Here is a 226598-nt window from a genome sequence, read left to right as displayed (position 1 = left end):
TGTCGTCTGACATTTGCCCCCCGGAAGTCAGGAAGAACGCGACCGTATCAAGCATTTGGTTGGTCATGAAGCCAATCGCGTGATCATCGCTCTCGTCCACGTTTTCGAGCAACTCGATGATTAGACACTGCAACATGTGAAAGATCGCATCAGGCTGAACAATCGGGCGCGACAAGATATCAGCTGACCGCCCAAGTCGTTGCTCTAGTGCGTCCGCGGGGATTTTCACATTGAAGGTTGAGTAGTCCCGCTCAACGCGTAGCTTTGCTGCCAGACCATTGTTGAGAAGATAGGTTGTCTGCGGCCGGAGCTCTTTGCGAACATCGCCAATCTGGCACAAGGCTGCCCCGCTCTCGGGAAAACTCAGCGAAAAAAAAGGTTCTTCACTGGAGCCACGCTGGAGTGACTTCTCGAACTGCTGGTTGCCAAATTCGATACGATTGAAGGTCAGGGCTCCAATTTGCTTACTGCGCAAGCTGCCGGAGATCTGTCCGTCGGCGACGGGTTTAACGTTAATATCTCCCCAGATTTCACTGAAGATCGAGTGCCAGTGATCGCCGCTGGCTGTTTTCTCAACGTCATCAGACCGCCCAATCAGTGGAAGAGCGGAAAGCGCCTCAGATGGATGGAGTTTTGACATGGAACAGGCTCCCGTTTAGCAAGTGGACTCTATCACAAAAACCAGTGGCGCCCAGCACAAGAGTTAACCATTTGGAACAGTTAAGCTTCCTGCCCAATAGGGAGGACGCACTATGTCAACGACTCAGAACTACGAGAAACTGATTTTCTTTGGGGACAGCTGGACGGATTCAGGCAATCTGAATACCATTGTTCAGTCTTTGGGTTTTCCTACTGGCAACCCAGATATTTTCGCGGAAAATCGCGCCAGCGATGGGTTCAAGTACGCTGATTATTTGGCCGACCATCTTGGCATGACTGACGAGAATGTTGAAAATGTGGCTTTTTCCGGTGCTGCAGCAACTACTGATCGCACGGTTTCGGATTTTTTGACGTTTCGTGGGATTCCTATTCCACCTGATCACCCCGAGGCGGATACCGGATTTGATCTGTCGGGCCAAATTGACAGTTTTCTGAGCAACCTTGAGCCCCAGGAAGACTTGTCAAATACAGCAGTATCTCTGTTAATCGGCGGAAATGACATTCTGTTGACTGACTATGCAAGTTGGACGCAGGCTCCCGAGGTAGAGGCGCAAGCGCGCGGACAAGAAATTTTCGACGCCGTTCTGGCCCAGGCAGAGCGACTGGCCGATGCGGGGGTCGGCGAGGTTTTCCTGTATACCTTGCCAAATTTTGGGAGCTATCCCATTGCTGAGATTTTCTTTCCACCTGAAGTGCAAGCGTTTATGCCTCTGATCAGCGACGCTTTTAACGAGCTATTGACGTCCAATGTCGAGCAATTCGAAGCGCTTGGTGTTTCAGTGACCACCTTCGACTTTGGCGCCATGTTCACCGAGGTTTCGGAGGACTTTACCAGCTTCGGCTTCCGGACGTTTGACGATCCAATTACCCTTGACCGTCAAACGGTAAATCCTGCGATTGGCGACGCCCCATTTGATCAGGTTGCACTGGTTGACAACATCCACACCAGCGATGCATTCGATCAGATCCTTGCACGCCTGCAGATCGAAACTTTGACCTCAAACGTAAAATTCGGCACCACAGGTGACGAAGTTTTGGGCGGCAGTCATAGCGATGATCTGATTGTTGCTCGTGCCGGCGACGACTATGTCTGGCTCGGCCAGGGCAGTGACGTAGGTCTCGGTGGAGCCGGTGAAGATTTCATTTTTGCAGGGCGCGGGGCTGACATTGTAGGCGGCGGATCTGGTGATGATGTGATCATCGGAGGCCGCGGAGGCGATGTTCTGGCCGATAATCACGGTGACGATGTCAGCCATGGCGGCCGCGGGAGGGATATCCTGATTGATGGCGCTGGTTCAGACAGGGCTTTTGGTGGCCGCGGGGAAGATGTTTTCATCTTCACTGATCAGGCTCTCTTTGGTGGAGACAGCTCCGCTGACACCAATAGGTTTGTCGGCGGTCGCGGTGAGGATACTTTGATCCTGCGCCTCGCAGCTGACGATGCTCAAGCGTTCAACAATGGCACTTTGACGCTCGATGATCTGGGTATCGAAACTCGTAGCATCGAGACCGTCACCGCCGTTGAAGGCCTGGAAATCTCCCCCGAAATCATCTCCACCCCACTTCTGGAAGAAGCGGACCAATGGGGATTGATCTAAAGAAATGCCCTTTGCCCACGACAATGTGCCCGTGAGGATGAAATGAAAAACTCTATCTTCTTGGCACCGCTGTTCGATGCAAAGGTTGCGGTCCGTTAGAGATGAGAAGACTCGAAAAAAATAGGTTGAAGGCATTAGTGTCTTCAGCCCCCATCCGATTTACCGGTGGCGCAAAAGTACTGGATGCGATTGCGATCACACTTCTGCCTGCCTTTGCGTTTTGCCTGTTGGAGCCGATGCAATGAGACACGCAGTGTCGCCGGACTTTGACCCGGCCAATATTCAAAAATGGATCAATAGCGAGGTTAGTGCAGGGCGCTTGAATGGCGGCGTGTTGGAAATTCTTAGAAGCGGTGAAACTGTCTTTTCTGAAGCTTTCGGAATTCGTGGCGCCGACGGTCTTCCGGTGACGCGTGATACGCAATTCTGGATTGCGTCAATGACGAAGCCAATCGTGTCAGCCGCTGCTATGAAGCTCGTCGAGAATGGCTATCTAACGCTATGCGATCCAGTGCAACGCTTTGTGCCTGGACTGGGCGCGGAAGGCGTCCTGCTTCCGTCAGGGCAACTGGTGCCAGTTGACCGCCCTCCCACCATTCTTGACCTAATGATCCATACTTCAGGGGTTACCTATGGATTCTTAGGCGGAGATGACATTCATCGCCGCTACCGGGAAGCCGGAGTCTATGATTTTAGAATAGATAACAAAGAGATGGCTGAAAGGTTGGCCTCTCTCCCTCTTTTGCATCAACCTGGTCAGGTCTTTGAATACGGCATGTCCACAGATTTGTTGGGCCGCGTAATCGAAGTGGTGACTAAGCTGCAGCTCGATGACGCTTTAGAAGAGCTCGTGCTGGCTCCACTGAAAATGCATAATACGGAGTTTGTGCCAAAAACAGCAAATGTTGCGGAGCTTCCTCCGTCACCTGTACGCGATGCAATCGCACCATTGATGTCTTCGGACCAGTCCTGGTGGTCTGGCGGGGCTGGGTTGTGGACAACCGTCTCTGATTACATGCGGTTTGCCCGAATGCTTCAGAATGATGGCATATTTGAAGGGATCAGGTTGCTTCAACCAGGCACGCTGTCCCTCATGTGCCATAACCATTTGCCGACAGGTGTTCAGTTTGGCCAATACACAACAAAACTTGGCATTAGCGCACCGAAACCTGAAAACGGCCTGGGCTTTGGCCTGGGCCTAGCTGTCAGGACAGCAAAATCACACAGCGTACCGGGTGGCATAGGGGAAATTCTGTGGCCGGGTGTGTCAGGTGCGAATTTCTGGGTCGACCCAGAGAACGACCTCATAACTGTCTTTCTTACTCACTCACCCGAAAACCGTGCAGCACACCGCATTGGATTGCGGGAAGCCGTCTATGCGGGTCTCCAAGAGGAAAAAACACCATGAAGCGTCCGAAAATTGCTATTCTCGGTGCCGGAACCATTGGCATGAGTTGGGCTGCTCTCTTTGCTGCCACCGGACGAGAGGTTGCCGTGTTCGACCCATCACCCGACACGAAATTTCGCGTAACAAGCCTTGTTCGGAACTCTGCCGAAGCTCTCGCCGCTCTAGGGTGGGAATATGCCGATGATGTTTCGAAGATGCGCTTTACAACTGATCCCGTTGAGGCAGTTACTGATGCTGACTTCATTCAGGAAAGCGTACCAGAGCGGCTAGAAATCAAGCATGACCTCTATGCGAAAATTGAACCACACCTAAAAGAAGGTGTGATCATCGGCAGCTCAACCTCTGGTCTGAAACTGTCCGAGATGCAGGCAGGCTTTTCCAATCCTGGCCGTTTTGTTTTGGCTCACCCGTTCAACCCGCCCCATCTCATCCCCCTTGTCGAGCTAATGGATAACGAGATGACGGATGAGGGAGTGCTGGCAGAAGCCACTGAATTCTATGAGAGTATCGGCAAGATATGCGTGCGCCTGAACAAGGAGGTTCCAGGCCATATTGCAAATCGCCTGCAGGCGGCTATCTGGCGCGAAACCGTCCATCTTGCGATGGAAGGTGTGGCAAGCGTAGAGGACATAGATAAGGCTGTGGCCTATGGGCCAGGCTTGCGATGGGCGGCCTTGGGACCAAACACTCTGCTGCATCTGGGCGGTGGTGCTGGCGGCATCCGTGCCTTTTGTGACCATCTGGGCGGCCCATTCCAAAGTTGGTGGGATGATCTTGGGAACCCGCGTCTCACCCCCGAGGTTGTTGATACGCTTGAAAAAGGTGTCCGTGCCGCGGTCGGCGATGCTTCCATGACTGATCTGGCCAAACGGCGCGATGATCTCGTTTTGCAGTACCTGTTGGCGGCAGCAAAAGGGATTTAAGAGATTATGCTCGTTGAGACGAAGCGCTGATGAAACTTGCAATAAATGCGGCTGCGGCAACCGAACTGATCCAAGATGGCGCTACGATCATGGTCGGCGGTTTCATGGGGGTGGGAGCGCCTCACCGTCTGCTAGAGGCCCTTGCCGAACGGGGTGTTTCTGGGCTGACTCTGATATCAAACGATGCCGCGCGTCCCGGTGTCGGAGTAGGTAAACTACTAAGCGCGGGTTCCGTCCGGCGCCTTATCACTTCCCATATCGGATTGAACCCCGAGGCTCAGGAATTGGCGCAATCCGGTGAACTGGAGCTTGAGTTTGTCCCCCAGGGGACATTGGTAGAACGCATTCGAGCAGGCGGTGTCGGACTAGGTGGAGTTCTGACACCAACCGGGCTTGGGACAGATGTTGCAGAAGGTAAAACAGTCATTTCCTGCAACGGCGAGGACTTCTTGCTCGAGACCCCACTCAAAGCTGACTTTTCGCTGATTGCAGCTTACCAGTCCGATTATGCTGGAAACCTGTCCTACATGCTGACGGCCAGAAACTTCAATCCAGTGATGGCAATGGCTGCCCGCACAGTCATAGCTGAGCCAGATCGCATCGTTCCAACCGGGGTCATACCGCCGGATGGGGTAATCACACCAGGCGTACTAGTGGACCACGTGCTGGAGCGTTCAAAGGGGAACGAATGATATGGCCAAGCTTCATGAAACACTGCCCCCAAAGGATCGCATCGCGAAACGTGTAGCGGAGGAAATCCAGGCTGGAATGCTGGTCAACCTCGGAATTGGGATACCCAGCTTAGTTGCCAATTTTCTCCCACCTGACTCCGGGGTCTTTTTCCAAGCCGAAAACGGGGTGATCGGACTGGGGGCACGGCCCCCGGAAGGAATGGAAGACCGGAACCTCACCGATGCCGGTGGGGGGTTTGTTTCCGCAGTTCCTGGAGCGGCTGCCTTTGACAGTGCTATGAGTTTTGGCCTGATCCGAGGAGGGCATATTGACTTAACTGTCCTTGGCGGTTTGCAAGTGGATGCAACAGGACGGCTCGCCAACTGGTCAGTACCCGGGAAGACGATGCCAGGAATGGGCGGGGCAATGGACCTTACGACCGGCGCGAAGCGCGTCATCGTCGCCATGCTACATCAATCGAAAGGTATCTCTAAAATCGTCGAACGTTGCACAGCGCCAGTGACATCGCAAAGATCTGTCGATCTTATAGTTACAGATCTTTGTGTTCTCAAACCTACTGATCGTGGTCTCGAACTATTGGAAACCCAACCCAATGTAACAACAAAGCAGGTCATAGAAGCCACAGAGGCAGCCTTGGTCGTTAGCAAAGAGCATCCTTAAAAGTGACAGGACGAAAGTAAGATTTGCCTGACAGACTTAGCAAATTCGCTTTTGCCAACAGCCGTTCGGGAATTGCCAGCGCTACTGCATTGAGAAAGAGTTCAGCCAGAACTGTGGCGTCGGCGCGGCAATCGGCGCTCTTGCTTCCAAACAGGCTCCGCAGCTAGCGCAAAATAGTGTTTGGCCAGTTGGAGGACCGGCCCCCGCATTTTTCTCAGTTTACAAAGATCCTTCTTTCGGCCTTCGCGTTTTAGGCGGAAATCGGCTTTTTGGTTTTGAAGCTTCTACTCAAAATAGAGGGCATGAAGGGAACGTTTTGCCATTCAGGACGAGATCCGGAAGTGAAAAGCGCTAATCGCCCAAGTTAGCAGGATTGTGCATCCAATCAGTACCGCTGCAAATAGGACAGAATGCTCCAGTAGAAAATTCAGAACTTGCCGTGGCAGAGCAGCTTTAAGCGCCACCAGAGCGGTGCGGTCGCTTGCAATCACTTTACCGTCTTCGATCAAGAAGCTCTCTACCCTTAGCGTTCCTGGCGGCAGGCCAGGCAATTCGAAGCGAGCGGTGAAGAGGGTGCCATTTGAAACCCTGACGCCCTCAAGGTATTCGGCATAGGTTCCCCTGTTCTGCATAGCTTTGACCAATGCCGCAATCTGTCCGGCTTCAACCGGCCGGTGGTTGGCAAACGCTAGTTTGTCTTGCAACCGGATCCTCCCCATCTGATTGGGAGGCTCCAGCGTTTCCAAAGTTCTGGCATGACTTGTCGCTGCTGCATAGTAGGATGGCAAAATGTGGATGCGGCGCAGAGGCTTGGCGCTCCAAATGCCGAAGGATCGCTCCATCTTCGCCAGAAGCCGTGTATGCGGCCGACCGGTTACGACGATGGCAATTTCAGGTTCCTTGCTGCCGACCTGCCGCCCGTCATGTTTGATCGCCCCAATCACTGTCATTGTGGCACCGTCAAAGCCGAGACCCATTCGGATTATCCCGGGCTCGGCCCGGGTGACAATAGGGCCAGCGGCAGCGGTACTGATGTTGAACAGGCATAAGATCAGGGTAATACGCATCCACATGAGGTCACCCTTCCAGCAGGAAATAAGGGTTCGCCGGTGTAAGGAGCAGGCCCGCCGCCAGATTTGCGGCAACTGCCAGGATCAGCAGCGCAAGCAGAAGCCGCATCCGCTCGGGGTTTGTTCGACGGCCGAGTGCTAGCCCGGCAGGAGCCCCAATGGCGCTGGCAACGACTAGCAGCAGTGCAGCGGCGGGATCTACGGCCTGGTATCCTATGGCATAAGCTGCCGTGACAAAAACAGAGCTGAAAAACGTTAGGAAGGCGGTTGTTCCAACTACCACTTTGGCCGGCACCCCGATGAAATAGATCATAGCTGGAATAACGAAGAAGCCTCCGCCAACCCCCAGCATCGACGAAAGCAGGCCAACTGTGCCTCCGGTAGCTGCAATTCGTGGCAAGGAAAGGGGTTTGCCGGAAATTCGGAACATTCGATGCCCAGGGCCGGACAGCACACCGTCGTATGTTTCCAGGGCACCGGCAGTTTGCCCGCGTCCCGCCAGCAAGCTTTCAAACAGCATGGCTCCGCCAATCGCCAGCAGCAGCAGGAAATAGAATAGCTTGATAAAGAGCCCGCCGCTGCCGGACAGCAGGTATAGCAACCCAAAGCCCATAATGTTCCCTGCTACGCTGCAGGCGAGCAGAACGCTGCCCAAGGCAAAGTCAACGCTCCCTTGCCTGAGATTGCCCAGCAGTCCCGCGAAAGATGAGGCAATCACCAGATTGGCAGAAGTGCCCACCGCAATCAGTGGCGGAACACCCAGAAACATCAGTGCAGGCGCCGCGAGGAAGCCGCCGCCAACGCCAAATATACCGGACACCGCGCCAACCGTGAAACCGATCAGCAGAACGGCAGATAGGCTCAAAGAGATTTCGGCAAGCGGCGCATAGAAGGTCACGAGTCACCTGTTTGTTCTGTGAAACCGTTTTTTAATTGACTGATCAATCAACACAAGGCAAATTCTCTGCCACACCCGGCACCTTTGCTGGATGGAACCAATTTGAGGTTCTGGCTGAACTTAGTTTTGCCAGGGCCTACGCCGGAGCCAGCCCGGTAACTCGAACCGCTCCCCGGCCTCTCGGCCGTAAATCAAAATCTTCGCCCCTTGGGACAACCAACAATGACTCGACCCAACATCCTGATTTTCATGGTGGACCAGCTGAATGGAACGCTGTTCCCGGATGGCCCGGCTGACTGGCTGCATGCACCGAATCTGAAGAAACTGGCGGAACGCTCCACCCGGTTCCGCAACGCCTACACAGCATCGCCGCTTTGTGCCCCGGGCCGGGCCAGTTTCATGTCCGGCCAGTTGCCCTCGGCGACCCGGGTCTATGACAATGCCGCCGAATTTGCCTCTTCCATCCCGACCTATGCGCACCACCTGCGCCGGGCAGGCTACTACACATGCTTGTCAGGCAAGATGCATTTCGTCGGCCCCGACCAGCTGCACGGTTTCGAAGACCGGCTAACCACCGATATTTATCCGCCGGATTTCGGCTGGACCCCGGACTACCGCAAGCCGGGTGAGCGGATTGACTGGTGGTATCACAACATGGGCTCGGTCACCGGAGCCGGTATTGCAGAGATCTCCAACCAGATGGAGTTCGACGATGAAGTGGCCTTCCACGCTACCCAGAAGATCTATGACCTGGCCCGCGGCAAGGACGGCCGCCCCTGGGCCCTGACGGTTTCCTTCACCCATCCGCACGATCCCTATGTGACGCGCCGTAAGTACTGGGATCTTTACGAGGACTGCGAGCATCTGCTGCCGGAAGTTGCTGACCTTGGCTATGACAATCAGGACCCGCACGCAAAACGGATCTTTGATGCCAACGACTGGCGCAGCTTTGACATCACCGAGGAGGATATCCGCCGCTCCCGCCGCGCCTATTTTGCCAATATCTCTTACCTCGACGACAAGATCGGTGAGGTGATGGAAGCGCTGGAAAGTACTCAGCAGGAAGCGATCATACTGTTTGTTTCCGATCACGGCGACATGCTGGGTGAGCGCGGGCTTTGGTTCAAGATGAGCTTCTATGAAGGTTCCGCACGCGTGCCGCTGATGGTGGCCGCGCCGCAGATGACCCCGGGGCTGGTTGAGACGCCTGTGTCCAACATTGATGTCTGTCCGACGCTGTGCGACCTGGCCGGCGTCAGCATGGAAGAAGTGATGCCCTGGACCTCGGGTGAAACTTTGGTGCCACTGGGCCAGGGCGAGGTGCGGACCACGCCGGTGGCGATGGAATATGCGGCAGAGGCCTCTTATGCGCCGATGGTTTCGCTGCGACTGGGCCAGTGGAAGTTGAACCTGTGCAACCTGGACCCGGATCAGCTGTTCGACCTTGATGCCGATCCGCATGAGCTGACCAATCTGGCCGACGAACCGGCTCATGGGGAAACCCTTGACCGTCTCAAGGCGATGGCAGCGGAGCGCTGGGATTTAGACCGCTTTGACGCTGAGGTGCGCGAAAGCCAGGCCCGCCGCTGGGTGGTTTATGAGGCGCTGCGTGAGGGCGGCTATTTCCCCTGGGATTACCAGCCGCTGCAAAAGGCCAGCGAACGCTACATGCGCAACCACATGGATTTGAACGTAGTCGAGGAGAACGCCAGATTCCCGCGGGGGGAATAGGCGGAGCGCCAGGAGGGCGCGGGGGCACAGGCCCCCGCAGGAAGGCGCAAAACGTCAAAAAGGGAGACGTGCAATGTCAACGAAATCACCCCTGACAGATCTGCCGATCAAAACGGCAGATCAGGGGTTTTATGAGGGTTTCAGCGTTTACGTGACGGTGATCTCAAAACTGATCGTGGGAGGGCTAGTACTTTGGGCCGTGGCCTTTCCCGACCAGGCCAGCGCCGTGCTGGCGGGGCTCAACGGTCTGATCCTGGCCAATTTCGCGGCCTGGTATGTCTATGTGATGGCAGCCTTTGTTCTCGCTTGTTTTGGTTTGGTCCTTTGGCCTGCAGCGGCGCGCCTGAAACTTGGAAAAGCCAATGATACACCTGAGTTTTCCCGCTTCTCCTGGTTCTCAATGATGTTCGGCGCCGGGATCGGTGTTGGCATGCTAACTTGGGCCATTGCCGAGCCGATCTACCACTTTAAAAACAACCCGGAAGTGATCCAAGGCCTCGCTACGTCTGCAGACATGGACAACTATCTGAACGCCTACAAATGGTCGTTCCTGCATTGGGGCTTCACCGCTTGGGCCTCTTTTGCAATCACTGGTCTGGGTATGGCGTTTTTCGCCTACCGCCGCGGGCTGCCGCTGACCATCCGGTCCGCATTGGCGCCGCTGTTTGGCGAAAGGCTCTCCGGCCCGATTGGCCATGCAATCGATATCTTTGCGGTGATTGCTACCATTCTGGGTGTAGCGCAGATGCTCGGCTTTGGTGTCAACCAGTTTGTATCCAGTATGGCCCGTATCGGCATCGGCGACTGGCTGCTGAACGAAGAGGGTACGGCCTCCAGTCTCGGTATCATTGTCGCTATCGTAATCATCATGGGCGCTTCCACGCTTTCTGCGTTTTCCGGCGTTGGCAAAGGCATTAAGTGGCTGTCCAACATAAATATGGTGCTCAGCACCCTGCTTCTGTGCTTTTTCCTTGTCTTCGGCTCCACCTGGTTCGGGCTCAACGCCTTTTTCAATGGGCTTCTGACCTATATTATGGATCTTCCTGCGATGGTGCTCACCGTCTACCGCGGCGATGGCGTGGAGGGCTCGGTGGCCAGTAAGCTGGAAGGCTGGCAAGGTGCATGGTCTGTTTTCTACTGGGCCTGGTGGGTGGCATTTGCACCTTTCGTTGGTCTCTTCCTGGCGCGCATCTCCAAAGGCCGCACAATTCGAGAATTCGTTATTGGCGCATCAATCGCACCCGCACTGATGTGCTTTGTCTGGTTCTCTTTTGCAGGAGGGACAGCAATTGACTTGGAGCTGAACGGCGGCGCAAATGGTAGTATCTTTTCAGCCCCTGACGGCGACAAGATCTTTGCCATGATTGAGCTAATGCTGTCACCGGCACTAGCTTGGTTGATGGCGGTCCTCATCGTTGTGCTGCTGATGACCTATCTGGTCACCTCGGTCAACTCGGCAGTTCTGATCATCAACACCATCAACGCCGCAGGCGACGAGGGCCCCAAGGCACGTCCTCACATCTTGTTTTGGGGTATCGCTCTTGGCTTGGTCGTTGCCGCTCTGCTGCTGGTCGGCGGACTGAAAGCGATCCAGACTGCCATGGTGATCGGTGCGCTGCCGTTCTCGGTGGTGATGGTTCTGATGTGCATTGCCCTGTTCAAGGCGATTTACCGGGACGGCCAGCGTGAGCGCGCCGGCGAAAAGCCCGGGGCTGCTGGTAGTTTCTCCAGCTAGCCTCGCGGCTCCCCTGCGCGCTTACTCCCATTTCCGCGCGCAGGGGTCCTTTCAGTTAGTTTTGAAGGCCGCTGGCTTTTTATGCAGCACACCGCAGCACCACTTTGAGGTATTGGATTGATCCGTCGTTCCGCAGCAGGCTAGACATGCCTGTATTCAAGGGGACTTTTATGCCGAAAATTGGGATGGAGCCGAAACGGCGCGCAGCGTTAGTGGCGGCAGTGATCGAGGAAATCGGCGAGGCGGGCTCGCTGGACGTTACTGTATCTAAGATAGCTAAGCGCGCCGGTATGAGCAGTGGTTTGGCACATCATTACTTTGGCAGTAAGGATCAGATGCTGATTGCTGCCATGCGGCATATCCTCAGTGTTTTTTCTCAAAGAGTTGTTCAGGGGCTCGCCAAAGCCGACGGACCTCACGAGCGGCTCAAAGCAATTGTCCGCGCCAACTTTGAGGACCACGTTTTTGAGCAGCGTAAGACTTCTGCGTGGCTCAGTTTCTACGGGCTCTCTCAAAGTAACGTAGATGCCGCCCATTTGATGCGAACATATCAAAAACGCATGCGTAGCAACCTTCTGCATGACCTGCGAAAGACGAGCAGTCGCCCGGAGGATGTCGAACGGGCGTTATCCGCCTTGATCGATGGTGTCTATTTGCGGGCGGCGTTGGGTAAGCAAGGGCCAGATCCGCTGGCCGCGGAGACCGTAATCATGGCACTAGATGCGATGCTCTTTCAACAGTAGGCAAAAGACTTCGCAGAGACTTGATGTGCTTCACGGAGGAGGAGACCCATGATGTCGCCAGAAAGCTTCACGGATTGAGCCACGGTCGCCTCCTGCACTGATTAATCGGTAGCGGCTTGCCCGAACATTTGGCTTGGAAAAGATGGCTGCTAGCGGCAGCCGTAACGTCGGCTTTTCCCTAGGGCGCCTATGAGTTCCTTCCCGTACACGTGCACCTTCTACTGTTTGGCTGGGTGAGCAATGCGATTTACGGCCTGTTCTACGCAGCCTTTCCCACTGCGGCCAAAACCCGGATTGCAATGTTGCATTTTCTGGCCGCAACAGCCGGAGCAATTCTTCTGCCTCTTGGGTTTGTCCCATTCATCGGTGAAATGATCATCGGCCTTCTTTAGACTGGCGCGACCTTCGCAATGCTGTCCGCAGCCCTGTTTATTTGGTCCGTCATCCGATCTCTCAAGACCGGCTAGTCCCCCAACATCACCCAAAAACTGTCGGATACCGGGCGCCTGCGATTTTGCTCATGCAAATGGCGAACGGGCCGGCCGGACCACTTGCTAGATATTGCCGCAAAGGAAATGAAATGCCCAAGATCACCTATGTTGAGCACAACGGTATCAGCCACGTCGTCGAAGTCGCCAACGGGTTCACCGTCATGGAAGGCGCACGTGACAACAATGTACCTGGAATTGATGCGACATGCGGAGGTGCTTGCGCTTGCTCAACATGTCACGTGTACGTTGATCCGCAGTGGTCCTCAAAGCTGCCGGTCAAGGGAAGCAGCGAAGAAGAGGTGCTCGATTTTGCTTTTGAACCTGACCCTGCGCGTTCCCGCCTATCCTGCCAGCTGACAGTGGCGGCAGAACTTGACGGACTTCTTGTTCAGCTTCCCGAGAGCCAAGCCTGACTTAGACAGATACCCAAAAGGGATCGCAAGCGTGCGGTCCCCTTTAGGAAGCCAGCCTAGATTTAACAAAGACCGTGTCCTGCAGCAAAACGGAAGCGCGGGGCTGCCCAAGCCGCATGTGCGGCGAAAGTCCGCAAAGTCCCGGCCTCCGACCTTGTACGGGCAGCTGTTTGAAATAGATTTGCCATCCTTCGGCAGATGACTACCTCTGGTGAAAGGGGCTTGCCATGAACTCTGGAAACCGGACGCGCCGATATACAGTTTTTGGCTTCGCAGCATTTGTTGCAGGGCTGTTCTTTCCGCGAAAAGGTGAAACCGCCGGGCTGACCCCGCGCGCGACCGAAGGACCGTTTTATCCAAAGCCCTCCATGAGGATGGCAGATGCTGACAACGATCTGGTCAAAATCGCCGGTCTTGTCAGTGAGGCTGGCGGGGAAGTGATTTCATTGAAGGGCCAGGTGACAAACGAAACCGGCACTCCGCTCGCCGGGCTTCGCATTGAAATCTGGCAATGCGACATGAACGGGAGATACCTGCATCCAGGCGACAATCGTTCTGTCGCGCGCGATCAGGGATTCCAGGGTTTCGGTCATGACGTTACCGATCACAACGGTCACTATAGATTCCGAACCATCAAGCCAACGCGCTACCCGGGGCGCACGCCGCATATCCATGTGAAGATACTTGAAGATGACCAGGAACTGCTGACCACTCAGTTCTATCTCAAAGGTCACCCGGGGAATAACCGTGATGGCCTTTACCAGCGCATGACCGCCAAGCAGGCGGAAGCCGTTTCGATGGAACTCGTTGAAGGTCCAAACGGACGGGAAGCAACCGTGAATGTCGTGGTCTAGCCGGGCCAGCCGGAGGTGCTGATCAACTAAACAGGGATTGCGAGCAGAGGGGAGCCATTCGCGAATTGAACGTGAGACGGAGTTTTACCCGCTGCCTTCAGACCTCAGTTCAGCGCGAGGAGCGGTCGCGCTCAATATCGAGAACTGCGTTGTATTCGTTTTCGGGTTCCATCCAGGCTTTTAGGATCGCGCCCTCCGATATGTCATGCCCTGCAACCTGTTCAGGCGACAGCAGTACGAGCCGCTGGTTCGCCATCAGCGCGCCGCCCCGCGTGTCGCCAAAGACCACCTGCACGTAGGTTTTGTTGGGTGCAAACAGGCGGAGATAGGGGTCCGCCGGGGTGCCAACATTCAGCACTTCGGCCGTTTCCATGATCCAATCCGGCCCGATGTCCCGGTATTCAGGGCCGCTCATCGCAGCGAGCGCACTGCTGATCATCATGCCGGCAGATGTGGCCGTCACCAGAGCGCCAATGGTAAGCTGAAGCAGGCCCGCGCTAAGCCCGATCTGATCCGGCCAGCTGGCCAGCCGCATCAATGAACGGCCAGGCAGATAAATCACTTCAACCTGATCGCCTGGCTCGATTCCCTTCCAGAGGACAACGGGGGCCACTTCTTTTTCGGACAAGATCTTCCCGCCATCGCTGCGTTCATACCGTAGATAATGATACTTGGTGGGCTTTGTATGGTGCCGGTCATCCCTGTCGACATAACCCTTTCTCAGCCACTTTCGAGTGACGGTGGCATGCCCTTTCACACCGGATTTTTTGAGAAGCGCCGCTTTTACGTAGTTCCGGAAGCCGAGCAGGATCAAAAGCAGGCCAAATGCGCAGGCCAATGCTGCAGCGATCAGGGGTGACCAGTTGAAAAGGATATCGGCGACCGGGTCGCCAGGCTGAAACATTTCCTCGTTCACCGGTCCAACACTCCCATTCCGACTGTCCCGCAGAGACTGTACGGGCGGTTTCAGCCATCGCTCAAGCTAAACCGTGAACGAGGCGGTGAAGGGTAGGAAAGAACGCTCTCCGGACGCTACCCATCAAGTAGTTTCTCACCCTCTTCCGGTTCCTTGAAGCATGGCTGCCTCCCATATACCCAGATCTCGTGATGACCGTCTCGGTACGCATCCACCATTGCCAGGCGGATGATGTCGGAGGGTTGGGTATCCAGCCGGTGCGCGACGTCGTGGATCCTGTCGTAGAGCGCAAGGGGCAGTCTGAAGCTCTTCTTGAAGCTCTTCATGTGCTCCAGATGAAACGGATCACTGGCCGTGGCTGCGCCAGCCGATACATTTCGCTTGGCTATCTTGATGCTGTGGTCCTGAACCTGGAATTTGTACGGTCTGTAACGACCGTACTCCGTGAAATGCTTCATGGTCCATTGCGCCGCCGCGCTAGCGAGTTCCTTCGGGTCGTTCCGATCCAGCCAATCAGTGACCTTCCGGACCATTTCAGGTGCAGGCAAGTGGTAATGCGCTGGCAGGTTCACTGTCGTCATCCTGGTTGGAGCCTTCCGCGGTCGGCCAGGTTTGCGTCGCTTCGTATGGTTTTCTTCGACTGCGTCCTGGATAGTCTTTTGCGCCTTCATCTTCGTTACGCCCTTGTTGGTCAAAAAAGGCAGTCGTTGGGTCGGGATATTTTATGATATGTATATACCTATCATAAAATATCCAACCTGAAGGGAATTTTCACCCTCGCCTTTGCTACGTTTCTGTGTTCGCCCATCAAAGCGCCAAGCGTTTGCCTTCCTTTGGTGGACACAGAGCCTATCGACGGCTACTGACGGAACGTCCTCTTTCTGTCAGCCCTGGGTGAATAGCTGGTAGCCTGGGTGGGCGACGGCGCACAGGCTGGTGATCGGGGCATCTCCAATCCAGGTGGTCCGCTCCATGACGAACAGAGCATCGCCGGCTTTGCTCTGGAGGATGTCACTGTCGCTTGCTGTGCCGGGGCGGGCATAGAGGCGCAGGTCGCAGCGGCTGTAGGGACGATTTCGGACCAGCCATTCATTGGCGCTTTCGCGGGTCAGGTCGACAGAGGTGATCTCAGGCACGGTCTCCAGGCAGATCCAGCGGTCCTCGAAGATATAGGGGCGGCTGTCGGCCAGGTGCAGGGCCTCGACCCGCAGCATCGGGCGGGGTTCCGGCAGGCCGAAGTTGGCCATGATGGCCGGGCTGGAGGTTTGCACCATCTGCCGGATCAGCTGGTAGCCGTAGGTGCCGCCCTTCTGTTCGACCTCAAGCCGGGTAATCGGGATGTTGAGCGTTGCGCGGGTGACCGGATCGCGCTGCACCATGGTGCCGCCCTTGCGGCGCCGTTCTACCATCCCGCTTTGGGCCAGGTCGCGCATCGCCCGGTGCACGGTGGAGCGGGCGCAGCCGAAGCGGGCAGCAAACTCCTCGTCCCGCGGCAGCTTGTCCCCCGGCCCGTAAGTGGAGTTCAGGATCATCTCCCGGATGCTGTCCCGGATTGCCACCCAGGAATGCCGTCGTTTTTCCGTCATCGTCTTCCCCAGGCCAAACGGGAAAATGTGTTCCGCCGCTCCATATTGCATTCTGCGCGGAAAGGCGAATTCGTACCGCGCAACCGTGATTGACAATAATATGTAGCTACATATTAATGTAAAGCGCGTACAAAAATAAATCTGCGCTGCTGTCACCGGCCCACCGCAGATGCACCAACAGACGGAGGACTGGAGACATGGAAAGACGCGCATTTTTGAAAGCCGGCGCAATCGGCGCAGCAGCAGCCACGCTGGCCAGCCCGGCCGTTGCCCAGGGCAAGATGCAGTGGAAGATGGTCACGGCCTGGCCCAAGAACCTGCCTGGGCCGGGTGTGGCGGCGCAGATGCTGGCCGACCGGATCACCACCCTTTCAGGTGGCAGGATCGAGGTGAAGCTGTTTGCCGCGGGCGAACTCGTGCCAGGCCGCGGTGTTTTCGACGCGGTCTCCGAAGGAACTGCGGAACTGTACCACGCGGTGCCGGCTTATTGGGGCTCCAAGTCCAAGGGTATTCTGCTGTTCGGCTCACAGCCGTTCGGCCTGCGTGCGGATGAGCAGTTCGGCTGGCTGTATCATGGCGGCGGCCAGGCGCTTTATGACGAGATGTACGGGCGTTTCGGCATCAAACCGTTCCTGTGCGGCAACTCCGGCCCGCAGTGGGGCGGCTGGTTCAAGACAGAGATCAACTCTGCCGAAGACCTGAAGGGGCTGAAGTTCCGCACCACCGGCCTGGCTTCGGAAATGGCTTCGAAACTGGGCATGGCGGCTGAGGCCACCAGCGGTCCGGCGATGTTCCAAGGCCTGCAGACCGGGGCGCTGGATGCGGGGGAGTTCATCGGTCCCTGGACCGACAGCGCGCTGGGCTATTACCAAGTGGCCAAGAACTACTACTGGCCGGGCGTGGGTGAGCCGTCTTCGGCTGAGGAATGCGGCGTCAATGCCAGCGTTTTCGCGGAACTGCCCGATGACCTGAAACAGGTCGTGTCGCTGGCCTGCGAGAGCCTCTACAACCCGGTTTGGACCGAATACACCACCAAACACGCGCTGGCCCTCAAGAAGATGGTCGACGAGGACGGTGTGCAGGTGAAGATGTTCCCCGAGGATGTGATTGCCGCAATGGGCGCTGCCGCCAAGGAAGTGATTGCGGAGCTGCAGGACGACGAGGACGAGCTGGTGCGCCGCATCACGCAAAGCTTCCTGTCCTACCGTGACAGCGTTGGCGGCTACATGAGCTATGCCGACAACGGCCAGATGAACGCCCGTGCCTCGGTGATGGGCTACTAAGGCTGCAAGGACGGCCGGCGCCCGCTGCAGCGGGTGCCGGTTTTTTGATGGAGAGAGAGCGGGATGCAACGGGTTGCAGATGCGCTAGACGGTGTGAACCGGGGGCTGGCGCATGTGGTGCGGTGGCTGGCGCTGATCATGGTGCTGGCACAGTTTGCCATCGTTGTCGGGCGCTATGTGTTCGGGGTGAACTCCATCGCCGCGCAGGAAAGCGTTCTGTACATGCACGCGGCCCTGTTCATGCTGGCTGCGGGCTATACGCTGCTGGTCGACAAGCACGTTCGGGTGGATGTGTTTTACGCCGGCCTCAGCCGCCGGGCGCAGCGCCGCATCGACATCTTCGGGCATCTGTTCCTGCTGCTGCCCTCGATGGCGGCGCTGCTGTACTGGTCCTGGCCGTCAGTGCGAAATTCCTGGGCCATCCTTGAGGGCCCGTTGGCGGTTGGCGGCCTTGAGGCCGTGTTCCTGCTGAAATCGCTGATCCCGGCCTTCTGCGTGCTGGTGATGCTGCAGTCCCTGGCGCTGCTGTTCCGCCTGTTTTCCGAAAGTGATGCCTGATGGCTGCCTATCTCGACCTGATCATGTTCGCCGCATTGATGGCAGCGATTCTCATGGGATTTCCGGTCGCTTTTTCCATCGCCGGTGTGGCGGTGGCATTTGCCTATCTCGGCTGGGTGCTGGGGGTGATGGACATCTCGCTGCTGGGGGCGCTGGGCCAGCGGGCCTTTGGCCTTTTGAGCAATGAGGTGCTGATCGCCATTCCGCTGTTTGTGCTGATGGGTGCGATCCTGGAGAAGAGCCGTATCGCAGAAGAGCTCTTGGACACCATGGGGCGGCTGTTCGGCCAGCTAAAGGGCGGCCTGGGCATTTCGGTCGTGCTGGTGGGGGCGCTGCTGGCGGCCTCGACCGGCATTGTCGGCGCGACGGTTGTGGCGATGGGCATGATTGCACTGCCGGCCATGCTGCGCGCAGGCTATGACCCGCGGGTCGCTTCGGGCATTGTCTGCACCGCTGGCACGCTGGGCCAGATCATTCCGCCCTCGACGCTTTTGATCATTCTCGCTGACGTGATGTCGAACGCCTACCAGCAGGCCCAGTACGAGCAGGGCAAGTTCTCGGTCGAGGCGCTGTCAGTGGGCCAGTTCTTTGCCGCGGCGCTGGTGCCGGGGCTCGTGCTGGTGGTGCTTTATCTTCTGTATATCCTGATCCGCGGCCTGCTGCGGCCCCAGGATATGCCGTCGGCGCCACCCGGCGTGGCCCGCCCGAACGGCGGCGAAATTGTGCGCGCGGTGGTGCCGCCGATTCTGCTGATCTTTGCCGTGCTCGGCGCCATCCTGGGCGGCGTCGCCACCCCGACGGAAGCCGCGTCAGTGGGCGGCATCGGTGCCCTGCTGATGGCGGGCGCGCGGGCGGGCGGCCCGACCCGGCTGATCCTGTTCGGCGCGGCGGCGCTGATCCTTCTGGGAATCCTATCCGGTGTGCACCCGGTGCGACTGCAGCGCAGTGACCTGGGCGCCGGCGATTTGGCGGCGGGTGTCTTCTATGCGCTGCTTGCGGGGGCTGGTGGCATTGCTATCCTGGCTGCCCTGCGCAGCGGGCTGCAGAAACGCATCCTGCATGATGCCGTGACCTCAACCGCCACGATGACGGCGATGATCTTTGCCACTATTCTGGCGGCGGGTATGTTCTCCCTGGTGTTCATCGGCCTGGGCGGCGAGGAACGGGTGGCGCATTTCCTGGGCAACATGCACGGCGGCCCGACCGGGGCGCTGCTGTTTTGCATGCTGTTCATCTTTGTGCTGGGCTTCTTTCTCGATTTCGTCGAGATCTCGGTCATCGTGCTGCCGCTGGTGACGCCCGCCCTGATCCTGATGGGGCATGATCCGGTTTGGCTGGGGATCCTGATTGCGATCAACCTGCAGACCAGTTTCCTAACGCCGCCGTTCGGCTTTTCGCTGTTCTACCTGCGCGGTGCGGCCCCGAAAGAAATCACCACCAGCCAGATATATCAAGGAGTGGTGCCGTTCATCGGGCTGCAGGCGCTGGGTGTTCTGCTGGTCTGGCTGATACCCGGTCTTGCGACCTGGCTGCCCTCCGCAATTTTCTGACGCCGGGTTCCTTTGCCACTTCGTTGAAAGCTAGTCGGAAGGACGGTGAGGTGCGGAACTCAAAAAGTGGAGGCATTAGCCAAGGGGCTAACCTGCCTGGACGGTGGCTTGCGAGGCAGGGTTGCCGTCTGCGGTCTTGCCGCTGGCGTAGCGCAGCTCCGCACTGCCATCGAAGATTGCAAACTCAAGGCTGTAGCATTTGGGCTCCACTTTCAAGATCATCATCAGGCCCCTTTCAGAACAGAACCCCGGGTGGGCGAAAAAAAGGCGGTTCTTAGGTCGTGCTCTTGGTGATGTTTGGTAGGTGTGTTCCATGCAGCACCTCTTGACATCACAAAAATTGACAGTGTTTAATGTCATAATGTGCGGCAGGAGGCGTTATGGAACTCGCCGAATTCATCGATGACAAGATCTTCGCGCCTGAGAAGATGGCAAGCATTTTGCGCACAACGCAATCTGAAATTGCAGCCACTATTGGTCTGTCTCGCGATGCTTTTGCCAGAAAAGATCGCTTAAAGTCTGTTCGCACACAAACGCGGCTGCGCGAGATGCTGGAAATCCTAAACCGCGTCGAGAGGTTTACCGGCTCCCCTTTGGCTGCCTATGCTTGGATGCGATCAGAACCGATTATTGGTTTCGGTGGACAAACAGCAGAAGAGCTCATTCGGCAGGGTAAGGCCGACCGTGTTCGACGCTACCTGGATCACGTCGCGGCTGGTGGCTACGCCTGAGCATGCAGCATAAAGGCTCGCTGTTTAGAGCACATAATCCTTATTGGTCCTGGGATCCTGTGTCTGGAGAGGGTGCTCGCATCAATGGCGGGCGCTTCAATAAAATTGGCGTCCCAGCTCTGTATATGGCCGAGAACGTTTTGACGGCTATTCGGGAGGCTAGTCCGTTGGGGCGACCAATGGAGCCAATCACCATCTGTGAATATCAAGTTGATTGCGGACCTGTGTTTGATGCAACCGACCCCGCGCTACTTGCAAAACATGGGATCGAGTTCCGTCATCTTGAGTGTCCGAACTGGATGGATGAAATGCTGGGTGGCGGAAGTCCCGATTCTCACAAGGTTTCTGATCAATTGATCGCTGAAGGATTTGCCGGAATTCGCGTTCGAAGCTTCGCCAGGGCGTCGACAGATCTTGATGTTAACGTCGTGTTATGGCGATGGGGCGACACGCCTCCAGAAATGATCAAGGTTGTTGATAACAACAGGCGCCTGCCAGACCCACCTGCCAGTCTTTGAGTTTTATGAGCGATACCTGAACTGTGGTGGTGTAGATGACCAGCGTGGTTGAGGTGGGCCTGAGTGTCCAGTGGCCTTCAGGCGCTTTAGCGGATGGTCAGCTTAGAAACAAAAATGGTTTCTGAACTAGAAAGATCGAGGCTGGTGAGAGACTTTGGCCTGCTCGCCCCTCTTGCTTTTATTGCTCCCAACCGGGAGATCTTGGTCAGCTTCTCATTCCAGTGAGGGCCAGCAGGCGCTCTTTGATGTCACCATCAATCATGTTGGCAGCCTGAAGTAGCGCCTCTGAACACATCGGTCCCCTTTGAAAAGCCTCGTTCCAAACACGCTGAAGTTCATATGGCCGATCTTGGAGCAGCACTTCGACGAGCACTTGGGCTTGAGCCAAGTCTTTGCGCGTCTCGGCCTGGCTCTGGGCAGTAGCGATGCGCATTTGAGAAGCGATAAGCTTATACACCGCGTAACGCTCCGGCGCAGGCACGTTGACCGGAACACCAATACCGTGGAGGGCAACTGCGTTGATTTTCCCTTTGATGAGGAAGCCCAGACAACGGGCGATCTCGTCATCACCTTGGATCGCATTCCGCTCTGCTATATGGCCGCGGCGCTCAGAGCCCGCTAGGGCGCGCAGGAAACAGACAGAGAACTCTTCCTGAGTTTCAGACCCGAGCACATAATTCAGGGGCTTCGTGCTGTCGAACGCTTGAGGTGCAAGTCGAAATCTCTCGTCGACACGGTGCAGGTGGGACAGAAGATCGCCCTTGATATGATTATCCGCGTAGATAGAGATTGAGTGGAGTTCGGCGGGATCAGAAGTCTGAGCAGCCCTCTTGTTGAAACGAACGCCCAGCATCGGACCGTAGGTCTGGAACGCGAGGGTGCCAACGACAACAGCCTGTAGACGGAATACGCCCGCTTCAGAGAGGGCCGAAAGAACTTTGCCACTCATAGCGTCTGGCGCCGGTAATCCTGCCGCCCTCAGCGCTCGGATCATGGAGATGCGGTCCTTGCGGATGCGTTTGAGATCGCGCAATTCATCCACTCGCTGACGTACAGCGCTGGTGTCGGGACCAAGATAGAGGTCTTTACGTGAACCTGTTCCAGCAGAAGAGGTCTTGAAATACCAATAATCGCGACCCTTCACGGATCTCTTGTATGGCGTGCCGCCAGCTTCGAGCAGCTCTCCGTAAGAGCCACCCCAATTGCGGTCGACCACATCAGCATAAAGCGTCTGGAGTGACACAGGCAGCCATTCGACCAAGGTTCAACTCCCTGAAGCAACAAGTGATACCGAAATTTTTAGCAAAGTGTCTGTAACACACTTATGGAGAAGGTGTGAATGCAAGTACCAAAGGGAATCCAACTTGCTTGCGACATCGACAAATCCTCTTTACCCCAGTCGGAGCCACGTTCGCCGAATTTTTCTCCGCACTTGATGTTCCAGCCGCCAGCGCCCTGTCGCTGGTTTCTACTGTGATACCTACCCGTTTTTCGACTGCGGGAACTGCCTGACATGATCAAGTTTCTAATGCTGCTAGTGTTCTTTGATGTCAGGACAGCGGTGCGGTAAGCACACCAATGGTGCAGAAAATTGGATGCTGCCGGGTCGTTATGGTATTCCCGGGGCATGATCCAGCCCCACCATTGATCTTCAGAACCCGATTTCCAGGCAAAGGAACGACATCATGAAAACCGTAGACAAGGCCATGCTTCTGCTGCGTCAGTTTTCGCTCGAAAACCTTGAGATCGGATTGAATGACCTGGCACGCGCTACTGGCCAGGACAAGGCAGTGACCCGCAGGTTGCTGCTATCACTCAGCAAGCACGGATTCATTGAGCAGAACCCGGAGAACCGGAAGTACAGGCTCGGGCATGGTTTCTTGTCTCTCGCCCGGCTGAGGGAAGCCACGGTGCCCATGGTCCAGGCAACGCAAGTCGTGACACAGTGGCTCTCTGCAAATGCAAATGAAACCGTGCATGTCGGTATCCCCAGCGAAACCGGAATGTCGACGGCTTCTTACACGCTGCCTGCGCGGGGGAATGTGATCAACCTGCGGCCTGCGGATACGTATCCGTTTCATTCTTCTTCATCCGGGCTGGCCTTCCTTTCCTTCTGCTCAGAAGAAACCCGAGAGCGTATTCTGAAGCTGAAACGGGAAAAGCTGACGCGATTTACGGTCACTGAGGAAGATGAACTGCTGGGCCTCATCGCCGAAACCCGAGGCCGGGGCTATTCCTGCAGCCGCAACACGGTTGAGGTCGGAGTGGCCAGCGTGGCGATGCCATTTTTTGCAGACGGCAAGGATCCGGCGGGAACCGTCGCAATAGCCGTTCCCGACCTGAACTTGGACGACGCCCGACAGGTGGAACTGGCAGCGCTGCTGAGGACCGCTATCGACAAGCTGGAAACCGCGCTTACGGGCGCGCCGTCTTGCAAGGTTACTGGCATCGAACCGAGCATTTCATAGCGGTGCTATAAACGCACCAATGGTGCGAAAAATTTTGAAAAACCAATTCTGTCTGTCAGAAGATTTGCAGCAGAGCGGGTAAGGCCCACGCTGAAAGGCGCTTGTCCGCTCCCGGTCTGAAACCTGCGGATCGCCCGTAATACGGGCTGAAAGATAGTATTGATGGCTCACAAATTCCCGGACCACGCCCCTGCGGTGATCATCGGCGGCGGCATCATCGGCGTCTCGACCCTCTACCACCTGGCTAAAAGAGGCGTCCCTGCTGTCCTGATCGAGAGGCGCAAAATCGCCAGCGGCACCACTTGGCATGCCGCCGGGATCGTCGGCCAGCTACGCGACAGCACTGCTCAGACTGAGCTGGGAAAATATACCGCCCGTCTGTTCCGCGAGCTGGAAGAGGAAACCGGCCAGGCCACTGGTTACAAGCCCAATGGCACTATCAATCTGGCCATTGGCGATGTGCGGCACGAGCAGCTGCTGCGTAGCCACGACCACGCTGCCCGCATGGGAATTGAAACTTTCCTGCTGTCCCGGGCTGAGCTGCAAGAGCGGTGGCCCTGGATCGAAACGGGCGATGTGAAATCGGCCTTCTTCGTGCCCTCAAACGGCCAGGTGAACCCGCTGGATGTGACTGTGGCCATGACCAAGGGTGCTAAAGCCCAAGGCGCACAGGTGTTCGAGGACACCAAGGTCACTCGGCTGGTTCTTCGCGATGGCAAGGTTGCCGGGGTGGAAACCGACCAGGGGGTGATTGCCACGGACAAGGTGCTGCTGGCAGGTGGCATGTGGAGCCATCTTTTTGCCAAAGCACACGGCGTCACCGTGCCGCTGCACGCCACAGAGCATTTCTACATTGTGACCGAGCCAGTGGCCGACCTGCCCAAGGACCAGCCGATCCTGAACATCGCCGAGGAACGCACCTATTGGAAGGAGGACACCGGCAAGCTGCTGATCGGCTCTTTCGAGAAGCACGGCAAGCCATATGGCGCCGACGGCATCCCCGAGGATTTCGAGTTCGATGAGCTGCCCTTTGACATGGAGCATGTGGAACCCTGCCTCGAAAAGATGTTCGAGCGCATGCCGGCGCTGGGAGAGATGGGCATCCAGACCTTCTTCAATGGCCCTGAAAGCTTCACTCCGGACGGCCGCCCCTATCTTGGCCCAACGAGCGAGATCAAAGGCCTCTTTGTGGCCACCGGCATGAACTCCAACGGTATCCTGAATTCCGGCGGCGTCGGGCTGACGATGGCGGAATGGATGACCGACGGCGAACCCTCGCGCGGAATGGGGCCAATGCTGGCCCGCCGGGCGCATCCGTTCCAGCGCAACACGAAATACAACCACGACCGCAGCGCAGAGTTGGTGGGCTTCCACTACGGTGTCTCCTGGGCAGGACGCCAGATTCACAGTGCCCGCGGTGTGCGGCGGGTTCCGCTGCATGACCGCCTGAAGGAAGCCGGCGCCACATTTGCCGAACGGATCGGCTGGGAAATACCCATGTACTACGATCCGGACCAAAAAGGCTGGAACGAGGAGCCGAGCCTATGGTGGAAAGACTGGTCGCCGCAGGTCGAGGCAGAATGCCTGGCGGCGCGGGATGCGGCGGTGCTGATTGACCAGTCAATGTATGCAAAGATCCAGGTGCAGGGCCCCGATGCGGTGCGTGCGCTAAACCGGGTCTGTGGCGCGGAGATGGACGTGGACACCGGCACCTCGGTTTACACCCAGTTCCTGAACAGCCGCGGCGGGATCGAGGCGGATGTCACTATCACCCGCACCGCGCCAGAATGCTTCATAGTGATCACCGGCCATCCCAGCCAGATCCGCGATCAGGCCTGGATCTGTGACCATGCCGACCCGGACTGGCGGTTCGAAATCTTCGATGCCACCTCGGCGCATGGCCTGATCTCCATCCACGGTCCGAAATCGCGGGAGATCCTGTCTGCAATTTCCGGCGATGACCTGTCGAACGAAGCCTTCCCCTTTGGCGCGGCCCGCGAAATCGACATGGGCTACGCCCGCGGCTGGGCCATCCGCCGCTCTTTCCTGGGCGAGCTGGGATATGAGCTATTGATGCCCACGGAGTTCACCGCAAGCGTATATGAGGCGCTGATGGAGGCGGGCACGCCACTGGGCCTGCGCCACATGGGAATGTTTGCCATGAACGCGTGCCGGCTGGAAAAGGGCTTCCGCCACTTCGGCCATGACATCGCCGAAGACGACACGCCCTTCGAGACCGGGCTTGGCTTTGCAGTGGCGCTTGGCAAAGAGGGGGATTTCCTCGGCAAAGCCCCGCTCGCCGCGCAAAAGGCAGGCGGCCCGGCGACGCCGCACCGGACGGTCTCCTGCATCGTTGAAGGGGTGGGCGCGAAGGACGGCCCCTACCTGATCCACAACGAACCGGTCTGGAAGGAGGGCAGGATCGCGGGCCACGTGACGTCCGGCGATTGGGGCTTCCGGATGGAAGCAATGGTCGGGCTGGCCAGTCTTCACCGTGACGAGGGCGTCAACAAAGCCTGGATCGACGAGGGCGGTTTCGAGGTGCAGATCGCTGGAAAAATGTACCCGCTGAAGGTGCAGCTTACGCCGTTTTACGATCCCAAAGGCAGTCTCATGCGGGGCTGAGCCCGAGGGAAGGGAGGGCAATATGACGAATAAAACCATTTTGGTTATAGGTACATACGATACCAAGAATGATGAGCTGGACTTCCTGGCCAGCAAGATCCGCGGGTTGGGCGGCGGTGTGCTGACGCTGGACGTCAGTGTTCTGGGCGATCCGGAAAAGCCCACGGATTTCTCTAAACATGATGTGGCTAAGGCCGGCGGCAGCTCCATTCAGGCGGCCATAGACAGCGGCAGCGAGCATGTCGCGATGAACATCATGTCGGCGGGCGCCTGTGCCCTGGCCTGCGAGCTGCACCTCGAAGGCGGGATCGATGGCGTGATCATCCTGGGCGGCACCATGGGCACAGACCTGGCGCTGGATGTCTGCCAGGCGCTGCCGGTGGGGGTGCCGAAATACGTGGTCTCCACCGTCTCATTCTCCGCGTTGATCCCTGCCGAACGCCTGTCGCCTGATATTCAGATGATCCTCTGGGCGGGCGGCCTTTACGGGCTGAACGCGATTTGCAAGTCCTCCCTTGCGCAAGCAGCAGGCGCGGTGCTCGGGGCTGCGCAAGCGGCGGAGCCTGCCGTAAGCGGGCGGCCGGTGATCGGCATCACTTCGCTGGGCACCTCCTGCCTGAAATACATCAAGACCCTGAAACCGGCGCTGGAGGCGCGCGGCTACGAGGTGGCGGTGTTCCACGCCATGGGCATGGGCGGCATGGCCTTTGAACAGATCGCATCGCAGAACGGGTTTGTCTGTGTGATGGACTTTGCCGGCTGCGAACTGGGCAACCTGCTAGCAGGATCGGTGGTGAATGCAGGCCAAGACCGGCACCGGGCCGCGGGGCGGGCAGGCATCCCGCAGATCGTGGCGCCCGGCTGTATGGACCTGATCGACTTTGCAGGCTGGCAGGAGATCCCAGAGCGGTTCCGGGGCCGCCCGATCCACACCCACAACAAGCTGGTCAAGAACACCTTTTACAACGCGGAGGAACGCCGGGAGATCGCCCATGAGTTGAACCTGCGGCTGGGCGAAAGCGCGGCGCCCACGCATCTGATCATCCCCAGGGGCGGGATCGAGGAATGGGATCGCCCCGGCGGCGACTGTCACGACCCCGAGGGGCTGGCCGCCTTCATCGCCGAGCTGAGCGCCACCGTAGCGCCCTCCGTTCAGGCAACCGAACTGGACGCCCATATCAACGATCCCGCTTTCACAGACGCGGCGTTGGCGATCCTCGACCGTTGGGCCGCAGAGGGAACTGTCCCGCCGGGCAAGCCATAACCACCGGGACAATCAGACAAAAACAGGGAGGAAAACATGAAACTCAAACTTGCAGCCGCAGCGACGCTTCTCAGCGCCACCGCCGTCCTTGCGGAGTACCCGGAGAAGCCGGTCTCCTTTGTGGTGCCCTTCCCGCCGGGCGACCTGGAGGACGTGCTGACCCGCCTCATCGCAGACAAGTTCCAGGAAATGTACGGGGTGCCCGCGGCGGTTGTGAACAAACCCGGCGGCGGCGGCGGGCCGTTCCCCGGCGCGGTCGAGGTCGCAGGTGCCAAGGCGGACGGCTATACCATCGGCTCTTTCGTAATCGACGTGCCGGTGGTGGGCCCGGAAATCGGCATCCCCGAGCTGAGCCCCAACCCGTTCGACCCGGTTGGCATCTTCATGACTTACCCCTTCGTGATTGCCACGCTGGACAGCCAGCCTTATGACACCTGGGAGGAGCTGGCGGCTTTCGGCAAAGACAACGATGTCTCGCTGGGCCACTACGGCTCGTTCCTGGCGCCAACGCAAGTCACCTTTGCCGCCGCGCAAAAAACCGGGTGGGATTTCGCCTCCGAGGCCGCCTTCGACTTGCTGGACTGCAATGTCCTCGCCTCGGGCGACGTGGATGTGGTCAACGCCACGATTCAGACGCTGCTGCCCTGCATCGACGATCTGAAGATCCTCGGCACGATTGGAGAGGAGCGCACTCCGCTGACCCCCGATGTCCGCACCGTGGGTGAGATCGTTCCTGAACTTCCGCTGTCCCTGTGGAACGGACTGTTTGTGCCCAAGGGCACGCCGGATGATGTGAAGGCCAGAATCGAAGCGGCGGCCAAAGCCGCATTGGAGAGCGATGCTGCAAAGTCTCTGTCCCAAGAGACCGGTGTCTTGATCTACTGGAAAGACGCCGCCGCCTCAGCCGCTCAGATCGACGCGGATGTAAGGGTCAACGGTGAGATTGCCAAACTGCTCGATTGAGCCGCCAGGCTGAGAGGGGCGGAACCGCCCCTCTCTTTCCGGCCAGCCAACCCTTCAGCCCAATGCCGCGTTTGACAGCAGGGAGCGAACCATGACTTGCATAAAGTACTTTCAGGAGCTGTTTCAGCGTTACCGGCGGCCTGGCGATCTGGTCTTTGCGGTGGCCTTTCTGCTGTTTGCATTGTTCCTGCTGAGCCAGCTGGGCGAGCAGACCAAATGGGTGAAGCGCACGAAATGGTTCGGGCAGCCGTCGCTGTGGCCCGGTGTCGCTGTCTGGGGAATGGTTGTGTTCGGGGCCTTCCATCTGCTGGGCTCAATGGTGTCGCCGCGCATTCACGGGCGGCTGAAGGAAATTGCCTTCTGGCTGCGGTCGCTTGAGTACGTGCTTTACTTCATTGCCTATGTCGCGCTGGTGCCCGTCTGCGGCTACCTGCCGTCGACGCTGCTGTTTGCCATGTTCCTGACACTGCGCGCGGGCTTCCGCCGCCCGCAGCATCTGCTGATTGCGGCGGTTTTTGCAGTCTCTGTTGTGCTCATCTTCCGCGGTTTCCTGCAGGTGAAGATCCCTGCAGGCCAAATCTATCAGCATCTGCCTGATGCGCTGCGCGCCTTTGCGCTGACCAATCTTTGAGGCCGTCATGGACACTCTTCTTTCTGGTTTCCAGCTTCTTGCACAATGGGATGTCCTTGTGGCTCTGGCCATCGGCTCAATCGGCGGCGTCATCATCGGCGCGCTGCCCGGCGTCGGGCCTGCGGTTGCCATTGCGATCCTGTTGCCTGCCACCTTTGCCTTCGAGCCTATCGTCGGGCTGACCCTGCTTTTGGGGATCTACGGCAGCTCGATGTATGGCGGTGCGATCCCGGCCATCCTGATCAACACCCCCGGCACACCGGTTAACGCGCTAACAACCTATGACGGCTATCCGATGACCAAGCGCAAGCAGGGCCACCGGGCGTTGTCGCTGGCATATACGGCCTCTTTCTTTGGCGGCATCTTCTCGGTTCTTTGCTTGATCCTGCTGTCGCCGCTGCTGGCACTGATTGCCCCGCATTTCGGCAGCCGCGAGATCTTTCTGGCGGCCTTCATGGGGATCCTTCTGGTGGTGGTGGCGCACCGTGGACAGACCTTTGCCGCCGGAATGCTGGCCTGTTTTGGCATTTTCCTGAACACTGTCGGGCTAGAGCCAGTCAAGTACACCAAGCGGTTTACATTCGACCAATCCTGGCTCTCCTCCGGATTTGATCTGATTGTCGTGGTGCTGGGGCTGTTTGCCCTCAGTCAGGCGTTCCTGCTGCTTATCGAAAAAGACCATGCCCCCGGCGAAGCCCATGTGCAGGGCAATATGCTGTCGGGCATGAAAGAGCTGCTGGGGATCAAGCGCATTGCCACCGCCGCCTCCTCCCTCGGCGTGCTGATGGGCATGATCCCCGGTGTCGGCGAGTTCACCGCGCAATTCCTCTCCTACACATACGCGCAGAAAACCTCGAAAACTCCGGACGCCTTCGGCAACGGCTCTCCCGAAGGCCTTGTCGCATCTGAGGCAGCAAACAACGCTGTCCCAGGTGCGGCAATGATCCCGCTCTTGGCGCTTGGCATCCCGGGCGAGGCGCTGACCGCAATGATGCTGTCGGTGTTCTATGTGCACAACGTCATCCCTGGGCCGCAGCTGTTTGAGACGCAGCTGGATTTCGTGATGGCGCTCTATCTGGCGCTGATCCTGCTCAACGTAATCGTGCTGGTGTTTCTGCTGTTCTCGACCAACCTCTTGCTGAAAATCATCCAGATCCCGACGCGGTTCCTGGGCATGATTATCCTGACCCTGTCCTTCATCGGCGTCTACTCCCTGCGCAATTCGATCACCGATTGCGCCATTGCGGCCGGGTTCGGCGTGTTCGGGCTGATCCTAAAGCGGCTGAACCTGCCAATTGTGCCGATCATCCTGGGCATGGTTCTGGGCGGCATCATGGAGGTCAAGCTGCGCATTGCCATGGCTTCGGTGAAAACCCCCATCGACTTTATCAGCCGTCCCATCGCCGCAGTCATTTTCGTGATGATCATCGGGATCCTGGTGCTGCACATCCGCACCCTTATCCGCGAGCAGAAGGCTAAGCGCAAACCGGATCCGGTTGGGCCTGACTATGAACATTCCAGCCAGCAAGGGTGACAGCATGCTGAACCAGAACGATATTAACGCTCTCCGGCTGCTGGAGGTGCCGGCGCAAGGTCATTTCATCGACGGCAGGGCGCAAGCCTCCCTGACCGGCGGCACGCTGGAGGTGATGTCCCCCATCAACGGTCGGCCCCTAACTCGTTTGGCCGAAGGTGCGCCTGCCGACATGGAGCGCGCCATCGCCTCCGCCCGCGCGGCCTTTGAGGCTGGCCATTGGTCCCGGATGGCACCTGCGGCCCGCAAGAAGGTCCTGATGAAGCTGGGCGGCCTGATCGAGGAACGCGCACTGGAAATTGCTGTTTTGGGCGTGCGCGACAACGGCACCGAAATCAGCATGGCGGTCAAGGCCGAAGCGATGTCGGCCGCCGCCACCTTCCTCTACTACGGCGAGGCTATCGACAAACTCTATGGCCAGGTTGCTCCCACGGCAGAGAACGTTCTGGGATTGGTGCATCACGCACCGGTCGGGGTGGTGGGGGCTATCGTGCCTTGGAATTTCCCGTTGATGATTGGCGCCTGGAAAATCGCCCCGGCGCTGGCGGCGGGAAACTCGATTGTCCTGAAACCCGCCGAAAGCGCCTCGCTCAGCCTCTTGAAGATCGCCGAATTGGCGGTTGAGGCTGGACTGCCTCCCGGCGTGTTCAACGTGGTTACCGGCAAGGGCAGCGTCGTGGGCGAAACCCTGGCGCTGAGCATGGATGTGGATATCATGGTCTTTACCGGCTCCGGTGCCACCGGGCGGCGGCTGCTGGAGTACTCGGCACGCTCCAACTTGAAACGCTGCTACTTGGAGCTGGGCGGCAAGTCCCCCAACATCGTCTTCAACGATGCGCCGGATCTGGCGGAGGCGGCTAAGGTTTCCGCGGCCGGCATCTTCCGCAATTCGGGTCAGGTTTGCGTAGCCGGGTCGCGCCTGCTTGTGCAGGAGGGCATCGCCGAAGAATTCGTTGCCGAAATGTCCCGCCACGCGGAAGCCTTCCGTGTCGGCGATCCATTGGATCTGGCCAGCCAGATCGGCGCGGTACACTCCCAGGCGGAGTTGGAGGCGAACTTGGGATTCGTCACCCGCGCTGAGGCCGAGGGCGCCGAGCTGCGTACCGGCGGCCAGCGCATTCTGGCGGAGACTGGGGGGTTCTATATGCAGCCCACCATCATGACCGGGGTGAAGCTGCAGGACCATCTGTTCCAGAACGAGGTGTTCGGCCCGGTATTGGCGGTGACGACCTTCAAGGACGAAGAGGAAGCAATCTGTCTCGCCAATGCCACGACCTACGGTCTTTCCGCCGGGGTGTGGACCGCAAACCTCAGCCGGGCGCACCGGATGGTAGCCGGCATCCGGTCCGGCATTGTGCATGTGAACACCTATGGCGGCTCGGATCTGACGGTGCCTTTGGGCGGTGTCAAACAATCCGGCAACGGTCATGACAAATCCCTCCATGCCATGGAAAAATATTCCGACCTGAAATCCGCCTGGATCCAGCTTTGACAAGAGGAAGTGCAATGACCCTGCCAGCCAAATCCCAGGAGCTCATCGACCGGCGTGCCCGGCTGCTGGGGCCCAACGTCTCAACGTTCTATGACGAGCCGCTGCACATCGTGAAAGGCGAGGGCGTCTGGCTGTGGGACGCCGAAGGTCGCAAGTATCTGGACTGCTATAACAACGTCCCGCATGTGGGCCACTGCAACCCGCGGGTGGTGGAGGCGATCTGCCGCCAAGCGGCAACGCTCAACACCCATACGCGGTATCTGCACGACGGCATTCTCGACTATACCGAAAAGCTGACAGGCACCATGGATGCCACGCTCGACACAGCCATTCTGACCTGCACCGGGTCCGAGGCTAACGACATTGCCCTGCGCATGGCCGAAGCAATGTCCGGCAAGCGCGGCATTGTGGCAACCGATGCCACCTATCATGGCAACACTTCGCTGGTCAGCCAGCTCAGCTGCTCGAACACGCCAACCGTCGGATTTGGCCTGGAGCAGTATTTCCGCTTTGCCGAAGCGCCGGACAGCTACCGCAACCCGGACCCGGACGGCCGCAAATTCGCCGCTTCGGTTGCTGAACAGATTGCGGCGCATGAGGAGGCCGGTATCGGCTTTGCTGCCCTTGTCATCTGCCCCTTCTTCCTGAACGAGGGGTTTCCAAACAACCCGGACGGTTGGCTGAAACCCGTGGCAGAAGTGGTGCGCAAGGCCGGCGGCCTGCTGATCTGCGACGAGGTGCAGTCGGGCTTTGGCCGCACCGGCACCCACATGTGGGCGCATCAGAAGATGGGCGTGGTGCCCGATGTGATGACCCTGGGCAAGCCGATGGCCAACGGCCACCCGGTCGGCGGCGTCGTCACCCGCGGCGAGATCCTTAAAACGTTCCGCTCCGGCTACCGCTATTTCAACACTTTCGGCGGCAACCCGGTGTCCTGCGCGGCGGCAATGGCGGTGCTGGAGGAAATCGAGGATCAGAACCTGCTGGCCCATGCCGAGACTGTCGGCACCCATGCGCTCGCCCGGCTGCAGTCACTGCAAGAGAAGTATGAAGTAATTGGCGACGTGCGCGGCTCCGGCATGGTCTTTGGCGCGGAAATGGTGCTGGACCGGCAAAGTAAGGAGCCGGCCAGTGCCTTCACCGACCGGGTGATCAATGCCATGCGCCACCGCGGTATCATCCATTCCAAGCTGGGCCGCCACAAGAACACCCTGAAAATCCGCCCGCCAATGCCGTTTTCCAAGGAAAACGCGGATCTTCTGTTTGACACGCTGGACGAAGTGCTGGCGGAGATTCCGGTGCAGCCATGACGGCAGCAGTCGAAAAATCTTTGGCGCTCTGGGGGATGGAAGGCGCGGCGGCCAGCCTGGTCGCTACCCGTGAAAACCAAGTCTACCGGGTGGACCATGGGGGGCGTGCCTATGCGCTGCGCTTGCACCGCCCCGGCTACCGCACTGATGCGGAGCTATGGTCAGAGTTGCAGTGGATGAATGCTGCGGCCGAAGGCGGGTTAAATGTGCCCGCTCCAATCCCTTCCGCATCAGGCGAATTCCTGCACGTAGCCGAAGGGATCCAGGCGGATGTGCTGACCTGGCTCTCCGGCGCACCGGTCGGCAAGACGGGTGAGGATCTGGCTGCTGCAGACCGCAACGGGCTGTTTTACGGCATCGGCCGCGAAATGGCCCGCCTGCATGAGGTCTCCGACCGCTGGACACCGCCTGAGGGCTTCAACCGCTGGTCCTGGGACCGGGAGGGGCTGTTGGGCGAAAACCCAGTCTGGGGCCGGTTCTGGGAAAATCCCAGCCTGACAAAGGAGGACCGCGCCATGTTCCTTGTCCTGCGCCGGGAAGCAGATGCAGAGCTGCAGCAATTGGAGGATACGCTGGACTATGGCCTGATCCATGCTGATCTCGTGCGGGAAAACGTGATGGTGGACGGCGGCAAGCTGCAGCTGATCGACTTTGACGACAGCGGCTTTGGATTCCGCTTGTTTGATCTGGCCACAACGCTTCTCAAGAACATGCGGGAAACCGACTACCCAGCGCTGCGCGACGCGCTGATAGCGGGATACCTCTCCGTGCGGGTGATCGATCTGGCGGCGCTTGACTTGTTCATCCTGCTGCGGTCGGCCACCTACGCGGGCTGGATCATCCCCCGCATGGATGAGCCCGGTTCCAAGGCCCGCAACGAGCGGTTCATCGGAACTACCCGCGTTCTGGCCCGGAGTTTTCTGGCAGGGAAAGGGGTGCAGCCATGACCCGTTTTGAAGGCAAGACCGCGATCATTACTGGCGCTGGAACCGGCATTGGCGCAGCCACTGCCTGCCGGATCGCGGCCGAGGGCGGCAACGTGATCCTGACCGGGCGCCGTCAGGGGCCGATTGAGAAAGTGGCAGACAACTGCGGCGGCCTCGCTGTGTCCGGCGATGCTGCCAGTGCCGAGCATATGGTTGCCCTGGTTGACTTGGCGCGCAACCGGTTCGGCGGGCTGGACGTAATGGTCTGCAATGCCGGCGGTTTCGGCTTTGGGACCCTTACCGGGATCAGCGACGCGGATTGGGGCGCCGCGGTGCAGGCCAATCTGAACACGGCAATGGTCTCTGCACGCGCAGCCATGCCTGCGCTGATTGAACGGCGCGGGAACATCCTAATGATGGCTTCGATTGCCGCGCTGGCAGCAGGGCCAGAGGCTTGCGGATATGTGACCATGAAACACGGGCTGCTGGGCCTCACTCGCTCAATCGCGCGCGATTATGGCAAGCTAGGCGTGCGCTGCAATGCGATCTGCCCTGGTTGGGTCCGTACTGAGATGGCTGATGCAGAGATGGCAGAACTCGTTGAGCGCCAAGGACTTGCGTCGATTGAGGAGGCCTACAGCCTTGTGACCCGCGATGTGCCGCTAGGCCGCGCAGCGACAGGCGCAGAAGTCGCCTCCGCAGTTGCCTTTCTCTGCTCGGAAGACGCCGCCATGATCTCGGGGGCTGCTCTGACCGTTGATGGCGGTGCAACAATTGTAGATGTCCCGACGCTGGCCTTCTGATCTTCGCTCACCAGAATGTTGAACTCATAGCACGGGCTTCTGAATCTCAGGCTTCAAAAAGGCAGGTCCCGTTTGCTGTTGGTTGGCGTGCAGACCAAGGCCCAGACTCGCCCTCGTTGCGGTTGGGTTTTCCTTTCATGGGAACAGCAAAGTTCGAAAAATTCAGGGTTGTGCTTTGCATCAACTGATGCACCATATGTGGAGCTAAAGTGCATAACGGTTGATTCTGGAAGGCTGTCGCAACTTTCCTAAGTGGGGCTTGCAGAAACTGCGCACACTTATGGGCTAAATGCGCAAAACTATGCGCAAGTGCCGCGCAAAATTATGGGCGCAGACCTAAGATTTTCGCCAATGAAATCAGTGAGTGCAGCGCAACATTACGCGCGATCCTACAGCTGTTTCATCACCCATCATAGCAAACCCCTGCAGCTTTCAGATCTTCAAGACAAATGTGTGCACGATCCTGCAGGCTTTGTAGGTTTCCCTATAGCACTGCGGATACCCCATAGTTTTGCGGTATCCGCCCATAGTTCTGCGGGTTGGGTGGTTGGTTTTGAACGGGCGGCTCGGCGTTGGCGTGTCTTCATCGCATCGGCCATCCTGCCTTGCAGGCGGGTCTGTTCAAATCGAAAAGTGGCTACAGGGAAGCCAGCCGACATCTACCTGCTGGCGTATCGTGCTCAGCCGTTTGGTTGTGGCTGGGGTGGAAAGGCTTTCGATCACCTTGAGCGCATTTGCCCCGCTGGGATCGATATAAGGCGTGAGGTTAGCAAAAGACATCATTCCATGTCGCAAGCGGTGGTGCAGATTCGCGAGGCTCCAGGCCGGGCTGCAGGTCATCTGCCAGAGCTTGCGGAGATCAAAGCGGAACGGAAACTTCAGAGCGTTGCGCAGGTCGTGAGCGCGGCGTGCTGGCGCGGGCACATCCAGCGTCACTAGCAACACGTCATAGCCTGTGGCTGCGGCACGCCAACGCCCAAGTCAGACGCCACCCGTTTGCGTGTCGGTCCGCTGGTCAGTGCGATCCGCACCGCATCAGCGCGGAATTCGTTCGGCCGTCTCGTTCCCTTAGCTCGTCTCCTTTGGAGCAATGAATGCTATCAATGGAGCGGCATCAAACCGCGACAGGTCCAGAAGAACGCTGTGCGGTGCACGAAAGTCCCAAATGCGAAAGCTGCACCACGGCGATAGCCGGAGCGGTGGGCGTCGCCTTTGGCCGACATTACTCCCGCGGTTTCGCAGGAGCTGCATAGTGCTGCACCTGCTCGCTCGGAAAATTGGGCACGTAGCTGTCTTGCGGCGACGCAGCATGCTGGTCCTCGGCCTGCAGGCAGGCCGTAGAAAGCTGATCCTCAAGCTCTCGGTGAACTGGAGTATCGCGGCAAATTCATCTGATTAGAGGCATGCCTGTGCGTTTAATTTTAGCGTGTTACCCGGAGCATGGTGGGCTGTGTCCGCCGAGCGGTGGTTCTAATGTTAGATCAAGTGAAAAAAAATACAAAAAAATATTGCAAATGATACAATGCTTCTCTTAGGGTTCCCGTGCCGGCCGCCGCGGCAGCATCTCTGCCAGTGGAAACGGCTCCGACGCTTCAGCTGTTTCAACCACTGATGCGGATGCAACCGATGACCTGGGCAAGGGAGGGAAACATGCTCAAATCACTTAAATTTGGAAAAACCCTGGGGCGTATAGGCCTGGCAGGCGCCTTGGCACTGTCTGTAGCCACACTGGCCTCTGCTGCCGACATGCGCCTGAAATTTGCAGGCACCTTCCCGGTGGATCATCCCGGCACCAAGATGATGGAGCAGATCAAGGCGGATATCGAAGCGGCTGATGTGGGCCTCAAGGTGTCGCTGTTCCCGGCCAACCAGCTGGGGTCAGGTGAAGCACTGATGGAAGACACCATCCGCGGCAACATCGACTTCACCGCTGCCTTCATCTACAGCCACAAGGACCCGCGGCTGGAGTTCCTGTCGATGCCGTTCCTCGTCAACAACTTCGACGAGATGGACAGCATCATGCGCAACATGGACAGCCCGTTTAACCAGATCCTGCAGGAGCGCCTGAACGAGCTGGGCCTGCGCCTGCTGGCCAACAATCCCGAAGGTTTCACCGGCATCGTTGCCAACAAGAAGCCGGAAAACTGGAACGTTCTGGGTTCAAAGGACATGAACATCCGCGTCTGGTCCTCGCCGGTGGTGAAGAACATGGTCGAGGGGCTGGGCTTCCAGGCAACCACCATGGCCTGGGGCGACATCTTCCCGGCGCTGCAATCCGGCATTGTGGACGGTGCGATCTGCTGCACCAAATCGGCGACCTACTCGATCTTTGCGCAGTCGGATGTGGGCAAATACTACGTCCAGTACAACTCGGTCTCCGAGCTGACCTCTTACTACGCCTCTGAGAAGACCTGGGCCAAGCTGGACGACGCGCAGCGCGCGGCCGTGCAGGCCGCCTTTACCAAGGCGTCGGATGACTTCTTTGCCTACAACCGCGAGAACGACGCCAAGTTCGGCGAGCTGCTGCAGGAGAAGGGCTATGAAATCCTGGCTCTGAACGACGAAGAGCAGGCTGCGATGGCCGCCTGGGTGCGTGAAAACATCTGGCCGACCATGGTCGACACCATCGGCCAGGACACGCTGGACCGTCTGACCGCGGAATAATCCAAGGACCGGGCCGGCGGCAACCTGTGCTGCCGGCCTTTTGCCGCCATGGCGAAAGGGGGAGGGCTGATGAGCGAGATTACCGAAAGACTGCCGCATGGCGCAGCCGCCCCGCTGCGGGCGGCGTTGCGGTTCATGCGCCTGTTTGTGGCCGCGGGTGGCCTGTTGATGGCTCTAACTTTTCTGGCTGTAGTGATCATCCGCTATGGCTTTGCCGGCAATCTGTTTGCTTATGAGGAATGGCTGCTGGCGATCAGCTTCTGGACCTTCTTCTTTGGCGCAGCGCTGGCTGGCGAAAAGAAGTCCCATGTCAACGCCGACATCCTCGGTGTGGTGCTGGGCGACGGCAAACTGGCCTGGGTGCGGGGCATCCTTGTCTACCTGATTGAGATCGTTATCGGCGCCTATATCGTCTACTGGTGCTATCTGGCGGTGGAGAGCGAGATCCTCGCCTATCCGCTGTGGGAGCGCACCACGGCGCTGAAAATCCCGGCCGTTTTCCCCCGTGCCGCGATCATGACCGGCTTTGCCTTCATGACCCTCTTCAACGCGATCTACTTCGTGCTGCATCTCATCGATGGGCCTGACGCCTATCACGCGCCCCGCCCCGAGGAGGACGACGCATGATCATCTTTGGCAGTATTGTCATCATCTGCGGCCTGCTGTTGCTGGGTGTCAGCGTCTACATCGCCTTTGGCGCGGTCCTGCTGTTTCTCGCCATGACCGGCGGCCATGACATCACCGGTTACCTGCCTGCGGGCTATTGGAAGATGAACACGCTGGTTCTTCTGGCGATTCCGCTGTTCATGATCTCCGGTGCGATCATGGAGAAGGGCAAGATCGCCGCACCGCTGGTGGCGCTGGCGGAGCTGTTTATTGGCCATATCAAGGGCGGGCTATCTGCGGCCGCGGTGGTTGCCTCGGGCATTTTCGGGTCGATCTCTGGCAGTGCCAATGCGACGCTCACCTGCATTGGCGGCATCATGATGCCGCATCTGCGCAAGGCGAATTACCCGGATGGCCTGTCCGCAGCCCTGATCGTCAGCGCCAGCCCCTTGGGCTTGCTGATCCCGCCCAGCTCCTCGCATATCCTCTATGCTTGGGTGGCGCAGCAGTCGGTGCTGAAGGCGTTTCTGTCGACCGTCTTTCCGGGAATCATTCTGATCATCCTGCTGATCGCCACCAATCAGTTTGCCCTGCGCAAGTACAAAGACATCAAAACCACTGAAAAGCCGGTGGATTTTGCGCCGCAGTTCAAGCTGCAGACCCGCCAGGCGATGCCGGCGCTGCTGATGCCCTTGATCATTCTAGGCGGTATCTATGGCGGCATCATGACCCCGACCGAAGCCGCGGGTGTGGCGGTGGTGTATTCAATTCCGATTGCGATCTATGTTTACCGTGGCCTCACCTGGCGAGGGCTGATGGAGACGCTGACGGGTGCGGGTATCACTATCGGCGTCGTAATGACGATGATCTTCATGGTGCTGATCGTCTCGCGCTTCCTGATCTTCGAAGACATTCCCAATATCGCCCGTGACCTCGTGTTCTCGGTCTCGGAGAACCCGATTGTGATCCTCTTAATGGTCAACCTGGTGATGATCCTGATCGGGATGCTGATGGACGATATCTCGGGACTGCTGCTGGCGACGCCGCTCTTGTTGCCCATCGTTCGCGATGTCGGGGTCGATCCGATCCATTTTGCCGCAATTCTGGGGGTGAACCTGGGGATGGCAAATGTCACGCCGCCGACCGCGCCGCTCCTGTACCTGGGTGCGCAGGTGACCGAGACACCGGTGGGCAAGATGCTGGGGCCGACGCTTCTGTTCATCTTCTGCGCCTGGCTGCCGACACTGGCGCTGACCACCTTTGTTCCTCAGCTGTCGCTCTGGCTGCCGGATGTGCTGCTGAGCCGCTGAGCCGTACCCGGGCGGCAAGATGATCCCCCTCGCCGCCCGGGTTTCAGAACTTCCCCGTTGCAAAGATTGCAAATGTAAAATCTTTTGCAGCGGGGTGTATCGAATGGATCGGGCTGCACCCTTTGGACTTGCAGGGGAGCCTTGGATGCAACAGGAGACGCCGGCCGGCATGAATACCTACCTTCACGTAAGCGACAGGCTGAAGGAGCTGTTTCCGCAGCTCCCGCGCGCGCTGAAGGTGGCGGCGACCTATATGCTTGAGCATCCGGGCGATATCGCGACCTTGTCGATGCGGCAGGTGGCCGGGAATGCGGGCGTGTCGCTGCCAAATTTCTCGCGCCTGGCTAAGGCATTGGGGTTTGAGACCTACAGCGAGCTGCGCGAGGTCTACCGCAAGCAGGTGCAGCAGAACGACATCAGCGAATATCACTTGCGGGCCGAAAGCCTGCAGAAGTCCGGCGGTGATCAAGCCGCACGGGAGGTGTGGGAGGATTTCCGCAACTCCACCATTGGCAACCTGACAGCGATCTTCGATTCAATCGACCCGGACTATTTCGCCAGCGTGGCCGAAGTGCTGAACGACGCCGGGCAGGTCTATATGGTTGGGATGCAGGCCTCGGCCAGTTTCTCGGCCTATGCCCATTACATCGGCGGCATGGCCAGCAGCAAAGTGCGGCTGGTGCGCGGCGAGGGTGGGGTGTTTGCCGATCCGGTTGCCGACATCGGCGCAGGCGACGTGATGATTGCCGTCAGCCAGCAGCCCTGCGCGCGGGCCGCGATTGAGCTGGCGATGCTGGCGCGGGAGCGTGGTGCCAAGGTGATTGCGATCACCGACAGCCCGGCCTCCCCCATCGCACTGGAAGCCGATTACGTGCTGTTGGGGCCCAACCGCAGCCCGCTGTTCTTTGAATCTTATGTCGGAACCACGGTGCTGATCGAGGCGCTGATCGGCTTTTTCACCATTGGCCAGCCCAGCGGTGTGGTGGAGCGGATCGAGCGGATCGAGGCCGACCGGCTGCGCATGAACGAATACTGGAAAAACAAGAAAGCCTGAGCCATGACCGTCCCCGAGACCCTGACCCTTCTGGCCTGCCAGATCAGCATCCCGCCGATGACCAGCGCGGCGGAGCGCAATGCGCATCTGGCGGCCTCGGCGGCCAAGGTGCGGGCTCAGCTGGAGGCGGCGGACGGCAAGGTGGATCTGGTGGTGCTGCCGGAATTGTCGAGCATTGACTATGCCCGCGACACCTTTGCCCGGCTGGATGAGATTGCCGAGCCGCTGGACGGCGCCTCTTTCCAGGCCTGGCGGCAAGTGGCGCAGGATCATGGCGTGCATGTCTCCTACGGGTTTGCCCGGGCGGGCGAGGGCGGCCCCTTCATCAGCATCGGCGTGGTGGGCCCGGACGGGGAACTGGCCGGTCATTACGACAAACTGCATCTGGCGCAGTACGGCGCTTCGATGGAGAAAGAGTACTTCAACCGCGGCAGCCATCTGTTTGTGTTTGAGGTCAACGGCTTCCGCCTGGCGCCGATCATCTGCTACGACATCCGCATCCCTGAACTGGCGCGCACCTTGGTGGTGGACCACGGGGTCGATGCGATCCTGCATTGCGGAGCCTATTACCGGGATGAGAGCTTTCATACCTGGCATCCCTTTGCGATTGCCCGGGCGCTGGAAAACCAGGTGTTCTTCCTGTCGCTGAACCGGGCCGGGGAGACCTATGGCAACTCGCTGTTCTGTCTGCCGTGGCAGGACGAAAACACCCCGCCGGTGGAATTTGCTCAGACCGCCGAGGAGTTCCGCCTGATCACCCTGGATCGCGAAACCCAGGCCAAGGCGCGGCGGGACTACACGTTCCTCAAGGACCGGCTGGACGACTACCGGATCAGTGTTCTGTCGGCTTAGAAAAATTGGGTCTCTAACCTTTGCCGGATCGCATGCGATCCGGTTCGCGCCCGGCCCCGCCCCCCAGGGCGGGCGCGAAATACTGCCAGAGCAGGATGTGTTTAAGCGTATTGGGGTGAGCACGTCCTCGCGCCAAGCGGTGAAGCGCCCACCCTCGGGACCGGGCGCGAACCTGCTGTTGCGTGAGGCCCATTGGCTAGTTTCGGATGCGGGGCGTGCGCCCGGCTTTGTAATAGGCGCCGCTGTCTTCGCGGGTGGCCTCGTAGTCGGCAATCCGTTGCTGGGCCTCTTCGCCGCCAAGGGCCACGAGGTGGCCCAGCAGGCACTCCAGAACCGCCATCGCACCGCCGTAGCAGCCGAAATAGTGGTGAGACTGGGTGGTGATCGGGAAGACGACATCGGGGTCGATCTGCGGCGCGACCACCTCGCTGTCGGAAATCACGATCAGCTTGGCCCCGCGGCTGCGGGCATAGCGCAGCGACTGGATGGTCTCGGCAGAGTAGGGGGCGAATGTGATGGCGATCAGGCAGTCCTGCTCATTGGCGCTGATCAACTCATCCACTGCCGATCCCATGTGGCGCGGGATCAGTTGCAGGCCAGGCAGGGCCATGCGGCCGACGTAGTGGAAGTAATAGGCCATCGCATAGCTGGAGCGGGTGGCGGTCACATAGCAATTGCGCGCTTCGGTCATGCAGCGCAGCGCGGTCTCAATCCGCTCCTGCGACATCATCCGCAAAGAGCGTGAAACGATATTGGTCTCGTTCCGGGCCAGCCTCCCTTGGGTCTGGGCCAGGCTGTCGCCGCCGTCCAGCTGGGCAATCCAGTCGGCGCCCATCTGGTCCTCGCGCTCAGTCACCAGGGCATGGCGGAACGGATCGCGGAACGGCTCGAACCCGTCAAACCCCATCTTCTGGGCCAGCCGGACCAGTGAGTTGGGACTGACCCCGATTTTCTCGGCCGAGACGCGGATCGGGTCCATGCCGAAGTCGCCGGGGTTGTCGATGATGTACTTGGCGATCACTTTGAGCCGCGGCGGCAGGCCGCCAATGGCGGCTTTGAGATCGGCGAGGAGGCGGGCTTTGCGGTTTTTGTCCATATCTCAATAAGAACGAATGTTCTTAGATTGGCAAATTGAAAACACGCGTGGAGAGGGCAATCTGGCGCAAATCTGAGTTTTAGAGAAAGACAGGCCCATGTCCCTTCCTTCCCACGCCTCGGTCGTTGTCATTGGCGGCGGCATCATGGGGTGCTCGACGCTGTACCACTTGGCCCAGATGGGGGTAAGCGATGCGATCCTTCTGGAGCGCAACAAGCTGACCAGCGGCACCACCTGGCATTCGGCGGCGCAAGTGCGGGCGCTGCGCCATTCGCAGAACCTGACCCGGATGATCCAGTATTCGGTGGATCTCTACTCGCGGCTGGAGCAAGAGACCGGCCAGTCGGTGGGATGGATCCAGAAGGGCAGCCTGTCGATTGCCACCAACCCGGACCGGATGACCCACATCAAGCGGCAGGAGGCGCTGGCCCAGGCCTATGGTGTGCGGGCGCAGTCGGTGAGTGCGGAGGAGGCCAGGGAACGCTGGCCGCTGATGAATGCGGAAGACGTGATCGGCGCGGTCTGGTCGCCGGATGACGGGCGGGTGTCGCCGTCGGATGTCTGTGCGGCGCTGGTCAAGGCGGCCAAGGGGCTGGGCGCGAAGATTTTTGAGAACACCGGTGTCACCGGCATCCTGACCGAGAACGGCAAGGTCGTGGGGGTCGAGACCTCGCAAGGCACCGTGATGTGCGATGCGATTGCGCTGTGCACCGGCCTGTGGTCGCGGGAAGTCGGCGCCATGGCCGGGGCCGAAGTACCCGCGCTGGCCTGTGAGCATTTCTATCTGCTGACCAAGCCGATTGATGGCATCACCGGCAACACGCCGACGCTCAGCGACCACGACAACCATCTCTATATCCGCGACGACAGCGGCGGGCTGCTGGTGGGTTGCTTTGAGCCAATGGGCAAGCCGATCAAGCCGGGCGTCCTGGACGAAAGCTTTGAATTCGGCCTGCTGCCTGAGGATTGGGAGCATTTTGAGCCGATGATGATGAACGCGCTGCACCGGCTGCCCTCGCTGGAGACGGCCGAAGTGAAGATGCTGCTGAACGGCCCGGAGAGCTTTACCCCCGATGGCATGTTCATGCTGGGTGAGACCGCGGAGACCAAGGGATTGTTCCTGGGCTGCGGCATGAACTCGGTTGGTCTGGCGTCGGGCGGCGGCGCGGGCATGAATTTGGCGCACTGCATCGTGCACGGGCACACCGCCTATGATCTGGGCGAGGCGGATGCCAAGCGGTTTGCCCCTGTTTACAACAGTCTGGAGCATCTGATGGCGCGGGCGCCGGAGATTTTGGGCACCCATTACGAAATTGCGTATCCGGGGCGGCAGCTCTCAACGGCCCGGGGTTTGCGCGCCTTGCCGCTGGAGGCTGAATACAAAGCGGCGGGCGCGTATTTCACCCAAGTCTATGGCTGGGAGCGGCCGCTGTATTTCGGTAAGACCGCTGAGCCGCGAATGACCTTTGGCAAGCCTGACTGGTTCGGGAATGTGAAGGCCGAGGTGATGGCGGCGCATGAGAAGGCTGCGGTCTTTGACGCCTCGCCATTTGGCAAGATCGAGGTGCAGGGACCGGATGCGGAAGCTTTCCTGCAGCACACCTGCGCGTCGAACATGGCCAAGGCGCCGGGCAGCGCGATCTATACCGCGGTGCTGAATGGGCGCGGCACCTATGAAAGCGACATCACCGCGCATCGGATTGCCGGGGATCACTACCGGCTGTATGTCGGCACCAATGCAATCAAGCGCGACTTTGCCTGGTTCAAACGGTATGCCGAAGGCTTTGACGTGACCCTGACTGACAGCACCGAAGATTACGCAGTGTTGGGCCTGATGGGGCCGGAAGCAGCGCGGATCATTGCGGAATGCGGCGCGCCGGAGTTGAACGAACTGGGCTACTTCAAGGTTGGCCCGGCGCATGTGGCGGGCTGCCATGTTCGGGCTGTGCGGATGTCTTATGTGGGCGAGGCTGGCTGGGAACTGACCATGAAGGCCGAGAATGCTTCCACGGTCTATGCGGCGCTGAGTGCTGCCGGGGCGGTGCCTGCGGGGATGTTTGCGCAGACTTCGATGCGGGTGGAGAAGGGCTTTGCCGCGATGGGGCATGAGCTGGACAGCGACACCAGCCCGGTTGAGGCGGGGCTGGACATGCTGGTCTCCAAGAAGAAGAGCTTCATCGGCTCCGAGGCGCTGGCCGGGCGGCGCAAAGAGGCCAAGCGGGTGCTGATGACGGTGATTATCGAGGATGAGAACGCGGTGCCGCTGGGGCACGAGCCGGTTTATGCAGGCGGCAAGATCGTGGGGCACACCACCACGGCCTCTTTCGGCTACCGGGTCGGCAAACCGATTGCGCTGGCCTATGTGCATCTGGACCACGCTGATGGAGCAGAGGCTGAGGTTGATATCGCTGGCACCCGTTACCGGGCACATCTGCAGTTTGATTGTGCCTTTGATCCTAGTGGAAGCCGCATGAAGGCGGCGATCTGAAGGCGCTCTATGACCTGTTTGACGGCGTGAAAATGGGCAATAATGCCTATGATCGCAACATGGCGGTCGAGGCGGTCGAAACCGGAGCCGTGGATCTGGTGGCCTTCGGACGGCCGTTCATTTCAAACCCGGACCTGGTTGACCGGCTGGAGAAGGGCGCACCGCTGAATGAGCTGGATCCGGCGGCTCTCTACAGCGGTGACAAAAAGGGCTACACAGATTACCCGGCACTGACCGACGTACCGGTCGCAGTTGTGTAACCTTTGAAACCTTTGGCAAGAACTGCACGATCATATCCTTGCGATGCTGGTCAAGAGCGGCTCTGATCGTGATGTCGGAGATTTTGAGAACTGGTTTGATCAGGAGCCGAAGACAACGCCGGCACCCGTCATTCTTCACGCCTCGGTTGGCCTGGACGGGCTTAAAGTCGGCTATCAAGGCGCAGATGATGTCGTCGATAGATTGATGTGTGCAATGACGAATGTCGGTCGCAATGACTGATTGTCTGCAGACACCAGGCGCGCACAGTGTCTGCGAGGAAAACTCTGTGGGGGACAGATAGAGCCCTAGCTGTCTCCCATCGTTCGCGAGACCTTCGCCCGCGCAGCACGTTACTTGGGCGCAGAGCGGACATTCAACGCCCACTTCGACACTTACTCGACCGCCCTTCAAGAAACGCAAGAATCTCCTCGGCTGCAGTGTCTTGCGAATTTAATCACTACTTCGTGGGCAGTTTGGCGAAACTTGCCTGCATCCACTCAGCGATCCGCAATAAGCGGGGATCTTCGAATGGTGTTTCAGGGAAAACAAGGTGCGAACCGGTATCTTGCCGTATCGCAGTTGGATGCAGGCGCACCAACCGGCCTGATTTGAGGTCGTCCTGATCAGTCGGCGCATCGGACAAGGATACTCCGTTGCCGGTTCCTGCGAACTCGGTGGCCAGCGCGCGATTGTCGAAAATCATAATATTGTCTGGTTTCAGCTCGGGACGACCGACGGCATCGAACCAATCCGTCCAGACGTGTTCATACCCCCGCGCTGCCGTTAGAGGCAGCTGCGCAATCTCTTCCGGTGTCAGGGGAAGGTTGCGCCCTTCTACCAGTGCCGGACCGCACAAAGGAGCAAGCAAGTCACAGTGGATCCGGATTGTTGTCAGCCCGGGCCACCTGCCAAGCCCGTGGCGAAGGGCTGCATCAAGTCCGCCGGTTTGAAAATCCGCGAGTTCGTACGAGAAGTCGAATTCGACTTTCAGTTCAGGGTAATCTCTGTAAAGCTCGTCAATATTCGGCAGGAGGACGCGTGAGACATACCATGGCACCGCGCTGATCCGGACAGTGCCGCCAAGCCCCTTGGATTGGAAGCCCCTAACCCCTGCGTCTATTTCGTCAAGCGCTTGGGTCAAAACGGCTGCGAGAGCTGCTGCGTCCTCGGTCAATCTGACACCGCGGGGAACGCGATTGAAAAGTTGGGTTCCGAAACGTTCTTCAAGCGCACGGATTTGGTGCGACACAGCGGCGTGGGTAACGTTCAATTCTTCAGCAGCAGAACGGAACGAAAGGTGACGCGCGGCAGCTTCGAACGTGCGCAGATGGTTCAGTGGCGGTAATCGGCGGGCCATTTTTACTGGTTAGATTTTCTAATCTATAGCACGAGTTTTCGTCGTTTGCCACTGTGCCGGCTGGTATCTAGGATCTTCTCATCAGGAGGGGAGACATGAGATGACTCGCGAAACAACACCACTGTCTGGCGGATGCCTTTGCGGGGCTGTTCGGTATGAATCTCAAAAACCTGCGAGAAAGACCGGAATTTGCCACTGCGGGATGTGCCGCAAGTCGACAGGAAGCTTCGCCGCACCCTGGGTTTCCATCCTTCTGGAGGATGTCAAATTCACTGATCGCGAACCAACCTGGTTTGCTTCCTCTGACAAGGCGCAGCGAGCCCATTGTTCCCGGTGCGGTTCACAGATCGGGTACAAGCGCAACGACAGCGACGTTATGTATTTTTGGGTCGGAACAGCGGACAACCCAGAACTTTATGCACCCCAGATGCATTGTGATCCTGAAGATGCTCTGTCATGGGACCCATCAATGCAGGTTCCGCTGGCAGCGGAATATTGGGCGTAAACGCTTAGGCGCCAGCAGCGGTAATCAAGCAGGCGTTTGTAAGACGGTACAGAGGTTAGGCTTAGGTGAGCCCTCAGCGGTCATCGGCCATCTAGAGGTTTTCGCAAGTACAGCAAGTAACAATCGAGCCTAATCGGGCATTCCCGCTGCGCGCAGGTCAGAGTACCATTGTTCCAAGGGCTCCTTTACTGCGAATTCGCGGTCTAGGTAGGACCGCATCTCAGTGATGCTGTAACTAGGTTCTTCCGCCAGAAACTCGTTTATCACGCTGCGCGCGTCATCATCCCGGCCCGAACATACATATATTGCCGCCAGTGAACAGGCATGCAATTTTGACCCCGTAACGGTGTAACCGGCGTCCAAAAATGACCCCCTTACACTTAATGTGAATGATGCCCCCGAAGTTATCGGGAGCATAGAGTGGGATGTTGGTCGTGGAGACGATAGCAAAGATCCGGCGGGCGTTTTTTCAGGACAGGAAGCCGATCAAGCAAATCTGCCGGGAACTGCGGGTATCGCGGAATACGGTGCGGAAGGTGATCCGGTCTGGTGTGACGGAAGCAACCTACGAACGCCGCGTTCAGCCTCTGCCAAAGATCGGGCCATGGAAAAGCTCGAAGAGATGTTGGCGGCGAATGAGAGGAAGCCAAAGCGCGAGCGGTTAACCCGCATCCGGATCTTCGAAGAACTGAGAGCCCTTGGATATGACGGCGGCTATGACGCTGTTCGGCGTTGCGCGGCCACGTGGTCCAAGGAAGAACAAGAGGCCGCCGCGGCCGCCTATGTCCCGCAGATTTTCGATCCGGGCGAGGCCTACCAATTTGACTGGAGCCACGAGTTTGTCGTGATCGACGGTGCGACCACCACTGTGAAGGTGGCGCATGCCCGGCTCTGGCACAGCCGCATGCTGTTTGTCCGGGCCTATCCGCGCGAGACGCAGGAGATGGTGTTCGATGCCCATGACAAGGCCTTCGCCTTCTTCGGCGGGGCCTGCACGCGCAGGATCTACGACAGCGGGAATTGTCCGCCATTGGTCCGAGGACAATGGACGCGAAAACGGCGGTAGACACGATCTTCGTTGGCCGCGACAGGGACTGGCAAATCCCACTTGGCCGTCAGCATCGCCCGGGCGTGCATCCGCCGCGGCAGACGGGGGCGCTTCTTCAACGTTGTGGACCTTGTGAACAAACTCGATGCGGAAGCCCGCGCCGACCGACAGGGACGCACGGCAGATCTGCTGTGCCGCCTCGACTTCCTGATCCTCGACGAGCTTGGCTATTTCCCCTTCGCACAAACCGGGGGTCAGCTATTGTTCCATCTCATCAGCCGCCTCATCGAACTCAACGAATGCGCCAAGGCCAGCGTCGAAAGGTGTGGTCTCCGCTCCGAAATCGGATCCGGCAGTCAGCAGGCCGGCCTCGATCCTCCGGGCGCGGAAAACAGGTGTGCCGGTCAGCAGGATATCGAAGGCCGCGCCTACCTCCATGATTTTGTCGCCGATGGCCGGGATATCCGTATCAGGCAGCAGATAGACCTCCCAGCCCAGTTCGTTGGTGAAACCCGACCGGCTGATCCAGCAAGTCTGGCCTGCAATTGAAACCTCAGCGCAATCACGGGTTTCGAAACCGCAGGCAATGGCAATCACTTCAATAAACAGCATGACATCTGAAATTGGTATTTCTTTGCTGCAGGCCGCAGCCGGTGTCGCAAGTTTCAGAAATTGCAAGAACCGGCCATAGAACAGGTTGATGCCAAAGCTATTTTCACTTTCGATTTTTTGAATATTTAGTTTTTCCAAATCAACTGCCCGGGAAATGATTCAGATCAAAGTACAAGGCGGCTGTCCTTCGCATTCTCCGGCCAGCTAAGTGCAGCTGGCAGGGAACTTGGAATCAGAGGCGGTGCTGTTCCTCCTGGCTTGGCGCACTACGTTTATCTGAGCCAAGGAGGACATCATGTCCGAACAGCCAAGCAAAGCCGAGGAACGGAACACTTTCCTGTTTCTCGCTGTCATCCTGGCCCCCGTTCTCGCAGTGGGAATTGTCGGCGGATACGGCCTGATCATCTGGATCTCCCAGATCTTCCTGGGGCCGCCCGCAGGATAAGGGTCCAGGCCGATGCCAGCACATGCCAGCACAGAACCATCGCGGCGCGCCTTCCTGACCGGCAGGGTCGCCCGCCCGGACCCGGAATTCCGTCCGCCCTGGACGGATGAGGACCGGGTGCAGCAACATTGCACCAGCTGCAATGCCTGCGTGGAGGCGTGCCCGGAACAAATCATCGAATTCGACAGCCGGAACCGCCCGCGGATCAATTTCCGCGGCGGCGAATGCACGTTCTGCCACGCCTGTGCCGAGGCCTGCCCTGAGCCGGTGTTCGATCTGCAGCAGCCCGCTCCTTGGCCGGTGACAGTGGAGATCGGCAGCAGTTGCCTGCTGTCCGCCGGCATCACCTGCCAGCTGTGCACCGACATCTGCGACCCGCGCGCCCTGCGCATGGATCTGTCGGTCCGTCCAATGGGCGCCATCCAAACCGACGCTGAGGCCTGCACCGGCTGCGGCGCCTGTCTTGCAACCTGTCCGAACAACGCGATCGCACTCCGCGATCCCCGCCAGCAAAGGAGCCCCGCGTGACTGAAGAGCTTCATATTTCCAGTCTGCTGGTGCGCAGCAACCCGGCCTGCATGGAGGCCGTTCTGGAAACCATCAAAGCCATGCCCAACGCCGAGATTTCGCAAAGTGATCCCTCGGGCAAAATTGTCGTTTTGTTCGAAGCGGACAGTGATCGTGCCATTGGCGATGCCCTGGCCAAAATCCAGCTCCTCGACGGTGTCGCCAGCGCGGCGCTTGTCTTCCATCAGACCTGCGATGCCCAGGACCTCGCCCTTGAAGAAGGAACCCCCCAATGACCGGAATTACACGCCGTGACGCCATCAAGGCGCAGGCCGCTGCAGCCGCGGCGCTTGCTGCCGGGCTGCCGATCCCCGCGGCAGCGCAGAACCTTGTAACCGACGCCAATGTGACTGAACTCAAATGGTCCAAGGCAGCCTGCCGCTTCTGCGGCACCGGCTGCTCGATCATGGTTGCCACCAAGGCCGGCCGTGTCGTCGCCACCCACGGCGACACCCAGGCAGAGGTCAACCGCGGCCTGAACTGCGTCAAGGGCTACTTCCTGTCGAAGATCATGTATGGCGCCGACCGTCTGACCACGCCTTTGCTGCGTAAGACCAACGGCGAATACGACAAGAACGGCGAATTCACCCCGGTCTCGTGGGATGAAGCCTTCGATATCATGGCCGAGAAGTGGAAGAAGACCCTGGCCGAAAAAGGCCCCGAGGGTATCGGCATGTTTGGCTCCGGCCAGTGGACCGTCTGGGAAGGCTATGCGGCCTCCAAGCTGATGAAGGCGGGCTTCCGCTCCAACAACATCGACCCCAACGCGCGCCACTGCATGGCCTCGGCCGTGGGCGGCTTCATGCGCACCTTCGGCATCGACGAGCCGATGGGCTGCTATGACGACTTCGAGAACGCCGACGCCTTCGTGCTCTGGGGTTCCAACATGGCGGAGATGCACCCGATCCTGTGGACCCGCATCACCGACCGCCGCTTCAGCCACCCGCACGTCAAGGTCGCGGTGCTGTCGACCTTCACCCACCGCAGCTTTGATCTGGCCGATATCCCGGCAGTGTTCACCCCGCATTCCGACCTGGTGATCCTGAACTACATCGCCAACTACATCATCCAGAATGATGCAGTGCATAAGGACTTCGTCGGCAAGCACGTCAACTTCCGCCGCGGCAATACCGATATCGGCTATGGCCTGCGCCCTGAGCATCCGCTGGAGCAGGCGGCTGAGAATGCCGGCAAGGCAGGCGGCTCCGAGCCGATGAGCTTTGAGGAGTTCGCCGAGTTCGTCTCCGAGTACACGCTGGAAAAAACTGAGGAAATGTCCGGCGTTCCGGCTGAAACCCTGGAGAAGATCGCCAAGCTCTACGCCGATCCGAACACCAAGGTGATGTCGCTCTGGACCATGGGCACCAACCAGCACACCCGCGGTGTCTGGGTGAACAACCTGCTCTACAACATCCACCTGCTGACCGGTAAAATCTCCACTCCCGGCAACTCGCCGTTCTCGCTGACCGGCCAGCCCTCGGCCTGCGGCACCGCGCGCGAGGTGGGCACCTTCTCGCACCGCCTGCCCGCCGACATGGTGGTCAAGAACCCGGAACACCGCGCCTATGCCGAAAAGATCTGGAAACTGCCCGAGGGCACCATTCCGGGCTGGGTCGGCTCCCACGCGGTGAAGCAGAACCGCGACCTGAAGGACGGCAAGATCAACTGCTACTGGGTGCAGGTGAACAACAACATGCAGGCCGCCCCCAACATGATGGAGGAAGGGCTGCCGGGCTACCGCAATCCCGACAACTTCATCGTGGTGTCGGACGCCTATCCGACGGTGACAGCAGAAGCCGCCGACCTGATCCTGCCGGCCGCCATGTGGGTCGAGAAGGAAGGCGCCTATGGCAACGCTGAGCGCCGCACCCAGTTCTGGTATCAGCTGGTCAACGCGCCGGGCGAGTCGAAATCCGACCTCTGGCAGCTGGCGGAATTTTCCAAGCGCTTCACCACCGATGAGGTCTGGCCGGCCGAAATCCTGGACGCCAACCCTGAATACAAGGGCAAGACCCTGTTCGAGGTTCTGTTTGCCAACGGCAAGGTCGACCAGTTCGAGCTGTCTGAAAAGGCCAAAGAATACGGCAACCACGAATCCGAGGACTTTGGCTTCTACATCCAGAAAGGCCTGTTCGAGGAATACGCCGAATTCGGCCGCGGCAAGGCACACGATCTGGCGCCCTTCGACCGTTACCACGAGGTCCGCGGCCTGCGCTGGCCTGTTGTGGACGGCAAGGAAACCCAGTGGCGCTTCAAGGAAGGCTCCGACCCCTATGTGACCCCGGGTTCGGATTACGAGTTCTACGGCAAGCCCGATGGCAAGGCGGTGATCTTTGCGCTGCCCTACGAGCCGCCGGCGGAAAGCCCGGATGACGAATACCCGATGTGGCTGGCCACCGGCCGCGTGCTGGAGCACTGGCACTCCGGCTCGATGACCCAGCGGGTGCCCGAGCTGTATCAGGCTGTTCCCGACGCGCTGTGCTATATGCACCCGGATGATGCCAAGGCAATGGGCTTCCGGCGCGGCACCGAGGTGAAGATCATCTCGCGCCGTGGAGAGATGCGCACCCGGGTTGAAACCCGCGGCCGCAACAAACCGCCCAAAGGCCTGGTCTTTGTGCCCTGGTTCGATGCGCGCCGGCTGATCAACAAGGTCACGCTGGACGCCACCGATCCGATCTCGAAACAGACGGACTTTAAAAAATGCGCAGTCCGTATCGAAGCAGTGTGAGGCCCGTCATGAAACATCTCCGTCTCGCTATCCTGGCTGTTCCGGTTTTTATGGCCACAGCAGCCTTCGCCCAGAACCAGGTCGCCACGCTGCGCAACACTGCGCCGCTGGACCAAGAGGGCGAAGCAACCCAGATCCCCGGCATCGTCAACACTGACATCCGCCAGGTGCGCAACTACCCGGATCAGCCGCCGCTGATCCCGCACAAGACCGACAACTACCAGGTCGATCTGAACTCGAACAAATGCCTGACCTGCCACAGCCGCACCGCGGTGGAGGTCAGCCAGGCGCCGATGATCTCGGTCACCCACTTCATGAACCGCGAGGGGCAGACGCTGGGTGCAGTGAGCCCGCGGCGCTACTTCTGCAACCAGTGCCACGTGGTGCAGACCAACGCCCGGCCCTTGGTCGAGAATGAGTTCGTCGATGTGGACAAGGTGCTCGACTACGTGCACTCGCAGCAGGGCGGGGCGGACTGATGTGGGGTTTCATCAAACGGCTCTGGTGGATCATCAGGCGTCCCAGTGCCTACTTTTCGCTTGGTTTTCTGACCATGGGCGGCTTTGTGATGGGGATCATCTTCTGGGGCGGTTTCAACACCGCGCTTGAAGTCACCAACACTGAGGCCTTCTGCACCAGCTGCCACGAAATGCGCGACAACGTGTTCGAGGAGCTGAAGCCGACGATCCACTATTCCAACCGCTCGGGCGTCAGGGCCTCCTGCCCGGACTGCCACGTGCCGCACAACTGGACCAACAAGATCGCCCGCAAGATGCAGGCCTCCAAGGAGGTCTGGGGCAAGATCTTCGGCACCATCAACACGCGGGAGAAGTTCCTGGAGCACCGGCTGGAACTGGCGCAGCACGAATGGGCACGGCTTGAGGCGAATGACTCGCTGGAATGCCGCAACTGCCACTCGGATGAGTTGATGGATATCACCCGCCAGTCCAAGCGGGCCGCGGATGCGCATGAGCGCTTCCTGTTCACCGGCGAGAAGACCTGCATCAACTGCCACAAGGGCATCGCCCACCAGCTGCCCGACATGGCCGCAGCTGAAGGCGAAGATCACGCAGGCCTGCTGGCACCGGCCCCGGCCCATGGCGAGGGCCTGCTGGCCAGCACCCGCAGCTACCTGGGCCTGAGCAGCGACTGACGCTGCCAGCCTTGCACACAATAGAAAAGGCCGCTGTCCTAACGGGCAGCGGCCTGTTTTTATTGTTGATGCGCTGAATACGTCCCCGGATCGCCTGCGATCCGGTTCGCGCCCGGCCCCGCCCCCCAGGGCGGGCGCGAATGCAACTGCGGTTGCAACAGGCTGAATGGTTGGCGTTTGTCTGACACCACGCCCCAGGCGGCACCGAGCCCACACTTGGGACCGGGCGCGAACCTACCGTTGCGGCTGGGCTGAAAGAGTAGGTTTACAGCGGGATGCTGCCCAGATGATCCTCGCCGCGCTCCCGCGCCAGCTTCATCTGCTTTTGCCGCTCGCGGAACCGCGCCTTGTCCTCTTCCGAGGTCTGATCAATGCACAGGTGGCAGCTGACGCCCTGCTCGAACTCGGGCCGCGCCTTGTCCTCCGGCAGGATCGGGCGGCGGCAGCCGTGGCACAGTTCATGCGGGCCTTCCACCAGCCCGTGGCCGACCGACACCCGGTTATCAAAGACAAAGCATTCGCCTTCCCAGGTGCTGCTCTCGGCGGGCATTTCCTCCAGATAGCGCAGGATGCCGCCCTTCAGGTGATAGACATCCTCCACCCCCTGGCCCAGCAGGTAGTTGGTGGATTTCTCGCAGCGGATGCCGCCGGTGCAGAACATCGCAACCCGCTTGTTGTGGAAACGGTCCTTGTTCTCCTCCCACCAGGCGGGGAAGTCGCGGAAGCTCTCGGTCTTGGGGTCGATCGCACCCTCAAAGGTGCCGATGGCCACCTCGTAATCGTTGCGGGTGTCGATCAGCACCACATCATCCTGCCGGATTAGGTCGTTCCACTCCCCGGGCTCAACGTAGTGGCCGACAGAGGCCAGGGGATTCACATCCGGCTGGCCCATGGTCACGATCTCTTTCTTCAGCCGCACCTTCATCTTGCCAAAGGGCGGCTCAGTGGCGGTGGCCTCTTTCCATTCCAGCCCCGCACAGCCGGGCAGCGCCTTGATATGCGCCAGCACCGCGTCAATGCCTGCCCGCGGGCCTGCAATGGTGCCATTGATCCCCTCCTGCGCCAGCAGCAAGGAGCCTTTGACGTCCTGCGCCTGGCACAGGTTCAGCAGCGCCGGCCGGATGGCGGCGGGATCGGGGAAACGGGTGAAATGATAGAGGGCAGCAATCGTGTACATGACCCGCCCTTAGAACCCCGGCGCGCGGTTTTCAAGGGCAAGCCCCGCCGCGTCGCCCCGTTAAAGTAGGTCCCGAATGCATGATTTCCGCTCTATCGCACGATTAGGCCCAAGCAGCAGTTCCCAAGCCCGTTTGCCACCGCTACATATTGTGTAAGCCAGCAAAGGAGCAGCCCATGTCCCAGGCCATGATTGTTGTCGATGTGCAAAACGATTTCTGCCCCGGGGGCGCCTTGGCTGTTCCGGGCGGGGATGAGATCGTGGCCTCTATCAATGTGATGATGGACCAGTTCGATACCGTGATCCTGACCCAGGACTGGCATCCGGCGGGGCATTCCTCCTTTGCTTCTGCGCATCCGGGCAAGGCGCCGTTTGAAACAGTGGTAATGCCCTATGGCACCCAGGTCCTGTGGCCGGATCACTGCGTCCAGGGATCTGACGGTGCGGCGTTTCACAAGGATCTGCGCACCGATGGCGATCTCATCATCCGCAAAGGGTTCCGGGCAGGCATAGACAGCTACTCTGGCTTTTTCGAAAATGATCAGACCACGCCAACAGGGCTGGAGGGATACTTGCGCAACCGCGGCATCACACACCTGACCCTGGCAGGGCTGGCCACAGATTTCTGCGTCGCCTTCACTGCGCTGGATGCGGCGCGGCTTGGCTTCGCGGTGACGGTCGAACTGGCCGCCTGCCGCGCCATTGATCTGGATGGGTCACTAAAAACGGCACTGAAAAACATGGAGAGCGCAGGCGTGCATTTGCAATCCTGAGGCGAGGAGGCAAAAAATTAACACACGTTTTGCTATGCTGTGCCGTAACCTGAACGGCAAGGCTGACTGATGGAGACTGCGGACGGGGCGCAATCCGGCCCACTGGCCAATTGTTACAAGCGGTATGGCGCGCTGGAGCTGCTTCTGCGCTATTGCCGCGGCCGTGTCCGTGCGTTCTGGGCGCGCCAGCTTTTCATGGTTCTTGCTTTTGCCGCGCTTGGGCTGGTGGTTCCGCCGTTCTTTGCGCTGCTGGCCTTTGGCCTGGCGGTTGCCGGCGATACCGCCGACTGCCTGGTGTTGCGCAAAGCAGACACCCTGATCCGCCGCGGGATGAGCGAACAGGGGTTACGGCGGCTGACCGCGTTGACCGCCTTCTTTCACGCTCTGACACTCAGCGCCGCGGCTTCGGCGCCTTTCTGGGTCGAAATGCCATCGCTGCTGCCCCACAATCATAACGAGCCGCTGTTCACCGTCGGCCTGCTGGCCGGATCGGCGATCAACGCCGGGCTTGTGCTGCCGTATCATCCGCGTGCAGTCATTGTGAAACTCGTCACATTCGCGGTGCTGCCGGTTGCCTTCCTGGCGGTTGAAATCGTGGAAACCCCGGTTCTGGCCCCCATGTACAATCTGCACTTGGCCGGGCTTCTGGTGCTTTATGCATCGTTCTTCTGGTTTCTTGTCTTCGTCATGCGCAGTTTTGGCCGCACCCGCAGCAACATGCTGGCCCAGGCGCTGCAGCAGCAGGAGCTTGAAGGCGCCTATGCCCGGCTGACCGAGCAGCAGATGGAGGCAAAACGCCTGGCGCTGGTCGCCAAAAATGCCAATGACAGCGTTATGCTGATGGACCGGGAGGGGCGGATAACCTGGGTCAACGACAGTTTTACCCGCCTGACCGGCTATTCATTCGAGGAGGCGGCGGGCCAGCTGCCCGGGGATCTTCTGAACAGCGGCGAGACGGATCCGGAAACCATCCGCCTGCTGCAGGACAGTGTCCGCCATGCGCGCCCAGTGCGTGTTGAAATTTGCAATCGCCGAAAGGACGGGCGGCTGGTCTGGATCGAGACCAGCCAGGTGCCAATGCTGAATACCGCCGGAGAGCTGGAAACCCTGATCGCGGTGGAGCGTGACATCAGCGCTGCTAAGGAACACGCCCAGCAGCTGGAGCAGGCCCGCATCGCCGCAGAGGAGGGCGCCCGCGCCAAGGCGGATTTCCTGGCCACCATGAGCCACGAAATCCGTACCCCGATGAACGGGGTGATCGGCATGGCGCAGCTGCTGCGCGACAGCGGCCTCACCAAGGAGCAAGAGCTGTACGCCGGCACCATCCTCAGCTCGGCTGATACCCTGCTGGCTCTGATCAACGATGTGCTCGACTTCTCGAAAATGGACGCTGAGGAACTGGCCCTCAGCAAGACGAACTTCGACCCCCGCAGCTGTTTTGAGGAAACCGTCCGCCTGCTGCAGGCGCAGGCGGATGCCAAGGGGCTGGAGCTTGCGCTCGTCATCACCCCGCAGGTGCCGGCGCAGATTTGGGGTGATGACCGGCGGATCCGGCAGATCCTGATGAACCTTGCGGGCAATGCCATCAAATTTACCGACCGGGGCCGGGTGCTGGTGACGCTGGACGCGGAACCGGCCGGCGGCGGCCATGATCTGACGTTCTCGGTTGCCGATACCGGCATCGGTATCGCCGGGGATAAACTGGACAAGGTGTTCGACCGGTTCTCGCAGGCGGATGCCGCGATCAGCCGGCGCTTTGGCGGCACCGGCCTAGGCCTTGCTATCTCCCGCCGCTTGGCGGAGGCTATGGGCGGCAGCATTTCCGTCACGTCCGAGCTGGGCCGCGGCTCCTGTTTCACGGTCCGCCTGTGCCTGCAGCCATCGCAGGCAGAGACCGGCCAGGCCGCTGAGGCCGCGCCTCCTCCGCCGCAACCGGACTGCCCGCCCGCGCTGGACGGGCTGCGGGTGCTGGTGGCAGAAGACAACGCCGTCAACCGGGTGCTGATCGAGAAATTCCTGCAATCCGCGCCAGTCGAACTCGCGTTTGCCCTGAATGGCCGCGAGGCGGTGGCGCAGTTCGAAAATTTTTCGCCAGATATCATTCTGATGGACATGTCGATGCCGGAAATGGACGGGCTGGAAGCCACCCGTGCAATCCGCGCCCAGTCCCGCCCGCAGCCCGCAATCGTGGCGCTGACCGCCAACGCCTTTGACTCCGACCGCAAGGCCTGCCTGGCTGCCGGCATGGATGATTTCATGAGCAAACCCGTCAGCCGGGATAAGCTGCTGCAATTGCTGGGCCGGCTGGCCCCGCAGGCACAGGCGCGCCGCGCGGGCTGATTTCCTTTGCTCCTGCCAGCGGGCTGTCCTATCAATCAGTGACCCCAATGCACGAGGCCGCCGGTGGATATCGCAACCCGCGTCTACAATCACAAATGGAAGATTGATCCGATTGTCCGGTCGCTGATCGACACGGATTTCTACAAGCTTCTGATGTGCCAGTCGGTGTTCCGCAACAAGCCTGACACCACAGTGACCTTCTCGCTGATCAACCGTTCGGCGCATGTGCCGCTGGCGAAATTGATCGACGAGGGAGAGCTGCGCGAACAGCTCGACCACATCCGCTCGCTGTCGCTCAGCCGCGGCGAAAGCACCTGGCTGCGCGGCAACACCTTCTATGGCAAGCGGCAGATGTTCCGCCCGGATTTCATGGAATGGTTCGAGGGCCTGCGCCTGCCGCCTTACCATCTGGAGCGCAAGGGCGATCAGTATGAGCTGACGTTCGAGGGCAAGTGGCACGAGGTGATGCTGTGGGAAATCCCGGCGCTTGCGGTGCTGATGGAGCTGCGCAGCCGCGCGGTGATCAACAGCATGGGCCGGTTCGAGCTGCAGGTGCTTTATGCCCGCGCCATGACCCGGGTCTGGGAAAAGATCGAGCGCCTGCGCGAGGTGGATGGGCTCACCATCGCCGATTTCGGCACCCGCCGCCGCCACTCCTTCCTGTGGCAGGACTGGTGCGTGCAGGCGATGATCGAGGGGCTGGGCGAGAAATTCACCGGCACCTCCAACTGCCTCATTGCCATGCGCCGCGAGGTGGAGGCGATCGGCACCAATGCCCATGAGCTGCCGATGGTCTATTCCGCGCTGGCCGAAAGCGACGCGGAACTGGCGCAGGCCCCCTATGACGTGCTGTCCGATTGGCATGACGAGCACGACGGCAACCTGCGTATCATCCTGCCCGACACCTATGGCACCCAAGGCTTCCTCGACCGTGCGCCCGACTGGCTGGCCGGCTGGACCGGCATCCGCATCGACAGCGGCGACCCGGCCAAGGGCGCCGAGGTGGCAATCAACTGGTGGAGGGACCGCGGTGAGGATCCGGCAGAGAAACGTGTGATCTTTTCCGATGGTCTCGATGTGCAGCAGATCCAGGACCTGCACGCGCAGTTCTCAGGCCGCACCAAGGTCTCCTTCGGCTGGGGCACGCTGCTGACCAACGACTTCCGCAAGCTGGTGCCGGATGACGCGCTGGCGCCGTTCTCGCTGGTCTGCAAGGCGGTTGCGGCCAACGGACGGCCAACGGTGAAACTGTCCGACAACCCGGAAAAGGCGATGGGTCCGGCGGAGGAAATCGCCCGCTACAAGCGCGTTTTCGGCGTCGGCCAGCAGGAGCGGCAGGCGGTAATCGTTTGATAACACTTCGCCGGTATTGCGCCGGGTAGTCTGCAAAGTAATACAATTTGTGGCAGAGCTTCTGCCCAATTGTTTCGCGCGCGAAACATTTGGGCATAATGGCTGACCTATTTTCAGACACTAGCCGTGATGCGCCGCCACGGTCTTCAGCTGAGAGAACCCGTAAAGCGCCTCAAAGCCTTTTTCCCGCCCGTGGCCGGATTTCCCGACGCCGCCAAACGGCAGTTCCACCCCGCCGCCGGCGCCGTAGTTGTTGAGGAACACCTGGCCGGCTTTCAGTTTCTTCGCCAGCCGCATCTGCCGCCCCCCGTCGCGGGTCCAGACGCTGGCAACCAGGCCATAGTCGGTGGCATTGGCGATCCGCAGGGCTTCGTCTTCGGTGTCGAACGGGATCAGCACCTGCACCGGGCCAAAGATCTCCTCGCGCGCCAGCACATGATCCTCCGGCACATCCGCAAACAGGGTGGGGCGTACATAGGCACCGCTTTCCGATGCGTGCTCCACGATGGCCCCCTGTGCCGCCACCGGCAGATCGGCGCCCTGCTTCAGATAGTCCTCGACAATCTGTTTCTGCCGGGCTGAAATCAGCGGCCCGACCCGCAGGTCCTCTGCTGCCGGCCCCACGGTCAGGGCGTCATAGGCCGCTGCCATCCGCGTCTGCACATCCTCATAAACCCCGCGCTGCACCAGGATGCGCGAGGAGGCGGAACAGGTCTGCCCCGCGTTCTGGATGCCCGCATTCACCAGAAACGGCAGCGCGGCTTCCAGATCGGCGTCGTCGAACACCAGCTGCGGGGACTTGCCGCCCAGCTCCAGCGTCACCGGAACCACATTGGCGCCGGCTGCCTGCTGCACCAGCGCGCCCGTGCGCACTGACCCGGTGAAGGAGATATGGTGCACGCCAGGATGCCCGTCCAGCGCCGCGCCGGCCTCTGCCCCCAGTCCCGGCACTACGTTCAGGGCACCTGCGGGCAGCCCGGCCTCCATGGTGATATGGGCGAATGCCAGCGCCGTCAGGCAAGCCTCCTCGGCGGGTTTCAGCACGCAGGCATTGCCCATTGCCAGTGCCGCGCCGACAGACCGCCCGATGATCTGCATCGGGTAGTTCCAGGGCACGATATGCCCCGTCACCCCATGCGGCTCGCGCAGGGTATAGACGGTGTAGCCGTCCAGATAGGGGATGGTCTCGCCCATCACCTTGTCCGCCGCGCCGCCGTAGAACTCGCAGTAGCGCGCCAGCGCCACCGCATCGGCGCGCGCCTGGGTTAGCGGCTTGCCCACGTCCATCGCCTCAATCGCGGCCAGCAGCTCCACCCGCTCCAGCACGAACTGGCCGATGCGGGTCAGGATGCGGCCCCGCTCCAGCGCCGTCATGCGGCCCCAGTCTCCGTCCAGCGCCGCCTGTGCTTCCAGCACCGCGGTCTCGATATCTGCCGCGCCGCCGCGGGCGATCCGGCAGATTTCGCTGCCGTCCGACGGGTTCACCAGCGGTAGGGTTTCGCGGCTGGCAGCGGGTTGCCACTTGCCGCCAATCAGGCAGAGCGCGGGATCGAACCAGAGGGGGTCAGACATGCTGGGGGCTCCTTTCGGGATCGGTGAGATCAGGCAGCACCGGGGCTGCCGCGATCAGCTGGCGGGTGTAGGGGTGCTGGGGATTGCTGAACACGGCTTCGGTTTCGCCCTGCTCGACGATTTCGCCCTGTTTCATCACCAGGCAGCGGTCGGTGATCGTGCGCACCACGCTCAGGTCGTGGCTGATGAACAGATAGGTCAGCGAATAGGCGTCACACAGTTCTGCCAGCAGGTCGAGGATGCGGGCGCGGACAGAGACGTCGAGGGCCGACACCGCCTCGTCGAAGATGATCAGCTCCGGCCGGGTGATCAGGGCGCGGGCGATGGCGATGCGCTGGCGTTGGCCGCCGGAGAATTGGTGGATGTATTTCTGCGCGTCGTCAGGCGACAGGCCCACGGCGGTGAGGGTCTCTGCAATCAGATCCCTGAGTGCGGTGCCAGCTGGCGGGTCGGGCAGTATGTGGAACGGTTCGGTGATCAGCCGATCCACGCGGTGGCGCGGGTTGAAGCTGCCGTAGGGGTCCTGGAATACCACCTGAACTTTCCGCCGAATTGCGGGAGAAAGGTGAGTTTTCACAGGCTGGCCATCGAGACGAATCTCCCCGCCTTGCAACGGCTCCAGACCCAGAACAGCCCTTGTTAGGGTCGATTTTCCGCAGCCCGACTCACCCACCAGCCCCAGCCGCTCACCGCGGTTCAGTGTGAAAGAGACATTGTTCACGGCGCGGAATGTGCCGGGTTTGGCAAACAGCGACGGGCGCGGGGTCTTGTAGTCGCGCACCGCATTCCTGACTTCCAGCAGCGGAGCGGGGGCAGGCGGTTCCGGCAGAGCCACCTGATGGTTTGACGCCTCAAATAGCATCTTCGTGTAGGGGTGGCGCATGTTGCGCAAGAGCCAGCCGGTGTGTCCGGTCTCCACCACCTCGCCGTGGCGCATGACCACAATCCGGTCGGCCAGATCTGCCACCACCGCCAGATCGTGGGTGATGATCAGCAGCCCCATGCCATAGTCCTGCACCAGATCCTTCAGCAGCGCCAGGATCTGCGCCTGGGTGGTCACGTCCAGCGCCGTGGTCGGCTCATCCGCGATCAGCAGTTTCGGGCGCAGGGCGATGGCCATGGCGATGACCACCCGCTGGCGCTGGCCGCCTGACAATTCATGCGGATAGCGGCTGAGCGGAAAACGGTCCTGAGGCAGGCCGACCCGCTCCAGCACTTCGCGCGCGCGGGCCTCGGCCTGCCCGCGCGGCATTGCCTTGTGGATCAGGATCGTTTCCATCACCTGTTCGCCAATGGTCTTCACTGGGTTCAGCGCGGTCATCGGCTCCTGAAACACCATGCCGATGGACTGGCCGCGGAGGGCGCACATGCGGTCCTCGGGCTGCTCCAGCAGCTGGGTGCCCTCCAGGGTGATATAGCCCTTGGCCTCCGCCAGATCCGGCAGCAGCTGCATGATGGCCAGCGCGGTCATCGACTTGCCAGAGCCGCTCTCGCCGGTCACTGCCACGATCTCACCCGGATCAACGTGAAAGGACAGGTCCTTTAGCACCTGAAAGGCGCCGATGTTCACCGACAGGCTAGTGACATCCAACAGGGTCATGCGCGCGCCACCCTCAGTTTCGGGTCCAGATAGTCGCGCAGGCCGTCACCCAGCAGGTTCAGCCCCAGCACGGTCAGAATGATCGCCAAACCCGGCACCAGCGCCAGATGCGGGGCAAAGCTGACCATGGTTTGCGCATCGGCCAGCATCCGCCCCCAGCTGGGGGCGGGCGGCTGTGCGCCAAGGCCGACGTAGCTGAGGCCAGCCTCCGCCAGAATGCCCAGCGAGAACTGGATGGTGCCCTGCACGATCAGCAGGTTCATTACATTAGGCAGGATGTGTTCGGTGGAAATGCGGGCCGCGCCCTTGCCCGCCACCCGCGCGGCCAGGATGAACTCCCGCTCCCACAGGGACAGCGCCGCGCCGCGGGTGATGCGGGCAAAGACGGGGATGTTGAAGATGCCGATGGCGATAATTGCGTTGACGGCGCCGGCGCCCAGGACGGCGGTGATCAGGATGGCGATCACCAGCGACGGGAAGGCAAAGACCAGATCGTTGCCGCGCATGATCAATTCATCCAGCCAGGATCCTTTGCGCGCCGCAGCGGCCAGCCCCAGCGGCACGCCTGCGCCCATGCCGATCCCAACCGCCACCAGCGCCACGGCGATGGAGGTGCGCGCGCCGACCATGATCATCGACATCAGGTCGCGGCCGAAATGATCGGTGCCCAGCCAGTGCTGCGCGTTTGGCATCTGCAGCTTGGCCGGGATGTTCATCGCTGCGTGGTCAAACGGTGTCCACACAAACGACACCGCCGCCGCCAGCAGCACCAGAGAGGACAGCACGGCGCCAAGGATCAGGTTGCGGGTCATGTCCGGCTCCTGAGGCGCGGGTCCACCAGCGCATAGGCAAGGTCGACCAGGAAATTCACCGTGATGACGGCAAAGACCAAAAGCATCACTACTGATTCCACCACGATCAGATCGCGCGAGGAAATCGCCTGGAACACCAGCCGTCCAAGGCCGGGCAGGTAGAACACCTGTTCAATGATGATGGCGCCGGCCAGCAGGAAGGAGAACTGCAGCCCGATGATGGTCAGCACCGGGATCAGCGCGTTGCGTACCCCGTGCCGCCAAAGCGCTTGATTCCGGGTCAGCCCCTTGGCGCGGGCGGTGCGCATGAAATCCTCGCCCAGGATGTCCAGGAGGGCAGAGCGCATGACGCGGGTCAGGATCGCCGCCTGCGGTAGCGCCAGCGCGATGGCGGGCAGGGTGAGCGCATGGAGGCCGGCCCATACGCCTGCCTCCCAGCCCGGAAAGCCGCCGGCCCCGAACCAGCGCAGGTTGATGGCAAAGATCAGCACCAGCATCATCGCAAACCAGAAGTTCGGCACCGCAACGCCCAGCTGGGTCGCGCCCATCACCGCCATGTCGCCCGGCTTGCCGCGCCGGGCGGCGGCGTAGATGCCTGCGGGAAAGGCAATCAGGGTCGACAGTGTCAGCGCATAAAGCGCCAGCGGAAGCGACACCCACAGCCGGTCCGCGATCATCCCTGCAACCGGTGTGCGGTAGGTGTAGGAGGTGCCGAAATCGCCGCTCAGCATGCCCGCCGCCCAGCTGAGGTATCGGGCCAGCTTGCCCTGATCCAGCCCCAGCTCCGTGCGCAGCGCGGCGACGGTATCGGGCTGCGCATTGACCCCCAGCATGAAGGAAGCCGGATCGCCCGGCGCCACCTCCACCACGAGGAAGATCACCAGCGAGGCAACGGCCAGGCTGAGGATCAGCGACACCAGGCGTTTCAGGGTATAACGCAGCATGGAAGCCACGTTAGGAGCCGACGGGGGAAGGGTCTAGTAGGCGACAGAAGGAAACCTGACCGGGCACGCAAAAAGGCGCAACGTCAAAGGGTTGAGGTATGCCCTTTGGCATCCGGCCGAAACCGGCTATCACTGTGCCATGCTGTCCCGCCCCCTGTTCATCGGATCGGAAATCTACCGCGGCTCGTCTTATGGCCGCACCCATCCGCTGCGGGTGCCGCGGGTTTCGACCGTGATGGACCTCTCGCGTGCGCTGGGCTGGCTGCCGGATGAGGTCTATGTGAATTCCCCCCGCGCCAAACCTGCGGCGCTGACTGCCTGGCACACGCCGGAATATGTCGCGGCGCTGCAGGCTGCGGAGGCGGCGCAGGCGGTGAGCGAAGAAGTGCGTGCGCGGCACCAATTGGGCACAATTTCAAATCCGGTCTTCCCGGAAATCTTCCGCCGTCCGGCCACCGCCGCGGGCGGATCGATCCTGGCAGGCGAACTGCTGGCGGATGGCGGCATTGTCTACAACCCGGCAGGCGGTACTCACCATGGGATGCCGGACCGCGCCAACGGGTTTTGCTATCTGAACGATCCTGTCCTGGCGATGCTGTCGCTGCGGCATTACGGCGCGCAGCGGATCGCCTATGTGGACATCGACGCCCATCATTCAGACGGGGTGGAGCATGGCTTTGCCGGCGATGCGGACGTTCTGATGATCTCGGTGCATGAAGAAAACCTCTGGCCCAAGACCGGCAGGCTGAGCGATGATGCGGGCGGATCAGCCCTGAACCTGCCGGTGCCGCGCGGCTTCAACGATGATGAGATGGCCCATATCCGCGACGCGCTGATCCTGCCCGCAGTGGAGGCGTTTCAACCGGATGCCATCGTGCTGCAATGCGGGGCGGATGCGGTGTCAGAGGATCCGCTGCCGCATCTGGAGCTGTCGAACAACGCGCATTGGGCGGTGGTGCGGATGCTGATGGGGATAGCGCCGCGTTATCTGGTGCTTGGCGGGGGCGGCTATAACCCGTGGTCCGTCGGGCGGCTCTGGACCGGCGTCTGGGCCACGCTGAACGGGTTTGACGTGCTGGACCGCCTGCCTGCGGCGGGCGAAAAGGTCCTGCGCGAACTGGAGTTCAACGGCAACCGCCTGGGCCGCAACCCGCCGGAGCATTGGTTCACCACGCTGCGGGATCAGCCGCGCGGCGGGGAGGTCAGAGAAGTTATCCGTGAGCGTGTGCAGTATCTGCGGGTTAGACAGGGCTTGTAACGCGGTGAGGGCAGCGTCCGGCCCTGGGTGGGTGCGAAGCGCCCTCCTGTGGGGAGGGGCGGGCGCTGCCCGGCGGTGCCGCCGGGCAAGACACTAATGTCAAGCTACTCCGCCCAGCTGAGCGCGCTGAGGTCGATTGCGGCTGTCGGCGCGTTCTCCCACAACCCTTGCAACCCGGCCTTGGCCACCCCCAGCTTGGCCAGCTGGAACAGGTAGCCGTTTACGTAATCCGCCGCGATCATCTCCTGCGCCTCTTGCAGGATCGCGGTGCGGGCGTCTGGATCGGTGGTGGTGTTCAGCTTGACCATCAGTTCCTGAAACGGCTTGCTGTCATACTGAAAATAATACTCGGGCCGGGCGTAGATGCCGATGTCCATCGGCTCGGTATGGCTGATGATGGTCAGGCCAAAGCTCTTGCCGCGGAACACGGTTTCCAGCCATTGCGCCCATTCGACGTTGATGATCTTGGCCTTGATCCCCACCGCGGCCAGCTGTGCGGCAACGATTTCGCCGCCGCGGCGGGCGTATGACGTCGGCGGCAGATGCAGGGTGGTTTCGAACCCATCGACAAAGCCCGCCTCGGCCAGCAGCGCCTTGGCCTGTTCCGGGTCATAGGCAGACGCGCCGGTCAGATCCTTGTAGGCCGGGTGGTGCGGCGCGAAATGGGTGCCGATGGGCGTGCCGTAACCGAACATTGCCCCGTCGATGATAGCTTGGCGGTCAATGGCATGTGCCACCGCCTGGCGCACGCGCAGGTCATCAAACGGCGGCTGCTTGTTGTTGGTCGACAGGATCGTCTCGCCCTCGGTGGAGCCGACCAGTACTTGGAACCGCGGATCGGCGTCGAACTGCGGCAGGTTTTCCGGCGCCGGGAAGTTGTCGAAGGCGTCGATATCCTCCGCCATCATCGCGGCAAAGGCTGCGGTGGGGTCGGATATGAACTTGAAGGTGGCTGAGGCCAGGGCGGGCTGGTCGCCCCAGTAGTCCGGATTGCGCGCCAGGGTGATGCGGTCGCCCTGCACCCATTCCCGGAAGGTATAGGCGCCGGTGCCGACGGGATTGGTCTTGATGTCCCCGACGCTCTCCGGCGCCACGATCACCGCATCGCCCCAAGCCAGGTTGAACAGCAGGTTGCCATTGGGGGCGTCCAGCGTGACCCTTACTGTCTGTGGGTCCGCCGCCTCCACCGATGTGATCCCGGCAAACAGGGCCTTTTGTGCATTTGTGCTGTCCTCACCCCGGGCGCGGTCGAGCGAGAATTTCACGTCCTCAGCATCCATCGTGCTGCCGTCGTGGAAGGTGACACCCTCGCGCAGCTTAAACGTATAGACGGTGCCGTCCTCAGAGATTTCCCAGCTCTCGGCCAAGCCTGGTACCACGGACCCATCGCCCATGAACCGGGTCAGCCCCTCGAAAATGTTGCTGTAAACCACTTGGTCGATTGCCTGGGCCGCGGCGCTGGTCGGGTCCAGATGCGGCGGCTCCAGCTGCAGGCCGATGGTGACGCTGTCCTTGGCCCAGGCGCTGCCGGCCATCAGCGCCAGAGCGGAACCCGCCGCAAGAACGAATGATTTGAATGCCATTTGAAAACTCCCTGATGTGCTATACTCGGGCCCGGAACGGCGCTTATGGGAAACGAGTTTCCCGCTTTCCCGGGCGTAATCAAGGGCTAGGGACATTTCGCGCACTAGAAGCACGCGGCGTTAATTGATAATCCGTGCGCACTTAAGGAACCGCGGACAGGAAGCCATGAGCGCAACAGCCAAGAAACAGGCGCCCAACGCCGAAGACATCCGGGCCCGCAAGGGCGGCACGCCTTTGGTGAGCCTTACCGCCTATACCACGCCGGTGGCGCGGCTGATGGACGCCCATTGCGACTTTGTGCTGGTCGGCGACAGCGTCGGCATGGTGCTGCACGGGCTGACCTCGACCCTGTCCGTCACCATGGAGATGATGATCCTGCACGGCCAGGCGGTGGCACGCGGGCTGGACAAGGCCATGCTGGTCATCGACATGCCCTTTGCCTCTTATGAGGAAAGCCCGCAGCAGGCGTTCCGCAATGCCGCCCGGCTGATGGCTGAGACCGGCTGCGCCGCGGTCAAGCTGGAAGGCGGGGTGGAGATGGCCGAGACCATCCGCTTCCTGGTCAAGCGCGGCATCCCGGTGATGGCGCATATCGGCCTGACGCCGCAGTCGATCAACACGCTCGGCGGCTACAAGGTGCAGGGCCGCGAGGAGCAGGCCGAAGCCGTGCTGTCCGATGCCCGTGCCGTGGCAGAGGCCGGAGCGTTTTCGGTGGTGCTGGAGAAGGTGCCGCAAGTGCTGGCCGACAAGATCACCGCCGAGGTGGCCATCCCCACAATTGGCATCGGTGCCAGTGCGGGCTGCGATGGGCAGATCCTTGTGGTCGACGACATGCTGGGCTTCTTCACCGCCTTCAAACCGAAATTCGTGAAACGCTATGCCGACCTTGGCCCGCTGGCTGAGGCTGCGATTGCCGAATACGCGGCCGAGGTGCGGGCCCGCAGCTTCCCCGCTGCCGAACATGTCTTTGCCGATCAGGCGCCCTCCAAAGGATGACTTCCGAAATGACCGCACCGATCCTGCGCCGCCTGTCCGACCTGCGCGCCAAGACAGCCGAATGGCGCCGCGACGGCGAAACCATCGGCCTGGTGCCGACCATGGGCGCGCTGCATGCGGGCCACCTGTCGCTGGCCGCAGCTGCCAAACGGGCCTGCGACCGGGTGATTGTCACCATCTTCGTGAACCCCAAGCAGTTCAACAAACCGGAAGACCTGGCGAACTACCCGCGCACCGAGCATGAAGACGCCCAGAAACTTGCCCACCTTGGCGTGGACCTGATCTATTGCCCGGACCCGGACCAGATCTACCCCGATGGCTACGCCACCAATGTTTCTGTCGGCGGCAGCATCACCGCGGTGATGGAAGGCCCCTTCCGCCCCGGCCATTTCGACGGGGTGGCGACAGTTGTGGCGAAACTCTTCCTGCAGACCAGCGCCGACAAAGCGTTTTTTGGCCAGAAGGATTACCAGCAGCTGATGGTGGTCACCCGCATGGCCCGCGATCTGGACATCCCGATCGAGGTGGTCGGCTGCGAAACCGTGCGCGAGGCCTCGGGTCTGGCGATGTCGTCGCGCAATTTGCTCTTGTCTGATGCGGCTTTGGCCAAGGCGGCCGCCTTGAACGCAGCGATGCGGGAGGCCGCCGCCAAGGCTTCGGCAGGCGAACCCTGGGCGCCATTGGAAGCCGCTGCCCGGCAGGGGCTGGCGGATGCCGGTTTTGGCGATGTCGAGTATTTCGACCTGCGCTGTGCCGAAACGCTGGAGGCGCTGGACACGCCCTCCCGCCCCGCCCGGCTGCTGGCCGCTGCCTGGATGGAGGGCGTCCGGCTGATCGACAATATCGAAGTTCCTGAACTAAACGCTTAGTAAGGGCTGGTAGCGGTACCGGATTTGCGTTTATTGTCCGCGGTCAAAGGAGACTGGAGGGCAGTAGATGACCTATATTCTGGCGATTGATCAGGGCACCACTTCGACCCGGGCTATCCTGTTTGACGATGCCATGCAGGTTGCAGGCACCGCGCAGCAGGAGTTCACCCAGCACTACCCGCAAGCGGGCTGGGTGGAGCATGATCCGGAAGAGATTTGGTCAACCACTGTTGCCGTCTGCCGCCAGGTGATGGTGGACCTGGATGTCTCCGCCGCGGATATCGCCGGCATCGGCATCACCAACCAGCGTGAAACCACCGTTGTCTGGGACAAGTCCAGCGGCAAAGCCATTCATAACGCCATCGTCTGGCAGGACCGCCGCACCGCCGCCATCTGCGAGGAACTGCGCACGGCGGGGCACGAGGAGATGGTCACCGACCGCACCGGTCTGCTGCTCGATCCCTATTTCTCCGGCACCAAGGTGAAATGGATCCTCGACACCGTTCCGGGCGCGCGCGGCCGCGCCGCGGCAGGCGATCTGCTGTTCGGCACCGTCGACAGCTTCCTGATCTGGCGCCTGACCGGCGGCGCATCGCATGTGACCGACGCCACCAACGCGGCGCGCACGCTGATGTATGACATCCGCAAGGGCCGCTGGAGCCGCACGATCAGCGATCTGCTGGATGTGCCGCAACAGATGCTGCCGGAGGTCAAGGACAGCGCCGCTGATTTTGGCACCACTGATCCGGAGATCCTGGGCGGTGCAATCCCGATCCTGGGCGTGGCCGGTGACCAGCAGGCGGCCACCATCGGTCAGGCCTGTTTCCAGCCGGGGATGATGAAATCCACCTACGGCACGGGCTGTTTTGCGCTTTTGAACACCGGGGATGCGCCGGTGGTCTCCAAGAACCGTATGCTGACCACCATCGCCTATCAGCTGGACGGCAAGCCGACCTATGCACTGGAAGGCTCGATCTTCATCGCCGGCGCCGCCGTCCAATGGCTGCGCGACGGGCTGGGCATTATCGAGCAGGCGTCGGAGTCCGGCGAGCTGGCGCTGCGTGCCGACCCGGGTCAGGACGTGATCCTGGTGCCCGCCTTCACCGGCCTCGGGGCGCCCTATTGGGAGCCGGAATGCCGCGGCGGCATGTTCGGCCTCACCCGCAATTCCGGCCCGGCGGAGTTTGCCCGCGCCGCGTTGCAAAGTGTCGCCTACCAGACCCGCGACCTCTATGAGGCGATGCGCGCCGATTGGGAGGACGACAGCCACAACACCGTGACCTTGCGCGTGGATGGCGGTATGAGCGCCAGTGACTGGACCATGCAGAGCCTGTCTGACATCCTGGGCGCGGCCGTCGACCGCCCGGTGATGCAGGAAACCACCGCGCTGGGCGCTGCTTGGCTGGCGGGGATGCGGGCCGGGATCTATCCGGATCAGACGGGGTTTGCGGATACCTGGAAGCTCGACCGCCAGTTTGTGCCGCTGATGCAGCCTGCCGCGCGGCAGGCCTCTTATGCCCGCTGGCAGCGCGCGGTGCAGGCGGTGATCGGGGTCTGACCGCTGCGGGATCGGACAGGGCGGGGCACTCCCGCCTGCTCCGCCGCATTCGCAGAATGCGCCTCACAGTTGGGCGTGTCGCCGCGCTTTGCGCGGCGTTTTCTTTATTGCAAAGAGGCGGTTTATGGGCAGGCCTGGCCATAAACACGCCGTTTGCGGCCATCCGCGCTTCATGGGTGAGCAAGCTGCCTGGAAACGCTCCGGGGGAGCGTTTCGCTTGCGAAGGGGCGGAGCCCTGGCAAAGCCGCGCCTGCGGCACGGCGGCTGTGCCGCCCTTGACCCGTGGCCGGCCACGGGCGGGGCCTCAGCTGACGCGGGCGCCTGCCTGGATGGTTGCGGGGCGGGCGTTCAGCTCTTCGATGGAGAAGCCCGCAATGGATTTGTATTTGGCAGCATGGGCGGCCAGTTCAGATTTGGGGATTACCTCGCCGATGTCCGCAAAGTCGCCGCCGCAAAGATCCTCGACGCGCTGCAGCACCCCGTCCGGCCCGCCGCCTGCGCGGTTGGCCAGGCCCACTGCCGTTGTCACCGGGCGCACTTCCGCCTCGTAAGCCCTGAGCGCAGCTGCGTTGATGCCGTGCTCAAGCAGCTTGGCGCCAATCACCCGCGCGTCCACAATGGCCTGGCTGGCGCCGTTCGATCCCACCGGATAGGTCGGATGCGCGGCGTCGCCGATCAGGGTGACGTTGCCATATGTCCAGCGCGCCAGCGGGTCGCGGTCCACCATCGGGTATTCATAGACCGCCTCCGCCCCTCGGATCAGGGCCGGGACGTCGGCCCAGCCAAACTGCCAGTCGGCGAAATCCGGCAGGAACTCCTGGATATCCGCGGGCCGGTTCCAGTCTTCCTTCCGCCAGGGCGCGGAGGGATCAAAGCTCTTTTCCGCGATCCAGTTCATGGTGACGCAACCGTCGGCATCCGGCGTCGAGATCGGATAGGCCACCAGCCGCAGCTGGTCATGGCCGATCATCGCCATCGCCGCGCCGCCCTTGAATTCGGGCGCCCTTGTGGTGGCCCGCCACAGGATGCGGCCGTTCCAGATGGGCGCGCCCTCGTCCGGCACCATCTGCGCGCGCAGGGCGGAGTGGATGCCATCCGCTGCAATGACCAGCGATCCCCCGATCCGCCGCCCGTCCGCCAGATGCAGCGCGGCGGCGCCGTCCATGTTCTCAAACCCAGCAGCCCGCGCACCGGTTTCAATGCAGTCCGCCCCGGCACGTTCTGCCAGAACCCTGCAGAGCATCATCTGCAATTCGCCCCGGTGCACCGAATATTGCGGCCAGGCATAGCCCGCGCCCGTGCCGCGCGGCTCCTCCCAGATGGTCTTGCCCAGCTTGCTGTAGAACCCCAGTTGCCGGGTCCGGACGCCGATTGCATCCAGGTCTGCCTCCAGTCCCAGATCGAACAGTTCCCGCACCGCATTGGGCTGCAGGTTGATGCCAACCCCCATCGGCTTCAGTTCGCACGCGGCCTCGAAGATGCGGAACGGCACCCCGATCTGATGCAGCGTCAGACCCAAGGTCAGCCCGGCAATGCCGCCGCCGGCGATCAGGATGGACATAATAAGCGTACCCCTTATTTGCGCGGGCAGATAACCACGGCGCGCAACAAGGGGCAAGCCTGCGTCGATAGGGGGCTCAGCGGCGGCCAGCGATGATCAGGTCGGGGCCAAAGATCACGTCGGCGTAATTGTGCAGGTAGATCTTCAGCCAGGGAGTGAACCGTTCGGGATGGCGGCTCACCTCGGCCAGCAGGTCGTGATAGTCGACCCAGCGGGTCTCCATCACCTCTTCAGGGTTGGGGGCGACCTTGGGGGGTCGGTGCGCATGGGCCAGGAACACATCGACCGCTTCATGCTCCACCAGGCCGTTGCCGACATCAGCGCGGTATTCCAGGTGGTGGCGGAATTCAGGGTAAAGCCCGGTGAGCCCCAGCTCCTCCCGCATACGCCGCACCGCACAGGCCGATGGCTGCTCGTCCCACATCGGATGGGTGCAGCAGGTATTCGCCCACAATCCGGGGGTGTGGTACTTGCCCATCGCCCGGCGTTGCATCAGGATTTCCACGCCTTTCACCACAAAGACGGACACCGCCTTGTGCTTCAGCCCGCGCTCATGCGCGGCCAGCTTGTCGACAGGGGTCAATTCGCCGTTCACCCAGGCGGGGATCATATGGCTCATGCTGTGTCCGTGGCGGGTTTCCGATATGCGGCCTGCCGCAATTGCGATGGCCTGCCTCCTACCGCTAACGCCTGAAGATTCGGAAAGCAATTACGCGAAAAGCCGCGGCGAAAATGCCGCGGCTTTGTGATGTTCAAGCCAGCAGGCCGCTTATTCGGAGACGGCTTCCGCGGCTTCCTCGGTTGCTGCTTCCTCTGCCGGGGCAGGGCCATGGCTGGCCAGGAAGGCATAGATGTCTTCGCCGCCCTTTTTCAGGCGGAAGGACATTTTCGACTTGGCCTTGCTGTTGCCGGTCTCGGCCCGCAGGAACTTCTTGGGATCGGCGGCAAAGGCGACGAACTTCTCTTCGTCCCACACCAGGCCTGCTTCGCCGGCTGCGACCAGGTCAGCGCCGTATTTGAAGCCTTCGGCGGTGCCCGCCTGACGGCCTGCCAGGCCCCACAGGTTCGGGCCGGTCTTGCCGCCCTTGACGATTACGTCGCCTGCGTCGGACACCACCATGTGGCAGGACTTGCATTTGTTGAACCCCTTCTCGCCAGCTGCCGGATCGCCTTCGGCAAAGGCAGGGGCGGCGAGGAGGCCGAAAATGGCGGCGGTCAAAAGAGGTTTCATATTGCTTGCTCCAGTTTTGAGTTGGCAGATGTGACTCATGATCCAATAGCCCGCAGTGTCAACCGGCAGTTTGACGCGCATCAAAGTTCCGGCAGGATGCCGCAGCGTTTCAGGGGGCGGTCCAGCAGGGCAGCAAATCGCCAGGCTGCGGGCGGGCATGATAGATTGCGCGGGCAATCGCACGGCTCAGGCACAGCGCGGCGGCATGGCACAGCAGGCCCAGCTCTGCGTCCGGGGCCGCCAGCGCCCTGGCGCCGGTACTGGCGGCAAAGACCAGATCGCCGTCGCCGGGGGAATGAGCAGGCACGATGGCGCGGCCGATGCCGTCATGGGCGGCCGTGGCCAGCCGCTGGCACTGCGCCTTGGTCAGCGCCGCATCGGTGGCAACGATGGCAATGGTGGTATTGGCGCGCTCCGGCGGCAGCGGGGTGTTGCCCAATTTCTGCATGGCCTCAATCTTGCGGCTGGGCTGGTTCCGGCCCAGCCCGGCAGCCGGGTCGGGGCCGATGCCGCCGAACTCATCGCCGATTTCAAACGGCGCCGCCCAGAAATGCTGCTCCCCCGGAGTGGTGACGGCACCCAGCGGATTGGCTGCTACCAAGGCGCCCACCGTGACACCGCTCTCCAGCACCAATGACGCTGATCCCAGCCCGCCCTTCAGCATCGCGGTCAGCGCACCAGTGCCGGCGCCGGCGGTGCCAAGCTCGAAATCCTCAGCCGCGGCTTCAAACGCGGCCCGGCCCAAGGTGCGGTAGGGGTTTTCGCCCCAATCCTTGTCCCCGCCGTTCAGCAGGTCGAAAATAATCGCACCGGGCACCAGCGGCACCCGTGCGGGGCCAACCGGAAACCCTCTGCCCTCGCCATGCAGAGCATCCATCACACCGGAGCAGGCGTCCAGCCCAAAGGCAGAGCCGCCCGACAGCACCAGCGCGTCGATCCTGGCGACCGATTTGTCCGGCGCCAGCAGATCGGTCTCCCGCGTGCCCGGCGCGCCGCCCATCACCTGCACGGAAGCAGTGAAGGGCTGTTGCGCGGTCAGCACCGTTGTGCCGGATTTCAGCGCGGCGTCCTGGGCGTTGCCGACCAGCAGGCCGGGCACGTCGGTGATCAGGTTTCTGGGGCCGGGGAGCATGGCGGGATGTCCTTCTCAATAAAAGCGCGCTGGTGCGCGCTGCCTCCGGCGGGAGTATTTTCCGGAAAGATGAAAACAGGGAGGCTAGATGCAGCGCCCGCCGTCCACTTCCATCGCAACGCCGGTCACCATGCTGGCCTCATCCGAGCACAGGAAACAGGCGGCATTTCCCATGTCCTCCGGCGTTGAAAACCGGCCGATCGGGATGGTGGACAGGAACTTGGCGCGCATTTCCGGGGTGTCCTCGCCCATGAACGACTTCAGCAGCGGCGTTTCCCCCGCCACCGGGTTGATCGCATTGACCCGCACTCCATGCGGCGCCAGCTCCACCGCCATGGTCTTGGTGGCCGTGATCATCCAGCCCTTGGAGGCATTGTACCAGTTGAGGTTGGGGCGCGGCGACACCCCGGCGGTGGAGGCAACATTCAGGATTGCGCCCCGATGGTTGGCCTTCATATGCGGCACCAGTGCGCGGGCGGTCAGGTAGACGGATTTGACATTGACGCCCAGCACACGGTCGAAATCGTCTTCGCTGATCTCCTCCAGCGGGGCGGGCAGATGGGTGACGCCTGCGTTGTTGACCAGAATGTCGAGGCGCCCGAAGGCGGCCAGCGCGGCCTTGGCCATGGCATCGACCGAAGCCCGGTCCGAAACATCCACTGCCTTAGCCAGAGCATTGCTGCCCAGCTCCGCCGCCATCGCCTCCGCCGCGGCGCCATTGATGTCGGCAATCATCACCCGGGCGCCTTCTGCCAGGAACTTGCGCGCAATGCCCGCACCAAAGCCCGAGGCGCCGCCGGTCACGATGGCGGTTTTTCCGTCCAGACGCATGATTTCCCTCCCGAACTGTTTGACGCCAGCATGGGACGCTCCGGGCGGCGGCGCAATCCCAAGTCAGTCCGGGTCGATCTTACCGCGCGTCGCTTTCAATTCGCCGCGCTGCTTCTTGGCGTCCAGCCGCCGCTTGACGGAACCGCGGGTCGGTTTGGTGGCAATGCGCCGCTTGGGCGTCACCAGCGCCTTGCGCACCAGTTCCGCCAGCCGTTCGCGCACGATTTCGCGGTTCCTTTGCTGGGAGCGCGTCTCGTCGCACTGCAGAATGATCGCGCCTTCCTTGGTCCAGCGCCGCCCCGCCAGCCGCTTCAGCCGGGATTTGACCGCAGGCGCCAGCGCAGGCGAACGCGCAGCCTCGAACCGCAGCTCCACGGCGGTGGCCACCTTGTTCACATTCTGGCCGCCGGGGCCCGAGGCGCGGATGAAGCTCTCGGTCATTTCCCAGTTCTGCAGGGTGATTTGCTCGTTGATGCGGATCATGGCTGCGGCGGTTTGCGGAAAGCGGTCTTAAAATCGAAAGGGCTGTTCCACACGCGGGGAACAGCCCTTCGAGATGATAGGAGGTGCACCGGTTAGGTCAGCACCAATTCAGGGGTCTATACGTACCAAGGGCTGCCTCGGCCGCACTCCTTCTGAACTGTTCCGGCACTGCTCTCCATAGCTTCTCTAGACAATGGGCACCTCCTTTCTGATGTTTCGTGTAAGTCCAGCCTGCCACAGATTCGGTTAATGTCAAAACAAAATCATGTGGTCTTTACGGAGAGCTTACGCACGATGATGCGGAAGGGCACAAGCGCGAGCAGCGCCAGCGATAGTTTCACCAGCCAGTCGGCAAAGGCGAGCGACACCCAATAGGGCACCACAGGGCCGTGGCCGATCAGCGGCAGCATGTCGCCGGCCCAGGAGGTATCGTTGCCCGGTTCGATCCAGGTCAGCGAGACGGAAAAGGCGACGGTGAAGAAAATCGCAGTATCCACGGTGGAGCCGATCAGGGTGGAGGCCAGCGGCGCCCGCCACCATTTTCCCTCCCGCAGGGCAGAGAAGATGGCAACGTCCAGCATCTGCGCGGTCAGGAAGGCGAGGCCGGAGCCAAGCGCGATGCGCAGCGTTACCGCCGGATAGGAGAAGCCGTCGCCTTGCAGCATGACCTGGGTGCCGATCAGCGAGCAGATCACCCCGGTGACAAAGCCCGCGGCCACGACCCTGCGCGCGGCTGCGGCGCCATAGACGCGGTTCATCACATCGGTGACCAGGAAGGCCACCGGATAGGTGAAGGCGCCCCAGGTCAGCCAGTTGCCAAACAGGAACTGCACCAGGATGTTGGAGGCCACCACAACTGCGGCCATGGCAAGAATGCCGGGAATATGCGAGCGGGTCATGCGCTGGATCCGTTTATTTCGGGGCCGCGGGGCGGGCAAAAGACCGGCTCCTTTATCGCGGTCCAGGCCGGGCTGCAAGTTTCGGGCCAGGGGTATTCGGCCTGGTGCGGGCAGGCTATCGGCGTTCAGGCCCGGGGGAGGGCTCCCGCCCGCGCCGGATGCATTCGGGGAATGCCCCCATGCGGTTGGGCCGGGCGCCGCTGGCGCGGCGCGGTCCCGCGGGTCAGCGCGGCAGGGCGTACTCCACCAGTTCGGTACGCTGCAGCGCCAGGAAGTTGTCGTCCGACACCATGGTGGCGCGCAGGCGGCCGCTGCCGTCGGTCCAGACCGACAGGCCCTCTAGATTGTCATGGGTGCCGGCGCGGGTCTGCAGCAGCACGGTTTCATTCTCTGGCCCGGCTCCGGTGATGTCCCATCGGCGCAGCCGGCTGCGGAAGCCCAGCAGGGTCAGGTCGCGTTCCAGAAGGTAGAACCGCCCGTCGGGGCCGAAATCCGCATCGACCGGCAGGAAATTACCCTTGGGCGGCAGGTTGAAGGGCCGGCTCCAGCGGCGGCCGTTCCAGCGCCAGACCGGGATCTGCCCGTGTTTGTCAAAGGCGCGCTCCGGCAGGGTGTAAAGCCAACCGCGGGCGTCGATCGCCAAGGTTTCCAGCGACTTGTTTGGCGGCAGCTTGCGGAAGGCCTTGGGGCGCGGCAGCACCTTGGCGCGGCCCTCTGGGTGGAGGTAGCGGGCCACCCGTGCGGCGCCCTCAAAGGAGATGTAGCGGGAGCCGTCCGGCGCGACGGCCAGGCCTTCGCTGTCGCCGGAGAACCCCCGCAGCATTTTGCCGGTCGAGGCGCGCAGCCCATGGGCCCGCTGCGCCGTGATGCCGGCGATAAGGCCGCCGCGGCGCTGAATTTCCGTTGTCACCAGGGTGGCGCGGTCGCTCAAGACCAGCATTGCGGTGCCGCCGCCGGTGACTTTCAGTGCCGAGAAGCCTCCGAACCAGGGCAGGTCCAGCCTCCAGGTATAGCTGCCCAGATACTCGGCCTTGCCGGCCGCCGCACCTGGCCGGCTGGCGGCAACAGCTGCCGCTGCCAGGCCGGCAGCAGCGGCCAGGGCCAGGATCAGTTGGATTGCAGAACGGCGGCGCATTGCTTGGGCAGGTCCGAAAGGGTGTAATCCCGTCTCGGTTTAGGCTTTGGCGCGTTCGGGTCAACCGGTTTCGGCGGCGGCGGGTTCAGGATGTTGTTCACCCATTGCTGCGCATCGGCGCAGCCGTCGCCTTTGGGCGGGGCCGCCTGATCAACACAGCCGCGGGCGCCGCGCGGGCAGTTGAGCCGCACATGGAAATGGTAGTGATGCCCCCACCATGGCCGGATCTTGCGCAGCCATTTGCGGCTGCCTTTCTCGTCATTGCACATCTGCACTTTGGCGCCCGGGAAGACGAAAATCCGCGCCACCCGCTTGTCCTGCGCGGCGGCCTTGAGGATCTCGTGGTGGGCCCGGGTCCAGCTGCTGTTCACGTAGGCACCCTTGGCCCGCCGCATGGAGATTGAGGAGATGTTCTCCCGCGCATTGCGGCTGAGGTTCAGCCGGTCCGGCGGGCGCATCCAGATGTCGATATCGAGACCGATCTGGTGGCTGCGGTGGCCCGACAGCATCGGCCCGCCGCGCGGCTGGCTGATGTCACCGATATAAAGCCCCTCCCAGCCGCGCTGCCTGGCGGCCACGCGGCTGAGGTCCTTCACAAAATCAATGGCCGCCGGATGCCCCCAGTTGCGGTTGCGGCTGAGCCGCATCGCCTGCCAGGTGGGGCCGGTTTCGGGCAGCTGCTCAGCCCCTGCAACACAGCCCTTGGCGTAGGAGCCGAAGGGCGCGGGTTTCTGCTGCGAGGCGCTGGGCTTGGCCCCGAACAGCGCCTTGGCTGGGGTCTGCGCGCTTGCCGGAACTGATAACCCAGCAACCGCTAAACATATGGCAAGTAACAGTCTCAACCCTGATCTCCTTCTCCTTGAACCCAGAATAACAGTACCAATCCGACCAGAAACAGGCCGATCACCGGCGTGATACCAAGCCGGGCGCTGCCGGTCACGGTGGTTGCAACGCCGATCAGCGCGGGCGCCAAAAACGCGGTGGCGCGGCCGGACAGGCCATATAGGCCAAAGCTCTCGGTTGCGTCTCTGGGGCTGGTGTGGCGCACCATCAGGCTGCGGCTGGCCGCTTGCAGGATGCCGCCGAAGCCGCCAATCAGCACGCCGCAGCCAAAGAAAACCGTGTCCGGAAGGGTGGAGCCCTCAGCAAGCGGCACCCCGAAAATCTGATACCGCGACATGGAGACAATCACCAGGCAGACCAGGGACAGGATCAGGATCGAGGCGATGATCACCGGTTTCGGCCCGAACCGCCGGTCTGCCTTGCCGCCCAGCCAGCTGAACAGGGTGGCGGCAAAGGCAGCGACAATGCCGAAGATGCCGATCTGGGTGATCTCCCATCCCAGCACCAGCTTGGCATAGACACCGCCGAACCCGTAAAGCCCGTTGAGCGCATCGCGGTACATCATCGAGGAGCCGAGGTAGCTTGCCAGGCTCAGCCGGTTGCCCAGACCCGCGACCAGCTTGACCACCATCTGACAGGCTTTGCCCAGGCTGGCCTTGCGCCCGGTCGCGCCGCGGTCCTTCACCCACAGGAAGTAGGGTATCATGAAGACGGCAAACCAGATCGCGGTAAAGGGGCCGACCGCACGGGTGCCTTCCTTGGCCTCCGCATCCAGGCCCAGGGCCGGGCTGAGGCCAACCAGCGTCTTGCCGGTGCCCTGCTCAACAAACAACAGGAGCATGGTAAACAGCGCGATCACCCCGCCGAGGTAGCCAAAGGCAAAGCCAGAGCCGGAGATATCGCCCACATCCTCGCGGCTGGCCAGCGTCGGCAGCTGCGCGTTGACAAAGATCAGCGCAAATTCTGCGCCGATGAAGCCAAAGCCGAAACTGACCAGCATCCACCACAGATTGCTGCCGCCCGGGTCCATGAACCAAAGCCCCCAGGCGCCGATCAGATACATCAGCGAAAACATCATGATCCAGGGCAGCCGCCGCCCGGTGATATCCGCCAGCGCCCCCAGGAACGGCGCGCCAAAACCGATGATCAGCCCGGTTATGGTCAGGCACATCGACCAGACGGTCTGCGCCTGCGCCTTGGCGGCCTCGCTGTCCAGGCCCTGGCCCATGAAATGCTCGGCGGCCACAGCGGCAAAGAACGGGCTGAACACAAAGGTCACCAGCAGCGTCTGGTAGGGCTGGCTGGCCCAGTCAAAGAACCACCATCCCCAGATCCGCTTGCGCGTGGACACCTGCTGCATACCCGGCCTCTTATTCTTGTTGCCTTCAGGTATGGCAGGCGGGCAGGGGCCTAGGCAAGCCCGTCCTGCATCGGCGGCCAGGGCCGGCCGCCATCCGCCGCGCACCAGTCTCTGATCCAGCCGGGCAGCTCGGGCGAGGTTTCCGCGTCCTGCCCCAGTGCCTCCAGCACTTTGGCGGGCGGCACGATGCCGTTCCGGTCCGTCACCGCGGTGCGCAGCATCACATGGCTGGCGCAATCGCCGTTCTTCTTCCACATGGATTGTTCGACATAGATGAATTTCTCGTCCCAGCCCGCCGTGCGGCTGCGCATCTCGAACTTCTCGAATCCGCGGATGCGGCGGCGGTAGCGCACCGAAGATCCCGCCACCGTCAGCCCCCAGCGTTTCTGCCGGAGCGCCTTGATCAGCCCGACCCGCTGCGCCAGCATGGTGCGCCCCAGATCATACAGCGTCATGGTGCGGCCGTTGTTCAGCTCCATCCACATGTCCAGATCCCAGGGCCAGCAGATGTGGCTGGAGACATGCATGCCGGTGATCGGCAGCGGCGCCATCCGGCTGGCCAGAACGGTATCCTTGATCAGGCGGACAATCGGGTACATCGGCGCGGGCTCCTTGATGGCATGTGCCCGTGATGCCACCGGTTTACAGCGCGTCAACCGCAACCTCGCGGAAGCCTTGCGTATTTCCTGCGGGCTGCTTACCTGTGTGGCTGTTCGAAAGAGGGAAATACCGATGGTATCGCTGTTCCAAATCCTGATGCTGATCCTGGACATTGTCTGGTTCTTCATCATTGCCCATGTGATCATGAGCTGGCTGATCAATTTCCAGGTGCTGAACCTGCACCAGCAACTGGTGGCGCAGATCTGGTACGGGCTGAACCGGATCCTGGAACCGCTCTATGCTCCGGTGCGCCGGCTGATGCCCAACATGGGCGGGCTGGACCTTGCGCCGCTGGTGGTGCTGATCGGCGTCTACGCGCTGCGCATCATCCTGGTGAACAACGTCTCGGCGTTCTACTGATCTGAAAATCTCCGGCCCGGCATTTCCTGCCGGGCTTTTAACCTGCGGGCCTTGCCGCCCAATGCCTCCTGTGGGATTGTGCCTGCCAAAGAAGAGCAGCACTGACCACGAGGCCCTCCGCCCCCATGACGGATATGACCGCCCTCAGCGGCGCGACTCCCATTCTGCGCGAGATTTTCGGCTTTGACGCCTTCCGCCCCGGACAGGAGGAAATCGTCGATGCCGTGACCGCCGGGGAAAACGTGCTGGCAATCATGCCCACCGGCGGCGGCAAATCCCTGTGCTACCAGCTGCCCGCGCTGCTGCGCGACGGGATCACCGTGGTGATCTCCCCCCTCATCGCCCTGATGCGCGACCAGGTCCGCGCCTTGCAGGAGGCCGGCGTCAATGCAGGCGCGCTCACCTCCGGCAATACCGACGAAGAGACCGAAATGGTCTGGGAAGCCATCGAGGCCGGGCGCCTGAAACTCCTCTACATGGCCCCCGAACGTCTTGCCTCCGGTGCCGCCATGGGGATGCTGCGCCGTATCGGTGTCAGCCTGATTGCGGTGGATGAGGCGCATTGCGTCAGCCAATGGGGCCATGACTTCCGCCCTGACTACCTGCGCATCGGCGAGCTGCGCCGCGCCCTGGACGTACCGCTGGCGGCCTTCACCGCAACTGCGGATCAGGAAACCCAGGAAGAGATCGTCCAGAAACTGTTCGACGGTGAGGCCCCCCGCAGTTTTCTGCGTGGCTTTGACCGGCCCAACATCCATCTGGCCTTTGGCGCCAAGGACAGCCCGCGCCGCCAGATCCTGGAATTCGCCGCCGCCCGCAAAGGGCAATCCGGCATCGTCTACTGCGGCACCCGCGCCAAGACCGAAGCACTGTCAGCGGCCCTGCGCGAAGCAGGTCACAGCGCCTGTTTCTACCACGGCGGCATGGAGGCTGAGGACCGCCGCATCGTCGAGACCCGCTTCGCCCGCGAAGATGGGCTGATCGTGGTCGCCACCGTGGCCTTTGGCATGGGGATAGATAAGCCCGACATCCGCTGGGTCGCCCACGCCGACCTGCCGAAAAGCATCGAGGCCTATTATCAGGAAATCGGCCGTGCTGGCCGCGACGGGGCGCCTGCGGAAACCCTCACCCTGTTCGGCCCCGACGATATCCGCCTGCGCCGCAGCCAGATTGACGAGGGCCTCGCCCCGCCCGAACGCCGCGCCGCCGACCACGCGCGCCTGAATGCGCTCTTGGGCCTGGCCGAGGCGCTGCACTGCCGCCGCCAGAAACTGCTGGGCTACTTCGGCGAGGAGGCGGAACCCTGCGGCAATTGCGACCTCTGCGACACGCCTGCCGAAGTGTTCGACGGCACTACCGTGGTGAGGAAGGCGCTGTCGGCGGTTCTGCGGACAGAGGAATGGTTCGGCTCCGGCCATCTGATCGACATCCTCCTGGGCGCCGACAACGAGCGCATCCGCGCCAAACGCCATGACGAACTGTCGGTCTACGGCTGCGGCAAGGAACTCGGCAAGCGCCAGTGGCAGGCGGTATTCCGGCAGATGATGGGCCGCGACCTGTTGCGCCCCGACCCGGAACGCCACGGCGCCCTGCGCTTTACCGAAGCCGCTCTGCCGATCCTGCGCGGCGAGCAGTCCATTGACCTGCGCCGCGATACCATCAAATCAGCGGAGCGCCGCCCGGCCGTGAAGGCGCTGGTCTCCGAAGAAGACGCGCCGCTGTTGTCGGCCTTGAAGGCCAAGCGCCGGGCGCTGGCCGAGGCGCAGAAAGTACCGGCCTATGTGATCTTCCCCGACCGCACTCTGATTGAGATGGCTGAGGTGCGCCCGGAAACGCTGGACCAGATGGCCCGCATCAACGGCGTCGGCGCCAAGAAGCTGGAACGCTACGGCGATGATTTCCTGGGCGTGATCACCGGCGCTGCCGAGCAGCTGCACCCTGCCAGGCGCAAGCTGGCAGGGCGCGAATCCGGCTCTGTTTATGACGGGTTGCTTGAGGTGCAGGCGCAACTGGCCCGCGGCGAATGCGGCACCCTGAAGCCGCTCAGCTGTTCAGCCTCGCTGCTGGCCAAGGTTGCGCAGATGCGCAGCGATGACGAGGCGGGCATCACAAGACTGTTAGGGGAGCGCCGCGCCGAACGTTTTGCCTCGGCGTTTCTGGACGTCCTGCGCGGCGCGGGCTAGGGTCGCGCCAAGGATAGAAGGGGGCAGATATGCTGGTAGTGACCTCTCCGGCCAAGAAGCTGGACTGGGCAGAACGGGATCAGGAAATGACCTGGCCCGCGCTGCACGATGACGCGGTGGCACTGGCGGAGGTGGCGCGCGGGCAATCCGTGGCGGGTCTGATGAAGCTGATGCACATCAGCGAGGATCTGGCCAAGCTGAACCATACCCGTTTCCAGGAGTTTGCGGCCGACCCCAAGACAGACGCCACCCGCCCGGCGTCGCTGGCCTTTGCCGGCGATACCTACCAGGGGCTGGAAGCCGGGTCTTTGGATGCGGACGAAATGGCCTGGGCACAGGATCACTTCCGCATCCTGTCAGGGCTTTACGGTGTGCTGCGCCCGCTGGACGCGATGCAGCCCTACCGGCTGGAGATGGGGTCGCGGCTGAAAAACCCTCGCGGCAAGAACCTTTATGAGTTCTGGGGCAGCCGGATTTCCGAGGCCCTGAATGCGCAGGCTGAGACCGTGGGTGCGGAAGTACTGGTGAACTGCGCCAGTCAGGAGTATTTCGGCGCGGTGGATCTGGCGGCACTGAAGCCGCAGGTGGTCACGCCGGTGTTCATGGAAGACAAGAACGGCACGCCGAAAGTGGTGAGCTTCTATGCCAAACGCGCCCGCGGCGCGATGGCGCGCTACATCATCCAAGGCCGGCTGACTGATGCAGAGAGCCTCAAGGATTTTGATGCCGGCGGCTATGCCTACCAGCCGCAGATGTCGGAGCCGGACAAACCCGTCTTCCTGCGCAAGGCCTGAAGCAGGGCGGAACACAAAGCGGGCGGCGGCTCCCGCCCGCTCCGGCCCATTTAAAGAATGCACCGTCCCGGTTGGGCCCGGCAGCGCGCGGAACGCGCGCTGCCGGGCCCAAGGCCGCATAAGGGCGTCACCGGTGCAGCCGGTGCGCCCGTGGGCGCGGGAGCGCTCCGCCCGGGTAAGCGTGCCGGATGTGCGGAAGAGCGCGGTCCGCCTTGCGCAATGGGTTAGGGTCAGGATCTGTTCATCCTGCACCGCTGTTGCGCGAACAGCTGTAAGACAGGGGGGTGAGCGCGCCGGGACTGGCGGTGTCAATTCCAAGCGGTCAAAGCCGCTGCCCTGAAACGGTTCGCACGTCCGCAGGATGGCTGGGCTCTGCCCTTCGGCTGCTGCAGCTGTTTGCATCCGGGCAAATACCTGCAAGGGATGTTTTCAGCCGCTCAGCCGCTCAGCCGCTCAGCCGTTGCCGGGCACCGCCGCCTGGATTGGCGCGCTGCCAAGGTCCAGGGCCTGGGTATCAGCAGGCAGGCAGGAGCGGATCTTTTCATGGATCAGCGCCTTGCGCAGCGGCTTGGTCAGGTAATGGTCCAGCCCGGCCGCCAGGATCCCGTCCGAATCCCCGGCCATGGCATGGGCAGTCAGCGCCACAACCGGGACATGGCCGCCGGTCCCGGCCTCCAGCTTGCGGATCTCGGCGGTGGCCTGCTTGCCGTCCATCATAGGCATGGAAATATCCATGAAGATCAGGTCCGGGTTAAAGGTCCGGAACGCCTCGACCGCCTCCAGCCCGTTGTTTGCAAACTTCAGATCGATGTTCAGCTCTTTCACCATCTTGCGGAACACCAGCTGGTTGGTCTTGTTGTCCTCAGCTGCCAGCACCCGCATCCGGCGTTGCGCCAGAGCTGCCGGCGGCACGGCCGCCAGGCTCTCAGCAGGTTGTGCTGCAACTGCCGCGGGTGCAACGGCCTGGGGCCGGGCATCCGCTTCCGCCTCTGCAGAAGGCAGCACAGGCGGCGGTTCCGCCGCTGCAGAAGGCTCTGCCCCGGCACCGGGTGCCGCGGCCCCCGGCCCGCTGCGCTCCGGCCCGCCGGCCAGTTTGGCCAGCTGGCTGAACAGTTCGTCGCGCGGCGCCGGGGTCTGCAGCACCCCATTCACCAGGGCGCGGATCTCCGGGTCGTTGGCGGCCTGCGGGCTGGAATTCAGCAGCAGCACCGGAACCCCGCCCCAGGACCCGGCCTTCAGATCGCGGGCCAGCTGCACCCCGTCCAGCGCGGGCAGGTTGTGGCCGCTGATCACCAGATCGATGCTGTCCTGTATCGCTGCCATCGCCGCGGCCGCGGTCTCGGCAGTGGTCACATGGATGCCCAGCATCAGCAGATGCTTTTGCAGGATCTCGCAGTTCAGCGGCACATCGTCCACCAGAAGCACATGCCGCAGCGAGCCGGGCAGCTTCGGCAAGGCCTGATCCTCGGACCCCTCGATCGGCAGCGGCAGCCGGAAGCCGAAGCAGGAGCCCTGGCCCTCTTCGCTGTCGACCCAGATCTCGCCGCCCATCATCTCAATCAGCCGCTTGGAGATCGCCAGCCCCAGCCCGGTGCCCTCAAACTTGCGGTTGCGCTCATCCTCGACCTGGTTGAACTCGCCAAAGACGTGGTCGATCTTTTCGGCCGGTATGCCAATGCCGGTGTCCTCAATCGAGATGTGCACCGAGCACTGCCCATCCTCGGGTGAGGAAATGCCGGTCACCCGCAGGGTCACATGCCCCTCCTTGGTAAACTTGACCGCATTGCCTGCCAAGTTGGTCAGCACCTGGCGGATGCGCCCTGGATCGCCGGTAAAGCGGGTCGGCAGGAACAGGTCGTAATCGACCAACAGTGCCAGCCCCTTGTCCCGGGCCGTCGGCTGCAGCAGCATCACCACCTCGTGCAGGCTGCGCTCCAGGTCGAAGGGTTCGGGGTGCAGCTCCAGCTTGTCGGCCTCGATCTTGGAATAATCCAGAACGTCATTGATGATGACCAGCAGCGCCTCGCCGGAGTTCTTGATCGTGCTGGCATACAGCCGCTGTTCCTCGTCCAGTTCGGTGTCATTCAGCAGTTCGGCCATGCCCACCACCCCGTTCATCGGGGTGCGGATCTCATGGCTCATATTGGCGAGAAAGGCGGACTTGGCCCGGTTGGCGGCCTCGGCCCGGGCGCGGGCGGCACGCAGTTCCTTTTCGTAGCGCACGGTCGAGGTGATATCGAGCGCCAGCGTCACCATATCGCCGCCATGGCCGCGCTGATCGATCAGCCGCAGATAGCGCTCATCCCAAAGCTGGACCACAACCGGCGCCGGGGCCGGCGACAGCCAGCGCTCATTCATCATCGTGCGCCAGGCGTCCGCCGCCATCTCGCCGGTGTTGATCAGCCCTTCATCGGTCAGCAGCTGCAGGATGCGCACATAGGAAATCCCGGGCGAGACCTCCTCCAGCCCGTCAAAGATATTGAGATAGGCGGTATTGGCGCCGATCAGCTTGCTGTCGGCATCAAAGAAGGCAAAGCCGTCCTGAAAGGCCTGGATCGAATGCCACAGCCGCCGCTCTGCCGTTTCAATCTTTTCGTTTGCCGTATGGAGGTCGGATTTCACCTTGGCGTTTTCGTCGCGGACGGTTGCGACCTCTGCCTGGGTCTGGCCGATCTGCTTGGTCAGCGCCAGCGCGTGGCGGCCCAGTTTGCGGTTGGCAGCGGACAGCTCGGCCTGCTTCAGCTCAAGCAGGCGTTCGGCGGCCAGACGGGCGCGCCTTTCTTCCGCTAATTTGTTGGCAAGGCTCATCCCTGCGAACTCCGGCAAATCAAAATACGTTCGGCCCGCAGCAATCTTCACGCACCGATTGCAGCAGGCTGCCTGTAAAGTGTTACGCGGGTGAATCTTGCTATGGCGTTAAGCCCGTGCCAGCCTGCCCCCAGTTTTGGAGGGTGTCATGCCGCGTCTGTTTTCTGCAATTTTCATTATCTGCCTTGCTTTTTTAACGATCCGCCCCGCTGCCTGGGCCGGGCCGGAGGTTCCGGGTTTCCGTTATCAGAGTTTTGCCAACACCGATTTTTTCGGGTCTGACCTGCAGCCGTTGTTCGACACAGACATGGTCTCCTGCGCGAGGGCCTGTTCGGCACAGGCTGATTGCGCAGGTTTTGTGTTCAACCAGCGGGCCAATGCCTGTTTCCCCAAAACGGACCTGCAGCAATCCAGCCCCTATGACGGCGCAATATCGGCGCAGAAACAGGCAGTTCCGGCCGGTGTCGCCGCTGCTGCCGCTGCCCGCGCTGCGCGGCTTGGGCCTGCTGCCCGCCAGCATCTGGCGGGCGCGGCAGATCTGGCGCGGGATCTGGGGCTGGATTATCCGCTCGCCACCCGTGATGCGGCAGAGGCGATTGCCTTTGCCCGGTCGCTGCGCCGCTCGGGTGAGCCGCTGGCAGCGCTGCGCTGGATGGCACAGGCCGCGGTGCTGAGCAATTCGGCGCAGGATTGGACCCGTTTGTCGGACTATTTCCTGCGGGCCGCGCAAGAGACTGGCAACCGCAGCCAGCAGCGCCGCTACCGGCAGCGGGGCCAGCTGGCGGCGCTGAACGGCTATTTGCGGGCTGCGGCGCCCGAAGACCAGGCCCAGGCGCTGCGCCAGGCGGCAGAGGCGGTGGAAACACTGGGCCGCGGGCGGGACATGCTGCCGCTCCTGCATCTGGCGGAGGAGATCATCCCGCTCAAGGCCAATGCCGAGCTGCTGAACTATGCGATCCGCAAATACGGTTTCCGCGTCACCTCCAGCACTGTCGAAAGCGACACCGCCGCACCGCGCATCTGCGCCGAGTTCTCTGAGGATTTGGAACAGGCCGGCACCGATTACGAAAATTACGTGCGCCTGCCCGAGGCCAGTCTCGCCGTCACCGCCCAGGGCCGCCAGCTTTGCCTGGACGGGGTGGAGCACGGCAAGCGCTACCGCATCACCCTGCGCCGCGGCCTGCCGGCGGCCAGCGGCGAGCAGCTCTATAAGGACGTGGAGCTGACCCACTACGTGCGCGACCGCGCACCCAAGGTCCGCTTCCCGGGCCGCGCCTATGTGCTGCCCGCGGGCGGCGCGGCGGCGCTGCCGGTGGAAACCGTGAACCTCACCGCCCTCGACCTGCGGCTGCGCCGGGTCAGCAGCCGCAACGTGCTGCGCACCCTGCAGGAGGGGTACTTCGCCAAGCCGCTCTCCCATTGGGAGGACGAGCATTTCGCCGCGGATATTGCCGAAGAAATCTGGACCGGCAGCGCCGAAGTGGACACCGCTATCAATCAGGAAATGACCAGCCGCCTGCCGCTGGATCAGGCCCTAACCGGGCGGAAACCGGGTCTTTACGCGTTGACCGCCCGGGTGCCGGGGGCTGACCCCTACGACGATGCCGGCGCCACCCAGTGGTTCGTGCTGACCTCCCTGGGCCTTTCCACCATGTCCGGCAGTGATGGCCTGCATGTGCATGTGCAGGGCTTGGCTGATGCCAAACCGCGGGCAGATGCCGAGATCAGCTTGATCTCCGCCGCCAACGAGGTGCTGGCAACCCAGACCAGTGACGCCAGCGGCTATGTGCATTTCGCCCCCGGCCTGACCCGCGGCACTGGCGGCGCGGCGCCGGCGCTGATCACCGCATGGGCGAGGGAGGGCGATTTCACCTTCCTGCCCCTCAATGACGCCGCCTTTGATCTGTCGGACCGCGGCGTTTCGGGCCGTCCCGCACCGGGGCCGGTTGATGTGTTCCTCGCCACCACCCGCGGCGCCTTTCGCGCCGGTGAAACCGTGCATGTTACCGCGCTGGCCCGGGACAGCAACGCACAAGCCATCGACGGCCTGCCGCTCACCGTGATCCTGTTGCGCCCGGACGGCGTGGAATATACCCGCCAGACCTCCGCCGCTGGCCATCAGGGCGGCCATGTCTTTGCCCTCGCCACCGGCCCCGCCGCCCCGCGCGGCACCTGGCGGATCGAGATCAAGAGCGACCTCAAGGCCCCCGCGCTGGCCAGCCGCCAGATCCTGGTCGAGGATTTCCTGCCCGAACGCATCGACTTTGAACAGGAGGTTACGAATGCCGACAGCCTCCAGCCCAGCGGCGCAGCCAAGATTGATCTGCAAGCCGATTACCTGTTCGGCGCTCCCGGCGCGGGCCTGAAGGTGGAGGGCAGCCTCCGCCTCACCGCCGCAAACACACTGGAGCAATGGCCCGGCTTCCGCTTTGGCCGCTATGATGAGGTGTCTTCTGCCCAAACCGAATATTTCGGCGGCCAGGAGACCGGAGCCGACGGCAGTGCGACTTTTCCGGCCAGCCTCCCCGCCGCGACCCCCGCAGAGGGCAAGCCTCTGCTGGCAACCCTCACCACCCGCGTTGCCGACGGGTCCGCCCGTCCCGTGGAACGTTCGATGGAACTGCCCGTCCGCCCCGCTGGTCCGGTCCTTGGCATCAAACCCATGTTTGACGAGGTCGCGGCAGAAGGCTCTGAGGCAGGCTTCGAACTCATCGCCCTGGCCCCGGACCTAACCCCGATGCCGATGCGCGTGAAATGGACACTGAACCGGGTCGAGACCCGCTACCAATGGTATCAGCTCTACGGCAATTGGAACTGGGAGCCCATCACCCGCCGCACCCGCATCGCCACTGGCGAGGCGCAGCTGGGCAGCGACCCGCTGCCGCTGTCGCAGCCCGTCGATTGGGGCCGTTATGAACTAGTGGTCGAGCGTCTCGACGGCGCTTATGCCTCTGCCGCCTATGACTTCTATGCCGGCTGGTACGCGCCTGAAGGCAGCACCGAAACCCCCTCCCGGCTGGACCTGTCGCTGGACCGCGAAAGCTACGCCCCCGGCGACACCGCCCGCCTGCGCATTGTGCCGCAAGCAGCCGGCACCGCGCTGGTTTCGGTGGTCTCCAACCACCTGATCCACCGTATGGCAGTGGAGGTCCCGGCCGGCGAAACCGTGATCCCGCTGGAGGTGACGCAGGACTGGGGCAGCGGCGCCTATGTGACGGCAACCGTGATCCAGCCGGTGGCAGGCGACCGTGGCCGCACGCCCCTGCGCGCCCTGGGCCTGGCCCACGCCAGCGTCACCCAGCCCGGCCAGCAGCTGCAGATCGCGATTGACGTCCCTGAGGTAGTCCGCCCGCGCGGCACGCAAGTGGCAAAAATCCGTGTGGATGGCGCGGCGGAGGGCGAGGAGGTCTGGCTGACCGTGGCCGCCGTCGACCTCGGCATCCTCAACCTCACTGGCTTCACCAGCCCCGATCCCAGCGCGCATTACTACGGCCAGCGCCGTTTAGGCGTGGAGCTGCGCGACGTTTATGGCCGCCTCATTGACCCCGGCAACGGTGCGATGGGCCGCATCCGCTCCGGCGGCGACGCGGACAGCGGCATGAAGATGCAATCGCCGCCGCCGACGCAGGACCTGGTGGCGCTGTTCTCCGGCCCCTTGCAGGTGGACGCCAATGGCGAGGCTGAATTCCCCCTGACGCTGCCCGCCTTCAACGGTACCGTGCGGCTGATGGCGGTGGCCTGGTCGGGCAAGGCCTTGGGACAGGCAGAGGCCGACATGCTGGTGCGCGATCCTGTGGTGGTCACCGCCTCGCTGCCGCGCTTCCTGGCGCCGGGCGATGAAAGCCGCGCCCGCATTGAAATCGTCCACGCCGACGGCCCCGCCGGTGAGATGGCCCTCAGCGCCGGCACCGCAGGCGGCCTGACACTGGGCAGCCTGCCCGCCTCCGTCACTCTGGCGGAGCAGGGCAAGACAGTGCTCGAACTCCCAGTCACGGCTGAAACCGTGGGCGACCACGAACTGATCCTGGCCCTCACCACCCCGGACGGACAGGAACTGCGCCAGACCCTGCGGATGCCGGTCCGTGCCAATGATCCGGTGACGTCCCAGACCCGCCGTTTCACTCTGGCAGCTGGCGACACTTTCCTGTTCAGCAAGGACGTCTTCACCGGCCTGCGCCCCGGCACCGCGCGGGCCACAATCTCCTCCGGCCCGCTGGCGAAATTCGACGTGCCGGGCCTCCTGGCGGAGCTGGACCAGTACCCCTACGGCTGTACTGAGCAGGTCACTTCCAAGGCGCTGCCGCTCCTCTACCTCAGCTCTGTCGCGCAGGCGGCGGGGCTGGGCGACGGCCCGGCGGTGGATGCGCGCATCAACGCCGCCATCCGCCAGGTGCTGACCCGCCAGGCCCCCTCCGGAGCCTTTGGCCTCTGGCGCGCCGACAGCGGTGAGTTCTGGCTTGATGCCTATGCGAGCGACTTCCTCAGCCGCGCCCGTGCCCAAGGCTACTCGGTTCCGCAGCAGGCCTTTGCCCAGGCGATGGACAACCTGCGCAACCGCATCAACTACGCCCCGGATTTCGACACAGGCGGCGAGGAGATCGCCTATGCCCTCCTGGTGCTGGCCCGCGAAGGTGCCGCCCAGATGGGCGACCTGCGCTATTATGCGGATGTGAAGGGTGAGGGTTTTGCCACACCCCTTGCCGCCGCCCAGCTAGGTGCCGCGCTTGCCGCCTATGGCGACCAGCGCCGGGCTGACCGGATGTTCGCCCGCGCCGCGCAGATGATCGGCTCTGATGAACAGGGCGAAGCCCGCCTCTGGCGCGCCGACTTCGGCACACGCCTGCGCGACACCGCGGGCGTTCTGGCGCTGGCGGCAGAGGCCGGATCGAAGGCCGTTGACCGCGCTGGCCTGTCAGCGCAGCTATCGAACGCCAGCGGCATCCGCTCCACCCAAGAATCCGCCTGGACCCTGATGGCGGCCCACGCGCTGGCGCAGAACCCCGAGGACTCCGGCCTGCTGGTCAACGGCCAGCCCGTGCAGGGCCCGTTTGTTGAGGCCGCAGACGGTCAAGATACGCCGGAACTGGCGCTCACTGCCGCCAGCGGCCGCACGGCAGAGATCACCCTCACCACGCTTGGCGTGCCAGAGGTCCCGCCCGCCGCGGGCGGCTTCGGCTACACCATCGAGCGCAGCTACTACACGCTGGAGGGCCAGCCGCTGGATGCGCAAACGGTCAGCGCCGGCGCGCGCTTCGTGGCGGTCCTGCGGGTCCAGCCGCATGAGAAAACTGGTGCAAGGCTGATGATCAATGACCCGCTGCCTGCGGGGTTTGAGATCGACAACCCCAACCTCCTGCGCTCCGGCGATTTGCGCGATCTCGACTGGCTGAACCCGGCAGAGGCCGAGCACGCCGAATTCCGCAGCGACCGCTTCCTGGCGGCGGTGAACGTGCGCGATGCCTCTCCGGTGACTCTGGCCTATGTGGTCCGCGCGGTAACGCCCGGCGTGTTCCACCACCCGGCGGCGTCGGTTGAGGACATGTACCGCCCGGCGTACCGCGCGCGGACCGGCACCGGGCGTGTGGAGGTCAGGTGAAACGCCTGTTCAACAGAACTAAGGGCATTGCCCGTCCGCGGGTGGACGAGTATCGCCCGCCGTCGTGCTGCAAGCACGCCTCCGGCGTGACGGGGGCGGACGGGCGATGCTCGGCCTATCGGCCAGGCAAAAGATGGAAATGGTACACCGCCATATTGGTGGTATTTCTTATGTCGGCCTTCGCAACTTACCGCGCCTTCGACACCTGGATTGACCGCACAAACCTCCCCCTCACCCTCGCTGAAACCTCCACCGAAGTCCTTGACCGCAACGGCAAGCTCTTGCGCGCCTACCCCGTGGATGACGGCCTCTGGCGCCTCGCCGTCACACCTGCCGATGTCGATCCGCGCTTCCTGCAGATGCTCCTGCGCTACGAGGACAAGCGCTTCCGCTCTCACGCCGGTGTCGATCCCATCGCCCTCCTGCGCGCCGCGGGCCAGGCGCTGCGGAACGGCCGCGCGGTCTCGGGCGGCTCCACCCTAACCATGCAGGTCGCGCGCCTGCTGGAGGACGGCACCACTGGCCGCTGGGCCGGCAAGCTGCGCCAGATGCGCGTCGCGCTGGCGCTGGAACGCCGCCTCAGCAAGGACCAGATCCTCACCCTCTACCTGACCCACGCCCCCTATGGCGGCGCGGCAGAGGGGATCCGCGCGGCAACCTACAGCTGGTTCGGCAAGGAGCCGAAACGCCTGACACCGGCTGAGGCCGCGCTGCTGGTGGCCCTGCCGCAAAGCCCCGAGCGCCGCCGCCCTGACCGCTTCCCGCAGGCCGCCAGCGAGGCCCGCAACCGGGTGCTGGAGCGCATGCAGCGCCAGGGCCTCCTGACCAACGAACAAACTGAAGCCGCCCGCCGCACCCCGCTGCCGCACCAGATGGCCGCCTTCCCGCGGCTCGCGCCGCATCTGGCGGACCGGGTGGCAGCCCAGCACCCTGGCAAGCACCAGCTGCGCCTGACCCTCGACAGCGCGGTGCAATTTCGGTTGGAAACCCTGCTGAAAGAGGCCGCCCGCACCAGCCCGCGCCTCTCCGCCGCCCTCATCACCGCCAACCACCAGACCGGCGAGGTGCTGGCGATGGTTGGCTCCCCCGGCTATTCCGACGCCACCCGCCGCGGCTTCGTCGACATGACCCAGGCGATCCGCTCCCCCGGCTCCACCCTGAAACCGCTGATCTACGGCCTCGCCTTTGATCAGGGGCTGGCGCATCCGGAAACCCTGATCCACGACGGCCCGGTCAATTTCGCAGGCTACGCGCCGCAGAATTTTGACGGCGAATTCCGCGGCGACATAACCGTGCGCGAGGCGCTGCAGCTGTCCCTCAACATCCCCGTGGTGAAACTGACGCAAGAGCTTGGCCCGGCCCGGGTGATGGCGTCCTTGCGAGCCAGCGGCGCCAGGCCGGAACTGCCCGGCGGCGCGCCGGGGCTGGCGCTGTCACTCGGTGGCCTCGGCATCAGCCTGCAGGACATGGTGCAGCTTTATGCCGGGCTGGCGGCAGGCGGGCAGGGGCCGCAACTGCGGGTGATGCAGGGCGAGACACCCCAGCCCGCGGGCCGTCTGACCTCACCCGAGGCCGCCTGGCAAGTGGCCGACATCCTGCGCGGGCTGCCGGTGCCAGCTGGCGCGCGCGCCGGCACCATTGCCTATAAGACCGGCACCTCCTACGGCCACCGCGACGCCTGGGCGATCGGATGGGACGGGCGCCACGTGATCGGCGTCTGGATGGGCCGCGCCGACGGCACGCCGGTGCCGGGCATCTTCGGCGGCGATCTGGCCGCGCCAGTGCTGTTTGAGGCCTTCGGGCGGCTGAAACCCGCGCTCGACCCGCTGCCGCCGCCACCGCCCGCCACGCTGATCATCAGCTCCGCAGACCTGCCGCCGCCCTTGCAGCGCTTCCGACCGCGCGACGCGGCATTCTCTGAAACTGCTGACGCGCCGGAACTGATCTTCCCGCCCGACGGCGCCCGGCTGATGCTGGAGGGCGCGGACCTGACCCTCAAACTCCGTGGCGGCACCGCTCCGTTCATGGTCATGGCAAACGGGCTGCCGGTGCTCACAGGCCAGCGCCGCCGCGAGTTCTCCGTGCCCAGCCCCGGCCCCGGCTTCTCCTCGCTGGTGATTGTCGATGGCGCCGGCCGCTCCGGCGGGGTTAACCTGCGCATCGATTGATCCCGAAATTTACCCGAGGCCCTTTCATGCTGAAACCCCTCCTTGCCGTCTGCGCCCTTGCCCTCACCGCTCCCGCAGCCATGGCCGCCTGCGCCAGTGATGCCGAAATCGCCGTCTTCGTGGATAGCTACATCGCCAAGACCCCAGCCCGGGCTTTGTCGCCCGGCGGCAGCATGGCGGATGCGCTCTGCTCGCAGGCCAAACTCGCCACCGCGCTGGAACCGCATATGGGTCCGGTGATCGGCTACAAGGCCGGCCTTACCAGCAAACCCGCGCAAGACCGCTTCGGCGCCACCGAACCCGTGCAGGGCCTGCTGTATCAGAACATGATGCTGGAAGACGGCGCCACGCTGGACGCGCCTTGGGGCGCCATCCCAATGGTTGAGGCCGATCTTGTGCTGGTGGTTGCAGATGCAGGCATTAACAGCGCCACAACGCCAGCGGAGGTGCTGGCCCATATCTCCGCCGTCCGCCCCTTCATCGAATTGCCGGATCTGACACTTGCCAAGGGCCAGCCCTTCACCCCGGAAACCATCACCGCGATGGGTGTTGGCACCCGCCTCGGCGTCCTAGGCACACCGGTACCTGTAGAGGACCCGGCAGCAATGGCCCGGATGCTGGAGGAGATGTCGGTCACCCTGCGCGACGCGGCCGGCAGCGTGCTGGTGCAGGCACCGGGCCGGGCGGTGCTGGGCAATCCGGTCAACGCTGCCCTGTGGCTGCGCTCCAAAGGTGTGGAGTTCAAACCGGGCGACATGATTTCAGTCGGCTCCTTCGGCCCGCTGTTCCCGCCGCAAAAGACCAAGGGCGGTGTCAGCGTTACCTACAATGGGCTGCCGGGCGACCCGGCGGTTGAAGTGTTCTTCAAAGAATAACCCGCAGGCCGGCGGGACGAGGTGTTTCGCTTCGGGCATTGCCCGAAGCGACCCGCGCCGCGCCTTTGGCGCGGCGCTTGGCCCAACCAGGACGGATTCCGCAAGGAAGCCGGGAATGGGCGGGAGCGCCCCGGTTGCGGCAGCCGCCTAGCGCCGCCCCTCGCGCAGCCAGCCTGCGACGATGAAGAAGGATGCCAGCAGCAGCGCCAGCCAGCCGGGCAGCAGCGGGCCTTGCGATACGGAAAGCGTCTCGTAGGCCTCCCGCGGTGTCAGGCCGATCCAGCCGCGTCCCGAGGCGGGCCGCCCGTGCCGCACACTGCGCAAGGCGGGCATCCCGTCCTCCAGCCGCAAGACGCCGCCGCGCAAAGGTTCCAGCATCGGTGCCAGTATGGACCCGGTGGCAATGGTTTCCTCGAATTCTTTCGGCGCCGCAGGTCCAAGCCCCACCACTGTGCTCTCCTCGCCCTCTTCCAGCCGGTACAGCCCCGGTTCCGGCCCCTCATAGCGGGTTTCCCACTGGCCCGGCGCGCTCGGACGCAGATCCAGCGCCACGGTGGAGCCATCGGGTGCAGTCACTGTCACCGGGCCAACCTGTCCCGCCAGCGTGCGGCGCAGGATACGCATCCGCTGGCCTGTCACCTCGGCCCAAAGCGCCTCCTCCTCCAGCTCCGGCTCCTTCATCATCCAATGGGCCAGCCGGCGCAGCAGCTCCAGCTGCGGCCCGCCGCCCTCATAGCCGCGGCTCCACAGCCAGGCATGGTCCGAGGCCAGCAAGGCCACACGGCCCTCGCCAACTCGGTTCAGCACCAGCAAGGGCCGCTCGTCTGCGCCGCTCATCAGCACATGGCCCTCCGGAGTGCGCAGTTCGATTTGACGCAGCCAGCGGCCCCAATCTGCCGCCCCTTCCAGCCCCGAGGTCACAGGATGCTGCTTGCCCAGATCGGTCACCGCAGGACGGTAAGCTTCCTCCAGCACCCGCGCTGAGGGTTCCGCAGGCAGGATCAGCGACAGCGGCGAGCGGTAGATACTGTCGGCGCTGGCGAAATCCGGCCCCGCCGCCACTAGCACCGCGCCGCCGCCCATGGCGTAGTTGGCGACATTGTCCAGATAAACCGCAGGCAGGATGCCGCGCCGCTTGTAGCGGTCAAAGATGATCAGGTCGAAATCCTCGATCTTCTCCAGGAACAGCTCGCGGGTGGGGAAGGCAATCAGCGACAGCTCCTCCACCGGCACCCCGTCCTGCTTCTCCGGCGGTCGCAGGATGGTGAAATGCACCAGATCCACGGCGCTGTCTGATTTCAGCAGATTACGCCAAGTGCGCCCGCCCGCGTGCGGCTCGCCCGAGACTAGCAGCACCCGCAACCGGTCGCGCACACCATTGATCTGCACCAGGGCGGTGTTGTTGCGCGCGGTCAGCTCGCCCGGTTCTTCCGGCACTGAGAACTGGATCACGTTGCGGCCGCCGTGCTGCAGCACCAGCGGCAGTTCGAAATCCACCCCCACAGGCAGGGTGAACCGCTGCGGTTCATCGCCCCCGACCGAGATATCCAGATCGGCAAAGCCGCCCTGAACCGGCACCGCGCCCTGATCCTCGATCCTGAGCGTCAGCCTCACCGGCTCGCCGATGATGGCAAAACCGGGGGCGTTCCTGACGATCAGGCGGCGGTCCCAATCGTCCGCGCGGCCGGTCAGCAGCAGATGCATCGGCGCGGGCAGGTTCACCGGCTGACCGGCGTCATGCACTTGCCCGTCAGACAGGGCGATGATCCCCGCCACCCGTGCCCGCGGCTCATCCGCCAGCGCCTGCGCGACCGCCGTCATCAGCCGTGTACCCTCGTCGCCCTCGCCATCCGGCACGGTGACCCAGCGCACATCGGTGCCTGGGCGGGCGTCCAGCGCCGCCTTCAGCTGGCTGCGCGCGCGTGCCATCTGCCCAGGCCTGTCGCGCAGCTGCTGGCTGGCGGTCTGGTCCTCTGCCACAATCACGATGTCGCTCAGCGGCGCGCGGTCCTCGCTCTGATGCACTGGGCCTGACAGGGCCGCCATAAGCACCAGCGCGGCCAGCGCCCGCAAGGCCCAGCCGGACAGCCCCTTCCACAGCCCCAGCAGCAGGACAGCAAACGTCACTGCCCCTGCGGTCCAGATCACGGGCCAGGGCACCAGCGGATCGAACAGGATCGTCTGTGTCATCTCACGCTCCTATTGTCCCAGCCGGTCCAGCAAAGCCGGAACATGCACCTGGTCGGATTTGTAATTGCCGGTCAGCACATGCATCACCAGGTTGACGCCGAAGCGGAACGCCAGCTCCCGCTGCCGCTCCCCGGCATAGCCGCGCCCGACGGGCAGCAAGGGCCGCCCGTTTTCATCCACCGCCCAGGCCGCGGCCCAGTCGTTGCCGCCGATCACCACCGGCGTCACCCCGTCGTTAAGGTTGCGGAAAGGGATGCCCTCGGCCTGCTCCGCATCCGGCGGGGCCGCCTCGACCCAGACCGGGCCTCGGGCATGACGGCCCGGAAAGGCCTGCATCAGGTAAAACGCGCGCGTCAGAACATGATCCTGCGGCACCACCTCCAGCGGCGGGATATCCAGCGGCAGCGCAATCTGCTGCAGCCGCCGCGCCGCCGGGCTGGTCGCGCCGGAGGCCGTCAGATCCAAATCGCGGGTGTCGAACAGGATCATCCCGCCCGCCCGCAAGTATGTGTTGAGCTTGCCGTAAGCCTCTGACGACGGCAGCGGCTGATCGCGGGTGACGGGCCAGTAGAGCAGCGGGTAAAATGCCAGTTCATCGCGCTCCAGATCGACAGCCGCCGGCGCGGCCGGCTCGACCGAGGTGCGGAAGAACAGCGTGTCCGTCAGCCCGCGCAAGCCGGCTGCCGCCACCCGGTCCACCTGCGCATCCCCCGTCAGCACATGCGCCAGCACCAGTTCCGCCGCCAGCGCTGCCGCCAACTGATCCGCCTGCGTCTGCTCTTGGGAGGGAGCAAGGGCTTCCTGCGCCCGCAGCTCTTGCGCCGGAACCAGCGCCGCCAGCCCCAGCGCCGCCGCCAGTGCCGCAAGGCGGGCGCGGCCCAGCAGGCCGGAAACCGCCAGTGTGCCCAGCACATCCAGCGCCAGAAGCCCCAGCGCCAGCGTCAGAAGCGCGCCGCCCAGCGGCAGCTCCTGCGGCGCGCCATAGCCGCTGACCGCGACCGAGGCAGGCCAGCGTGCTGCCATCAGCTCATCACCCGGGCGCAGCACGTTGCGCGCCAGCATCCGCCGCCCGCCGTCATAGACGCCGGGCCGCAGCTCCGGCCCCGCGGGCGCCGCCACCAGATCCGGGCCTGCCACACCGGGCAGCGTCTCCGCCGCCTCCAGCCGGCCAAAGCCGTCCAGCACCTCCACCGGTGTCCAGGTGGTGCCTTCCAGATCCTCGGCCTTGGGCTGCGCAGCGGAGGAAGACACCGCAAGCCGCTCCAGCATCGACACGAACAGTCCCGACAGCGGCAGGCTGCTCCACTCTGCATTGGCGGTCACGTGGAACAGCACCACCTGGCCTTGGCCCAGCGTCTTGCGGGTGACCAGCGGCGTGCCGTCCGCCAGCTCCGCAATCACCCGCTCCGCCAGCTCCGGGTCCGGCTGCGCCACCACCTGCGAGCTGATCGAGACCTCGTTTGGCACCTCCAGCCCGTAGAACGGCGAGCCTTCTCTAAAGGGCGCAAGCGTCTTCGGCTCGCCCCAGCTCATGGCGCCGCCAATGCTGCGCCCGCCAATGCGCAGACGGACCGGCATCAGCGGCTCCTCGCCCGCGCGGGCAGTATCGCTGGCCGCCAGCCGCGGCCCGGCAAAGCGCAGCAGAAGGCCGCCATTTTCCACCCATTCAATGACCGCCTCTTCCTGTGCCGGCGCCAAGCGCGCCACATCGGCCAGCACGATCACATCCGGATTGGCCGGCAGCAGGTCCCGCAGCGCGCCTTCCAGCAGCTCGGCTGAGGGCGCCAGCGCCTGGCGCAAGTAATGCAGTGGCGACAAGAGGGCGAGACCCTCATCGGCACTTGCAGAGGAGACCAGCGCCACCTCCCGCCGCCGCAGGCTGTCGTCCGTCAGCGCCACAGCGCCCGCCGATTTCACGCCGCTGATCTCAAACCGCGACAGCCGCGCGCGCAGTTCGGCGGGCAGCGATAGTTCAGCCGAAGCCACCCGCGCCCCATCCGCAAACCGCAGCGGCAGCGACGCCAGGCTGCGCTCGGTGCCGCCCGGATCCTTGCCCTGCGCCACCACAGCGATCTCCTGCGCAGGCCCGCCGCGGCTGCGCTGCACGGTCAATTCAATCGCGCTGCCGCTATAGCCCGTGGGCATCAGGCCCAAGACGGGCAGGGGCTGTTCAAAAACTTCAATCTCACCGCGCTGTCCCAGCGCCTCGATCAGGCTCTCGCGGCCCGGATACGTCAGACCGTCGCTGAACCAGACGGTGTCAAACCCGCCCTCAGAGCCGCCGATCACCGCCAAGGCCTGCTGTACTTGCTCCGGCCCCGGCTGCCAGGGCAGCGGCGCCAGCCCGGCCAATTGCCGCTGCCAGTCGCTGGCGGCGCGGAATTGCAGGGCCTCCGGCGCGCTCAGGCGCAGCACCGCCACAGGGCGTTCTGCCCGTCCGGCCTCGTCCAGCTGCACCGCGGCCTGGGCGCTGGTCTGTTTCCAGCCTGCCGCGCCGCCCCAGCTGGCGTCCATCACAATGAGCAGCGGCCCGCTGCCGCCCGCATCCTCGGTTGCGGGATTCAGCACCGGCCCTGCCAGGCCGACGATCGCGGCCGCCACCGCCAGCAGGCGCAAGAGCAGCAGCCACCACGGCGTGCGGTCGGATAGGCTCTCGTCATCCCTAAGCCCCAACAGCAGCGTCACCGCCGGGAACGGCTGCCGCTTCGGCGCGGGTGGAATGGCGCGCAGCAGCAGCCACAGCACCGGCAGCGCCAGCAAGCCCAGCAAAAGCCAGGGTGCGGTAAAACCGATGCCTGCAATCATGGTCATGGCGCGGTCCGTTCCAGTGCATGGTAAAGCCACATCAGCGCCGCCTGCGCCGGATCGCCCGTGTGATGCTGCCCGAACCGCCAGCCGGCTTCGCGGCAGAGCCGGTCCAGCGCATCCCGCCGTTCTGCCAGCCGGTCCAGATAGCGCTCCTGCAGGGCAGAGGCCTTCAGTGTTTCATGTGTGACACCGCCCGCGATGCTCTGAAACAGCGTGCGGCCGGAAAAAGGAAAAGCCTCCTCTGCCGGGTCCAGCACCTGCAGCAGCACGCCCCGCACCCCGCGCGCGGCTGCCTTGGACAGAGCCTGTTCCACCGGCTCATAAGGCCCCAGAAAGTCTGAGATGAACAGCGCCCGCGCATGCGGGATCAGCGCCCGGTGGCCGGGCGGGGCGTAATCCTCCGCATCGTCATCGGACAGCGCCTCTGCCAGCCGCAGGATCTGCACATTTCCGCGCCGCGGCGGCAGCGTGCCGCCAGTCAGGCCCACCCGCTCGCCGCCTTGCACCATCAATACGGCAGCCGCGAGGCCCAACAGCCGCGCATGGTCTGCCTTCTGCGGCAGCTTGGGCGTGGAGGCAAAGCGCATCGAGGCACCGGTATCGACCCACAGATGCACTGTCTGGGCAATCTGCCATTCCCGTTCGCGAACATATTGCACGTCGCCCATAGCAGAGCGCCGGTGGTCGATCATTCGGCGGCTGTCGCCCATCTGCGCCGGGCGGTACTGCCAGAAATCATCCCCCGTGCCCGCCCGGCGGCGGCCATGCTCGCCCATCAGGACGGACCCCGCCAGATGCCGCGCCTGCACCAAAAGGGGCGGCAGGGCGCTGGCCTCGGCCTCCGCCCGGTGCCGCAATCCGGTTGCAGCGTCAGAGGCCGCAGGCCTTGTCACGCGGCGGCCCCGGTCCGGGCCAGTTCGCTCGCCGTTTCTTCAATGAGCGCCGCCAGGCTCTCACCCCGCGCCCGGGCGGCAAAATTCAGCTGCATCCGGTGGCTCAGCACCGGTTTCGCCATGTCCAGCACGTCCTCTGCGTTGGGCGCCAGCCGCCCCTGCAGCAATGCCCGCGCCCTGACCGCCAGCATCAGCGCCTGCGCCGCCCTCGGTCCCGGCCCCCAGGCCACGGTCTGCGCCACATGGTCCGACACGCCCGGCTCATCCGGGCGGAAGGCGCGCACCAAATCCAGGATCATCTCGACAACCGACTCGCCCACCGGCATCCGCCGCAGCAGGGTCTGCGCCGCGATCAGCTCAGCGGCGGTAAACACCTGATAGGCCGCGTCTTCCTCAACGCCAGTGGTCGCCAGCAAGATGTCCCGCTCGGTCGCGCGGTCCGGGTAATTCACGTCGATCTGCAGCAGGAACCGGTCCAGCTGCGCCTCCGGCAGCGGATAGGTGCCCTCCTGCTCGATCGGGTTCTGGGTCGCCAGCACATGGAACGGCGCACCCAAGGGGCGGTCCTCACCCGCCACCGTCACCTGCCGCTCCTGCATCGCCTGCAGCAGCGCCGATTGCGTCCTGGGGCTGGCCCGGTTGATCTCATCCGCCATCAGCAATTGGCAGAACACCGGCCCCGGCACAAAACGGAACGAGCGGTGCCCGTCCTCTGCGGTGTCCAGAACTTCCGAGCCCAGAATATCCGCAGGCATCAGGTCCGGCGTGAACTGAATCCGGCTGCCATCCAGCCCCATTACGGTGCTCAAGGTCTCCACCAGCCGGGTCTTGCCCAGGCCGGGCAGGCCGATCAGCAGCCCGTGGCCGCCGCACAAGAGCACCGACAGCGTCAGGTCCACCACCCGCTCCTGGCCGATGAATCGCTTGGTAATCAACTCGCGGGCCTGTTTCAGCTTGGCTTCCAGCGCCTCGATGCCGGCCAGCAGATCGTCGGTTTCAGGCATGTCATTCCTCGTTTCCAGGATATATGCTGTTACTCTATCGTGCTGACAGGAAATGGCAAAAGCAATGAGCGGACAAAAAGCTGTGACACCCGGTGCCGAAGGCATCGCCGCGTCGGTGAAAGCGGCCGGAAAAGGCAAAGGTCTGCCGCCCGTCCACCTGTGGAACCCGCCGTTCTGCGGCGACCTCGACATCCGCATAGCCCGCGACGGCGCCTGGTACTACCTCGGCACGCCGTTCAACCGGTTCGAACTGGTCAAGCTGTTCGCCTCGATCCTGAAGCTGGAGGAGGGCAAGTACTTCCTGGTGACCCCTGTAGAAAAGGTCGGCATCACGGTTGAGGACGCGCCCTTTGTTGCGGTGGATTTCGATGCTGAAGGCGTGGGCCGGGATCAGGTCATCACCTTCACCACCAATGTCGAGGACACCGCCGCAGCAGGCCCGGAGACCCCGATCCGGGTGGAGCGCGATGCGGCGAGCGGTGAACCCTCTCCATACGTGATGGTGCGCGCAGGGCTGGAGGCCCGCATCGACCGCAAAAGCTTCTACCGGCTGGTTGAGCTTGGCGCCCATCACGACGACTGGTTCGGCGTCTGGTCCGGCGGCGCGTTCTTTCCGCTGATTCCGTCCGCCGAATTGGATATTGAATAACGTTCCTTTCTGCCTGTCGCGCCAGCGGCAGGCACGCGTCCGCCCGCCCCACGGCGGGCGCGTTCCGCTCCCGCCCGGGCGAATGCTTACCGTTCAAACCAATTCTGTTGCTTCTTGCTGGTTTGAGCTGGCTTACGCCTGGCTGCCGCCCGCTGTCTCCGCCAGCTTGGGCCGCTTGTCCTGCGCAACCACAACGCCCAGCCCCACAACGGCGGCGCCGACGGCCTGCGGCCACTCCCAGCTCTCGCCCAGGAACAGCATCAGGATCATTACGTAAAACGGCGCCAGGTTGGTGTGGAAGGACGCCAGCGCCACCCCCAGCCGGTCCACCGACGACAGCCACAGCAGCTGGCTCAGCATCACCGAAACCAGGCCGAAAATCAGCAGCATCTGCAGCTGGTAGCCATTCACCGGCGCCCGGGGCAGCCATTCCCCGCCCCATAGCGCCGTGCAGGCTGTCATCGCACTGGCCAGCAGCAGCCCGCCGCAGATGGTGACGGCACTGCGCCCCGAGGGCGATAGATCCGGCAGCGCCCGCACCGCGGCGGAGCTTGCCCAGGTGTAAAGCGTGATCGCCGCCGCCGCAGCAGCAGCCCCCAGCCCCAGCTCGGCACCGCTGAGCGAACTGGTAGCGATGATGCCGCCAATCACCGTTGCCGCTGCCCCCAGCATAAACCGCACCCCCAGCCGCCGCTGACCCTGCAGCATCTCGATTACCCCGCCGATCACCGGCGCCGCCGAGCAGATCAGCGCGGCTGTGACCGCATTGGTCAGCACCTGCGCCTGGATGAGCAGATAGGCGCTGGCGCCAAAGCCGAAGAAGCCGATCATCAGCCCCTTGCGCCAGGGCGCGCGCAGCAGCGCCTGCACCCCCTCGCGCATCACCCACAACAGCAGGATGCCGCCCGCCGCCAGCACCAGCCGCGCCGCCAGCAGCACCACCGGCGGCCAGGTCTGCAGCAGCACCTCCGCAGCGGGAAAGCCGGCCGCCCAGGTGATCATTGCGGCTGCCGCCAGGGCATTGCCGCCCAACGCATCGGCGCGCGGCGAAACAGGCTGGCCTGCGGGCAGGCGCTCGGGGCTCATCGTCATCACTGCTGTCCTTCGGGGTTCCAGCGGAAATACGCCGGTTTTCCCGCAGTTGCAGCCGAATCTCCCGGACAAGTCTTGCGGGAAAGCGACAATGCGTCGTTTTCTGTATCTTGGCGTCACGGTTTCGCGCGGGATAAACCATCGTGAAGCCAGGAGAAACTTGATGCCCAGATTCGCCGCCAACATCTCGATGCTGTTTGCCGAGCTGCCCTATCTCGACCGCTTCCAGGCCGCGGCGGCGGCGGGGTTCGAGGCGGTGGAAATCCTTTATCCCTATGAGCTTGCGGCCAAGGAAACCCAGCGCGCGCTGCTGGCCAACGGGCTGGAGCTGCTGCTGATCAACGCGCCACCGCCGAATTACACCGGCGGCATGCCCGGCTATGCGGCGGTGCCGGACGGGGTGGACCGCTTCCAGCGCGACATCCGCCGGGTGCTGCGCTACGCCGAGGCGCTGAAGGCGGGCAAGATCCACGTGATGGCGGGCTACGCCAAGGGGGCAGAGGCGCAGAAGACCTTTGTCGAAAACCTGAGGTGGGCCGCCGACCGCGCCCCGGGCCAGCAGTTCACCATCGAACCGCTGAACAGCGGCGACCAGCCCGGCTACTTCCTGGATGACTACAACCTGGCGATGGAGGTGCTGGCGGCCGTGGACCGTCCCAATGTCGGCCTGCAGTATGACGCCTACCACGCCCAGCTGATCCACGGCGACGCGGCACGGGTCTGGCAGGAGTTCGGCGCCCGCGCTGTCCATGTCCAGATCGGCGCCGCGCCGGGGCGCTGCGAGCCGGGCACCGGGCCGGTGGACTTCCAGGAGCTGTTTGCCGCCATCGACGCCAGCGGCTATGACGGATGGGTCAGTGCCGAATACACGCCCTCGACCCGGCGCACCGAGGACAGCCTCGGCTGGATGCGCTGAGCCGCCGCAGGCTGTAAACACATTCGTGAATTGAGATGTGTATTAGTGGCCTGCATAAGGCTTCTGTGACTTTTGGAAGGATGCCGCCGATGCTGCCTGCCCGTTTTGCGCCTGTTCTGTTCAGCCTGATCCTGTCCGGGATGATGTCCTGCCTGGTGACCTGCGTGGCAACCTTGCGGACGCTTGGACCGGCCGAAGGGTTCACCAGCGCCTGGATGAACGCCTGGAGCCTAAGCTGGCCAGTGGCCTTTGCTGTCGCCTTCACCGCAGCGCCTCTGGTGCGCAAGCTGGTGGCCAAGCTGGTCAAACAGCCCGCAGGAAGCTGAAACCGGGCTTCGGGAGGGCAGGCGGGGTGCTCCCGCCCGCTGCAGGCTGCATCAAAGATGCATCAGCAGCCGTTGGGCCTTGCGCCGCTGGCGCGGCGCAAGGGGGGCTGAGAAGCCCCTAAGGGCAGGCCTGCCCTTGAGGGGCGTTTTCGATTTTCTTTGCCGCAGGCCGCGTCAAGGGCAAGCCGCGCTGGGCGCGCGGAGCCTGACGGCTCCCTTGACCCGGTGAGGCGGGGTCGGGGCACTGCCCGCGCCGCGCCAGCGGCGCCTGGCCCAACGGGATGAGATCGTTAGATCGAAGCCGGGCGGGAGGCCAACGCCCGCCTGGGGGTGCCTGCCTTAATGGGCCTCGGCCCAGTTCTGGCCGCGGCCTGCGTCCACCACCAGTTTCACATCCAGATGCACTGCCGGATCGGCGGCGTTTTCCATCACCTGCCGGGCGGTCTCGATGGTCTCCTCCACCGCCGCCTCCGGCACTTCGAACAAGAGTTCGTCGTGCACCTGCAACAGCATCCGCGCGGGCAGGTGGGCGATCGCCTCTGGCATCCGGATCATCGCCCGGCGGATCACATCCGCCGCCGTCCCCTGGATCGGCGCATTGATCGCCGCGCGTTTGGCAAAGCCCGCCTTGGGCCCCTTGGCGTTGATCTCCGCGGTGTGGATCTTGCGCCCGAACAGGGTCTGCACATAGCCATGCTCCTTGGCGAATTCCACGGTGCTGTCCATATACTTGCGGATGCCCGGGAAGCGCTCGAAATAGCGGTCGATGAATCCCTGCGCATCCTTGCGCGGAATGCGCAGGTTGCGCGCCAGGCCAAAGCCGGAAATGCCGTAGATCACACCAAAGTTGATCGCCTTGGCCTGGCGGCGGATCTCCGGTGTCATCTCCTCCAGCGGCACCTCGAACATCTCCGAGGCAGTCATCGCGTGAATATCCACGCCTTCCGCAAAGGCTTGTTTCAGCGCATCAATCCCGGCCATGTGGGCCAGAATGCGCAGTTCGATCTGGCTGTAGTCGAGCGACAAGAGGACGTTGCCCTCCTCCGCCACAAACGCCTCGCGGATGCGGCGGCCTTCCTCGGTGCGGACGGGGATGTTCTGCAGGTTTGGATCGGTCGAGGCCATGCGCCCGGTGCTGGCCCCGGTCTGGGCATAAGACGTATGCACGCGGCCGGTGTCGGGATTGATATGGTCCTGCAGCGCGTCCGTATAGGTCGACTTCAGCTTGCTGAGCTGCCGCCAGTCCAGCACCCGTTTGGGCAGGTCGTGCTCGGTCGCCAGATCCTCCAGAATATCGGCGCCGGTGGAGTACTTGCCCGTTTTACCGCGCTTGCCGCCTTCCAGCCCCATCTTATCGAACAGGATTTCTCCCAGCTGCGCAGGCGAGCCGACGTTGAAACTCTCCCCTGCCAGATCGTGAATCTCCGCTTCCAGCCCCGCCATCTTCTGCGCAAAGGCATTGGACATACGCGAGAGCGTATCGCGGTCCACCTTAATGCCGTTGCGCTCCATGTCGGCCAGCACCGGCACCAGCGGCCGCTCCAGCGTTTCATAGACCGTCGTCACCCGCTCCTGATGCAGCTGCGGCTTGAAGACCTGCCACAGGCGCAGGGTGATATCGGCGTCCTCGGCGGCATAAGGCACCGCGTCGTCAATCGGCACCCGGTCAAAGGTGATCGCCGATTTGCCGGAACCCAAGAGCGGCTTGATCGGGATCGGCGTGTGGTCCAGGTAGCGCTCAGACAGCGCATCCATGCCATGCCCGTGCATGCCGGCATGCAGCGCATAGGACATCAGCATGGTGTCGTCGATGGGCGCCACATCCACCCCGTAGCGGTGCAGGATCTTGGCGTCGTATTTCATGTTCTGGCCGATCTTGATGATCGCCGGATCTTCCAGAACGTCTTTGAGCATCGCGACTGCCTCTTCCAGCGGCATCTGCCCCTCGGACAGGCCTTCACCGCCAAACAGATCATCGCCCCCGGCCTTATGCGCCAAGGGGATATAGCAAGCCTCGCCCGCCTCGACGCACAGCGAGATGCCGACCAGATCGACGACCATTTCATCCAGGCCGGTGGTTTCGGTATCCACTGCCACCCAGCCGCGCTGGCGGATGCGGTCGACCCAGACCTGCAAGGCACCTGCATCGCGGACGCATTCGTATTTCTCCTTGTCGAACGGCACCGCTTCCGGTGCCGCCGCCGGGGAGGCCGCCGCTGCAGCGGGTGCTTCCGGGATCGCCGGCGCCTCCATGCCCAGCTGATCGGCCATGCGCTTGGACAGCGTGCGGAACTCCATGCTGCTCAGGAACTCCAGCAGCACCTCCGCATCCGGCTCCTTCACCTCCAGATCATCCAGGGTGAAGTCCAGTTCCATGTTGCAGTCCAGCTGCACCAGCTTTTTCGACAGCTCGATCTGGTCCCGCTTCTCGATCAGCGTCTGGCGGCGCTTTGGCTGCTTGATCTCCTCAGCCCGGTCCAAGAGCTCCTCCAGCGAGCCGAATTCATTGATCAGCAGGGCCGCGGTCTTAATCCCGATCCCGGGCGCCCCCGGCACGTTGTCAACCGAGTCGCCCGCCAGCGCCTGCACATCCACCACCCGGTCGGGGCCGACGCCGAATTTCTCCACCACGCCATCGCTGTCGATGCGCTTGTTCTTCATCGCATCCAGCATCTCGACCCCGCCGCCGACCAGCTGCATCAGGTCCTTGTCCGAGGAGATGATCGTCACCCGCCCGCCCGCATCGCGCGCTTGATGCGCCAGGGTTGCGATGATGTCGTCGGCCTCGAACCCCTCGATCTCCTTGCAGGCGATGTTGAAGGCGCGGGTCGCGTCGCGGGTCAGCGGGAACTGCGGCACCAGATCCTCCGGCGCGGGCGGGCGGTTGGCCTTGTACTGATCATACATCTCGTTGCGGAATGACTTGCCGGAGTAGTCGAAAATCACCGCCACATGGGTCGGCGCATCCGGGCCCTTGTTGTCCTCCACCTGCTTGAACAGCATGTTGCAGAACCCCGCCACGGCGCCGATCGGCAGCCCGTCGGACTTGCGCGTCAAGGGCGGCAGCGCGTGATAGGCGCGGAAGATGAAGGCCGAGCCGTCGATCAGATGCAGATGGCAGCCCTTGCCGAATTGTGTCCCGCTCATTGTGCTGCTCCCCGGTTCATTCGCGCATGGTGGTTTGGACAGTGTTATTCAGTATCCGGCGGCCATCCGCAATCGCCCTGTTGCCCGCTGCTGCCAGCATTCCAGCCACGCAGATGTGATCCGCCCCGGCGTCCGCGCGATTGCGTGACCGCTGCAACCGCAGCTAACTGGGGCGATGCAACGGCTTGCCCTGTTTTCCCTGTTCCTGCTTCTGGCCGCCTGCCGCGAGGACGTTCGGATGCTGTCCGCTGACGAAATGCAGGCTCTCTTGGCGCAGGACCGCAAGATCGCCTTCACCCGGCTGGCGTTCTCCGGCACGGCGGTTCTGCGGACAGACGGCACCTTTGAGGTCACAATCCCGCGGCTGGGAGAGGACACCGGCACCTGGCGGCTGGACAGCGACCGGATCTGCAGCCGCTGGGCAGAGTTCCGCCGCGGCCAGGAGCTGTGCGTCCTGGCCGGAGAGCTGCCGGATGGCACATACCGCGCGATGTATACCGCTTCCGGCACCCGGCTGGGCGACTTCTGGTTCATTGATTGATTTAACTGGAAGGTCACTTCAAAAAGACTGGGGCAGTTTGAAATCTGGACTTTTTGTGCCGGCTTGGAGAGGGGCGGTTATGCAGGACGCACCCGGCGACGTTGACTACGAAGTGGAACCGCTGGGTCAAAGCAGCGGGTTTTGCGATTGTTGCGGCAATGAAACCCGATTGGTTTGGGGGTTTGTTCATGCTCCGGCGGGCACCGCAGCCAGCTACTATGTGCATTGGACTGCTGGCGCCGGGTTGGACCGTCACCCGGCCAACTATGATTTCATCATCGGACGTTGGGGCGAGGACGCGTCACCTGCTGACCGTGTTGCCGTTTCCTTGATGCATTTTGAGAACGAGGAAGGGCCGGGCGTCATGGTCATTGATGCAGGCGGCCGCCCTTCGGCAAACAGCGGTTTGGCGGCCAGTGCTCTCGACCGTGATGGCGTCGTTGGAACAGAGCTTGCCGCAACAGCCTTCGCAGTCTTTGATACGGTGCTTTTGCAGGACACGCGGCTGTACAAATAGCTGACCTGTTGCTTTCCGGTGTTCCAAGCATGGGTTCGAACCCCCTAAAACACCCCCATTGCCAGCCCCGCGCCCATCGCCAGCCCCAGCTCCCGGCAGGCCTCCAGCTCCTCCTCCGGGATCACCTTCTCCGCCAGAATGGCCTCCGGCGTCTGCGCATGGGTGCAGATAATCAGCGGCTTCTGCACCTCTTTCAGGCGCCAGCCGGTGGCAATCCGCGCGCATTGCCGCGCCGCGTTTTCCCCGTCCGAGCCGGCACAGACCATTTGCGCATAAGGACGCCCCTCGATCTGCCCTAGAACCGGGTAATAGCAGCGGTCAAAGAACTCTTTCATCTGGCCTGACAGCGCCGCCAGGTTCTCCGGCGCGCAGAAAATATAGCCATCCGCCGCCAGCAGATCCTCCGGTCCGGCCTCTTCGGCCCGCTTCAGAACGGTCTCAATCTCACCGCGCGCAGCCTCTGCCGCGGCCTCGGCCATCTGCCGGCTGCCCCCGGTGCGGCTGTGATAGACGATCAGAAGCTGTGCCATCAGCAGCAGCCTGTGCGGTCAGGACATGATCCGGGCGACCGGATCACTCCGCCGCCTTGGCCGCGTCCTCATAGATGAACTTGCAGTCGCAATAGGGGCATTCCACGAACCCTTCGGCTTCCGGGATCTGCAGATAGACCCGCGGATGCCCCAGCGCGCCCTCGCTGCCGTCGCAGGCCACCTTGCGGCTGTTCACGATCCTGGTTTCCGGCGCATCAGGGCTAGGGGCGGTGCTCATGGCTGGCAGTCCTTTCACTTTTCGGCTAGGCGCATTTATGAGCCAAGGAAAAACCGGGGGCAAGTGCGGCGATGAGTGCTGACGCAATCCAGATCAAAGCTTTGCGCAAAATCTATGGCGGCCATAAGGGCCAGCCGGAGAAACACGCGCTCAAGGGCGTCGACCTGACGGTTCCGCGCGGCTCTGTCTTCGGCCTGCTGGGGCCGAACGGTGCGGGTAAATCGACGATGATCAACATCCTGGCCGGGCTGGTGCGCAAGACCTCCGGCTCGGTCTCGATCTGGGGCTTCGACCAGGACGCAAACCCGCGCCAAAGCCGCGCCGCTATCGGGGTGATGCCGCAGGAGCTGAACCTGGACCCCTTTTTCACCCCGCGCGGCGCACTGGAGGTGCAGGCAGGCCTCTACGGGGTGCCCAAGCACGAACGCCACAGCGACGAGATCCTGCGGATGATCGGGCTGGAGGACAAGGCGGAGGCCTATGCCCGCACCCTCTCAGGCGGCATGCGGCGGCGGCTCCTCTTGGGGAAGGCGCTGGTTCACCGCCCTTCCGTCCTGGTGCTGGACGAGCCGACAGCAGGCGTCGACATCGAGCTGCGCCAGATGCTGTGGGAGAACATCCGCAAGCTCAATGCGCAGGGCATGACCATCATCCTCACCACCCATTACCTGGAGGAAGCCGAGGAGATGTGCGACGAGATCGCCATCATCAACCAGGGCGAAGTGGTGGCGCGCGACAGCAAGTCCAGCCTGCTGGGCCGGCTGGATGCCAAGACCATGGTGGTGCAGCCCGCGGCGCCGGTCGCTGAACTGCCTCGTGGCGACGGCATCGAGGCCGAACTGCGCCCGGACGGCGCTGTAGGCTTACGCTACCGCAGCCGCATCACCAGCGCCGAACAGGTGCTGGCCGCGGTCCGCGCGGCGGGGATCAGCATCCGCGACGTGAAGACCGAAGAGGCCGATCTGGAGGATGTCTTCCTGTCGCTGACCAAGGCGGGGTGAGGGGACGCCTCAGCCTAGTGATCAGGTTGCGGGACCAAGCCGTCATTCGCTGCAGGCGCAGTCAGGGCGCCATCCTGCGTCCGCATTGCGCAGGAAGCGCCCTTTGCAAACTCGGCCGTTTGACGCCGCCAGCCGAGATTTTATGCTGCGGCGCGGCCCACGGTTCCTGCCGTTCGCTGCGACTGCGAGGCTTTGGAACCGGTGAGCTCACACAGTGCCGGACTTTACGGTCATACGGTCAATGTCGGTTTTCATGCCGCGCGCCACGCACAAGGCGCTTTCTGTATTGACTTGTCTCGATCGGGGTCCTGTTCGCGAAACCTGTGGCTATTTTCAACTACTCGTTGACAAACCACTTAAGTCCCAATGGAGCGCCTTTTTGAGACTTGACTATAGTTCCTTGTTCCAGATCGAACTTGAGAAAACTTGATGCTCCATTTGAGCGGAAGATATGTTGTTCAAAAAAGAATGGGATGCGGAACTCCCTTCCGTAGGCCACCCGGTCCGTATCCGGCACTAGCAATACGAAACACTCGACAACGTTGTCCTGTACAACGACAGAATCACAACTTCTTCTCCAGGTTATTAGCCCGTTGCCGCGTAGATACCCTACCGCGATCTCTTTCCCGTCTGTTACTGCTGAAATGAGGTTGTTCAGTTCGCCCTGAAGCTTTCGCCCGGTCTCGTCGTTCTCATACACTTGTTGGGCATTTGCAGGAAAAGAGAGAAAAAAGGACATTATTAACATTGATATATACTTGTGTGGCATTGATCTTCCCCTTAGTTACTACCGACTTTGTTTTCCAAAAATTCTATTTCCGCAATCATGTGCTGGCGTGCGGCGATCGGAAGGCTGTCGTCCTCCTCGTCAATGATTGATTTCAGCGTCGCGCTCGCCTTTTCAATCAGGCTCTCGATCTCTGGGCTCCGCCGGGTCGGGTACGACATGACCGACCAACTTGGTGCCTGCCAGTCCGAGATACTGATTGGTTGTAAGAAGCGGCTGGCGTCAGAAAACGCTCTCTCAGCATTCTCCAAGGCGAAAATCGCCGTGTTGTAGTCCGGCAGCACGGCGCCGCTAGCAATAAGACTTAATTCGGGTTCCTCCAATAGCATTCCCTGCGCCCATTCTTCCTTCAAGAATCTTGAAATCGTTTCCTTGAGGTAGGTGGCCAACAAGATACGCTCTCGTAGCTCAGTTCTATTTTCTAAACGCCTTCTGACCTCGGAAAGATACTCTTTTCTTGCGCTTTCAAGGCGACTCTCCAGACCACCTGACGGCAACCGAACTTTCCAGTAGTCTTGGCTTGATAAGTCTCCAGCTTCGTCAATCTTCTCAGCCATGTATTTGAGTATTTCTCCGATCCGTTGCTCAATATCTCGCTTGGCGTTGTTGTAACCGCCTTGTCGTAGTTCAAGAGAACCGTCATGTAGCCAAGCAAACTTTCTTGTACGTACAGTCTCAGCTGCGAAGTAGTTTGTACCGCGCACGGACATCTGAATGTCCATTTTCGGCGCGTAGAAGGCTATGAACCAATCAGGATAGTCGCCATCGTTATCTCGATATCTCTCCCTGATCCAATTTGGTTCGAAGTTGTAGCAGACGGGCTCCTCTTCTCGCGTCACATTGCTTATTGCGTTGCTGGACGCGTCTAGAAGTACAATGGTGTCGAACACCTCTTGTGGCGTTCTGATAGCACCGAGCCATAGAGTGAGCAGGTGCCCCTTGGTTTCCGCGTAAGGCGGCCAAGAGTTTCGCATCGTTCCTATGATCTGAGTTTCACCAGAAGGTCCGCAGGAATCCATTACTGCAAACCTATCTCTCAGTGAATCCAGATTGCTCTGACTAGGATCACTAGGTTCTAAGAACAGCTGGTATCTGTGATCGTTGTAGCCACGCAGTCTTGCCTCGGTCACGTCTAACGCAATTTCGTAAAGCTCCGCGTCGACTAAACGAATTATGCGCAAGTAGGCATCCAAGATGATCTGGAGGTTCCAGTGTTCGTTGCCATTCAAAATTTGCCTGTCTAAGGCGTTGAAATATTCAACGGTGCTTCGGAACTCGCGAAACGCAGTTTTTGACAACAGGCTATGATGCTCAGGCCATGCCCGAACAGTTGCAAAATAGTTCGCGGCAATAGAGTAAAACGCCGCTTGGCTTACGCTTTCATATGTATTGCCCGGTATCCTGGCCGAGAAAAGGGCATCCAGATCGCTCACAATTCTTTCTAGAGGAGCCGATCGAGGCGACTTCGCCCAATTCTCAGAGAAAGGATCGTACAGTATGTGCGAAGTTTCATCGAACCCGGAGAGCTTTGATACGGTTAATGCATTTGACTTGAAGTAGTCTAAACAATCATCAAACTCCTCAGGACTGATTGGAAGGTCGGGAATATCGTCTTTGTAGTAGTAGCATTTTGCGATCTTGTTGGCTTGATCTACAAAGACTCGCTCACGGAAAAGTTGTGCTTGTCGTTCGGTCCCGAATTGGACTGCCTCCGAAAGTTGCCGAACTTCCTGTAGTGTGGAACTGGATATGTCGTTGATCGTTGCCAAGTCCGCCTTGATACTTGCAAAGTTGTCAGACATCTCAAAAATGATAAAATTCAACTTGTCGTCTACGGCATCAAAACGTTCATGCATCTGGACGCGAAACTCTTCGATTTGTTCCGCTAGCTTCTGAATTGCTTCTAGGATCAACTGATCTGCTGAAGGTCCACTGTCCGCGAACGCAGATGCGACGCTGAGCCCAATGGCAATCATATTTGCTGAAAATATCGCTCCTGCTGCACTTGCTGCGGCGTCAGATGCGAGGTTCTGATCAAGCTTATTTATTGCTTGGGCAATGTCTACAGCTCCGTTGAAAACTGCACTGAACTTCCTTGCAGCATCGGGGTCGCTGAAGCCTATCGCGGTCGAAATTATGAAGCCAGCTGCTCGAATTCCTTCGAGTTCTATTCGCGCAGCCTCCGCAGCTCGACGTTTTTGCTCAATCTGTTGTGTCTTGACCTGCTCATTCAGAATATAGGATGCGAATAAGCTACTAAGGTCATCAACTTTCTTCTCGCCTTGCCCAAAGCGATTGATGATTGTGTCGGTTTTTTCAGCGACCGAATTCAGAATAGCGTTCAAGGCACGATTGCGTTCTGCATCGTTCTTGAAGTCCATCTGATCTAGTTTGTCCAAGACACCATCGAGCTTAAGCGCTTCATCGAAAGCTGGGTTATTGCTCCTGATAGTATCCTCGCTGTCCCCGATCCTCGCTCCAATTTCACGGGCGAAAAGGGAGTCGAAAGACCTGCGGAAAGATTCACTGGCCTCAGCATGTTTTATGGCCTCGTTAAGGATGATGTCCTGAAACCCAGAAGAAATCCGGAAGTTAAAAAGTAAGTGAGACTGTGCTGATAGTTGCTTGTCAGGAGCTACAATCGAGTTGCCAAATCGATACCACCAATTCGTGAATTCTTCCAGTACAGCTCCGGATACCGCAGTGTATTCACTCGATTTGATTATGTTGAGAAGAGAGTATGTTACAAGTGCCGGTGTTTGCGTGGCTAAATCATATTTTCCTACAGCATTCGTATATTCTTGCCGGTAAGTTTCCCAGATCTTGTTTACCGCGCCACTAATTTCCGCCTGTGTTGCATCTGGGTTTTGCTGCCGATACTTGTTGGCGAAGCTCATGAGAACAGGAATCTCATAAGCTTGGTTTCTGTTCACATTGTATATTGTGGCTGCTTTGAAAATATCTCTGTCGTCAGCCCCTTGGGAGATGGCAGGGGAGGATATGCAGATCGACAACACACAAGAAAAAATAAAAAGGAACTTGGACAGCATTTCTCTTCTTTCAAAATCGGTGTCAGACGACATCACTGAGTCTTTGAAGGACTACCAATTACACTGTGGCAATATCAGCATCTTGGCAAGCTCTGCGGGGTGGACGAGATGTGGAAGCGCCGCCCTTGCGCGGTATTTCGACGGTCCGTAGTAGACATGGCGGTGATGATGTGGCGCAAACCATGCGCAAAGTTCATGCGCGGCAAAATTGGTCGATTTTGATGCCGACGGGCGCACCCTCACGTTTCAAAGTATTCTAGCGGCTCGATAACCTTGGTCAAAACTCCACTGGTTTTGAACAGATCTAGAGCCAAGGGCTGAAGAGCCGCCGTTCGCCGCGACGCATCCGAGGAACAGATTGGGCTCTTCACGGTCATCGGTGGCAGCGCAGCATCCAGCCGATTAGGTTCCGGCTAGGCGTTGAGGACGGCCCGGACTGCATGTGCTGGCGCGCCTGACTTGTCACCAGGCATGGGGCCGCTTTGGGCTGTGACCGACCCGCTGCGTCAGCGAGGTCAACTGCCGTGGGCAATGACGGGTGAGGGCTCAGTGCTGCCATTGGCTGACGGAGTGAGACGCCGCCGCCGCCCTCCGCTCTTTGGTCACCCCCGGTCAATCCGCGCCTGATAGCAGTTGTTGCGCGACGACCGTATATGGACGTAGGCAACCCGCTCATCCTCCAGGATCTTTCCGGCCTGCGCCATCATTTCCGGCTGCGGGATCACAATGCCGGTGCCATAGACGATGCGGTCTTCCGCGCAGTAGCCCTTGATCAGGTAGTCGGGCGAGCCGGTCAGCATCTCCGGCAATTCCCTCCCTTCATGCCGATCGCAATGGCTGGCGCACAGGAAGACCGCCCCGGTCTCGGCATAGGGCTGTGCCTCGGGGAAGGGACGGTGGGCGAGGATCAGCATCTCTGCGCCTTCGGGGATGTATTTCAGGCAATGGCGGCAGGGGTTGCCGCCGCCGTCCGAGACGGCGCGCTCCGGGGGGCGGCCATAGGCATCGGTGCCGCCGTCTTGCAGGGCGCGGACAACATCGGTGGGCAGGGCTGTGATCTTGGTCATGCTGAAACTCCTTTGCTGTCAGCACCCTGCCGGTCTGCGCGGCGTTAATCGACCCGGATCTTGCGCATCCCGCATTGGAGCAGGGGGGCTCCCGCCCGCCGTGCAGGCATTGAAAATGCCTTTCGGCGGTTGGGCGTGGCGCCGCGCCGGCGCGCGGCGCGGGCGGCGTTTGCCGCAGGCCGTCCAGCAGGACTCCACATGAGAACAAAACGGGAATATCATGCGGGCATGTTTGCAGAATTCGCTTGCCTTTCGAACTTCACCTTCCTCACCGGCGCCTCCCATCCGGAGGAATATGCGGCGCGCGCGCTGGAGCTGGGGCTTGGCGCTTTTGCCATCGCGGACGAAAACTCGGTCGCGGGCATCGTGCGTGCCCATGCCGAATGCCGCGATATCGCGCGGCGGGTGCGGGAGCGGCAGGCCTGGGACCGCACACACACCCCCATCGGCCCGCCGCGCCCCGCAGATATTCCGCAACCCGCCTCCTTCCCGGTTTATGAAACCGTGCGGCTGATCCCGGCCGCAAAGCTGATCTTCACCGATGCGCCGCAGGTGATCGTGCTGCCCGTCAACCGCACCGGCTGGGGCAGCCTGACCCGGCTGCTCTCAACCGGGCGGCTGAGGGCGGAAAAGGGCAGCTGCACCTTGCATCTCTCCGACCTCCTGGAGTTTGCGGAAGGTCTCCACCTGCTGCTGCTGCAGCAGGCGCAGCATTTGCCCGGCGGCGCGGATGGATGGGGGCCGCATATGGACGCGCTGACGCGCCGCTTTGGCGCCCGCATGCACCTGTTGATGGCCCCCGCCTATGACGGCGGCGACCGGCTGCGCTTTGCGCAGCTGGCAGAGCTTGCCACCTATCTGAACCTGCCACCGCTGGCCAGCGCCGCGCCCAGGATGCACCACGGCAGCCGCCGCCGTCTGGGCGATGTGCTGAGTGCCATCCGCCTGCGCTGCAAGGTGGAGGAGCTGGGCCGCGCCGCCATGGCCAACGCGGAGCAGCGCCTGCGCTCAGGGGCCGAAATGCACCGCCTGTTCCGCGGCCACGAGGCGGCGGTGGCCAATGCCGCCCGTCTGGCGGAGCAGCTGACCTTCTCTCTGGATGAACTGCGCTATGACTACCCGGACGAGGGGCGCGAGAGCGAAACCCCGCCGCAGCGGCTGCGGCGGCTGGCCGAGGAGGGCCTCAGCTGGCGCTACCCGGGCGGCGCGCCGGAGCGGGTGCGGGCGCTGCTGGAGCATGAGCTGGCCCTGATCGCCAAGCTGAAATACGACCCCTATTTCCTCACCGTGCGCGACATCGTCGCCTTTGCCCGCTCCCGCGGGATCCTCTGCCAGGGCCGCGGCTCGGCGGCAAACTCGGTGGTCTGCTACTGCCTGGGCGTGACCTCCGTCAGCCCGGAACTGGGCACCATGGTGTTCGAACGTTTCGTCAGTGAAGCCCGCGACGAGCCGCCCGATATCGATGTCGATTTTGAACACGAGCGGCGCGAGGAGGTGATCCAGTGGATCTATGAACGCTACGGCCGCCACCGCGCGGGCCTCTGCGCCACGGTGATTCACTACCGCGGCAAACGCGCCATCCGCGAGGTCGGCCGCGCCATGGGGCTGACCGAGGACACGATCTCTGCCATGTCCTCGCAGCTCTGGGGCTTCTTCAGCAGCAAGGGGGTGGAGGCGGAGCGGATGCGCGAGATCGGGCTGGACCCGGACAGCCGCCGCCTGCAGCTGACCCTGCAGCTGGTGGAGCAGATCATCGGCTTCCCGCGCCACCTCAGCCAGCATGTGGGCGGCTTCATCATCACCCAAGGGCGGCTCGATGAGCTGGTGCCCATTGAAAACGCCACCATGGAGGGGCGCACGGTGATCTGCTGGGACAAGGATGACATCGACACGCTGGGCATCCTCAAGGTCGATGTGCTGTCTCTGGGGATGCTCACCTGCATCCGCAAGGCGTTTGATCTGATGCAGCAGCACCACCAGCTGGACTACAGCCTGGCCACCCTGCCGCCGGAGGACCCGGCAGTCTACAACATGCTGTGCCGGGCCGACAGTGTGGGTGTGTTTCAGGTCGAAAGCCGGGCGCAGATGAACTTCTTGCCCCGGATGCGGCCGCGCAATTTCTATGACCTGGTGATCGAGGTCGCCATCGTCCGCCCCGGCCCGATCCAGGGCGACATGGTGCATCCCTATATCCGCCGCCGCAATGGCGAGGAGCCGGTGCATTTCCCCTCCGACGCGCTGGGCGAGGTGCTGGGCAAGACCCTTGGCGTGCCGCTGTTTCAGGAGCAGGCGATGCAGATCGCCATCGTCGGAGCGGGCTTCACGCCGGAGCAGGCCGACCGGCTGCGCCGGTCGCTCGCGACCTTCAAGAAACACGGCAACGTCAGCGAATTCCGCAGCCTGTTCCTGCGCGGCATGGCGAAGAACGGCTATGACGCGGAGTTCTCCGAACGCTGCTTTTCCCAGATCGAGGGCTTCGGCTCCTACGGCTTCCCCGAAAGCCATGCCGCCAGTTTCGCGCTGCTGGTCTATGCCTCGGCCTGGATCAAATGCCACCACCCGGGGATCTTTGCCTGCGCGCTCTTGAATGCGCAGCCGATGGGGTTCTACGCGCCTGCCCAGATCGTGCGTGATGCCCGCGAGCACGGGGTGGAGGTGCGCCCGGTCTGCATCAACAACTCCTACTGGGACAACGTGATGGAGCCGGACGGCCACGGCGGCCTGGCGCTGCGGCTGGGGTTCCGGCAGGTGAAGGGCCTGCGGGATGAGGACGCCGTCTGGCTGACTGCCGCCCGCGGCAACGGCTATCACGAGGTGGAGGACGTCTGGCGCAAGGCCGGCATCGCGCCGCCGGTGATCGAGCGGCTGGCCGAAGCCGATGCCTTTGCCGTCCTTGGCCTCAACCGGCGCGAGGCCTTGTGGGCCGCCAAGGCAATCACCGCCCGCAAACCGCTGCCGCTGTTTGCCCGCGAGCTGGACGGTGAGGCGATCCATGAGCCGGAGGCGGACCTGCCGCAGATGGGGCTGGGCGAGGAGGTGGTGGAGGATTACGTCGCCATGCGCCTGTCCCTGCGGGCGCATCCGGTGGCGCTGATCCGGCATCTGCTGACGCCGCAGAACATGGGCGGCGGCGTGCAGGGCGGGCCGGGGAATTGAGTATTTGGGGAAAGATGAAAGGGGCAGGGCGTGGCCATTTTTACCTTGGTACCTTGATACCAAAGTTGAAGCACTTTATATCAACCCTCTGAAAGGAGGGCGTGATGAAACCTGTGACCCGTGTTCAAACCGGCCTGCGCCTGGAGGTGCGGCTGCTGAAGACCATGAAAGCGCTGGCGGAGTACCTGGATATCCCGGTAGCGGAGCTGGTCGAGGGCATGGCGCTGCACGCCTTTGAGGGCAAGGCGCCGTTCTCGGAAGAAACCCTGAGCAAGATCGAAGCGCTGCGGGCGGTTTACGGGCTGGACCTGACCGCTGCCGACAGTCACAGCCTGACGGAGGATCCGCAATGAGCGAACGCACAGACTATGCCGTGATGGCCGCGGAACTGGCTGCGGGCACGCTGCAGCCGCAGGGCTTCAGCCACCGGGCGCATCTGGGGGTGGCCTATGAAATCCTCTGCCGCCACGAAGTGTTCGAGGGCATGGCCATCTATGCCCGCGGCCTGCGCCGGCTGACAGAGGCTGCCGGGGTGCCGGAGAAATTCAATGCCACGGTGACGCTGGCTTTCCTGAGCCTGGCGGCGGAGCGGATGGCAACGGGGGACTATACGGACACGGATGCCTTTCTGGATGGCAATGCCGATCTGCTGCAACCCGGAATTCTGGGGCGGTACTATCCGGCTGAGGCACTTGGCAGTGATCTGGCACGGCGGGTACCTGTGCTGATGCCCAGGCCGCCGGGGCGCCGGCCCGAAACTGAGTATTTGGGGAAAGATGAAGGAGCGTTGCCGGGTGCGCGCGCCTGATAACGCCAACTGTGGCAGGAATGCTGGTTCACCCCGGCGCGGCAAGGCGCTAGAAGGCTTGCGAACCTTGCCCAACCTGCCCAGCCCCGGAGCCCGACCCATGACCGCACCCAAACCCGTTGTCCTGTGCATTCTCGATGGCTGGGGCAGCGGCGAGCCGGGCGCCGCAAATGCGCCGTATCTGGCTCAGACGCCCACCCTGGACCAGATCGCAAAGACCTGCCCGATGGCCAAGCTGATCACCCATGGCCCGGATGTGGGCCTGCCGACCGGGCAGATGGGCAACTCTGAGGTGGGCCACACCAATATCGGCGCGGGCCGGGTGGTGGCGATGGACCTGGGGCAGATCGACCTGGCGATTGAGGACGGCAGCTTCTTTGAAAACGCGGCGCTGCAGGACTTCATTGCCCGCCTCAAGGAAACCGGCGGCGCAGCGCATCTCATGGGGCTGGTCTCGGATGGCGGTGTGCATGGCCATATCAGCCACATCCTGGCGGCGGTCAGGGCGATCACGGATGCCGGCGTGCCGGTCTGGCTGCATGCGATCACCGACGGTCGCGACGTGGCGCCGAAATCGGCCTTCCGCCACTTCCGCAGGCTGCAGGAAAAACTGCCCGAAGCCGCGCGCATCGCCACCGTCACCGGGCGCTATTTCGCGATGGACCGCGACAACCGCTGGGAGCGGGTCAGCGAGGCCTATGATGCGATGATCCATGCCAAGGGGCGTCCCGGCCAGACAGCCCATGGTGCGGTGGACCATGCCTATAACCAGTCTGAGACGGATGAGTTCATCGCCGCCACCGTGCTGGCGGGATATGAGGGCGTGCAGGATGGCGACGGTTTCTTCTGCCTCAATTTCCGCGCCGACCGTGCCCGCGAGATCCTGCGCGCCATCGGCGAGCCGGGCTTTGCAGAGTTCGATACCGGCGCACGCCCCCGGCTGGCGGGGCTTTTGGGCATGGTGGAATATTCCGGCAGCCACACGGAATACATGACCACTTGCTACCCCAAGGCCGAAATCGTCAATACGCTGGGCGCCTGGGTCGCCAAGCAGGGCAAGCGCCAGTTCCGCCTGGCCGAGACCGAGAAATACCCGCATGTGACCTTCTTCCTCAACGGCGGCAAGGAGGAGCCGGAGGAGGGCGAGGACCGCTACATGCCGAAGTCGCCCAATGTGGCGACCTATGATCTGCAGCCGGAGATGTCGGCGCCGGAGGTGACGGCGAAATTCGTCGAGGCGATTGAAGCGGGCTATGACCTGATTGTCACCAACTATGCCAACCCCGATATGGTCGGCCACACCGGCGATCTGCAGGCTGCGATCCGCGCCTGCGAGGCGGTGGACCAGGGGCTGGCCCAGGTGGTTCAGGCGCTGGAGAAGGCGGGCGGCGCGATGATCGTCACAGCCGACCACGGCAATTGCGAGGTGATGGTTGATCCGGAAACCGGCGGCGCCCACACGGCGCATACGCTCAACCTGGTGCCTGTGGCGCTGGTCGGCGGGCCGCAGGACGCGCAACTGCGGGACGGGCGGCTGGCCGATCTGGCGCCGACAATTCTGGAACTGATGGGTTTGGAAAAACCGGCTGAGATGACCGGGGAGAGCCTGTTGTCATGATCCGGTGCGCGGGCCTGATCCTGCTGGCGCTGCTGGCGCTGCTGGCCGCGCCGCTGCAGGCGGCAGATCCGGCGGGGGCCGCGCGCGAGGCGGCCGCGCAGCTGGAGATGGCCTCTGTCAAGCTGCAGGAGGCCGGCAGCTCCCGCGACCGGGTGAAGGCGCTGACCGCCACCGTGCAGGCCTTTGAGGCAGGGCTGGCGGCGATGCGTGACGGCTTGCGCAGGGTGGCGCGGCGCGAAACGCAGCTGAGTGCGCAATTGGCGGCCCGGCAGGAGGAAGTCTCGGGCCTGCTGGGCATCATCCAGACCATTGAAACCTCGCCGCCGCCGGTTCTGATGGTGCATCCCTCCGGGCCTTTGGGCGCGGCGCGCTCGGCCATGATGCTGGCGGAGGTGACGCCGGCGCTGCAGGCCCGGGCGCAGACGCTGAAGGCGGATCTGGAAGAGGTGCAGTCCCTGCGGATGCTGCAGCAGAACGCGGCCCGGACGCTGGAAGAGGGGCTGGCCGGGGTGCAGGCCGCGCGGGTGCAGCTGTCCACCGCCATTGCCGACCGCACCACCCTGCCGAAACGCTTTACTGCCGATCCGGTGCGCACCGCGATCCTGATTTCCTCGACCGAGACGCTGTCGGGCTTTGCTGACGGGCTGGCCGAGATTGCCGGCGGCGAGATTGCCGAAACCAGCGCCGACATCAGCGATCTGCGCGGCTCCCTGCCGCTGCCGGTCGAGGGGCTGGTGCTGCGCGGCTATGGCGAACGCGATGCCGCGGGCATTGCCCGCCCGGGCCTGCTGATCGCTGCGCGGCCTCGCGCTCTGGTCACCGCACCCACGGCGGCCACCATCCGCTACCGCGGGCCGCTCTTGGACCTTGGCAATGTGGTGATTCTGGAGCCGCAGCCGGAAACCCTGTTTGTGCTGTCGGGCCTGGCCGAGGTGTTCGGCGAGGCGGGGCAGGTGATCCCCGAGGGTACCCCCGTTGGCCTGATGAGCGGAGAAAATCCGGAACCGGACGCAATTCTGTCACTTAGCGGTGAAGGGGGTGGAACTGACCGGACAGAAACGCTCTATATAGAAGTGAGAATGGACAACAGCCCGGTGGACCCGGAAACATGGTTCCGCACTGGAAAAGGTGGATGAAGGCTTGATGAAAAAATTTGCGATGGCCGCCCTGGGCGGCACGCTGGCAGGGATCGTTGCAACAACCTATGTGGCAGGCCCCTTGCTGGCCCAGGAAGGCACGCGCGAGGCAAACGTCTATGAGCAGCTGGACCTGTTCGGCGATATCTTCGAGCGCATCCGCGCGCAATATGTCGAGGAGGTCGACGAGAAGGAGCTGATCGAGGCGGCCATCGGCGGCATGCTGACTTCGCTGGACCCGCATTCCAGCTATCTGTCGCCCGATGACGCCAGCCGGATGCGGGTGCAGACCCGCGGCGAGTTCGGCGGCCTGGGGATCGAGGTCACCCAGGAAGAAGGTTTTGTCAAAGTTGTCTCCCCCATCGACGGCACCCCGGCGGATGAGGCCGGCATGGAAGCCGGCGATTTCATCACCCATGTGGACGGCGAAAGCGTGCTGGGCCTGTCGCTCGATGAGGCGGTGAACCTGATGCGCGGGCCGGTGGGCTCGGAAATCGTGATCACCGTGGTGCGCGAGGGCGAGGATGAGCCGTTTGACGTGTCGATCATCCGTGACACCATCAAGCTGACCGCGGTGCGCGGCCGCACCGAGGGCGACACCGTGGTGATGCGGATCACCACCTTCAACGACCAGACTACGCCGAACCTGGAATCCGGTCTGAAGAAACAGATCGAGGAAGCCGGCGGCATGGACAACGTCAACGGCATCGTGCTGGACCTGCGTAACAATCCGGGCGGGCTTTTGACCCAGGCGATCAAGGTGGCCGACAGCTTCCTGGAGTCGGGGGAGATCGTCTCGACCCGCGGCCGCAACCCGGAAGACGGCGAACGTTTCAATGCCACCCCGGGCGATCTGGCCGACGGCAAGCCGATTGTGGTGCTGATCAACGGCGGCTCGGCTTCGGCCTCCGAGATTGTGGCCGGTGCGCTGCAGGACCACCGCCGCGCCATCGTGGTGGGCACCAAGTCGTTCGGCAAGGGTTCGGTCCAGACTGTGATGCCGCTGAAGGGCGAGGGCGCCATGCGCCTGACCACCGCGCGCTATTACACGCCGTCGGGCCGGTCGATCCAGGCGCTGGGCGTCAGCCCCGACATCGTGGTGGAACAGCCCCGCCGCACCGCTGCAGCTGAGGAGGAGGAAGGCTCCACCCGCCGGTCGCGCTCCGAAGCCGACCTGCGCGGCAGCCTGAACAACAATTCGCTGAGCGAGGACGAGATCCGCCAGATCGAAGCCGACCGCGAGAAGGCCGAGAAAGCCGCCGAGCTGCGCGAGCAGGATTACCAGCTGGCCTATGCCATCGACATCCTGAAGGGCCTGGTGGCGCTGGGGCCGAAATAAGCGCAAGACTGGTTGCAGCATGTAAAGGGGCCGTCCGCTGGGGCGGCCTTTTTTGTCTGCGGTCTGCAGGCCGGGGCAGAGCGGAGGCGGTGCTGAAAGGGGGCGTTGCCCCCTCAGGCCCTGCGGCCTTCACCCCCAGAGTATTTTGGACCAGAAAGAAGCAGCGGCGGCAGGGCTTGGTGCGGGCAGCACCATGAGCCGCCGGGCCCGGGCGGTTAGCTGTTGGCTGCTGCTGTCTATGCCGCGCGGTTCCCGTGAAGGGTGGCAGCGCTGCCGGGTGGAGGTGGACAGACCCCGCCGGGGGCCTGCTCGGACAGGATATCCTGGACGACCCCCTTTTTATCAGGGCCGGTCTCCGGGTGTTACGCAGGCAGCCTCACAGATGCCTGCGCCTCGTATCATGGCCCATGCGCGGGGCCATGGCGGGGAATCGCGATCTTTCGGGAGCATGGCATGGCGCGGTGAGGATTGCGTGAAGGGGGCGTACGGTGGGTACGCAACACCTGGGTGCGCGCCCGCTATCCGCTTGCCCGTGGCGGGCAGGCTGCTAGGGTCGCCGCGATTCGGAATTCAGGATGGCCGCCATGGATCTGCTCGCCCCGCTGATTGCCTATTCCATTGCCTTGTCGCTTGCCGCGGTCATTCCCGGACCGGGCGTGGCGGGGCTGGTCGGGCAATCGCTGGGCAGCGGGCTGAAGGTCTCGCTGGTGTTCCTGGCGGGCATTGCGCTGGGCGATGTGGTCTATCTGACTGTTGCCATCGCCGGGCTGGCCGCGGTTGCGCAGCTGTTCTCCGGCGCGCTGCTGGCGGTCAAGGTGCTGGGCGGGGCCTATCTGGTCTATCTGGCCTATAAGTTCTGGCGCAGCGAGGCGGGGCTGACGGCGGTTGCGGGGGCTGCGCAGCGCAGGTCGGCCAAGACCTTTCTGTCCGGGTTTGCGCTGACGCTGGGCAATCCCAAGACGATCATCTTCTACCTGGCGCTGCTGCCGGCCGTCATCGACCTGGAGGCGGTTGGCCTTGGCCAATGGGCGGCGCTGAGCGTTCTGACGGTGCTGGTGCTGTTTGCAACGCTAAGCCCCTATGCGCTGCTGGCTTCGGGCGCGCGGCAGCTGATGGCGCGGGGGGATGCGCTGCAGACCCTGAACCGTTTTGCAGCCGCGATCATCGGCAGCACCGGCGTCTTTATCCTGGGCCAGGCGGCAACGGCGGTTGCCCGGCGGGCATGAGGCCGGGGCAGATCAACGGGTTTTGAACATCAACGCCCGATCTTCGGCGCATAAGCGGGCCTTGCTGGTCTAAGCTCGCCGTATGATGTTTGACCTGCCTGATTCCCGGACCCTGTACCAAGCGCTGATCACCCGTGATGCGGCTTATGAGGGGCGCGCCTATGTGGGTGTCACCTCCACCGGTATTTTCTGCCGGCTGACCTGCCCGGCGCGCAACCCCAAGTTTGAGAACTGCCGGTTCTTTGCCACGCCGGGCGAGTGTATCGAGGCGGGCTTCCGGGCCTGCAAGCGCTGCAAGCCGCTGGCGGCGGCGGCCGGGGGTGATCCGGTGGTGCAGGACCTGCTGGCGCGGTTGGAGGAACGGCCCGCCTACCGTTGGGGGGAGGATGATCTGGTGCGGCTGGGGCTGGAGCCATCGACCGTGCGGCGCGCCTTCAAGCGGCATTTCGGCATGACCTTCCTGGAGATGGCGCGGCAGCGGCGGTTGCGCGAGGGGTTCACCGCCCTAAAGGCCGGAGAGCCGGTGATTGCCGCGCAGATCGATGCCGGGTTTGAAAGCGCCAGCGCCTTCCGCGCGGCTTTTGCGAAACTGGTGGGGATTGCTCCGGGCGCCTTCCGCAAGGATGCGCTCTTGCTGGCCGATTGGATCGACACGCCGCTGGGCGCGATGATTGCGATCAGCTGTGCCCACCAGCTGCATCTCTTGGAGTTTGCCGACCGCAAGGCGCTGCCGCGGGAGGTGGCCAAGCTGCAAAAGGCACAGCCCGGTGGGCTAGGCTTTGGGCGCCCGGCGCCGACGGAGCAGATCGCCGAAGAGCTGCGCCGGTTCTTTGCGGGCGAGGGCGCGGCGTTTGAGACCCCGCTGGCGCTGCACGGCACTGGTTTCGAGCGCGAGGTCTGGCGTTATCTGCTGACCATTCCGGCGGGGGAGACCCGCAGCTATTCGCAGATCGCGTGCGAGCTGGGACGGGCCTCCGCCACAAGGGCGGTGGCGCGGGCCAATGGCGCCAACCAGCTGGCCCTGGTGGTGCCTTGCCACCGGGTGCTGTCGGCGGATGGATCGCTGACCGGCTATGGCGGCGGCTTGTGGCGCAAGCAGCGGCTGATTGAGATTGAAACAGGCTACAAACAGAGGATTTCTGCATGACATATTCCGACCGCGCCCGCGCCTTTGCGGCGCTGCATCAGCCCGGCAACCCGGTGGTTTTGTATAACATCTGGGATGCGGGCAGCGCCAAGGCAATTGCCGGGGCCGGCGCCCAGGCGCTGGCAACCGGCAGCTATCCGGTGGCGGCGGCGCAGGGGTTTCCAGACGGTGAGCAGATCCCGCTGGAGTTTGTGCTGGGCAATGCCGAACGGATCATCGCGGCCACCGATTTGCCGGTGACGATTGACTTCGAGGGCGGCTATGCGCGCGAGCCGGAGCAGCTGAGTGCCAATGTGAAGCGGCTGGCGGAGACCGGGGCGGTGGGGCTCAACTTCGAAGACCAGGTGGTCGGCGGTGAGGGGTTCTACAGCATTGAGGAGCAGGCAGGCCGAGTGGCTGCGGTGCGGGCGGCGCATGCGGAGATCTTTGTGAACGCGCGCACCGATCTGTTTTTGAAGGAGAAAGATGCGTCCAATCATGCCGGGCTGATCGGTGAAGCGCTGGAGCGCGGTGCGGCCTATGCGGAGGCCGGGGCCAACGGGTTCTTCATTCCCGGCCTGACCGACCCGGATCTGATCGCCAAGGTCTGCGAGGCCAGTTCGCTGCCGGTCAACACGATGATGCGCGGCATCACGCTGGAGACGGCGCGTCAGGCCGGTGTGGCGCGCTGCAGCTATGGGCCGATCCCGCACGCCAGGCTGATGAAGGTTCTGGCGGAGCATTTCCAGGCGCTGGAATAGGCGGGTAAGAGCGCGGCGCGGGCGGTCAGGTTCTGCCCGCGCTGGTTGCGCTCAGGTCGTTTCCAGGCAGTGGCGGCGGAAGGCGCGTTTGAGCATGTCCAGCTCGGCGCGCAACAGCTCTACCTCGGCGCGCAGGTCATCCGCCACGGCCTCGCCCGCAATCAGGGTGAAATCACCCAGGCGGGTGCTGTCAGCCCCATCAAAAATCACAAAGGTCTGCACCCCGTCGGCCACTGCCTCAGCCGGAACCGGCACTGCAACCGTCCATTCGCCGCCCGCCTGGCCCTCGGTCAGTTTGACATCCTTGACCGGCTGGTCCTGGAACATCACGGTGATTTCCGGCCGGGCGCCGCTGGCAGGCGCATTGCTGATCTGGCCTTCCCAGATGCCGTTGCGGAAGCGGATTTTGGTCAGTGTCAGGTCGCTCATTCCGGGTCTCCTCAGATCGCCGCGCGGCGGTGGCGCGAGAAGGTCAGGTCGCGCAGGATCACCTGGTTCATATCCGGGGCCTCGAAAATCAGATCGAGCCAGATCTTCCCGATCCGCTTCTCGTTCATTTTGGAATAGGCCAGGTCGAACTCCACCACGATGTTCTTTTCCCCCTGCGGCAGCTCGCGCACGATCTGTTCGGTATTGGGGCCGTGCTGGATGTTGAGCCGGGCGAAGATTTCGATCGGTTTTTCCGATTCGATGATGCTGTCGATCCGCAACAGGTGCTGGCGGGTCATCCCCTCTGCGGCCTCAGGCGGCAGGTCGATCACCAGGGACAGGAAGGAGCCGTCGAACTGGAACACATCCATGCGCAGGCCAAAGGGGGCGAGATCCTCTTCGCGGGTGTTCCTGAGCTGGCGCAGGGTCAGTTCGGAATAGGCGCAGTCGTGGAACAGCTGCACTTCATCGCCGAGCCGGGCCTTGGGCGGGACCGAGGAGATGCCGCGTTCCGCCAGCGGGCCGCGCCACATTTCCGGGCGCCAGGACCAATCGGTGCCATGCGGGCGCGGAAAGAAGGAGGAACCGATCTGCGGCAGCGCCAGGCGGCCGTCGGCGGTGTGGATCAGCCGGTCCAGATGGGTGCGCAGCTGGCGGGCCTGGTTGCGCTGGCGGCGCAGCTCGGACAAGGGGGCGCGGGCCAACTCCTCAGCCGCTGCGCGCCAGCGGCGCAGGCTGCGCAGGTGCATCAGCCGGTCCATGATCCTGCCCATCGTGCTCTCTCTTGCCTGTTGTGCCCAGTTGCATGCTGCGCCCCGCCTTTGGCAGCGGGCGCCGGTGCCAGTGTAACCGCTGGCGGCTATTGAAATAAACCGGCAATCCGCTGGCCAAGCCCGCGTTTTTTGCGGGGTGCGGGCTGCGGCGCCGGGTCTTGCGGCGCGGCGGCGGCGGAAACCGGCCGGGGCAGCGGCCGCAGAGAGTGTTTCGGCCCCTTGGGCAGGAGCGCGCCTGCCTGTTCCAGATCCGGCAGGGTGGAGGCCTCCAGCGTGCGGTGCGTGGCCTCGTTCAGGAGGGCCGCGCCGTGGCTGCCAAGCGCGCGGCTGTTTTCCGGTGCGTAAAGCGCCAGGGCGATCAGATGGCGGTCCAGCACAAAGGCGCCGCGCCAATGGACCGGGCTGGCGCCTTCGGCAACGGCGCCGGGAAGCTCCAGCCGGACCAGCGGCAGCAGCTGGTCTTCGCGGGTTTCCAGCAGCTTGGCGGCGGGGAACATGGCGGCAATATCGGCGGTCTGGGGGGCGGCGGCGTTCTGTTTCGCCGGGCCGATGGAGGCGGTGATAACGGCAGCATTGCGCGCGCCCAGCCAGCCGCTGCGGTCCATCCGCTTGCAGGAGGCGATCAGGGCAAAGCCGCCCGCGCTGTCAGAGGTGCTGCTGCGGCGGTCGAAGCAATAGGTTTCCGGCGCGGCCAGCAGCACATCGCCGCCAGCAAAGGACATCACCTGGCCGCTGAGGCGCGGTGCCGGGCTGGTGCTGCGGGCAGCAAAGGACAGGCCGCCGGGGGCCGGGCTGCATCCTGCCAGGGCGACGGCGGCCAGGGCGGCTGCCGCCAGCGCGGCGCGCCGTCTGGGCGTCTTTTTGCCGCCTGATGGAAAAGGCAAAGGTTTTCCGTTGCTTGATCTGCTCACTGCCGTCCCTGCCGGTGTTGTTTTTTACCAGATCCATACCGCCAGGGGCAGCGTTGCGGCAAGTGTGAAGCGGGGAGGAAGGGGCCTGGGTTGCCATGGCGTTGCAGCAATGCATAACGTGGCGCATCCGCCGCGGCCCGGTCAGGAGGACAAATGCAGCACAGGCACAGCTACAGGGCGCATGAGGCGCTGGTGCGGTTTGCCCGCGCACAGCCCGCTTTGTGGCGGCTGCTGCTGGGGCTTTTGCTGGTGGCCTCGGTCAGCCTTGCGATGACGGCGGCGCTGCAGGCGGCTGCGGCGGGGCTGTTTCCCGGCGCCTGGCTGCAGGGGCTGGCCGATGGCAGCAACCCGGGCGCAATGCTGCTGCTCTTGGGCAGTTTCGGCTTTCTGTCGCTGGGAGTGGCGATGGCGGCGCGGCTGTTCCACCAGCGCGGCTTTGCCACCGTGACCGGGCATCTGAAGCCGCTGGCCTGGCAGTTTGCGCGCGTCAGCCTGTACCTGATGGGGCTGACCCTGCTGATTCTGCTGCTGCCGCCCTACAGCATGGGGCCGCCGATGACCCCGAACCTGCCGTTCTGGACCTGGCTGGGGATCCTGCCGCTGGGCATTGCCGCGGTGCTGGTGCAGACCGGATCGGAGGAGATCCTGTTCCGCGGCTATATCCAGCAGGCGCTGGCGGCGCGGTTCCGCCATCCCGCGGTCTGGCTGCTGGTGCCCTCGGCGCTGTTTGCGCTGGGCCACTACCTGCCGGCCGAAGCCGGGCAGAACGCGCTGCTGATTGCCGCCTGGGCCGGGCTGTTCGGCCTGCTGATGGCAGATCTGACGGCGCGGGCCTGGCACTTCGGGCCGGCCATGGCAGTGCATTTCTTCAACAACGTCACCGCGCTCTTGCTGTTTGCCTCGCCCACCAGCCTGAACGGGCTGGCGCTCTTTCTGATTCCCTTTGATATGGCGGATGTTCAGGCCCTGCGCCCCTGGATGGCGGTCGACTTTGCGCTGATGGGTGTCAGCTGGCTGGCGGCGCGGCTTGCCATACGCCGCTGATTGCAATTGCGGCAAATGCGTCTTATCTGGGGGGCAAACCGCGCCCCCGGAGAGGCAAGCACTATGAACTGGATCACCAACTACGTCCGGCCCAAGATCAACTCGATCTTTTCGCGCCGCGAAGTGCCCGAGAACCTTTGGCAGAAATGCGATGAATGCGGCACCATGCTGTTTCACCGCGAGCTGAGCGACAATCAGAACGTCTGCACCAGCTGCGGCCATCACATGCATATCACCCCGCGCGACCGCTTTACCGCGATGTTTGACGGCGGTGTCTTTACTGAGGTCGCAGTGCCGGAGCCGCTGGCCGATCCTTTGAAGTTCAAGGATCAGAAGAAATACCCCGACCGGGTGAAGGCCGCGCAGAAGAAGACCGGCGAGAAAGACGCGATGCTGGTGGCCGCGGGCGAAATCGGCCGCACGCCGATCATCGCTGCCGCGCAGGACTTCTCCTATATGGGCGGCTCCATGGGCATGTATGTGGGCAATGCCATCATCGCCGCGGCGGAGGAAGCGGTGAAGCTGGGCCGCCCGCTGGTCCTGTTCTCGGCCGCCGGCGGCGCCCGGATGCAGGAAGGCATCCTGTCGCTGATGCAAATGCCGCGCACCACCGTTGCGGTGGAGATGCTGAAAGAGGCAGGCCTGCCCTATATCGTGGTGCTGACCCATCCGACCACCGGCGGGGTGACGGCCTCCTACGCGATGCTGGGCGATGTGCATATCGCTGAACCCAACGCGCTGATCTGCTTTGCCGGGCCGCGGGTGATTGAACAGACCATTCGCGAGAAGCTGCCGGAGGGCTTTCAGCGCGCCGAGTACCTGCTGGATCATGGCATGCTGGACCGGGTGACCCCGCGTACCGAGATGCGCCAAGAGCTGATCACCATCATCCGGATGCTGATGGGGCTGCCGCCGCAGGTGACGGGCGATTTGCCCGCACCGGAAGAGGAAGCGGCCGCCAAAGCCGCAAACGCGCCGGCGGATGGCGCAGTCAGCGAAGAAGCTGCCGAGTAATCCGGTTTAGATAGATACGCCTGGCCGAGAAGGCCGGTCAGCGCCCGTCCCTCCCAGGGCGGGCGCTGTTCTTTGCCACCTAAGACACTCTGACCTGACAGGACCCAGGCTGATGACCCAAACCTCCGACGCGATCCTCGCCCGCATGATGGCGCTGCACCCCAAGATCATCGACCTGACCCTGGACCGGGTCTGGCGGCTGCTGGCGGCCCTGGACAATCCGCAGGACAAGCTGCCGCCGGTGATCCATCTGGCAGGTACCAATGGCAAGGGCTCAACCCAGGCAATGATCCGCGCAGGGCTGGAGGGCATGGGCAAAAGCGTGCACGCCTATACCTCGCCGCATCTGGCGCGGTTTCATGAGCGTATCCGGCTGGCAGGGGAGCTGATCTCGGAGCCGCATCTGACAGAGGTTCTGGACGAGTGCTATGCCAAGAACGGCGGTGAGAACATCACCTATTTCGAGATCACCACGGTCGCCGGCCTCTTGGCGTTTTCGCGCACGCCTGCGGATTACACCCTGCTGGAGGTCGGCCTGGGCGGGCGGCTTGACGCGACCAACGTGATCACGCCCGAGGTGTCGGTGATCACCCCTATTTCGATCGACCATGAGCAGTTCCTGGGCAACACGCTGTCCAAGATCGCAGGCGAGAAGGCGGGCATCATCAAACGCGGCGTGCCGGTTGTGGTTGGCCCGCAGCCTGACGAGGCGATGGAAGTGATCGAGGCCACCGCCGCCCGCCTTGGCGCGCCGCTGATTGCCTATGGCCAGCACTGGCATGTTTGGGAAGAACGCGGCCGGCTGGTGTTCCAGGACGAGAACGGCTTGCTGGACCTGCCGCTGCCCGCATTGCTGGGCGCGCATCAGATCCAGAACGCCGGTGCGGCGCTGGCGGCGCTGCGCCATCTGGGTGCCGATGAGGCGGCCTGCGAGGCGGCGATGGCAAACGCCGAATGGCCCGCGCGGATGCAGAAGCTGAAGACCGGCCCGCTGATCGAGGCCGCGCCGCAGGCAGAGCTGTGGCTGGACGGCGGCCACAACGCCGCGGCGGGCATCGCGCTGGCCGACGTGCTGGCAAAACTGCCCGAGCGCCCCACCCATCTGATTTGCGGTATGCTGAACACCAAGGACGTGAGCGGATACATGGCACCCTTGGCGCCGCAGGCGGCGAGCCTGACTGCCATATCAATTCCGGATGAGATCAACACGCTGAGCGCCGAGGAAACCGAGGCCGCAGCCAAATCGGTGGGCATCGCAGCTGGCACGGCGGAGAGCACCCTGGCGGCGCTGCAGGCAATCATTGCCAAGGACCCGCAGGCGCGGGTGCTGATCTGCGGCTCGCTCTATCTGGCGGGCCATATCCTGCGCGAAAACGGCTGAGACTTGCACCCGTTGCGGGGGAGGCGCTCCCGCCCGGCTTCGATCTGGCGATCTCATCCCGCCCAGCCCGGCGCCTCTGACGCGGCGCCTCCCCTGTTCTTCTGGCAGGAAATATCCCGGGGGTGAGGCCAAGGGCCGAGGGGGCAGCGCCCCCTGACCCGTTCAGCCTCTAGTCCAGAACGTAGTCCACGGGTTCCAGCTTGGGCGGCACCTCGCGCCCCAAGGCATTACAGACCGAGATTTCCATCACCCGGCACATGGCGCTGAGCGGCACTGAATTGGCCTGCTTGCGGAACGGGTGCTCCAGCTCATGCGTGACCTCAGCCAGGCCGAAGAACACATAGGCCACCACCGCCGCCACCAGCGGTTCGAACCAGCCGGCGCTGTCCAGGAGGGCAAAGGGCAGCAGCAGGCAGTAGAGATAGGTGGTGCGCCAGACCAGCAGCGAATAAACGAAGGGCAAGGGCGTGGTCAGCAGCCGCTCGTTCCCGGCCTGGGCGGCGGGGAAGGCGGCGAGCCGTTCGGCCAGGGCGCGCTGGCCGAAACCGTCAATGCGGCCGTCCTCCGCCATCTCGCGCAGGCGGGTAGCGATGTCCCGCAGAGCGGCGTTGGGGCCGTTGGGGTCCTGCATCAGCTGCTCTGCCGCCTCCGGGCCGACCCAATGCTCCACCGTCTCCCGCACCTCGTCGCCGCGCAGCTGGGCGCGGTGCAGGTGGTGGAAGGCGAGGATGCGGGTCAGGATGAAGTCCTCGTCGGGGCCTTTGCCCGCGAAGATCCTGAGTTCCTGCGCCAGGCTGCGCACATCCGAGACCATGCGTCCCCAGATCCGCCGCGCCTCCCACCAGCGGTCATAGGCGGCGTTATTGCGGAAGCTGAGGAACAGCGACAGCGACAGGCCGAAGACCCCCATCGCGGCAATGGAAATCTGCGGCATTGCAAGAACATAGCGGTCCAGTACCAGCACCAGAAGCGCCCAGAGCGCGGCGCCGATGATATTGGGCAGGATGCGCGGCACCACCGATCCGTTCAGGATCAGGAAGATCTCCCGCCGCCGGGGCGTATCGCGGACGATCATGGGGTGTCGCTGCCCCAGTCCTTGTCCTGCATCTCGCGCAGGCGGGAGGCAGTGCGTTCAAACTCAAACGTGCCCTCGCCCTCCACATACAGCATTTCGGGCTGCGCCGCGGCGGAGCAGATCAGCCGGACCCTGGCCTCGTACAAAGCGTCTATCAGGGTGACAAACCGCTTGGCCTCGTTGAAGTTGTTGCGGGAAAGGCGCGGGATGTCTTCGAGCACCAGCACTTTCACCTCAGCGGCGATGGCGAGGTAGTCGCCCGGTCCCAGCATCTTGCCGCACAGGTCATAGAAGGTGGCGCGCGCCACGCCGTTGCGGAAGGCAGGCAGGGTGACCTCGCGGCCCTTCACCTCCAGCGTCAGAGGCTGCGCGGCGCCGCCGCCCGACAGATCCTGCCAGATCGCGCGGATCTGCGCCCGGGCCTCGCCGTCCACCGGGGTGAAATAGACCTGTGCGCCGGTCAGCCGGTCCTGCCGGTAGTCGGTGGCGCTGACCATTTCATGCACCGCCATATGCTCCTTGATCAGACCGATGAAGGGCAGGAACAGCTGGCGGTTGAGGCCGTTTTTGTACAGATCGTCCGGCACCCGGTTGGAAGTGGTGATTACGGTGACACCGGCGGCAAACAGCGCCTCGAACAAACGTCCGACGATCATCGCATCGGTGATGTCGGTGATCTGCATCTCGTCAAAGGCCAGAAGCCGCACGGACTCAGCCACTTCGGCGGCCGCCGGGGCCAGCGCGTCCTCGACACCGTCCTGGCGGGCCTGGTGCATCCTGGTGTGGATTTCCTGCATGAAGGCGTGGAAATGCACCCGTCGCGAGGGGATATCGCCGAGGCTGTCGACAAACAGGTCCATCAGCATCGACTTGCCGCGTCCGACCCCGCCCCAGAGGTAAAGCCCCTGCACCTGTTCATACTCCGCCTTGCGGAAGAAGCCGCGTTTCACTGGTGGCGCCATCAGGCCTTTGGCGATGCGGTCGAAATGAGGAAGGACGGCTTCCTGGGCCGGGTCGGGCTTCAATTCGCCCGCGTCGATCTTTTGCCGGTACAGCGTGCTCAAATGGGTCATGGCAAAGGGATAGCGCGGGGCGCGGGGGATGGGAAGCTAAGGCGGTGAATAATGCCGTGGCAGGCCGGGCAGCAATGGCCCGGCCTGTTGCATTCGCATTGCTTCAGCGATTGGCGGTGCTGGCAGAAAACCGGAACCGCTGCGCTTGTTATTCGGCCGCCTGGGCGGGGTGCCATTCAAAGGGCTGGAACATCTTGTCCACCGGAGTGTGAGCCAGGTGGTTGGTGTAGTTCGACATCACTTTCTGGGCATATCCCAGAATGACTCCCAGCATGTTGCGGGTGCTGAAACCGGCCGCGAGAAAGGCTTGCATGTCCTGTTCAGAAACATGGCCGCGGTCCCGCACCAGTGTCAGGGTAAAGTCGCGCAGGGCCTCAAGGCGGGCGTTGGGCAGCGGTGTCTGGTCGCGCAGGGCGTTGCTGATGGCATCATCGACTTTCATGCTTTTGGCGATGGCAGTGTGGGCCGGCACACAGTAGCCGCAGCCGTTTTCAACGTTGATTGCCTGCCAGACAACGGTGAGCTCCTCGGCGGTGAAGCCTAAGTCCACGAATTGCGCATGCACGGCATGGTAGGATTTCAGAAGTTCCGGGGCTTCGGCCATGACGGCATAAAGGCCGGGAATGGCGCCATAGGCCTTCTTGGCGTTTTCCAGAAGTTTCCGGCTGGCTTCGGGGGCGGTGGTTTCGTCGTGCATTGTGAAAGTGGTCATCTTGGATCCCGTGGTTGGCAAAGTTGCGTCTTGTCCGGGCAATATGGGAAATTTGAGTGATCGCTCAATAAGGGAATTTGAGTTATCACTCAAATGTGACATGCAGGGGTTTCATTAGCGGCAAGACAAAGCGGGAAATCTGGCGTATTCATCGGGTCATGCCACGCGCGCAGCCATATGACCGTGATGCCGCATTGGACGCGGCGCTGATCCTCTTCTGGCGAAAAGGGTATTACGCGACGTCGTTGAAAGACATCGAAGCAGCGTTGAATATGAAGCCAGGGAGCATCTATGCAGCCTTTAACAGCAAGGAAACGCTGTTTGGCCTGACACTGGAGCGGTATTTTGGCAAACAGCGCGCGGAGTTTGTCTCCACGTTGAAAGCGGCGGACTCACCGCTGCAGGGGCTGGCGGAATATCTGCGCCGCTTTGCCCGGCTGCCGCTGGATGATCCGCAGCGCAGCAGCTGCATGCTGGTCAAGACGCTTCTTGGCGCAACCGAGCAGGATGCCAGGCTGGGGGAGCTTGCAGGGCAGTACATCGATCAGATGATTGCCGAAATGACTGCAGCGTTTGAGCAGGCAAAGCAGATTGGAGAGTTGCCCGGGGAGGCTGATGCAGATTATTTGGCGCGCCGGTACCAGGCTGATCTGACTGCCTTGGGGTTTGAGGCCTCCCGGCGGATCAGCCGCGAGGAACTGGCGGTTTCAGCCGAGGAGCTGGCGCAGAGAATTGAGGCCATGCGCGTGAAGCAGGCCTAGGTTTCCCGGGATCTTGCGGACCGGCCGCGGTGCCTCGCATCAAATTTTCTTAATGATGCGCGCAAAAATCCTGATTTGACCGGGCGGTAGATTTCCCTGAAAGTTCCGCAGCTTGTCAGGAGAGAGCTCATGGACCGTTCCGCGCCGCTGTTTACCCCCGTTCTGATCGTCGGCTGCATCATCATCATGGTGAGCTTTGCGGTGCGGGCCTCCTTCGGGGTCTTTCAGATCCCGATTGCCGAGGAGTTCGGCTGGCTGCGGTCGGAATTCTCGCTGGCGATTGCGATCCAGAACCTGGCCTGGGGCATCGGCCAGCCGATCTTTGGCGCCATTGCCGAGAAGATCGGCGACCGTAAGGCGATCATCATGGGGGCCATCGTCTATGCCGCCGGTCTGGTGCTGAGCGCATGGTCGACGACGCCGTTTGAGGTGCAATCCTATGAATGGCTGGTGGGCTTTGGCATTGCCGGCACCGGGTTCGGCGTGGTGCTGGCGGTGGTCGGGCGGGCAAGCTCGGACGAGAACCGTTCGATGTCGCTGGCGATTGTCACCGCGGCTGGCTCTGCCGGGCAGATCTTTGGCGCACCCACGGCGGAGTGGCTGCTGGGCTTTCTGCCCTGGCAGACGATTTTCCTGCTGTTTGCCGGCGTGGTGCTGGCACTGATTGCGCTGCTGCCCTTGATGCGCGCGCCGGAGGCAGCCTCCAAGGCGGAGCTGGAAGAGAGCATGGGCGCGATCCTGGTGAAAGCGTTCAAGGATCCGTCTTACACGCTGATCTTCCTCGGCTTTTTCAGCTGCGGCTATCAGCTGGCCTTTGTCACCGCGCATTTCCCGGCCTTTGTGACTGAGATGTGTGGGCCGATCCTGCCGGGGGGCGCGCTGCATTCGATCGGCATCACCACCACCTCGGCGCTGGGGGCGGCAGCGATTTCGCTTATTGGCGCGGCCAATGTGGGCGGTACCCTGCTGGCGGGCTATCTGGGCAAGCGGTATTCCAAGAAGTACCTGCTGGCGGCGATCTATACCGGGCGGACAATTGCGGCGGCAGCCTTCATCGTGTTCCCGATCACGCCGCTGAGCGTCATCATTTTCTCGGTGGCCATGGGGTCCCTTTGGCTGGCAACGGTGCCGCTGACCTCTGGCCTGGTCGCGCATATCTACGGCCTTCGCTACATGGGCACGCTTTACGGCATCGTGTTCTTCAGCCACCAGCTGGGCAGTTTCCTGGGCGTGTGGCTGGGCGGGCGGATGTATGATGCCTATGGCGACTACACCCTGGTCTGGTGGATCGGCGTCGGTGTCGGGGCGTTCAGCGCGATTGTGCATTTGCCGGTGAAGGAGCGGCCGCTGGGACCGGCGGCAGCTGCGGCGGCGTAACACAGATGGCCGCGTTATTGACGGGTGGCGGAACCGGGGCGCTGCCCGCCTCCATTGGGCCCGAACCAATGGCGCACCAATGGCAGCCCCCGGAGTATTTTCGGAAAGATGAAGCCCGATAGCGCCCGGCCGCGGCCGTCACATCAGCCCGCGGCGGTGGTTTGCCGCAATAATCTCCAGAACCTGTTCCGTGTGGGTATAGGGAAGGCCGTGGCCGGCGCCTGCGATCTCCTCCTGCCGGACGGAGCGGGCGCGCTCAGTCAGGCGGCCGGCTGATGTGGGCGGGATCACCGCGTCGTCCTGGCCCCAGATCGCCAGCGCAGGCACGCCTTTTTGGTGCAGGCTGCGCAGGTCTTCGGTGAAATCCCCGTTCAGAATGCCGCGCAGCGAGGCGAGCACGGCAGGGATAAAACCCTGAAAGCGGAGTTCCTGCTGCTGCAGGCCGGTGATGCCTGGGACCGAAGAGGGCAGGCTGCGTTCAGCCTCTGTGCTGCGGATGTGCAGGGATGGGTAGATCGCGTGCATCAGCCAGTCGCCGATCAGCGGCACGTGGCGGATGATCTGTGTCAGCCGTCCAGGGCTGGGGCTGAAGCCGGCCGGCGCCAGCAGGATCAGCTCGCGCAGGCGGCCGGGCTGGGCGGCGGCAAAGGCGGTGGCGATGGCGCCGCCCATGGAATAGCCGATCAGCGTGAAATCCTCGCCGATGTCCTGCTCTGCCAGCAGCTCCTCCAGCTGGGTCAGAAAGAAGGCGCGGTCCTGCGCCCCTGCCGGGCGGTCCGAGTAGCCGCGCCCGTAAAGGTCGTAGGTCAGCACCCGGTAGCCCATGGCGCCCAGCCCCTTGGCGATGCCGGTCCAGACAAAGGAGGGCGTGGTGAGGCCGTGCACGCAGACCGCCACGGGGCCGCGCAGGGGGCCGGTCCAGCGGTAGTGGGTCAGCCCGCCGGAGAGTTGCGCAAATTCTCCTGGCGCGTCCCGGCGGGCCTGGGCATTCATCACATTGCGCAGGCGCTCGCGCAGGAAGGGGGCGAGGGCGATGGCGAGGGCAGCAAGGAGCAGCAGCCAGATCATGTGCGGGCCTTCCATTTCTGCAGGATGTGGTGGCTGGTCATCAGGTCGAGATGAGCGCCGCCGCCGTTTTTGAACAGGGTGATCTGATCAGGGTCATAGGCTGGGAATTGGCTGAGGCGGTAGAAATCCGCTAGCACATCGCTGCGCTGGATGGTGCCCGCGGCGAGCGGGATCTTGAATTCGCCGATGTGGTCCAGGGTGGTATCGAAACTGTCGCTGTAGATCTGCGCGCGCCTGAGGGCCTCGTCGTCGGCCTCGCGCATGTCGGGGCGGTAGGCGCCGATCAGGTTGAGGTGCTGGCCGGGGCGCAGCCATGCACCCTGGATCACCGGGTTGGAGGACATGGTGCAGGTGATGATGATATCGGCGGTGCGCACCGCCGGTTCCAGATCCGGCGCGTGCAGGGTGCCGGGGTACTGGGTGCAGAGCTCCTCGGCCTTGGATCCGGTGCGGTTCCAGACCCGGATCTGCGCCTGCGGGAAACCGGCGCCGAAGGCCTCGATCAGGGATGCGCCGACGGTGCCTGCGCCAACGATCAGCACTTCTTGCGCTTGCGGATTGGCAAGCCGCAGCGCGCCCAGCAGGCTGTCGCCAGCGGTTTTCCACTTGGTCACCAGGTGGAAATCGACTAGCGCCTCAAGCGTGCCGTCCGCGTCGGAGTAGAGGCAGACGGAGCCGTTGATCATCGGTTTGCAGGCCTCCGGGTTGCGCGGGAAGACATTGGCGGTTTTCACCGCCAGGCCCATGCCGTCGATCCAGGCGGAGCGGCTCAGGAGCGTGTCGGACCCGCGGTAGAGGAAGGTGTCGCCGATCTCTGCCTTGGGCAGATCGTGGCTGGCGGCCAGCGCCTCTGTGAAGCTGACCCAATCGAGCAGCGCCTCACCCTCTTCAAAGCCTATGAACGGGATGGTCATGGGGGCGTTGTCCTCCTGTTGCGGGCCGTCTCAGGCGGCTTCCTGGTGTGTCAGCAGCCCCTCCTGCACCAGCCGTTCCGCGAAAGGCGCGGGGGCGGTGAACAGATGGGTCTGCCAGCCGCGCGCACCGGCGGCTTCGATGTTTTCGGGGCGGTCGTCGGTGAACAGCAGATGTTGCGGCGCCACCCCGGTTTCACGTTCGAGAATGGCATAGATTTCCGGTTCCGGCTTGATGCGTTTAAGATGCGCGGAGACAAATGTGCGGTCAAAGCTGCGTAAGGCGGGGTAGGCGGCGCAGGCGGTTTCGAACGTCTCGGCGCCGAAGTTGCTGAGGGCGAAAACGGGCGTGCCCTTGGCCTGCAACGCCTGCATCAGGCGGACGGAATGCGGGATTTCGCGCGGGACCATCTGCAGCCAGCAATCATGCCACCAGCGGATTTCCTCAGCCCATTCAGGGTGCTGGTCCGCCAGGGCATAGACACTGCCGCGGAAGGGGTGGCCGCGGTCGATGTTCAGGTTCATTTCCTCCAGCGGCACCTGTTCGAACAGCTGGCGGCGGCGTTGTTCGCCGATGCGGCTGTCGTAGAGGCGGTCCGGCTCCCATTCGATCAGCACACGGCCAATGTCGAAGACGACGGCGTCAATGGGCATGGGGGTTATCCTTCTGTTCGCGGGCGGGGCCGCGGGGCGGGGCGGTTACGGCGGGTTTCGCGCCAGACAGAGACCAGGCCGGAAGCAATGATCAGGGCGCTGCCGAGCCACACCTGCAGGTCCGGCCATTCGTTGAAGATCAGCACGCCCCAGAGGACCGACATCGGCATGGCGATATATTCAAAGGGGGCTGCCAGCGCGGCCTCGTTCATGCGGTAGGCCTGGCTGACCAGATAGCCGCCGGCGGAGCCTGCGATGCCGACGCCGATCAGGTAGGGCCAGTCCTGGGGCGCGGGCCAGATCCAAGCACGCAGGATGAAATCGAAGGCCGGGCTGTCGCCGGTGGCAAACCGCCCGTCGCCAAAGATCAGCCCGGCCAGGGCGCTGAGCACCAGAAAGCCCAGCATCGGGTAAAAGGCGAGGGTTGCCCCGGCCTCTGTCCCGCCTGCGCGGCGGGTCAGCACATGCAATGTGGCATAGCCGCAGGCGCCAAGGAGCGGCAGGATCGCGGCAGGCTGAAACGTGCCGGCGCCGGGGCGCATGATGATCAGCACGCCGAGGAACCCGGCCACCACCGCGCCCCAGCGCCAGGGGCCGGGACGTTCGCCCAGGAACAGCGCTGACAGGGTGGTGACGATGAGGGGTGTGGCAAAGGCGATTGCCACCGCCTCGGCCAGCGGCAGCAGGGTGAGGCCGGTGAAAAAGCAGATGTTGGCAAAGAACACCACCAGACAGCGCAGCAGGTGCAGTTTCGGCTGATGGGTGCGCAGCAGGTGATAGCCGCCCTCCAGCGGCATGATGATGGTGAGCATCACCGCCACTGCGATGACGGAGCGGAACAGCACCATTTCATAAAGCGGGTAGTCGCCCGACAGGAGCTTGAAGATCATGTCGATGACGGAGAAGGCAATGCCTGCCCCGGCGGCTGCGAACAGGCCGGGGACGCTGACCTTCATCTCTGCGCTCATGCCGTTGCCCTCCCGTCTCCTGCCCTTGATCAGTGGCGGATTTGATCTGGCCGGGCAATGGGCGGTGCCGGAAAAAGGCAATTTTTCCGGGCAGAATTCTTGGGAAAGGGCTGGGTTGCAGAAAACGGTAGAGCGGTACGCGACGTATGCGGAATGCTTCTGGAATAGGAGTTCAAGCGTTGGCCATAGTCACCACGCTTCGCTAAGGGAGGCTGCACGCCATTCCGCTCTTGATAAGCGCTATGGATTATGTCGATTTGCGACGATCAATTAAGTTTGAAATTAGGTGTGCAGCAAGCTCGTTAGTTAGAACAAGAAATTGTCTGAGCTTTGCAACTCCGAAATTGAGTTGTCCTCTAGCAGGATTGTGACGTTCGAAAAGGATATGAGGACGTCGCTTCCGCTCTGATTGAATTCCAGGTCAGAGATGGACTTTGCGCCCTTTCCAATTGCTATTTTATCTGCTCCTGATGAGAAGTCTTTAATTGTGTCGTTCCCATCCCCCTTTTTGAATACAAACAAGTCGGATTGTTTTCCTCCTGTTAATACGTCGTCTCCCTTTTGTCCAAAAATTTTGTCATTTCCGCTGCCACCAAAAATCTTATCATCGTCGAGGCCGCCATACAGTTTGTCACTACCATGTCCACCTTTTAAGGTGTCGTGCCCGTGCTCCCCGCGTATAGTATCTCGTCCTGATTTCCCTATTATGCGATCTTCTCCGTCACCACCAAGCATTATATCGTGACGTGTGATATTCGCTCTTTGATTTCCTACAAGGAAATTGTCCCCAAAGCTTCCCGTTGCCAGAGCCGCACGCCGATCATCAAACTCGATTATTTCAATCGAGTTGAGCTCGTCAGTTCCGTCTGCAGATATTATTGTGGGAGTGTCAATGTTTAGAAAAAACTTTGATTTCTTTATGGTGTCGTCAATAATTAAGGTGTCTAGACCTTGATCGCCGTTAACTGTATCATTCCCGGGCCCGGTGTTGATTGTATCATTCCCCTTGTTCAAATTCCATTGGAAGGAGGCAGGGGAATTTGAGGTGATTTGATCGTGCGAGTTGAAAATCACATCGAATACATTGTTCAACTCGTAGTCATTGTATGAAATGTCCAGTTGAGACAGATCTGCGCTGAACGAGTTTTCCTGGGAAAGAGTGATTCTTGTTAGCTGCCATTCGCTTGTGTCTAAGCTGGACAGGTCTCCGTAGAGCGAAAACTCGTTCCCGTCCGTATCTGTTATGACTAATTGTGAATGGCTGTAGGAGGTTATTTGCCCAGTAAACCAATTGCCTTCAAAAAAGTCTCGTTTTGTTCCGTTTGGGTCTGAAATTTTTACAATAGCCATATCTAAACGATCCTCACACTTAGGTTGTATTTATATACACTCATTTGTTTGTGTAAAGAGTGAAGTCGTGTGCCTTCCATCCCTTGGATATAGTGGTTTGAAACACAATCCCTTGGCCCGCTGCTTCAGTCTTGGATTGATTTTGCCACTCTGAGCTCGCGCTCTAGCGCATCCAGAAACCGCGAACGGTCGGCCTTGGTGAACCCCTTGCCGCCACCCTGCATGCCCAGCGGGTTGGCGGCGCGCAGGTCGGCCATCAGGTCGCGCATTGCCAGCTGCTGGCCGATGTTGGCTTGGGTGAAACGCTCGCCGTTATGGCGCAGGACGCGGGCGCCGGCCTCGATGCATTTGGCGGCCAGCGGGATGTCGCCCGTCACCACCACATCGCCCGGGCCGCAGCGGTCTGCGATCCACATGTCCGCCACATCGGCGCCCTCGGCCACGATCACGGTTTCCACCAGCGGGTTCTGCGAGGGGCGCAGGCCGCCGTTGGAGACCACGAACATGCGCAGCCCGTGGCGGGTGGCGACCCGCTCGGCCTCCTGCTTGACCGGGCAGGCGTCGGCGTCGATGTAGAGGGCGGTCACTCCGCCGCCTTCTTGTCTGCCGCGGGGGCTTCCTCCGCCTTGGGGGCGGGTTTGGCCTTGGCCTTGCGGGCGGGTTTCTTCACCTTGAACTCCTCCGGGATCGGCATCCGGTTGAAGGCGTCAAGGCCGGCGATCTTATAAGCCTCCGCCAGGGTCGGGTAGTTGAAGGTGTTCTGCACGAAGTAGTCCACCGTGCCCTTGAGGTTCAGCACCGCCTGGGCAATGTGAATGAGTTCGGTCGCGCCTTCCCCGACGATCTGCACGCCCAGCACCCGGCGGGTTTTGAGCGAGAACAGCATCTTGAGCATGCCGTGCTCCAGCCCCATGATGTGGCCGCGGGAGGTTTCGCGGAAGCGGGCGACGCCGACCTCATAAGGGATGCCGCGCTCTTTCAGCTCCTCCTCGGACATGCCGCAAGTGGACATTTCCGGCACCGAGTAGATGCCATAGGGGTACCAGGGGCTTTCCGGCAGGGTCGGGGTTTCCAGCGCGTGGCAGGCGGCGACGCGGCCCTGCTGCAGCGAGGTGGAGGCGAGCGACGGGTGGCCGATCACATCGCCCGCGGCATAGATATGCGGCACCGCGGTCTGGTAGGTCTTGCGGTCGACGCTGAGGCGGCCGCGGTGGTCGGTCTGGAGGCCGGTGGCCTCGAGGTTCAGGGCAGAGGTGGCACCCATCCGGCCGGCCGCAAACAGCAGCATTTCGGCGCGCACGTGGCGGCCGTTGTCGAGCGTGACTTCGATATGCTCGCCCGCGTCTTCGATGCTTTCGACCGCGGAGCCGAGCCGCAGGTCAACGCCGTTTTCACGGATCTGGTGGGTGAACTCCTGGATCAGGGTCTTGTCGATGAAGTCGAGGAAGGTTTCGCGCGGCTCGATCAGGGTGACGCGCACGTCGAGGGCGGAGAACATGGTGGCATATTCCACCCCGATGACGCCGGCGCCAATCACCACCAGCGAGCGCGGGATCTCCGCCATTTCCAGGAACTCGTCGCCGTCGACCACGGTGGTGCCGTTGAAGGGCACGTAGTCCGGGCGGTAGGTCTTGGTGCCGGTGGAGATCAGAAATTTCTCTGCTGTCAGGCGGGTGGTCTCGCCGGCCTCGGTTGCGACCTCGACCTCATTCGGGCCGATGAATTTGGCCAGGCCCAAGAGCGTGTCCACGTGGTTGCGGTTGAACTGGTGCTCCAGCACGTCGACCTCGTAATCGAGGGTCATGTGCAGGCGGGCCTTGAGGTCGTTGGCCTCAATCTGGTCTTTCACCCGGTAGGAGCGCCCATAGAACGAGCGCTCGCGCCAGCCGGAGAGGTTCAGCACGGTCTCGCGCAGGGTCTTCGACGGGATGGTGCCGGTGTGCACCGAGACCCCGCCGAGCCGGTCCTTGCGGTCGATCACCAGCACCCGGCGATGCAGCTTGCCTGCCTGGATGGCAGCGGCGCGGCCCGAGGGGCCGGAACCGATGATGATCAGGTCATAATCAAATTCGTCACTCATGGCCGCGTCCTTTGTCGTTGTTAGTTCTGGTACAGCGCGTCGGCGTGGAAGGAGATATGCTCCTCCATGAAGGTCGACACGAAGAAGTAGCTGTGGTCATAGCCCGGCTGCATCCGCAGGGTGGCCTGCTGGCGGCGTTCGGCGACCGCGTGGGCCAGGGCCTCGGGCTTCAGCAGGTCGATGAACGGATCGCTGGTGCCGGTGTCGATCAGGATCGGGCCGTCGAAGCTTTTCTCGCGCATCAGCAGGGTGGCGTCATGCTTGGCCCATGCCGCCTCATCCTCGCCCAGATAGGCGCTCAGCTGTTTGCGGCCCCAGTCCAATTCAGTGGGGTTGGAGATCGGCGCGAAGGCAGAAACCGATTTGTAGCGGCCCGGCAGGTTCATCGCCAGGGTCAGCGCGCCGTGGCCGCCCATGGAATGGCCGGTGATCGCCTGGCGGTCCAGGTCGATGGCAAATTTCTCACCCAGCAGTGCGGGCAGTTCTTCGGCCACGTAGTCCCACATGCGGAAATGCGGCGCCCAGGGGGCCTGGGTGGCATTGACGTAGAAACCGGCGCCCTGGCCCAAGTCATAGGCGTCATCATCGGCCACGCCTTCGCCGCGGGGGCTGGTGTCGGGGAAGACGATGGCGATGCCCTGCTCGGCGCACCAGGCCTGGGCGCCCGCCTTGGTCATGGCGTTTTCATGGGTGCAGGTGAGGCCCGAGAGATACCACAGAACCGGAACCGGGCCGTCACGCGCCTCTTCCGGCAGGAACAGGCCAAAGGTCATGTCGCCGCCGGTGGCGGTGCTGGCGTGTTTGTAGACGCCCTGGGTGCCGCCAAAGGCGCGGTTCTCGGAAACGGTTTCCATGGGTGAGGCTCCTCAAAATCTGTTAGCCCTACCGCTACCTGCTGAAGGCCTCAGGGTCCAGCGGATGGGCGGCAGCAATGCCGGTTTTTGCGGCAGAAGGATTGCGAAATCGCAAACATCGGGGGCTTTGGCCGCGCTGGGGCTGCCGCATTTGCGCAGGTGCGTGCTGGACAGCGGCAGTGAAAACCGGGACAGTCCGCCGCCAAGGCAAACGGGAGGCAAGGGGCCATGAGCGATTTTCTGAGACTGACACAGGAGGCTGTGGAGGCGGAGGTGCAGCGCCCGGCACCGGAGAAGGTGCTGGCAGGCGATCCGGTCTTCACCACCTGGAACGCGGAGGAGCGGGGCGGGCTGTATTGCGGGATCTGGCAGGCGACGCCGGGCAAGTGGCGGATTTCCTATGACGAGTGGGAATACTGCCGGATCCTGGAGGGGCGGTCGGTGATTACCAGCGACGACGGCACCGTCTATCCGCTGGCGGCGGGCGACAGCTTCATCCTGCGGCCTGGCTTCAGCGGCACCTGGGAGGTGATCGAGACCACCCGCAAGGATTACGTGATCCGGCTGTAGGGCCGCAGGTCAAGAGACCCAGGCGATCACCGCCGGAACGGTGACGATTGACACCACGGTGGAGATGAAAATGGCGGCGGAGGCCCGGTGCGGGGCCACGCCGTAATGCTGCGCCAGCATGTAGACATTGCCTGCCACCGGCAGGGAGGCGGCAGCGATGGCGACAGCGGCAGAAAACGGCGCCGCCGGGATCAGCCACAGCACCGCGACAGCGACGCAGGCCGGGTGCAGCACCAGCTTGGCAAAGCTGAGCCAGCCCGCGACCTGCACCCGCTCTGCCGATTTGGAGGCCAGCGAGGCGCCGATGGCAAAGAGGGCGCCGGGGGTGGCGGCACCGCCGAGGATGGTGAGGAAGTCGTTTGCGGGGCCTGGTATTGGCAGAGCGGAGGCCGACCAGGCGAGGCCAGCGACGATGGACAGGATCATCGGGTTTTTCAACAGACCCAGCCCGACCAGTTTCAGGGTTGCCAGGCCCAGGATTGATCCTTGCCCCTGGCCGCGGCCTGCGTTGATCAGAATGACGATAAGTGAGGAAAACACCACCAGATCGACGCTGAGCACCACCATCATCGGCGCCACCGAGGCGGGGCCGAACAGGATCGCCATCATCGGCAGGCCAAGGAAGCCCACATTGCCGATGGCTGCGCATTGCGCCTCCACCGCGGCGGTGGGCACGTCCAGCCCGCGGATCATGGCGACGGCTGTCACCAACAGGTAGACCGCCATTGTGCCGGCCAGATAGCCAAGAATCAGCGCAGGGTCGAAGACCTCGGCAAAGGACAGGTTGGCGGCAAAGCCGAAGATCATCGCCGACAGCGGGAAGTAGAACACGAAGCGGGTGAGATAGGCCGTGGCTTCCTCGGTGAAAAACCGGCTGCGCCCGGCCCAGTAGCCAAGGCCGATGATTGCGAAAAAGGGCAGGGTGCGGAAGAAGATCTCGGCCATGGGGGATTGGTAACAAGAGCTGACCAATTGGCAAAGGCTGTTTGTGGTCGAGTTCGAGGTCTTGCATTGTGTTAACCCCAGAACGATAAAACCGCCCCAGTGGAGCGGTTTCGGATGTCATCGAATGCAGAGCTGGTCAGGCAGCTTTCTTGGCTTTTTGCTTGCGGCGCTGCTTCATGCCGAAAAATTCGCTTCGCTTGATTCCGTCACGCCCCATGGAGTGCACAGCTTTCCTTACTGCAAAGGAAATGGCCGCCGCCTTGCGTTCGATGTTAGTCATCACTGAAATCTCCCAAAGGTATTTGCGATGGTAGTATCACATATTTATGTGATTGAAAGGTAAACCCAAGAGCCTTTAAGGCAAACATTTTCGAAAGAGCTGTTGCCCTCCAAGGCTTGTACGAAGCGGTCTGCGAATTCGCGTTCAGCAGGGCTTCGAAGGTGAAATTTAGCATGTTTTGCAGGCATTTCACCCAATGCCAGCTCCACTGACCCGGTAAAGATCGAAACAAGAACATCTGCGTAATTATCCAGAGGGATATCGTCAGAAAAATCGTAACTTGGCGACAATGTGATGTGCCGGATACGGAGAACTTGACCGGTATATCCTGGCAAAAATGCGACATTTGCTTGACATGCGGCTAAGTGATTCGCGCCGTCTTTAAGAACGTAGACACCGGCATTCTTGAGTTGAGCACCTGTCGCCAGCTCTGCCAAAACGGGCAGCGAAGCGATTGCATAGTCGCTCAAGTTCTCCGAATACTCGGCGCATTGTGCCTCCCAATCTGTCATCAGTTCCTGCCAAGAACCATTTACTGCTGTTACACGCTCAAGCTTCATTCTTGTTTTCCGTCGCTGCCTTGGGTTTAGAGAGGCTACATGACTGGAGCCAACAAGGATTGTCAATCTGGAGTATTCAGGATCTCCGACGGCATACACGCATTGCTCCTAGCCGCTGCCGATCAGCGCGCCTGCACCCAGCACCAGGGCGCCGCCCAGAACCACCTGCATGGTGGCGCGCCAGAAGGGGGTTTCCATGAACTTGTTCTGGATCCAGGCGATGGCCCAAAGCTCCACAAAAACGATCAGCAGCGCCAGCGTGGTGGCAGTCCAGAATTCCGGGATCAGGTAGGGCAGGGCGTGGCCGAGGCCGCCCACCGTGGTCATGATGCCGGAGGCCAGCCCGCGTTTCAGCGGTGAGCCGCGGCCGGACAGTTCGCCGTCGTCGGAGGCGGCTTCCGTGAAGCCCATCGAAATGCCCGCCCCGACCGAGGCCGCCATGCCGACCAGGAAGGTGGTCCAGGTGTCCTGGGTGGCGAAGGCGGTGGCAAAGATCGGCGCCAGGGTGGAGACCGAGCCGTCCATCAGCCCAGCCAGCCCCGGCTGCACCCAGGTCAGCACGAACTGGCGGTGGGCGGCGCGGTCCTCATCGGCGCGGGTGCCGTCGTCCAGATGCGCCTCCTGCAGCTCGCCGGCGCGGGCCTGGTGGCCTGCCTCGGCGGCAGCCAGATCGCCCAGCAGCTTGCGGGTGGCGGCATCCTGCGTGCGGGCGGCGGCGGCGGTGTAAAACCGCTCGGCGTCGCGCTCCATCGCGCGGGCCTCGTCGCGGATGCGGTCGAGACTCAGGTTTTCCATCAGCCAGATGGGGCGGCGGGCATAGTAGCCCGCCACATGCTCGCGCCGGATCAGGGGGATCGCCGGGCCGAACCGGTCCTCATGCAGGGCAATCAGCTGGGCGCGGTGCTCGTCTTCCTCTGCCGCCATGCCGTCGAACATCGCGGCGGAGGCGGGATACTCGCTGCGCAGCCGCTCGGCATAGCCGCGGTAGATGCGCGCATCGTCCTCCTCGGAGGAGATCGCGAGGGCAAGAATTTCCTGGCCGGTCAAATCCGCAAACTGCTTGCGCTGGGTGAAAAAACGCATCTGCTGCCCCTAAGTTTAGAATTATTCTAAACATAACGGTTCCGCGAGGGAGCGCAAGATGATGCGGGTTCTGCTGTTGCAATAGAGCGGTGCAGGCTACATTAGGCCCAGACCCCTACGCAGCCAACGGAGCCCGCATGAACCAGCAAGCCAGCGTCCTGCGCACCGGCCGGAAATTCGACCAGGTCCTGGACGGCGCCCGTGAGGTCTTTCTGGCAGACGGGTTCGAAGGCGCCAGCGTCGACAAGATCGCCAAGTCGGCGGGGGTCTCCAAGGCGACGCTCTACAGCTATTTCCCCGACAAGCGGGTCTTGTTCATGGAGGTGGTGCGCTCTGCCTGTGTGCAGCAGGCGGATGCATCGCTGGACCTTGTGCCCGGCAGCTGCGGGCCGCGGGATGTGCTGCGGGCGGCGGCGGAGCGGGTGCATGGGGTGCTGCTGGGCGGTTTCAGCCTGCAGCTGTTCCGCATCTTTGTGGCCGAGGCCGACCGGTTCCCGGAGCTGGGGCCGATGTTCTATGAAAGCGGGCCGATGGTGCTGCACGGGGAGATCCGCGACTATATCGAGGCCGCGGCAGCGCGGGGCGAGCTGAAGATCGCAGACGCCGATCTCGCCGCCGCGCAGTTCATTGAGCTGTGCAAGGCGGATATCTTCCTGCGGTTCCTGTTCAAGATCGACGAGGAATTTTCCGAGGCCGAGCGCGAGCGGGTGATCAGCGGCGCGATTGACACTTTCATGGCGCGGTTCGGCGCCTGACGAGGTCCGGCCGGTCCGGCCGGCGCGGCCGGTTTGCAGGCCGCGCTGCGGGCGGGGCGCCTTTTCCAGTCAATGGGTGGTGAAGCTGTTTGGCGTCCGCCGGTAGCTCTCATGACAGCTGAGACAGCTTTGCATCAGGCTGGGCAGGGTGCGGCGCAGGGCGGGCAGCGAGCGGGCGTTTAGGTTCCGGGCGGCGGCTTCGGCAGCGTCCGCGCGGTCCTTGAAATCCTTCCAGGAGGTCCAGATCACGGGCCGGGCATGGGTGCGCGGATCCATCCGGTGTTTCTTGAAATGCTTGCGGATGCTGCCGGTGGATCTGATCAGCTGGCGCCGGGCTGCGCGAGCCTTGTCCCGGTCGAAATAGCTGCGCCCGGCCATCATGCCGGTGAGTACGTCCATTGCGGCCTTTTGCGAGGCCATCAGCGCCATCCGCTGGGTCACATGCTTGCTGGTGCTGTCCCGGGCGGTGACAGGTGCGGTGCTGCCAAGGGCGAGGCCGGTCAGCAGGGCTGCGAACAGGAGTATCTTGAGCCGCCGCAAGGTCATCCGGCGGCCCCGGTGCGGATTGACCGAATCAAGCAATAAGAACAAAATAAGAACATTTGCTGTTGTACCCCTGTGAACCGCCGCATCCCGGCCCTTGCTGCCTGACCTGCCCATGCCCCATCGCCGCATCTTATCGCTGTGGTTTCCGCGCCTTGGCGCCGAACGCATTCTGCGGGCGGAGCGCGGGAGCATTGCCGGGCCGCTGGCCGTTGCAGAGGAAGTGTCCAACACTCAGGTTATTTCCGCGTTAAACCTGGCCGCCTCGGCTGAGGGGCTGCAGGCCGGCCAGCCCTTGCGCGATGCCCATGCGATGTGCGCGGGCCTGGCGGTGCGGCCGCGCAACCGCGCGGCGGAGGCGGCGTTTCTGGCCGCACTCAGGCGCTGGGCGGGCAAGTTCAGCCCCTGGGTGGCGGAGGCGGGGGAGGACGGGCTGACCGTCGATCTGACCGGCTGCGCGCATCTGTTCGGCAGCGAGGCGGCGCTGATGGAGACGGCGGGGCAGGACTGCGCCGGAATGGGTCTGAGCGTGCGGATGGGGCTGGCGGACACCCTGGGCGCGGCCTGGGCATTGGCGCGCTATGCCGGCGAGGAGGCGGAGCCGGACCGGTCCGGCGATGCCATCGACCAGGAGGCGCGCGCGACCCGGGCGCGGGCGCAGAAGCGCAGCCCGCGCCAAAGTGTCAAGCGGCGCCACTGGACCCGGGGCGGCGCGGCGCCGCAGCTGCAGGCGGCGGTGCCGCAGCTGGGGCGGATTGCCGAAGCGGGGCAGGCCTATGGCGCGCTGGCGCCCTTGCCGGTGGCGGCCTTGCGGCTGGACAGCGCCACGGTGGCGCAGCTGAACCGGCTGGGGTTGCGGCGGATCGGCGATCTGCTGGGCCAGCCGCGGGCCAGTCTGGCGCGCCGCTTCGGCCAGGGGCTGGTGCTGCGGCTGGATCAGGCGATGGGCAGCGCGCCGGAGCCGGTCTCGCCCGCGCGCAGCCCGGACCATTTTGCGGTGCGGCTGACCCTGCCGGAGCCGATCGGGCTGATGGAGGACCTGCTGGCGGGCATCGGCCGGATGCTGCCGCGGCTGTGTGCCCGGCTGGAAGCGCGCGGCAAGGGCGCCCGCGTGCTGCGGCTGGAGGCGCACCGCTGCGATCAGGAAATGGAGGCGGTGACCCTGGGCCTGGCCCGTGCCAGCCGCGATCCCGCCCGCATCCGGCCGCTGTTGGAGATGAAGCTGGAGCAGATCGACGCGGGCTACGGCATCGACATGCTGCGGCTGGAGGTCTTGCAGGCGGAGGCCATTCACGCGCGCGCCCCGGCGGGCCACCTGCAGGCAGGCGCCGCGGCGCGGGCGCGGCAGGAGGCCCGGCAAGAGGATGATGCGGCGCTGGAGGATCTGATCGGCCGTATCGGCGCGCGGCTGGGGCTGGAGGCGATCACCCGCTATCACCCGGCAGAGAGCCATATCCCGGAAAAGACTTTCACCGTGCAGGCGGCGGCCTGGTCGGAGCCTGCTGCCAGAGATTGGCCGCGGCCGCCGCGGCTCCGGCCGCTGCTCATGTGGCGGCCTGAGCTGGTCCATGCGCCGGATGTGCCGCAGGTGCCGGAACAGTTCCGCTGGCGCGGCCGCGACTGGGCGCTGGCAGAGGCGGAAGGGCCGGAGCGGATTGCGCCCGAATGGTGGCTGGAGGACCCGGAGTGGCGCAGCGGGGTGCGCGATTACTGGGTGGTGGTGACGGATTGCGGGACGCGGCTGTGGCTGTTCTTTGCCCACGGCGGCGCGCTGTCGCCGGGCTGGTTCTGCCACGGGTCGTTTGCATGAGGGGCCGCAAAGATACTTCGGCGCGCGGCGAAGGGTTTTGCTTGGGTGTCCCTGCGCAAACCGCATAGGGTAAGGGGATGATCACACCGCGTTTCGACATTCTGGGCCAGGCCATTGCGGACGCCAGCCGCACGCAGATGCTGTGCGAGCTGATGGAGGGGCGCGCCTATACCAACAAGGAGCTGGCGGCAGCGGCGGGGGTAACGCCGCAGACCGCCTCCGCCCATTTGCGGCTGTTGCAGGATGCAGGCCTGGTGGTGGCGGAAAAACGCGGCCGCTGCGTCTATCACCGGCTGGCAGGCGCTGAGGTGGCGCACGCGCTGGAACAGCTGGCAGCGATTGCGCCGGCCGACAGCCTGCACCGCGCCCAGCAGCGCAAGGCAGGCGGGCTGGCGCAGCTGCGCAGCTGTTACGACCATCTGGCCGGGCCGCTGGCGGTGGCGATGACCCGCGCCTTTCTGGACCGCGGGATGCTGGTGGAGGAACAGGGCGCCTTTCGCGCGGAACCCGCCGGAGAATGGCTGAAACTTGGGGTGCTGCTGCCGGAAAAGACCGGCCGCCAGCCCTTCGCCCGGCCCTGCCTGGACTGGACCGAGCGCAAGCTTCATGTGGCGGGGCCGATGGGGCGGCAGATCCTGGAGCACGCGCTGGAGAGCGGCTGGGTCAAGCGGCACCGGCACAAGCGCGGGCTCTTGCTGACCGCCCCCGGACGGGCGGCGCTGGAGCAGATTCTGGGGCTGCACTGCGGAGAGCTGGCGGCGGCTTGAACCGGGTGAAAACGCGCCAAAACAGGGCGTTTGCATCTGTGCGCATCCTGCACCACACGAAAATTCGAAGGGGATAAACCTTGATTTGCCGCGGGAATGGGGCAACCTTTTATATATGAGCTTTGATCAGGTGCAGCCTTTTCCCGGATCTCCCATCCCTCAGCAAGTCGCCTTTGACCGGCGGGAACTGTCGGTCATCATGACATTGTACGGCCGCATGGTCGCGGCTGGGGAGTGGCGAGATTACGGGATATCCTCCTTGCGTGATCTGGCAGTTTTTTCCGTTTTCCGGCGCACGGCAGAGCATCCGCTCTACCGGATCGAAAAGCGCCCCAAGCTGCGGCAGCGGCAGGGTCAGTATTCGGTGGTCGGCATGGACGGGCATATCCTGAAGCGCGGGGCGGATCTGAAGACCGTGCTGAGGGTGCTGGAGCGCAAGCTGATCCGCTCCGTGGAGTAGCCGCGAGGCTTGCGACGGGGCGGGGACCGGAATTTTCACAAAATTCCGGTCAAAAATCTTTGTAAGATTTTTGCCGCCGGCGGCAGGCGGCAGGGCCTAGGCCAGCCGTTTGTGCGCGGTGACCGGGCCGTCGCCCTGAGCCGCGATACGCTCAATTGCTGCGCCGATGGGTTCAATGGCCACTGCCATGTCATGGGCGTTGGCGTGGATCAGGGTTCTGGCGTCCCGCACCAGTGCCACATGTCCCTTCCAGAACAAGAGGTCGCCGCGCTGGTAATCTGCGTCAGGGACAGGCTCGCCCAGTTCGGTCTCCTGCATGTCGCTGTCGCCAGGGCAAGGGGTGCCGCAGGCCAGGAGCGCCGCCTGCACCAGGCCGGAGCAATCGATGCCAAAGCGGCTGTTGCCGCCCCAAAGGTAGGGGGTGCCGAGGAAGAGTTCTGCCACTGCCACCGGATCCGCTGCATGGGCGCCAAGGGGTGACAGGTGGCGGGCGGGGATGAAGCCGAGATTGGTGTCCGCGAACCGTTCGCCGGCGCCAAGAACCTGCACCCGGCTGCCGTGGCTGAGAGCATGGGTCTCGGGCGATTTGAAGTCCTCCGCGGAATAGGCGTGGGTTGCCGGGGCGCTGACCCAATGGGTGGCCTCAAACGGTGCGGTCAGGGCGGCACTGGGCACATAGCCCACGTAGGAATCCTTGGCCGCCTGCACAAAGGCCCAGCCGTCGCGGTCCTCGTAGACCGTGACCGGCTCGCCGTAGACCAGCTGGCGGTCGCGGGGGCCGTTTGGGGCGCGCAGGAGGTCTGCGACGGGGATGCCGATACGGGCGGCAGTGCCTTCGGGGCGGATCAGCCCTTCGGGTGCGTTTGTCAGATGCGCGGCAGCGATACGGTCGTTCACCGGAGTGCGGCGGAGGTCAGCCATGAGATCAGAGCTCCAGCATGTCCGGCAGCGCGGCAAACAGCGCGCGGGCGCCCTGCAGCGCTCCGCCCTTGGGGCGGGCGGGCGCTGTGCTGGGGGTCCAGCCGTAGATATCGAAATGCATGTAGCGGGCATCGCCGGCAAAGCGGCGCAGGAACAGGGCGGCGGTGATCGAACCGGCAAAGCCGCCCGAGGGTGCGTTGTCCAGATCGGCGATGCCGGGTTCGATCATGGTCTCGTAAGGCTCATGAAAGGGCATCCGCCAGACCGGGTCGGCGGTGCGGGCTGCGCTGACGGCCAGGGCCGCGGCGTCGCCCTCGTGATCGGTGTAGAAGGGCGACAGGTCCGGGCCGACGGCAACGCGCGCCGCGCCGGTGAGGGTGGCCATGGAGATCAGCAGGTCCGGCGCGTCCTCTGCCGCCAAGGCCAGGGCGTCGGCCAGCACCAGGCGGCCCTCGGCGTCGGTGTTGTTGTTTTCAACTGTCAGCCCCTTGCGCGACATCAGCACGTCACCGGGGCGGAAGGCAGAACCGGAGACGGCATTTTCCACCGCGGGGATCAGCACCCGCAGCTGCAGCTTCAGCCCGGCAGCCATGATCATGCGGGCGAGGCCCAGCACATTGGCGGCACCGCCCATGTCCTTTTTCATCAGCGCCATGCTGTTTCCGGGCTTGAGGTTCAGCCCGCCGGTGTCGAAACAGACGCCCTTGCCCACCAGGGTGAGCTTGGGGCCGGTGTCGCCCCAGCGCAGGCCGATGAGCCGCGGTGCGCGGGTCGAGGCGCGCCCCACCGTGTGGATCAGCGGGAAGTTCTGCGCCAAGAGGTCCTCGCCCAGGACCACAGAGGATTCGGCGCCGAACTCCTGCGCCAGAGCCTCGGCGGCGGCCTGAAGCTCTGCCGGGCCCATGTCGGAGGCGGGCGTGTTGATCAGGTCGCGGGTGAGGCATTCGGCGGCGGCCAGGGATTCCACGGCCGCGGCATCCACGCCCTCGGGTGCCTGCAGGGCGGCGGTTTCGCCCGTGGCGTCCTTGTAGCGGCCGAAGCGGTAGGCGGTCAGAAGCCAGCCGAGCGACTCGCTGGCGGCGTCCTTTGCCGGCAGGCCGGAGGCGATGCGGTAGGTGCCCGCAGGCAGTTTCTGCGCCGCTTCAGCCAGCACGAAGCGGCGGCGCGCGCGCTGGGCGGCGCTGCCGTAGCCCGCCAGGGCCATTGCGATCCCGCCATCAGCATCCGGTACTGTCAGGGCCTGGCCGCAAGCGCCGGTGAAACCCTGCGCCGATGCCCAGGCCTGAACGCGCTGCGGCTGGCCTGAAAGCCAGCTGTCGAAAGCATCACTTGAGATGACATGCACGGGGCAGGCGTCAGGGCCGGGAGTGGCAAAAACTGGCGGCATCGAAAAAAACTCCGGTTGCAATCATTTCTGATGCGCCAGAGTAGCCGCCGCCGCGCGGCCTGCAAGCCCTGCGGGCTGCACAAATGTCAGATCGTCATGTCCTGCTGATCCCAGACCGCAGTCAGCGAGCGTTCGCCCACCCGCATCAGCCGGAACAGGATGGCGGCCACGGCCGGCGCGTCATCAGAATCAATCGCCTCGGTCACGTCATTGGCAATGGCCGCCAGCGCGGTCATGCCGACCTGATCGGCGATTGCGATCAGCGAACGGGCGCTTTTGCGCAGATTCATCATGTCGTTCTGGCGCCACAGACGCTCGCAATGCGTCAGGCGGACTGCCATTTCTTCAATTGCACGGCATACCACGTCCTCAGCACCGGCTTCGCCGAGCTGCTCATACAGCGCGGAAAGCTTGTCAGGATCCAGGCGCACCGTTTCCGAGTGCATTACTGTTAGTATATTGGCCACCACATTCACCCAAAGTCTATGTACCCCCACGGTACGAAAGCCAATGTGCCCCCCCACAGGTTTGCAAAAGGTTTCCATGCTCTGTTCAAATCTCTCGAATTTACGGACAATGCAGGCTATCAAGCCCGCCAACACGCAAGCTGACAGGACATGACAATGGAATTTGCCAAACCTCTGCCCGGATATCTGGTGACCCGCTATCATGGGTGGAAGGCCACCTCTTATAAGGAAAACCAGGGCTGGTACCGCCGCCTGGCAACCGAAGGCCAGCGGCCGCGGGCGATGGTGATTTCATGCTGCGACAGCCGGGTGCATGTGACCTCGATCTTCGGCGCCGACCAGGGCGAGTTCTTTATTCACCGCAATATCGCCAACCTGGTGCCGCCCTTTGCGCCCGATGGCGATCACCACGGCACCTCGGCGGCGGTGGAATATGCGGTCACCGCTCTGAAGGTGTCGCATCTGATCGTTCTGGGCCATTCGCAGTGCGGCGGCGTGCAGGGCTGCATCGACATGTGCAAGGGCCAGGCTCCGCAGCTGGAAGAGAAGACCAGCTTTGTCGGGCGCTGGATGGAGATCCTGAAGCCCAAGTTCAGCGGTGTTGAGGATATCGAGGATCCGGTTGAGCAGGCGCGCCAGTTCGAGCGCCAGGCGGTTGTTGCCTCGCTGGAGAATCTGATGACCTTCCCGTTCATCGAATCGGCAGTGAAGGCGGGCGAGCTGAGCCTGCACGGGCTGTGGACCGATATCGGCGAAGGCGGGCTGGAATGTTATGACCCGAAGGCGGGCAGCTTCGCCCCGGTCTGAGGTCAGGCCGTTTCTTTGCTGATCCCGAATGCAGCCGCCAGATTGGCGGCTGCTTGCGTATAGCCGCCTGCTGCACCATCGACAAAGTGGATGTGGTCGTCCTCGACCGGGGAGGGCACGATGCAAGTGACCATGGCTGCATCCTGTTCGTGCAGGCCGAAGCGGACAAGGCCCGCGTCCGCCGCTTGCTGCAGACGCTGGCGGATGCGGTCGCGGATTGCAGGCGTGCAGTCCAGGGTCATCTTGAGGCCGTCGTCGAATTTGCGGAAATCGGAATGCATTCTGAGCATTGACAGGTAATGCACCGGATCGAAGCCGCCCACCGGGCGCCGGGTGAGGAAGATCAGCCCGGCCAGGGCGCTGTGAAAGAACAGGTGGAGCTGCCGCAGAAAGACCGGCAGCCGCCCGTGGGAGGCCTTGGCCTCGAGCGTCAGCCCGGCAGGCGGAAACTGCAGCTTGGGGCCTGCTTCGGGGACCGGGTGGCCGCTGTCCTCCAGCTCGGCGGCCAGATCCAGCACTTCGGCGGCGAAGCGGGCAAAGGCTTGCGGGCTGGCGCCGGGGGCGGGCTGGGCGACCACCGACAGGATGATGCCGTGGCGGGCGGGGGTGTTGCTCCAGCGGCAGGAAAGGCCTGCGAGGTCGGGCGGATCTGCCTGCGGGTCGGGGGCGACTGCAAAGGCACCCGCTTTCATCTGCACCTCGGCCCAGGCCAGCCCGCCGCCGCTGAACATGGCGAAATCGGCGTGGTCCGACACCGCATAGCGGGCGACCTGCACGTCGAGCCCCTCACCCCGGATTACTGCGGCCGGCAGCACTGCGGCACGCAGGGAGATGCCGTATTCGGCTTCGGTCCAGATGCGCAAGGCGCCCAGCAGGCGTTGCGCCGTGTCGCGATGGCGGGGCGGAACCGCGAAAGAGGCACCGTCGCCGCCGAAGACATAGGGAAAGGCCTCGCCCCCGAGTGCATTGCGCATGGCGGCGATCACTGCGGCGCCAACCATGTTCACGGTCTTGTAGCGGCCTGCCTTCACCAGCCCGGTGGAATTCACGATATCAGTGCAGCAAAGCAGCCAGTCGCCGGGCAGCGGCGCAAAGACCGACGGGTCGGAGAGCGCGCCAAAGTCGCGGACCTTGGGGAGGCTGGCATAGAAAGTGTCTGTTGTCATGAGTTTCTGCCCCCTGGCGCGGTGCCGCGACCTTAAACAAATTGTGTGCCGGGGCCAAACATGCAAGCTGTGCGGCAGTCACGAAAAACTGTGCAGAGCTTGGGGGCGGAGAATGCAGGCTGGATTGATCTTATTGTGCCTGGCCTATGTGCTGAGCCAGTTCTTCCGCGCCTTCCTGGCGGTGCTGTCGGGGGTGCTGGGGCAGGATATCGGTGCGGCGCCGGATGATCTCGCCTTTGCCTCGGGCATGTGGTTTCTGTCCTTTGCGGCCATGCAACTGCCGGTGGGCTGGGCGCTGGACCACGCCGGGCCGCGGCGGACGGCGGCCTTGCTGCTGCTCTTGGGCGGCGGCGGCGGGGCGGTGCTGTTTGCGGCTGCAACGGCGCCTTTGCATGTGAGCATTGCCATGTTCCTGATCGGTATTGGCTGCTCGCCGGTGCTGATGGCCTCATACTACATCTTTGCGCGCCAGTACCCGCCGGCGCGCTTTGCCACCCTGGCGGCGCTGATGCTGGGAGTTGGGTCTGCGGGTAATCTGGTGGCGTCTTACCCGACCGCGCTGGCGGTGGATTTGTTCGGCTGGCGCGGCACGCTGGCGGGGCTGGCGGTGGTGTCGGCTGTGGTGGCGGCGGGGATATTCCTGACTGTTTCAGACCCGGACAAGCCGGAAGGGGAGCACAAGGGGTCGGTCATTGATCTGCTGAAGATGCCGGTGATGTGGGCGATCTTCCCCTTGATGCTGGTGGCCTATGCGCCTTCCGGTGCGCTGCGGGGGCTGTGGATCGGGCCCTACTTAAGTGATGTTTACGGCCTCAGCACCCAGGCCGTCGGGCTGGCAACTTTGGTGATGGGGGCGGCGATGATTGCCGGCACGTTTGCCTATGGGCCGCTGGACCGGGTGCTGGGCACCCGTAAATGGCTGATCCTGGGCGGCAACCTTCTGGGCTGTGCGGCCCTGGGCGGGCTGGTGCTGGCCACGGGCGGGCCGGTCTGGATGCCGGTGGTGATGATGGCCGCGGTCGGCTTCTTCGGCGCCTCCTTTCCGGTGATCATGGCCCATGGCCGCGCCTTTGTACCGCCGCATCTGGCCGGGCGGGGGGTGACGCTTCTCAATCTCTTTGGCATCGGCGGGGTGGGAATCATGCAGTTCGCCACCGGCCGCCTTCACGCGGAAATGGCCGGAGCGGACCCATCCTTGCCCTATACGGGGATTTTCACGTTCTTTTTAGCCTGTCTGGCACTGGGATGCGCAATTTATCTGCTCAGCCGCGACAGCATGGACTGATACAGGCCTTTAAACTTGGCCGCGGAACCATTATCACTCCCGCGCCGGCCATGGGGCCGGGCAAGACTGGAGAAACAGACAAATGGGTTACCGCATCGTCGTCGTTGGCGCCACTGGCAACGTGGGCCGCGAAATGCTGAACATCCTGGCCGAGCGCCAGTTCCCCGTGGATGAGATCGCTGCGCTGGCAAGCCGCCGCTCTCTCGGCACCGAAGTCAGCTTTGGCGATAAGACACTCACTACCAAGGACCTGGACACCTTTGATTTCACCGGCTGGGATATGGCGCTGTTCGCCGTGGGCTCCGAGGCGACCAAAGTCTACGCCCCCAAGGCCGCGGCCGCGGGCTGCGTGGTGATCGATAACTCCTCGCTCTACCGTTATGACCCGGAGATCCCGCTGATCGTGCCGGAGTGCAATCCGGAAGCGATCCACGGTTACAAGAACAAGAACATCATCGCCAACCCCAACTGCTCCACCGCGCAGATGGTTGTAGCGCTGAAGCCGCTGCATGACCGTGCGAAGATCAAGCGCGTCGTGGTGTCGACCTATCAGTCGGTGTCGGGTGCGGGCAAAGACGGCATGGATGAGCTGTGGGAGCAGACCAAGGCGGTCTACAACCCCACCACCGACGTGCCGCCGAACAAGTTCCAGAAGCAGATCGCCTTTAACGTCATTCCGCAGATCGACGTCTTCATGGAAGACGGTTCGACCAAGGAAGAGTGGAAGATGGTTGTAGAGACCAAGAAGATCGTCGACCCGTCGATCAAGGTCACCGCAACCTGTGTCCGCGTGCCGGTTTTCGTCGGCCACTCCGAGGCCGTGAACATCGAGTTCGAGGAGTTCCTGGACGAGGACGAGGCCCGCGACATCCTGCGCGAGGCGCCGGGCATCATGGTGATCGACAAGCGTGAGCCGGGCGGCTACGTCTCGCCGGTGGAATGCGCGGGCGATTTTGCCACCTTCATCAGCCGCATCCGCCAGGATTCGACCATCGAAAACGGCCTGAACCTGTGGTGCGTCAGCGACAACCTGCGCAAGGGCGCGGCACTGAACGCGGTGCAGATTGCCGAGCTGCTGGGGCGTGAGGTTCTGAAGAAAGGCTAAGCCTTATATCCTTTTGGCGAGGGGGCTGCTTCGGAAGAGGCGGCCCCTTTTCTTTTGCACGGCTGCCGGGGCGGGCGGGGCTTCGCTACCTTGAAGGAGCAGAAGAAACCGCATCAGACAGAAGGACACAGGCCCATGAACGCTCTCCTGGATTTCAGCACCGCCACACCCGCAGAACCGCTGTTCCCGTCGTTCGGCCCGCTGCGGGCACGGCAAAGTCCTGCCCCGCGGCAGCCTGCCGCGGCCTGCCCCCCGCCCAGGCCAATGCTGAATTGCGTGTCCGCGGCGGAACTGGGCCGCCAGATGGAGATGGCCTTTGCAGCGGCCGGCGACTGGTTCAGTCTTTGCCGCGGCCTGCGCCGCAAGGGGATCTGCCTGCGCATGCGCAACGGCGATCTGTGGGTTTGCGATGCGGTCAGCCTGGCTGCGATCTCCTCCTGCGAGGATCTTGGGATCGACACGGATGAGCTGGAATTGCGCTTCGGTCCGTCGCAGCCGGAGCGGTGTTCTGCCCATGCGGCCTGAACCCGCTGGCCTGGGATTGTCCTGACGGCTAGGCTTGGCATCAGGCGGGCAGTTCCGGCCCGCCTTGTTTTTTGATTGAGAGATGCCAATGCGATTTTCCTTGATGGCTTATTTCCTGGCGGCAGCCTCAGCCGCCTCCGCAGAGACCATTCCCGTTAGCAGCCAAGTGTCAGAGGTGACGCTGTATCCGGGGCTGGCGGAAGTCACCCGCAGCGCTGCGCTGACCTTGCCGCAGGGCCGCCACCGGTTGATCCTGCAGAATGTGCCCAGAACGGCCGCACTGGAAACGCTGCAGGTCGAGATCGCCGGTGCCCGCCGTGTTGCCACCTTGCTGCGCGAAGATGACGTGCCGCCGCGCGATGCCGATGATCCCAGGGTGGAGGCGGCGCAGGCGCAGGTGCGCGCGGTGGAGGCGCGGATAGCCGCGGTGCGCGATGAGGCTGCACAGGCGCGCGCCGTCGTGCGGGCGGCGGAGGCTTCCATCGGCTTTCTGCAGCAGCTGGGCGGCAATGAGGGGCTGGCCCAGGCGGATGCGGCAGCGCTGAGTGAAATTGCCCGGATGATCGCCGAGGAGGCCGCGGGCGCCAGCCAGGCGGCGGTGGCGGCTGAGGCTGAGGCGCGGCGGATCGAGCTGCAGCTGGACGTCCTGGAGGAGGAACTGGCAGAGGCCCGGGCGGCGCTGGCTGCGATCGCGCTGGAGGATGAGGAGCGGCTGTTTATCGCGGTGGATATCGAGGCAGAGGAGGCGGGCGAGGGTGCCTTGAGCGTCAGCTACTATACCACGGGCGCGGGCAATATCGGCTGGCAGCCGTCTTATGAAATGCACCTCAGCACGGGGGATGCGGGTCAGGTGGTCGTGAAACGCGCGGTGACGCTGGTGCAGGACACCGGCGAGAACTGGCAGGATGTGGCTCTGACGCTGTCGACTGCGGTGCCCGGCGGGCAGGGCAGCCCGTCTGCGCTGTACCCCTGGCTGCGCCGGATCGAGGAACCCGCACCGCCGCGGGCGCTGAAGTCCATGGCGCAGGATGCGGCGGAGATGTCTGCGCTGGCTGAACCCATGGTGGAAGCGCCTGTCCTGCTTGAAGAAGCCCAAGGCAGCTGGGGTGCAGATCTGGAGGGCGCCGCTGCCACCCACCGCTTCGGCCTGCCGGTGTCGGTTGCCTCCGGCGCCGATCTGCTGCGGCTGGAAATGGACAGCCTGACGGTGGAGGCGGAGGTGCAGGCGGTGGCGGTGCCATCGCAGGATGAGACTGCTTACCGCGTCGCCACTTTCACCAACATCTTTGGCGAGCAGCTGCTGGCTTCGGACGAAGTGCCGCGGTTTGTCGATGGCAAGCTGGTCACGGTGGAGCCTTTTGCCGGTCTGGCGCCTGGGGTGGAGATGGATGCGGGCTTTGGCCCAATCGAAGGGCTGCAGCTCAGCCGCGATGTGCTGGGGCAGAGCGAAGGCGGGCAGGGGCTGATCTCGCGCAGCAACGCGCAGGTGCAGAAGGTGGAGATCACGGTGGAGAACCTGACCGCGCAGGACTGGGCGGTGCGGGTGCTGGACCGGGTGCCCTATTCGCAGCAGGACGATCTGGAAATCGAGTGGAGCGCCACTCCGCGGCCCGCGGAGGAAAACGTGGAGAAGCAGCGCGGCATTCTGGCCTGGGATCTGGAGCTGGGTGCTGGCGTAAGCCGGACCATCCAGCTGGACACCACGCTCAGCTGGCCTGAGGGCATGGTGCTGCGCTGAGCTAGCGGCTTCGCCCGGTAGCAGGCGGGGTTCTCCCGCCCGTCGTCAGGTGTTGAAAATACCTTCCTCCCGTTGGGCGCGGTGCCACGCCCAAGCCCGCTGCCGCTGCGCTGGCTTTGCCAGGGCTGCGGGCGGGCGCGGGAGTGCTTCCTTTGCGGATGCGAGGCGGGCCTAGTCTGCCTTCCACTTGGCGGCCAGGTCGCGGGCGTTCCGGGCCAGCACCATGACGTCGATGCCGACCGCAAGGAACTGCGCGCCCATGTCCGCATAGGCCTGGGTGGCCTCATCGGTGGTGCCGAGGATGCCGGGGGCGATACCAGCCGCCTTGATGCGGGTGATGGCATCGGCAATTGCCGCGCGCACCTCCGGATGGGCCGAGTTGCCCTGGTGGCCCATGTCGGTGGACAGATCCGCCGGGCCGATGAAGACACCGTCGATGCCCTCGACTTGCAGGATTTCATCGAGCGCCTCCATTCCGGCGCGGTTTTCCACCTGCACCAGCAGGCAGACCTCCTGATCGGCGGTCTGGATATATTCGCTGACAGTTCCGAACATGGTGGCGCGGGCCGCCGTGGCGCCGACGCCGCGCAGGCCCTTGGGCGGGTAGTGGCAGGCGCGGACCAGCTCGCGGGCCTGTTCGGCGCTTTCGACGATCGGCACCAGCACCGTCTGCGCGCCCGCATCCAGCACCTGCTTGATCATCCAGGTTTCGCCCACCGGCACCCGCACCACCGGGTGGCTGGGGGAAGCCGCCAGCGCCATCAGCTGGTCGCGGATCGAGCGGATGCCGTTGGGCGCGTGCTCGCCGTCGATCACCAGCCAGTCGAAGCCGCAGGTGCCCATGATCTCGGCGGCCGAGGCCTCGGCAAAGCTCATCCAGCAGCCGATCTGGCGTTTGCCCTGTGATAGAGCCTGTTTGAAGGTATTCTTGGGCGCGGGCATGGGCGGGGCCTCCTGTCAGGCGAAATTGATGGATACGGAGCCGAAGGGGCCGAAATCTGCGGCGATTTGCGTGCCCGGCGGGCATTCGATGGGGCGGATAAAGGAGCCCGAGAGCACGATATCCCCGGCCTCGATCTGTTGTCCATATTCCGCCATCCGCCGGGCCAGCCACAGGACCGAGGTGACGGGATCATTCAGAACGCCGGCGCCTAGGCCGGTTTCCTCCACCGTGCCGTTGCGGGCGGCGATGGCGCCCACCCAGCGCAGATCGTGAGCATCCACGGCGTGACGCTCCGCCCCGAGCACGACGCCGGCATTTGCGGCGTTGTCGCTGATGGTGTCGGTGATGATGCGGGCCTGGCAGGTTGCGGGGTCGTCGCGCAGGATGCGGGTGTCGAGGATCTCCAGCGAGGGCGCCACATAATCCGTTGCGGCCAGCACGTCCTCGCGGGTGCAATCGGTGCCAGCGAGGGGGGACTTCATGATGAAGGCAATCTCGGCCTCCACCCGCGGCTGGATGAAGCGGCCTGCGGGGACGGTGCTGCCGTCCTCAAAGGCCATGTCGTCCAGCAGCACGCCGCTGTCGGGGGTGGTGATGTTCAGCGCCTGCTGCATGGCGCGGCTGGTGAGGCCGATCTTCCAGCCGATCTTCTTGCGGCCGGAGGCCAGTTTTTGCCTGATTAGAGCCTGTTGAACTGCATAGGCATCGTCCAGCGTCATGCCGGGATAGGCTAAGGAGAGCAGGCCGCATTGCTGGCCGGTCTGCTCGGCTTGCAGCAGGGTTTCGGCGGCGTCCTGGTGCTGTTCCGGGGTCATGCCTCATCCTCGACGGTATTGCGCAGGATGCCAATGCCCTCGACCTCAACCTCCACCACGTCGCCGGGGGCCAAGTATTTCGGCGGATCAAACCGCGCGCCTGCGCCTGTCGGCGTGCCTGTGATGATCACGTCGCCGGGCTGCAGGGTCGTGAAGGTGGAGATATAGGCGATTTCTTCGCGGATCGGGAACATCATCCGGTTGAGAGTGTCATCCTGGCGGACCTCTCCGTTCACGCGGGTTACGATGCGCGCCTCATCCAACTGGGCGGCGTTGATGAAGGGCACCAGCCAGGGTCCGATGGAGCCGGAATTGTCCCAGTTCTTGCCTTGGGTCACGTTGAACTTGGCGTGGCGGACCCAGTCGCGGATTGTGCCCTCATTTGCCAGTGTTAGAGCAGCAATGTGATCGTAGGCGTCTTCCGGTTTGATGCGGCGGCCCGGTTTGCCAATCACTACGGCGACCTCGCCCTCGTAATCCAGCGTGTGGTTTTCCGGCGGGCGGATCAGCGGGCGCTCCGCCCCGGTGAAGGAGCGCGGGAAGCGGGGAAACAGGGACATGTGCTTGGGCTGGGCGGAGCCGTCCTTGTACTCCGCGTTGCGGTCCGGGAAATTGACGCCAACGCAGATGATCTTTTCCGGGTTGGGGACCGGGATCTCGTAAGCGAAATCCGTGTGGGTGACAGGCTTGCCGTTGGCGGCCTCTGCCAGTTTCGGCAGGCCGTCCGCCGCGATCATGTCGCGCATCGTGGGCCAGTCCGGGAACTGCGGCGACAGGGCTATCATCCCGGCATCCGTTACCGCGCCATAGAAGGTTTCTCCGCCGGCGGTGTAGGTGGCAAAGCGCATCAGGTCAGGCTCCTTGCGATTTCGGTGATGACGTCGAAGGCCATCATCACGTCTGCCTCTGTGGTCTCGAACTGGCCTGCCTGGAAGCGGATCACCAGCGCGCCGTCGAGGCGGGTCTGGGTCAGGTAGATGCGGCCGTCGGCGTTGATGGCATTGACCAATGCGAGGTTCAGATCGTCGAGGTCCGCGGCGCCCTCGGGCGCAAAGCGGAACGACCAGAGCGACCACATCGGCGCGGTGGTGATCTCGAAATCAGGCTCTAACTTTAGCTTTTCGTGCAACTGAGTGGACCAGTTCACGTGGTTCCGCAGGCGCTGGCGCAGCCCTTCGAGGCCATAGGTGCGGATCAGGAACCAGATCTTGAGCGCGCGGAAGCGGCGGCCCAGCGGCACCGACCATTCGGAATAGTTGATGATGCCGTCATGGCCGTGGGTCTTGAGGTATTCCGGGCTGATCGCCAGGGTTTGCACCAGATCGGCCGGGTTCTTCAGGAAATGGGCGGAGCAGTCGAACTGCACGCCCAGCCATTTGTGCGGGTTGAAGACGATGCTGTCGGCGCGTTCGACGCCGGGCCAGTAGTGGCGGTATTCCGGGCAGATCATTGCGGAGCCGGCCCAGGCGGCGTCCACATGGGTGTAGAGACCGTATTTTTCTGCCACATCCAGCACCTTGTCGACCGGATCGGTGGCGCCAACACCGGTGCCGCCGACGCAGAGGATGACGCCTGCGGGCTGGTGGCCTGCGGCGAGGTCGGCCTGAATTGCCGCCTCCAGCGCGTCGGGGTCCATGCCGCGCCAGTCGCCCTTGATGGGGATGCGGATCAGGTTCTGCTGGCCGATGCCCGCGACCCAGATGGCGCGGTCGATGGAAGTGTGGACTTCGGAGGAGCAGTAGATGCGCAACGCTTTCTGGCTGAACAGGCCCTGTTGGTTCCCTTGCCAGTTCAGCGCTTTCTCCCGCATGGTCAGCACCGCGGCGAGGGTGGCGGAGGAGGCGGAGTCCTGGATCACGCCCTGGAACTGCTCCGGCAGGTCCAGCGCCTGGCGCAGCCAGTCCATCATCCGGGTTTCCATCTCGGTCGCGGCGGGTGAGGTCTGCCACAGCATACATTGGGGCGCGATGGCGGCGGTCAGGAACTCGGCCAGCACCGAGGGCGCAGCGGCGTTGGAGGTGAAATAGGCAAAGAAGCGCGGGTGCTGCCAATGGGTGATGCCGGGCATCACGATGTCCTCGAAATCGCGGAAGATTGCCTCCATCCCCTCGCCGTCTTCGGGCGGGGTGGCAGGCAGGGCGTGCAGCACCGTGCCGGGTTCGGTTTTGGCCCGCACCGGGCGGTCGCCGACGGTCAGGTGGTAGTCCTGCGTCCAATCCGCGACCCGGCGGCCCCATTCGGAGAATTCATCCCATTTCATTTTTCTTACCTTCCTTCCGCCAGGGTGCGGTCCTGATGTTCAGGGGGCAATGATCGGCTGTGCGTTCAAGGTGCTGGGTTTCGCGGTGGCGCCTTCGAAGACGGAGCCCTCCTCGAACCAGCTGCGCGGCGCGGGCGCGCCCCAGAGGGTCTGGCGCTGGGGATCGGTGAGCGACCATTTGATCGGCTCCAGATCCGGGTCGACGGTCTGGTAATCGGAGCAGTAGATCTCGATCCGGTGGCCGTCGGGGTCGCGCACATAGAGAAAGAAGGCATTGGAGATGCCGTGGCGGCCGGGGCCGCGTTCGATGTTGTCCACATAGCCGGTGGTCGACATCAGGTCGAGGAGGTCGATGATATTCAAGGGGTTCGGCACCCAGAAAGCAGTGTGGTGCAGGCGCGGGCCAAGGCCGTTGGTGAAGGCCACGTCATGCACGCCGCCCTTGCGGTGCATCCAGGCCGCCCAGATCTTGCCGCTGTCGTCATCTTCGGTGAATTCGGTGATGCGGAAACCCATCTCGTTGTAGAAGGCGACCGAGGCATCCACGTCTGCGCTGAACATGTTGAAGTGGTCGATGCGGAGCGGTTTTACCCCGTTATAGAGCCTGTATTTCTGGTGGATCGGCTCCAGCCGGTCCATCTTGACGTAGAACTCCAGCGGGATGCCCCAGGGGTCGCGGGTGCGCAGGGTGCGGCCTATGTGCGGGCGGTCCACCCATTCGACGGGCAGGTCCTTGGCGGCGAAGAACTCCGCCGCCTTTTCCAGGTCCGGTTCATCATAAAGTTTGAAGCCGAGGACGCCGACAGAGGCAGTATCTGCCTGAACAAGCACGATGCAATGGTGGCCGCGTTCCTCCATCGCGCGGAGGTATATGCGCTCGCAGTCCTCATGCGTAACCTGCAGGCCGAGGATGTCCACGTAAAACGCGCGGGAGGCGGCGAGGTCGGTGACGGCGTATTCCACATGGCTGAGCCGCACGATGTTGAAAGGGGGGTAGAGGTTCGGGGCGGGGACGGGCATGGTTTGAACCTTTCACTTGGGGCTGGAGTGGGAGCGAGGGCCGGCCCCTCGCGCTCCCCGGGATATTTTTAGCCAGATGAAGAATGGATCAGGCGCCGAGGCGCGGGATTGTGTGCTGGCCGAGCGCAAAGCCGATGTGTTTTTGCTCCATGTAGAACTCGAACGACCAGTCGCCGCCGTCGCGGCCGATGCCGCTGGCCTTGACGCCGCCAAAGGGGGTGGGCAGGTGGCGGACGTTTTCCGAGTTCACCCAGATCATCCCGGCCTCGAGATGGTTGGTGAAGCGCAGGGCGCGGGTCAGATCGTTGGTCCAGACATAGCCGGTGAGACCGTATTGGGTGTCATTTGCCATGTTTAGAGCCTCATCTTCGTCCTTGAAGCGGATGGATGTAAGGACCGGGCCAAAGATTTCCTCCTGGGCGATGGTCATGTCGTTGGTGGCATTGGTGAACAGGGTGGGGCGCACGAACCAGCCCTTGCCGCCTGCGCGGGTGCCGCCTGCGGCGATGGTGGCGCCATCCTGTTTGGCGGTCTCAAAGTAGGAGGTGACCTTGTCGAAATGCACCTTGTGGATCAGCGGGCCGACCTCGGTGGCCGGGTCCAGCGGGTGGCCGACGCGGATGTTATTGACGCGTTCGATGAGCTTGGCTTCGAAGCCGTCGGCAATGCTCTCCTGCACCAGCAGGCGCGAGGAGGAGGTGCAGCGCTCGCCATTGAGCGAGTAGATCATGAAAATCGCGGCATCGAGCGCGCGGTCTAGATCGGCGTCGTCGAAGACCACCACCGGGTTCTTGCCGCCGAGTTCGAAATGCACCCGCTTCAGGGTATCGGCGCCCTGCTTCATGATCATCGAGCCGGTTTTGGCCTCGCCGACAAAGGCGATGGCCTTGATGTCCGGGTGCTCGGTGAGGGCTTTGCCTGCGTCCTCGCCATAACCGTTGACCAGGTTCCAGACACCAGGCGGAAGGCCCGCCTCATGGGCGATCTCGGCCAGGATGCGTGCGGTGAGGGGGGAGAACTCGGCCGGCTTGTGGACCACGGTGCAGCCGGCTGCCAGCGCGGGGGCGATCTTCCAGGTTGACAGCATGAAAGGCGTGTTCCACGGGGTGATGACACCGACCGGTCCGATGGGCACCCGGGTGGTCACGTTCATCAGGGTCGGCGATTGCAACTGCTGACCGTCGCGGGCGGCGGTGGCCTTGTCCGCGAAGAAGCGGAAGTTTTCCGCGCCCCGCAGCGCCGCCTTGGACATGAAGCGGATTGCCTGGCCGGTATCCCAGCATTCGCAGAGGGCAATCTCTTCGGCGCGTTCGACGATAAGGTCGGCGATGCGGTTGAGGATCTTCTTGCGCTCCAGCGCCGGCATGTCGCGCCAGGCCGGGAAGGCTGCCTTGGCGGCCGCAGCCGCGGCGTTGATGTCTTCACCGCCGCCTTTGGCGACGGCACAGATTGTGCTTTCGTCCACTGGCGAAGATATTTCAAACGTGGCGCCGGAGGCCGCAGGGCGGCTTTCGCCGCCGATCAGGTTCAGGATGCCGGTCTCGCGGAAGCGGGTCAGATGGGTGTTCAACTTTTTGATGTTGGTGGTCAGATCGCTCATCACGGGTCCGCCTTTTGCATGTGGTCGCGGATGGTGCCGCATTTCGGGGAAAGCTCCGGGTCGATGTCGCGCATCTCCAGCGAGAGGGCGAAGGAGTGCTGCTGCATGGCCGGCTCAAGAAAGGACTGGGCTGCATCGAACACCGCCTGGGCGGCGCGCTTGCGGGTGTCCAGGTCGCGGCCTGCGCGCAGCCGGATGGAGATGTCGATATAGCCGTGTTGCGGGTCGCCATCGGCAATCGAGACATGATCGGCGGCAAAGGCGCGCACCCGGATGCCCGCCAGCGGGAATACGCCGGTGGCCGCAGCGGCCTGCCGCAAATGGCTGCAAAGCGCGGCGATATCGGTGCGCGCTTCCATGTTGGCTGAGTAGTCCAGCGTGATGTGCGGCATCTGCGGTACCTCTCTGGAATTACTTAACATGTTTAGCAACTGTGCGGCGATGAGTTAAGAAGAAGAAACCCAAGCGGCAATTGCGTTTAGCCGGAAGCGGGGCGATAATCGCATATGACCAGGATGATGCCTTCCACCGACCGTTCGCTGCCAATCGCCCTTCTGAGGGCGCGGGAGCGTGTGATGGGTCCGATCCGGGCGCTGCTGAGCGGCGCGGGGCTGACCGAGCAGCAATGGAGGGTGCTGCGGGTGGTGCAGGAGGGCGGGCCGATCGACCCGACCCAGATCGCAGATAAGGCCTGTCTGCTGCTGCCCAGCCTTACGCGGATCCTGCAGAAGCTTGAGGAAAAGCAGCTGATCAGCCGGAAGCGCGACCAGGAGGATCGCCGCCGCCAAGTGGTGCAGATTTCACCGGCGGGGGAGAAGATCATTGCCGACAATCTGGAGGCCAGCCTGGAGCTGATGGAGCGGACCCGGGCCAGGATGGGGGCGGACCGCTATGAGGCGCTGCTGGATCTGCTGAACGAGCTGGATCAGACCGACCTTTCGGAGTGAGTCGTTTTTGCCGCATTTGGCGAGGATGCCGCGACGGGTGACGCAAACCGGGCGAGGGCGGTGTTTTTATTGAAGTTGTGGTGAGGTATGATTTTTGTGAATGAAAGTAGTGATTTAATGTGAAAATCACGCTGTGATTGCACTGTGTCTGATGCTGCATCTGTATTGGTGATTTGCGTGGAATGACGCAAATGGCGTGTCCGGTGTCCGATATCGCTCTGTGAAAACCTGCGTTTCTCAACAACTCTTGCGGGGACAGTTGAGAGGACATCATGCGGTATTCCGGCCTGAAAGTGATCAAGGAGGCCCTGACGGGCCACAAGGGATGGCGGCCTGCCTGGCGCGATCCGGAACCCAAGAAAAGCTACGATGTGGTGATCATCGGCGGCGGCGGGCACGGGCTGGCGACGGCCTATTACCTGGCCAAGAACCACGGCATCACCAATGTGGCGGTGATCGAGAAGGGCTGGATCGGCGGCGGCAATGTGGGCCGCAATACCACCATTATCCGCTCCAACTACCTGCTGGACGGCAATGAGCCGTTTTACGAGCTGTCGCTGAAGCTGTGGGAAGGGCTGGAGCAGGACTTCAACTATAACGCCATGGTCAGCCAGCGCGGTATTCTGAACCTGGTGCACACCGATGCGCAGCGCGATGCGGCGCGGCGCCGGGGCAATGCGATGATCCTGAACGGATCGGATGCGGAGCTGCTGGATGTTGACGGCGTCCGGGCGATGTATCCGTTCCTGAACTTCAACAACGCGCGTTTCCCGATCAAGGGCGGCCTCTTGCACCGCCGCGGCGGCACTGTGCGCCATGACGCGGTAGCCTGGGGTTATGCCCGCGGCGCGGATCTGCGCGGGGTTGACATCATCCAGAACTGCGAAGTCACCGGCTTCAAGATCGAGAACGGAAAATGCCTGGGCGTGGAGACCACCAAGGGCTTTATCGGCGCCAACAAGGTGGCGAGCTGTGTTGCGGGTTCCTCCAGCCGGGTGATGGAGAAGGCGGGTATGCGCCTGCCGATCGAGAGCCATGTGCTGCAGGCCTTTGTCTCCGAAGGGCTGAAGCCGGTGCTGGACGGGGTGATCACCTTTGGCGCCGGCCACTTCTATTGCAGCCAGTCGGACAAGGGCGGTCTGGTCTTTGGCGGCGACCTGGACATGTACAATTCTTATGCGCAGCGCGGCAATCTGCCTGTGGTCGAGGATGTGATCGAGGGCGGTATGGCGCTGATCCCGGCGCTGGGCCGGGTGCGGATGCTGCGCAGCTGGGGCGGCATCATGGATATGTCGATGGACGGCTCACCCTTCATCGACAAGACCCATGTGGACGGCCTCTATTTCAACGGCGGCTGGTGCTACGGCGGGTTCAAGGCGACCCCGGCCTCGGGCTGGTGCTATGCGCATCTGCTGGCGACGGGCACGCCGCATAAGGTGGCCACGGAATACCGGCTCGACCGGTTCCGCCGCGGCTGCATGATCGACGAAAAGGGCCAGGGTGCCCAGCCGAACCTGCACTGAGGAAAGGAAAACAGCGATGATTATCAACCATCCGATCCTCGGGCCGCGGGATTTGCAGGAGTTCACCTACCTTGGCGACGCAAGCCTGATCGACCGTCCCGACTGGGAGAGTGATGACGCGGCACGGCAGTTCCATGACTACCTGTACCTGCGCGACAACCCGGCAGGCGAGCACCGCGAGCTCTGGTTCCACGAGCAGGGCGACCGGTCCTGGCTGGTGGTTACCCGCAACACCGTGACCCATGAAATCCTGAATGTCGAACTGGCCCGCGATGTGGCCCGGGCAAGGGGGCGCAGCAAATGACTGACGCAGTAATGAATGCAGGAACGGTTGCGTTCCAGGCCGACGGCAGCACCGGCGCCCGCAAGGGCGTGCAGGTGAACCGCCTGGACGGCGGGCTGATCAAGGGCAGCAAGGCGCTGAGCTTCACCTTTGACGGCAAGCGCTACAAGGGGTTTGAGGGTGACACGCTGGCCTCTGCTCTGCTGGCAAACGGTGTGCGGCTGATGGGCCGGTCCTTCAAATACCACCGTCCGCGGGGGGTGCTGACCTCCGGCTCTGAAGAGCCAAACGCGCTGGTCGAACTGCGCAGCGGCGGTCGGCAGGAGCCGAACACCCGTGCCACCGTGGCCGAACTCTATGACGGGCTGGAGGCGAATTCGCAGAACCGCTGGCCGTCACTTCAGCATGACTTCATGGCGGTGAACGACCGGTTCTCGAACTTTCTGACCGCGGGGTTCTACTACAAGACATTCATGTGGCCTGCGGCGTTCTGGGAGAAGATCTACGAGCCCATCATCCGCAAGGCAGCGGGTCTGGGCAGCATCAGTTTCGAGGATGATCCGGACGCTTATGACAAGGGCTTCCTGCATTGCGACCTCTTGGTGATCGGGGCTGGCCCTACCGGCCTGACGGCGGCGCTGACCGCGGGCCGGGCCGGGGCGCAGGTGATCATTGCCGATGAGGACTTCCTGCTGGGCGGGCGCCTCAATGCCGAGACCTTTGGCATCGGTGATCTGACCGGCTCCGCTTGGGTGGAGCAGGCGCAGGCGGAGTTGGCGTCGATGTCGAATGTGCGGGTGATGCCGCGCACCTCGATCATTGGCGCCTATGATCATGGCATCTATGGCGCGGTGGAACGGACTGCCGACCACGTGCTGGCCCCCGAAGCGGGCAAGCCGCGGCAGATCCTGTGGCGGATCTACTCCAAGCGGGCGATGCTGGCGGCAGGCGCCACCGAGCGGCCGATTGCCTTTGAGAACAACGACCGCCCCGGCGTGATGCTGGCGGGAGCGGTGCGCGCCTATGCCAACCGCTGGGCGGTGACGCCGGATCAGACCGTAGCGGTATTCACCAACAATGACGACGGCCACCGCACCGCGGCGGATCTGATCGCCAAGGGGGTGAAAGTCACCGCTGTGATCGATACCCGTGCAGATGCGCCCAAGGTTGAAGGGGCAGAGCTGTTTGCCGGTGCGCAGGTGATCGACACCAAAGGCCGGCTGGGTCTGGAGTGGGCGCGCGTGCGTCTTGCCAATGGCACCACCCGCGATATTCCTTGCGGCGCACTGGCTGTCTCCGGCGGCTGGAACCCGAACGTGCATCTGACCTGCCACCAGCGCGGCCGTCCGGCCTGGTGCGAAGATATTGCCGCCTTTGTGCCTGCAGGCGAGCTGCCGCAAAACATGTCGGTGGCTGGGGCCGCCAACGGCGATTTCTCCACCGCTGCCGCGCTGCGGGCCGGTGCCGAGGGCGCCGTGGCCGCGCTGTCGGAGCTGGGGATTGAAGCCAAGGCTGGCGATCTGCCCGAGGCCGAGGATGCGCCCATCAACGTTACTCCCTTCTGGTACGTGAAGGAAGGCAAGGGCCGTGCATGGCTGGACCAGCAGAACGACGTCACCGTCAAGGATGTGAAGCTGGCGCATCAGGAGAACTTCCGCTCGGTCGAGCATCTGAAGCGCTATACCACTCTCGGCATGGCAACCGATCAAGGCAAGACCTCCAACATGGGCGGTCTGGCGATCATGGCTGAGCTGGCGGGCAAGCAGATCCCCGAGGTCGGCACCACCATGTTCCGCCCGCCCTATACACCAGTGTCCTTCGGTGTGATGGCCGGTCGGTCCGTGGGTGAGGAATTCCGCCCGACACGTAAGACCCCCAGCCACAAGTGGGCCGAGGAGCAGGGTGCCGAGTTTGTCGAGGTCGGCCAGTGGCTGCGGGCGCAGTGGTTCCCCAAGAAGGGCGAAACCCATTGGCGCCAGTCGGTGGACCGCGAGGTGCTGCAGACACGGAATTCTGTCGGCATCTGCGACGTGACCACACTGGGCAAGATCGATGTGCAGGGCAAGGATGCCGCCGCGTTTCTGAACAAGATGTATGCCAATGCCTTTGCCAAGCTTCCGGTGGGCAAGGTCCGCTACGGGCTGATGCTGCGCGAGGATGGCATTGCCTATGACGACGGCACCGCGGCGCGTTTTGCCGAGGATCATTTCGTGGTGACCACCACCACCGCCAACGCAGTTCTGGTCTACCGCAACATGGAATTTGCGCGCCAGTGCCTGTTCCCTGATATGGATGTGCAGCTGATCTCGACCACTGAGGCCTGGGCACAGTTCGCGGTGGCGGGTCCGAATGCCCGCAAGCTGCTGCAAAAAGTCGTGGATCTGGAGTTCGACATCTCGAACGAGGCCTTCCCCTTCATGGCCTGCGGTGAAGTCACCGTGGCGGGCGGCTGCCGGGCGCGGCTGTTCCGGATCTCCTTCTCGGGCGAGCTGGCTTATGAGATCGCGGTTCCGACCCGGTACGGCGATGCGATGATCCGCAAGCTGATGGAAGCGGGCGAGGAGTTCGGCGCGGTTCCCTACGGCACCGAGGCGCTGGGCGTCATGCGGATCGAAAAGGGCCATGCGGCGGGCAATGAGCTGAACGGCACCACTTCGGCGCTGAATCTCGGCATGGGCCGGATGGTCAGCAAGAAGAAGGACTGCATCGGCAACACGCTGAGCGAGCGTGAGGGCATGAACCAGGAGAATGCACTGAAGCTGGTGGGTTTCAAGCCGGTGAATGCCGCCGATCCGGTGCAGGCCGGGGCGCATCTGATGAACGCCGATGGCGAGGTCAGTGCGGCCACCGATCAGGGTTATATCACCTCTGCCGCCTATTCGCCGGTGCTGGGCTGTTCGATCGGGATCGGCTTCCTGAAAAGCGGCGATGCCCGCAAAGGCGAGGTGATCCGCGCGGTCAACCCGCTGGAGGGCAAGGAAGTCCAGGTCGAAGTTGTCAGCGCGCATTTTGTGGATCCGGAAGGGGAGCGTCTCCGTGGGTAAGTTCGATAATCATGGTCTGAAAGCGGTCTCTCCCCTGGGCGGGTCCGAGCCGCAGGTGGATGCTTTTGCCGGTCTGCTGATCCGCGAAGTGACGGACCGTGCGCTGGCCTCATTGGCGGCGCGCCAGGGTAGCGAGGAGGCGGCGAAATCTGCGGCGGCGTCATACTTGGGTGGTGCCCTGCCGGAGCCGGCAAGCTGGATTGCAAGCGGTGAGTTTGCTGCCTGGTGGATGGGGCCGGACCTGTGGATGGTCTCAGCCCCGCATGACAGTCACGAGTTGCTGGCAGGCGAGCTGAAGGAAGCTGTCGGTGAGGTCGGTTCCGTGGTGGAGCAGACCGACGTCTGGTGCCGCTTCGATATGGAAGGCCCGCGTTGCTTTGACGTGCTGGAGCGGCTGTGCAACGCCAATGTCCGTGCGGGCAAACCGGGCGATGCCACCCGGACTTCGATGGAGCATCTGGGCGTTTTCCTGCTGTGCCATGAGCCGGGGCAGAAGTACTCGATCGTGGGGCCGCGCAGCTCTGCCGGGTCGCTGCATCACGCCTTGGTCGCGGCGGCGCAATCGGCGATCTGAGAGACGCGCGTAGATTGAAAACGCCCGGCCGGGAGGCTGGGCGTTTTGATTTTGCCGGATTGCGGTCAACGGAAGCGCTGGATTGTGCGGAGAGGGCGGATGCCTCCGGCGGGAGTATTTTCGGCAAGATGAAAAGCAGGCAGAAAAGCAGCCGCGGACTATCCTGCGGCTGCCATGGTTTGCTGGGAAGGACTGCGGATCAGACCGATGGGATCGGGCGGTTGTCCTGGACCCGGAACAGATTCACCTTGCGGCGTTCCTCCTGCGGGGTGACGCCGAAGCTTTCGCGGTAGTGCTGCGACAGGGTGGAGGAAGTGGCGTAGCCCACCGCATTGGCGATCGAGGTGATCGAGTCACGGGAATACATCACCAGCTGCCGCGCCGCGTTCATACGCAGGGTGCGGTAGTAGATTGCCGGGCTTTGGCCGGTGGCGGATTTGAAGCTGCGCTCCAGCTGTCGCGGCGAGACGCCGATCGTGCTGGCGGCATCACGGATCGAGACCGGGTGCTCGAGGTTGTCGGCGAACAGCTCAACCGCCTTGGCAACCGGCGGCGGCAGGCTGTCGGCCGTGCTGTCGGTCTTGAAGGCAGGGATCTTCTGGCGCACACCCTCGGCGCGGACCATCGGGTGCTGGAACCAGCAGGCAACCTCGGTCATCACCGCGTCGCCCAGGGCCTGTTCGATCAGTTTCAATGACAGGTCGAACATCGCCGCGGCGCCACTGGCGGTATAGCGGCGGCGGTCCAGCACGATCACGTCGTCAGTGGTGGCAAGCGAGGGGAATTCTGCACTGAAGGCGGCCTTGTAGCACCAGTGGACCGAACAGCTGTGGCCGTCCAGCAGGCCGGAGCGGGCCAGCGGGAAGACCCCGCCGGAGACTGCGCCCATCTTGGTGCCGTGGCGGGCCAGGTGGCGCAGCTTGCCGTTGGAGGCCTTGGGGTCGTCGAACTTGCCCTGCGGGCTGGACAAGAGGAACAGGGTGTCGATCTCTTCGGCCTGGTCCAGCGAGCAATCCGGCTGGAAGGCCACATTGGCGGAGGCGTTCACGCCGGCGCCGGCCTCGGACACAAGTTTCCATCGGAAGGTTTCAGTGCCGGCAATTTCGTTTGCCGCGCGCAGGGGTTCGATGGCCGAGGTCAGGCAGGCCATTGGAAAGCCGGGGAAAATCAGGAAGCCGAGAGTCATGTTATTGCCGCGCTGCATGAGGTGGATATTAGCTTGCGAAAGAAGATTCGCACAGCAGCGAAGGGGGCCTGCGCCGCACAGGAAGGGAAACGGCGCAGGCGGATCTGCTTAGTTCTGCAGATATACTTCCAGCGTGTCGTCCAGGGCGTCCTTCCACGGGGTGTGGTGCACAGGTGCCATGGTGCCGGTGATGACCGATTTATAGGAGTTGTTGCGGAAGGCCATGATGTCCTCCGCCTTGTGCCCCTTCCACTCGTAGAAGGCTTGGCAGGCGCCGGCCACGTCGAAGGTTGGGTAGTCGGTCTCTTCGATCAGCTCCAGCACGTAGTCGCCCTGGTATTTGATCGCGTATTTGACGTCCGGCGAGGCTTCTTCACGCTCTTCGCGCTCCTTGACATCGGCCAGCAGGGCCGCCTTGTCCGAGGGGATTTCGATCTTGCCCATGATCGCGTCGCGGACCCACCAGGCCTGGGCGTCGAACATGTTGAAGGTGAACCACTGGTCCTGCATGCCCAGATAGAACATCTTGGGGTTATGGGCATAGACCACGCCCTTATACAGATCGGCAGTGGCCAGGCGGTTGGCGGTCTTCAGGCGCAGATCGTCCGGCAGGAAGTTGAAATAGTGCTTGTAACCGGTGCAGAGGATGATCGCGTCGACCTCTTTCTGGGTGCCGTCCACAAAGGTTGCGGTGTTGCCGCTGACCGACTCCAGCGCCGGAACCTCGTCCCAGTTTTCCGGCCATTTGAAGCCCATTGGCTCAGTCCGGTAGGAGGTGGTGATCGACTTGGCGCCGTATTTCCAGCACTGGGAGCCGATGTCTTCGGCCGAATATGAGGCGCCGAGGATTAGGATGTCCTTGCCTGCGAATTCGCGGGCATCGCGGAAGTCATGGGCGTGCAGGACGCGGCCGTTGAAAGTGTCGAAACCGGGGTAGAACGGCACGTTCGGGGTTGAGAAGTGGCCCGAGGCGCAGATCACGTGGTCGAAGTCTTCCTTGTAGGTGCTGTCCTTGGCGTGGTCGTGCACGGTGACGGTGAAATTGCCCTTGTCCTCGTTGTATTCCACCCAGCGGATCGGAGAGTTGAAGCGGATCCACTTGCGCACGTCCGCCTTCTTTACCCGGCCTTCGATATAGTCGAACAGCACGGCGCGGGGCGGGTAGGATGCGATCTGCTTGCCGAAGTGCTCCTCGAACGAATAGTCGGCAAATTCCAGGCCCTCCTTGGGGCCGTTGGACCACAGGTAGCGGTACATCGAGCAGTGCACCGGTTCGCCGTTTTCATCCAGGCCGGTGCGCCAGGTGTAGTTCCACAGGCCGCCCCAGTTGTCCTGCTTTTCAAAGCAGACGATGTCGGGGATCTCTTCCCCCTTGTTGGCGGCGGATTGGAATGCGCGCAGCTGGGCCAGGCCCGAGGGGCCGGCGCCGATAATGGCAATGCGTTTCTTGGTCATGTGGCTCTCCCATTGGTTCAGACCAATGTCTTTATTTGGTTCATTTGGTCTGGTCCAAATAGGTCCAAATCTGCACCAATAAGTCAACAATTTTTCACGGGTGGAATAATTTTCTGCGCGATTGGACTGGAAGCGCTTTGTTTTCTTGGTAGGATTTATTCATGAAGACGACGAGTTTTGCGCATCAGCTGACCGCACGCGCGGCGCTGCCCCGGCTGTCGGTGGGGATGACAGAATCAGTGAACATTGGCTTTCTGGGTCCGCTTTCGGGCCGGGTGGAGAGCTGGGGGCTGCCCGGATTGAATGGCTGCCGGATCTGGGAGGACGGGTTGAATCAGGCCGGCGGGGTGCTGATCGGCGGCCGCCGTTATCCGATCCGCATCCATTCCTACGACTGCGGTTACAACCCGGACCGGGCGTTGGAAGGCGCGATGGAACTGGTGCAGAAGCACGACGTCAAGCTGATGCTGATGCTGGGCGGCGATACCTTTGCGCCGGTGCAGGACCTGCTGATGCGCAACAAGGTGCTGACCTCGACCCTGCTGCCCACCGATCTGTCACCGGACACACCCTATCTGATTGCCCCCAGCGAGGCGCATCCGATACAGAACGTGACTGGTGTCGCCTGGCTGGCGGAGAAACGGCCGGAGCTGAAGACCGTTGCCCTATGCAGCCAGATGGACCTGCTGGGGCTGCCGACGCAGGCGGTCTACAGGGCGGCGTTCAAGGCAGCGGGCAAGAAGATCCTGCGTGAAGTGCAATATGATGCGCGCTCAATGGATCCGGGGCCGGTGGTGGACCCGATGCTGGAGAGCGGCGCCGATATCCTGTGCTGGTGCTCGTCCTACACGCCGATGGTGCATGCGATGACCGAATACGCCTATGCCAAAGGGTTCAAGGGCCAGATCATCAGTTGCACCATGGACGGGTATGACAAGCTGGTGGCGAAGACGTCTGAAGACTTCATGGAAGGGGTATTGTTCCAGTTCCCGGACTTTGACGATCCGCTGCTGCGGGAGAAGGCGTTTTTCTTCAATCAGCCGCACACGTTTTATGAGGAATACAACCGCCGCTTCCCGGGCACTTGGTCAGCGGTGAGCTGGGAATATGTGGCAATCCTGGACATTTGGCATAGCGCGGTCGAGAAGGCCGGGTCGGTTGAGTCCCCGTCAGTTCTGGCGGCGATGAAGCAGCTGGGGCATGTCACCCATGCCTTTGGCCATGCGGAATGGTGGGGTGAGGAAATCTTTGGTATTTCTAACGCCTTGGTTGGGGACTGGCCGGTTGTCACCATCCAGGAGGGCAAGGCGCGGATTGCCGGGTTCAAGTCGATCCCGGCCTGGCTGGCGCAGCATTCGAACCTGCTGAAGGCGGAAATGGCCGCACTGGGGCAGCTGTGGCACCAGCGGCTGGAAAGCGCGGTGCCCGGCAATGAGGCCAGTTCGCGCGCGGTCCTGGGGTAACTTGCCTCAGACTTCCTGCAGCAGCAGCTTCTGTTCGTCGATCAGGTGCAGCTTTATGAATTCCACCGCCGATTCCACATCGCGCGAGGCGATGGCATTGAACAGGGTGTTATAGCGCTTCTGGTAGTCCTGCATCCGCTGCGGCGTCAGGTGGCGGCGGCGCAGGGCGGTGCGGTAGGACAGGCGGCAGGCCTCGATCGTCAGCTCGTAGCAGGAGTGCAGCAGCGGATTGCCGGAGCCCTCGGCGATCTTGCGGTAGAGATCTTCCTCCGCCTCGATAAAGGCGTCCGTGTCGGTGCGCACCGCCTCGATGCGGGAGAGGATCTCGTCCAGCTCCTCGATCTGGCGCGGTGTCATGTTGATCACCGCCAGGCGGATCAGCTCCGGCTCCAGGATGCCGCGCACCACCAGATGGTCCAGCGGCGAGACTTCCTTGGCCAGGGTGGAATACGACGCTTCGGGCTTGGGGTCGGAGCGGAATTTGACAAAGCTGCCGGAGCCCGGGCGGCGGTGGATCACCTCCTGCGCCGCCAATACATCCAGCGCCTCGCGCACGGTGTTGCGGGCGACACCCAGTTCGGAGGCCAGGGTGCGCTCAGACGGCAGCCTTGTGTCGACCGGATAGGTGCCGGATTTGATGCGGGCAAACAAAGTGTCGATCACCACCTGTACGGTGGCGCCCACCGAATGGGTGGTCAGGATCTGCGACGTGGTCTCTTCCGCTGAGCTCATAAATCTGGTTTTCCCGGCCGGCTGAGCGGGGGAATCCCCTGCTCCTGGTCATAGCAACAGAGGTGCCAATACCGGCTTTGGAGGCCATTTTGCAACCATCTGACGCAGCTGTGATTGGCTTTCAGCCTACCGGTTTCTGCGCCAGACGGCAAGAAAGTTGAAGAAATTGGTCCAAAAATTGGCTTTCTGGTTGCTTTGTTAAGGTGAGTGGTAAGGTTATGTTTTGGTGACGTTTTTAGGGCCTTACTTGCCGCATTATTGCGCAGATGGTCCTATTTTGGTGCCTTTTCGGTCTGGAAAGTGAAAGAAAATTTCTTGACGGTGAACCATGTGGCTGCCAGCCTTGAGCCGGGATGGGTCCAATTTGGATCAACTGGTTCAGTGACGTTGGGCTGAACCTGCGGGTCCCGCAAGAGGGCTTCATCCCGCAGAACACACCGCCGCAAAAAACAAACAGGCGGGTCCAACATGGGAGACGAAGATGATTTCCAAGATCGTGAAATCGGGGCTGACCCGGCGGACGTTCCTTCATTCGACGGCGGCTGCGGCGATGAGCGCCGGGCTGCCGGGCGCGTCGCTGGCGGCGGGCAGCACCATCAAGATCGGTTTTCTGGCGCCTTTGACCGGTGCGGTGGCGGCCTGGGGCAAGCCCGGGCTGGATGGCTGTCAGATTTGGGCCGAGCGGGTCAATGCCGCGGGCGGCATCAAGCTGGGTGATGGCAGCCATAATGTCGAGTTTGTGGCCTACGACAACGAATACGATCCGGCCAAGGCGCGCACCGGCGCCACCAAGCTGATCCGCGAGGATGGTGTGAGTTTCATCATGATGCTGGGCGGCGATACCTGGCCCGGCGTGCAGCCGGTGGCGGACAAGACCGGCATGCTGTTTTCGACCCTGCTGCCGTCGGACCTGTCGCCGGACACCAATACGCTGATTGCACCGGCAGAGGTGCATCCGATCTACAATGTCACAGGGGTGGATTGGCTGGCCGAAAACAAGCCGGAGCTGAAGACCGCGGTGATGTGCGCGCAGGATGACGCGCTGGGGCTGCCTTCGGTGGCGACCTACCTGGCGGCGTTCGAGGCGGCGGGCATCGAGATGCTGGACGCGCCGCTGCTGTTCGACCCCGCGACCACCGATTTTGCGCCGGTTGTGACCCGGTTGATCAGCAAGAACCCGGATATCGTTTGCCTGGACACCTGCTACAGCGATTATGTGCATCCGATTGTCGAACAGCTGTTCCAGCAGGGATTCACGGGGCAGATCATCTCTTGCACCGCGGATTTCTACGACCAGATGATCGCCAAGACCTCGGAGGAGTTCATGGAAGGCTTTGTCTTCCAATTCCCGGATTTTGATGATCCGGCGCTGAATGGCAGCAATATCAATTTCACCGATCCGAACGGGTTCTATGAGGAATTCAATACCCGCCACCCGGGCCAATGGGGCGCGGTGAGCTGGGAATATGCCTCGATCATGGATCTGTGGAAGGCCGCGGCGGAAAAGGCCGGGTCGGCCAGCCCGGATGCGGTGGCAGCTGCAATGAAGGACGGCAAGGGTAAGCACGCCTTTGGCAACGCCGATTGGTGGGGCACCGAACTGTTCGGCATCGACAATGCGCTGGTCGGCGATTGGCCGGTGGTGGCGATTGAGAGCGGCAAGGCCCGGATCAAGGATTTCCGGTCAATCCCTGACTGGTACGCCAAGCACGGCGACCTGCTGGTCAAGCATATGAAGGCCTATGACCAGATGTGGGATCAGCGCAGCTGACCTTTCAGGCTGGCAATCAGGCGGTGCGGGAGATGTCCCCGCACCGCGGGACCGACTGAATAAAGAGACAATCCAATGCTGGACCTTTTGGCGCAGACCGGCCTCAACGCCGTGTATGCTGCGAGCTATATTTCCCTTGTTGCTGTGGGACTTGTGCTGATTTTTGGTGTCATGGGAGTGATCAATTTTGCCCATGGCGAACTGTTCATGGCGGGTGCTTATGCGATTGTGGCGCTGTATGCCGGGCTGAATGTGCCGTTCTTTCTGGCCGTGGCGGCGGGGCTGTTGTTTGTGGGCTGTCTGGGCCTGTTGATGGAGCGGGCGCTGTTCCGGCCGTTGAAGGATAACCCCCTGGGCGGGCTGGTGGCCTCGATCGGGTTTTTGATGATCCTGCAGGCGCTGGCGGTGATGGGGTTCGGCGTGCGGATGGTGCATATCCCGCCGGTGACGCAAGAGGTGATTGCGTTTTCAGATAAGGTGCGGCTGCCGGTGGCGCGGCTCTATGTGATCATCGCTGCCATCGTGCTGCTGTCGGCGCTTTGGTACTTTTTGAAACGGACCAAATTCGGCTGGGCCTTGCGCGCCTCGGCGCAGGATCCCGAGGCTGCGGCGCTGCAGGGGATTTCGATCACCCAGACCGCCAGGATCGCCATGTTCATTGGTGCGGGGCTGGCGGGGATAGCGGGCGCGCTGACCGCGCCGCTGGTCTCGGTCAACCCGCATATGGGGCATTCGGTGATTGTTACCGCATTCATTGTCATCATCGTCGGCGGAGTCGGCTCCTTGGAGGGCGCCATCGTGGCCTCGGTTGCCTATGCATTGGTGCATACCTTTGTGACTACCTTCTGGGACGGTGTTCTAGCTGACATCGTGGGGCTTTCGCTGATGCTGCTGGTGCTGATCGTCAAGCCGACCGGATTGTTTGGGAGTGCGGATCGTGCCTAAGTTCCTGATCTGGATCGCGGCGCTGGCCGCGCTGATTGCCCTGCCGCATGGGCTCAGCTTTTCGCAGCAGGAAATCCTGGTGTTCCTGACCATCAACGTGCTGCTGGTGGCGAGCTACCGGCTGCTGACCCTGACCGGTGAATGGTCGCTGGCGCATGTGGTGATCATGGGGGTGGGGGCCTATTCCTCGGCCCTGCTGACCAAGAAGCTGGGTGTCTATGTGCCGGTTTCGATGCTGTTGGGGGGCGTGTGTGCGGCGCTGATTGCGGTGCTGTTGTCCTTTCCGCTGTTCCGGATGAAGGGGTTTTACTTTCTGATCGGGTCGTTTGCTGCCGGTGAAATCATCCGCCTGCTGTGGAAACGGTTCCGGGATCCGTTTGGCGGCGCCAAGGGGATCAAGGGGATTGATCCGATGCCGGATTTCTCGGTTGGCTTCTACCAGTTCGATTTCTTTGAGCCGACCTCCTATTACTACTTTGCAGGCGTTGTTGTGGCGGTTTGCCTGTGGGTCCTGTGGCGGATTGAGAAATCGCCGGTCGGTCTCACCTTCCATGCGGTGCATTGGCAGGACAAGCTGGCGCAGGCCTCGGGCGTGAATGTGCGGGCCTACCGGACGCTGGCCTTTGCCATTGCCTCGGGCTTTGCCGGCATCTCCGGCGCGCTGCTGGCGCATTACGTGGGCACCATCAATCCCAACGCCTTTGACATCGACCTGATGGTCTTTGTGCTGACCTGGGCAATTGTCGGCGGCACCGCGACTTTCTATGGCCCGATCCTGGGCTGCGTGGTGCTGACGGTGATCAATGAGGTTGTGCTGCGCGAGCTGGGGCTCGAGCAGATGCGGCCGTTGATCTATGGCGCCATAATGATCCTGTCGATCCTGTTCCTGCCAAATGGCTTGGAAAGCATCGTGCAGAAACTCACCAAAAGACGCGCCGCAGATGGCGCGCCGGAACGGAGCCCGGCAGAATGAGTGATTTTCTTGAAGTCAAAGACCTGACTATGCGGTTTGGCGGGTTGGTTGCGGTAGACAGCCTGTCGTTCAAGGTGGCGCATGGCTCGATCCATGGTCTGATCGGCCCGAATGGGGCGGGAAAGACCACGACGTTCAACATGATCTCAGGCTTTTACACGCCGACATCGGGGCAGGTGCTGCTGCGGGGCGAGGATATCTCCGGCCTGCAGATGCATGACGTGGCCCGGCGCGGGGTGGTGCGGACGTTCCAGCACTCGACTTTGTTTGCTGAGCTGACGGTACTGGAGAATGCGCTGGTTGGCACCCATATGCCATTCCGCCCCAACATCTTTGCCGCGATCATCGGCTGGGACAAGGAAGACCGCAGCGGTGCTGAGGCGCGCGCCAGGGAGGCGCTGGAGTTCTTTGGCTTGGATCATGTGAAGCATGAGCGGGCGGGTGATCTGTCCCACGGTCACCAGCGGGCGCTGGGCATGGCGGTGGCCTATGCCAGTCACCCGGATGTGATCCTGCTGGATGAGCCCTTCACCGGCATGAATCCGGAAGAGACGCGGCAGATGATGGACCTGATGGAGCGTCTGAAGGCGGACGGGATCACCATCCTGATCGTCGAGCATGACATGCAAGCGATCATGGGGCTGTGCGACAACATCACCTGCATGAGCTTTGGCAAGTTCCTGGCCGAAGGCGGCCCGCAGGAGATCCGCAACCATCCGGCGGTGATCGAGGCCTATCTGGGAGGCGCGCGCCATGTTGCTTGAGATGAAGAATATCGCCGTCAACTACGGCAAGATCAACGCCATCCGGAACATCTCGGTCGCGGTGCCGGAGGGCAAGATCGTCACCATCATCGGCGGCAACGGCGCGGGCAAGACCACCACGCTGCGTGCGATGTCGGGGATGCTGCCGATTACCGCGGGCGAGATCACCTTCGAGGGCAAGAGGATCGACCACCTGCCCGCACATAAGGTGGTGGCCAACGGCATTGCCCATGTGCCGGAGGGGCGGCGGATCTTCCCCGATATGACAGTGGAGGAGAACCTGCGCACCGGGGCGTTTCTGCGCAAGGACAAGGATGCGGTCGAGGAGGACTTGGAGGGTGTCTTCACCCGTTTCCCGCGCTTGCGTGAACGGCGCACCCAGATGGCCAAGACCATGTCGGGCGGTGAACAGCAGATGCTTGCCATCGGCCGTGCGCTGATGTCCAAGCCCCGGCTTTTGCTGATGGATGAGCCCTCGATGGGGCTGGCGCCGGTGATTGTCGAGGAGATCGCCCGGATCGTCGAGGAGATCAACGCCAAGGGGCTGTCGGTGGTCTTGGTCGAACAGAACGCCGAATTGGCGCTGGAACTGGCCGATTACGCCTATGTCCTGGAAACCGGAAATGCAGCAATGGAGGGTCCTGCAGATGAGCTTCACGGCAATGAACACGTCCGCGCCGCGTATCTGGGGCTCTAGGCGGGACGCGGAAATGCGGGTCGCGCGCGAGGCTGGATGGTCGCGCGCCGACCTGATCTGGGAGCGGCTGATGGAGCGGGCAGTGGCAGTGGCCGGTGCGCACAGGCGCAAGGCAATGCGGCTGTTCCGCCTGGCAGATCTGCTGGCGCGGGTTGCCTTTCCAGCCGCCGATCTGCGCCGCGCGTCTGCGCCTGCGAACCTGGCCGTGCTGCAGTTCCGGGCGGGCGCGCTTGAAGAAGCTGAGAAGCTGCAGGCTCGCGCTTTGCGGGTCTGGGCCGGGGCTGACGTGCAGGTTGCAGTGATGCAGATTGCGCCGCGCAGCCGGTCGTCCCTGTTTCATCTGCGGATGGAGGCGCTGCACCGGGAGACCTATCACGGCAACCTGAAAACCCGGGTGGGGCGGATCGCAGCGGAAACCGGCGAGACGCTGCGCAACCTGACCTCGGGCCGGGCGGCCTTGCACCGCCACGCCAGCCGCTGGCGCGGCGAGAAGCCTGTGGTGTTTGACGGCAGCCGCAAGGTTCTGGGCGCCTGCCTGCTGCTCTTGGACAGCTGAGAAGAGCCGGGGGGTGTCTGTCTGGGAGTTGAAACCCGGGTCCGGCGGCCCGGGTTTTGTTGTTTGCCGCTTGGGAGGCGGGGCTGCCAAGCAACAATTTTCTTTCCTGTGGCGGTGGGGGCTTGGGAAAAAGTGGTAATGTCAGTAAAATAATTTTCGCGCGGTTCCTTGCGTCTTGAAAAGTTTTTACGTAATCCCCGCTGCGCGCTTGTCAGAGGCTGTCCATAAGGAAGATAACACAGTGGCTAAACCCAAAGACGATAGCGACGCAGTGGCAAATAACCTTTCTCAAGATCCGCATCGTGTCCGCGAGGGCTCGGAAAAAGTTCTGGAAGTGGCAATTGGCCGTGAGGTCCGGTCGTTCCGGCGTCAGCAGGGGATCACTGTGGCGGATCTGGCCAATCTGACGGGGCTGTCAATCGGGATGCTGTCCAAGATCGAAAATGGCAACACGTCGCCGTCTCTGACCACGCTGCAGCTGCTTGCCAATGCGCTGAGCGTGCCAATCACCTCCTTTTTCCGGCGCTTTGAAGAAAGCCGGGAGGCGGTGCACACGAAATCCGGCGAAGGTGCGGAGACCGAGCGCGCGGGCACCCGGGCCGGGCACCAGTACCAGCTTCTGGGGCATCTGGGTGCCAATGCCTCTGGCGTGATGGTGGAGCCTTACATGATCACCCTGACTGAAGAGTCGGATGTGTTTCCGACCTTCCAGCATGATGGGGTGGAAATGCTCTATATGCTGGAGGGCGAGGTGGATTACCGCCATGGCGACAAGGTGTTTGAATTGAAACCTGGGGATACGCTGTTCTTCGACGCCGACGCGCCGCATGGGCCTGAGGGTCTGGTGAAACTGCCAGCGCGCTACCTGTCGATCATCTCCTACCCGCAGTCGAGCTGATCCGCGGCGCGGGTGCTCCCGCCTGTTTCGGGAACATCTGAAGATGTCCCCGCGCAGTTGGGCGCAGCGCCGCGCGATGCGCGGCACTGGTGCGTTATGCGGAGAGCTTGCCGTTCGCTGCCCGGCCCAAGGCTGTACAGGGGGCAGGTGCAGCCTGCCGTCTGATGCAGGGGCGGGAATGCCCCCTTCAGTTAAAAAAAGAAACTGCCGGAGCCAGGGGCAACGGCAGTCAGTGAGGCGGGCCTAAGTGACAGGGGGTAGGGACGGCCCGCCGGGTCCGCTCGGGATCAGTCGTCGTCGGGCCAGATGCCGTCCGAGGTCGGGCTGCCGTCGTCATACTGCGACAGCCATTCCACCATCAGCGGGCGGTTGTCGATGAAGCCCTTGTAGGTGGCCAGCTCTTCCGGCAGGTCGCGGATCACCCGGTGCAGGCGGCGGCCCCATTTCGGCACCGTCACCAGATCGTTGAAGCTGATCAGGTAGCAGCGGATCGGGAACACCAGCGCATTGGAGCGCGGCAGGCGGAAGAAGGTCTGCAGTTCGACCCGCAGGTGCTGCTTGTCGCCGATGTTCTCCATCGTCAGCCCCTGCTTCATCACGCCCCATTTGTGGTAGTTCTCCGGCGAGGTGTCGAGCAGCGGGTTGACCGTCATCGTCCAGTTCAGGCGGCGGGCGGGCTGGCCCTGCTGGATGTTCAAGAGGAACTTCAGCGCGCGCACGAATATGCCCATCTCGTGCGCCTTCGGCACCGGTGCATGCCATTCGAAGAAGTTCATGCCGATATCGAAGTCCAGCGACCAGTCAGCCTGGGTGGTGACCATGCCGGCGTCCATCCACAGGTTGTCGTCGCGCTGGTCCAGCACCGCAAAGTCGCCCTGAGTCTGGCGGGTGATGTATTCCATCGGGCCGTAGGGCAGGGTGCTTTCATCGAGGAAGGTGAAGGTGTCGTCGATGCCCAGCGGCTTGTTCACCCAGCGCCAGCGGTTGCCGTCCTTGTGCAACTCGAACAGGTCCGGATACTCGCGCGCCTTGGCTTCCATGATCAGCTCGACCAGGTCCCAGCCCGCCAGCGTCATATGCGGCAGCGACTGGCAGCGCAGCGGGTCGTTCGCCAGCACCCGGGCGCGGTCCTTCATTTCCGCCACATAGTGCTCGTCGACGTCGAAGGTGCGTTCAAACACCGAGCCGGGCCGGTAGGAGGTGTGCGGCTCCATGTTCACCGAATACATGTAGCTGTCTTCGTGGAACGGGAAGGGGAAACGTTTGATGGCCCAGTCCGAGTTCTTGAAGGTGAAGTCGCCGTGGAAGGTTTCGTCGTTGAATTGAATTGTCATGTCGTTCTCCCTCAGCGGTCCAGGACCAGGGTTTTGCCTTCAAAGCGCGAGACGCAGGGCATGATGTGCTTGCCGCCTGCCTTCTGCTCGTCGGTCAGCCAGTGGTCGTAGTGCAGGAACTTGCCGTCATAGCCGATGACATTGGTCTCGCACTGGCCGCAGGCGCCGCCGCGGCAGAGGTAGGGGGCGTCGATGCCGGCCGCCTCCAGGGCTTCCAGCAGCGATTGATGCTCGCCGACCTGGACGATCTTGTTGGAGACCGCGCATTTCACCTCGAACGGCTTGCCCGACGCAGGTGCCAGGAATTCCTCGGAATGCACCGCTTCGCGCGGCCAGCCCATGTCCTCGGCGGTGGAGTGCACCCAGTTGATCATGCCCTTGGGGCCGCAGACATACACATGCGTGCCCAGCGGCTGGGTGGCGAGCAGGGTCTTGAGGTCGATCGCCTCGCCCTGGTCGTCGTGATAGATATGCACCTTGCCCGGGTACTGTGCCGCCAGCTCCTCGGCATAGGTGCCGAGCGAGGCGGTGCGGACCGAATAGTGCAGTTCGAACTGGCCGCCCATCATCGACAGCTGGTGCATCTGCGCCATGAACGGCGTGATGCCGATGCCGCCGGCCAGCATCAGGTGCTTGCCCGCGCGCAGGTCCAGCGAGAACAGGTTCACCGGGTTGGAGATCACCATCTCCATGCCCTCTTTCACCTGGGAGTGCATGAATTTGGAGCCGCCGCGGCCTTCGTCATCGCGGCGGACTGAGATCGTGTAGGCGCCCCGGTCGGCCGGGTTGGACATCAGCGAATAGGCGTTCAGGCGGGTGATATCGCCGTCCTGCATCTCGACCACGGTGTGGGCGCCGCCCGAGAAGGTGGGCAGGTCGCCGCCGCCGGTGCGGACAAATTTGAAACGGGTGACCAGGTCGTTGATCGGTTTGACCTCGGCCACGGTGACATTCAGTTTTGCGGTGCCAGCACTCATTTGAACAGCTCCACTTTCTCGGGGATGTTGCCCGGGTCTTCGGCATCCACCCGCACGCCCTGGAAGGCGGCGAGGCGGCGCGAATAGTGATCGCGCACGAACAGGCTGAGGCCGCAGTGGCTGCATTCGAACGGGTCGGTGGTGACGTCCTCGGTGATGCCCTTGCAGTGCACGCATTGCATGCGCCGCGCGGTGGAGCCGCGGTGCTCGGTCTGGATCGCGGTATGCGGGATGCCGGCGGCGGTGGCCTCGGCCATGGCCTGGCCCATCAGGCTTTCGGTGCCGGTCAGATACACCTGGGTACCCATGTGGCAGTCCAGCAGGGCGCGGCGGATGCGGCTTTGCGCGGCCTCGTAGGAGGGGCCTGCGTAATACTGGCCTGCACCGAGCTGTTCCAGCTGGCTGCTGTATTTGGTGCCGGTGTCCTTGGGGATGTAGATGATATGGGCCTTGGCCCAGAACGCCGCGTCCGCGGTTTTGGCCAGATCAAGGATCGCCTCGGCGCCTTCGGCATCGGCAATCATCAGGTGGCCGCTGCCGGCGCGGGCTTCAAGCTCGCCGTAGACGGGGCGGCTTTTGATGGAAGGGGGGAATACGGTCTTAGACATGTGGGTCGCTTTTCCTGCAGTCCGGGTGAACGAAAGCGGGCGCCTCCGGGATGGAGACGCCCGGGATCCGGATCAGCCCTTTGCGGTGCGGATCGATTTGTCCTTGTCGTAGAAGGGCATCTCGGCGGCGGTGGCGGCAATCTCGGTGCCGTCGCCGTTGCGCACGGTCAGCTCGGTGCCCGGCTTGGCGCAGGCCACCGGCATCCGCGCGATGCCCACGTTGTGCTTGTTCACGTCGGAATACATGCCGTAGGTGACCACGCCGACTTTTTCACCGTTCTGCAGCAGGTCTGCGCCTTCATCCGCCGGGGTGGTGCCCTCCAGCTGGACGCCGTAGATCTTGAACCGCTCCTTGCCTTCGGCGGCATAGTGGTTCTCGGCGCCGATGAAGCCGGTTTTGCCCGGGGAGACAGTGAATTCGAGGCCCAATTCCCACAGCGTGTCGCCGCAGGGCTCATCGTCGAACGGGTAGGTCTCGGAGTTGTCGCCCGGATAGAACAGCAGGTAGCTTTCGGTGCGCAAGAGGTCGAGGGTGGAGAACTGCACCGGCACGATGCCGAGCCCCGCGCCCTTGTCCAGGATGCTGTCCCAGAGGTGCACGGCATCCTTGGCCTGGCAAAAGATCTCATAGCCGCGCTCACCGGTGTAGCCGGTGCGCGAGATCATCACCGGGCAGCCGAACAGCTTGGTCTGGATGATGCCGAAATAGGCCAAATCACGGATGCCGGGCACGTATTCGGCCAGGAAGTCCACCGCAACGGGGCCCTGCAGCGACATGTCGTGCATGTTGTCGTCAAAGATCACCGAGCAGTTCTTGCCGGCCGCAACCGTGTTCAGCTGCTCCATGCCGGTGCCGGTGCCATGCACCACCAGCCAGCTGTTCACCGACAGGCGGTAGATGATGCAGTCGTCCACGAATTTGCCCTGGTCGTTCAGGATCGAGGCATAGGTTGAGCGGCCCGGCATGATCTTTTCGACGTTGCGGGTGGTGACCCGGTCGATGACCTGTGCCGCGTGCTCGCCCACGACGTGGACTTTCTTCAGGCCGGACACGTCCATCAGGCCGGCCTTGGTGCGGATCGCCTCGTAGTCGGCTTTGGCGCGCTCGGGGGTGTGGTCATAGAACCAGGCGGTTCCCATGCCGTTCCAATCTTCCAGCTCGCCGCCGATTTCCTTGTGGCGCTGCGCCAGTGCTGAAGTCCGCCAGATGATGGCCATTTTGCGTTTCTCCCTATTGGTGCGGACCAAAATTCTTGATTTGGTTCCATTGGTCTGGTCCAGTTAGCCAAGGGAGGAGGCTTCGTGTCAATGATTATTCCTAGCAGGAAAAAGATTTTGCCAAAAATGCCGATTCCGAATGGGTTTGCGGCATGAATTGGCCTGAAATGGTCTTTTTCGACATCAGGCTTGCGGTTGCGGCAGGCTCTGCGCAACCCGTTCCGGGGGAGAATCACAGACAAGTGGTGCCGGAGATTCGCGTGATTCTGTCGCAAATGCGCAGTTGCACCATGGGTTTGGCGGTGGTTGCAGCATGTCGGCGCGGCATGGAACCGGTCCGGGCCGGTTGGCGCTAAGTCTTTGGATGCCGGGGACTTAACTGGTCTGAAAACCGGCAAATAAAAACGCGAAAAGCGGCACCGTGTTCCCTGGGGGTGAATAAATTTTCACATGAAGATTGACAGGTCTGCCCGCCGGAACCCAATAATAAGGGAAAATAATATTCCCAAGAGGCAAAAAATGCCCGGGAACACTGCCAACAGGAGGGCAAAACATTGGATGGAAATCTGAACGCGTTAACAACGGTGTTCACCGAGTTCTATTACTGGGTGACCGTTGTCTTCATGTTCCTCATTCACGTGGGGTTCTGCATGTATGAGGTCGGCGCCAGCCGCCACCGCAACCACATGCACACATTGATGAAGAACATCATGATCATTCCGCTGGTCACGGTGACTTTCTTCTTTTTCGGCTGGTGGATCTACTGGGCGTTCCCCAGCTTCCCGTTCTTCGGCGGCCTGAACCATGATGCAGGCGCGGCCAACCTGCCGTGGTCGCAGAACATGGGCACCAACCTCTCAGACCGGATCACCGGCGTGTTCTGGGCGGCGTTCCTGCTGTTCTCCTGGACCGCGGCCTCGATCGTGTCCGGCGCGGTGATTGAGCGGATCCGCTCTTCCGCCCTGTGGGTGCATGCAGTTATGATCGGCTCGGTGTTCTGGATCATCGACGCGGCCTGGGGCTGGCACGCCGAGGGCTGGATGGTGAAATACCTGGGCTATCACGACGCCTATGCCTCCGGTGTGATCCACGCGATTGCCGGCGGTTACGCATTGGGTGTGATCATGGTGCTGGGCCCGCGCCTGGGCAAGTTCGCCGCTGACGGCACTCCGCGCGATATCCCGCCGCATAACCCATGGATGCTGACCATCGGGATCTTCCTGATCTACTCGGGGTTCTGGGGCTTCTATGCCGCTTGCAACATTCCGGTGATCTCGCCGGATGGCATTGGCGGGCTGCTGACCGGCGAAACCTGGACGGCCACCAACATCTATCTGGCGCCGACCTCGCTGTCCGCGATCACCTTCAACTTCCTGATGTCGCTGTCCGGCGGCCTGATGGCGGCTTATGTGGTGTCCAAGGGTGATGCGTTCTGGACCTTCTCCGGCGGTCTGGCGGGCATCATCACAGCCTCTGCCGGCAACGACCTGTACCACCCGATCCAGGCGATGCTGGTCGGCGCGGTTGGTGTCGTGATCGTCTACAAGCTGCACTACTGGGTCGAGCGCACTTTCAAGATCGACGATGCGGTGGGCGCTGTTGCCGTGCATGGCTACTCCGGCATCGTGGGGCTGATCATCGCGGGCTTCCTGCTGTGGGGCGCGCCGAGCTCGCCCTATGAAGGCTATGCCACCGTCAACCCGGTTGGCCAGACCATCGGCGCGGTGATCATGTTTGGCGTGCTGGGCTGGCTGCCCGGGTACGTGATCTCCAAGATGCAGGCCGCTGCCGGCGTGCTGCGGATCCCGGTGGAGGTCGAGCTGCAGGGCCTCGATTACGCTGAACACCATGCCTACGAAGATGCCAAGGCCGAAATCATTGCTGCCGACAAGGCTGCAGTGAACGGCAACGGCGTTCCGGCTGAATAAGGAGAATTGGAATGTCTACGATCGGATACGACAGCTGGGCGGTGGATCTGGCAGAAGTTGGGGCAGTTTACCCCTTTCAAGGATCAGAAGGGCTGATGGTTGTCCTGGGGGTGGTCTTCTGGATCGCCTGGCACCGGATCCAGTTTGTTCGCGAGGGGGCCCATCTGGAGAAGGCTAAGAATATGGGGGACAAGGAGAAAATACACTCCTTGTTGGAGAAATACTGATCCTGACCCAACCAGAGGCGCGCCAGACGGCGCGCCTTTTCTTTCCCTCAAGGGAAAATAAGTTTCATAAGAGTTGAACGGTAGATCGCAAACTGCTAGCGTTGATTCGAGATGAAAAGCAGGAGGCACACCCATGTGCGGGATTGTCGGTCTTTTTCTGAAAGACAAATCACTAGAGCCAAAACTGGGCGATATGCTCACCGATATGCTCATCACCATGACGGACCGCGGTCCCGATAGTGCGGGCATTGCAATCTACGGATCCGAAGCGGACGGGCGCACCAAGCTGACCGTTCAGTCGGATGCGCCTGAGGAAGCCTTTGACGGGCTGGACGGCGCGCTGGCCGAAGCGCTGAGCACCGATGTGTCGATCCGGGTGACCGACACCCACGCGGTGCTGGAGGTGCCCGCTGGCAAAGCCGAAGAAGCGCGCGCCGCATTGGCGGAACTGCGCCCCGGCATGCGTGTCATGAGTGCAGGCGACACCATCGAGATTTACAAGGAAGTGGGTCTGCCCGAGAAAGTTGCAGAGCGTTTCGACGTGCGCGGCATGAGCGGCACCCATGGCATCGGCCATACCCGCATGGCCACTGAATCCGCCGTGACCACCGAGGGCGCACACCCGTTCTCGACCGGATCGGACCAGTGCCTGGTGCACAATGGCTCGCTGTCCAACCACAACTCGCTGCGCCGCAAGCTGCGCCGGGACGGGGTGCGGATCGAAAGCCAGAACGACACCGAGGTGGGCGCAGCCTATCTGACCTGGAAGATGCAGAACGGCGCCACCCTGGGTGAAGCGCTGGAAGGCACCCTGGAAGACCTGGACGGGTTCTTCAACTTCGTGGTGGGCACCAAGGACGGTTTTGGCGTGGTCCGCGACCCGATCGCCTGCAAGCCGGCGGTGATGGCGGAAACCGACCAGTATGTGGCCTTCGGGTCCGAATACCGCGCGCTGGTGAACCTGCCGGGCATTGAAGATGCCAAGGTCTGGGAGCCCGAACCCGCAACCGTTTACTTCTGGAACCACTAAGATGCAGACATATGATCTTGAAGCAAATGGCCTGCGCGGTCTGAACTCCGCCCTGCAGGAATTGAACGGCAGCACTAACAAAACTGCCTGGGAAGTCGTCAACCCCAAGGGCAGCCATGCGATTGCCGTGGGTTTGGACTCGCCGATTGACGTGACCGTCAAGGGCTCGACCGGCTACTACTGCGCCGGCATGAACCAGCAGGCGACCGTGCGCGTCGAAGGGTCTGTTGGCCCCGGTGTGGCTGAAAACATGATGTCCGGCCAGGTGATCGTCGAGGGCGACGCCAGCCAATATGCCGGTGCCACCGGCCACGGCGGCCTGCTGGTGATCAAGGGCAATGCGTCTTCACGCTGCGGCATCTCCATGAAAGGCATCGACATCGTCGTGCACGGCAACATCGGCCACATGTGCGCCTTCATGGCGCAGGCGGGCAACTTGGTTGTCTGCGGCGATGCCGGTGATGCGCTGGGCGACAGCTGCTATGAGGCGCGCTTGTTTGTGCGCGGTTCGGTCAAGAGCCTGGGCGCCGACTGCATCGAGAAAGAGATGCGGCCTGAGCACATCGAGATCCTCAAGGATCTGCTGGAACGCGCGGGCTCCGACGCCAAGCCGGAAGAGTTCAAGCGCTATGGCTCCGCCCGCCAGCTTTACAACTTCGACGTCGACAACGCGCAAGCGTACTAAGGACAGGATCAAAAGGCATGGATAACAAGAACATCCCCCGTACCGAGCCGATCCAGTCGGCGACATTCTCCAACCCGATCAACGCGGAAATCCGCCGCGCGGCAGCCACCGGGATCTATGACATCCGCGGCGGCGGCGCTAAGCGCCGGGTGCCGCATTTCGATGACCTGCTGTTCCTCGGCGCCTCGGTCTCGCGCTATCCGCTGGAAGGCTACCGCGAGAAATGTGAAACCAAGGTGACCCTGGGCACACGTTTCGCCAAGAAGCCGATTGAGCTGGACATTCCGGTCACCATTGCCGGCATGAGCTTTGGCGCGCTGTCGGGCCCCGCGAAAGAGGCCCTGGGCCGCGGCGCATCTGCCGCCGGCACCTCCACCACCACCGGTGACGGCGGCATGACCCCGGAAGAGCGCGGCCATTCCTCCAAGCTGGTTTACCAGTACCTGCCGTCCCGCTACGGCATGAACCCCGATGACCTGCGCAAGGCGGACGCCATCGAGGTTGTGGTCGGTCAGGGCGCTAAGCCCGGCGGTGGCGGCATGCTGCTGGGCCAGAAGATCTCGGACCGGGTTGCGGAAATGCGCTGCCTGCCCAAGGGCATCGACCAGCGTTCCGCCTGCCGCCACCCGGACTGGACCGGCCCGGATGACCTGGAAATCAAGATCCTGGAGCTGCGGGAAATCACCAACTGGGAAAAGCCGATCTATGTGAAGGTTGGCGGCACCCGGCCCTACTATGACACTGCTTTGGCCGTGAAGGCAGGCGCCGATGTTGTGGTGCTGGACGGCATGCAGGGCGGCACGGCCGCTACCCAGGACGTGTTCATCGAACATGTCGGTCTGCCGACGCTGGCCTGTATCCGCCCCGCCGTGCAGGCGTTGCAGGATCTGGGCGTGCACCGCGAAGTGCAGCTGGTGGTCTCTGGCGGCATCCGCACCGGCGCCGACGTGGCCAAGGCGATGGCACTGGGTGCTGACGCGGTGGCCATCGGCACCGCGGCGCTGATCGCGCTGGGCGACAACGACCCGAAATGGGAAAACGAGTACCAGAAGCTGGGCACCACCACCGGCGCCTATGACGACTGGCACGAAGGCCGCGACCCGGCCGGCATTACCACCCAAGACCCGGAGCTGATGAAGCGCTTGGATCCGGCCGAAGCGGGCCGCCGCCTGCGCAACTACCTCAAGGTGATGACGCTAGAGGCGCAGACCATTGCCCGCGCCTGCGGCCACAACCACCTGCACAACCTCGAACCCGAGGATCTGTGCGCCCTGACCATGGAGGCCGCCGCCATGGCGCGCGTGCCGCTGGCCGGCACCGACTGGTACCCGGGTAAGGCAGGGTTCTGAAGTTAAGCGGGGCGCGGCCGGTGACGGTTCGCGCCCCATTTTCGAAATACGTTCAACAGGGAAAGGAAGTAGGACCATGACGACAGATCTGGCTGCTTTCGCAAAAGAAAAAGGCGTTAAATACTTCATGATCTCCTTCACCGACTTGTTCGGTGGCCAGCGCGCCAAACTGGTGCCGGCACAGGCGATCGCGGACATGCAGGAAGACGGGGCCGGCTTTGCCGGTTTTGCCACCTGGCTTGACCTCACACCGGCCCACCCGGACATGCTGGCGGTGCCGGATCCCAACTCGGTGATCCAGCTGCCGTGGAAGCCGGAGGTCGCCTGGGTGGCGGCTGACTGCGTGATGGAAGGCGAGGATGTGGCTCAGGCGCCGCGCAACGTGCTGCGCCGCCTGATCAAGGAGGCTGCGGACGAAGGCCTGCACGTGAAGACCGGCATCGAGGCCGAGTTCTTCCTGCTGACCCCGGACGGAGAGGAAATCTCGGACCCCTTCGATACCGCTGAAAAACCCTGCTATGACCAGCAGGCGGTGATGCGCCGTTATGACGTGGTCCGCGAGATCTGCGACTACATGCTGGAACTGGGCTGGGGCCCGTATCAGAACGACCACGAGGACGCCAACGGCCAGTTCGAGATGAACTGGGAGTTCGACGATGCGCTGTCGACCGCCGACAAGCACAGCTTCTTCAAGTTCATGACTAAATCGGTGGCGGAAAAGCACGGCTACCGCGCGACCTTCATGCCAAAGCCGGTCGAGGGCCTCACCGGCAACGGCTGCCACGCGCATATCTCGGTCTGGGACGCACCGGGCAAAGATGCCCGCACCAACGTCTTTGCCGGTGAAAAGGGCGCGGGCCAGATTGCCGAGCTGGGCCTGTCGGAGCAGGGCGGCTGGTTCCTGGGCGGCATCATGAAGCACGCCTCAGCCCTGGCGGCGATCACCAACCCCACGGTGAACTCCTACAAGCGCATCAATGCGCCGCGCACCATGTCGGGCGCGACCTGGGCGCCGAACACCGTGACCTGGACCGGCAACAACCGCACTCACATGGTGCGCGTTCCAGGCCCCGGCCGGTTTGAACTGCGCCTGCCGGATGGTGCTGTGAACCCCTATCTGCTGCAGGCGGTGATCATCGCGGCCGGCCTCTCCGGTGTCCGCTCCAAAGCCGACCCTGGCCCGCGTCACGACATCGACATGTACGCCGAAGGCCACACCATCACCGACGCGCCGAAACTGCCGCTCAACATGCTGGATGCGCTGCGCTTCTACGACAAGGACGATGGTCTGAAGGCAATGATGGGCGAGGAGTTCTCGGCCGCTTACCTGAAGATGAAGGAGCAAGAGTGGAGCTCCTTTGTGAACCACTTCTCCCGCTGGGAAAAAGAGAACACGCTGGACATCTGATTCCCCTGTCCGGTCTTCGGGCTGGACTACGCACGGCCCGGGCATTGCCCGGGCCTCTTTTGTTTGCGGCAGGCTTTGCCGCATATGCGCCGTCTTCACCCGGGGTGAAATTCCGCCAGTTTCTGATCCGCGGCAGAAACAGCAAAATCCCCCTGTTTTTCAGGAAAATCCGCGCAAGAATGTGTTGACGTGTAGGAAAAATATTTAATTAATAGGAATATATCTTGCCTCGCGGGGATCATCAGCAGCGGGGCGTGAACCGGAACGGATGGCAGCAGGGAGACGGCCATGAGCTACAAGAGTGACATTGAGATTGCGCGTGAAGCGCAGAAGAAGCCGATCCAGGAGATTGGCGCTAAGATCGGGATTTCGAACGACGATCTGCTGCCCTACGGCCATGACAAGGCGAAGGTGTCGCAGAGCTTCATCAACTCCGTTCAGGACAAGGAAGACGGCAAGCTGATCCTGGTGACCGCGATCAACCCGACGCCCGCTGGCGAAGGCAAGACCACCACCACCGTGGGCCTGGGCGACGGTCTGAACCGGATCGGCAAGAACGCGATGATCTGTATCCGCGAAGCGAGCCTGGGGCCGAACTTCGGCATGAAGGGCGGCGCTGCAGGCGGCGGTTACGCGCAAGTGGTGCCGATGGAGGAGATGAACCTCCACTTCACCGGCGACTTCCATGCGATCACCTCGGCCCATTCGCTGCTGTCGGCAATGATCGACAACCACATCTACTGGGGCAATGAGTGCGACATCGACACCCGCCGCGTCGCCTGGCGCCGTGTGGTCGACATGAACGACCGTGCCCTGCGCACCATCACCGCGTCCCTGGGCGGTGTGTCCAACGGCTTCCCGCGCGAAGCCGGCTTTGACATCACCGTGGCCTCCGAAGTGATGGCGATCCTGTGCCTGGCGAACGACCTCAAGGACCTGGAAAAGCGCCTGGGCGACATCATCGTGGCCTACCGCCGCGACAAGACCCCGGTCTACTGCCGCGACATCAAGGCAGAGGGCGCAATGACCGTTCTGCTGAAAGACGCGATGCAGCCGAACCTGGTGCAGACCCTGGAAAACAACCCGGCCTTCGTGCACGGCGGCCCGTTCGCCAACATCGCACACGGCTGTAACTCGGTGATCGCCACCAAGACCGCGCTGAAAGTGGCCGACTATGTCGTGACCGAAGCCGGCTTCGGCGCTGACCTCGGCGCCGAGAAGTTCATGAACATCAAATGCCGCAAGGCAGGCATCGCACCCTCCGCAGTGGTGCTGGTGGCCACCGTGCGCGCGATGAAGATGAACGGCGGCGTGGCCAAGGCAGACCTTGGTGCCGAGAACGTCGAGGCGGTGAACTCCGGCTGCGCCAACCTCGGCCGCCACATCGAGAACGTCAAATCCTTCGGCGTGCCGGTTGTGGTTGCGATCAACCACTTCGTGACCGACACCGATGCGGAAGTGGACGCGGTCAAAGCCTATTGCGCCAACCACGGCGTTGAGGCAGTTCTTTCGCGCCACTGGGAGCTGGGCTCAGAAGGCTCCGCGCCGCTGGCCGAGAAAGTGGTTGAGGTCGTCGATGCGGGCCAGGCCAACTTTGCGCCGATCTACCCGGACGACATGCCGCTGTTCGAAAAGATCGAAACCATCGCCAAGCGCATCTACCGCGCCGACGAGGTGCTGGCGGACAACAAGATCCGCAACCAGCTGAAGGAATGGGAAGACGCGGGTTACGGCAACCTGCCGGTCTGCATGGCGAAGACCCAGTACTCCTTCTCGACCGACCCGTCCCTGCGCGGCGCGCCGACCGGCCATTCGGTTCCGGTGCGTGAGGTCCGCCTGTCTGCGGGCGCCGGCTTCATCGTTGCGGTCTGCGGCGAGATCATGACCATGCCGGGCCTGCCGCGCAAACCGGCGGCGGAAACCATCCGCCTGAACGAGGACGGCCAGATCGAAGGCTTGTTCTAAGACGCAAAATGCGCTTTTTGCGGCCCGGGGGAGCACCCCGGGCCGCAAGAGTTTTAAGACATGAGCACAGAAACACCGCCGCAGGACTGCCAGTCGATGGCAGAGGTGCGGGCCCAGATTGACCGGCTCGACCGGGACCTGATCGCCCTGCTGGCCGTCCGCGCCGGCTATATCGACCGGGCCACCGAACTGAAGCAGCTCAATGGCTGGCCGGCGCGGATCCCTAGCCGGGTTGAGGAAGTGGTCATGAATGCCCGCGCCGCCGCGCAAGGGGAGGGGCTGGACCCCGATCTGATCGAAGGCCTGTGGCGGCAGCTGGTGGACTGGTCGATCGCCCGCGAGGCGCGGGTTATTCGTGAGGAATAGGCAGGCTTCCGGCCTGCGGCAAAAAGGAAGAGATCAAATGGCAGCAACTCTGATTGACGGCAAGGCCTTTGCGGCCAAGGTGCGCGGCCAGGTGGCGGAGCACGTCGCCCGGCTGAAAGAAGAAAACGGCATCACCCCGGGCCTGGCGGTGGTTCTGGTCGGCGAGGACCCGGCGTCCCAGGTTTACGTGCGCTCCAAGGGCAAGCAGACCGTCGAGGTCGGCATGAACTCCTATGAGCACAAGCTGGAGGCGGACACCTCGGAAGCCGACCTGCTGGCGCTGATCGATCAGCTGAACAACGACGCATCGGTGCATGGCATCCTGGTGCAGCTGCCGCTGCCGAAACACCTGGACGAGGATCTGGTGATCAACTCGATCGCGCCGGAGAAGGACGTGGACGGCTTCCACATCTCCAACGTGGGCCTTCTGGGCACCGGCCAGAAATCGATGGTGCCCTGCACGCCGCTGGGCTGCCTGATGATGCTGCGCGACCACCACGGCAGCCTCTCGGGCATGGATGCGGTTGTGATCGGCCGCTCCAACATCGTCGGCAAGCCGATGGCGCAGCTTCTGCTGGGCGACAGCTGCACCGTGACCATCGCGCATTCGCGCACCAAGGACCTTCCGGATGTGGTGCGCCGCGCCGACATCGTGGTTGCTGCGGTGGGCCGCCCGGAAATGGTGCCGGGCGACTGGATCAAGGAAGGCGCCACCGTCATCGACGTGGGCATCAACCGCATCGAGCGCGACGGCAAGAACGTGCTGGTCGGCGACGTCGACTTCGCCTCCGCGGCTGAGCGCGCCGGCGCCATCACCCCGGTGCCGGGCGGCGTCGGTCCGATGACCATCGCTTGCCTGCTCGCGAACACCGTCACCGCCTGCTGCCGCGCCAACAACCTCCCCGAGCCTGAAGGCCTCACCGCCTGAAGCGCAGACCGTTGAGGTCCGAACAAATCTGCCCCGCCGGAAACCCTCCGGCGGGAGTTTTTTTTGGCAAGATGAAAAGCGGGGGCTTGCCCGCTTGCGGGTACGGCAGCTTGCCGTGGTCAGTGCCCCAGATAGGCAATGCCGCCGAAGGTGACGGCGACGCTGATCCATTGGGCGCGGTTCATGCTTTCACGCAGAACGAGCCAAGCGAGCACAACAGTGACCAAGCCAAAAAGCGAAGCGCTGACCGCAGCGAATTCCGGCCGCGGCAGGGTGCCGGAATAGATCACCAGGCCAAGCGCTACGGCATCCAGCGTGCCCATGAGCGCCAGCAGAGGCAGCAGCTTGCGCGAGGGAAGCTGCACCATCCGGGCCAGCCATGCCAGGCCCAGCAGAAGCAGGACGGCAGCGAGCCGGGTGATGATCAGCACCGGCAGTTCGGCTCCGGCCTGTGTTGCGGCCTGGCCGGTAGCAAAGGTCAGCGCAAACCCGGTAGCGCCTGCCAGGCCCCAGACGGCTGCCTGCAAATTGACCGGGCTGCCGTCGTCTTCGGTGGAGAAGACGGCTATGCAGCCAACGCCGCCCACCACCGCGGCAACCGCCAGCCAATGGCCGGGGCCGACCGGCTGGCCCTGCAGCATCGCCATAGCCAGTGACAGCACCGGATAGGCGCCGACCAGCGGCGCCACCAGCTTAACCGGTCCCAGGGCAAAGGCGCGGTAGAGCGCATAGGAGCCAAGAGCAAAGAGGAGGCCGGAAAAGCCGGCCAGCCAGGCGGCTTGTAGGGTCATTGCCTGCCAGTCCCCCAATGCGGCGGCGGCCCCGGCAACCAGAATCGCTCCGGTGCTGAACACGATGAGCATGGCCGGCAGGATGCTGGTTTTCTGGGAGACAAACCGCACGCAAAGGTCGTGAATACCCCAGGCGAGGGCTGCGATCAGACCAAGAAGCAGCGAGTGCATACCGGTTATCCTTTCGTTTGCGGCATTCACCCCCAGGAAAATGCCGCATCCCGGGCAATTGCCATTTTTCCGCAGAAAATCAACATGTTTGTTGATTATACTGGGGGAGCGGAATATTCTTTTCAATAAATAAATATTCCGGAAGTGCAATTTTGACCGGAGTCCAACAGGAGATGCGCGATGAATGACATGAGCTTCCCTGAAGTTGTCAAAGGGCCGCCGAAGCCCTCTGGACTGTACCAGCCGTCGGTGTTTTCGCTGCCCAAGGGAACCGAGCGCTATGTGGTCGAGGGCTGTGGTGCGATCCTGATCCGGGTGGAAACTGGCGATACGGTCACGGTGATCAACGACGAGGGCGGCCAGCCCTGCGAGATCATCGCCGCAGGGGACAAGGGGCGCATTGACGCCGGAATCATCGGCGCAGCAGCGAACAGCGGTGCAGACGGGCTGAAGGCTTTGCTGACCTCTTCGGACCAGTCCTTGCGGGGGCTGCGGATGGGGATGGAGGCGCGCGGTATCGATCTGGCCCAGGGCGGTGCGGTGCGGTTCTTTGACAGCGCAACCCCTGCCAAGACCGAGGAAAGCTTTACCGCGCAGCGCGACGGGGTGGTGATCATCGCGGCGCCCGGCGGCATCATGGATTTCGAGAAGCAGGATACGGTGACCTCGCTGACCGTGATGGTCAAGCGCGCGGTGATCAAGCAGGTGGCGCGGTTTGAGCTGCCCGATCCGCTGGCTGAGTCGGTCAATGAGGTGCGGGTGCATAGCGCCACCGCTGAAAGCTACTTCGTGAAGGCGGGGGACTACATCCAGATTATCGATGTGGATGGCCGCCAATGCACCGATTTCCAGTGCTTTGCGGCCCGCAAGCTGGACAAGGGCATCGAGCACGCGCTGGATGTGACCACCACGCGGACGCTGATGGGGCATGCCTATCCAATGCCGGGGCTGCATGCGAAATACTATGATCAGGACATGCTGCCGCTGGTCGAGGTGGTGCAGGACACCGTGGGACGGCATGATGCCTTTGCCCTGGCCTGCGCGGCAAAATACTATGACGACATCGGCTATCCCGGCCATGTAAACTGCTCGGATAACTTCAACGGCACGCTGGCCCAGCACGGGGTGACGCCGCGGGCGGGTTGGATGGCGATCAACTTCTTCTTCAACACCGGGCTCGACGATCATGGTGTGATGTATGCCGATGAACCCTGGACCCGGCCCGGCGACTATGTGCTGCTGCGCGCCCTGACCGACTTGGTCTGCGTCAGCTCGGCCTGCCCGGATGACACCAGCGCTGCCAACGGCTGGAACCCCACTGACATTCACGTCCGCACCTACAGCGGAGAAGAGACCTTCAAGCGGGCGATTGCGTTCCGCGCGACCCCTGAATCGGAGCCCAAGATGACCAAGGAAACCGGTTTCCACGACCGCCTCAGCAAGCTGACCCGCAACTTCATCGAGTATAACGGGTTCTGGCTGGCCAATTGCTATGCCGAGTCCGGGCCGCTGGAGGAATACTGGGCTTGCCGCGAGAAATCGGTGGTGCTGGATCTGTCTGCCCTGCGCAAGTTTGAGATCACCGGTCCCGATGCCGAGGCGCTGTGCCAGTACATCTTTACCCGCAATATCAAGAAGCTGGCAGTGGGGCAGGTGGTCTATACCGCGATGTGCTATCCGCATGGCGGCATGATCGACGACGGCACCGTGTTCCGCCTGGGCAAGGACAACTTCCGCTGGATTGGCGGCTCGGATTACGGCGGGGAATGGATCCGCGAGCAGGCTGAGAAGCTGGGTTTGAACGTTCTGATCCGCTCCTCGACCGATATGCAGCACAATATTGCGGTGCAGGGGCCGGAAAGCCGTGATCTTCTGAAGAAAATCATCTGGACTATGCCGCATAATCCCGAACTTGGGGAATTGGGCTGGTTCCGTTTCACACCTGCGCGCATCGGTGGCGAACATGGCGTGCCGGTGGTTGTGTCACGGACCGGTTACACCGGCGAGCTGGGCTATGAGATCTTCTGCCATCCGAAACACGCAAGCGAGGTCTTTGATGCGGTCTGGGAGGCCGGCCAGGACCACGGCATCCGCCCGATGGGGCTGGAGGCGCTGGATATGGTGCGGATCGAGGCCGGGCTGATTTTTGCAGGCTATGACTTCTCTGACCAGACCGATCCGTTTGAGGCTGGCATCGGCTTTACCGTGCCGCTGAAATCGAAAGAGGATGATTTCGTCGGCCGCGACGCGCTGATCCGGCGCAAGACCACGCCTGCGCGCAAGCTGGTCGGGCTGGATATCGACTCGGCCATCGACGTGGGCCATGGTGATTGCGTGCACATCGGGCGGGCGCAGATTGGCGAAGTGACGTCCTCCATGCGCTCACCGCTGTTGGGCAAGAACATCGCGCTAGCGCGGGTGGACGTGTCTTGTTCCGAAGCCGGAACCGAGGTGGAAATCGGCAAACTTGACGGGCATCAAAAACGGCTGCCGGCCAAAATAGTACCCTTTGCGCATTACGACCCCAAGAAGACCCGGCCTCAATCCTGAGGCCGGCCGCTGCGGGGCTGGGAGGTTAAATGGTTCAGAAGCTGATAGATCAGATCGGTGGCGAGGACGTAGTCCGAGCCCTCGTTGAAAGATTTTACGACATTGTCGAAGAGACTGAGGCAGGCGCGCAGATTGTGAAACTGCACAAACGCGGCCACGGTATGGACCACGCCCGGATTGAGCAGTTCAATTTCCTATCCGGCTTCCTGGGTGGCCGGAAGTATTATCAGGAAAAACACGGCCATATGGACGTGAAGCTGATGCACGCGCATGTGCCGGTCACGGAAGAGGACGCCGAGAACTGGCTGAAGTGCATGGATCAGGCGCTGGCGGACCTCAAGCTGGACGGGCCGCATGTGGACCGGCTGAGAATGGTGTTCCGACGGGTAGCGCTGGTGCTGGTGAATGATCTTGCCGAGTGGGGCGAGAAGAAGGTTCCCGTCAGCGTATAGAGTCGCAGGCCAAAGCTTGCCGCCGGATGCGTGTGAGCCTCCGGCTGGAGTATTTTGGGCAAGTTGAAAGCGGCGGTGTTCCAGGGGTTAGCCGGGCCGCCTCAGGAAGACCTGCACATCAGCAACATTGGTGCCGGTGCCGCCGGTCATCAGCAGCGCGTCCGCAGCCTTGAGGGCCGCGTAGCTGTCATTGTTGGCCAGCAATGCCTCCGGGTCCTGTCCGGCAACCCTGATGGCGTCCCAGGTGCCGGGAGCGGCAATGCCGCCAGCCGCGTCTGTGGGGCCGTCGCGCCCGTCCGTGCCGCCTGACAGGAACAGCCAGTTGCCGCTGAGACGTTCGGCGCCCAGTTTGGCGACGCGCAAGGCAAGTTCCTGGTTGCGCCCGCCAAGGCCAGTGCCGGTGAGCTGAACAGTGGTTTCGCCGCCGAAAATCAGCGCAATTGGTTTGTCCTGGGGGGCCAATTCTGCCGCTTTGACAACGGTTTCTGCAGCCTCGGCCACATCGCCTACCAACCGGTGCGATACCAGTTTCGGACTCCAATCCTCTGCCGCTGCGGCCATCATCGCCTTGAGGCTGTGGCGGTTGGAGCCGATCAGGATATTGGTGGCCGGGGGCGGGGCCTCCTGCGCCGTCTCAGCGGCGCTGAGATGGGTTCTGACGGCCTCAGGCGCGCTGTCCCAGATGCCGGTCCGCTGCATGATCCCGCGGGCCTCTGCGGGGCTGCCGATGGGCGCCACGGTGGGGCCTGAGGCGATGGCGCGCAGGTCGTCGCCGATCACGTCGGACAGGATGAAGGCCTGCACCTGGGCAGGCGCGGCATGGCGCAGCAGCCCGCCGCCCTTGGTGTCGGACAGCTGCTGACGGATCAGGTTCATATCGTTGATTTCAAGTCCCGAAGCGAGCAGCAGTTTGTTGACGGCTGCCTTGTCCGCGAGTGTCAGGCCGGGAGCAGGGGCCACCATCAGGGCGGAGCCGCCGCCGGAAATCAGCGCAATCAGCCTGTCATCCGGACCCAGAGAACGCGCCAGTTCAACCGCGGCCTGGCCTGCGCCGGCGCTGCTTTCATCGGGCACCGGGTGGGCGCCGCAGATGACCGTGGCGCCGGGAATTTCCGTGTGGTTTTCCGGGTTTGTGATGGCCAAGGCCTGGGCCGCATCCGGGATCAGCTGCAGCGCCTCGCGCATCATCGGCACCGCGGCCTTGCCCACCGCGAGCAGGACGTTGCGGCCGCCCTCCTGAAGGGGGGCGAGGGGGGAAGATTCCAGCTGGGAGCGAAGCGCTTGCGCCGGGTCGGCGCGGTCGACAGCGGCCTGAAACAGGGCCTTGGCGGTGGTCAGCAACTCAGTCATCCGGATCTCCCTGGCACAGCGGCGTCAAGCCGCCCCGGCAAAAGGCCGGGGCGGCGGAATGTCTTGAGCAGGATCAGCGGCTTAGTTGCCGGCGATCTGCTTGGCTTTTTCCACCAGCACTTCTGCCTGACGGATCGAGGCATAGTCAATCAGGCGGCCGTCCAGCGACACCGCGCCTTTGCCGGCGGCTTCGGCTTCGGCCATGGCTTCGAGGATGCGCTGCGCCTTGGTGATCTCGGCGTCCGACGGCGACATCACTTCGTTGGCGAGTTCGATCTGGCTGGGGTGGATGGCCCATTTGCCTTCGCAGCCCAGAACCGCGGCGCGTTTTGCAGCGGCCTTGTAGCCTTCCTTGTCCTGGAAATCGCCGAACGGGCCGTCGATCGGGCGCAGGCCGTTGGCGCGGGCAGCCACCACCATGCGGGCCAGCGCATAGTGCCACATGTCGCCCCAATGCACGTCGCGCGAGCCATCAGCGGCCGGGTCGGTCAGCACCGAGTAATCGGGGTTCACGCCGCCGATGATGGTGGTACGGGCGCGGGTCGAGGCGGCATAGTCGGCAACGCCGAAATGCAGCGATTCATTGCGCTTGGAGGCTGCGGCAATTTCACTCACGTTCTGCATGCCGAGCGCGGTCTCGATGATGTGCTCGAAGCCGATCCGCTTCTTGTAGCCCTTGGCGTCTTCGATCTGGGTGACCAGCATGTCGACGGCGTAAACATCGGCCGCGGTGCCCACTTTGGGGACCATGATCAGGTCCAGGCGTTCGCCTGCCTGCTCAACCACATCGACCACGTCGCGGTACATGTAGTGGGTGTCCAGGCCGTTGATTCGCACCGACATGGATTTGTTGCCCCAGTCGATCTCGTTCAGGGCTTGGATGATGTTCTTGCGGGCCTGGTCTTTCTCGTCCGGCGCAACCGCGTCTTCGAGATCCAGGAAGATCACGTCAACGTCAGATTTTGCAGCTTTTTCAAACATTTGCGGCTGAGAGCCGGGGATTGCCAGCTCGCTGCGGTTCAGGCGGCCGGGGGCCTGTTCAATGGTATGAAACGACATGGGTTCGCTCCTCGTTCGATATGGGGTTTCGTCCTCTCCTCCCTAGGCATTCCTCATGAGGGTGTTTCCTGTCAAGAAAAAAGTTTTCATTTAAATACATTCGCGCGTGGGTGCGCCCACGCGTCGCGCCCCCGCGTACACACGCGTATGTGCACTCGCGTGCGAGGCGCCGGGCGCTGGGGCAGGGTCATTCCTCGAGGTGGAAATCCCCCTTGGCGGCGCGGTTGGCGTAGAAGAACGCAATCGCCTGGGCGCGGTTCTTGACCGAAAGTTTTTCGTAGAGGTTGGACAGGTGGAATTTCACCGTGTTGGTCGAAATTCCCAGCTCCTTGCTGAGCTCCTTGTTGGTGAGCCCCTTGGACAGCGCCTCGAGCATGGTGCGCTCGCGGCGCGACAGCTGCTCGATCGGATCGGTCTGCAGTCCGCGGACGTCGAGGAAGGGGAACACCATCTTGCCCTCGGCCACCGCGATGCAGGTGTCCAAGAGCCCCTCGACGGCGCTGGAGCGCGGCGCGAAGCCGGCCGCGCCTGCGCTCATCGCCTTGCGCGGCACCTCGCTGCTTTCGTCGGCATAGACCACCAGCCGCGGCGCGTTGGCCTGGTCGCGCAGCACCTCGATCAGCTTGGCGCCGCCAAGCGCGGGCAGGTTCCAGTCGATGATCCCGACCTGGACCGGCACCCGCATCACCGTTCCGAGGAAGCCTTCGGCGGTGGCGGAGGTGGCGACCAGCGAGAATCGCGGGTCCTTGTCGAAGATTTCGGACATCGCAGACAGCACCAGCGGATTTGCGTCAGCGAGCATGACCGAAATCGGGGAAACTTTGTCGCTTATAGGAGCCATTCTGTGTCCTTTTGTAATAAACCACCCAAATGGGTAGGGTCAGTTTTGGTATGCAACGGTATTTTTACCGCTTTGGGTAGTTTTTTTCCCGCCCTTTTGAATACCCAAAAGCAGGATATAGGAATGTTGCGGGTTTTGTCGACCTGGGTTTTCCTTGGGTTAACAGATGTTGCACGACAGGAAACAAACCTTCCCGCAGTGAAGACCGCCGCGACGAAGGCCCGGGACCTCCGGCACATCGCCGACTTGAAACCAGCGAGGTCTAACCCCGATGACTGAACCCACGATCTTCCCCAGCCTGGAAATCCCGGAAACCCTGGCCGCCGGCCCTGGCCCGGGCAATACCGATCCCCGCGTGCTGCAGGCCTTTGCCAACACCGGCCTGGCCGACCACATGCAGGCGGACGTGCTGCGCGGCATGATCGAGTGCAAGCAGATGCTGCGCGATCTGTGGGGCACCAGCAACACCTACACCTACGGCGTCGGCGGCACCGGCTTCTCGGGCCTGGACTGCATGCTGAACGCGATCCTGCCGGGCGACACCGTGGTGGCCTTCCAGAACGGCACCTTCTCGGGCATCGACGCGATGACCATCCGCATGAAAGCCGCCACCCGCGAGGAGCTGGCCGCTGACGCGATGAACCCGCAGCCTGCGTCCGTCACCGTGGTTGACGTGCCGCACGGCGAGTTGGTCTCCGGCAAGCTGGTGGAGCAGGTGCTGGCCGAGAAAAAACCGAAATGGGCCTTCATGGCGCATTGGGAAACCGGCTCGGGCCGCATCAACGACCTGAAAGGCTTCTCGGACGCTTGTGTGAAGCACGGCGTGATGGGCCTGATCGACGCGGTGTCCTCGCTGGGCATCGAGGATTTCTCGATCGACGACTATCCGGGCGTTGCCGGCTGGGCGTCCTGCCCGCAGAAAGGCGTGCTCTGCCTGCCGCTGACCTATGCGCCGGTGTCCTTCACCGACCAGTACATCCAGACCGTGCGTGAGAACGGCTGCCATTCCTATGTCCATAACCCGATCCTGGAAGCCCGCCACTGGGGCATCGTGGACGGCGAGGACGTGGCTGCCGGCACCTACCACCGCACCCACTCGGGCTATGCGGTTGCCGCCTTCCACGAGGCGCTGCGCATCACCCTGCAGCACGGCCGCGCCCAGAAGGCCCGCGACTATGCCTTCCACGAGAAAGCGCTGCGCGACGCCGTCACCGCGATGGGCTGCGATGTGACCAGCAACATGACCAGCCTGGTGGTTCTGAACCTGCCCGGCGATCTGGCGGGCCGCGAAAAAGAGCTGGTGGGCAACTGCCGCGCCGTTGGTTTCGGCATCTGGCCGACCCTGTCGGAGCCGGTCCAGGTCCGCATCGGTATCCTGAACCAGATCACCCCGGCGGCCATCACCGACATCGTCAACCGCTTCGGCAAGGCGATGAACGACATGGGCGCAAATGTCGACATGGAGGCGATCAACGCCCTGCTCGACAAGCATTACGCACCGGAACTGGAACCGGCTGAGTAATAGAATTCCGACATCCATGAGGAGGAGAGGACCATGGATATCCACGAGTATCAGGCCAAGGAAGTTCTGAGCAACTTCGGCGTGACCGTTCCGCCGGGCGCGCTGGCCTACAGCCCCGAGCAGGCGGCCTACCGCGCGCGGGAACTGGGCGGCGACAAATGGATCGTCAAAGCCCAGGTTCACGCCGGCGGCCGCGGCAAGGCGGGCGGCGTCAAGCTGTGCAATTCCGAAGCCGAGATTTATGAGGCGACTGAGAACCTGTTCGGCAAGAAGCTGGTGACCCACCAGACCGGCCCCGAAGGCAAAGGCATCTACCGTGTCTATGTAGAAGGTGCGGTGCCGATCGCCCGCGAGATTTACCTGGGCTTTGTGCTGGACCGCTCCAGCCAGCGGGTGATGATCGTTGCCTCGTCCGAAGGCGGCATGGAGATCGAAGAGATCTCCGCCGAGCGCCCCGAGTCCATCGTGCGCTCGACCGTTGAACCGGCGGTGGGCCTGCAGGACTTCCAGGCACGCGAGATCGCGTTCCAGCTGGGCATTGAGCCGGCAATGACGCAGCAGATGGTGCGCACCCTCAAGGGCTGCTACCAGGCGTTTTCCGAACTGGACGCCACCATGGTTGAGATCAACCCGCTGGTGGTCACCTCGGACAACCGGGTCATCGCGCTGGACGCCAAGATGACCTTTGATGACAACGCCCTGTTCCGCCACCCGCAGATCGCTGAGCTGCGCGACAAGTCCCAGGAAGACCCGCGCGAAGCCCGCGCCGCCGACCGCGGCCTGTCCTATGTCGGCCTGGAGGGCAACATCGGCTGCATCGTGAACGGTGCGGGCCTGGCGATGGCAACCATGGACACCATCAAGCTGGCCGGCGGCGAGCCTGCCAACTTCCTGGATATCGGCGGCGGCGCAACCCCGGAACGGGTCGCCAAGGCCTTCCGCCTGGTGATGTCCGACAGCAATGTGCAGGCGGTTCTGGTCAACATCTTCGCCGGCATCAACCGCTGCGACTGGGTCGCCGAAGGCGTCGTGCAGGCGCTGAAGGAAGTGCAGGTCGACGTGCCTGTTGTGGTCCGCCTTGCAGGCACCAACGTGGAGGAAGGCCAGAAAATCCTGGCGCAGTCCGGCCTGCCGCTGATCCGCGCAACCTCGCTGATGGAAGCCGCTGAGCGGGCCGTTGGCGCGTGGAAAAACGACCTTGATCAAAACACTCGTGTGAGGGCCGTGAAATGAGCATCCTTCTTGATCGCGAAAGCCGTGTCATCGTCCAGGGCATCACCGGCAAAATTGCCCGGTTCCACACCAAGGATATGATCGAATACGGCACCAACGTCGTCGGCGGCGTGGTACCTGGCAAGGGCGGTGAAACCGTCGAGGGCGTGCCGGTCTTCAACACCGTGAAAGAAGCGGTGGAGGCCACCGGCGCCAATGCCTCGCTGGTGTTTGTGCCGCCGCCGTTTGCAGCCAACTCCATCATGGAAGCGGCGGATGCGGGTATTAACTACTGTGTCTGCATCACCGACGGCATCCCGGCCCAGGACATGATCCGCGTTAAGCGCTACATGTACCGCTATCCCAAGGACAAGCGGATGATCCTGACCGGCCCCAACTGCGCCGGCACCATCTCGCCGGGCAAGGCGCTCTTGGGCATCATGCCGGGCCATATCTACCTGCCTGGCACCGTGGGCATCATCGGCCGTTCGGGCACCCTGGGGTATGAGGCCGCGGCACAGCTGAAAGAGCTGGGCCTGGGGGTTTCCACCTCGGTCGGCATCGGCGGCGACCCGATCAACGGCTCTTCCTTCAAGGACATCCTGGAATGGTTCGAGAAGGATCCGGAAACCGAGGTCATCGCGATGATCGGTGAAATCGGCGGCCCGCAGGAAGCGGAAGCGGCAGATTACATCAAGAACCACGTGACCAAGCCGGTGGTGGCCTATGTCGCGGGTCTGACCGCACCCAAGGGCCGCACCATGGGCCACGCGGGCGCGATCATCTCTGCCTTCGGTAAATCCGCCTCGGAAAAGGTGGAGATCCTGTCAGCGGCCGGCGTGACCGTTGCCGAGAACCCCGCCGTGATCGGCGAAACCATCGCAAGCGTGATGAAAAAGAACGCCGCCTGATCCAGCCCTGGATCTGGCGCACTGCTCCACCCTTGGCCCGGGGCAATGGCGGGGGTGGAGCACCTTAATAAAGAACAAGCACGTCAGGGAGATGAAATCATGGCAAAGCCAAAGGTACTGGTGACCCGCCGCTGGCCCGCCGCAGTAGAGGCTCAGCTTTCTGAAACCTTTGATGCCGTGCTGAACACGGGCGACAAACCGCTGAGCGAGGCTGAGCTGCGCGACGCGATGAAGTCCTATGACGCGGTGCTGCCGACGGTGACCGACACTGTCTCGGCCAAGGCGTTTGATGTTGCCAAACCGCAGGCCCGTATCCTTGCCAACTATGGCGTTGGCTACTCCCATATTGATATGCACGGCGCAGCCGGCCACGGTATGACCGTCACCAACACGCCGGATGTCCTCAGCGAATGCACGGCCGACATTGCCATGACGCTGCTGCTGATGGTGGCCCGCCGCGCAGGCGAAGGCGAACGCGAGCTGCGCGCCGGTGAATGGACCGGCTGGCGCCCGACCCATCTGGTCGGCACCAAGGTTTCCGGCAAGACGCTGGGCATCGTGGGCTTTGGCCGCATCGGCCAGGAAATGGCGCGGCGCGCCCACCACGGGTTCGGCATGAAGATCGTGGTGCAGAACCGCTCCCGCGTATCCCCCGATATCCTGGCCCGCTACAACGCCACTCAGGTGGACAGTCTGGAACAGCTGATGCCGCAGTGCGATTTCGTCTCGCTGCACTGCCCGGGCGGCACCGCCAACCGGCACCTGATCAACACCCGGATGCTGAACCTGATGAAGCCGGACGCATTCCTTATTAATACGGCGCGTGGCGAGGTGATCGACGAGCTGGCCCTGTCCCGCGCCCTGTGGTTCGAAACCATCGGCGGCGCGGCGCTGGACGTTTTCGACGGCGAGCCGCGCATCAACCCGGACCTGCTTGACTGCGACAACCTGGTGATGCTGCCGCACTTGGGCAGCGCCACCCGCGAGGCGCGCGAGGCGATGGGCTTCCGCGTGCTCGACAATCTGAACGACTTCTTCGAAGGGCGCGAGCCGCGTGACCGGGTGATGTAATGGGAGATCCGGCTGAAAACACCCATGCGGCGGTCGAAGATACCGGTTACGCCGCTGAACTGCGCAGTGAATTGCATGCCCTGTGGCTGGACGTCCTGCGCCAGCGCGCCCCGGAAGTGGCGGAGCGTGCGGCCGGCGAGGCGCCTTGGGACCTGTCCGACGGGCAGCCCGCCACCGCCTATATGCAGGCCTTCAACATCTGGTTCCAGCTGCTGAAGATCGTCGAAGAAAACGCCGCCATGCGCGACCGCCGCATGGCCGAAACCCAGGATGGTCCGGAAGTGGTCGAGGGCAGTTTTGCCCGCGCGCTGGACCTGGCAGGCGAACTCGCAACGCCGGAACGGCTGCAGGAAGTTGCCAGCCAGTTCTCAATCGGCCCGACCCTGACCGCGCATCCGACCGAGGCCAAGCGGGTTACCATCCTGGAAATCCACCGCCGTATCTACCGCGGGCTGGTGTCGCTGGAAGCCAAGCGCTGGACCCCGCGTGAGCGTGCCGATTTGCTGGAGGATCTGCGTTCGGAGATTGACCTCTTGTGGATGACCGGCGAGCTGCGCCGCGACAGGCCCAGCCTGCAGGATGAAATCCAATGGGGCCTGCAGTTCTTCCGCGACAGCCTGTACCAGGCGGTGCCGCAGCTGTTCGAACGCTACATCGCTGCTGCTGAGCCGCGCCTGGGCGAAAGCGCCGATGCGCCGTGCCTCAAGTTTCATTCCTGGATTGGCGGTGATCGCGACGGCAACCCGAATGTGACGGTTGAGGCGACGGCGGCAGCGCTGACTGCGAACCGTGCAGCAATCCTGAAACGCTACCAGAAGGCGCTGACCACCGCAGCGGAACGGATCTCCATTTCAGCCGCCGTGTTTGCCTTGCCGGACAGTGCCTCTGCCCGCTTGGCAAAGGTCATTGCAGCGGCACCCGGTGCCGCAGCACTGACTGCCCGCAATCCCGGTGAAGTCTTCCGCCAGGCGCTGACCGCGATCCAGGCGCGGATCAAGGCCACCGCTGCCGAGGACACCGGCGCCTACAAACATCTGGGTGACTTTGTTGCCGACCTGACAGAAGTGGAAGGGGCGCTTGAGGAAATCGGCGCGCACCGCCTTGCCGCCCGCTATGTGCGCCCGATCCGCTGGCAGGCTGATGTTTTCGGCTTCCGCACGGTGACGCTGGATGTCCGGCAGAATTCCACCGTGACCACTGAGACGCTGACTGAGATCTGGGCGCGCTCCGGCGATGCGCCGGAATTTGGCAGCCCGGACTGGTCGGCGCGGCTGCGCAAGGAGCTGGGCAGCGCCTCGCTTCCTTACATGACCCCGGATGAGCTGAGCCCGCAAAGCGGCGAATTGCTGAAGCTGCTGCGTCTGATGCGCGATGCCGGGGCAGGGGAAGACCCGCAGGCGATGGGGCCGTTCATCCTGTCGATGACCCGTTCCACCGATGATCTGCTGGGGGTCTACCTGCTGGCGCGCTATGCCGGTTTCGGCGCCGAAAAGGCGGCTCTGAAAGTGGTGCCGCTGTTTGAAACCATCGGCGATTTGCGCGCCGCGCCCGGCATCCTCGACGGCCTGCTGGACGTGCCCTTTGCCCGCCGTTCGCTGAAATCCGGCGACAACCGGATCGAGGTGATGCTGGGCTATTCCGACAGCAACAAGGACGGCGGCTTCCTCTGCTCCACCTGGGAGCTGGAGAAGGCGCAGCGCCTGATCACCCGCACCCTGGCGGCGCACCGGATGCAGCCGGTGTTCTTTCACGGCCGCGGCGGCTCTGTCTCCCGCGGCGGCGCCCCTGCGGAGCGCGCCATCGCGGCCCAGCCCGCAGGCACCGTCGCAGGCCGGATGCGGATCACCGAGCAGGGCGAGGTTGTCAGCTCGAAATACGCCAACCGCGGCACGGCCCTGCATCAGCTGGAGCTGATGGCCTCCTCGGTGCTGCGCCATTCGCTGCAAGACGATACCCCGCCGGTGAACCCGGAGTTTGATGACGCGTTCGAGGCGCTCGCGGGGATGTCCCAGGCAGCCTACTCCAACCTGCTGAACGCGCCGGGTTTCCTGGATTACTTCCAGCAGGCCAGCCCGGTAGAGGAACTGGCGATGCTCAAGATCGGCTCGCGTCCTGCGCGCCGTTTCGGGGCCGGGTCGCTGGACGATTTGCGGGCGATCCCCTGGGTCTTTGCCTGGTCGCAGAACCGCCACATGATCACCGGCTGGTACGGGTTCGGCTCGGCGGTTGCCAGTTTCCGCAAGTTCCGCGGCACCCGCGGCGATGCGGTTCTGCAGGATATGTTTGCGGGGTCGCCGCTGTTCCGCCTGGTGGTGGACGAGGTCGAAAAGACTCTGCTGCAAAGCGACATGGAGATCGCAGCCGATTACGCAACATTGGTGCAGGACACCGGGACCCGGGAGCGCATCTTTGGTGCCATCCGCAAGGAATACCAGCTTGCCTGCGAGGCGATCGCCTTCCTTACCGGCGACAGCAGCCTGTCCCAGCGGTTCCCGCGCCTGCGCGCCCGCTTTGGCCGGGTGGAAAATATGCTGCGCGAAATTCACAAAACCCAGGTGCGCCTCCTGCGGGAAGAGCGCGCCCGCAAATCTTCAACAGTGCCGGTCCCGCTGATGCAGTCGATGAACTGCGTCGCCGCGGGCCTTGGCTGGACTGGATAGACAGGAGCCCCGAATGTCCAAAGATCTGTTTTTCACCCAAGCGCTTTCTGAGCGCGATCCTGAACTTTACGCCTCGATCACGGCCGAGCTGGGCCGCCAGCGCGACGAGATTGAGCTGATCGCCTCCGAGAACATCGTCTCGGCCGCGGTGATGGAAGCGCAAGGCTCTGTCCTGACCAACAAATATGCCGAAGGCTACCCGGGACGCCGCTACTATGGCGGCTGCCAGTATGTCGACGTCGCCGAAAACCTGGCCATCGACCGCGCCAAGGAACTCTTTGGCTGCGAATACGCAAACGTGCAGCCGAACTCCGGCTCCCAGGCCAACCAGGGCGTGTTCCAGGCTCTCTTGAAGCCCGGCGACACCATCCTGGGCATGGATCTGGCCTCCGGCGGCCACCTGACCCACGGCGCCGCGCCGAACCAGTCGGGCAAGTGGTTCAACGCGGTCTCCTACGGCGTGCGCCGCGACGACAACCTGATCGACTACGACCAGCTGGAAGCGCTCGCGGTTGAGCATCAGCCGAAGCTGATCATCGCCGGCGGCTCCGCCATTCCGCGCGTCATCGACTTTGCCCGCTTCCGGGCGATTGCCGACAAGGTCGGCGCCTATCTGCACGTCGACATGGCGCATTTTGCAGGGCTGGTTGCGGCCGGCGAACACCCCTCGCCCTTCCCGCATGCGCATGTGGCCACCACCACCACCCACAAGACCCTGCGCGGCCCCCGCGGCGGCATGATCCTGACCAATGACGAGGCGATTGCCAAGAAGGTGAACTCGGCGATCTTCCCCGGCATCCAGGGCGGCCCGCTGATGCATGTGATCGCCGGCAAGGCAGCGGCCTTCGGCGAGGCGCTGAAGCCGGAGTTCAAGGCCTACCAGCAGCAGGTGAAGGCGAACGCGGCGGCGCTGGCGGATCAGCTGATCCAGGGCGGGCTGGACATCGTGACCGGCGGCACCGACACCCATGTGATGCTCGTGGACCTGCGTCCCAAGGGCGTCACCGGCAACATCGCCGACAAGGCGCTGGGGCGCGCCCATATCACCACCAACAAGAACGGCATCCCGTTTGACCCGGAAAAGCCCACCGTGACCTCCGGCCTGCGCCTGGGCACGCCCGCAGGCACCACCCGCGGCTTCGGCGAGGCGGAGTTCCGCCAGATCGCCGACCTGATCATCGAGGTGATCGACGGGCTGGCGGCCAACGGTGAAGAGGGCAATGCGGATGTGGAGGCCTCGGTGCGCGCCAAGGTCGCGGACCTTTGCGCCAAGTTCCCGCTGTATCCGAACCTCTAAGCCTCTCCCAGGGTTGAAAAAGAAACCGCCGCGGCCCCCAGCCGCGGCGGTTTTGCATTACCACGGCGGCTCTCCCGCGCCCCGCCGGAGCATCCCGGCTGCCCTTGCGGGCCGCCCAGCTGCCCCGGCAAGGGCCTTGGGCCCGGCAGCGCCCCTGCGGGGCGCTGCCCGCACCCCGCCGCTAGGCGCGGTGCCATGCCCAAGGCTTTGCGGACGGCCGCAGGCGGGCCGCAGAAGGGGCGGGAGCGATTGCGCAAACGAGAAGGGGGGCTGCAAAACCTTGTTTTTGGCAAGGTATTGCAAACAGAGATGCAAGCCTGGTCAATCCGGTGGACCTGGCCGCCGGACCGTTAAAAAAACGGTCGCGAGGCGGACCCGCCCGTCCCAGTAAGACGATGACCGTTTGCACAAAAATGCCGGAAATACATGTGCGTTTTGCAGAAAAATGTGGGAAACTGTGGAGAACTCTTGTAAAGCGGCAAGCAGCCGTGCCCCATGGGGTGTGACGGGCAAACGCAAACGGATTTATTCTTGTCTGACTCACTTTCGCTTTCTCACCGTGAATTGGAACTGGTAGACGCCTTGCGCCGCCTTGGCGGGTCGGCGCGCAGCGCTGAGCTTGCCAAAATGCTGGAGGTGTCCGAGGAAACCGTGCGGCGCACGATCAAGGCTCTGGACAAGGCGGGGGCCGTGCAACGGGTGCATGGCGGTGCATTCCTGGCCGGGCCGCAGAGTGCAACCAGTTTTGCCCGCAGAATATCGGAAAACCAAAAGGAAAAGGCACGAATTGCAGCGCAGGTTGCAAAGCATGCCCGGGACGGTATGGCGCTGTTCCTGGATGTCGGTTCAACCACGGCCTTTGTCGCCGAGGAACTGCGGCAGAAATCAGGGCTGATTGTGGTCACCAATTCTGTCGGTGCGGCCCAGACATTGGTCAACCACAATGGCAACCGGGTTCATTTCCTTGGCGGCGAATTGCAGAGCAACGAGCGCGGCACCTTCGGCTTTGTGACAGAACAGCAGGTCCGGAGGTTTTCGCTGGACTTGGCCGTGCTGTCGGCTGATGCATTTTCCGCCAAGCAGGGCGTGCTCTATCACAGTGCGGCTGAGGCGCAGCTGGCCAGTGTTGCGGCTGAGTGCAGTGAGCAGGTCGCCGTGGCTATTGCGCATCCGAAGTTCGAGGAAACCGCCCCGCATTGCGGCCCCTCCCCGCGCAAGCTGGATCTTCTTTTTACGGATCATGCGCCGGGCAAGAAGCTTGCTGCCGCGCTGGCAGGGTGGGGTGTGAAAGTTGACGTGGCGGAGAAGGCCAAGGATGGTTGATCACTTTGGGCGTGCAGCCTCCGCCTGCCCGCAGGGACAGGCTGCTTGATGACGCCGGCGTCCCGGATATATTCAGCCCTTTGGGGCCGCGGCCTGCAGGGGGAGCATCCCCGGCGGCAGGGCCCGGTTCCGGCAACAGAAGCCCTGGACAGGATTTGACATGGCCATTCTCACGTTTCTTGTCAGCCTGGCGGGCGCCACGATGCTGCTGCTTTACGCGGTGCGGATGGTGCGGACGGGCATTGAGCGCAGCTATGGCGCCTCGTTCCAGCGGCTGCTGACCGGCCGGCAGAGCCATCTGCAGGCCGGGGCGATGGGGCTGTGCCTGGCGATCGTGCTGCAAAGCTCGGCCGCGGTGGCGCTGCTGACATCCGGGTTTGCCGCCAGCGGATACCTGGCCTTTCCCACCGGGCTGGCGATCGTGCTGGGCGGCGATCTCGGCTCCGCTTTGATCATCCAGATCCTGTCGTTCAAGCTCGACTGGCTGGTGCCGGTGCTGCTGGCGGTTGGCGGCTACCTGTTCGTCAAGACCGAGGCCAAGAAGGCGCGGCAGCTGGGGCGGATCCTGATGGGGGTGGCTTTCATCCTGATTTCGCTGCGTTTTCTGCGCGAGGCGATGGATCCGATCCGTGACAGCGCCTTTCTGCCCGCGGTCGCAGGCTATCTGGCGCGGGATTATATCACCGCGTTTCTGGTTGGCGGCGCGCTGGCCTTTGTGATGCATTCCTCCGTTGCGGCGATCCTGATGTGCGTGACGCTGGTGCAGATCGGCGCGATCCCCTTTGCGGCCGGGCTGTCGCTGGTGCTGGGGGCGAATTTCGGCTCCGCCTTCATTCCGGTGTGGCTCAGCCGCGGCATGGATCTGAAGGCGCGCCGCATTCCTTATGCCAATCTTGCGCTGCGCGGCACCTGGGCGGTGATTTGCCTGTTCGGCGCCAATCTGGCGCTGCGCCAGGGGTGGCTTGGCGATCCGCAGGGCGGCCAGATGCTGGTCAGCGCGCATCTGGCGTTCAATGCCTCGCTCTTGCTGCTGGCGCTGCCGGTCTGCACCCCGCTGGGGCCGCTGTTTGCACGGCTGTTTCCGGAGCCCGTGCAGGCGGAGCCTGTGCAGCCGGGGCGGCCGGTCAGTGCGCTGGAGCAGGGCAGCTATGGCTCAGCGGCACTGGCGGTGAGCAATCTCAAGCGTGAACTGCTGCGGATGTCGGATCAGGTCAGCGCCATGTTCCGGCCGGTTCTGGACCTGTACCGTGAGAGCAGCAAGGAGCAGATCAAGACTGTCCAGATGATGGACGAAGAGGTCAACGGCTGCCTGTCGGGGATCCGCAGATACGTGGCAGCAATCCCGGAAGACGAATTTGGCGAGGATCAGCTCAAGATTGCGCGCGGCCTGATGGAATATGCCATCCGCCTGGAGACGGCCGGCGATGTGGTGGCGCGGCGGCTTACGGTTCTTGCCGGTGATCTGAACAAGAAGAAGCTGAGCTTCTCCAAAGAAGGCTGGATGGAAATCACCAGAATGCATGAGGCGATCATGGCCAACATGCAGCTGGCATCAAATGTGCTGATCTCTGACGACCTGGAAAGCGCACGTCTGCTGAGCCTGGAAAAAACCGAGCTGAAGCGCATGGAGCACGACAGCCGCAAGCGCCACTTGAAGCGCTTGCAGAATGGTGCCCGGGAGAGCTTTGAGACCTCGGACATCCATTTGGAAACGCTGCGTGCCCTGCGCGAGTTCAACAGCCATATCGCCGCTGTGGCCTATCCGGTTCTGTACCAGAACGGCCAGTTGCTGGAGACCCGGCTGATCAATGAAATGCAGCCGGAAGATGCCGAATGACGTCTGGCCCCCGGCTCCCAAACTGAAGACCAGCTCCTGAAATGACCCCCTTTGTTATTGCCATCATTTTGTCGGCGGCGATGCTGCATGCCGTGTGGAATGCCATTGTCAAAACAGCCGCCGACCGCACCACAACGCTGGGGCTGGTCGCCCTGGGCCATGTGCTGCCCAGTTTCGTGATGATCCTGGTGCTGCCACTGCCATCGGCAGAAAGCTTCATCTATATCCTGCTCTCAACGGTGGTGCATTTCGGCTACTACTATACGCTGGGCCGGGCTTATCAGCACGGCGATTTCAGTGTTGTCTACCCGATCGCCAGGGGCATTGTTCCGGCGCTGGTCGGCATCTGGGCGATGCTGTTTGCCGGCGAAGTGCTGCCGCTGCAGGCCTGGGCGGGGATCGCGGTGATTGCGATTGGTATTCAGGTCAGCAGCTGGCGGGCGCTTCGGTCCGGCGTCGGCCGCGCGGCCCTTGGGTTTGCCGTCGGAACGGGCTGCTTCATTTCCATGTATTCGCTGATTGATGGTATCGGTGTGCGGCTGTCCGGCAATACGCTCAGCTACTGGGCCTGGGGGGCCTTCCTGCATATCTTCATCGCCGGGTTCATCGCCGTGCGCAAACGCAAGACCCTGGCGGTGCTGCCCAAGCGGACCTGGGCGCTTGGCATTGCCGGCGGGCTTGTGTCGATGACCGCCTACGGGCTTGTTCTGTATGCAAAGAACTTTGCGCCGCTGGGGGCTGTTTCGGCGCTGCGGGAAACCTCTGTTATCTTTGCAGCCCTGATTGGCTTTATCTTTTTGAAAGAAGGCTACTGGCTGCGGCGCCTGGGATCAGCGGTTCTGATGGCCGGAGGCGTCGCGTTGATCGGCCTGGCCGTCTAGGAGCCGGCGCTCCGCCCCAAGGTCAGCCCGGGGACGGGGTCAGGCGCTGGCCCGGGGCCGCAGATGCGGCTTGGCGTCTGCCTCAGCCTGCAGGGCTGCCAGAGTATGCAGCAGCACCGCCTTTTTGACAGGTTTGGTCAAGAAACGGTCCATGCCGGCGTCCAGGCAAGCCTGCTGGTCGCTGGCAAAGGCGTTGGCTGTCAATGCCACGATGAGGGGCTGCGGAATGGGGAGCTTGCGGATCTCCCGGGTGGCCGCAATGCCATCCAGCTCCGGCATCGACATGTCCATCAGGATGATCTCCGGGCATAGCGTCCGGCACATCTCGACAGCGGCGCGGCCGTTTTCGGCCTCAGCCAGCTCAACCGGCTGGCCGCGCAGGAACTTGCGGATCAACAGCCGGTTGGTTTGGTTGTCTTCGGCCAGAAGAACGGTGCAAGGCGCGATGCTGGCTTCGTCTTCGAGCGGCAGGCCGGCGCCTGGGTCTTGGGCAGCGGCGGCCGGGCGCATTTGCACCTCGAGCCTGAAACAAGAGCCTTGGCCTGGTTCGGAGACCACCGTGATGCCGCCGCCCATCCGCTTGGCAAGCATGCTCGATACCGTCAGCCCCAGCCCGGTGCCGCCAAAGGCTTTGGTTGTGGCGGTGTCGGCCTGGGTAAAACGGTCGAAGATATGGCGGGTCTGTGCCTGGGATATTCCGATGCCGCTGTCTTCGACCTCAACCACAAGACGGCAGGGGTCCCCGGCGGCATGTGAAACACGGATGGCGATAGCGCCCTGGGACGTGAACTTCACTGCGTTGCCAATCAGGTTGACTAGGATTTGGCGCAAGCGGCCATCATCGCCATGCAGCCGCTCCGGCAGGCCATCGGCATAGGTGACTTGCAGCTGCAGCCCCTTCTCCTCTGCTTTCGGGCAGAAAAGATCTGCGGCGCTGCCGACGCAGTCGCGCAGGGGGAAATCATCCTCGGAAATCGAAAATTTTCCGGCCTCAAGCCGCGACAGATCCAGGATGTCGTTGATTATCTTCAGCAATGCCTGGGCCGAATTGCGGATCGTCTCCACATTCTGCTGCTCGTCGGGCGGGAGCTCTGCTTCCGCCAGCAGGTCAGCCATGCCGATGATGCCGTTCATGGGGGTGCGGATTTCATGGCTCATATTCGCCAGGAAGTCGGATTTGGCGCGGTCCGCCTGTTCGGCAGCGGCCTTGGCTTCGGCCAGTTCCCGCTCGCGCTGCTTGCTGTGTGTAATGTCGCGTTCTATGCCGATAATGAGTTCGACGCTGCCGTCCGGCCCGGTGACGGGCACGATATCAGTATCAAACCAGGCCTCTTGCCCGGATTTGGTGTAGTTCAGCACCTCATTGTGATAGCGGATGCCCAGATCCTTGTGGCGGTTCATTTCCCGGATCACGCCAAGATCAGTGTCCGGCCCGTCCAGCAGCTCCGAAGGGGTCCGGCCGATTGCCTCCTGAGACGTGTAGCCGGTCGCACGGGTGAAAGCGTCGTTAACCCAAAGGATGCGGCGGCTGGCATCCGTCAGGATGATGCTGTCGGAGGCATGTTTTGCTACCAGCGACAGGCGGAAAAGCTCTGCCTGCTGCCTTTGCAATTCATCATGCGCATCTTCAAGCGCCTGCTTGCCGGCCTTCAGCTCCTTATTGCGCTCGGACAGCGTTTGGTTGGCGCGGATCAGCTCTTCGCGCAGATGTACATCTTCGGTCACGTTCCAGTTGACGCCAATCATCCAGTCACGATCGCTGGCATCGGTAAAGGGGCTGGCCAGGGCGCGGATATGCTTAAGCGTGCCGTCCGGCAGGATGGCGCGGAATTCGGCTGCGAAATGCGTTTTGTTCTGTTCAGCTGCCTGCAGTGTTTCGGCCACCCGCTCCCGGTCATCCGGATGCAGCATGGCCATCCAGTCATGGTCTTCCGGCGGGCCACGGTCCACGGGGATGCCGTAAAGCTCATGCATCCGGCTGTCCCAGGTCACATTGCGATTTTCAGAATCATATTCCCATATGCCGACCCGGGAGGTCTTGACTGCAATTTCCAGCCGCCGCGAAACCGCCTCCAGCTCCGCCTCGCGCCGCTTCAACTGGCCAATCACAGTTTGCCGTGCCGCCGACAGCCGCCCTGCCAGGACGGTTGGAAAGACGATCAGCCCGGCTGCCACGAACAGCGCAAGCCGCAGCTGCCACAGATTGCCGGGCACGTCCTGCCAGCCGCCGGACGGGCGGGCAGCCATTTGCCACGAACCGGATGGCAGATTGATGTCGAGCAAAACAGGATCCGCCGCTGGAATCGCGCCGGACCCCAGAAACAGGCGGCCCTCAGCGCCGGTTCCGTCCTTGCCTGTTAGCGCGATTTCCAGGCCGCTGGCAGCGCTGCTCAACCCGGTTTCGGCGTAGAGTGTTTCGGTCTCAACCACGGCTGACAGAATGCCCCAGAACTGCCTGTTACCGCCGGTGCCAGTGAAAATCGGCAGGCGGTAAATGAAGCCAGAGCCGCCTTGAACCAGATCGACCGGGCCTGCCAGCACCATTTCACCGCTGTCACGCACCCGGTGCGCCGCTGCGCGCTGAAAGGCATTCTGGTTGTAGTCAAGCCCGATTGCAGGCTCGTTTCCTTTCAGGGGGTAGATCAAGGAAACCACCAGCCCGGGGGCTGCCGCGATATGCCGGATGGCGGTTTTTCCTTCGAGAACCTGGGCGGCGATGCGGGCAAACCGGGCCTGGGTCATATCCGGTTCCGTCGCCAGCATGGCCGCAAGCCCGCGCAGCCGCTGATAGTCCCCGTTCACCTGCCCCTCGAGCTTGGATTTCAGCATTCCGGCCTCTTGCTGAATACGGGCGCGTTCCGATTGATGATGAATCGTGGCGTTCTGGCGCTCAGCGTAAAATCCCGCAACGCAGACAACCGCCAGAGCAAGCAGGGCAGGCAGGTAGGTCCGGTGGCTGAGCGCCCGCAGCCAGCTTGCGGGGAGGTTAGACACGGTCATTACGCTACCTTTTTTCTGCAAAACACAGCTGGCATCCGCGTCCGTTCTCTCTGCCAGGTGCCTGGTTCTGTCTCAGTATCCTTTTAAAGTCTGAAAAATCGGTTTTCACAACACCACCTGTTATTTTCAGGCAAACGCCCCCCGTAGCAGACGCTGCAGGGGCGCAGGGTTGGCAGTGCGGGATTCATGGGTCCTGGCCCTAAGGTCTGGGCCTGGCCCTCAGGTTTCGCGGGCTGCGGGCCGTGTCAGAAGTCCTGCCATTTCGCCAGGGCGGCTGAGCCGTCGGTTCCGGGAAAGGCATTGCTTGCTTCCGGCAGATCGTCCCAGCCAGAACCATGTGCCGACGGCAGTTCGGATTCTTGCGGCGGGGGCGGTGCGGCCATCTCAAGTCCGACTTCGAATTTTGCGACCAGACCGGCGAGCTTGGATGCATCCCCGCTCAGCAGCTGGCCTGCCGCGGTCATCTGCTCCACCATGGCGGCGTTTTGCTGGGTGACCTGATCCAGTTGCATTACCCCGGTGTTGATCTCGCCGATCCCGGTGGACTGCTCGGCTGCGCCCTCAGCAATGCCGGAAACAAGCCCGGAAATGTGGGCGACCTGGGACACAATGCTGTTCAGGGCTTCGCCGGCCCTTCCGACCAGATCCACACCTTTTGCCACTTGCTCGCCGGAGTTTGAGATCAGCGCCTTGATTTCCATCGCTGCGTCGGAAGAACGCTGGGCCAAAGCCCGCACTTCCGAGGCGACAACCGCAAACCCGCGGCCTGCGTCGCCTGCACGCGCGGCTTCGACGCCCGCATTCAGCGCCAGCAGGTTGGTCTGGAAGGCGATGTCGTCAATAACACCGATGATCTGCGAGATATGGGTGGCTGATTCCTCGATCCCGTTCATCGCAGACACGGCGTTCTGCACCACTTCGCCGCTTGCTTCGGCCTCGTCCCGGGCCTCGTTCATCGCGGTTTCCACGCTGCGCGCGCTATCGGCGGCCGCTTTGACGCTGGCGGTCATCTGGTCCAGGGCAGCAGCTGTCTGCTCCAGGGTCGCGGCCTGGCTTTCGGTGCGCTGCGACAGGTCATCCGAGGCCTGGCTGATTTCATGGGTGCCGTTGCGGATGCTGGTCGTGGCCTCGACCACTTCGCGGACGGTTGCATTCAATGTGTTGACCGTTTGGTTGAAGTCCAGCCGCAGGCCTTTGTAGGCTTCGGGGAAAGGATCATCAATTGTGGCCGAGAAGTCGCCATTGGCGAGATGGGTCAAGCCGGTGCGCAGTTCGGCGACCACATGATCCTGCTCGCGTTGCGCCTCCGCCCGTTCCGCCTCGGCGGTTTGGGCATTCTGCAGATCGGTTTTGAAACCTTCCAGGATGCCGGCGATATTGCCGAATTCGTCGCCGGTTCCCAGGCTGGCCACCGGGTGGCCGTAGTCCTTGGCGGCAATATGCTCGACACTGTCAGACAGGGCAGAGACCTTACGGGCAATGCCGCGGGCCGCAATCCAGGACAGCAGCGCCACAGCAAGCGCCACCCCGACGGCCTGCAGCATGGCGGCGTTGGAAAGACTGTTTTGCGCGGCCAGGGCTTCGGCGCTGTCAACTTCCACGACGATGCCCCAGGTTCGGTCGTCCAGGCCAACCGCCGTGGCCATGGCCTCTACCGGCTGCCCGGACAGGCCAAGCGTTCCGGAAAAGCTGCTTTCGCCGCCGCTGATGGCCGCGGTTATCTGCTGCAGCTCGGGCAATTGCGACAGAATCCGGTGGCCGCCGTCCCGGTCAGACGCGGTCAGGGCGACACCATCGCCCCGCACCAGATAAGCCTGGCCCGTTTCCCCCAGCAGAGCCGAGTGAGACAGGATTTCAGCGATCTCCCCGACCGGCACCCGCAGCACCAGCGCCCCCATGATTGCGCCTTTTTTGAAAATAGGCGACGAAATGAACATCGCGGCCACGCCGCTGTCCGCTTGGTAGGCAGCCATTTCCGACAGGTGCACGCTGCCTTGCTCCATCTCCAGTGCAGACCGGAAGGCCTGGCCCAGGCCGCTGTCTTTGAGAGGCCCGTCCAGGTAGTTCAGCGCAAAGTCATCGTTCTTGTGAACAGAATAGACCATGTTGCCCTGCACATCCAAA

At 62.7% G+C, this 226598-nt stretch carries 200 protein-coding genes and 2 pseudogenes (2 of these 202 running past the window's edge); 118 read left to right on the top strand and 84 right to left on the bottom strand.

Annotation, left to right across the window (positions count from 1 at the left end; genetic code table 11):
* A protein-coding gene (locus ACXAEK_RS03370; RefSeq protein ID WP_475039929.1) for an AraC family transcriptional regulator crosses the window boundary here: on the bottom strand, nucleotides 1-640 show its 5' portion. Its footprint begins 317 nt before the window's first position; 640 of the gene's 957 nt are visible here — the first part of the coding sequence; it begins with the start codon at nucleotides 638-640; its stop codon lies off the left edge, out of view.
* 112 nt (nucleotides 641-752) lie between these two features.
* Here ACXAEK_RS03370 and ACXAEK_RS03365 point away from each other — a divergent pair, with 112 nt between their 5' ends.
* From ACXAEK_RS03365 to ACXAEK_RS03345, 5 genes are all read left to right on the top strand, one after another.
* Nucleotides 753-2258, top strand: coding sequence for an SGNH/GDSL hydrolase family protein (locus ACXAEK_RS03365; protein ID WP_475039928.1), 1506 nt, complete (start codon nucleotides 753-755; stop codon nucleotides 2256-2258).
* A 241-nt stretch (nucleotides 2259-2499) separates the two neighbouring features.
* Entirely contained in the window at nucleotides 2500-3666 is a 1167-nt protein-coding gene (locus ACXAEK_RS03360; protein WP_475039927.1) for a serine hydrolase domain-containing protein, read from the top strand.
* The gene (locus tag ACXAEK_RS03355; RefSeq protein ID WP_475039926.1) at nucleotides 3663-4589 is read left to right on the top strand and encodes a 3-hydroxyacyl-CoA dehydrogenase family protein; all 927 of its coding nucleotides are present in this window, start codon (nucleotides 3663-3665) and stop codon (nucleotides 4587-4589) included. The genes ACXAEK_RS03360 and ACXAEK_RS03355 overlap by 4 nt, the downstream gene beginning before the upstream one ends.
* A gap of 29 nt (nucleotides 4590-4618) precedes the next feature.
* Entirely contained in the window at nucleotides 4619-5281 is a 663-nt protein-coding gene (locus tag ACXAEK_RS03350) for a CoA transferase subunit A (protein ID WP_475039925.1), read from the top strand.
* A 1-nt stretch (nucleotide 5282) separates the two neighbouring features.
* Nucleotides 5283-5942, top strand: coding sequence for a 3-oxoacid CoA-transferase subunit B (locus ACXAEK_RS03345; protein WP_475039924.1), 660 nt, complete (start codon nucleotides 5283-5285; stop codon nucleotides 5940-5942).
* A gap of 323 nt (nucleotides 5943-6265) precedes the next feature.
* Here the strand turns inward: ACXAEK_RS03345 and ACXAEK_RS03340 are convergent, their stop codons facing one another.
* Both ACXAEK_RS03340 and ACXAEK_RS03335 read right to left on the bottom strand, forming a co-directional pair.
* Nucleotides 6266-7009 (bottom strand): TIGR02186 family protein, encoded by a 744-nt coding sequence (locus tag ACXAEK_RS03340; protein WP_475039923.1) that lies wholly within the window; start codon nucleotides 7007-7009, stop codon nucleotides 6266-6268.
* Between the two features lie 10 nt (nucleotides 7010-7019).
* The gene (locus ACXAEK_RS03335; protein WP_475039922.1) at nucleotides 7020-7910 is read right to left on the bottom strand and encodes a sulfite exporter TauE/SafE family protein; all 891 of its coding nucleotides are present in this window, start codon (nucleotides 7908-7910) and stop codon (nucleotides 7020-7022) included.
* A gap of 222 nt (nucleotides 7911-8132) precedes the next feature.
* Here ACXAEK_RS03335 and betC point away from each other — a divergent pair, with 222 nt between their 5' ends.
* The 5 genes from betC (at nucleotide 8133) to ACXAEK_RS03310 (ending at nucleotide 13877) form a co-directional block, all read left to right on the top strand.
* Entirely contained in the window at nucleotides 8133-9641 is a 1509-nt protein-coding gene (gene betC / locus ACXAEK_RS03330) for a choline-sulfatase (protein WP_475039921.1), read from the top strand.
* Between the two features lie 73 nt (nucleotides 9642-9714).
* Nucleotides 9715-11376 carry a BCCT family transporter gene (locus tag ACXAEK_RS03325; protein WP_475039920.1) on the top strand — a complete coding sequence of 554 codons (1662 nt, stop codon included), beginning with the start codon at nucleotides 9715-9717 and terminating at the stop codon, nucleotides 11374-11376.
* 170 nt (nucleotides 11377-11546) lie between these two features.
* The gene (gene betI / locus ACXAEK_RS03320; protein WP_475045172.1) at nucleotides 11547-12119 is read left to right on the top strand and encodes a choline-binding transcriptional repressor BetI; all 573 of its coding nucleotides are present in this window, start codon (nucleotides 11547-11549) and stop codon (nucleotides 12117-12119) included.
* Nucleotides 12120-12699: 580 nt separating this feature from the next.
* Nucleotides 12700-13023 (top strand): 2Fe-2S iron-sulfur cluster-binding protein, encoded by a 324-nt coding sequence (locus ACXAEK_RS03315; RefSeq protein WP_475039919.1) that lies wholly within the window; start codon nucleotides 12700-12702, stop codon nucleotides 13021-13023.
* A 227-nt stretch (nucleotides 13024-13250) separates the two neighbouring features.
* Complete coding sequence (locus ACXAEK_RS03310; RefSeq protein ID WP_475039918.1) at nucleotides 13251-13877, top strand: dioxygenase family protein; 627 nt, start codon at nucleotides 13251-13253, stop codon at nucleotides 13875-13877.
* Nucleotides 13878-13986: 109 nt separating this feature from the next.
* Here the strand turns inward: ACXAEK_RS03310 and ACXAEK_RS03305 are convergent, their stop codons facing one another.
* From ACXAEK_RS03305 to ACXAEK_RS03295, 3 genes are all read right to left on the bottom strand, one after another.
* The gene (locus ACXAEK_RS03305) at nucleotides 13987-14793 is read right to left on the bottom strand and encodes a DUF3592 domain-containing protein (protein ID WP_475039917.1); all 807 of its coding nucleotides are present in this window, start codon (nucleotides 14791-14793) and stop codon (nucleotides 13987-13989) included.
* Between the two features lie 116 nt (nucleotides 14794-14909).
* Nucleotides 14910-15374, bottom strand: a complete 465-nt coding sequence (locus tag ACXAEK_RS03300) for a hypothetical protein (RefSeq protein WP_475039916.1) — start codon at nucleotides 15372-15374, stop codon at nucleotides 14910-14912.
* Between the two features lie 303 nt (nucleotides 15375-15677).
* Nucleotides 15678-16379 carry a GntR family transcriptional regulator gene (locus ACXAEK_RS03295; protein WP_475039915.1) on the bottom strand — a complete coding sequence of 234 codons (702 nt, stop codon included), beginning with the start codon at nucleotides 16377-16379 and terminating at the stop codon, nucleotides 15678-15680.
* A 197-nt stretch (nucleotides 16380-16576) separates the two neighbouring features.
* Between ACXAEK_RS03295 and ACXAEK_RS03290 the strand changes: the two genes are divergently transcribed.
* From ACXAEK_RS03290 to ACXAEK_RS03280, 3 genes are all read left to right on the top strand, one after another.
* On the top strand, nucleotides 16577-17662 hold the full coding sequence (locus ACXAEK_RS03290) for a TRAP transporter substrate-binding protein (RefSeq protein ID WP_475039914.1): 1086 nt from the start codon (nucleotides 16577-16579) through the stop codon (nucleotides 17660-17662).
* Between the two features lie 63 nt (nucleotides 17663-17725).
* Nucleotides 17726-18220 carry a TRAP transporter small permease subunit gene (locus ACXAEK_RS03285; protein WP_475039913.1) on the top strand — a complete coding sequence of 165 codons (495 nt, stop codon included), beginning with the start codon at nucleotides 17726-17728 and terminating at the stop codon, nucleotides 18218-18220.
* Nucleotides 18220-19770: a TRAP transporter large permease gene (locus ACXAEK_RS03280; protein ID WP_475039912.1), complete on the top strand. Its 1551-nt coding sequence runs from the start codon at nucleotides 18220-18222 to the stop codon at nucleotides 19768-19770. Before ACXAEK_RS03285 ends, ACXAEK_RS03280 begins: the two co-directional genes overlap by 1 nt.
* A gap of 87 nt (nucleotides 19771-19857) precedes the next feature.
* On the opposite strand, the gene ACXAEK_RS03275 is transcribed toward ACXAEK_RS03280, so the two are convergent.
* Nucleotides 19858-19995: a hypothetical protein gene (locus tag ACXAEK_RS03275; protein WP_475039911.1), complete on the bottom strand. Its 138-nt coding sequence runs from the start codon at nucleotides 19993-19995 to the stop codon at nucleotides 19858-19860.
* Between the two features lie 155 nt (nucleotides 19996-20150).
* On the opposite strand from ACXAEK_RS03275, the gene ACXAEK_RS03270 reads away from it, so the two are divergent.
* Nucleotides 20151-20501, top strand: a complete 351-nt coding sequence (locus ACXAEK_RS03270) for an MbcA/ParS/Xre antitoxin family protein (RefSeq protein ID WP_475039910.1) — start codon at nucleotides 20151-20153, stop codon at nucleotides 20499-20501.
* Nucleotides 20502-20503: 2 nt separating this feature from the next.
* Entirely contained in the window at nucleotides 20504-21019 is a 516-nt protein-coding gene (locus tag ACXAEK_RS03265; protein WP_475039909.1) for an RES family NAD+ phosphorylase, read from the top strand.
* 205 nt (nucleotides 21020-21224) lie between these two features.
* On the opposite strand, the gene ACXAEK_RS03260 is transcribed toward ACXAEK_RS03265, so the two are convergent.
* The gene (locus tag ACXAEK_RS03260) at nucleotides 21225-22280 is read right to left on the bottom strand and encodes a GSU2403 family nucleotidyltransferase fold protein (RefSeq protein ID WP_475039908.1); all 1056 of its coding nucleotides are present in this window, start codon (nucleotides 22278-22280) and stop codon (nucleotides 21225-21227) included.
* Between the two features lie 424 nt (nucleotides 22281-22704).
* On the opposite strand from ACXAEK_RS03260, the gene ACXAEK_RS03255 reads away from it, so the two are divergent.
* The 10 genes from ACXAEK_RS03255 to ACXAEK_RS03210 all read left to right on the top strand — a co-directional run bounded on the left by ACXAEK_RS03255 (nucleotide 22705) and on the right by ACXAEK_RS03210 (nucleotide 35035).
* On the top strand, nucleotides 22705-23487 hold the full coding sequence (locus ACXAEK_RS03255) for an IclR family transcriptional regulator (RefSeq protein WP_475039907.1): 783 nt from the start codon (nucleotides 22705-22707) through the stop codon (nucleotides 23485-23487).
* 162 nt (nucleotides 23488-23649) lie between these two features.
* Nucleotides 23650-26112 (top strand): FAD-dependent oxidoreductase, encoded by a 2463-nt coding sequence (locus ACXAEK_RS03250; RefSeq protein WP_475039906.1) that lies wholly within the window; start codon nucleotides 23650-23652, stop codon nucleotides 26110-26112.
* Between the two features lie 22 nt (nucleotides 26113-26134).
* The gene (locus ACXAEK_RS03245) at nucleotides 26135-27376 is read left to right on the top strand and encodes a Tm-1-like ATP-binding domain-containing protein (protein WP_475039905.1); all 1242 of its coding nucleotides are present in this window, start codon (nucleotides 26135-26137) and stop codon (nucleotides 27374-27376) included.
* 36 nt (nucleotides 27377-27412) lie between these two features.
* A complete protein-coding gene (locus tag ACXAEK_RS03240) occupies nucleotides 27413-28339 on the top strand; it encodes a tripartite tricarboxylate transporter substrate-binding protein (RefSeq protein WP_475039904.1) in 927 nt (308 codons plus the stop codon).
* A 91-nt stretch (nucleotides 28340-28430) separates the two neighbouring features.
* On the top strand, nucleotides 28431-28970 hold the full coding sequence (locus tag ACXAEK_RS03235; protein WP_475039903.1) for a tripartite tricarboxylate transporter TctB family protein: 540 nt from the start codon (nucleotides 28431-28433) through the stop codon (nucleotides 28968-28970).
* Nucleotides 28971-28977: 7 nt separating this feature from the next.
* Nucleotides 28978-30504, top strand: coding sequence for a tripartite tricarboxylate transporter permease (locus ACXAEK_RS03230; protein WP_475039902.1), 1527 nt, complete (start codon nucleotides 28978-28980; stop codon nucleotides 30502-30504).
* The gene (locus tag ACXAEK_RS03225; RefSeq protein ID WP_475039901.1) at nucleotides 30479-31996 is read left to right on the top strand and encodes an aldehyde dehydrogenase; all 1518 of its coding nucleotides are present in this window, start codon (nucleotides 30479-30481) and stop codon (nucleotides 31994-31996) included. Before ACXAEK_RS03230 ends, ACXAEK_RS03225 begins: the two co-directional genes overlap by 26 nt.
* A gap of 14 nt (nucleotides 31997-32010) precedes the next feature.
* A complete protein-coding gene (locus ACXAEK_RS03220; RefSeq protein ID WP_475039900.1) occupies nucleotides 32011-33306 on the top strand; it encodes an aspartate aminotransferase family protein in 1296 nt (431 codons plus the stop codon).
* On the top strand, nucleotides 33303-34253 hold the full coding sequence (locus ACXAEK_RS03215; protein ID WP_475039899.1) for a phosphotransferase enzyme family protein: 951 nt from the start codon (nucleotides 33303-33305) through the stop codon (nucleotides 34251-34253). Before ACXAEK_RS03220 ends, ACXAEK_RS03215 begins: the two co-directional genes overlap by 4 nt.
* Nucleotides 34250-35035, top strand: coding sequence for an SDR family NAD(P)-dependent oxidoreductase (locus tag ACXAEK_RS03210; RefSeq protein ID WP_475039898.1), 786 nt, complete (start codon nucleotides 34250-34252; stop codon nucleotides 35033-35035). The genes ACXAEK_RS03215 and ACXAEK_RS03210 overlap by 4 nt, the downstream gene beginning before the upstream one ends.
* A 621-nt stretch (nucleotides 35036-35656) precedes the next feature.
* On the opposite strand, the gene ACXAEK_RS03205 is transcribed toward ACXAEK_RS03210, so the two are convergent.
* Nucleotides 35657-35971 (bottom strand): alpha-hydroxy-acid oxidizing protein, encoded by a 315-nt coding sequence (locus tag ACXAEK_RS03205; protein WP_475039897.1) that lies wholly within the window; start codon nucleotides 35969-35971, stop codon nucleotides 35657-35659.
* Nucleotides 35972-36685: 714 nt separating this feature from the next.
* On the opposite strand from ACXAEK_RS03205, the gene dctP reads away from it, so the two are divergent.
* The 5 genes from dctP to ACXAEK_RS03180 all read left to right on the top strand — a co-directional run bounded on the left by dctP (nucleotide 36686) and on the right by ACXAEK_RS03180 (nucleotide 41521).
* Entirely contained in the window at nucleotides 36686-37699 is a 1014-nt protein-coding gene (gene dctP, locus ACXAEK_RS03200) for a TRAP transporter substrate-binding protein DctP (RefSeq protein ID WP_475039896.1), read from the top strand.
* Nucleotides 37700-37768: 69 nt separating this feature from the next.
* Nucleotides 37769-38326, top strand: a complete 558-nt coding sequence (locus ACXAEK_RS03195; protein ID WP_475039895.1) for a TRAP transporter small permease — start codon at nucleotides 37769-37771, stop codon at nucleotides 38324-38326.
* Nucleotides 38323-39615, top strand: coding sequence for a TRAP transporter large permease (locus ACXAEK_RS03190; protein ID WP_475039894.1), 1293 nt, complete (start codon nucleotides 38323-38325; stop codon nucleotides 39613-39615). Before ACXAEK_RS03195 ends, ACXAEK_RS03190 begins: the two co-directional genes overlap by 4 nt.
* Before the next feature lie 169 nt (nucleotides 39616-39784).
* The gene (locus tag ACXAEK_RS03185) at nucleotides 39785-40669 is read left to right on the top strand and encodes a MurR/RpiR family transcriptional regulator (protein ID WP_475039893.1); all 885 of its coding nucleotides are present in this window, start codon (nucleotides 39785-39787) and stop codon (nucleotides 40667-40669) included.
* A gap of 3 nt (nucleotides 40670-40672) precedes the next feature.
* Nucleotides 40673-41521 carry a carbon-nitrogen hydrolase family protein gene (locus ACXAEK_RS03180; protein WP_475039892.1) on the top strand — a complete coding sequence of 283 codons (849 nt, stop codon included), beginning with the start codon at nucleotides 40673-40675 and terminating at the stop codon, nucleotides 41519-41521.
* A 196-nt stretch (nucleotides 41522-41717) separates the two neighbouring features.
* On the opposite strand, the gene ACXAEK_RS03175 is transcribed toward ACXAEK_RS03180, so the two are convergent.
* Complete coding sequence (locus ACXAEK_RS03175; protein WP_475039891.1) at nucleotides 41718-42617, bottom strand: MurR/RpiR family transcriptional regulator; 900 nt, start codon at nucleotides 42615-42617, stop codon at nucleotides 41718-41720.
* 97 nt (nucleotides 42618-42714) lie between these two features.
* Here ACXAEK_RS03175 and ACXAEK_RS03170 point away from each other — a divergent pair, with 97 nt between their 5' ends.
* From ACXAEK_RS03170 to ACXAEK_RS03160, 3 genes are read left to right on the top strand one after another with little or no spacing between them, the layout of a single operon-like run.
* Nucleotides 42715-45105, top strand: coding sequence for a GcvT family protein (locus ACXAEK_RS03170; protein WP_475039890.1), 2391 nt, complete (start codon nucleotides 42715-42717; stop codon nucleotides 45103-45105).
* 32 nt (nucleotides 45106-45137) lie between these two features.
* The gene (locus ACXAEK_RS03165) at nucleotides 45138-45365 is read left to right on the top strand and encodes an oxidoreductase (protein ID WP_475039889.1); all 228 of its coding nucleotides are present in this window, start codon (nucleotides 45138-45140) and stop codon (nucleotides 45363-45365) included.
* 43 nt (nucleotides 45366-45408) lie between these two features.
* Nucleotides 45409-45606: a hypothetical protein gene (locus ACXAEK_RS03160; RefSeq protein WP_475039888.1), complete on the top strand. Its 198-nt coding sequence runs from the start codon at nucleotides 45409-45411 to the stop codon at nucleotides 45604-45606.
* A 217-nt stretch (nucleotides 45607-45823) separates the two neighbouring features.
* Here the strand turns inward: ACXAEK_RS03160 and ACXAEK_RS03155 are convergent, their stop codons facing one another.
* Complete coding sequence (locus ACXAEK_RS03155; RefSeq protein ID WP_475039887.1) at nucleotides 45824-46723, bottom strand: LysR family transcriptional regulator; 900 nt, start codon at nucleotides 46721-46723, stop codon at nucleotides 45824-45826.
* A gap of 100 nt (nucleotides 46724-46823) precedes the next feature.
* On the opposite strand from ACXAEK_RS03155, the gene ACXAEK_RS03150 reads away from it, so the two are divergent.
* The 3 genes and pseudogenes from ACXAEK_RS03150 to istB all read left to right on the top strand — a co-directional run.
* Nucleotides 46824-47228, top strand: coding sequence for a GFA family protein (locus ACXAEK_RS03150; protein ID WP_475039886.1), 405 nt, complete (start codon nucleotides 46824-46826; stop codon nucleotides 47226-47228).
* Between the two features lie 425 nt (nucleotides 47229-47653).
* Nucleotides 47654-48320, top strand: a pseudogene (gene istA / locus ACXAEK_RS03145) (IS21 family transposase); the annotation flags it as partial.
* A pseudogene (gene istB, locus ACXAEK_RS03140) lies at nucleotides 48307-48567 on the top strand (IS21-like element ISPkr1 family helper ATPase IstB); the annotation flags it as partial. The pseudogenes istA and istB, both read left to right, overlap by 14 nt.
* Here istB and ACXAEK_RS03135 read toward each other — a convergent pair.
* Nucleotides 48535-48888, bottom strand: coding sequence for a hypothetical protein (locus ACXAEK_RS03135; protein ID WP_475045170.1), 354 nt, complete (start codon nucleotides 48886-48888; stop codon nucleotides 48535-48537). The pseudogene istB and the gene ACXAEK_RS03135 sit on opposite strands and share 33 nt — an antisense overlap.
* A gap of 295 nt (nucleotides 48889-49183) precedes the next feature.
* Here ACXAEK_RS03135 and napE point away from each other — a divergent pair, with 295 nt between their 5' ends.
* Genes napE through ACXAEK_RS03105 form a run of 6 tightly spaced genes read left to right on the top strand, consistent with a single transcriptional unit; the run spans nucleotide 49184 to nucleotide 53784 of the window.
* Nucleotides 49184-49333 carry a periplasmic nitrate reductase, NapE protein gene (gene napE / locus ACXAEK_RS03130; protein WP_264211627.1) on the top strand — a complete coding sequence of 50 codons (150 nt, stop codon included), beginning with the start codon at nucleotides 49184-49186 and terminating at the stop codon, nucleotides 49331-49333.
* A gap of 12 nt (nucleotides 49334-49345) precedes the next feature.
* Nucleotides 49346-49861, top strand: coding sequence for a ferredoxin-type protein NapF (napF, locus tag ACXAEK_RS03125; RefSeq protein WP_475039885.1), 516 nt, complete (start codon nucleotides 49346-49348; stop codon nucleotides 49859-49861).
* Entirely contained in the window at nucleotides 49858-50136 is a 279-nt protein-coding gene (locus ACXAEK_RS03120; protein ID WP_475039884.1) for a chaperone NapD, read from the top strand. The genes napF and ACXAEK_RS03120 overlap by 4 nt, the downstream gene beginning before the upstream one ends.
* On the top strand, nucleotides 50133-52631 hold the full coding sequence (gene napA / locus ACXAEK_RS03115; protein WP_475039883.1) for a nitrate reductase catalytic subunit NapA: 2499 nt from the start codon (nucleotides 50133-50135) through the stop codon (nucleotides 52629-52631). The genes ACXAEK_RS03120 and napA overlap by 4 nt, the downstream gene beginning before the upstream one ends.
* Before the next feature lie 8 nt (nucleotides 52632-52639).
* Nucleotides 52640-53110, top strand: a complete 471-nt coding sequence (locus ACXAEK_RS03110; RefSeq protein WP_475039882.1) for a nitrate reductase cytochrome c-type subunit — start codon at nucleotides 52640-52642, stop codon at nucleotides 53108-53110.
* On the top strand, nucleotides 53110-53784 hold the full coding sequence (locus ACXAEK_RS03105; protein WP_475039881.1) for a NapC/NirT family cytochrome c: 675 nt from the start codon (nucleotides 53110-53112) through the stop codon (nucleotides 53782-53784). The genes ACXAEK_RS03110 and ACXAEK_RS03105 overlap by 1 nt, the downstream gene beginning before the upstream one ends.
* Before the next feature lie 265 nt (nucleotides 53785-54049).
* Here the strand turns inward: ACXAEK_RS03105 and trhO are convergent, their stop codons facing one another.
* A complete protein-coding gene (gene trhO / locus ACXAEK_RS03100) occupies nucleotides 54050-54961 on the bottom strand; it encodes an oxygen-dependent tRNA uridine(34) hydroxylase TrhO (protein WP_475039880.1) in 912 nt (303 codons plus the stop codon).
* 176 nt (nucleotides 54962-55137) lie between these two features.
* Between trhO and pncA the strand changes: the two genes are divergently transcribed.
* From pncA to pncB, 3 genes are all read left to right on the top strand, one after another.
* The gene (gene pncA, locus ACXAEK_RS03095; protein WP_475039879.1) at nucleotides 55138-55734 is read left to right on the top strand and encodes a bifunctional nicotinamidase/pyrazinamidase; all 597 of its coding nucleotides are present in this window, start codon (nucleotides 55138-55140) and stop codon (nucleotides 55732-55734) included.
* A 69-nt stretch (nucleotides 55735-55803) separates the two neighbouring features.
* Nucleotides 55804-58074 carry an ATP-binding protein gene (locus ACXAEK_RS03090; protein WP_475039878.1) on the top strand — a complete coding sequence of 757 codons (2271 nt, stop codon included), beginning with the start codon at nucleotides 55804-55806 and terminating at the stop codon, nucleotides 58072-58074.
* Between the two features lie 63 nt (nucleotides 58075-58137).
* Nucleotides 58138-59427 (top strand): nicotinate phosphoribosyltransferase, encoded by a 1290-nt coding sequence (pncB, locus tag ACXAEK_RS03085; protein ID WP_475039877.1) that lies wholly within the window; start codon nucleotides 58138-58140, stop codon nucleotides 59425-59427.
* A 120-nt stretch (nucleotides 59428-59547) separates the two neighbouring features.
* On the opposite strand, the gene ACXAEK_RS03080 is transcribed toward pncB, so the two are convergent.
* The 4 genes from ACXAEK_RS03080 to ACXAEK_RS03065 are packed head-to-tail and all read right to left on the bottom strand — an operon-like array spanning nucleotide 59548 to nucleotide 64355.
* A complete protein-coding gene (locus ACXAEK_RS03080) occupies nucleotides 59548-60999 on the bottom strand; it encodes an aldehyde dehydrogenase family protein (RefSeq protein ID WP_475039876.1) in 1452 nt (483 codons plus the stop codon).
* Nucleotides 60992-62599, bottom strand: a complete 1608-nt coding sequence (locus ACXAEK_RS03075; RefSeq protein ID WP_475039875.1) for an ABC transporter ATP-binding protein — start codon at nucleotides 62597-62599, stop codon at nucleotides 60992-60994. Before ACXAEK_RS03075 ends, ACXAEK_RS03080 begins: the two co-directional genes overlap by 8 nt.
* A complete protein-coding gene (locus tag ACXAEK_RS03070) occupies nucleotides 62596-63411 on the bottom strand; it encodes an ABC transporter permease (protein ID WP_475039874.1) in 816 nt (271 codons plus the stop codon). Before ACXAEK_RS03070 ends, ACXAEK_RS03075 begins: the two co-directional genes overlap by 4 nt.
* Nucleotides 63408-64355, bottom strand: a complete 948-nt coding sequence (locus ACXAEK_RS03065) for an ABC transporter permease (RefSeq protein ID WP_475039873.1) — start codon at nucleotides 64353-64355, stop codon at nucleotides 63408-63410. Before ACXAEK_RS03065 ends, ACXAEK_RS03070 begins: the two co-directional genes overlap by 4 nt.
* 139 nt (nucleotides 64356-64494) lie before the next feature.
* Between ACXAEK_RS03065 and ACXAEK_RS03060 the strand changes: the two genes are divergently transcribed.
* A complete protein-coding gene (locus ACXAEK_RS03060) occupies nucleotides 64495-65613 on the top strand; it encodes an acetoin utilization protein AcuC (RefSeq protein ID WP_475039872.1) in 1119 nt (372 codons plus the stop codon).
* Nucleotides 65614-65717: 104 nt separating this feature from the next.
* On the opposite strand, the gene ACXAEK_RS03055 is transcribed toward ACXAEK_RS03060, so the two are convergent.
* Complete coding sequence (locus ACXAEK_RS03055) at nucleotides 65718-67196, bottom strand: ABC transporter substrate-binding protein (protein ID WP_475039871.1); 1479 nt, start codon at nucleotides 67194-67196, stop codon at nucleotides 65718-65720.
* Between the two features lie 166 nt (nucleotides 67197-67362).
* On the opposite strand from ACXAEK_RS03055, the gene panB reads away from it, so the two are divergent.
* The 3 genes from panB to glpK all read left to right on the top strand — a co-directional run bounded on the left by panB (nucleotide 67363) and on the right by glpK (nucleotide 70620).
* Nucleotides 67363-68193, top strand: a complete 831-nt coding sequence (gene panB, locus ACXAEK_RS03050) for a 3-methyl-2-oxobutanoate hydroxymethyltransferase (protein WP_475039870.1) — start codon at nucleotides 67363-67365, stop codon at nucleotides 68191-68193.
* A gap of 8 nt (nucleotides 68194-68201) precedes the next feature.
* Complete coding sequence (gene panC, locus ACXAEK_RS03045) at nucleotides 68202-69062, top strand: pantoate--beta-alanine ligase (protein ID WP_475039869.1); 861 nt, start codon at nucleotides 68202-68204, stop codon at nucleotides 69060-69062.
* 67 nt (nucleotides 69063-69129) lie between these two features.
* On the top strand, nucleotides 69130-70620 hold the full coding sequence (glpK, locus tag ACXAEK_RS03040; protein ID WP_475039868.1) for a glycerol kinase GlpK: 1491 nt from the start codon (nucleotides 69130-69132) through the stop codon (nucleotides 70618-70620).
* Nucleotides 70621-70924: 304 nt separating this feature from the next.
* On the opposite strand, the gene ACXAEK_RS03035 is transcribed toward glpK, so the two are convergent.
* The 11 genes from ACXAEK_RS03035 to ACXAEK_RS02985 all read right to left on the bottom strand — a co-directional run bounded on the left by ACXAEK_RS03035 (nucleotide 70925) and on the right by ACXAEK_RS02985 (nucleotide 80694).
* Nucleotides 70925-72181, bottom strand: a complete 1257-nt coding sequence (locus ACXAEK_RS03035) for a flavin-dependent oxidoreductase (RefSeq protein ID WP_475039867.1) — start codon at nucleotides 72179-72181, stop codon at nucleotides 70925-70927.
* A gap of 76 nt (nucleotides 72182-72257) precedes the next feature.
* The gene (gene idi / locus ACXAEK_RS03030) at nucleotides 72258-72800 is read right to left on the bottom strand and encodes an isopentenyl-diphosphate Delta-isomerase (RefSeq protein WP_475039866.1); all 543 of its coding nucleotides are present in this window, start codon (nucleotides 72798-72800) and stop codon (nucleotides 72258-72260) included.
* A 150-nt stretch (nucleotides 72801-72950) separates the two neighbouring features.
* Nucleotides 72951-73412 (bottom strand): c-type cytochrome, encoded by a 462-nt coding sequence (locus ACXAEK_RS03025; RefSeq protein WP_475039865.1) that lies wholly within the window; start codon nucleotides 73410-73412, stop codon nucleotides 72951-72953.
* A 109-nt stretch (nucleotides 73413-73521) separates the two neighbouring features.
* A complete protein-coding gene (locus ACXAEK_RS03020) occupies nucleotides 73522-74544 on the bottom strand; it encodes a P1 family peptidase (RefSeq protein WP_475039863.1) in 1023 nt (340 codons plus the stop codon).
* An 84-nt stretch (nucleotides 74545-74628) separates the two neighbouring features.
* Complete coding sequence (locus tag ACXAEK_RS03015; protein ID WP_475039862.1) at nucleotides 74629-75375, bottom strand: SDR family oxidoreductase; 747 nt, start codon at nucleotides 75373-75375, stop codon at nucleotides 74629-74631.
* A 63-nt stretch (nucleotides 75376-75438) separates the two neighbouring features.
* A complete protein-coding gene (gene arfB, locus ACXAEK_RS03010; RefSeq protein ID WP_475039861.1) occupies nucleotides 75439-75858 on the bottom strand; it encodes an alternative ribosome rescue aminoacyl-tRNA hydrolase ArfB in 420 nt (139 codons plus the stop codon).
* Between the two features lie 263 nt (nucleotides 75859-76121).
* The gene (locus ACXAEK_RS03005) at nucleotides 76122-76757 is read right to left on the bottom strand and encodes a queuosine precursor transporter (RefSeq protein WP_475039859.1); all 636 of its coding nucleotides are present in this window, start codon (nucleotides 76755-76757) and stop codon (nucleotides 76122-76124) included.
* A gap of 223 nt (nucleotides 76758-76980) precedes the next feature.
* Complete coding sequence (locus ACXAEK_RS03000) at nucleotides 76981-77892, bottom strand: esterase-like activity of phytase family protein (RefSeq protein ID WP_475039857.1); 912 nt, start codon at nucleotides 77890-77892, stop codon at nucleotides 76981-76983.
* Nucleotides 77865-78734: a penicillin-insensitive murein endopeptidase gene (gene mepA, locus ACXAEK_RS02995; protein ID WP_475039855.1), complete on the bottom strand. Its 870-nt coding sequence runs from the start codon at nucleotides 78732-78734 to the stop codon at nucleotides 77865-77867. Before mepA ends, ACXAEK_RS03000 begins: the two co-directional genes overlap by 28 nt.
* Nucleotides 78731-80128, bottom strand: a complete 1398-nt coding sequence (locus ACXAEK_RS02990) for an MFS transporter (RefSeq protein ID WP_475045169.1) — start codon at nucleotides 80126-80128, stop codon at nucleotides 78731-78733. Before ACXAEK_RS02990 ends, mepA begins: the two co-directional genes overlap by 4 nt.
* A gap of 17 nt (nucleotides 80129-80145) precedes the next feature.
* A complete protein-coding gene (locus tag ACXAEK_RS02985; RefSeq protein WP_475039853.1) occupies nucleotides 80146-80694 on the bottom strand; it encodes an acyl-CoA thioesterase in 549 nt (182 codons plus the stop codon).
* Between the two features lie 133 nt (nucleotides 80695-80827).
* Here ACXAEK_RS02985 and ACXAEK_RS02980 point away from each other — a divergent pair, with 133 nt between their 5' ends.
* From ACXAEK_RS02980 to yaaA, 3 genes are all read left to right on the top strand, one after another.
* The gene (locus ACXAEK_RS02980; RefSeq protein WP_475039852.1) at nucleotides 80828-81115 is read left to right on the top strand and encodes a YggT family protein; all 288 of its coding nucleotides are present in this window, start codon (nucleotides 80828-80830) and stop codon (nucleotides 81113-81115) included.
* A gap of 125 nt (nucleotides 81116-81240) precedes the next feature.
* Nucleotides 81241-83298, top strand: coding sequence for a DNA helicase RecQ (gene recQ, locus ACXAEK_RS02975; RefSeq protein ID WP_475039850.1), 2058 nt, complete (start codon nucleotides 81241-81243; stop codon nucleotides 83296-83298).
* Between the two features lie 29 nt (nucleotides 83299-83327).
* Entirely contained in the window at nucleotides 83328-84092 is a 765-nt protein-coding gene (yaaA, locus tag ACXAEK_RS02970) for a peroxide stress protein YaaA (protein ID WP_475039848.1), read from the top strand.
* Nucleotides 84093-84545: 453 nt separating this feature from the next.
* On the opposite strand, the gene ACXAEK_RS02965 is transcribed toward yaaA, so the two are convergent.
* The gene (locus ACXAEK_RS02965; protein WP_475039847.1) at nucleotides 84546-86900 is read right to left on the bottom strand and encodes a response regulator; all 2355 of its coding nucleotides are present in this window, start codon (nucleotides 86898-86900) and stop codon (nucleotides 84546-84548) included.
* A gap of 148 nt (nucleotides 86901-87048) precedes the next feature.
* Here ACXAEK_RS02965 and ACXAEK_RS02960 point away from each other — a divergent pair, with 148 nt between their 5' ends.
* From ACXAEK_RS02960 to ACXAEK_RS02950, 3 genes are all read left to right on the top strand, one after another.
* Nucleotides 87049-92496 (top strand): alpha-2-macroglobulin family protein, encoded by a 5448-nt coding sequence (locus tag ACXAEK_RS02960; RefSeq protein ID WP_475039845.1) that lies wholly within the window; start codon nucleotides 87049-87051, stop codon nucleotides 92494-92496.
* Between the two features lie 170 nt (nucleotides 92497-92666).
* Nucleotides 92667-94664, top strand: coding sequence for a penicillin-binding protein 1C (gene pbpC, locus ACXAEK_RS02955; protein WP_475039843.1), 1998 nt, complete (start codon nucleotides 92667-92669; stop codon nucleotides 94662-94664).
* A gap of 26 nt (nucleotides 94665-94690) precedes the next feature.
* The gene (locus ACXAEK_RS02950) at nucleotides 94691-95539 is read left to right on the top strand and encodes a 2-keto-4-pentenoate hydratase (protein WP_475039842.1); all 849 of its coding nucleotides are present in this window, start codon (nucleotides 94691-94693) and stop codon (nucleotides 95537-95539) included.
* A gap of 147 nt (nucleotides 95540-95686) precedes the next feature.
* Here the strand turns inward: ACXAEK_RS02950 and ACXAEK_RS02945 are convergent, their stop codons facing one another.
* From ACXAEK_RS02945 to ACXAEK_RS02930, 4 genes are read right to left on the bottom strand one after another with little or no spacing between them, the layout of a single operon-like run.
* Nucleotides 95687-97729: a hypothetical protein gene (locus tag ACXAEK_RS02945; RefSeq protein WP_475039840.1), complete on the bottom strand. Its 2043-nt coding sequence runs from the start codon at nucleotides 97727-97729 to the stop codon at nucleotides 95687-95689.
* A gap of 9 nt (nucleotides 97730-97738) precedes the next feature.
* Nucleotides 97739-100540: a DUF4159 domain-containing protein gene (locus ACXAEK_RS02940; RefSeq protein ID WP_475039839.1), complete on the bottom strand. Its 2802-nt coding sequence runs from the start codon at nucleotides 100538-100540 to the stop codon at nucleotides 97739-97741.
* On the bottom strand, nucleotides 100537-101430 hold the full coding sequence (locus tag ACXAEK_RS02935) for a DUF58 domain-containing protein (protein ID WP_475039837.1): 894 nt from the start codon (nucleotides 101428-101430) through the stop codon (nucleotides 100537-100539). Before ACXAEK_RS02935 ends, ACXAEK_RS02940 begins: the two co-directional genes overlap by 4 nt.
* Nucleotides 101427-102434 (bottom strand): AAA family ATPase, encoded by a 1008-nt coding sequence (locus ACXAEK_RS02930; protein ID WP_475039835.1) that lies wholly within the window; start codon nucleotides 102432-102434, stop codon nucleotides 101427-101429. The genes ACXAEK_RS02935 and ACXAEK_RS02930 overlap by 4 nt, the downstream gene beginning before the upstream one ends.
* A gap of 64 nt (nucleotides 102435-102498) precedes the next feature.
* On the opposite strand from ACXAEK_RS02930, the gene ACXAEK_RS02925 reads away from it, so the two are divergent.
* On the top strand, nucleotides 102499-103083 hold the full coding sequence (locus ACXAEK_RS02925) for a DUF1285 domain-containing protein (RefSeq protein ID WP_475039833.1): 585 nt from the start codon (nucleotides 102499-102501) through the stop codon (nucleotides 103081-103083).
* 132 nt (nucleotides 103084-103215) lie between these two features.
* Here ACXAEK_RS02925 and ACXAEK_RS02920 read toward each other — a convergent pair whose 3' ends face one another.
* The gene (locus ACXAEK_RS02920; RefSeq protein ID WP_475039831.1) at nucleotides 103216-104175 is read right to left on the bottom strand and encodes a DMT family transporter; all 960 of its coding nucleotides are present in this window, start codon (nucleotides 104173-104175) and stop codon (nucleotides 103216-103218) included.
* Between the two features lie 163 nt (nucleotides 104176-104338).
* Between ACXAEK_RS02920 and ACXAEK_RS02915 the strand changes: the two genes are divergently transcribed.
* Both ACXAEK_RS02915 and ACXAEK_RS02910 read left to right on the top strand, forming a co-directional pair.
* Nucleotides 104339-105091, top strand: coding sequence for a hydroxypyruvate isomerase family protein (locus ACXAEK_RS02915; RefSeq protein ID WP_475039829.1), 753 nt, complete (start codon nucleotides 104339-104341; stop codon nucleotides 105089-105091).
* A gap of 89 nt (nucleotides 105092-105180) precedes the next feature.
* Nucleotides 105181-105417 (top strand): DUF2798 domain-containing protein, encoded by a 237-nt coding sequence (locus ACXAEK_RS02910; protein WP_475033408.1) that lies wholly within the window; start codon nucleotides 105181-105183, stop codon nucleotides 105415-105417.
* Nucleotides 105418-105756: 339 nt separating this feature from the next.
* On the opposite strand, the gene polA is transcribed toward ACXAEK_RS02910, so the two are convergent.
* Nucleotides 105757-108564, bottom strand: a complete 2808-nt coding sequence (polA, locus tag ACXAEK_RS02905) for a DNA polymerase I (protein WP_475039827.1) — start codon at nucleotides 108562-108564, stop codon at nucleotides 105757-105759.
* 175 nt (nucleotides 108565-108739) lie between these two features.
* Here polA and ACXAEK_RS02900 point away from each other — a divergent pair, with 175 nt between their 5' ends.
* Nucleotides 108740-109105 (top strand): hypothetical protein, encoded by a 366-nt coding sequence (locus tag ACXAEK_RS02900; RefSeq protein WP_475039826.1) that lies wholly within the window; start codon nucleotides 108740-108742, stop codon nucleotides 109103-109105.
* A gap of 79 nt (nucleotides 109106-109184) precedes the next feature.
* Nucleotides 109185-109622: a hypothetical protein gene (locus tag ACXAEK_RS02895; RefSeq protein ID WP_475039825.1), complete on the top strand. Its 438-nt coding sequence runs from the start codon at nucleotides 109185-109187 to the stop codon at nucleotides 109620-109622.
* A 44-nt stretch (nucleotides 109623-109666) separates the two neighbouring features.
* Here the strand turns inward: ACXAEK_RS02895 and ACXAEK_RS02890 are convergent, their stop codons facing one another.
* Nucleotides 109667-110152 (bottom strand): flavodoxin family protein, encoded by a 486-nt coding sequence (locus ACXAEK_RS02890; RefSeq protein ID WP_475039824.1) that lies wholly within the window; start codon nucleotides 110150-110152, stop codon nucleotides 109667-109669.
* 43 nt (nucleotides 110153-110195) lie between these two features.
* A complete protein-coding gene (locus ACXAEK_RS02885; protein ID WP_475039822.1) occupies nucleotides 110196-110390 on the bottom strand; it encodes a zinc-finger domain-containing protein in 195 nt (64 codons plus the stop codon).
* A 71-nt stretch (nucleotides 110391-110461) separates the two neighbouring features.
* On the opposite strand from ACXAEK_RS02885, the gene ACXAEK_RS02880 reads away from it, so the two are divergent.
* Complete coding sequence (locus ACXAEK_RS02880) at nucleotides 110462-111391, top strand: ABC transporter ATP-binding protein (protein WP_475039820.1); 930 nt, start codon at nucleotides 110462-110464, stop codon at nucleotides 111389-111391.
* A gap of 337 nt (nucleotides 111392-111728) precedes the next feature.
* Here the strand turns inward: ACXAEK_RS02880 and ACXAEK_RS02875 are convergent, their stop codons facing one another.
* From ACXAEK_RS02875 to ACXAEK_RS02865, 3 genes are all read right to left on the bottom strand, one after another.
* Entirely contained in the window at nucleotides 111729-112160 is a 432-nt protein-coding gene (locus ACXAEK_RS02875; protein ID WP_475039818.1) for a hypothetical protein, read from the bottom strand.
* Between the two features lie 11 nt (nucleotides 112161-112171).
* The gene (locus ACXAEK_RS02870; protein ID WP_475039816.1) at nucleotides 112172-115261 is read right to left on the bottom strand and encodes a hypothetical protein; all 3090 of its coding nucleotides are present in this window, start codon (nucleotides 115259-115261) and stop codon (nucleotides 112172-112174) included.
* Nucleotides 115262-115830: 569 nt separating this feature from the next.
* Nucleotides 115831-116295, bottom strand: a complete 465-nt coding sequence (locus ACXAEK_RS02865) for a DUF1203 domain-containing protein (protein ID WP_475039815.1) — start codon at nucleotides 116293-116295, stop codon at nucleotides 115831-115833.
* 228 nt (nucleotides 116296-116523) lie between these two features.
* Between ACXAEK_RS02865 and ACXAEK_RS02860 the strand changes: the two genes are divergently transcribed.
* The 9 genes from ACXAEK_RS02860 to ACXAEK_RS02820 all read left to right on the top strand — a co-directional run bounded on the left by ACXAEK_RS02860 (nucleotide 116524) and on the right by ACXAEK_RS02820 (nucleotide 127465).
* Nucleotides 116524-119451, top strand: coding sequence for an error-prone DNA polymerase (locus tag ACXAEK_RS02860; RefSeq protein ID WP_475045168.1), 2928 nt, complete (start codon nucleotides 116524-116526; stop codon nucleotides 119449-119451).
* A gap of 104 nt (nucleotides 119452-119555) precedes the next feature.
* Nucleotides 119556-119804 (top strand): hypothetical protein, encoded by a 249-nt coding sequence (locus ACXAEK_RS02855; protein ID WP_475039813.1) that lies wholly within the window; start codon nucleotides 119556-119558, stop codon nucleotides 119802-119804.
* A complete protein-coding gene (locus ACXAEK_RS02850; protein WP_475039812.1) occupies nucleotides 119801-120259 on the top strand; it encodes a hypothetical protein in 459 nt (152 codons plus the stop codon). The genes ACXAEK_RS02855 and ACXAEK_RS02850 overlap by 4 nt, the downstream gene beginning before the upstream one ends.
* Nucleotides 120260-120359: 100 nt before the next feature.
* Nucleotides 120360-121877 carry a 2,3-bisphosphoglycerate-independent phosphoglycerate mutase gene (gpmI, locus tag ACXAEK_RS02845; protein WP_475039811.1) on the top strand — a complete coding sequence of 506 codons (1518 nt, stop codon included), beginning with the start codon at nucleotides 120360-120362 and terminating at the stop codon, nucleotides 121875-121877.
* Entirely contained in the window at nucleotides 121874-123013 is a 1140-nt protein-coding gene (locus tag ACXAEK_RS02840) for a murein hydrolase activator EnvC family protein (protein WP_475039810.1), read from the top strand. Before gpmI ends, ACXAEK_RS02840 begins: the two co-directional genes overlap by 4 nt.
* Nucleotides 123014-123020: 7 nt before the next feature.
* Nucleotides 123021-124352 (top strand): S41 family peptidase, encoded by a 1332-nt coding sequence (locus tag ACXAEK_RS02835; protein ID WP_475039808.1) that lies wholly within the window; start codon nucleotides 123021-123023, stop codon nucleotides 124350-124352.
* Between the two features lie 584 nt (nucleotides 124353-124936).
* On the top strand, nucleotides 124937-125578 hold the full coding sequence (locus tag ACXAEK_RS02830; protein ID WP_475039807.1) for a LysE family translocator: 642 nt from the start codon (nucleotides 124937-124939) through the stop codon (nucleotides 125576-125578).
* Nucleotides 125579-125660: 82 nt separating this feature from the next.
* Nucleotides 125661-126725, top strand: a complete 1065-nt coding sequence (locus ACXAEK_RS02825; protein WP_475039805.1) for a bifunctional transcriptional activator/DNA repair enzyme AdaA — start codon at nucleotides 125661-125663, stop codon at nucleotides 126723-126725.
* Nucleotides 126722-127465: an isocitrate lyase/PEP mutase family protein gene (locus tag ACXAEK_RS02820; protein WP_475039804.1), complete on the top strand. Its 744-nt coding sequence runs from the start codon at nucleotides 126722-126724 to the stop codon at nucleotides 127463-127465. The genes ACXAEK_RS02825 and ACXAEK_RS02820 overlap by 4 nt, the downstream gene beginning before the upstream one ends.
* Before the next feature lie 51 nt (nucleotides 127466-127516).
* Here the strand turns inward: ACXAEK_RS02820 and ACXAEK_RS02815 are convergent, their stop codons facing one another.
* The 3 genes from ACXAEK_RS02815 to ACXAEK_RS02805 form a co-directional block, all read right to left on the bottom strand.
* The gene (locus tag ACXAEK_RS02815; RefSeq protein WP_475039802.1) at nucleotides 127517-127894 is read right to left on the bottom strand and encodes a hypothetical protein; all 378 of its coding nucleotides are present in this window, start codon (nucleotides 127892-127894) and stop codon (nucleotides 127517-127519) included.
* Between the two features lie 11 nt (nucleotides 127895-127905).
* Entirely contained in the window at nucleotides 127906-128667 is a 762-nt protein-coding gene (locus tag ACXAEK_RS02810; RefSeq protein WP_475039800.1) for a DUF6478 family protein, read from the bottom strand.
* A gap of 86 nt (nucleotides 128668-128753) precedes the next feature.
* Nucleotides 128754-129551 carry a hypothetical protein gene (locus ACXAEK_RS02805; RefSeq protein WP_475039798.1) on the bottom strand — a complete coding sequence of 266 codons (798 nt, stop codon included), beginning with the start codon at nucleotides 129549-129551 and terminating at the stop codon, nucleotides 128754-128756.
* Between the two features lie 180 nt (nucleotides 129552-129731).
* Between ACXAEK_RS02805 and ACXAEK_RS02800 the strand changes: the two genes are divergently transcribed.
* The 3 genes from ACXAEK_RS02800 to ACXAEK_RS02790 all read left to right on the top strand — a co-directional run bounded on the left by ACXAEK_RS02800 (nucleotide 129732) and on the right by ACXAEK_RS02790 (nucleotide 133017).
* Nucleotides 129732-130622 carry a lysostaphin resistance A-like protein gene (locus ACXAEK_RS02800; protein ID WP_475039796.1) on the top strand — a complete coding sequence of 297 codons (891 nt, stop codon included), beginning with the start codon at nucleotides 129732-129734 and terminating at the stop codon, nucleotides 130620-130622.
* A gap of 63 nt (nucleotides 130623-130685) precedes the next feature.
* Entirely contained in the window at nucleotides 130686-131636 is a 951-nt protein-coding gene (gene accD, locus ACXAEK_RS02795; RefSeq protein ID WP_475039794.1) for an acetyl-CoA carboxylase, carboxyltransferase subunit beta, read from the top strand.
* 112 nt (nucleotides 131637-131748) lie between these two features.
* Nucleotides 131749-133017, top strand: a complete 1269-nt coding sequence (locus tag ACXAEK_RS02790; RefSeq protein ID WP_475039792.1) for a bifunctional folylpolyglutamate synthase/dihydrofolate synthase — start codon at nucleotides 131749-131751, stop codon at nucleotides 133015-133017.
* Between the two features lie 169 nt (nucleotides 133018-133186).
* Here ACXAEK_RS02790 and ACXAEK_RS02785 read toward each other — a convergent pair whose 3' ends face one another.
* The 3 genes from ACXAEK_RS02785 to ACXAEK_RS02775 form a co-directional block, all read right to left on the bottom strand.
* Nucleotides 133187-134092 (bottom strand): bestrophin family protein, encoded by a 906-nt coding sequence (locus ACXAEK_RS02785; RefSeq protein ID WP_475039791.1) that lies wholly within the window; start codon nucleotides 134090-134092, stop codon nucleotides 133187-133189.
* The gene (zapE, locus tag ACXAEK_RS02780) at nucleotides 134089-135165 is read right to left on the bottom strand and encodes a cell division protein ZapE (protein WP_475039790.1); all 1077 of its coding nucleotides are present in this window, start codon (nucleotides 135163-135165) and stop codon (nucleotides 134089-134091) included. The genes ACXAEK_RS02785 and zapE overlap by 4 nt, the downstream gene beginning before the upstream one ends.
* 148 nt (nucleotides 135166-135313) lie before the next feature.
* Entirely contained in the window at nucleotides 135314-135877 is a 564-nt protein-coding gene (locus tag ACXAEK_RS02775) for a carboxymuconolactone decarboxylase family protein (protein WP_475039788.1), read from the bottom strand.
* Nucleotides 135878-136035: 158 nt separating this feature from the next.
* Here ACXAEK_RS02775 and ACXAEK_RS02770 point away from each other — a divergent pair, with 158 nt between their 5' ends.
* Both ACXAEK_RS02770 and ACXAEK_RS02765 read left to right on the top strand, forming a co-directional pair.
* A complete protein-coding gene (locus ACXAEK_RS02770) occupies nucleotides 136036-136638 on the top strand; it encodes a TetR/AcrR family transcriptional regulator (RefSeq protein ID WP_475039786.1) in 603 nt (200 codons plus the stop codon).
* A 129-nt stretch (nucleotides 136639-136767) separates the two neighbouring features.
* Nucleotides 136768-138015: an MFS transporter gene (locus ACXAEK_RS02765; RefSeq protein ID WP_475039784.1), complete on the top strand. Its 1248-nt coding sequence runs from the start codon at nucleotides 136768-136770 to the stop codon at nucleotides 138013-138015.
* A 138-nt stretch (nucleotides 138016-138153) separates the two neighbouring features.
* Here the strand turns inward: ACXAEK_RS02765 and ACXAEK_RS02760 are convergent, their stop codons facing one another.
* The 8 genes from ACXAEK_RS02760 to fghA form a co-directional block, all read right to left on the bottom strand.
* On the bottom strand, nucleotides 138154-139083 hold the full coding sequence (locus tag ACXAEK_RS02760; protein WP_475039782.1) for an alpha/beta fold hydrolase: 930 nt from the start codon (nucleotides 139081-139083) through the stop codon (nucleotides 138154-138156).
* Complete coding sequence (locus tag ACXAEK_RS02755) at nucleotides 139080-139997, bottom strand: ornithine cyclodeaminase family protein (protein WP_475039781.1); 918 nt, start codon at nucleotides 139995-139997, stop codon at nucleotides 139080-139082. Before ACXAEK_RS02755 ends, ACXAEK_RS02760 begins: the two co-directional genes overlap by 4 nt.
* 30 nt (nucleotides 139998-140027) lie before the next feature.
* The gene (locus ACXAEK_RS02750) at nucleotides 140028-140648 is read right to left on the bottom strand and encodes an HAD family hydrolase (protein ID WP_475039779.1); all 621 of its coding nucleotides are present in this window, start codon (nucleotides 140646-140648) and stop codon (nucleotides 140028-140030) included.
* Nucleotides 140649-140653: 5 nt separating this feature from the next.
* On the bottom strand, nucleotides 140654-141616 hold the full coding sequence (locus ACXAEK_RS02745; protein WP_475039777.1) for a DMT family transporter: 963 nt from the start codon (nucleotides 141614-141616) through the stop codon (nucleotides 140654-140656).
* 306 nt (nucleotides 141617-141922) lie between these two features.
* A complete protein-coding gene (locus ACXAEK_RS02740; protein WP_475039775.1) occupies nucleotides 141923-142966 on the bottom strand; it encodes a calcium-binding protein in 1044 nt (347 codons plus the stop codon).
* Between the two features lie 125 nt (nucleotides 142967-143091).
* Complete coding sequence (locus ACXAEK_RS02735) at nucleotides 143092-143553, bottom strand: YaiI/YqxD family protein (protein WP_475039774.1); 462 nt, start codon at nucleotides 143551-143553, stop codon at nucleotides 143092-143094.
* Nucleotides 143550-145046 carry a Si-specific NAD(P)(+) transhydrogenase gene (sthA, locus tag ACXAEK_RS02730; RefSeq protein ID WP_475039773.1) on the bottom strand — a complete coding sequence of 499 codons (1497 nt, stop codon included), beginning with the start codon at nucleotides 145044-145046 and terminating at the stop codon, nucleotides 143550-143552. The genes ACXAEK_RS02735 and sthA overlap by 4 nt, the downstream gene beginning before the upstream one ends.
* Before the next feature lie 20 nt (nucleotides 145047-145066).
* Nucleotides 145067-145900, bottom strand: coding sequence for an S-formylglutathione hydrolase (gene fghA / locus ACXAEK_RS02725; protein WP_475039771.1), 834 nt, complete (start codon nucleotides 145898-145900; stop codon nucleotides 145067-145069).
* 228 nt (nucleotides 145901-146128) lie between these two features.
* On the opposite strand from fghA, the gene ACXAEK_RS02720 reads away from it, so the two are divergent.
* The gene (locus ACXAEK_RS02720; RefSeq protein ID WP_475039770.1) at nucleotides 146129-146470 is read left to right on the top strand and encodes a cupin domain-containing protein; all 342 of its coding nucleotides are present in this window, start codon (nucleotides 146129-146131) and stop codon (nucleotides 146468-146470) included.
* A gap of 9 nt (nucleotides 146471-146479) precedes the next feature.
* Here the strand turns inward: ACXAEK_RS02720 and ACXAEK_RS02715 are convergent, their stop codons facing one another.
* From ACXAEK_RS02715 to mbfA, 4 genes are all read right to left on the bottom strand, one after another.
* Complete coding sequence (locus ACXAEK_RS02715; protein ID WP_475039768.1) at nucleotides 146480-147415, bottom strand: AEC family transporter; 936 nt, start codon at nucleotides 147413-147415, stop codon at nucleotides 146480-146482.
* 136 nt (nucleotides 147416-147551) lie between these two features.
* A complete protein-coding gene (locus ACXAEK_RS02710; protein ID WP_475039766.1) occupies nucleotides 147552-147695 on the bottom strand; it encodes a hypothetical protein in 144 nt (47 codons plus the stop codon).
* Between the two features lie 44 nt (nucleotides 147696-147739).
* Nucleotides 147740-148255, bottom strand: coding sequence for a hypothetical protein (locus ACXAEK_RS02705; RefSeq protein WP_475039765.1), 516 nt, complete (start codon nucleotides 148253-148255; stop codon nucleotides 147740-147742).
* A gap of 108 nt (nucleotides 148256-148363) precedes the next feature.
* Nucleotides 148364-149338 (bottom strand): iron exporter MbfA, encoded by a 975-nt coding sequence (gene mbfA / locus ACXAEK_RS02700; RefSeq protein ID WP_475039764.1) that lies wholly within the window; start codon nucleotides 149336-149338, stop codon nucleotides 148364-148366.
* A gap of 137 nt (nucleotides 149339-149475) precedes the next feature.
* Here mbfA and ACXAEK_RS02695 point away from each other — a divergent pair, with 137 nt between their 5' ends.
* Entirely contained in the window at nucleotides 149476-150093 is a 618-nt protein-coding gene (locus ACXAEK_RS02695; protein ID WP_475039763.1) for a TetR/AcrR family transcriptional regulator, read from the top strand.
* A gap of 69 nt (nucleotides 150094-150162) precedes the next feature.
* Here ACXAEK_RS02695 and ACXAEK_RS02690 read toward each other — a convergent pair whose 3' ends face one another.
* Nucleotides 150163-150639: a c-type cytochrome gene (locus ACXAEK_RS02690; protein ID WP_475039761.1), complete on the bottom strand. Its 477-nt coding sequence runs from the start codon at nucleotides 150637-150639 to the stop codon at nucleotides 150163-150165.
* Nucleotides 150640-150751: 112 nt separating this feature from the next.
* Here ACXAEK_RS02690 and ACXAEK_RS02685 point away from each other — a divergent pair, with 112 nt between their 5' ends.
* The 3 genes from ACXAEK_RS02685 to ACXAEK_RS02675 all read left to right on the top strand — a co-directional run bounded on the left by ACXAEK_RS02685 (nucleotide 150752) and on the right by ACXAEK_RS02675 (nucleotide 153673).
* Nucleotides 150752-152446: a Y-family DNA polymerase gene (locus ACXAEK_RS02685; protein ID WP_475039760.1), complete on the top strand. Its 1695-nt coding sequence runs from the start codon at nucleotides 150752-150754 to the stop codon at nucleotides 152444-152446.
* A 77-nt stretch (nucleotides 152447-152523) separates the two neighbouring features.
* On the top strand, nucleotides 152524-153213 hold the full coding sequence (locus ACXAEK_RS02680; RefSeq protein WP_475039759.1) for an ArsR/SmtB family transcription factor: 690 nt from the start codon (nucleotides 152524-152526) through the stop codon (nucleotides 153211-153213).
* Between the two features lie 115 nt (nucleotides 153214-153328).
* Nucleotides 153329-153673, top strand: a complete 345-nt coding sequence (locus ACXAEK_RS02675) for a DUF2794 domain-containing protein (RefSeq protein ID WP_039185371.1) — start codon at nucleotides 153329-153331, stop codon at nucleotides 153671-153673.
* Nucleotides 153674-153769: 96 nt separating this feature from the next.
* Here the strand turns inward: ACXAEK_RS02675 and ACXAEK_RS02670 are convergent, their stop codons facing one another.
* The 3 genes from ACXAEK_RS02670 to ACXAEK_RS02660 form a co-directional block, all read right to left on the bottom strand.
* Nucleotides 153770-154594 carry a C40 family peptidase gene (locus ACXAEK_RS02670; protein ID WP_475039757.1) on the bottom strand — a complete coding sequence of 275 codons (825 nt, stop codon included), beginning with the start codon at nucleotides 154592-154594 and terminating at the stop codon, nucleotides 153770-153772.
* 4 nt (nucleotides 154595-154598) lie between these two features.
* A complete protein-coding gene (locus ACXAEK_RS02665) occupies nucleotides 154599-155981 on the bottom strand; it encodes a leucyl aminopeptidase family protein (protein ID WP_475039756.1) in 1383 nt (460 codons plus the stop codon).
* A gap of 86 nt (nucleotides 155982-156067) precedes the next feature.
* Nucleotides 156068-156427 (bottom strand): hypothetical protein, encoded by a 360-nt coding sequence (locus ACXAEK_RS02660; RefSeq protein ID WP_475045166.1) that lies wholly within the window; start codon nucleotides 156425-156427, stop codon nucleotides 156068-156070.
* A 177-nt stretch (nucleotides 156428-156604) separates the two neighbouring features.
* On the opposite strand from ACXAEK_RS02660, the gene ACXAEK_RS02655 reads away from it, so the two are divergent.
* Entirely contained in the window at nucleotides 156605-157255 is a 651-nt protein-coding gene (locus ACXAEK_RS02655) for a carbonic anhydrase (RefSeq protein ID WP_475045165.1), read from the top strand.
* Nucleotides 157256-157257: 2 nt separating this feature from the next.
* Here the strand turns inward: ACXAEK_RS02655 and ACXAEK_RS02650 are convergent, their stop codons facing one another.
* On the bottom strand, nucleotides 157258-158421 hold the full coding sequence (locus ACXAEK_RS02650; RefSeq protein ID WP_475039754.1) for a DUF3095 domain-containing protein: 1164 nt from the start codon (nucleotides 158419-158421) through the stop codon (nucleotides 157258-157260).
* Between the two features lie 112 nt (nucleotides 158422-158533).
* Between ACXAEK_RS02650 and ACXAEK_RS02645 the strand changes: the two genes are divergently transcribed.
* The 4 genes from ACXAEK_RS02645 to ACXAEK_RS02630 all read left to right on the top strand — a co-directional run bounded on the left by ACXAEK_RS02645 (nucleotide 158534) and on the right by ACXAEK_RS02630 (nucleotide 163074).
* Nucleotides 158534-159706: an MFS transporter gene (locus ACXAEK_RS02645; protein ID WP_475039753.1), complete on the top strand. Its 1173-nt coding sequence runs from the start codon at nucleotides 158534-158536 to the stop codon at nucleotides 159704-159706.
* Nucleotides 159707-159788: 82 nt separating this feature from the next.
* A complete protein-coding gene (locus ACXAEK_RS02640; RefSeq protein WP_039185381.1) occupies nucleotides 159789-160811 on the top strand; it encodes an aspartate-semialdehyde dehydrogenase in 1023 nt (340 codons plus the stop codon).
* Between the two features lie 135 nt (nucleotides 160812-160946).
* Nucleotides 160947-161336 (top strand): hypothetical protein, encoded by a 390-nt coding sequence (locus ACXAEK_RS02635; RefSeq protein WP_475039751.1) that lies wholly within the window; start codon nucleotides 160947-160949, stop codon nucleotides 161334-161336.
* Nucleotides 161337-161424: 88 nt separating this feature from the next.
* Nucleotides 161425-163074, top strand: coding sequence for a DUF4139 domain-containing protein (locus ACXAEK_RS02630; protein ID WP_475039749.1), 1650 nt, complete (start codon nucleotides 161425-161427; stop codon nucleotides 163072-163074).
* Between the two features lie 171 nt (nucleotides 163075-163245).
* Here ACXAEK_RS02630 and ACXAEK_RS02625 read toward each other — a convergent pair whose 3' ends face one another.
* The 7 genes from ACXAEK_RS02625 to ACXAEK_RS02595 form a co-directional block, all read right to left on the bottom strand.
* On the bottom strand, nucleotides 163246-164016 hold the full coding sequence (locus ACXAEK_RS02625) for an aldolase/citrate lyase family protein (RefSeq protein ID WP_475039747.1): 771 nt from the start codon (nucleotides 164014-164016) through the stop codon (nucleotides 163246-163248).
* Nucleotides 164017-164031: 15 nt separating this feature from the next.
* Nucleotides 164032-164832 (bottom strand): 2-oxo-hept-4-ene-1,7-dioate hydratase, encoded by an 801-nt coding sequence (hpaH, locus tag ACXAEK_RS02620; protein ID WP_475039745.1) that lies wholly within the window; start codon nucleotides 164830-164832, stop codon nucleotides 164032-164034.
* Nucleotides 164829-165680: a fumarylacetoacetate hydrolase family protein gene (locus ACXAEK_RS02615; RefSeq protein WP_475039743.1), complete on the bottom strand. Its 852-nt coding sequence runs from the start codon at nucleotides 165678-165680 to the stop codon at nucleotides 164829-164831. The genes hpaH and ACXAEK_RS02615 overlap by 4 nt, the downstream gene beginning before the upstream one ends.
* The gene (locus ACXAEK_RS02610) at nucleotides 165680-167092 is read right to left on the bottom strand and encodes a pyridoxal phosphate-dependent decarboxylase family protein (RefSeq protein WP_475039742.1); all 1413 of its coding nucleotides are present in this window, start codon (nucleotides 167090-167092) and stop codon (nucleotides 165680-165682) included. Before ACXAEK_RS02610 ends, ACXAEK_RS02615 begins: the two co-directional genes overlap by 1 nt.
* Nucleotides 167093-167131: 39 nt before the next feature.
* Entirely contained in the window at nucleotides 167132-168112 is a 981-nt protein-coding gene (gene hpaD, locus ACXAEK_RS02605; protein WP_475039740.1) for a 3,4-dihydroxyphenylacetate 2,3-dioxygenase, read from the bottom strand.
* Nucleotides 168113-168200: 88 nt separating this feature from the next.
* The gene (hpaE, locus tag ACXAEK_RS02600) at nucleotides 168201-169712 is read right to left on the bottom strand and encodes a 5-carboxymethyl-2-hydroxymuconate semialdehyde dehydrogenase (RefSeq protein ID WP_475039739.1); all 1512 of its coding nucleotides are present in this window, start codon (nucleotides 169710-169712) and stop codon (nucleotides 168201-168203) included.
* Complete coding sequence (locus ACXAEK_RS02595; RefSeq protein ID WP_475039737.1) at nucleotides 169712-170104, bottom strand: 5-carboxymethyl-2-hydroxymuconate Delta-isomerase; 393 nt, start codon at nucleotides 170102-170104, stop codon at nucleotides 169712-169714. The genes hpaE and ACXAEK_RS02595 overlap by 1 nt, the downstream gene beginning before the upstream one ends.
* A gap of 114 nt (nucleotides 170105-170218) precedes the next feature.
* Here ACXAEK_RS02595 and hpaR point away from each other — a divergent pair, with 114 nt between their 5' ends.
* The 5 genes from hpaR to ACXAEK_RS02570 all read left to right on the top strand — a co-directional run bounded on the left by hpaR (nucleotide 170219) and on the right by ACXAEK_RS02570 (nucleotide 176083).
* Nucleotides 170219-170659 (top strand): homoprotocatechuate degradation operon regulator HpaR, encoded by a 441-nt coding sequence (hpaR, locus tag ACXAEK_RS02590; RefSeq protein ID WP_475039735.1) that lies wholly within the window; start codon nucleotides 170219-170221, stop codon nucleotides 170657-170659.
* Nucleotides 170660-170931: 272 nt separating this feature from the next.
* On the top strand, nucleotides 170932-172182 hold the full coding sequence (locus ACXAEK_RS02585) for a sarcosine oxidase subunit beta family protein (protein WP_475039733.1): 1251 nt from the start codon (nucleotides 170932-170934) through the stop codon (nucleotides 172180-172182).
* Nucleotides 172183-172198: 16 nt separating this feature from the next.
* Nucleotides 172199-172486, top strand: coding sequence for a sarcosine oxidase subunit delta (locus ACXAEK_RS02580; protein ID WP_475039731.1), 288 nt, complete (start codon nucleotides 172199-172201; stop codon nucleotides 172484-172486).
* Between the two features lie 11 nt (nucleotides 172487-172497).
* On the top strand, nucleotides 172498-175509 hold the full coding sequence (locus tag ACXAEK_RS02575) for a sarcosine oxidase subunit alpha family protein (protein ID WP_475045164.1): 3012 nt from the start codon (nucleotides 172498-172500) through the stop codon (nucleotides 175507-175509).
* Nucleotides 175502-176083 carry a sarcosine oxidase subunit gamma gene (locus ACXAEK_RS02570; protein WP_475039729.1) on the top strand — a complete coding sequence of 194 codons (582 nt, stop codon included), beginning with the start codon at nucleotides 175502-175504 and terminating at the stop codon, nucleotides 176081-176083. Before ACXAEK_RS02575 ends, ACXAEK_RS02570 begins: the two co-directional genes overlap by 8 nt.
* Nucleotides 176084-176282: 199 nt before the next feature.
* On the opposite strand, the gene ACXAEK_RS02565 is transcribed toward ACXAEK_RS02570, so the two are convergent.
* Together ACXAEK_RS02565 and ACXAEK_RS02560 are read right to left on the bottom strand one after the other, a co-directional pair.
* Complete coding sequence (locus ACXAEK_RS02565; protein ID WP_475039727.1) at nucleotides 176283-177287, bottom strand: GlxA family transcriptional regulator; 1005 nt, start codon at nucleotides 177285-177287, stop codon at nucleotides 176283-176285.
* Nucleotides 177288-177377: 90 nt separating this feature from the next.
* Entirely contained in the window at nucleotides 177378-178724 is a 1347-nt protein-coding gene (locus tag ACXAEK_RS02560; RefSeq protein ID WP_475039725.1) for an NAD(P)-binding domain-containing protein, read from the bottom strand.
* Between the two features lie 161 nt (nucleotides 178725-178885).
* Between ACXAEK_RS02560 and ACXAEK_RS02555 the strand changes: the two genes are divergently transcribed.
* A complete protein-coding gene (locus tag ACXAEK_RS02555; RefSeq protein WP_475039724.1) occupies nucleotides 178886-180187 on the top strand; it encodes an ABC transporter substrate-binding protein in 1302 nt (433 codons plus the stop codon).
* 6 nt (nucleotides 180188-180193) lie between these two features.
* Here ACXAEK_RS02555 and ACXAEK_RS02550 read toward each other — a convergent pair whose 3' ends face one another.
* Nucleotides 180194-180919, bottom strand: a complete 726-nt coding sequence (locus ACXAEK_RS02550) for a FadR/GntR family transcriptional regulator (RefSeq protein WP_475039722.1) — start codon at nucleotides 180917-180919, stop codon at nucleotides 180194-180196.
* Nucleotides 180920-181400: 481 nt separating this feature from the next.
* Between ACXAEK_RS02550 and ACXAEK_RS02545 the strand changes: the two genes are divergently transcribed.
* The 7 genes from ACXAEK_RS02545 to ACXAEK_RS02515 all read left to right on the top strand — a co-directional run bounded on the left by ACXAEK_RS02545 (nucleotide 181401) and on the right by ACXAEK_RS02515 (nucleotide 187523).
* Entirely contained in the window at nucleotides 181401-182690 is a 1290-nt protein-coding gene (locus ACXAEK_RS02545; RefSeq protein ID WP_475039720.1) for an ABC transporter substrate-binding protein, read from the top strand.
* Nucleotides 182691-182765: 75 nt separating this feature from the next.
* Nucleotides 182766-183635, top strand: a complete 870-nt coding sequence (locus tag ACXAEK_RS02540) for a branched-chain amino acid ABC transporter permease (RefSeq protein ID WP_475033294.1) — start codon at nucleotides 182766-182768, stop codon at nucleotides 183633-183635.
* Nucleotides 183628-184608, top strand: a complete 981-nt coding sequence (locus tag ACXAEK_RS02535; RefSeq protein ID WP_475039719.1) for a branched-chain amino acid ABC transporter permease — start codon at nucleotides 183628-183630, stop codon at nucleotides 184606-184608. Before ACXAEK_RS02540 ends, ACXAEK_RS02535 begins: the two co-directional genes overlap by 8 nt.
* Complete coding sequence (locus tag ACXAEK_RS02530; RefSeq protein ID WP_475039717.1) at nucleotides 184605-185372, top strand: ABC transporter ATP-binding protein; 768 nt, start codon at nucleotides 184605-184607, stop codon at nucleotides 185370-185372. The genes ACXAEK_RS02535 and ACXAEK_RS02530 overlap by 4 nt, the downstream gene beginning before the upstream one ends.
* Nucleotides 185362-186069, top strand: coding sequence for an ABC transporter ATP-binding protein (locus ACXAEK_RS02525; RefSeq protein WP_475039715.1), 708 nt, complete (start codon nucleotides 185362-185364; stop codon nucleotides 186067-186069). Before ACXAEK_RS02530 ends, ACXAEK_RS02525 begins: the two co-directional genes overlap by 11 nt.
* Entirely contained in the window at nucleotides 186020-186625 is a 606-nt protein-coding gene (locus tag ACXAEK_RS02520; RefSeq protein ID WP_475039714.1) for a tetratricopeptide repeat protein, read from the top strand. The genes ACXAEK_RS02525 and ACXAEK_RS02520 overlap by 50 nt, the downstream gene beginning before the upstream one ends.
* Before the next feature lie 241 nt (nucleotides 186626-186866).
* Entirely contained in the window at nucleotides 186867-187523 is a 657-nt protein-coding gene (locus ACXAEK_RS02515) for a helix-turn-helix domain-containing protein (RefSeq protein ID WP_475039713.1), read from the top strand.
* A gap of 287 nt (nucleotides 187524-187810) precedes the next feature.
* Here the strand turns inward: ACXAEK_RS02515 and ACXAEK_RS02510 are convergent, their stop codons facing one another.
* From ACXAEK_RS02510 to ACXAEK_RS02495, 4 genes are all read right to left on the bottom strand, one after another.
* Nucleotides 187811-188857, bottom strand: a complete 1047-nt coding sequence (locus tag ACXAEK_RS02510) for a heme-dependent oxidative N-demethylase family protein (protein ID WP_475039712.1) — start codon at nucleotides 188855-188857, stop codon at nucleotides 187811-187813.
* 11 nt (nucleotides 188858-188868) lie between these two features.
* Complete coding sequence (locus ACXAEK_RS02505; RefSeq protein ID WP_475039710.1) at nucleotides 188869-189834, bottom strand: PDR/VanB family oxidoreductase; 966 nt, start codon at nucleotides 189832-189834, stop codon at nucleotides 188869-188871.
* Nucleotides 189831-190442, bottom strand: coding sequence for a dimethylamine monooxygenase subunit DmmA family protein (locus tag ACXAEK_RS02500; RefSeq protein WP_475039709.1), 612 nt, complete (start codon nucleotides 190440-190442; stop codon nucleotides 189831-189833). The genes ACXAEK_RS02505 and ACXAEK_RS02500 overlap by 4 nt, the downstream gene beginning before the upstream one ends.
* A 72-nt stretch (nucleotides 190443-190514) precedes the next feature.
* The gene (locus ACXAEK_RS02495) at nucleotides 190515-191660 is read right to left on the bottom strand and encodes an aminomethyl transferase family protein (RefSeq protein ID WP_475039707.1); all 1146 of its coding nucleotides are present in this window, start codon (nucleotides 191658-191660) and stop codon (nucleotides 190515-190517) included.
* A gap of 554 nt (nucleotides 191661-192214) precedes the next feature.
* Between ACXAEK_RS02495 and ACXAEK_RS02490 the strand changes: the two genes are divergently transcribed.
* The 9 genes from ACXAEK_RS02490 (at nucleotide 192215) to folD (ending at nucleotide 201546) form a co-directional block, all read left to right on the top strand.
* Entirely contained in the window at nucleotides 192215-193588 is a 1374-nt protein-coding gene (locus ACXAEK_RS02490) for an ammonium transporter (protein WP_475039706.1), read from the top strand.
* Between the two features lie 11 nt (nucleotides 193589-193599).
* Entirely contained in the window at nucleotides 193600-193815 is a 216-nt protein-coding gene (locus ACXAEK_RS02485) for a hypothetical protein (RefSeq protein ID WP_475039704.1), read from the top strand.
* Nucleotides 193816-193948: 133 nt separating this feature from the next.
* A complete protein-coding gene (locus ACXAEK_RS02480) occupies nucleotides 193949-194845 on the top strand; it encodes a class II glutamine amidotransferase (RefSeq protein ID WP_475039703.1) in 897 nt (298 codons plus the stop codon).
* 1 nt (nucleotide 194846) lies between these two features.
* Complete coding sequence (locus ACXAEK_RS02475) at nucleotides 194847-195530, top strand: protein GlxC (protein ID WP_475039702.1); 684 nt, start codon at nucleotides 194847-194849, stop codon at nucleotides 195528-195530.
* Nucleotides 195531-195547: 17 nt separating this feature from the next.
* On the top strand, nucleotides 195548-196879 hold the full coding sequence (locus tag ACXAEK_RS02470; protein ID WP_475039700.1) for an FMN-binding glutamate synthase family protein: 1332 nt from the start codon (nucleotides 195548-195550) through the stop codon (nucleotides 196877-196879).
* Between the two features lie 76 nt (nucleotides 196880-196955).
* A complete protein-coding gene (glnT, locus tag ACXAEK_RS02465) occupies nucleotides 196956-198287 on the top strand; it encodes a type III glutamate--ammonia ligase (protein ID WP_475039698.1) in 1332 nt (443 codons plus the stop codon).
* Nucleotides 198288-198575: 288 nt separating this feature from the next.
* A complete protein-coding gene (locus ACXAEK_RS02460; protein WP_475039697.1) occupies nucleotides 198576-200252 on the top strand; it encodes a formate--tetrahydrofolate ligase in 1677 nt (558 codons plus the stop codon).
* A gap of 60 nt (nucleotides 200253-200312) precedes the next feature.
* Entirely contained in the window at nucleotides 200313-200618 is a 306-nt protein-coding gene (locus ACXAEK_RS02455; protein WP_475039695.1) for a chorismate mutase, read from the top strand.
* A 37-nt stretch (nucleotides 200619-200655) separates the two neighbouring features.
* Nucleotides 200656-201546 (top strand): bifunctional methylenetetrahydrofolate dehydrogenase/methenyltetrahydrofolate cyclohydrolase FolD, encoded by an 891-nt coding sequence (gene folD / locus ACXAEK_RS02450; RefSeq protein ID WP_475039693.1) that lies wholly within the window; start codon nucleotides 200656-200658, stop codon nucleotides 201544-201546.
* A gap of 119 nt (nucleotides 201547-201665) precedes the next feature.
* Here folD and ACXAEK_RS02445 read toward each other — a convergent pair whose 3' ends face one another.
* Complete coding sequence (locus tag ACXAEK_RS02445; RefSeq protein WP_475039692.1) at nucleotides 201666-202508, bottom strand: EamA family transporter; 843 nt, start codon at nucleotides 202506-202508, stop codon at nucleotides 201666-201668.
* A gap of 180 nt (nucleotides 202509-202688) precedes the next feature.
* On the opposite strand from ACXAEK_RS02445, the gene tdm reads away from it, so the two are divergent.
* A complete protein-coding gene (gene tdm / locus ACXAEK_RS02440) occupies nucleotides 202689-205058 on the top strand; it encodes a trimethylamine-oxide aldolase Tdm (RefSeq protein WP_475039690.1) in 2370 nt (789 codons plus the stop codon).
* A gap of 29 nt (nucleotides 205059-205087) precedes the next feature.
* Nucleotides 205088-205510 (top strand): group II truncated hemoglobin, encoded by a 423-nt coding sequence (locus tag ACXAEK_RS02435; protein WP_475039689.1) that lies wholly within the window; start codon nucleotides 205088-205090, stop codon nucleotides 205508-205510.
* A gap of 87 nt (nucleotides 205511-205597) precedes the next feature.
* Here ACXAEK_RS02435 and ACXAEK_RS02430 read toward each other — a convergent pair whose 3' ends face one another.
* From ACXAEK_RS02430 to ACXAEK_RS02420, 3 genes are all read right to left on the bottom strand, one after another.
* Complete coding sequence (locus ACXAEK_RS02430; RefSeq protein ID WP_475039688.1) at nucleotides 205598-206860, bottom strand: glycerate kinase type-2 family protein; 1263 nt, start codon at nucleotides 206858-206860, stop codon at nucleotides 205598-205600.
* Between the two features lie 81 nt (nucleotides 206861-206941).
* Nucleotides 206942-207919 carry an HpcH/HpaI aldolase/citrate lyase family protein gene (locus ACXAEK_RS02425; RefSeq protein ID WP_039134764.1) on the bottom strand — a complete coding sequence of 326 codons (978 nt, stop codon included), beginning with the start codon at nucleotides 207917-207919 and terminating at the stop codon, nucleotides 206942-206944.
* A 187-nt stretch (nucleotides 207920-208106) separates the two neighbouring features.
* Nucleotides 208107-208721, bottom strand: coding sequence for a LuxR C-terminal-related transcriptional regulator (locus ACXAEK_RS02420; protein WP_475045163.1), 615 nt, complete (start codon nucleotides 208719-208721; stop codon nucleotides 208107-208109).
* A gap of 310 nt (nucleotides 208722-209031) precedes the next feature.
* Here ACXAEK_RS02420 and ACXAEK_RS02415 point away from each other — a divergent pair, with 310 nt between their 5' ends.
* The 9 genes from ACXAEK_RS02415 (at nucleotide 209032) to ACXAEK_RS02375 (ending at nucleotide 221474) form a co-directional block, all read left to right on the top strand.
* Nucleotides 209032-210282: a pyridoxal-phosphate-dependent aminotransferase family protein gene (locus tag ACXAEK_RS02415; RefSeq protein ID WP_475039686.1), complete on the top strand. Its 1251-nt coding sequence runs from the start codon at nucleotides 209032-209034 to the stop codon at nucleotides 210280-210282.
* Nucleotides 210283-210315: 33 nt separating this feature from the next.
* The gene (locus ACXAEK_RS02410; RefSeq protein ID WP_475039685.1) at nucleotides 210316-211515 is read left to right on the top strand and encodes a malate--CoA ligase subunit beta; all 1200 of its coding nucleotides are present in this window, start codon (nucleotides 210316-210318) and stop codon (nucleotides 211513-211515) included.
* Entirely contained in the window at nucleotides 211512-212405 is an 894-nt protein-coding gene (sucD, locus tag ACXAEK_RS02405; RefSeq protein ID WP_475039684.1) for a succinate--CoA ligase subunit alpha, read from the top strand. The genes ACXAEK_RS02410 and sucD overlap by 4 nt, the downstream gene beginning before the upstream one ends.
* Before the next feature lie 99 nt (nucleotides 212406-212504).
* Nucleotides 212505-213476, top strand: coding sequence for a 2-hydroxyacid dehydrogenase (locus ACXAEK_RS02400; protein WP_475039682.1), 972 nt, complete (start codon nucleotides 212505-212507; stop codon nucleotides 213474-213476).
* Complete coding sequence (locus tag ACXAEK_RS02395) at nucleotides 213476-216136, top strand: phosphoenolpyruvate carboxylase (RefSeq protein ID WP_475039681.1); 2661 nt, start codon at nucleotides 213476-213478, stop codon at nucleotides 216134-216136. The genes ACXAEK_RS02400 and ACXAEK_RS02395 overlap by 1 nt, the downstream gene beginning before the upstream one ends.
* Before the next feature lie 13 nt (nucleotides 216137-216149).
* The gene (glyA, locus tag ACXAEK_RS02390) at nucleotides 216150-217433 is read left to right on the top strand and encodes a serine hydroxymethyltransferase (RefSeq protein WP_475039680.1); all 1284 of its coding nucleotides are present in this window, start codon (nucleotides 216150-216152) and stop codon (nucleotides 217431-217433) included.
* 531 nt (nucleotides 217434-217964) lie between these two features.
* Nucleotides 217965-218756 carry a DeoR/GlpR family DNA-binding transcription regulator gene (locus ACXAEK_RS02385; RefSeq protein WP_475039678.1) on the top strand — a complete coding sequence of 264 codons (792 nt, stop codon included), beginning with the start codon at nucleotides 217965-217967 and terminating at the stop codon, nucleotides 218754-218756.
* A 160-nt stretch (nucleotides 218757-218916) separates the two neighbouring features.
* Nucleotides 218917-220593 (top strand): Na/Pi cotransporter family protein, encoded by a 1677-nt coding sequence (locus ACXAEK_RS02380; protein WP_475039676.1) that lies wholly within the window; start codon nucleotides 218917-218919, stop codon nucleotides 220591-220593.
* 41 nt (nucleotides 220594-220634) lie between these two features.
* Entirely contained in the window at nucleotides 220635-221474 is an 840-nt protein-coding gene (locus tag ACXAEK_RS02375; RefSeq protein WP_475039674.1) for an EamA family transporter, read from the top strand.
* A gap of 39 nt (nucleotides 221475-221513) precedes the next feature.
* Here the strand turns inward: ACXAEK_RS02375 and ACXAEK_RS02370 are convergent, their stop codons facing one another.
* Together ACXAEK_RS02370 and ACXAEK_RS02365 are read right to left on the bottom strand one after the other, a co-directional pair.
* Nucleotides 221514-224474, bottom strand: coding sequence for an ATP-binding protein (locus ACXAEK_RS02370; protein WP_475039672.1), 2961 nt, complete (start codon nucleotides 224472-224474; stop codon nucleotides 221514-221516).
* Nucleotides 224475-224719: 245 nt separating this feature from the next.
* Nucleotides 224720-226598, bottom strand: partial view of a methyl-accepting chemotaxis protein gene (locus ACXAEK_RS02365; protein WP_475039670.1) — the 3' portion only. The gene runs 470 nt beyond the window's last position; 1879 of the gene's 2349 nt are visible here — the last part of the coding sequence; the start codon falls outside the window, past its right edge; the stop codon is at nucleotides 224720-224722.

It is taken from the genome of Leisingera sp. ABM4_101, assembly GCF_056158725.1.
Note: the sequence above shows the minus strand (reverse complement) of the source record. Positions and strands in the feature narration are given on the sequence as shown.

What these genes read in the sequence shown, in the direction of transcription:
- ACXAEK_RS02425 (WP_039134764.1), bottom strand. Translation starts at nt 207,919, where the DNA reads ATGTCGTTTCATACCATTGAACAGGCCCCCGGCCGCCTGAACCGCAGC.
- ACXAEK_RS02930 (WP_475039835.1), bottom strand. Translation starts at nt 102,434, where the DNA reads ATGCCTGAAACCGACGATCTGCTGGCCGGCATCGAGGCGCTGGAAGCC.
- ACXAEK_RS02375 (WP_475039674.1), top strand. Translation starts at nt 220,635, where the DNA reads ATGACCCCCTTTGTTATTGCCATCATTTTGTCGGCGGCGATGCTGCAT.
- ACXAEK_RS02890 (WP_475039824.1), bottom strand. Translation starts at nt 110,152, where the DNA reads ATGGCACAGCTTCTGATCGTCTATCACAGCCGCACCGGGGGCAGCCGG.
- ACXAEK_RS02630 (WP_475039749.1), top strand. Translation starts at nt 161,425, where the DNA reads ATGCGATTTTCCTTGATGGCTTATTTCCTGGCGGCAGCCTCAGCCGCC.
- ACXAEK_RS03250 (WP_475039906.1), top strand. Translation starts at nt 23,650, where the DNA reads ATGGCTCACAAATTCCCGGACCACGCCCCTGCGGTGATCATCGGCGGC.
- ACXAEK_RS02775 (WP_475039788.1), bottom strand. Translation starts at nt 135,877, where the DNA reads ATGACCACTTTCACAATGCACGACGAAACCACCGCCCCCGAAGCCAGC.
- ACXAEK_RS02940 (WP_475039839.1), bottom strand. Translation starts at nt 100,540, where the DNA reads ATGACCATGATTGCAGGCATCGGTTTTACCGCACCCTGGCTTTTGCTG.
- ACXAEK_RS03275 (WP_475039911.1), bottom strand. Translation starts at nt 19,995, where the DNA reads ATGATGATCTTGAAAGTGGAGCCCAAATGCTACAGCCTTGAGTTTGCA.
- ACXAEK_RS02445 (WP_475039692.1), bottom strand. Translation starts at nt 202,508, where the DNA reads ATGCACTCGCTGCTTCTTGGTCTGATCGCAGCCCTCGCCTGGGGTATT.
- trhO (WP_475039880.1), bottom strand. Translation starts at nt 54,961, where the DNA reads ATGTACACGATTGCTGCCCTCTATCATTTCACCCGTTTCCCCGATCCC.
- ACXAEK_RS02685 (WP_475039760.1), top strand. Translation starts at nt 150,752, where the DNA reads ATGCCCCATCGCCGCATCTTATCGCTGTGGTTTCCGCGCCTTGGCGCC.
- ACXAEK_RS02505 (WP_475039710.1), bottom strand. Translation starts at nt 189,834, where the DNA reads ATGAGTGCTGGCACCGCAAAACTGAATGTCACCGTGGCCGAGGTCAAA.
- ACXAEK_RS03360 (WP_475039927.1), top strand. Translation starts at nt 2,500, where the DNA reads ATGAGACACGCAGTGTCGCCGGACTTTGACCCGGCCAATATTCAAAAA.
- hpaD (WP_475039740.1), bottom strand. Translation starts at nt 168,112, where the DNA reads ATGCCCGTCCCCGCCCCGAACCTCTACCCCCCTTTCAACATCGTGCGG.
- ACXAEK_RS03220 (WP_475039900.1), top strand. Translation starts at nt 32,011, where the DNA reads ATGACCCTGCCAGCCAAATCCCAGGAGCTCATCGACCGGCGTGCCCGG.
- pncA (WP_475039879.1), top strand. Translation starts at nt 55,138, where the DNA reads ATGTCCCAGGCCATGATTGTTGTCGATGTGCAAAACGATTTCTGCCCC.
- ACXAEK_RS02720 (WP_475039770.1), top strand. Translation starts at nt 146,129, where the DNA reads ATGAGCGATTTTCTGAGACTGACACAGGAGGCTGTGGAGGCGGAGGTG.
- ACXAEK_RS02765 (WP_475039784.1), top strand. Translation starts at nt 136,768, where the DNA reads ATGGACCGTTCCGCGCCGCTGTTTACCCCCGTTCTGATCGTCGGCTGC.
- ACXAEK_RS03180 (WP_475039892.1), top strand. Translation starts at nt 40,673, where the DNA reads ATGACCGTCCCCGAGACCCTGACCCTTCTGGCCTGCCAGATCAGCATC.
- ACXAEK_RS03350 (WP_475039925.1), top strand. Translation starts at nt 4,619, where the DNA reads ATGAAACTTGCAATAAATGCGGCTGCGGCAACCGAACTGATCCAAGAT.
- ACXAEK_RS03210 (WP_475039898.1), top strand. Translation starts at nt 34,250, where the DNA reads ATGACCCGTTTTGAAGGCAAGACCGCGATCATTACTGGCGCTGGAACC.
- ACXAEK_RS02800 (WP_475039796.1), top strand. Translation starts at nt 129,732, where the DNA reads ATGCAGCACAGGCACAGCTACAGGGCGCATGAGGCGCTGGTGCGGTTT.
- hpaH (WP_475039745.1), bottom strand. Translation starts at nt 164,832, where the DNA reads ATGACCCCGGAACAGCACCAGGACGCCGCCGAAACCCTGCTGCAAGCC.
- ACXAEK_RS03280 (WP_475039912.1), top strand. Translation starts at nt 18,220, where the DNA reads ATGGCTGCCTATCTCGACCTGATCATGTTCGCCGCATTGATGGCAGCG.
- ACXAEK_RS03345 (WP_475039924.1), top strand. Translation starts at nt 5,283, where the DNA reads ATGGCCAAGCTTCATGAAACACTGCCCCCAAAGGATCGCATCGCGAAA.
- ACXAEK_RS03230 (WP_475039902.1), top strand. Translation starts at nt 28,978, where the DNA reads ATGGACACTCTTCTTTCTGGTTTCCAGCTTCTTGCACAATGGGATGTC.
- ACXAEK_RS02850 (WP_475039812.1), top strand. Translation starts at nt 119,801, where the DNA reads ATGAGCGAACGCACAGACTATGCCGTGATGGCCGCGGAACTGGCTGCG.
- ACXAEK_RS03240 (WP_475039904.1), top strand. Translation starts at nt 27,413, where the DNA reads ATGAAACTCAAACTTGCAGCCGCAGCGACGCTTCTCAGCGCCACCGCC.
- ACXAEK_RS02985 (WP_475039853.1), bottom strand. Translation starts at nt 80,694, where the DNA reads ATGTACCCGATTGTCCGCCTGATCAAGGATACCGTTCTGGCCAGCCGG.
- ACXAEK_RS02840 (WP_475039810.1), top strand. Translation starts at nt 121,874, where the DNA reads ATGATCCGGTGCGCGGGCCTGATCCTGCTGGCGCTGCTGGCGCTGCTG.
- ACXAEK_RS02690 (WP_475039761.1), bottom strand. Translation starts at nt 150,639, where the DNA reads ATGACCTTGCGGCGGCTCAAGATACTCCTGTTCGCAGCCCTGCTGACC.
- ACXAEK_RS02815 (WP_475039802.1), bottom strand. Translation starts at nt 127,894, where the DNA reads ATGAGCGACCTGACACTGACCAAAATCCGCTTCCGCAACGGCATCTGG.
- ACXAEK_RS02525 (WP_475039715.1), top strand. Translation starts at nt 185,362, where the DNA reads ATGTTGCTTGAGATGAAGAATATCGCCGTCAACTACGGCAAGATCAAC.
- ACXAEK_RS03235 (WP_475039903.1), top strand. Translation starts at nt 28,431, where the DNA reads ATGACTTGCATAAAGTACTTTCAGGAGCTGTTTCAGCGTTACCGGCGG.
- ACXAEK_RS03170 (WP_475039890.1), top strand. Translation starts at nt 42,715, where the DNA reads ATGTCCCTTCCTTCCCACGCCTCGGTCGTTGTCATTGGCGGCGGCATC.
- ACXAEK_RS03150 (WP_475039886.1), top strand. Translation starts at nt 46,824, where the DNA reads ATGACTCGCGAAACAACACCACTGTCTGGCGGATGCCTTTGCGGGGCT.
- napA (WP_475039883.1), top strand. Translation starts at nt 50,133, where the DNA reads ATGACCGGAATTACACGCCGTGACGCCATCAAGGCGCAGGCCGCTGCA.
- ACXAEK_RS02610 (WP_475039742.1), bottom strand. Translation starts at nt 167,092, where the DNA reads ATGAAATGGGATGAATTCTCCGAATGGGGCCGCCGGGTCGCGGATTGG.
- ACXAEK_RS02550 (WP_475039722.1), bottom strand. Translation starts at nt 180,919, where the DNA reads ATGAGCTCAGCGGAAGAGACCACGTCGCAGATCCTGACCACCCATTCG.
- ACXAEK_RS02460 (WP_475039697.1), top strand. Translation starts at nt 198,576, where the DNA reads ATGAGCTACAAGAGTGACATTGAGATTGCGCGTGAAGCGCAGAAGAAG.
- ACXAEK_RS02870 (WP_475039816.1), bottom strand. Translation starts at nt 115,261, where the DNA reads ATGTCGTCTGACACCGATTTTGAAAGAAGAGAAATGCTGTCCAAGTTC.
- ACXAEK_RS02785 (WP_475039791.1), bottom strand. Translation starts at nt 134,092, where the DNA reads ATGATCGTCCGCGATACGCCCCGGCGGCGGGAGATCTTCCTGATCCTG.
- ACXAEK_RS02565 (WP_475039727.1), bottom strand. Translation starts at nt 177,287, where the DNA reads ATGCAGCGCGGCAATAACATGACTCTCGGCTTCCTGATTTTCCCCGGC.
- idi (WP_475039866.1), bottom strand. Translation starts at nt 72,800, where the DNA reads ATGAGCCATATGATCCCCGCCTGGGTGAACGGCGAATTGACCCCTGTC.
- ACXAEK_RS02715 (WP_475039768.1), bottom strand. Translation starts at nt 147,415, where the DNA reads ATGGCCGAGATCTTCTTCCGCACCCTGCCCTTTTTCGCAATCATCGGC.
- ACXAEK_RS03165 (WP_475039889.1), top strand. Translation starts at nt 45,138, where the DNA reads ATGGGCAATAATGCCTATGATCGCAACATGGCGGTCGAGGCGGTCGAA.
- ACXAEK_RS02825 (WP_475039805.1), top strand. Translation starts at nt 125,661, where the DNA reads ATGATGTTTGACCTGCCTGATTCCCGGACCCTGTACCAAGCGCTGATC.
- sucD (WP_475039684.1), top strand. Translation starts at nt 211,512, where the DNA reads ATGAGCATCCTTCTTGATCGCGAAAGCCGTGTCATCGTCCAGGGCATC.
- ACXAEK_RS03025 (WP_475039865.1), bottom strand. Translation starts at nt 73,412, where the DNA reads ATGAAACCTCTTTTGACCGCCGCCATTTTCGGCCTCCTCGCCGCCCCT.
- ACXAEK_RS02960 (WP_475039845.1), top strand. Translation starts at nt 87,049, where the DNA reads ATGCCGCGTCTGTTTTCTGCAATTTTCATTATCTGCCTTGCTTTTTTA.
- ACXAEK_RS02595 (WP_475039737.1), bottom strand. Translation starts at nt 170,104, where the DNA reads ATGCCGCACATCACGCTGGACTACTCAGCCAACATGGAAGCGCGCACC.
- ACXAEK_RS02495 (WP_475039707.1), bottom strand. Translation starts at nt 191,660, where the DNA reads ATGGCCATCATCTGGCGGACTTCAGCACTGGCGCAGCGCCACAAGGAA.
- ACXAEK_RS03055 (WP_475039871.1), bottom strand. Translation starts at nt 67,196, where the DNA reads ATGGCATTCAAATCATTCGTTCTTGCGGCGGGTTCCGCTCTGGCGCTG.
- ACXAEK_RS02470 (WP_475039700.1), top strand. Translation starts at nt 195,548, where the DNA reads ATGGATAACAAGAACATCCCCCGTACCGAGCCGATCCAGTCGGCGACA.
- ACXAEK_RS02655 (WP_475045165.1), top strand. Translation starts at nt 156,605, where the DNA reads ATGGAATTTGCCAAACCTCTGCCCGGATATCTGGTGACCCGCTATCAT.
- ACXAEK_RS03190 (WP_475039894.1), top strand. Translation starts at nt 38,323, where the DNA reads ATGATCATCTTTGGCAGTATTGTCATCATCTGCGGCCTGCTGTTGCTG.
- ACXAEK_RS02670 (WP_475039757.1), bottom strand. Translation starts at nt 154,594, where the DNA reads ATGGCTGACCTCCGCCGCACTCCGGTGAACGACCGTATCGCTGCCGCG.
- ACXAEK_RS02885 (WP_475039822.1), bottom strand. Translation starts at nt 110,390, where the DNA reads ATGAGCACCGCCCCTAGCCCTGATGCGCCGGAAACCAGGATCGTGAAC.
- ACXAEK_RS03035 (WP_475039867.1), bottom strand. Translation starts at nt 72,181, where the DNA reads ATGTCCATCCTGATCGCCGGCGGCGGCATTGCCGGGCTGACCTTGGGT.
- sthA (WP_475039773.1), bottom strand. Translation starts at nt 145,046, where the DNA reads ATGAGTGACGAATTTGATTATGACCTGATCATCATCGGTTCCGGCCCC.
- ACXAEK_RS03215 (WP_475039899.1), top strand. Translation starts at nt 33,303, where the DNA reads ATGACGGCAGCAGTCGAAAAATCTTTGGCGCTCTGGGGGATGGAAGGC.
- ACXAEK_RS03365 (WP_475039928.1), top strand. Translation starts at nt 753, where the DNA reads ATGTCAACGACTCAGAACTACGAGAAACTGATTTTCTTTGGGGACAGC.
- ACXAEK_RS02910 (WP_475033408.1), top strand. Translation starts at nt 105,181, where the DNA reads ATGCTGCCTGCCCGTTTTGCGCCTGTTCTGTTCAGCCTGATCCTGTCC.
- ACXAEK_RS02510 (WP_475039712.1), bottom strand. Translation starts at nt 188,857, where the DNA reads ATGACAATTCAATTCAACGACGAAACCTTCCACGGCGACTTCACCTTC.
- ACXAEK_RS02880 (WP_475039820.1), top strand. Translation starts at nt 110,462, where the DNA reads ATGAGTGCTGACGCAATCCAGATCAAAGCTTTGCGCAAAATCTATGGC.
- ACXAEK_RS02810 (WP_475039800.1), bottom strand. Translation starts at nt 128,667, where the DNA reads ATGGGCAGGATCATGGACCGGCTGATGCACCTGCGCAGCCTGCGCCGC.
- ACXAEK_RS03090 (WP_475039878.1), top strand. Translation starts at nt 55,804, where the DNA reads ATGGAGACTGCGGACGGGGCGCAATCCGGCCCACTGGCCAATTGTTAC.
- ACXAEK_RS02900 (WP_475039826.1), top strand. Translation starts at nt 108,740, where the DNA reads ATGCAACGGCTTGCCCTGTTTTCCCTGTTCCTGCTTCTGGCCGCCTGC.
- tdm (WP_475039690.1), top strand. Translation starts at nt 202,689, where the DNA reads ATGAATGACATGAGCTTCCCTGAAGTTGTCAAAGGGCCGCCGAAGCCC.
- ACXAEK_RS02580 (WP_475039731.1), top strand. Translation starts at nt 172,199, where the DNA reads ATGATTATCAACCATCCGATCCTCGGGCCGCGGGATTTGCAGGAGTTC.
- napE (WP_264211627.1), top strand. Translation starts at nt 49,184, where the DNA reads ATGTCCGAACAGCCAAGCAAAGCCGAGGAACGGAACACTTTCCTGTTT.
- folD (WP_475039693.1), top strand. Translation starts at nt 200,656, where the DNA reads ATGGCAGCAACTCTGATTGACGGCAAGGCCTTTGCGGCCAAGGTGCGC.
- ACXAEK_RS02920 (WP_475039831.1), bottom strand. Translation starts at nt 104,175, where the DNA reads ATGACGATGAGCCCCGAGCGCCTGCCCGCAGGCCAGCCTGTTTCGCCG.
- ACXAEK_RS02865 (WP_475039815.1), bottom strand. Translation starts at nt 116,295, where the DNA reads ATGACCAAGATCACAGCCCTGCCCACCGATGTTGTCCGCGCCCTGCAA.
- ACXAEK_RS03300 (WP_475039916.1), bottom strand. Translation starts at nt 15,374, where the DNA reads ATGACGACAGTGAACCTGCCAGCGCATTACCACTTGCCTGCACCTGAA.
- ACXAEK_RS03080 (WP_475039876.1), bottom strand. Translation starts at nt 60,999, where the DNA reads ATGTCTGACCCCCTCTGGTTCGATCCCGCGCTCTGCCTGATTGGCGGC.
- ACXAEK_RS02745 (WP_475039777.1), bottom strand. Translation starts at nt 141,616, where the DNA reads ATGAGCGCAGAGATGAAGGTCAGCGTCCCCGGCCTGTTCGCAGCCGCC.
- dctP (WP_475039896.1), top strand. Translation starts at nt 36,686, where the DNA reads ATGCTCAAATCACTTAAATTTGGAAAAACCCTGGGGCGTATAGGCCTG.
- ACXAEK_RS03315 (WP_475039919.1), top strand. Translation starts at nt 12,700, where the DNA reads ATGCCCAAGATCACCTATGTTGAGCACAACGGTATCAGCCACGTCGTC.
- ACXAEK_RS02755 (WP_475039781.1), bottom strand. Translation starts at nt 139,997, where the DNA reads ATGACCATCCCGTTCATAGGCTTTGAAGAGGGTGAGGCGCTGCTCGAT.
- ACXAEK_RS02665 (WP_475039756.1), bottom strand. Translation starts at nt 155,981, where the DNA reads ATGCCGCCAGTTTTTGCCACTCCCGGCCCTGACGCCTGCCCCGTGCAT.
- ACXAEK_RS03160 (WP_475039888.1), top strand. Translation starts at nt 45,409, where the DNA reads ATGCTGGTCAAGAGCGGCTCTGATCGTGATGTCGGAGATTTTGAGAAC.
- ACXAEK_RS02395 (WP_475039681.1), top strand. Translation starts at nt 213,476, where the DNA reads ATGGGAGATCCGGCTGAAAACACCCATGCGGCGGTCGAAGATACCGGT.
- ACXAEK_RS02410 (WP_475039685.1), top strand. Translation starts at nt 210,316, where the DNA reads ATGGATATCCACGAGTATCAGGCCAAGGAAGTTCTGAGCAACTTCGGC.
- ACXAEK_RS03135 (WP_475045170.1), bottom strand. Translation starts at nt 48,888, where the DNA reads ATGCTGTTTATTGAAGTGATTGCCATTGCCTGCGGTTTCGAAACCCGT.
- ACXAEK_RS02770 (WP_475039786.1), top strand. Translation starts at nt 136,036, where the DNA reads ATGCCACGCGCGCAGCCATATGACCGTGATGCCGCATTGGACGCGGCG.
- ACXAEK_RS02705 (WP_475039765.1), bottom strand. Translation starts at nt 148,255, where the DNA reads ATGAAGCTTGAGCGTGTAACAGCAGTAAATGGTTCTTGGCAGGAACTG.
- ACXAEK_RS02860 (WP_475045168.1), top strand. Translation starts at nt 116,524, where the DNA reads ATGTTTGCAGAATTCGCTTGCCTTTCGAACTTCACCTTCCTCACCGGC.
- ACXAEK_RS02650 (WP_475039754.1), bottom strand. Translation starts at nt 158,421, where the DNA reads ATGACAACAGACACTTTCTATGCCAGCCTCCCCAAGGTCCGCGACTTT.
- yaaA (WP_475039848.1), top strand. Translation starts at nt 83,328, where the DNA reads ATGCTGGTAGTGACCTCTCCGGCCAAGAAGCTGGACTGGGCAGAACGG.
- ACXAEK_RS02455 (WP_475039695.1), top strand. Translation starts at nt 200,313, where the DNA reads ATGAGCACAGAAACACCGCCGCAGGACTGCCAGTCGATGGCAGAGGTG.
- ACXAEK_RS02500 (WP_475039709.1), bottom strand. Translation starts at nt 190,442, where the DNA reads ATGTCTAAGACCGTATTCCCCCCTTCCATCAAAAGCCGCCCCGTCTAC.
- ACXAEK_RS03285 (WP_475039913.1), top strand. Translation starts at nt 17,726, where the DNA reads ATGCAACGGGTTGCAGATGCGCTAGACGGTGTGAACCGGGGGCTGGCG.
- ACXAEK_RS03245 (WP_475039905.1), top strand. Translation starts at nt 26,135, where the DNA reads ATGACGAATAAAACCATTTTGGTTATAGGTACATACGATACCAAGAAT.
- ACXAEK_RS03015 (WP_475039862.1), bottom strand. Translation starts at nt 75,375, where the DNA reads ATGCGTCTGGACGGAAAAACCGCCATCGTGACCGGCGGCGCCTCGGGC.
- ACXAEK_RS03020 (WP_475039863.1), bottom strand. Translation starts at nt 74,544, where the DNA reads ATGCTCCCCGGCCCCAGAAACCTGATCACCGACGTGCCCGGCCTGCTG.
- polA (WP_475039827.1), bottom strand. Translation starts at nt 108,564, where the DNA reads ATGAGCGGGACACAATTCGGCAAGGGCTGCCATCTGCATCTGATCGAC.
- ACXAEK_RS03060 (WP_475039872.1), top strand. Translation starts at nt 64,495, where the DNA reads ATGCTGTCCCGCCCCCTGTTCATCGGATCGGAAATCTACCGCGGCTCG.
- ACXAEK_RS02695 (WP_475039763.1), top strand. Translation starts at nt 149,476, where the DNA reads ATGAACCAGCAAGCCAGCGTCCTGCGCACCGGCCGGAAATTCGACCAG.
- pbpC (WP_475039843.1), top strand. Translation starts at nt 92,667, where the DNA reads ATGTCGGCCTTCGCAACTTACCGCGCCTTCGACACCTGGATTGACCGC.
- ACXAEK_RS03325 (WP_475039920.1), top strand. Translation starts at nt 9,715, where the DNA reads ATGTCAACGAAATCACCCCTGACAGATCTGCCGATCAAAACGGCAGAT.
- ACXAEK_RS03255 (WP_475039907.1), top strand. Translation starts at nt 22,705, where the DNA reads ATGAAAACCGTAGACAAGGCCATGCTTCTGCTGCGTCAGTTTTCGCTC.
- accD (WP_475039794.1), top strand. Translation starts at nt 130,686, where the DNA reads ATGAACTGGATCACCAACTACGTCCGGCCCAAGATCAACTCGATCTTT.
- ACXAEK_RS03000 (WP_475039857.1), bottom strand. Translation starts at nt 77,892, where the DNA reads ATGCGCCGCCGTTCTGCAATCCAACTGATCCTGGCCCTGGCCGCTGCT.
- betC (WP_475039921.1), top strand. Translation starts at nt 8,133, where the DNA reads ATGACTCGACCCAACATCCTGATTTTCATGGTGGACCAGCTGAATGGA.
- ACXAEK_RS03270 (WP_475039910.1), top strand. Translation starts at nt 20,151, where the DNA reads ATGGAACTCGCCGAATTCATCGATGACAAGATCTTCGCGCCTGAGAAG.
- ACXAEK_RS02560 (WP_475039725.1), bottom strand. Translation starts at nt 178,724, where the DNA reads ATGACCAAGAAACGCATTGCCATTATCGGCGCCGGCCCCTCGGGCCTG.
- ACXAEK_RS02400 (WP_475039682.1), top strand. Translation starts at nt 212,505, where the DNA reads ATGGCAAAGCCAAAGGTACTGGTGACCCGCCGCTGGCCCGCCGCAGTA.
- ACXAEK_RS02635 (WP_475039751.1), top strand. Translation starts at nt 160,947, where the DNA reads ATGAACGCTCTCCTGGATTTCAGCACCGCCACACCCGCAGAACCGCTG.
- ACXAEK_RS02660 (WP_475045166.1), bottom strand. Translation starts at nt 156,427, where the DNA reads ATGCACTCGGAAACGGTGCGCCTGGATCCTGACAAGCTTTCCGCGCTG.
- ACXAEK_RS03075 (WP_475039875.1), bottom strand. Translation starts at nt 62,599, where the DNA reads ATGACCCTGTTGGATGTCACTAGCCTGTCGGTGAACATCGGCGCCTTT.
- napF (WP_475039885.1), top strand. Translation starts at nt 49,346, where the DNA reads ATGCCAGCACATGCCAGCACAGAACCATCGCGGCGCGCCTTCCTGACC.
- ACXAEK_RS02980 (WP_475039852.1), top strand. Translation starts at nt 80,828, where the DNA reads ATGGTATCGCTGTTCCAAATCCTGATGCTGATCCTGGACATTGTCTGG.
- ACXAEK_RS03175 (WP_475039891.1), bottom strand. Translation starts at nt 42,617, where the DNA reads ATGGACAAAAACCGCAAAGCCCGCCTCCTCGCCGATCTCAAAGCCGCC.
- ACXAEK_RS02420 (WP_475045163.1), bottom strand. Translation starts at nt 208,721, where the DNA reads ATGCTCGCTGACGCAAATCCGCTGGTGCTGTCTGCGATGTCCGAAATC.
- ACXAEK_RS03340 (WP_475039923.1), bottom strand. Translation starts at nt 7,009, where the DNA reads ATGCGTATTACCCTGATCTTATGCCTGTTCAACATCAGTACCGCTGCC.
- betI (WP_475045172.1), top strand. Translation starts at nt 11,547, where the DNA reads ATGCCGAAAATTGGGATGGAGCCGAAACGGCGCGCAGCGTTAGTGGCG.
- ACXAEK_RS03265 (WP_475039909.1), top strand. Translation starts at nt 20,504, where the DNA reads ATGCAGCATAAAGGCTCGCTGTTTAGAGCACATAATCCTTATTGGTCC.
- ACXAEK_RS02480 (WP_475039703.1), top strand. Translation starts at nt 193,949, where the DNA reads ATGTGCGGGATTGTCGGTCTTTTTCTGAAAGACAAATCACTAGAGCCA.
- hpaE (WP_475039739.1), bottom strand. Translation starts at nt 169,712, where the DNA reads ATGAGCGATCTGACCACCAACATCAAAAAGTTGAACACCCATCTGACC.
- ACXAEK_RS02760 (WP_475039782.1), bottom strand. Translation starts at nt 139,083, where the DNA reads ATGATCTGGCTGCTGCTCCTTGCTGCCCTCGCCATCGCCCTCGCCCCC.
- ACXAEK_RS02965 (WP_475039847.1), bottom strand. Translation starts at nt 86,900, where the DNA reads ATGAGCCTTGCCAACAAATTAGCGGAAGAAAGGCGCGCCCGTCTGGCC.
- ACXAEK_RS03295 (WP_475039915.1), bottom strand. Translation starts at nt 16,379, where the DNA reads ATGACGGAAAAACGACGGCATTCCTGGGTGGCAATCCGGGACAGCATC.
- ACXAEK_RS02475 (WP_475039702.1), top strand. Translation starts at nt 194,847, where the DNA reads ATGCAGACATATGATCTTGAAGCAAATGGCCTGCGCGGTCTGAACTCC.
- gpmI (WP_475039811.1), top strand. Translation starts at nt 120,360, where the DNA reads ATGACCGCACCCAAACCCGTTGTCCTGTGCATTCTCGATGGCTGGGGC.
- ACXAEK_RS03155 (WP_475039887.1), bottom strand. Translation starts at nt 46,723, where the DNA reads ATGGCCCGCCGATTACCGCCACTGAACCATCTGCGCACGTTCGAAGCT.
- ACXAEK_RS02835 (WP_475039808.1), top strand. Translation starts at nt 123,021, where the DNA reads ATGAAAAAATTTGCGATGGCCGCCCTGGGCGGCACGCTGGCAGGGATC.
- ACXAEK_RS02575 (WP_475045164.1), top strand. Translation starts at nt 172,498, where the DNA reads ATGAATGCAGGAACGGTTGCGTTCCAGGCCGACGGCAGCACCGGCGCC.
- ACXAEK_RS03185 (WP_475039893.1), top strand. Translation starts at nt 39,785, where the DNA reads ATGAATACCTACCTTCACGTAAGCGACAGGCTGAAGGAGCTGTTTCCG.
- ACXAEK_RS03355 (WP_475039926.1), top strand. Translation starts at nt 3,663, where the DNA reads ATGAAGCGTCCGAAAATTGCTATTCTCGGTGCCGGAACCATTGGCATG.
- ACXAEK_RS02645 (WP_475039753.1), top strand. Translation starts at nt 158,534, where the DNA reads ATGCAGGCTGGATTGATCTTATTGTGCCTGGCCTATGTGCTGAGCCAG.
- ACXAEK_RS02625 (WP_475039747.1), bottom strand. Translation starts at nt 164,016, where the DNA reads ATGCCCGCGCCCAAGAATACCTTCAAACAGGCTCTATCACAGGGCAAA.
- ACXAEK_RS02370 (WP_475039672.1), bottom strand. Translation starts at nt 224,474, where the DNA reads ATGACCGTGTCTAACCTCCCCGCAAGCTGGCTGCGGGCGCTCAGCCAC.
- ACXAEK_RS02950 (WP_475039842.1), top strand. Translation starts at nt 94,691, where the DNA reads ATGCTGAAACCCCTCCTTGCCGTCTGCGCCCTTGCCCTCACCGCTCCC.
- ACXAEK_RS02740 (WP_475039775.1), bottom strand. Translation starts at nt 142,966, where the DNA reads ATGGCTATTGTAAAAATTTCAGACCCAAACGGAACAAAACGAGACTTT.
- ACXAEK_RS03225 (WP_475039901.1), top strand. Translation starts at nt 30,479, where the DNA reads ATGAACATTCCAGCCAGCAAGGGTGACAGCATGCTGAACCAGAACGAT.
- ACXAEK_RS02540 (WP_475033294.1), top strand. Translation starts at nt 182,766, where the DNA reads ATGCTGGACCTTTTGGCGCAGACCGGCCTCAACGCCGTGTATGCTGCG.
- ACXAEK_RS02830 (WP_475039807.1), top strand. Translation starts at nt 124,937, where the DNA reads ATGGATCTGCTCGCCCCGCTGATTGCCTATTCCATTGCCTTGTCGCTT.
- ACXAEK_RS02945 (WP_475039840.1), bottom strand. Translation starts at nt 97,729, where the DNA reads ATGACACAGACGATCCTGTTCGATCCGCTGGTGCCCTGGCCCGTGATC.
- glpK (WP_475039868.1), top strand. Translation starts at nt 69,130, where the DNA reads ATGACCTATATTCTGGCGATTGATCAGGGCACCACTTCGACCCGGGCT.
- ACXAEK_RS02820 (WP_475039804.1), top strand. Translation starts at nt 126,722, where the DNA reads ATGACATATTCCGACCGCGCCCGCGCCTTTGCGGCGCTGCATCAGCCC.
- ACXAEK_RS02430 (WP_475039688.1), bottom strand. Translation starts at nt 206,860, where the DNA reads ATGACTGAGTTGCTGACCACCGCCAAGGCCCTGTTTCAGGCCGCTGTC.
- ACXAEK_RS02615 (WP_475039743.1), bottom strand. Translation starts at nt 165,680, where the DNA reads ATGCGCTTTGCCACCTACACCGCCGGCGGAGAAACCTTCTATGGCGCG.
- zapE (WP_475039790.1), bottom strand. Translation starts at nt 135,165, where the DNA reads ATGACCCATTTGAGCACGCTGTACCGGCAAAAGATCGACGCGGGCGAA.
- ACXAEK_RS03065 (WP_475039873.1), bottom strand. Translation starts at nt 64,355, where the DNA reads ATGCTGCGTTATACCCTGAAACGCCTGGTGTCGCTGATCCTCAGCCTG.
- arfB (WP_475039861.1), bottom strand. Translation starts at nt 75,858, where the DNA reads ATGATCCGCATCAACGAGCAAATCACCCTGCAGAACTGGGAAATGACC.
- ACXAEK_RS02585 (WP_475039733.1), top strand. Translation starts at nt 170,932, where the DNA reads ATGCGGTATTCCGGCCTGAAAGTGATCAAGGAGGCCCTGACGGGCCAC.
- ACXAEK_RS02380 (WP_475039676.1), top strand. Translation starts at nt 218,917, where the DNA reads ATGGCCATTCTCACGTTTCTTGTCAGCCTGGCGGGCGCCACGATGCTG.
- ACXAEK_RS02675 (WP_039185371.1), top strand. Translation starts at nt 153,329, where the DNA reads ATGAGCTTTGATCAGGTGCAGCCTTTTCCCGGATCTCCCATCCCTCAG.
- recQ (WP_475039850.1), top strand. Translation starts at nt 81,241, where the DNA reads ATGACGGATATGACCGCCCTCAGCGGCGCGACTCCCATTCTGCGCGAG.
- ACXAEK_RS02790 (WP_475039792.1), top strand. Translation starts at nt 131,749, where the DNA reads ATGACCCAAACCTCCGACGCGATCCTCGCCCGCATGATGGCGCTGCAC.
- panB (WP_475039870.1), top strand. Translation starts at nt 67,363, where the DNA reads ATGAGCGCAACAGCCAAGAAACAGGCGCCCAACGCCGAAGACATCCGG.
- ACXAEK_RS02435 (WP_475039689.1), top strand. Translation starts at nt 205,088, where the DNA reads ATGGTTCAGAAGCTGATAGATCAGATCGGTGGCGAGGACGTAGTCCGA.
- ACXAEK_RS03310 (WP_475039918.1), top strand. Translation starts at nt 13,251, where the DNA reads ATGAACTCTGGAAACCGGACGCGCCGATATACAGTTTTTGGCTTCGCA.
- ACXAEK_RS02640 (WP_039185381.1), top strand. Translation starts at nt 159,789, where the DNA reads ATGGGTTACCGCATCGTCGTCGTTGGCGCCACTGGCAACGTGGGCCGC.
- fghA (WP_475039771.1), bottom strand. Translation starts at nt 145,900, where the DNA reads ATGGAAACCGTTTCCGAGAACCGCGCCTTTGGCGGCACCCAGGGCGTC.
- ACXAEK_RS02545 (WP_475039720.1), top strand. Translation starts at nt 181,401, where the DNA reads ATGATTTCCAAGATCGTGAAATCGGGGCTGACCCGGCGGACGTTCCTT.
- ACXAEK_RS02520 (WP_475039714.1), top strand. Translation starts at nt 186,020, where the DNA reads ATGAGCTTCACGGCAATGAACACGTCCGCGCCGCGTATCTGGGGCTCT.
- ACXAEK_RS03290 (WP_475039914.1), top strand. Translation starts at nt 16,577, where the DNA reads ATGGAAAGACGCGCATTTTTGAAAGCCGGCGCAATCGGCGCAGCAGCA.
- ACXAEK_RS02415 (WP_475039686.1), top strand. Translation starts at nt 209,032, where the DNA reads ATGACTGAACCCACGATCTTCCCCAGCCTGGAAATCCCGGAAACCCTG.
- ACXAEK_RS02915 (WP_475039829.1), top strand. Translation starts at nt 104,339, where the DNA reads ATGCCCAGATTCGCCGCCAACATCTCGATGCTGTTTGCCGAGCTGCCC.
- ACXAEK_RS02925 (WP_475039833.1), top strand. Translation starts at nt 102,499, where the DNA reads ATGAGCGGACAAAAAGCTGTGACACCCGGTGCCGAAGGCATCGCCGCG.
- ACXAEK_RS03070 (WP_475039874.1), bottom strand. Translation starts at nt 63,411, where the DNA reads ATGACCCGCAACCTGATCCTTGGCGCCGTGCTGTCCTCTCTGGTGCTG.
- ACXAEK_RS03195 (WP_475039895.1), top strand. Translation starts at nt 37,769, where the DNA reads ATGAGCGAGATTACCGAAAGACTGCCGCATGGCGCAGCCGCCCCGCTG.
- ACXAEK_RS02855 (WP_475039813.1), top strand. Translation starts at nt 119,556, where the DNA reads ATGAAACCTGTGACCCGTGTTCAAACCGGCCTGCGCCTGGAGGTGCGG.
- ACXAEK_RS02680 (WP_475039759.1), top strand. Translation starts at nt 152,524, where the DNA reads ATGATCACACCGCGTTTCGACATTCTGGGCCAGGCCATTGCGGACGCC.
- glnT (WP_475039698.1), top strand. Translation starts at nt 196,956, where the DNA reads ATGACGACAGATCTGGCTGCTTTCGCAAAAGAAAAAGGCGTTAAATAC.
- ACXAEK_RS03105 (WP_475039881.1), top strand. Translation starts at nt 53,110, where the DNA reads ATGTGGGGTTTCATCAAACGGCTCTGGTGGATCATCAGGCGTCCCAGT.
- ACXAEK_RS02485 (WP_475039704.1), top strand. Translation starts at nt 193,600, where the DNA reads ATGTCTACGATCGGATACGACAGCTGGGCGGTGGATCTGGCAGAAGTT.
- hpaR (WP_475039735.1), top strand. Translation starts at nt 170,219, where the DNA reads ATGACCAGGATGATGCCTTCCACCGACCGTTCGCTGCCAATCGCCCTT.
- panC (WP_475039869.1), top strand. Translation starts at nt 68,202, where the DNA reads ATGACCGCACCGATCCTGCGCCGCCTGTCCGACCTGCGCGCCAAGACA.
- ACXAEK_RS02555 (WP_475039724.1), top strand. Translation starts at nt 178,886, where the DNA reads ATGAAGACGACGAGTTTTGCGCATCAGCTGACCGCACGCGCGGCGCTG.
- glyA (WP_475039680.1), top strand. Translation starts at nt 216,150, where the DNA reads ATGTCCAAAGATCTGTTTTTCACCCAAGCGCTTTCTGAGCGCGATCCT.
- ACXAEK_RS02710 (WP_475039766.1), bottom strand. Translation starts at nt 147,695, where the DNA reads ATGACTAACATCGAACGCAAGGCGGCGGCCATTTCCTTTGCAGTAAGG.
- ACXAEK_RS02875 (WP_475039818.1), bottom strand. Translation starts at nt 112,160, where the DNA reads ATGCCACACAAGTATATATCAATGTTAATAATGTCCTTTTTTCTCTCT.
- mbfA (WP_475039764.1), bottom strand. Translation starts at nt 149,338, where the DNA reads ATGCGTTTTTTCACCCAGCGCAAGCAGTTTGCGGATTTGACCGGCCAG.
- ACXAEK_RS03110 (WP_475039882.1), top strand. Translation starts at nt 52,640, where the DNA reads ATGAAACATCTCCGTCTCGCTATCCTGGCTGTTCCGGTTTTTATGGCC.
- ACXAEK_RS02750 (WP_475039779.1), bottom strand. Translation starts at nt 140,648, where the DNA reads ATGCCCATTGACGCCGTCGTCTTCGACATTGGCCGTGTGCTGATCGAA.
- ACXAEK_RS03005 (WP_475039859.1), bottom strand. Translation starts at nt 76,757, where the DNA reads ATGACCCGCTCGCATATTCCCGGCATTCTTGCCATGGCCGCAGTTGTG.
- ACXAEK_RS02530 (WP_475039717.1), top strand. Translation starts at nt 184,605, where the DNA reads ATGAGTGATTTTCTTGAAGTCAAAGACCTGACTATGCGGTTTGGCGGG.
- ACXAEK_RS02895 (WP_475039825.1), top strand. Translation starts at nt 109,185, where the DNA reads ATGCAGGACGCACCCGGCGACGTTGACTACGAAGTGGAACCGCTGGGT.